We start from the raw sequence: 205,178 nt of genomic DNA, 5'->3' as shown, positions 1-205,178 counted from the left end.
CGCGTCGATCTAGGGAGAATCGTTGTTGGTGGATCTCCTTCCACAGCGATTCTCCCTAGATCGACGCCTGCGGGGGAGGGGGAGGGGGAGGGGGAGGGGGAGGGCGGTCAGGGCAGTGGGCAGGCTTCCCGCCAGGCGTCGAGCGTGCGGTCCTTGCGGATGGACGCGAAGCCGTAGCCGACGGTGGTCACACAGAAGTCGTCGGTCGAGCCGGCGTACTCGACGTGGAAGACCGGCTTGCCGGCGTCGGCGAACGGCAGCAGCTTGGCGCACTGCCCCAGCCGGACACACTCCTCGTTGACCGCGAAGTCGAAGTCCGGTGCCAGCGCGGCGAGCTGCGGCACGTCGTTGACCAGCCCGGGGGAAAGGCTCAGCGAGCGGGCCAGCTCGGCCAGGCGGCGGTTGAACAGCAGTTGGTCGTCGAAGTCGAGCGGGAAACCGGTGCGAGACGCGTACCCGTCGGCGTCGGCGAGCGCCACCGCGCCGAAGCCCTTGCCCCGGCAGAGCCGGAACCGGTCGGCCAGCACCGGCTCGAGCGCGTCCCAGCCCCGGACGTCCAGCCACCGGCTGTCGGGCCGACGCCCGGCCGAGCCCTGTACGACATTCGGGAACCGGCTCGCGTCCGGGTCTGCGGAGCGGACCGACCCGACGTGCACCTGGCAGATCAGTCGGCGGTCCCGGGAGCGCAGCTCGGCGGTCTGCGCGGCGGTGGTGGCCACCGGGTCGAGCAGGAAGACATCCGCGTCCACCGCCGGATCGAGCGGGCCGCTGAGCTGCCACTGCCACTGCCAGTGGCGGGCCTGCGTGGCCGGCCACGCTGTGGGCGCGCCGGGCGCGGTCAGCTCGGCGCGACACCCGTACGCCGGCACCACCAGGACGAGTGCGACGCCGGCCGACAGGATGCGGCGCAGTGGGCGTACGGCGGCGCGTCGCCGCGGCCGGATCCGCATCGGCAGCTCCCGGGTCGCGGGCGGCCCGTCGCCGCCCTCACCGGTACGCCGTCGCCCCCACGCTCCGGCCCGACGTACCTCACCGGGTCAAACGAGCGCGGGGGCGTGAACGACGCGCGGTCAGCGCGGCGCCGCGAAGACCTGCGTCCAGTACGGTCCGTTGCTGCTGGCGATGCCGACGCCGATCTCGGTGAACGCGCAGTTCAGGATGTTGGCCCGGTGGCCGGAGCTGTTCATCCAGGCGTCCATCACCGCAGCCGGGGTCTTCTGGTTCCAGGCCACGTTTTCGCCGTACGTGCGCCAGGCGTAGCCGACGCGGTCCAGCCGTACCCCGCTGTCACTGCCGTCGCTGCCGGTGTGCGACATCTTCCGGTGGTCGGCCTGATCCTGGCTGTGCCGCTGCGCGGCGGTCATCAGCTTGCTGTCGATGCTCAACGCCTTGCAGCCGGCCTTGGTCCGCTCGGCGTTGACCAGATTCACCACCTCGCGGGCCTGTGCGCTGACGGTGCCGCTGGAGCCCGAGCCGGTGGTGGTACTCGGCGCGCTGGTGCGCGTGGCACTGCGTCGCGACGCGGCGGTGGTCCGCGACGCCGCCGGGGTGGGCTTGACAACCTTGCTCGGCTGCGCCGAACTGGGTGTGGCTGACGGGGAGGGTGCGGCGAGGGTGTCGAGGGCGGGCTCCTCGGTCGGTACCGCCGGCGCGGCGTAGGTGTCGTCGACGGCCGTCCGCTGACTGGCCCCGTCATCACCGCCGGGCAGCGCGAGTGCGCCGACGCCGAAGCTCACCACGAGGGTTGCCGCCGCGGCGGCGCCGCCGATCATCAGTGGCCGGCGCCAGCGGCGCGGGGAGCGGTGCCGCCCGTCGCCGGGCTGGCCGGTAGCGGCGGCACCGGCCCGCCAGCCATCGGTGGTCGCCGCGTCAACGTCGGTACGCCAGCCGCCGGTGGTCGCCGCGTCAACGTCGGTACGCCAGCCGCCGGTGGTGTCCTCGACCGGGCGGCTGTTGCCCCAGTTGCCGGTCTCGCCATCCGGCTGGTGGGCCGGCCAGGCGGCGGTCGGGGCGTCGGACGACCCGGCGAAGGGCGCCAGGTCCGGCTGCCCGCCGGAGGTGGGCTGCTCCCGGTGCCCCTCGTCGACGGGCTGGTCGGGGTCGTCGCCGAACAGGTAGGACGAGCGGGGTTCCGGGCGGTCCCTCAGCCAGTCCGGCTCGTCGGTCGGCCGGCCAGCGCGCCGGGGTGCGCCGTTCGGGTCCATCGGGTCGGTCCAGCCGTACACGCCTGTGCCTCCAAGGGGTCGATTGTTGGCCGGGCTGACGCTACGGTCCGGTCGTCGACCCCGGCAACGTGGCTAAGGAAGAGTTAAGGGGAGGTCTGACGTCTGAGGGAGTACTTTCGAGATTCTGGGCGTACAGTAAAGGTGTCCGGACAGAGCGTGTCCGTGCCTTGCGGCAACCCCCCGACAAGTGGACAGGTCGACGTAGAGATGATCTACGGCCTGCGAGAACTTGACGAAGGAGGGGTTTGCGGCTCAATATATAGGTGTCGCCAGTCGCGCCCGGTCATGCCCAGATACAGCCTGGAATGACAGCCGCGTACAAATTGGGCGCGCGTTGGCCGGCCTTTCCGGCAGCGCATATCAAGGAGTCAGCATGGCGAAGGCCCTCTACGGCCACGTAGGTGCAGCGCCCGACCGGCGTCTGCTCGACGAGGTCACCCGACTGCGTGCCAGGGTTCAGGCACTGGAGTTCGAGATCACGCGTCTGCGTGCCGACAATGATCGGCTCGCGGCGGCTGCGGCGGAGGCGGACGATCTGCTCCGTCTGGCCGAGCCGGCGCTGACCTGATCTCCCCGTCGAAAAACTGAATCGCACCATTGCAAAAATGCGCGCCGACACCTCTGTGCCGGCGCGCAACGCTGTCCGGCTCCTTTCGTCGCCGACGATTTACGATCTTGCGGTCGGTCGCGCTGGAACCGTGCCTGAGGTTTCCGGAAAGCACGTCGGCGGATAAGCCGATCATGAACGACCCTTGTCTTTGTCGCGACCGCTGGAACAACAGCGCGGTCGCGTCCCGCGCCTTCGACGCACGCGGCCCGGGGCGGGTCGCGTGCCGGCCCGCTCCCTCCACCGGGTTAGTCTGCGAGTTCACCCAGGTCCCCACAGCCGGCGACGGTACGGCGGCCACCGGACGAGGATCGAGAAGGTGTATCTCAAGAGCCTGACGGTGAAGGGGTTCAAATCCTTCGCCTCCGCCACGACGTTGAAGCTGGAGCCCGGGATCACCTGCGTGGTGGGCCCGAACGGCTCCGGCAAGTCCAACGTCGTCGACGCCATCGCCTGGGTCCTCGGCGAGCAGGGCGCCAAGGCTCTCCGCGGCGGCAAGATGGAGGACGTCATCTTCGCCGGCACCGCCGGCCGGGCACCGCTGGGTCGCGCCGAGGTCACCCTCACCATCGACAACACCGACGGCGCGCTGCCCATCGAGTACACCGAGGTCTCCATCACCCGCCGGATGTTCCGCTCCGGCGAGAGTGAGTACGAGATCAACGGCAACTCCTGCCGGTTGCTCGACATCCAGGAGCTGCTGTCCGACTCCGGCATCGGCCGGGAGATGCACATCATCGTCGGGCAGGGCCGACTCGACGGCATGCTGCACGCCAAGCCGGAGGACCGCCGGGCGTTCATCGAGGAGGCCGCCGGCGTCCTCAAGCACCGCAAGCGCAAGGAAAAGGCCCTGCGCAAGCTCGACGCGATGCAGATCAACCTCAACCGCCTCACCGACCTGACCGCCGAGCTGCGCCGCCAGCTCAAGCCGCTGGGCCGGCAGGCGGAGGTGGCCCGGCGCGCCGCCGCCATCCAGGCCAACCTGCGCGACGCCCGGCTGCGCCTGCTCGCCGACGACCTGGCCACCCTGCGGACCACCCTCGACCGGGAGATCGCCGACGAGACGGCGCTGCGGGATCGGCGCGAGCAGTTTGAGGGCGAGCACGCCGAGGTGCAGGGCCGGCTCGGCGAGCTGGAGGCCGCGCTGGCCGAGGACGCTCCACTGCTCGCCGCCGCCCAGGACACCTGGTACAAGCTGTCCGCACTGCAGGAACGCTTCCGCTCGATCGAGCAGTTGGCCCGGGAGCGGCTGCGGCACCTCAGCGCCAGCGGCGACGACGAGCGACCCGGCCGCGACCCGGACCAGCTGGAGGCCGAGGCGGAACGCGTCCGCGAGCAGGAGGAGGAGCTGCGCGCGGCGCTCACCGACGATCAGGTCCGGCTGGCTGAGGCGGTCGAGCACCGCCAGGAACTGGAGCGGCAGCTCGCCGCAGCCGAGCGGGAGTTGGTCGCCGCGGCCAAGGCCATCGCTGACCGCCGGGAGGGGATGGCCCGCCTCACCGGCCAGGTCAACTCCGCCCGGGCCCGGACCACCAGCGCCGGCGAGGAGATCGAACGCCTCGCCGTCGCGCACGCCGACGCACTGGGCCGCGCCGAGCAGGCGCAGGCCGACCTGGACGCGGTCGCCGCCCAGTCCACCGAGGCCGACCGGGACAACGCGGACCTGGACGCCCGGCACGCCGAGGCGGTCGCCGTGCAGGAGCGGGCGCAGGCCACCGTTCGATCCCTGGCCGACACCGAGCGGGCAGCGGAGAAGGATGCCGCCAGCTGGGAGGCCCGGGAGGAGGCGCTGGCACTGGGTCTGCGGCGCAAGGACGGCGCGGGGGCGCTGCTCGCCCGCGCCGGCGACGTGCCTGGCCTGCTCGGCAGCCTCGCCGGGCTGCTCACCGTCGCACCGGGCCACGAGGCCGCGCTGGCCGCTGCGCTCGGCGGCCTCGCCGACGCGGTCGCCGTCAGCGGGGTGGACGAGGCCGTCGAGGCGATGCGGCTGCTGAAGATCTCCGACGCCGGCCGGGCCGGCCTGCTGGTCGGCAGCCCGGCGGGGCCCGGCATGACCGGCTCGGCCGACGCGCTGCGCCCGAAGCTGCCCGACGACGCCCGGTGGGCCCCCGATCTGGTGGAATGCAGCGCAGAGCTGCGTCCAGCGGTGCACCGGGCGCTGCGTGACGTGGCGCTCGTCGACGATCTCGCCGCCGCCGCCGAGGTGGTCGCCAGCAACCCGGAGCTGCGGGCGGTCACCCCGGACGGTGACGTGGTCGGGGCGTACGCGGCGGCTGGCGGGTCGGCCAAGGCTCCCAGCTACATCGAGGTGCAGGCGGCCGTCGAGGAGGCCCGCACCAACCGGCTCACCGCCGAGCGCGCTGGCGCGGAGCTGCGTGACCAGCTCGTCGAGGCGCGCGCCGAGGTGGCCGCCGCCAAGGAGGCCGTGCAGCACGCCGCCGCAGAAAAGCGTGAGGCGGAGAGCCACCGCAACGCCGCTGCCCGTCGGCTGGCCGAGTTGGGCGCGGCGGCCCGCTCCGCGAAGGCGGAGACCGACCGCCTCGGCGAATCCCGGGCCCGCGCTGAGGCGGCCCGGCAGCGGGACCTCACCACGCTCGACGAGTTGGAGGAGCGGCTGCGGCTGGCCGAGGAGACCCCGGTCGATGCCGAGCCCTCCGCCGAGGAGCGGGACCAGCTCGCCGCCATGGTGCCGCAGGCCCGGCAGAACGAGATGGAGGTCCGGCTCGCGGTGCGTACCGCCGAGGAGCGTGTCTCCTCGATCGCAGGCCGGGCCGACTCACTGACCCGGCAGGCCACCGCGGAGCGGGCCGCCCGGGAACGCGCCGCGGCCCGACGGGCCGCGCGCACCCGGGGCGCGGCCATCGCCCGGGCCGTCGCCGGCGGCGCCCGGGAGGCGCTCACCCGGCTCACCACCTCGATCGCGACGGCCGAGGAGCACCGCGACGCGGTCGCGCTGGAACGCGCCGCCCGCGAGGCCGAGCTCCAGGAGGTACGCGGGGCAGCCAAGCGCCTCGGCGCGGAGTTGGAGCGGCTGACCAGCCAGGTACACCGCGACGAGGTCGCCCGGGCCGAGCAACGGTTGCGCATCGAGCAACTGGAGGCGAAGGCTGCCGAGGACTTCGGTTTGGACGTGGAGACCCTGGTCGCCGAGTACGGCCCCACTCAGCCCGTCCCGCCGACCCAGGTCGACGTCGCGACGGCGGAACGCGACGGCCTGCCGGTGCCCGAACCGGTCCGCTACGAACGGCCGGTGCAGGAGAAACGGGCCGCAAAGGCGGAACGGGAACTGACCCTGCTCGGCAAGGTCAACCCGCTCGCGCTGGAGGAGTTCGCCGCGCTGGAGGAGCGCTACAAGTTCCTCTCCGAGCAGTTGGAGGACCTCAAGGCCACCCGTCGTGACCTGCTCACCGTGGTCAAGGACGTGGACGAGCGGATCCTGGAGGTCTTCGCCAGCGCATTCGAGGACACTGCGCGTGAGTTCGAGCAGGTGTTCACCGTGCTCTTCCCCGGCGGCGAGGGTCGGCTGATCCTCACCGACCCCGACGACCTGCTCACCACCGGCGTCGAGGTGGAAGCCCGCCCGCCGGGCAAGAAGATCAAGCGGCTGTCCCTGCTCTCCGGTGGCGAGCGATCGCTGACCTCGGTGGCCATGCTGGTCGCGATCTTCCGCGCCCGGCCCAGCCCGTTCTACATCATGGACGAGGTGGAGGCGGCCCTCGACGACGTGAACCTGGGCCGGCTGATCATGTTGCTGGCACAGTTGCGGGAGAAGAGTCAGCTGATCGTCATCACGCACCAGAAGCGGACGATGGAGATCGCCGACGCGCTCTACGGAGTGACCATGCGCAGTGGGGTCACCCAGGTGATCAGCCAACGGCTCAACCGGGCCGACGAGGACGACCAGCGGCACGGCCGCGGCGAGGAGAACGGGTAGTGGCTCGGGAACGCGCGACGGCGCTCCTGCTGGACTTCGACGGCGTACTGCGCCGGTGGGATCCGGCGGTGGCCGCCGGTGTCGAGCGGGAGTACGGCCTGTCCGAGGGGGTGCTCGGCGAGATCGCCATGCAGTGGGGCCGACTCCAGCCGGTGCTCACCGGCCAGGTCAGCCACGCCGACTGGGTGAGCAGCGTGGCCGAGGCGCTGGCCGCGCCGGCCGGCGGACCGGACCGGGCCCGGGCGGCGGTGGAGCAGTGGCAGCGCTACCGGGGTGAGGTGGACACCGAGGTGCTCGACTTCGTCCGGGAGGTACGCGCCGCCGGGATCAAGGTCGGCCTGGCCACCAACGCCACCGACGTGCTCGACGCCGACCTGGCCGAGCTCGGGCTGGCCGACGAGCTGGACGTGGTGGTCAACTCCTCGGCGGTCGGCGTACACAAGCCCGCCCCGGAGTACTTCCAGGCCGCCTGCGTGGCGCTGAGAACCCTGCCGGCCAAGGTGCTCTTCGTCGACGACGAGGACTGGGCCGTACGAGGTGCCCGGTCCGCCGGGCTGTCGGCGCACCGCTGGGGCGGCCACGGCGACCTCCGCTACCTGCGGGCGGCTCTGGGCTACTGAGCCCGCCGTCAGTCGCCGGTGACGCCGTCGATCCGCTCGCGGATCAGGTCGGCGTGCCCGTTGTGCCGGGCGTACTCCTCGATCATGTGCACGTACGTCCAGCGCAGGCTGAAGGTGCGGTTTCCGTCGCTGCGGGTCAGCTGGAACGTCTCGTCCAGGGATCGTCCCGCGGTCGCGGCCCGGGCCGCCTCGACCTCGGCCCGGAAGGTGGCGAAGGCGGCCTCCGGGTCGGCGTCGGCGGCGGCGTGGAAGTCGGCGTCGTTGTCGGTGTCGTAGTCGAACAGGTCGGGCAGGACCTCGCCCGCGAAGCGCTGGCGGAACCAGGACCGCTCCACGTCGGTCATGTGCAGGACCAGCCCGAGCAGGCTCAGGCTGGACGGCTCGACGCTCGCCGTGCGCAACTGCTCGGCGGTCAGGCCGGCGCACTTCTGCAGCAGGGTTTCGCGGTGATAGTCGAGCCAGCCCTCGAGCATGGTGCGCTCGTCACCGACGAGGGGCTCGGGTGTCCGGTCGATCTCCGGTGCTCTCCATGTCGTCATCCGGTCATCCTGCGGTCCGGGTACGACAGTCGCGACCGGATTTCAGGGCACCACGACGACGGGCCAGCGGCCGGTGCGGACCAGGCGGGTGGCGACCGAGCCGACCAGCCGGTGACCGGCCTGCTCGGAAGCGCCCACGACCACCATGTCGGCCTGGAACTCGTCGGCCGCCGCGCACAGTTCGCCGTACGCGTCGCCGCGCCGGTTGAGGAAGGTCACCCGCAGGCCCAGCTCCTCAGCCCCACGCCGGCACTCCCGACGCAGCTCGTCGGCCAACTCGTCGTGGGTGCGCTGGACAGCGCCGGCGTCCATTCCGGGAACCAGGGCGGTCAGCCCGCTCGCCGAGCTGACGAAGACCACGACCAGGGCGGCGCCCTGTCGGCGGGCCAGGCCCGCGGCGTAGGAGCCGGCCCGCTCGGAGGTTCGGGTGCCGTCGACGCCGACCATGATCACCCGAGGGCCGTCCGTGCCGCGCTCGAAGGGCAGCGGTCGGGTTCGGGGGCCGTACTCCTCGCGGTCCGGTGCTCCCACACTCATGGCGCTACCTCACCTCTGCTCGCCGGTACGGACCACCGCTGCGCCAGCGCCGGCAGCGACGGTCGATTCCCGCTCGACCTCGTCGGAAACCGGATTGCTGTTGTGCTGCCGCAGCGGCACCTCCTTGATGAAGCTCACCGCGATCAGCGCGATCAGCGCGAAGGGGGCGGCGGCCAGGAAGATGTCACCCGCGCCGTGACCGTACGCGCTCTCCACCACTGCCCGGATCGGGCCGGGCAGGGTGTGCACGTCGGGCAGGACACCACCGCTGCCCGAGCCGGACGCGGGGATGCCGAGCCGGGCCAGGCCCTCTGACGTGTAGCCCGTGACCTTGTGGGCGAGCACAGCTCCGAGCGCGGAGACGCCGATCGCGCCGCCCAGGCTGCGGAAGAACGCCACCACCGAGCTGGCCGCGCCGAGCTCGTGCGTGCCGACGGTGTTCTGCACGGCGAGGACCAGGTTCTGCATGGTCATGCCCAGGCCGATGCCGACCAGCGCCATGTAGACGCTGAGCAGGGTGAAGCTGGTGTCAGCCCGGAGCGTGCCCATCAGCGCGAAGCCGATGGTGAGCAGCGCCGTACCGACCACCAGGAACCGCTTCCAGCGGCCGGTCCTGGTGATGATTCGACCGCTCAGCGTGGAGGAGACCAGCAGACCGAGGATCATCGGCAGGGTCATGAGGCCGGACATGGTCGGGCTCTGCCCGCGGCTGATCTGGAAGTACTGGCCGAGGAAGACCGAGGCGCCGAACATTCCGACGCCGACCGCGATGCTGGCGACGACGGCCAGGGTGATGGTGCGGTTGCGGAACAGGCGCGGCGGGATCATCGGCTCGGCGGCACGGGTCTCCACCCGGATCGCCAGCGCGCCGAGCATCAGGGCGCCGATCACCATGACGACGGACTGCCAGGAACCCCAGTCGAACTGGTTGCCCGCGAGCGAGACCCAGATCAGCAGCAACGAGACGGCTGCGGTGATCAGGGTGGCGCCCCACCAGTCGATCTGCGCCTTCCGCTTGACCACCGGCAGGTGCAGGGTCTTCTGGAGCACGACCAGCGCGGCGATGGCGAAGGGCACGCCGACGTAGAAGCACCAGCGCCAGCCGAGCCACGAGGTGTCGACGATCACACCGCCGATCAGCGGGCCGCCGATGGTGCCGACGGCCATCACGGCGCCGAGGTAGCCGCTGTAGCGGCCCCGCTCGCGCGGCGCGATCATCGTCGCCATGATCACCTGGGCCAGTGCGGTGAGACCGCCGGCGCCGATGCCCTGGAGCACCCGGCAGGCGATCAGTTCACTGGTGCCCTGCGCGGCACCGGCCAGCACCGAGCCCAGTACGTAGATTCCCAGGGAGAGCTGAACCAGCATCTTCTTGCTGGTCAGGTCGGCGAGCTTGCCCCAGATGGGGGTGGTCGCGGTGGTCGCGAGCAGGGCCGAGGTGACCACCCAGGTGTACGCGGACTGGCCGCCGTGCAGTTCCGTGATGATCCTCGGCAGCGCGTTCGAGACGACCGTGGAGGAGAGGATCGCGACGAACATGCCCAGCAGCAGACCGGAGAGGGCCTCCAGGATCTGCCGGTGGGTCATGTCGACGCCGGTCGCCCGGGTGGGCGCTGTCGCCTGGCTCATCGTTGCTGCCTCCGAGTGGAGTCGAGGTGGGAAAGGTGAGGCTGCTGTGGCAACCGTCTGAAGTTGCCTGGAGCAACTATGTGCCTTGGTTGCCTCAAGCAACAACTTGTCCGAGGGAAGGATCATTCCGCCTCGGCGGGGTCATTTCCGGGTGTCGTTGAACCGGCCGAGAAGCCGGGCGAACTCCTCGACGTCCCGGGTCGGCCAGTCGTTCAGAGTGCGCAGGAACTCGCCCACCCGGGCGGACCGGGCGGCATCGAACCGGCGCTGGCCCTCCTCGGTGAACCTGATCTGCGCGGCCCGCCGATCGCTCGGATCGGGGTCGCGGCGGACCAGGCCGAGCGCCTCCAACCCGTTGATCTGCCGGCTCAGCGTCCCCTTGCCCACGCCGAGCCGCGCCGCCAACTCCGTCAACCGGATCGACCCACTCCGGCGCAGCCAGAGCAGCAGCCCGTAGGTGTTCGGTTCGAGGTTCGGGTGCACCTCGCGGCCGATCTCCCAGGAAACCGCGCGACCACGGCGCAGCAGAGCGGTCAGTTCGTGCTCGACCGCCCGGATCGGCTCCGGCAGGTGCTCGTCCACGGGCTCAGACTACGGCCGGGTCGGCTCAGACGTCGCGGGAGAGCCGGCGGCTCATCACCGGGCGTAGGTGGCCATCCTTCGTGGTGCCCTCGATGGTCACGTCGGCCCCGCGGCCCTGGTGGGTCAGGGTGGCGACCGCGTTGCCGAAGTAGGGGCCGGCCAGCTTGCGCCAGCGCACCCCCGGTCGCCGCACACCCGCCGCGCGGGCGAGCGCCCGGGTGGCACCGGCCGGGCCGGGCGACCAACCCAGCCGCATCAGCGGACGGATGCCGGCCGGCACCTGGTTGTGAATCGGCGAACAGGTGAGCTGATGCACAGGGGTGACCACCGCCGGGTCGGCGAACCGGGCCCGGGCCACGTACGAGTGGTGCACGTCCCCGGAGAGCACGCTGATCGACGCCGGTGGGGCGTACGCCGGACCGGCGCCGACCCGCGCACCGGACTGCCCCGGGGTGCCGGTGCCGATCCGGGCGAAGGTCTCCGCGAGCGCCTCGAAGGAACGCCGGAACGCCGCCCAGTGCTCCAGGTCCAGTGCGCGGCGCAGCTTCTCCGCCCCGCGTGCGACCCAGGGTCGGCGCGAGTCGGCCAGCTTCTCGTTCCACGCCTCGATGTGATGGATGCCCTGGGGCAGCAGCCAGGGCAGCGAGGCACCGACCACCAGGTGGTCGTAGACCCCGTGCGCCTGGTCGAGGAACCAGGACCACTCGCCGGGCGGCAGCATGGCCCGACTGCCCCCATCGAGCACCCGGCTGCACCGGTTGTCCAGCATGACCAGCCGGGTCCGGCCCAGGTCCAGTGCGTAGCTCCACTGGTACTGCACCGCACGCCAGCGTTCGGTGTCGTGCGCCAGGTCCGACTCCTGGTCGACCCGGTGCCCGAACTCGCGCAGCACGCTGGTGGCGTCCTCGGCGGCGGCGACCTTGCTGAAGACCGGGTCGGCGGCGATCTCGTCGGGGGAGAGGTTGCCCAGATGCTGGTAGACCCAGTACGAGGCGAGCCCGCTGCCGATCCGCTCCTGCCACCACGGCTGTTCGCGCACGTCGGCACGCCACGCCGCGGAGGTGTTCCAGTCGTCGATGATCTCGTGGTCGTCGAAGATCATCACGCTGGGCACGGTGGAGAGCAGCCAGCGGATCTCCGGATCACGCCAGGACTCCAGGTAGAGCTTGGTGTACTCGTCGAAACTGACCACCTGGTCGGCCGGGGCACCCTTTGGACGCCGCCTGCGTCGACGCAGCAGCCGGCGCACCGTGGGCGAGGTCACATCAGCGTAGACCTGGTCACCGAGCAGCACCAGCAGGTCAGGCAGTGCGTTCGACTCCGGGTCGGCCATCAACCGCCGGGCGTACGCGTCCAGCGCGTCCGGCGGCAGCTTTCGGGTCGTGGAGTGCTGGGTGGTCTCCCGGCACGAGCCGAAGATCAGGTTGACCGGCTGGTCCCGGTCGTCGGCGGCCCGGGTGCGGATCACGCTCGGCGGGAAGCCGCTGCTCGGCACCGGCCAGACCATCTCGTCGTCGACCAGCACCTCGTAGGTGGTCTCGCTGTCCGGAGTGAGTCCCTCCACCACCACGAGGGCGTAGTGGTGGTCGTACGCCGAGAAGGTGGGTGCGGTGCCGGTGGCGCCGCTGGCGGTGCGGACGGTGACCACGGCGGGTGCGGCCGTCTCGACCCAGATGGTCGCCCGGGTGTCCACCACTCGCCGCAGGAGTGGGCCGATGAGCAGGTGTGCGGCGGGCATGCGGCCGAGCCTACCGCCGGTTCCTGGCACCGGGCCGGGTGCGGTGGCTGGGACGCCGCCGCCCGCATCTGACAGGATTCCGGCATGGCCGAATATCTCGTCCTCGCTCTGGTCCTGCTCGGTGTGCTGATCGCCGGCACAGTCGGGCTGGTCGTGCCGCGATTGCGGCGGCGGCCCGCGCCTCCGCTGCCACGCACCGAGGTCGACACCAGAGCTGAGGAAGATCTCGCCGGCCCGCCGGTCGAGGCACCGGAGTCCGATCTGTCCACCGGCGTCCTGGTCGAGCCTCCGCCGGTGCTTGAGGCACCCGTGGAGGTGCCCGAGCCGACCGCCGGGCGGCTGGTCCGGCTCCGCTCGCGGCTGTCCCGCTCGCAGAACGTCTTCGGCAAGGGCCTGCTCGGTCTGCTCGCCCGCGACCATCTCGACGAGGACGTCTGGGAGGAGATCGAGGACAGCCTGATCACCGCCGACGTCGGCGTCGACGCCACCCGGGACATCGTCGACCGGCTGCGCGAGCGCACCCTGGTGCTCGGCACCCGCTCGGCCTCCGAGCTGCGCGCACTGCTCGCCGCCGAGTTGGTCAACGCGCTAGACCCGAGCCTGGACAGGTCGTTGCGGACCGCCCCGAAGGACGGCGTGCCGGCGGTGGTCCTGGTCGTCGGCGTCAACGGTGCCGGCAAGACCACCACCTGCGGCAAGATCGCCCGGGTGCTGGTGGCTGACGGCCGTAGCGTGCTGCTCGGCGCGGCGGATACCTTCCGGGCCGCCGCCGCCGACCAGCTGGAGACCTGGGGCTCGCGCGTCGGCGCGGAGACCGTCCGTGGGCCCGAGGCCGCTGACCCGGCCAGCGTCGCCTTCGACGCGGTCAAGCGCGGCATCGACACCGGCGTGGACACCGTGCTCATCGACACCGCCGGCCGCCTGCAGAACAAGGTCGGCCTGATGGACGAGCTGGGCAAGGTCAAGCGGGTGGTGGAGAAGCAGGGCCCGATCGACGAGACACTGCTCATCCTGGACGCCACAACAGGGCAGAACGGCCTGGAGCAGGCCCGGGTCTTCACCGAGGTGGTCAACGTGACCGGCGTGGTGCTGACCAAGCTCGACGGCACCGCCAAGGGTGGCATCGTCATCGCCGTGCAGCGCAAGCTCGGCATCCCCGTGAAGCTGGTCGGCCTCGGCGAAGGCAAGGACGACCTGGCCCCGTTCGACCCGGCGCAGTTCGTTGACGCGTTGCTGGGGACCGAGGCCACCGGACGGGACGCGTAGTCTCGGGTGACCAGTGACAACCGCGCGTACGCGGGCTGGCGCGACCCCGGCCACCCTTCGCAGCGCCTCGGGAGACCGTACGTGACTTCGCAGGAGATCCCGCTGCACGGCGGCAACGTGAGCACCGTTGTCCGTGTCGGCGACACGGTCCGCCGCAATGCCGGGCCGTGGACACCGTCCGTGCACGCCCTGCTGCGGCACCTGGAGTACGTGGGGTTCACCGGCGCCCCCCGAGCACTCGGCATGGACGAGCGCAACCGTGAGGTGCTGTCGTACCTGGAGGGGGAGTGCGGAGAATATCCGCTCGCCCCGCACTGGGTGACCGACGAGGCGCTGGTCACCGTCGCCACCATGCTGCGGATGTTCCACGACGCGCAGTACGGCTTCACCCCGCCGCCGGGGGCGGTGTGGCGCTCGTTCGGGCCCCCACCACCGGACACCGAGGTGATCTGCCACCACGACGCCGCGCCGCACAACGTGATCTGGCGGCCGGACGGCACCCTCGGGCTGATCGACTTCGACCTCGCCTCGCCGGGTGCCCGGATCTACGACGTGGCGTACGCGGCCTGGACCTGGGTGCCCATCTTCGCGGACCGGGACTCCATCACGCTGGGCTGGAACCATCCGGACCGGCCGCGCCGACTACGGCTCTTCGCCGACGCGTACGGGCTGATCCCCCGGGACCGGCACCGGCTCATCCGGACCATCCGCAAGCGGATCGTGGACCACGTCGAGGGGATCCGCCGAATGGCCGCCGCCGGTGAGCCGGCGTTCGTCCGGATCGTGCACAAGGGCCACCTGCGCCGTCCGATGCGTGATCTGCGGCTGCTCGACTACGAGCGGCACGCCCTGGAGAACGCCCTCCGCTGAGCGCCTGCCGGTCGATGCGCGGCCAACCCCGGTGAGCGGGTCGGTCGATGCGTATGGCCGGTCGGCCATCGGCGTACGTCGTCTGGCCGATCCACCACCGTCCATGCCGCCCACTGTGCGGACTTCGTGACACGTCCGAAACAACCCGTCACGAAACGGAAACCCGCACGGGACCCTAAGTGAAACAGCCGGCCGCGAAGCTTCCGCGCAACCGGCCTACGGGCGACGCTGCCCCGGAAAGCCGCGAAGGAGGACTTCACCTTTAGGAGGCCAGCGTGCCTGAAGCACCGACGATCGACGGCGCCAATACCGTTTGGCTGCTGGTTTCGACCGCGCTCGTGCTGCTCATGACCCCCGGACTGGCGCTGTTCTATGGCGGCCTCAACCGGGCCAAGGGCGTACTCAACATGATGATGATGAGCTTCTCCGCTATCGGGCTCATCTCTATTCTGTGGTGGTTCTACGGTTTCAGCGTCGCCTTCGGGGCCGACGTGAACGGTTTCTGGGGCGACCCGGGCGCGTACCTCGGCACCAAGACCTTCCTCGCCGAGACCGACCTCTGGGGCGCGACGGCGGAGAACCCCAGCGGCATCGGGGTTCCGCTCTACGTGTTCATGGCCTTCCAGATGGTCTTCGCGGTGATCACCGTCGCGCTGATCAGTGGGGCCATCGCCGACCGGGCCAAGTTCGCCGGCTGGCTGCTGTTCGCCTTCGGCTGGGCCACCCTGGTCTACTTCCCGGTCGCCCACATGGTGTGGGGCGGCGGGATCATCGGCGCTGACATCCACGCACTGGACTTCGCCGGTGGCACCGCGGTGCACATCAACGCCGGTGCGGCGGCCCTGGCCGTGGCTCTGGTGCTCGGCAAGCGGCTCGGTTGGCCGCGCGAGGGCATGAAGCCGCACAACATCCCGCTGGTCGCGCTCGGTGCGGGTCTGCTGTGGTTCGGCTGGTTCGGGTTCAACGCCGGCTCGGAGCTGACCGTCGACTCCGTCGCCGGGCTCGCCTTCATCAACACCCAGCTCGCCACGGCGGCGGCGGTGCTCGGCTGGATCGCGGTCGAGTGGATCAAGGACCGCAAGCCGACCATGGTCGGTGCCTCGTCCGGCGCTGTTGCCGGCCTGGTCGCCATCACCCCGGCCTGTGGTTTCATCGCCCCCTGGGCCGCCGTCCTGCTCGGCATCGTCGCCGGGGTCGTGTGTGCGCTGGCCGTGAGCCTCAAGTACAAGCTCGGCTACGACGACTCCCTCGACGTGGTCGGCGTGCACTTCGTCGGCGGTTGGATCGGGTCGCTCTGGCTCGGTCTCTTCGCCACCAACTCGGTCAACGCCGCGATCGGCGACGTGGTGGGTGCCTCGGACGGTCTCTTCTACGGCGGCGGCGCGACCCAGCTGGGTCGGCAGGCGCTCGCCGGCCTGATCGTCTCCGTATGGTCGTTCGGCATCGCCTGGGTGCTCGCCTTCGTCATCGAGAAGACGATCGGCTTCCGCGTCAAGGGTGAGGCTGAGGCCGACGGCATCGACATCGCCGAGCACGCCGAGAGCAGCTACGACCTGTCACCGGCGGGCGGCGGCACGGGCAGCGCGTTCGCGATGGCCGGCATCGGCACTCCCGGTGGCGGCGCGACGAGTGATGCCAAGCCGGAGGCGGACACCGCCGAGCCGGTCAGCGCGAAGGTCGCCGGTTAACGTTCCTGGGATGGAGGGGTTGGACATGAAGCTGGTGACCGCGGTCATCAAGCCGTACCAACTGGACGCGGTGAAGGAAGCTCTGCACGCCCTCGGGGTGGCCGGGCTGACCGTCAGCGAGGTGCAGGGGTACGGGCGGCAGAAGGGGCACACCGAGGTCTACCGGGGTGCCGAGTACACGGTCGAGTTCCTGCCCAAGATCCGGGTCGAGGTGCTCACCGACGAGATCGACGTGGAAAAGATCGTGGACGCCATCGTCGGTGCTGCCCGGACGGGCAAGATCGGCGACGGCAAGGTCTGGGTCACCGGTGTCGAAGAGGTCGTCCGGGTGCGTACCGGCGAACGCGGCCTCGACGCACTCTGATCCCGGCCACGACCGACATGACCTCGTTGATCAAGAAGAACGCGTCAGGACACGCCGATGACGGTGACGCCAACCTCTTGATCAACGAGGTCGTCGGCGTGCGCGGCGGGGTCGGCGAGGCTGCTCGGCTCGCGCGCGCGGCTGCTTACGACGACTTTCTGCGCGGGTTGCTGCCCGCGCGGGAGGGGGTCGCGCTGATCGCCGTCGGTGGGCTGGGCCGGCGACAGTGCGCGCCGTACGGCGACCTCGACCTGGTTCTGCTGCACGCGGGTGTACCGGGCACGGACGAGTTGGCCGCCTCGGTCTGGTACCCGATCTGGGACGCGGGCCTGCGGCTCGACCATTCGGTACGGACCGTCTCGGAGGCGCTCTCGGTGGCGCAGGACGACGTCAAGGTCGCCCTCGGGCTGCTCGACGCCCGGTTGGTCGTGGGCGACCGGGCGCTGGCCGATTCGCTGATCCGCACCGCCGCCGATCATTGGCGGCGGACCGCCGTCCGCCAGTTGCCCGGCCTGCGGGAGGTCACCGAAGCCCGCTGGCGGGCCCACGGGGAGCTGGCCTTCCTGCTGGAGGGCGACCTCAAGGAGGCCGCCGGCGGTCTGCGCGACGTGGGTCTGCTGCGGGCCATCTCCGCCGCCGGCATCACCGACGCGCTGCGCCCCGCCGTACGCGCCGCTCACCTGCGCCTGCTGGACACCCGGGACGCCCTGCACCAGCAGGTCGGCCGCCGGGTCGACCGGCTGGTCGCACAGGAACGGGACGGAGTGGCCGCGCTGCTCGGTCTTGAGGACGGTGACGCCCTCCTGCGTCGGGTCGCCGGTGACGCCCGCACGGTCAGTCACGCCCTGGATGACGCGTTCCGTGCCGCCGACCGGCTGCGCTCCGGCCGGTCCCGTGGCGGGAACGGTCGACCCGCCCGCCGTCCCGTGGCCCGCGACGTGGTCGAGCACGACGGGGAACTGGTGCTGGCCCGGACGGCGATCGGGGCACGCCCCGACCCGAGCCTCTCGCTGCGGGTCGCCGCCGCGGCTGCCGCGACCCGACTCCCGATTGCCCGGGCCACCTGCGAGTGGCTGGCGGCGTACTGCCCGCCACTGCCCGCGCCCTGGCCGGCCGAGGCCCGGGCCGCGCTGACCACCCTGCTCGGCGCCGGTCCCGGCCTGGTGCCGGCCTGGGAGACCTGCGACCGGTACGGGCTGGTCGACGGCTGGCTGCCCGAGTGGACCCGGCTGCGCAGCCTGCCCCAGCACAACCCGGTGCACCGCTACACCCTCGACCGGCACCTCGTGCAGGCCGCTCACGAGGCCAGCCGCCACGCCCGCGAGGTGGAACGCCCCGATCTGCTGCTCCTCGGCGCCCTCCTGCACGACATCGGCAAGGGGCTCACCGGTGATCACAGCACCGTCGGTGTGCCACTGGCCCAGGCGGTGGCGACCCGGATCGGTCTGCCCCCCACCGAGGTCGAGCTGATCGGCACGCTGGTCCGGTTGCATCTGCTCCTGCCCGACGTGGCCACCCGCCGGGACCTGGCCGACCCGGTCACCATCGCCTCGGTGGCCGAGGCGGTCGGCGACACCGGCACCCTCGACCTGCTGCACGCGCTGGTCCGCGCCGACGCGGCGGCGACCGGGCCGGCGGCCTGGTCGGACTGGAAGGGCCGACTCGTCGCCGAGTTGGTCGCCCGGGTCCGCACCGCACTGGACACCGGCGTGCTGCCCGATCCGCCCGCCCCGGACCCGGCGCTGCTGGCCGGGCCGCTGCCGGTCGTCCACCTGACCGGGGACCGGGTGTCAGTCGCCGCGGCGGACCGGCGGGGCCTGCTCGCCACGGTTGCCGGCTGCCTGGCCCTGCACCGGCTGGAAGTGATCTCCGCGGACGCCTCCGTGGTCGACGGCCGTGCCCTGGTGGAGTGCCGGGTGCAACCCCGCTACGGTCTGCCGCCGGACCCGGTCGCACTCCGCGCCGACCTGCGCAGGGCGGTCGGCGGCGACGTGTCGGTCACCCAGCGGCTGCGCGGCCGTGCGCTCGCCGCACGGAGCGGCGGAGCGGCCCCCCGGGTCGTCTGGCACCGCGAGGCGGCCACCGACGCCGTGCTGTTGGAGCTACGCGCCGCGGACGCCGCCGGGCTGCTCTACCGGGTCACCTGCGCGCTCGACGAGGCGGGCGCCCTGGTCCGCGCAGCCCGCATCTCCACCCTCGGAGCCGACGTGGTCGACGCCTTCTACCTGGTGGGCGGCTGGCCGGACGACGCGACCCGGGCCAACCTGGAGGCCGCCGTCCTGGCCGCCGTCTGACCCACTCGGTGCCGGCCAGTGGCGGCAGCCGCTGTCCGGGCTGCCGCGCGTGGCGGCGCTGGTTGCCCGGCCGACGGTCATTCCCACGAGCCCGGTCGCTCCCACGAGCGTGATACCTCAGAGTCATATTTACGCCTCAGAGTCATCACGCTCGCACGAACGTGGGCCCCCGACCCGGCCGCCGTGGGTGGCGAGGGGGCGGCGGGTACGTCCGAGGGCGTAGTGGGGGTGCCGCCCCTGGACGCACGCCGTGGAGCGCCGACGCCGGCAGAATGACGGCCATGCGGTGGAGTGGGCAGTGGGCGGGGCGGACGGCTCCCGACGCCGTGCTCGCCCTGGTGCTGCTCGGCTTCGGGCTGTTCGCCACCGGCCTGGCCGGAGACAACCAGCCGGGGTCGAGACCGGTGGACGCCGCCTGTCGGGTGTTGATCGTGGTCGCCGCGCTCGCCCTACTGGCCCGGCGACGCGCCCCGGTCGCCACCCTCGCCGTGGTCACCGTGACCACCTCGACGTACCTGGTGAGCGGGTACCCGTACGGGCCGATACTGCTCACCTTCCTGGTCGCGGTGTACACCGTCGCGGTACGGCTGCCGGTGCGCCCGGCGGCACTGTCCACCGGTGGAGCGTTCGTCGTGCTGCTGGCGCACGTCTTCGTCTCCCGAGGCCCGGCTCCCGGTTGGACGGCGGTACTGCCCACGTCGGCCTGGCTGGTCGTACCGTTCGCGGTGGGGGTGGTGGTGCGGGTCAACCGTGAGGCGGCCGCGCGCAGCCGCGCCGAGGAGGCCCGTGGTCGCGCCGAGCAGGCCCGGCGGCGCACCGACGAGGAACGGTTGCGTATCGCTCAGGAGGTGCACGACGTGGTGGGGCACGGGCTGGCCGCGATCAGCATGCAGGCGGAGATCGCCCTGCACCTGCTGCCGAAACGGCCCGAGCAGGCGGAGATCGCGCTGACCGCGATCAGCCGGACCAGCCGGGAGGCGTTGGACGAACTCCGGGTCACCCTGGGCGCGGTTCGGCAGGGTGCGGAGCGTGGGCCGGTGCCCGGTCTGGCCCGGCTCCCGGCGCTGCGCGACCGGCTCGCCGGGGCCGGTCTCGCCGTCGAGATGCGGGTGGTCGGCGACCCTCGGGAGTTGCCGGCAGCGGTGGACCTGGCCGCGTACCGGGTGGTGCAGGAGGCGTTGACCAACGTGCTGCGTCACGCCGGGGTCTCCGACGCGGAGGTGACCGTCGGCTACCGGGCCGAGGAGTTGACCGTCGAGGTCACGGACGGGGGCACGGGCGCAGCCGGCGATGGGATCGATCTGGCCGGTGACGGTGACGGTGTCGGCGGGCACGGCCTGGCCGGGATGCGGGAGCGGGTCGCGGCGTTGGGCGGGCGGTTGGCCGCCGGGCCGCGCGCCGATGGCGGGTTCCGGGTGTACGCCCGGCTACCCGTGGAGCCGGCCGCGTGATCCGGGTGCTGATCGCCGACGACCAGGACCTGGTCCGGCTCGGTCTGCGCGCGCTGGTGGAGAGCGAGGACGACCTGACGCTGGCCGGTGAGGCTGCCGACGGGCTGCGGGCGGTCGAGCTGGCGCGTCGGGAACGGCCGGACGTGGTGCTGATGGACATCCGGATGCCCGGCATCGACGGCATCGAGGCGACCCGGCGGATCGTCGCGGACCCCGACCTGACCGGTACGCGGGTGGTGGTGCTCACCACCTTCGAGCTGGACGAGTACGTCTTCGACGCGCTGCGGCACGGCGCGAGCGGGTTCCTCACCAAGGACACCCGACCGGCCGAGCTGCTACGCGCGATCCGGCTGATCGCCGAGGGGGAGGCGCTGCTGTCGCCGTCGGTGACCCGTCGAGTGGTGCGGGAGTTCGCCACCCGGCCGTCCCGGGTGCTTCGCCCGCACCCCCGGCTGGACGCGCTGACCGACCGGGAGCGCCAGGTGGTCGGCCTGGTCGGTGAGGGCCTGAACAACGAGGAGATCGCCCTACGGCTGGTGGTCAGCCCTGCGACCGCGCGGACCCACGTCAGCCGGGCGATGGGCAAGCTGGGAGCCCGGGACCGGGCCCAGCTCGTCGTCTTCGCGTACCAGTCGGGGTTGGTGTCCGGTTGAGGCCTGGAAGGCCGGCCGGGCCGGGCGACAGCGGCCGTGCGGGCGGCCGGTTACCCTAGCGGTGGCCGGACTCCGCAGTGCCGGCCGCGTTGTGCCCGCCGGAACACTGACAAACGGGATGTTCGCGTGTTTGACACCTTGAGTGACCGCCTGTCCGGGATCTTCACCAAGCTCCGCGGCAAGGGGCGGCTCACCGACGCCGACATCGACGCCACCGCGCGCGAGATCCGTCTCGCGCTGCTGGAGGCGGACGTCGCGCTGCCGGTGGTCAAGGGCTTCATCGCGGCCGTCAAGGAGCGCGCCCGCAGCTCCGAGGTCTCCCAGGCGCTGAACCCGGCCCAGCAGATCATCAAGATCGTCAACGAAGAGCTGATCAAGGTGCTCGGCGGTGAGGGTCGGCGGCTCCAGTTCGCCAAGCAGCCGCCGACGGTGATCATGCTGGCCGGCCTCCAGGGCTCCGGTAAGACGACCCTGGCCGGCAAGCTGGCCCGCTGGCTCAAGGGCCAGGGCCACCAGCCGCTGCTGGTCGCCGCCGACCTCCAGCGCCCCAACGCCGTCGGGCAACTGCAGGTGCTCGGTGGCCGGGCCGGCGTCGAGGTGTACGCCCCGGAGCCCGGCAACGGCACCGGTGACCCTGTGCAGGTGGCGCGGGCGTCGATCGAGCACGCGAAGCGGGCTGCCCGCGACATCGTCATCGTCGACACCGCCGGCCGACTCGGTATCGACGCCGAGATGATGCAGCAGGCCGCCGACATCCGCGACGCGGTCCAGCCGGACGAGGTCATCTTCGTCATCGACGCGATGGTTGGTCAGGACGCCGTCCGCACCGCCGAGGCTTTCCGTGACGGTGTCGGCATCACCGGTGTGGTGCTCTCCAAGCTCGACGGTGACGCCCGCGGTGGCGCCGCGCTGTCGGTCCGCGAGGTGACCGGGCAGCCGATCCTGTTCGCCTCCACCGGTGAGAAGCTGGAGGACTTCGACGTCTTCCACCCCGACCGGATGGCCAGCCGGATCCTTGGCATGGGCGACGTCCTCACTCTGATCGAGCAGGCCGAGCAGGCCTTCGACTCCGATCAGAAGGAGAAGATGACCGCCAAGCTGATGGGCGGTGAGCAGTTCACTCTGGAGGACTTCCTCGACCAGCTCATCGCGGTGCGGCGGATGGGCCCGATCGCCAACGTGCTCGCCATGATGCCGGGCATGGGGCAGATGAAAGACCAGCTCGCCGATCTGGACGACACCCACTTCGACCGGGTCACCGCGATCATCCGGTCGATGACCCCCGCCGAGCGCACCACCCCGAAAATCATCAACGGCTCCCGTCGGGCGCGCATCGCCAACGGTTCCGGGGTCACGGTGATGGACGTCAACCAGCTGCTCAACCGCTTCGCCGACGCGCAGAAGATGATGAAGCAGATGGGCGGCATGATGGGCCTGCCCGGCGGCGGCCGGCGCAAGGCGACCAAGAGCCCCAAGAACAAGCGCAAGGGCACCAAGGGTGGCGGCCGGCCGCGTACCGGCGCCGGCGCCGGGATGCCGGGCGGTTTCCCGGGTGGCATGCCGCAGCTCCCGCCGGGCATGGACGCGAACGACCTCGCTGGTGGCCAGGGCCTGCCGCCCGGCTTCAAGCTTCCGAAGATCGACTTCAACAAGCTCGGCAAGGGCGGCGACAACCACCCCCGCTGACGCGTGTCGGTGACGGTGGGCGACGTCGCGGACGCCGGGATGATCGGGTAGGACTGTGCACATGGCTCTTCATGTGCGCGGTGTGCTGCTCCCCGACGACGAGGTCCGGGATCTCTGGCTGGTCGGCGACCGGGTGACCTTCACCCCGGTACCCGGGGCGGAGACGGTCGCCGACGGCGGCTTCGTCCTGCCGGGCCTGGTCGACGCGCACTGCCACATCGGCATCGCCCGTGGCGGCGCCCCGATCACCTCCCTCGACCAGGCCCGCGAGCTGGCCCACATCGACCGGGACGCCGGGGTGCTGGCCATCCGCGACGCCGGTTCGCCGTACCCGTACCCCGAATTGGACGACGAGCCGGACCTGCCGCGACTGGCCCGCGCCGGCCGACACGTCGCGCCACCGAAGCGCTACCTGCGCGACATCGGCGTGGAGGTCGGCGCGGCCGAGGTGGCCGCGACGGTGGCCGCACAGGCGCGGGCCGGCAACGGCTGGGTCAAGCTGGTCGGCGACTGGATCGATCGCGGCGTGGGCGACCTGGCGCCGGCCTGGGACGCGGACACCCTCACCGCGGCCGTGCGGGCCGCGCACGACGCCGGGGTACGCGCGGCGGTGCACACCTTCTCCGAGTCGGCCGTCGAGATCATGGTGCGGGCCGGTGTGGACTCGGTCGAGCACGGCACCGGGCTGAGCCTCGACCTGATCGACGAGATGGCCCGCCAGGGCACCGCGCTGATCCCCACGATGATCAACATTGCGACCTTCGGCGGGATCGCCGAGCAGGCGCGGGACAAGTTCCCCGGGTACGCCGAGCACATGCTGGCGCTGCGCGACAGCTTCCCCGAGGTGGTGCGGGCCGCGCACGAGGCGGGCGTGCCAATCTACGTGGGCACCGACGCGGGCGGTGGCATCGACCACGGGCTCGCCGCAGAGGAGATGCTGCTGCTGCACGAGCGGGCCGGCATGGCGCCGATCGACGTGCTCGCCGCCGCCTCCTGGGGCGCCCGGGAGTGGCTCGGCTTCCCGGGCCTGGTCGAGGGCGGCCTCGCCGACCTGACCGTCTACCCCGAGGACCCCCGCCGCGACCTGCGCGTCGTCCGCGCCCCGTCCCGCACGATCCTCCGCGGCCGCGTGGTCCGCTGACCTTCGCCCGGACGCCGTCGCCGTCGGCCTCGTGCCCGCAGCCGCAGCCGCAGCCGCAGCCGCAGCCGCAGCCGTCGCCGTCGCCGTCGCCCCAAGATCGTGCTCGATCGTGGATGTAGTGGCCTCGGCTTCCTTGGGATGCCACTACATCCAGGAAGCAGCACGATCTCGGGGGTGCGGGGGTGCGGGGGTGCGGGGGTGCGGGGGTGCGGGGGCGTGGTGGCCGTGGAGGGGTGGGAATGCGGAGGCGCGCGGGCGCGGGGGACGGGATCGCGGGGTCGCCGGGCGCGGGGACTGGGCTGGTCGGGGGTCAGCGGTTGGGCTGGGTCGCGGCGGCGCTGAAGAGGCGTACGGCAAGGTCGGCCAGGCCCGAGGCGGTCTGGTCGATCGGGGAGCGGGGAAGCACGATGTGGCTCACCACCAGGCGGACGATGCTGTCGGCGGCGAAGGCCAGCGCGACCGGGTCGGCTCCCGGCAGGTGGTCGCCGGCCCACTCGATCAGCGCGCCGGAAGCTTCGGTGAGCACCACCTCGGCCCGGGTGGTCAGGTAGGGCAGCAGCTCGTCCGAGCCACCCCGGGCACTGGTCAGGATGGCCTTGACCAGCGGATTGTCCGCCGCCGTGGCGAGGGTGTGCGCGATCGCCGCGTACGCGCCGGCCCGCACGTCGGAGTCGTGCGCCAGCAGTGCGGCGCGGACGTCGCCGACGAACCGGTCCACCTCGCGGCGGGCGAGCGCCTCGGCGAGCCCCGCCTTGCTGCCGAACTCGTTGTAGACGGTCTGCCGGCTCACTCCCGCTGTGGTGGCCACCCCACCCATCCGGACGGCGTCCCAGCCGGCGTCGATGGTCCGCGCGCGGGCGGCGTCCACGATCGTGTCCCGCAGGCGCCGGCGCGGTGAGTCAGTCGATGCAGTCATGGTGGTCGAATTCTATCGGCGCTCGTCGACCCGCCCAGCGCGCGTTCTCGACCCGCCCAGCACGCGTCATGGCCGACGCGACGGGCGGCTGCGACACGGCTCGACGGCTCCCGGACGCGGCGTCCCCCCGCGTGGCGCATAGGATGTGCGGTCATGGCTCGCGTGCTCACTCCCCGTGCGGAGGATTTCCCCCGCTGGTACCAGGACCTGATCGCCAAGGCGAAGCTGGCCGACAACGGCCCGGTCCGCGGCACCATGGTCATCCGACCGGCCGGCTACGCCATCTGGGAGCGTATGCAGGCCGAGATGGACGCCCGGATCAAGGCGGCGGGTGCGGAGAACGCGTACTTCCCGCTGTTCATCCCAGAGAGCTACCTCAAGCGCGAGGCGCAGCACGTCGAGGGCTTCTCGCCGGAGCTGGCGGTCGTCACCCACGGTGGTGGCAAGCCTCTCGCCGAGCCGGTGGTGGTGCGTCCCACCAGCGAGACGGTCATCGGCGAGTTCATGGCCAAGTGGATCGACTCGTACCGGGACCTGCCGCTGCTGCTCAACCAGTGGGCGAACGTGGTCCGGTGGGAGCTGCGTCCGCGCATCTTCCTGCGTACCAGCGAGTTCCTCTGGCAGGAGGGGCACACCGCGCACGCCACGCGGGAGGACGCCCGGGCGTACGCCCGGCGGATCCTGCACGAGGCGTACGAGGATCTGATGGTCAACGTGATCGGTATCCCGGTCGTGGTGGGCCTGAAGACGGCTCGCGAGCGGTTCGCCGGCGCGACGGCCACGTACACCTGTGAAGGCATGATGGGCGACGGCAAGGCGCTGCAGTTGGGCACCAGCCACGAGCTGGGTCAGAATTTCGCCAAGGCGTTCGACATCAGCTACTCCTCGAAGGAGGGTGGCCGTGAACACGCCTGGACCACCTCCTGGGGCACGTCGACCCGGATGCTCGGCGGCCTGATCATGGCGCACGGCGACGACAACGGCCTGCGCGTGCCGCCGAGGTTGGCGCCGATCCAGGCGTACGTCATGGTGGTCAAGGATGGCGACGGCGTGGGCGAGGCGGCGGCCAAGCTGCGCGACGGGCTGCGCGACGCCGGTGTCCGGGTTGCGCTCGACGACCGGACCGACACCGCGTTCGGCCGCCGGGCCGTCGACGCTGAGCTGCGTGGCTATCCGGTACGCGTCGAGGTCGGCCCCCGTGACCTGGCCGTCGGCAACGCGACGGTGGTGCGCCGCACCGACGGGTCGAAGACCCCGACGCCGGTGGCAGATGTGGTCGCCGCGGTGCTGGCCGCGCTGGAGACCGACCAGCAGGTGCTGCACGACCAGGCGCTGGCCAACCGCGAGTCGCGCACGGTGGAGGTGGCCACCCTCGCCGAGGCGATCGAGGCCGCCGCGAACGGCTGGGCGCGGGTGCCGTGGTCGGCGGTCGGCGTGGCCGGTGAGGCCGAGGCGAACGGCCAGGGCGTCACGGTGCGCTGCCTGCTGCGCGCCGACGGCTCGGTACCGGACTCCGAGGACGAGCCCGACCTGGTCGCCATTCTCGCCCGCGCCTACTGAGGTGCGCTCACTGCCCCGCCTCGTTGATCTAGGGCATATTGTCGTTAGTTGATCTCTGTTGACAACGATATGCCCTAGATCAACGAGGTGAGTGCGGGTGCGGCGGCGCGGGGTGGGGTTTGAGGCGGGTCGGCTGATCATGCACCGGAACGTGCGGCACGGTCGGATCGGGTGGGTCCGGCCGGGCCGGGTGGTCAGCGATGACGAGCGGGGCCTGCTGGTGTGGATCGCACGGGACTCCCCGGTGGCCCACGAGGTGACCGAGGCGGGGCTGGGGTTGCGGGCGATGCCGTTCGCCGAGTGGATCTCGTCGACGTACCGGCTGGCGCACGGGCGCTGGGACGGCCCGCCGCTGCTGAAGTTCCTGCCCACCGGGGCCGCACACTCCGTCTGGTGGTTCCGGGACGGGCAGGGCCGGTTCACCAACTGGTACGTCAACCTGGAGGAGCCCGGTGTCCGCTGGGACGACGGGCCGGTGGCCGGTGTCGACGTGGTGGACCAGGACCTGGACGTGGTGGTGCGCCCGGACCTCAGTTGGGACTGGAAGGACGAGGACGAGTTCGTTGAGCGGCTCGCCTTCGGTGACCACTACTGGGTGACCGACGAGAAGGCGGTCCGCGCCGAGGGGGAGCGGCTGATCTTGCTCGCCGAGGCTGGTGAGTTCCCGTTCGACGGCACCTGGTGCGACTTCACGCCTCCGTCAAACTGGGACGTACCGGACGAACTTCCGCCGGGATGGGACCGTCCGCCGGTGCGCTGAGAGGTGTTCCGAGTCACTGGTTACGCGGTGTCCGGGTCCGATGCGTGAGATCGGCATCGGATCTGGCAGAATAGGTCGCTGGTATCCGGCGCGCGTCCGGCGCCCTCTAACCCGGGCACGTTGCCAGTCCACCGAGTAGTCTCCGGCCCAACCCCACTGTGCCGTCGGCGCTCACCCATGCACACCGCCCGCACGGGCCGGTGAGATCGCAACAGGAGCGAAACAACTGTGGCCGTAAAGATCCGGCTCCTGCGGATGGGCAAGATCCGCAACCCGCAGTACCGCATCGTCATCGCCGACTCGCGCACCAAGCGTGACGGTCGGGCGATCGAGTTCGTCGGGGTGTACCAGCCGAAGGAAGACCCTTCGATCATCGAGGTCAAGTCGGAGCGGGTCCAGTACTGGCTGTCCGTCGGCGCTCAGCCGAGCGAGGCGGTGCAGCGGCTGCTGGAGCTGACTGGTGACTGGCAGAAGTACAAGGGCCTGCCGGCCCCGCCGCCGCTGCTGGTCGCCGCCGAGCGGGCCGACCGCAAGGCGGCGTACGAGGCTGAGGCGAAGGCCGCCGCCGGGCTCGCCCCGGAGACCCCGGCCAAGCCGGCCAAGAAGGCCGCCAAGGCTGCCGAGGCTCCGAAGACCGAGGCTCCGAAGACCGAGGCTCCGAAGACCGAGGCTGCGGCCGAGGCTCCGAAGACTGAGGCTCCGGCCGCCGCTGCCGAGGCTCCGGCCGAGGCCCCGGCCGCCGCTGCCGACGCCGGTGAGCAGGCCTGACATGCCATTGCGTCCGGCGTTGGAGCACCTGGTCAAGGGCATCGTCGACCACCCGGACGACGTCCGGGTGCGGATGGTCGATTCCCGTCGGGGCAAGCGGCTCGAAGTTCGCGTGCACCCCGAGGACCTCGGCACTGTGATCGGGCGGTCCGGCCGGACCGCCAAGGCGCTGCGCCAGGTGATCGGCTCCATCGGCGGGCGCGGGGTACGCGTCGACATCGTCGACTCGTACTGATGCAGCTCGTCATTGGCAGGATCGGCAAGCCGCACGGCGTCCGCGGTGAGGTCACCGTGGAAGTGCGGACCGACGAGCCCGAAGCACGGTTCGCCCCCGGCACAGTGCTGCGCACTGAGCCGGGGGCGAAGCCTCCTACCGCTTCCCCGCGCAGCACTGTGCCGGGCATTGAGCCTGGGGCCGTCCCGGCTCCCGCGCCAGCGGACGGGCTCGGGGTGCCGTTCCGGGTTCCCGCGGAGCTGACCATCGAGGAAGCCCGCTTTCACCAGGGCCGGATGCTGGTCGCGTTCGACGGCATCCTGGACCGCGACGGCGCCGAGGCGCTGCGCGGGACGCTGCTCGTGGTGGACAGCGCCGACGTGGCTCCGCCGGACGATCCGGAGGAGTTCCACGACCACCAGTTGGTCGGGTTGGCCGCGGTGACCCGGGCGGGCGAACGGCTGGGCGAGGTCGTTCGGATCGACCACGCACCCTCCTCCGACCTGCTGGTCCTGCGGCGCCCCGAGGGGCGTACCGCGTTGATCCCCTTCGTCCGGGCGATCGTTCCGGAGGTCGACCTCGCCGGTGGACGTGTGATCGTCGACCCGCCAGCCGGACTGCTCGACCTCTAGCCCGCTGGAGCACCCCCGCATGCGCGTCGACGTCGTGTCGATCTTTCCGGAGTACTTCGCCCCGCTGGACCTGTCGCTGATCGGGCGGGCGCGGGCCAACGGCGTACTCCAGCTTGCCGTGCACGACCTGCGGACCTGGACCCACGACGTGCACCGCACGGTCGACGACACCCCCTACGGTGGCGGGCCGGGCATGGTGATGCGTCCTGAGCCGTGGGGTGAGGCGCTGGACGCGCTCGCGCCGGCCGAGGCCCCGCCGCCCCGGCTGTTGGTGCCGTCGCCGGCCGGCGCCCCGTTCACCCAGGCCATGGCGTACGAGTTGGCCACCGAGTCGCACCTGCTCTTCGCCTGCGGTCGCTACGAGGGAATCGACCAACGTGTGCTGGCACACGCCGCCACCCGGATGCCGGTCACCGAGGTCTCGCTCGGTGACTACGTGCTCTTCGGCGGCGAGGTCGCGGTCCTGGTGATGCTGGAGGCGGTCACCCGGCTGCTGCCCGGGGTGCTGGGCAACGCGGGCTCGCTGGACGAGGAGTCGCACGCGCACGGGCTGCTGGAAGCGCCGATCTACACCAAGCCGCCGAGTTGGCGTGGGCACGACGTGCCGGAGGTGCTCCGCTCCGGGGACCACGGCAAGATCGCCCGCTGGCGGCGCGAGGAGGGCCTGCTGCGGACCGCCGCCCGCCGCCCGGACCTGCTCGCCGCGCTGCCCGCCGACCGGCTCGACAAACGGGACATCGCGGCCCTGGACCGGGCCGGATTTCAGCCGCCGCCGGGGGATGTGGCAAAGTAGGGGGGTTGCCGCATCCGTCCGCGCCCGCGGGCAGCTGCGAGGATCCCCGACCGGGGTCGGCTCGCCGACCACCACCCGGGGATCAGAACCACCCACCCGCGCACCGAGTGACGGTGCGCCGTGAGCCTTACGAGGACGCAGCGATGAACATCCTGGACGCCCTTGACGCCCAGTCGAAGCGGACCGACCTTCCCGACTTCCGGGCCGGTGACACCGTCAAGGTGCACGCCCGCGTCGTCGAGGGCAACCGGTCCCGTGTCCAGATCTTCCAGGGCGTCGTGATCCGTCGCCAGGGTGACGGTCTGCGCGAGACCTTCTCGGTCCGCAAGATCAGCTTCGGTGTCGGCGTTGAGCGGACCTACCCGCTCAACGGCCCGGGCATCGACCGGATCGAGATCCTGACCCGCGGTGACGTGCGTCGCGCGAAGCTGTACTTCCTGCGCGAGCTGCGCGGCAAGAAGGCCAAGATCAAGGAGAAGCGGGAGAAGCAGCCCAGCTGACTTCCCGCTCGCCACGCCGCCTGAGCTGCGCGTATGCCGTATCGACCAGATCGCACTACCCTGGTCGTACGGGCGCAGCTAGGCGGCAGGCCCGCCCACGTGATGGGCAGCCGTCCACTACCGCCCGTGGAGCCTCGACGAGGCTCCCGGGCGGTGGTTTTTCTGCGGACCGGGGAGTGGCGTGGTGCAGACGCTTGACGAGGACGGCACCGTCGATCCCTGGCGCCGACGGGCTCGCCGTGGCCGCCGGCAGATGCCACTCTGGCAGGAGCTTCCGCTGCTGCTGGTCGTCGCCTTCTGCCTCGCGGTGCTGATCCGCACCTTCCTGCTCCAGGCGTTCTTCATCCCGTCCGGCTCGATGGAGGACACGCTCCTCATCGGGGACCGGGTGCTGGTCAACAAGGTCGTCTACGACGTCCGTGACCCCGTACGCGGCGAGGTGGTGGTCTTCCGGGGCACCGACCGCTGGGCGCCGCAGGTCGACGAGCAGCCGGATCCCGGCGTCGCCGGCAAGCTCGCCCGCACCGTCGGCGACCTGGTCGGGGTGAGCCGCCCCGGTGAGAAGGACTTCATCAAGCGGGTGATCGGTCTGCCCGGCGACCGGATCAAGTGCTGCGACAGCCAGGGTCGGGTGACCGTCAACGGCACCCCGCTCAACGAGCCGTACGTGCTGCGGAACTCCCCGCTGGACCTGCCGCCCAACCCGTCGGAGTGCCGCTCCCGGCGCTTCGACGAGGTTGTCGTACCGCCCGGTCAGATCTTCGTGATGGGTGACCACCGCGAGGTCTCCCAGGACGCACGCTGTCAGGGCCCGGTGCCGATCGACAACGTGGTCGGCCGGGCCTTCATGGTGGTCTGGCCCTCGTCGCGGTGGAATTCGCTGTCGGTGCCGTCGACATTCGACGACGTGTCCGGACCGGCCACGGCCTCCTCCGGCGCGCCCCCGGTGCGACCGACCCCGCAGGGCGGTGTGCTGCTGATTCTTCCGCTGGTGGCCGCGCTGCGTGGTTCCCGCGCGTTCCGGACGGTGACGTCCGGTCCGGCAACGTAGGCTCCTTGGCGTGATTGACGAGCAGACCGACAAGCCCCGCAGCTCCTTCTGGAAGGAGCTGCCGATCCTGCTGGGTGTGGCGATCCTGGTCGCGGTGCTGGTCCGCGCCTTCGTGCTGCAGACCTTCTTCATCCCCTCCCCGTCCATGGAGAACACTCTCAAGATCGATGACCGGGTGCTGGTCAACAAACTGGTCTACGACTTCCGATCGCCGCACCGCGGCGAGGTCATCGTGTTCAAGGCTCCGACCGAGTGGAGCGGCAACCCCGACGGTGAGGACTTCATCAAGCGGGTGATCGGCACTCCCGGCGATCACGTGGTCTGCTGCGACGCGGAGGAGCGGTTGATCATCAACGGCAAGTCGCTGGATGAGCCGTACATCTTCTCGATGGATGGGATCCGCGACAAGCCGGCCGACCAGGAGTTCGACATCACCGTGCCGGAGGGTCGGCTGTGGGTGATGGGCGACCACCGCTCGGCCTCGGGCGACTCACTGGAGCACTGGCAGCAGTCCGGGCAGAACATCACCGAGGCCACGATCCCCGAGAAGGAAGTGGTCGGGCGGGCGTTCACCGTCTTCTGGCCGTTCAATCGGGCCACGTGGCTGACCGTGCCCGATCAGTACGACGGCATTCCCAAGCCGTAGACCGACGGGGGCGTGGGCGATCCGCCGTCGGTCTGGCAGGCTGGGGCGGTGAACGTGAGCGCGAGGAGTGAGCTTGCGAGCCCCGCAGTCGCGAACAGCAGCAACCGTGTCCACACCCCTCGACGCGCGGCCCGCGTGCTGCTCGTCGACGCGGCCGGTCGGGTCCTGCTGTTCGAGGGCTTCGACCCGGCACGACCCGGGCATCGCTACTGGTTCACGCCGGGCGGCGGGCTCGATCCGGGGGAGTCGCCGGCGGCGGGCGCGGCCCGAGAGTTGGCCGAGGAGACCGGGCTGCGGCTCGACCCGGCCGAGCTGGGCGAGCCGGTCTGGTCCGACACGACCGAGTTTCCGTTCGACGGCACCTGGTACCGCCAGGAGCAGGACTTCTTCCTGTTCCGGGTGCCGTCCTGGGAGGTGGACACCGCGGGCTTCAACGACGTCGAGCAGCGCAGCATCGCCGGCCACCGCTGGTGGCTTCCCGACGAGCTGGCGGCCAGCGGTGAGCGGTTCTACCCCTCCGAGCTGCCCGCCCTGCTGACCCGGCTGGGGCAGTCGACCGCAGCCGATCGGGACGAGGCGTCGTGCTGACCCCGCCGCGCACCGTCGTGCGCCGCGAGGCCGGGCTGTACGCCCTGGAACGGGCGCTGCAACGGCGCGGCTTCCGGCACGTCGCCGGCGCCGACGAGGCGGGCCGGGGCGCGTGCGCCGGTCCGCTGGTCGCCGCCGCGGCGGTGCTGCCCGAGGGGCGGCGCGGCGAGATCGAGGGGCTGGCCGACTCGAAGCTGCTCACCCCGGCGAGCCGGGAACGGGTGTACGCGGAGGTCGTGGACCGGGCACTCGCGTACGCCGTGGTGGTCATCCCGGCCGAGGAGGTCGACGCCCGGGGTCTGCACGTGTGCAACCTGGCCGCGATGCGCCGGGCGCTCGCCTTGCTCACCACGCGCCCGGAGTACGTGCTGACCGACGGCTTCGGCGTGGACGGCCTGGGCGTGCCCGGGCTGGCGGTGTGGAAGGGCGACCGCGTGGCGGCGTGCGTGGCGGCAGCCAGCGTGCTGGCCAAGGTCACCCGGGACCGGATCATGGTGGAGATGGACGGGGTGTTCCCGGCGTACGGGTTCGCCGAGCACAAGGGCTACATCACCCCGGAGCACACCGCGGCGCTGCGGGAGCACGGGCCGTGCCGGGAGCACCGGTTCTCGTACGTCAATGTCGCCACCGTCTCCGGCCGCGACGGCCGGCCGCCGCGCGCCCGACGGCCCGGCGGCCACGGCCCGGAAGAGCCGATGGAGCGCTCCTGGGCGTCAGGGGGTACCGTCGGCGTGGCGTTGGGCGAGCAGCCTCGGCCTCCGACGCCGGTGGGGGAAGATGTGGCCATGGAAGGCGGAGTGCGATGAGCGCGGAAGATCTCGAGAAGTACGAGACCGAGATGGAGCTGCAGCTCTACCGGGAGTACCGCGACATTGTCCGCCAATTCTCGTACGTGGTGGAGACGGAGCGTCGGTTCTACCTGGCCAACCAGGTCGACCTGCACGTGCGCAACTCCGACGGCGAGGTCTACTTCGAGGTCGAGATGCACGACGCCTGGGTCTGGGACATGTACCGTCCTGCCCGCTTCGTGAAGAACGTCCGGGTGATGACCTTCAAGGACGTCAACGTCGAGGAGCTGGAGAAGCCCGACATCTCGCTGCCCGCCGACTCCGGCTTCGGCGGCTGACCGCACCCGTACCGCCCGGCCGCACCACGGGCCCCCCACCCGTGGCGTAGCCGTCGCCGCCGATCACTCGGCCGGCACCACGACCTCGACCCGCTGCACCAGGTTGTTGGCGAAGCCGCCACGGTTCCACGGTTGCTCGACCGGCTGGGTCCGCCCGGACGCGTCGGTCGCCCGCGCGCCGAGCACGTACCGACCGGGCGTCGCGACCCACTCGTGTCGCCAGCGCCGCCAGGCGAAATCTCCAGCCTCCGCCGGGTCCAGCACGGCCGGTGCCCAGCTCTCCCCGCCGTCGGTGGTCACCTCCACGGCGACCACCGGCGCGTGCCCCGACCAGGCCCGACCGTCGAGGGTGCACGGTCCGGGGCGCAGCACCCGGCGACGGGACATGAAGTCGGGGAAGCCGGGCGGGCGGACCAGCGCACGCGGCTCGATCCGCGTGACCGGCACGCCCGGGTCGTCGGCATCCCGGCGCACCCGGTAGGCCACCGCGTTCTGGTAGCCGTCGAACGGTTTGGTCTGAATCTCGATGGAGTGGACCCACTTCACGTGCGCCATGCCGTACCAGCCCGGCACGATCAGTCGCAGCGGTGCGCCGTGCTGCGGCAGCAGGGGAGCGCCGTTCATCTCGTACGCCAGCAGCACCTCCTCGCGCAGCGCGTCGGCGACCGGCAGCGCCCGCTGGTAGTCCTGCTCGATCCCGCGCTCGACACCGTGATCGGCGCCGGTGAAGACCACGTCCACCGCGTCCGACCCGAGGCCCGCCTCACGCAGCAGCGGCGCCAGCGGGGTGCCGGTCCACTCGGCGTTGCCGACCGCCTCGACCAGCCAGGGCTGGCTGACCGGCCGGGGATGCAGCAGGGCTCGACCGTTGCCGGCGCACTCCAGGGTCACCTGGTGGGTGACCCGCGGTCGCTCGCGCAACTCGGCAAGCGTGACCGTCAGCGGCCGGTCCACCGCGCCACCGATGGTCAGCGTGTGCGTCGCCGGGTCGAGTTCCGGAATGTCGTAGTGGATCAGCAGGTAGTGCAGCCCGGCCGGGGTGACGTCGTAGCGCAGCGCCTCCAACGGGATGCCGTGGTTGCGGGCGGCGAGCTGTAACTCCTCGGCGCTGATCGCCTCGTCCGGCTCCGCGAGCCGGGACGGCCCGCTCACCTCGGCCAGCGTCGGCCCGCTCGGGGACGTCGTCCGGTCGTCGACACTGGTCATGCGGGCCTCCCGGTCCAAACGGCGGCACCCGCGCCGTACGCGGCCCAGCCTAGGCCCTTCGTGATGGCCCAACACGGGCCGGCGGGACGGCCGGGCGGGGGTCAGCGGGGGACGAAGTGGAAACTGGCACCACTTCGGTCGAGCGACGATTGGTTGAGGATCTCAATGCTTGCAGATGAGGAATTCTGGCGGCTCGTTGCGGTGCTGGGCGGTCAGCCCGAGGTCCAGGACGACCGGCCGTACGAGCGGTTGACGTCTGTGCTGTCGGAAGAGCCGGTGGAGCGGATCATCGACTTCGCCGAGGCGCTTGCGTTCAAGCTCCACCAGTTGGACCGTCGGGTGCTGGCACAGCCTGCTTCGCCGGGTGCCGCACGATTGTCCGATGACGATTTCCTGTACGCGCGCTGCGCGGTGGTAGTGGCGGGACCAACGGCGTTCAATGCCGTGCTGGCGGATGCCACGGCGTTCGAGCGCTTCACCACCGTGGAGGCCGCGCATGCGGAATCGATTCTCGATGTTCCCTCCGACGCCTACCAGAAGGTGACCGGAGGGGAATGGGACCACGTCGAGCAGTACGACTACGAGACCGGATCCAATGAACAGTGGTGGTGAGCCGGGCGGCCAACGCCGACCCCGGCTCGTCGTGGTCCTCGTGCCAGGAGAGCCAGTCCCGAGTCATCGGCCCAGCATAGGCAGCGTCCACCCACCTCGGGCATAGCAGATCATCGACGGCCTTCGGGTGGTCGTCCACAGGTCCTCCGGTCATCCACAGCTCGGTCGGCCGGGCTGGCGGACGACCCGGCCCTGCCCGAAGGCTGCCGTCATGCGACCGCCATCCGCACCGTGTGTCGGCTCGATCCGCCGTACCGTCCTGCTCTGCACCGCGTTGCCGCTCGCGCTGACCGCCCAGCTCTGCGGGCTGGCTGTGCTGGTCGCGGCGGTGCCCGGCCAGTCACCGGCGCCGGCCGTGCCGCTCGCGGTGGCGGCGGACCAGGTGGACGCCGGCCCTGGGCGGTTCCGCTGGCCGGTCGACGGGCCGCCTCGTCCGGTGCGCCGGTTCGACCCGCCGCCCCGGCCGTGGCTGCCCGGCCACCGGGGGGTCGACCTGGCCGCCCCGCCCGGAGCGGTGATCCGCAGCGCCGGGTCGGGCACCGTGCTCTTCGCCGGCCTGGTGGCCGGCCGACCGGTGATCACCGTGGGGCACGCCGACGGGCTGCGGACCACCCACGAACCGGTCCGACCAGCCGTACGCCCCGGTCAGCCGGTCGCCGCCGGCGCGCCACTGGGTGAGCTGCTGCCCGGGCATCCGGGTTGCCCAGCCAACGCGTGCCTGCACTGGGGCCTACGCCGGGGCCAGGAATATCTGGACCCGCTGGCACTGCTCGGCCTCGGCCCGGTGCGACTTCTCCCGGTCGACGGGGTCAGCGCCGGCGGGGGCAGTGGGGTCAGCGCTGGGCGAGCAGTGCCGGCAGCCGCACGGCCAGCCGTTCGTACTCGTCGGCGGTGTTGTAGACCTGACCGGTGAGCCGCAGCCACCCCTGGCCGTTCCAGCTCATCACCGCCACCTCGGCGGCGAGCCGCTCGCCGATCCGTGTCTGCAACGCCCGCGCCGCGTCGATGGTGGGCGCCGTGCCTGCCGGCAGCGGAATGAGGCGCAGAGACACCCCCGGCCCGCCGGGGTCGGGCAGCTGGGCGGGAGGCACACCCAGCGCGTCCCCCACCACCCGCTGGCCGTACGCGGCGAGGGCGGCGTTGTACGCCCGCACCCGGTCGACGCCGAGGCTGCGCAGCGTGAAAAGGCCCGCCGGGGCGGCGAGCCAGGAGGTGTAGTCGAGAGTCGCCTGCCACTCGATCCGGGCCGGGAAACCGGAGTCCTGCTCCCAGGAGACCACCAGCGGCTCGATCTGGTCCCGCCACTGCGGTGCCACCGTCAGCAGGGCGGTCCCGCGCGGGGCGTACGCCCACTTGTGCAGGTTGCCCACCCAGAAGTCGGCGCCGATGCTGGCCACCGGCGTGGGCAGCATGCCCGGGGCGTGCGCGGCGTCCACCAGCACCGGCACGCCATGTTCGCGGGCAACCCCGACGATGGCGGCGGTCGGGAAGAGCTTGGCGGTGGCCGAGGTGAGCTGATCGACGACAAGCAGCCGGGTACGCCCGGGACGCAGGCCGGCGCGGATGGTCTGCACGATCTGCTCGTGGGTGGCGTCCAGCGGGATCGGCAGGACCCGGCTGACCGCTCCGGTGCGGCGGCACTCGCGTTGGATGGCCAGGCTCACCGCCCCGTACCCGTGATCGGTGCTGAGCACCTCGTCGCCGGGTCGCAGGCCCAGCGACTGGAGCACCACGGCGACGCCGGTGGTCGTGTTGCCCACCAGGGCGCTGCCGTCGGGGTCGGCGCCCAGGAACCCGGCGAGGTGCCGGCGGGTGTGGGCGATGCGGTCGACCAGCCCCTGGGTGAAGAAGCGCAGGGGGTTGGCCTCCATCTCGTCGCGCAGCCGCTGCTGGGCTCGCTGCACGCCGATCGGGACCGCGCCGAACGAGCCGTGGTTGAGGTGGCTGACCGCCGGATCCAGGGAGAAGAGCAGGCGGGCGCCCGGGATCGACTCGGGGGGCTGCGGGACGCTCACTCGATGATCGTAACCGCCGCGCTCCCTCGCCCTCCGGCCCTTGATCAGGCGCGTGGATGGGCCTGGCGGTACGCGGCGCGCAGCCGCTCCACCGAGACGTGCGTGTAGATCTGCGTGCTGGCCAGCGACGAGTGGCCGAGCAGCTCCTGCACGGCGCGCAGGTCCGCGCCACCCTCCAGGAGGTGGGTGGCAGCGGAGTGGCGCAGACCGTGTGGGCTGGTCCGGGGCAGGCCGGTTGCCTCTGCGTACGCACCGACGATCTGACGCGCGGTCGTCGGATTGAGCCGACCACCTCGGGCGCCGAGCAGCAGCGCATCGCCGGAGCGGGTGCCCACCAACGGTGGCCGGCCCCGGCGTAGCCATTCGTCCAACGCCCGCTGTGCGGGCACCCCGTACGGCACCGAGCGTTCCCGTCCGCCCTTGCCGAACACCCGGATCACCCGTCGGCCGTGGTCGACGTCCCCGACGTCCAACCCGCAGGCCTCGCTGACCCGCACGCCGGTGGCGTAGAGCAGCTCCAGCAGTACCCGGTCGCGCAGCGGTACCGCCTCGGTCGCGGCCCGTTCCGCTGCGTCCGATGTCGGCCCGGCCGGCGGGTCTGCGGGCGGTGCCTGCCGGGCCGGCGCCTCGACCAGAGCGACGGCCTGGTCGGCGCGCAGAACGGTGGGCAGCTCCCGGTGCGCACGAGGGCTGGCCAGCGCGGCACCCACGTCGGCGGAGAGCAGCCCGGCCCGGTGCGCCCAGGCGCTGAACGCCCGCGCCGACGCGGCCCGCCGGGCCAACGACGTGCGGGCCGCACCGGTGGTTCGCTGCCGCGCCAGCCAACTGCGCAGCACCGACAGGTCCAGCTCGGCCAGGTCGACGCAGCCCATCCGTACGGCGTGGTCGAGCAGCGAGACGAGGTCGGTGACGTACGCGCGGACGGTGTGCGCCGACCGGTTACGCACCCGGGACAGGTGCTCGGCGAAGTCGTCGATGGCGTCGCGCAGCGCTGGCGGTAGCGCCTGGTGCATGGCCCGGGTGCCCCGGTCGGGCCGGCTCATCGTGGCTCCGCCAGCCGTGCCGACGCGCTGGCTCGACCGGCCCGGGCAACCCCACTGACAGCTGGCACGGCACCAGCCTACGGCCGGGCGGCGTACGTCACCGGCCACGATGGTGCCGATGTTCGTCTAGCGGCGGTTGGCCCTCTTGATCAGTACCGCGACCAGGCCGGCAATGAGCGCGGCGGACGTGACGAGACAGCACAGCGTGGCGATGTGCCACGGCTTGACAGCACCCATGACCGCGCACGGTACCGGTAACACCGACTATCAAGGTGCCCTGTGCTTCAGGGTGCGGTGACGCCTTCGGTGTCGCGCTTCGGTTTGACGGGTGGGGCGAGGGCATAGCCGTCGTCGCGACGGACCACCATGGACAACTCCTCCAGCAGGGACAGCTTGCGCAACGCGGTCCGTAGGTCGACACCGGCGCGGGCGGCGAGCCGGTCCACGCCCATCGCGCCCCGGCGGGGCAGCGCCTCCAGCAGCGAGCGCGCGTCGTCGTCGAGCGTGTCGGTCGGCCGTTGCGGGCCTCGCGCCAGCGGGGCCAGGTCCGTGCCGATCCGGCCCACCTCCTCAAGCACGTGCGCCACCCCGGTGACCAGCCGGGCCTTGGGGAACTCGCGGAGCAACTCGTGTGCCCCGACGGACATCGCCGAGGTCACCGGCCCGGGCACCACCATGGCCACCCGTTCGGTGTAGATGGCTCGCCGAGCGGTCTGCGTCGCGCCACTGCGCGCCGACGCCTCCACCACGACGGTGCCCAGGGTGCCTCCGGCGATCACCCGGTTGCGGATCAGGAACCGGGGCCGCAGCGGCTCGGCGCCGGGCGGCCACTCGCTGACCAGCAGCCCGGTGTCGGCGATCCGGTCGAAGAGCGCCGCGTTGCCCATCGGGTACGGCCGGTCCAGGCCACAGGCGAGCACCGCGACGGTCAGGCCGCCCGCGTTGAGGGCACCCCGGTGGGCGGCAGCGTCGATGCCGAACGCGCCACCGGACACGACGGTCCAGTCCCGCTCGGCCAGCCCGTACCCCAGCTCAGTGGCGACGTGCTGGCCGTAGCCGGTGGCCGCCCGCGCCCCGACCACGGCCACCGAGCGCTCCAGGGCCTCGCCCAGCGGCCAGCTGCCGCGTACCCAGAAGCAGAGCGGTGGGGCCGTCTCACCGTCCACCCGGCGGGTGACGTCCGGCAGTTGCAGCGTGGCCAGGCCCGCCACCCGGGCCGGCCATTCCTCGTCGTCCGGTGTGACCAGCCGGGCACCGAGCCGGTCCGCCCGGTCCAGCGCCTCGGCCGCCACCGCCCGGGCGTCGCCAGCCGCCGACCGGGCGGCCACCGTGGTGTGCAGCCAGCCGTCCGGGCTGCCGCCGTCGAGCAGCAGGTCCAGGGTCGCCACCGGGCCGAGCCGTTCCACCAGTCGGTGCACCGCGCGGGTGCCCGGCTCGGCCAGCCAGGTCAGTGCGACCCGGGCCAGCCTGCGTTCCTCGTCGGCGCTCACGTCGCCTCCCCCGTCCGTAGTTGGATCGCCTCCCGGACGTCGTCCAGGTCTGGCCGGTCCCGGCCGTCCAGATCAGCGATGGTCCAGGCCATCCGGATCACCCGATCGAAGCCGCGCGCCGACAGCGAGCCGGAGTCGAGCCGGCCACGCAGCTCGACGGTGACCCGGGCGGGCAGTCGCCACGGCGGTCGGCGCAGATGGGGGCCGTCCACTTCGGCGTTGACCCGCCGGCCGAGGCTGGCCCAGCGGGTGGCCGCCGCCTGCCGGGCCGCCACCACCCGGGCGGCGACCGTCGCCGAGGGCTCGGCCTCGCCGTCGGGTGCCATCAGTTCCGCCGCCCGCACCGGCATCAGCCGCACCTGTACGTCGATCCGGTCGAGCAGTGGCCCGGAGAGCCGGCCCAGGTAGCGGCGGCGGGCCAACGGCGTGCACTCGCAGTGCGCGTCGCCGGCCGGTTTGGCGCAGGGGCATGGGTTGGCGGCCAGCACCAACTGGGTTCGGGCCGGGTACACGGTGCCACCCCCGCTGCGACTCAGCTGGATGCGGCCTTGCTCCAGGGGTTGACGCAGTGCCTCCAGGGCGCCCTTGCTGAACTCGGGGGCCTCATCCAGAAAGAGCACACCGCGGTGCGCCAGCGACACCGCGCCGGGTCGGGCCAGCCCCGAGCCGCCACCGACCAGCGACGGGATGGTCGCGGTGTGGTGCGGTGCCTGGAACGGCGGGCGACGCAGCAACCGGCTGCCCGGTGGCAGCAGCCCGGCGACCGAGTGCAGCGCCGTGACCTCCAGCGCCGCGTCGTCGTCCAGCTCGGGAAGGATCGACGGCAGCCGTTCGGCGAGCATCGTCTTGCCGGCGCCCGGAGGGCCGAGCAGTGCCACATGGTGCCCGCCAGCGGCGGCGACCTCCAACGCGCGCCGGCCCATCTGCTGCCCGGCGACCTCGGCGAGATCCGGCCCGTCGACGACCGGTGCCGGGGTGGCGGCCGGCGGCTCGATCAGCGGGGTGCCGTCGCGAACGAAGGCGACCAGCCGGTGCAGGGTGTCCACCGCTCGCACCCGTACCCCGGGGATGACCGCGGCCTCGGCGGCGTTGCCGACCGGGACGATCACCCGCTCGACGCCGGCCTGAGCTGCGGCGGCGACCATCGGGAGCACCCCGCGCACCGGCCGGACCGTCCCGTCCAGCCCCAGCTCGCCGAGGACCACCACCCCCTCCAGGGGAAGCAGCGGCAGCTCACCCGAGCCACCCAACAGAGCGGCGGCGATGGCCAGATCGAACGCGGAGCCGAACTTCGGCAGCGTGGCGGGCAGCAGGTTGAGGGTGATCCGCCGGTTGGGCCAGCGCTGGCCGGAGTTGACCACGGCGGCGCGGACGCGGTCGCGGGCCTCGTGCAGGGCGGTGTCCGGCAGACCGGAGATCACCACCGCTGGTAGGCCGGCGGCCAGGTCGGCCTCCACCTCGACCAGGTGGCCGGTGACTCCGACCAGCCCCACGCAGAGCACCTTCGCGTAGCTCATCGCGCGTCACCGCCAGCCCGAACGTCCGGTGTCCGCATCTCAGAACGCGCCCTTGAGGTGGTCGACCTGGGCCGGACCGGCGTCGGGCAGGCGCACCGACAGCACGTCGAAGCGCACCTCCTCGGCGGTCGTGCCGGTCTCGGCCAGCCAACGCGCGGCGAGCCCCCGCAGCCGGCGGGCCTTGGCCGGCACGATCGCCTCGGCAGGGGTGCCGAAGTCGTCGCTCCGGCGGGTCTTCACCTCGCAGAAGGCGAGCACCGGCCCATCCCACGCGATGATGTCGATCTCCCCGGCCGGGCAGCGCCAGTTTCGGGCGACCGGGCGCAGCCCTGCCTCGGTCAGGTGCCGGGCGGCGCACCGCTCGCCGTACGCGCCAACCGCCTGGTTCCGCTTCGTCATGGCCGGCACGGTGCCCGTCGCCGCACCAGCATCGCGACCCCGTCGGAGGCCGAACTGTGGACGACGGGTCACCTGTGGACAACCGGACGATCAAGCCCGCGATGTGCTAAACCACCCTGCTGCACAGGTGGGCGGCCGGCGAGGCCCGAGCCGGGTTCAAATGGCGCGGAGGCAGCCGGTCGCATACGGTGCCGGACGTGGACGGACGACGGAGCATTCCGGAAGATCAGGAGTCACGCTGGTACCCCGACGAGCGGGGTCGCGGTTACGGCGAGTCGGAGTGGCGTGGCGCGGGCGAACCGCGGTACCGGGACAGCGAGATTCCCGAGCAGCGTGGCGCCGACGAGGGTCGCTTCGGCGAGGACACCGGCGCCGGCCGACGTCGGGAGCCGGACTCCGGCCGCTTCGGGACCGCCGACGCGGGCCGCCTCGGCTCGGCTGAGCCGGATTCCGGCCGCTTCGGGGCCGTCGACGCGGGCCGCCTCGGCTCGGCTGAGCCGGATTCGAGCCGCTTCGCCTCGGCGGAGCCGGACTCGGCTCGCTTTGGCGTGGCGGAGCCGGACTCCGGTCGCTTTGGAGCGGTCGAGGGCCAGCCCGTCCGCTTCGGTACCCCCGAGTCCGAGTCCGGACGTTTCGGCGCGGTCGACCCGCTGGGGGACGCACGGCCGGAGACCGACGGATACCGGGCTACCCGGTCCCGGCGGGCGGACCGGGACCCCTCGGAGATCTCCGGTGAGCTGCCCGGTCGCCGGGCCGCCCGGGAGTCGGGCGGGACGGATTCCCCGCTGACCATCGGCCGCGAGGACGCCACCGCCAACCGCGTGGCGACGCCGACAAGCGACACGTCGGCCGGTGTGCTCGCCGACCAGGCTCGTCCGGCCCCGCTCGGCGGGTATCCGATCGTCGAGCCGACCCGGGGCGGCGACACGCCACACCCGCTGGAGATGCCGACCGGCCCGATGCATCCGATCACCCCCCGCGGCGACCTGCCCGCAGGCGAGCCGCCGGTGTATCCGCCGGTGGCCGACGGCGTCTACCGGACCCGCCGCCCGGTGTTGGCCGTACTCTTCGCCCTGCTGGTGTTGATCTTCGAGTTCCCCGCGCTGCGGGTGCTGCTGGCAGGCGTGACCGGTGATCCGGTGGACGCCGGGAACGTGGTGGTGGGCATCGCCCTGGTCGCCGCTCTGCCAATCTTCGCAACCGGGCTCTATGGGCTCCGTACCGGAGGTTTGGCGCTTTCCGACGGCGGCCGGGGCTGGCTACGCCCGCCGACGGCCTACCTGACCGTCGGCCTGGGGCTCTTCCTCGCGGCGGCGCTCGCCGCCGGCTGACCCGCAGCCAGCCCGTCGCAGCTGATGATTCACGCAACAACCAGGAAATAGTGGCCTCCCGCGACGCGGGAGGCCACTATTTCCATGAACCAGCGCGATCTTCCAGCGATCGAGCGGCGAGCGGCGAGCGGCGGGCGGCGAGCGGCCAGCGGCCAGCGGCGGAGCAGCACCCCACGCGCACCCCGGAACGGCTGAACGGGTGAGGGGCGTACACTGGCCAACTGGCGACCGCCTCGTGCGGTCGACCTCGCGCGCCCTCTTCACGAATCATCGCGGAGTGACGGCCTCCCTGGTCCCGATCTTGATCGGGTCCACCATGGGCCGGCGACCAGGCGCCAGGACGCCCGGCCACCGGCCGGGCGTGACAACCAGGGATCTTGAGGAGTACCCCAACCATGGCCGTCGTGACCATGCGCCAGCTGCTGGAGAGCGGTGTCCACTTCGGGCACCAGACCCGGCGCTGGAACCCGAAGATGAAGCGCTTCATCATGACCGAGCGCAACGGCATCTACATCATCGACCTCCGCCAGACCCTCGAGTACATCGAGAAGGCGTACGAGTTCGTGCGTGGGACCGTCGCCGAGGGTGGCAGCATCCTGTTCGTCGGCACCAAGAAGCAGGCCCAGGAGGCGATTGCCGAGCAGGCGACCCGGGTCGGCCAGCCGTACGTCAACCACCGCTGGCTCGGTGGCATGCTGACCAACTTCCAGACGGTGTACAAGCGGCTCCAGCGGATGAAGGAGCTGGAGGGCCTGGGTGACCTCAGCGGCACCACCGCCGGTTACACCAAGAAGGAGACCCTGCAGCTCTCCCGCGAGAAGATCAAGCTGACCCGCACCCTCGGTGGTCTGCGGGACATGCAGAAGCTTCCCGCCGCGGTCTGGATCGTCGACACCAAGAAGGAGCACATCGCCGTCGACGAGGCCCGCAAGCTGGGCATCCCGGTGATCGCGGTGCTGGACACCAACTGTGACCCGGACGAGGTCGACTTCCCGATCCCGGGTAACGACGACGCGATCCGGTCGGCCGAGCTGCTGACCAAGGTCGTCGCCGCTGCCGTCGCGGATGGTCTGATCGCGCGTTCCGGCCGTCGCCGGGGCACCGACGAGAAGCCCGAGGGTGTCGCGAGCGACGAGCCGCTGACCGAGTGGGAGCGCGAGCTGCTGGAGCCGAAGAAGGCCGACGAGTCGGCCGCCCCGGCCGAGCAGCCCGCCGCTGTCGCCGCCGAGCAGCCCGCCGCCGCCCCGGCCGAGCAGCCCGCCGCCCCGGAGCAGCCGGCGCAGGCCGCCACCGAGCAGCCGGCGGCCGCTACCGCGGAGTGATTGCACCGTCGCTGCCCCGCCGTCCCGTTTTCGGGCGCGGGGCAGCGGCGGTACACCGGGCACGATTCGCCCGGATCCGGGTAACCGGCACCTCTGACCATCCACACGCCGTCTCAACATCGAAGAGAGAGCCATGTCCCAAATCACCGCCGCGGACGTCAAGAAGCTCCGCGACCTCACCGGCGCCGGCATGATGGACAGCAAGAAGGCGCTGACCGAGGCCGAGGGCGACTTCGACAAGGCCATCGAGATCCTGCGCGTCAAGGGCGCCAAGGACGTCGGCAAGCGGGCCGGTCGTACGGCCGCCAACGGCCTCGTCGCCCACTCCGGCAAGGCGCTGCTCGAGCTCAACTGCGAGACCGACTTCGTCGCCAAGACCGAGTCGTTCATCGCGCTGGGCCAGCAGCTGGTCGAGCACGGCGAGCGTTCCGGCGTGAACACCGCCGAGGAGCTGCTCGCCACCGAGCTCGACGGCAAGGTCGTCGCGGACCTGATCCAGGAGCAGTCGGTCAAGATCGGCGAGAAGCTGGTGCTCAACCGGTTCGCCAAGGTCGAGGGCACCACCGCCGTCTACCTGCACCGCAAGGCCCAGGACCTCCCGCCGGCCGTTGGTGTGCTGGTGTCGTACACCGGCAAGACCGACGAGGCGGGCGACGCCGACGCCCGTGGTGTGGCCATGCAGATCGCCGCGATGCGGCCGAAGTACCTCACCCGGGACGAGGTTCCGGCTGAGGTCGTCGAGTCCGAGCGGCGCATCGCCGAGCAGACCGCCCGCGAGGAGAACAAGCCCGAGGCGGCCCTGCCGAAGATCATCGAGGGTCGGGTGAACTCGTTCTTCAAGGACTACGTCCTGATCGAGCAGTCGTCCGTGTCTGACAACAAGAAGTCGGTGAAGCAGCTGCTGGCCGAGGCCGGCATCGAGGTCACCCGCTTCGTGCGGTTCGAGGTCGGTCAGGCCTGAGTCGCCACCGGGCGCCGCGGGCGCCCGTGGGCAGAGACGTCAACGAGGAGGCCGCCGGTGTACGTGACAGGCACCGCGGCCTCCTCGTCACATAGGGTCGGCAGCGGCAGGTTCGCGGTACGCGCCGCACGGGGCGTGCGCGTGGGGAAGGGCGGGGCGGATGACGCAGGTTGTGAGTGACCGGACGCTGGCGGTGGACGATCCGACGGCGCCGCCGCCGGGGCGTGCCCGCCGGGTGGTGCTGAAGCTCTCCGGTGAGGTGTTCGGTGGCGGCGCGATCGGCGTCGACCCGGATGTCGTCCAGGCCATCGCCCGGCAGATCGCCACCGTGGTCCGCCGCGGCGTGCAGGTTTCCGTGGTGGTCGGTGGCGGCAACTTCTTCCGCGGCGCGGAGCTGCAGAAGCGCGGGATGGACCGGGCCCGCGCCGACTACATGGGCATGCTCGGCACCGTGATGAACTGCCTCGCGCTGCAGGACTTCCTGGAGAAGGAAGGCATCGAGACCCGGGTGCAGAGCGCCATCACCATGGCCCAGGTCGCCGAGCCGTACATCCCGCTGCGGGCGATCCGGCACCTGGAGAAGGGCCGTGTGGTCATCTTCGGCGCCGGCGCCGGGATGCCGTACTTCTCCACGGACACGGTGGCCGCCCAGCGGGCGCTGGAAATCCGGGCCGACGTGGTGTTGATGAGCAAGAACGGCGTGGACGGCGTCTACACGGCCGACCCCCGGATCGACCCCACCGCCAGCAAGCTCGACTCGATCACCTTCTCCGAGGCGCTGCGCCGCAACCTGCGGGTGGCCGACGCGGCGGCGTTCAGCCTCTGCATGGAGAACGGCCTGCCGATGCTGGTCTTCGGCGCGCAGGGTGACGACACCATCATCCGCGCGGTGGGTGGCGACAAGATCGGCACCCTGATCACCGCCTGAGCCCCGCCGATGGCGTTGGCAGCGGCGGTCTGACGACTTTCAGCAGAGCCCACGACGAGCACAGAAGGAGGCGAGGAGACCGGTGATCGACGACACCCTCCTCGAGGCCGAGGAGAAGATGGAGCGTGCGGTTGAGCACGCCAAGGAGGAGTTCGGCGCCATCCGTACCGGTCGCGCCAACCCCGCCATGTTTTCCAAGGTCATCATCGACTACTACGGCACGCCCACACCGCTGACCCAGATGGCGTCCATCGCGATCCCCGAGCCGCGGATGGCCATCATCAAGCCGTACGACAACTCGCAGATCAACGTGATGGAGAAGGCGATCCGCGACTCGGACCTCGGGGTGAACCCGAACAACGAGGGCACTCAGCTGCGCATCCTGCTCCCACAGATGACCGAGGAGCGCCGCCGCGACATGATCAAGGTGGCCCGGCACAAGGGTGAGGAGGCCAAGGTGGCGATCCGCAACGTCCGCCGCCGCGGCAAGGAGGAGCTGGACCGGATCGTCAAGGACGGCGAGGCCGGCGAGGACGACGGTCGCCGCGCCGAGAAGGAGCTCGACGACCTGACTCAGCGTTACGCGGCCAGCATCGACGACCTCGTCAAGCACAAGGAAACCGAGCTGCTCGAGGTGTGACGGTCCGCCCGCTGGGCGGGTGAGATGCTCCGAGGCCCGTCCCGACGTTGGGGACGGGCCTCGCGTCGTACCTCAGCACGAAATGGTGGTCTCGGCCAACTGCTCACCCGTGTCCGTGTCGCGGAGCGACAAGCGGGCGGTGGCCCGGCCCGGGTGCAATACCGGGGGCTGGCGGCCAGGGCGAGGTCCGTCGCCGTGCCTCGTCCACCGTGCCGGTACGGCGGGTGCAGTAGGCTCTGCAGGATTCCCGGCCACCGGGCGGTGAACACCGGGAATCGACCGACCGTCGGGGCGGTCAATCGGAGGAACATCGCGCGTGTAGGGGATGCTTGTGGTCTTGCGTCATGTGGTGGTTCTCGTGTCGCGTCGCGGTGCGTGATGTCCCACCCCGACCCCTACGGCAGCGAGCCTCGTGGCTGGGACCGGCCCGAGCGCCCGGTGGCACTGCCCTGGCCCGAACAGGACCTGGATGCGGGCCAGTGGAGCCGCCGTACAGCCCCCGGCCCCCCGGAGCTGTACGCCGAGCCGCACACCCGACCGTACGCCGACCCGCACGCGACGGAGCCGTACGACGAGCGTGGCCGCCCGGACGACCGGTACCGCTTCGACGACCGTGACCGGCACGATCGTTTCGACGACCGCGACCGGTACGACCACCTGCCTGCCGCTGGCGACGGGCCGAACGGCTACGACGGCCCGGAGCACCCGGACCGGGGCTCTCCCGCCCGCCTCGACGACCCCGGGTATCCGACCGAGCAGCTCGCGCCCGTCCGGGCCGACCTGGCACCGGACCAGGATCCGGCGGCGACCGGTCGACGGTCGAGAGGTCGACGCCGGGCCAGTGCCGACCGACCCGCCACTCAGCAGTTGGGCAATGGGCGTGCCGGCCGCAACCTCCCAGCGGCGATCGGGGTCGGGCTCGGCCTCGGCGCGCTGATCGTGGTGCCGCTGGCCTTCTACCCGTTGGCGTTCCTGCCGGTGATCGCCGCCGCCATCGCCATCGGCATGTGGGAGATGGCCCGAGCGGTCCGGCGCAGCGGCGCCCACCCACCGTTGGTGCCGCTGATCGCCGGCGGTGTGCTGACAGTCGGTCTGGCCTGGTTCGCCGGCCCGGACGCGCTCAGCCTGGGGCTACTGGTCACCGTGCTGGGCACCATGATCTGGCGGCTGGGCGACGGTCCGGCCGGCTTTCAGCGGGATCTCACCGCAGCCACCCTGATCGCCGTCTACGTGCCGTTCCTCGGCGGTTTCGCGGCGCTGCTGGCGGCGGCCCCCGACGACGGCCCGCTGCGCATCCTGGCCACGCTGATCGCGGTGGTCCTCTCCGACACCGGCGGATACGCGGCCGGTGTCTCCTTCGGCCGACACCCGATGGCCCCGTCGGTGAGCCCGAAGAAGTCCTGGGAGGGTTTCGCCGGCTCGGTCACCGCGGCGGCCCTGGGCAGCGCGCTGCTGCTGTGGCTGATGTTCGAGGTGGCCCCCTGGTGGGGCGCGTTGTTCGGGGTGGCCGTCTCCTGCGCGGCGGTCCTCGGCGATCTGGCCGAGTCCATGATCAAGCGGGATCTCGGTGTCAAGGACATGAGTAACCTGCTGCCCGGCCACGGCGGTCTGATGGACCGACTGGACTCGATCCTGTTCGCGGTGCCGACCGCCTACCTGCTGCTGGCGATCTTCGTGCCGATGGTGAACTGAGGTATGAATCACGGCGTCCCGGTCATCCGGCTCCGGCGGTCGCGGCCCGTTCGACACCTCCGGACCGGCACCTGCCGCCGGTGGCGTGACACACTGGACCAGCCATGACGAGCCTGCCGTTGATCCCTGTCATCTCGAACGCCCCCGCCGCGCGCCGGGCGTCCATGCCGCCGAAGCACCTCGCCGACCTGGACCTGGCCGGCCGGCAGGCGCTGGTCACCGAGTTGGGCGAGCCGGCCTTCCGCGCCAAGCAGGTCTCGAACCACTACTTCGGGCGGCTGGTCCGCGATCCGCAGGCGATGACCGACCTGCCGGCGGCGACCCGCGAACGGCTGGCCGGTCAGTTGCTGCCCACGCTGCTCAACCCGGTGCGGGAGCTGGCCTGCGACGACGGTGCGACCCGCAAGGCGCTGTGGCGGCTGCACGACGGTGCAATGGTTGAGAGCGTGCTGATGGGCTACCCGGACCGGGTGACAGTCTGCATCTCCAGCCAGGCCGGCTGTGGCATGGCCTGCCCGTTCTGCGCGACCGGCCAGGCCGGGCTGACCCGCAACCTGTCCACCGCCGAGATCGTCGACCAGGCGGTGTACATGGCCGGGGTGGCGGCCTCCGGCGCGGTCGCCGGCTCTCCGCCGCGGCTGTCGCGCGTCGTCTTCATGGGCATGGGCGAGCCGCTGGCCAACTACAACCGGGTCATCGCGGCGGTCCGTCGACTGGTCAGCCCTGCTCCGGAAGGGCTCGGCCTGTCCCAGCGGCACATCACCGTTTCCACCGTCGGCCTGGTGCCGGCCATCCGCCGACTGGCCAGCGAAGACCTCTCAGTGACCCTTGCGCTGTCGTTGCACGCGCCCGATGATGATCTGCGCGACGAACTCGTGCCGGTAAACCAGCGCTGGAAGGTAGCCGAGGTGCTGGACGCAGCGTGGGACTACGCCGCCCGGACGGGCCGTCGTGTGTCGATCGAGTACGCGATGATCAAGGACGTGAACGACCAGCCGTGGCGAGCTGACCTGCTCGGGCGGCTGCTGGCCGGCAAATTGGCCCACGTGAACCTCATCCCTCTCAATCCGACGCCGGGCAGCCGCTGGGACGCGAGCCCGAAGCCGGTTGAGCGGGAGTTCGTCCGGCGGTTGCGCGACGCCGGGGTGTCCACCACCGTACGGGACACCCGAGGTCGCGAGATCGACGGCGCATGTGGCCAGCTCGCCGCCGCCGAGGACAACGACACCAACACCGACCGCGCCGGAGAGGCACCGGCGTGACCGGGCGTGGCGAACGAGACCAGGAGACATAGTGGCGAGTCAGGGTCAGCGTTTCCGGCGCAAGGCGCTCCGCCGGGGATACAAGGTCGACGAGGTGGATGCCTTCCTCGACCGGGTCGAGGCGACGCTCGACGGCCGACAGGTCGGCGCCCCGGTGGCCTCCCAGGAGGTCCACGACGTCGTCTTCCGAGTCCGGTTCAACGGCTACGACGAGTGGCAGGTCGACCTGCACCTGGACCGGGTCGAGCGGCAGTTGGCCGAACTGGAGGAGCGCAGCAGCGCCGGGCGCGGCGGCGACCCTCGAATGGGTGACCGGATGGGCCCACCGGACCGTATGGGGCCGCCGATGCGCGATGACCGGGGCATGGTTCCGCAGCCGATGCCGCCCCGGCCGATGCCCGCGCAGGCCGGCCCGCCCGCCGACCGCTACGGCCGCTACGACGAGCCGACCGGCGCCTTCGCCGGCGGGTACGACGCCCCCCGTGGCGGTTACGACGCGCCGCGAGGCCCGGCCGGCCCCGGCCCGATGGGCCCCGGTGGCCCGATGGGCCCCGGCCCGATGGGTGGCCACGGTGTCCCGCCGCGCGGCCTGCCCGCAGGCCCCGGTGGCTATGGCCCGGATGATCAGCGTTCCCCCGGCGGGTACGGCCAAGACGACCAGCGTTCGCCCGGCGGGTACGGCTCGGACGATCAACGCTCGCCCGGTGGGTACGGCCCCGACGACCAGCGCTCGCCCGGCGGCTATCCGCCTGAGGAGCCGCGCTTCGACGGCTTCGAGGCCGGGCGGCACGGCCGCGCCGACATGACCGCCGAGATCCGGATGCCGGAGCGGGACCTGCGCGACATGCGCCGTGGCCCGGCCGGTCCGCCTCCGATGCCGCAGCAGGGCATCGGTGGCCCGCCGATGGCCGGCCCGCCCGCTGTGGCTGGCCCCCCGATGGGCGGTCCTCCGATGGCTGGCCCGCCCGGCAGCGACCTGTACCGGGTCGACCAGATCCGCCGCAGCTTCCAGGTGCGCCGGTTCGGCAGCGGGTACGACCCCGATCAGGTGGACCGGTTCTTCGACACCCTGCTCGGCGGCATGCAGCGCCGCAACCCGATGCCGGTTGACCCGAAGGACCTGGACACGCTCCGGTTCGGCCTGGTGCCCGGTGGCTACTTCGAGGCTGAGGTCGACGCCGCGCTCAAGGACGTGCAGGACATCCTCTTCGGGCGCTGACCCCGATACGTACGGACGAGGGCCCGTCCCCCGGGTGGGGGCGGGCCCTCGGCGTCGTCGGCCGGTCGTCCGGCGGGCGGTCGGGTCAGGAGCGCAGACCGTTGCGCCGCAGCACGGCGTCGCCGATCACGATGATCAGCAGCAGCGCGGCCAGGCCGATCAGCCAGATGTCCTCGACCCTGCCCTCGTGGTTGCCGCAGATCATCGCCAGCAGCGCCAGCGCGGACAGCACCGCGCCAATCTGCCCGGCCTTGCGGTGCCCGGGCTTGTGCTGGTCTGGCGACGTTACCGGCTCGCTTCCTGCCACTGTCGGTCCTTCCCTCGCGATCGGATCTTTGGTTAGTCTGGCACGCCTCCTGCTCGGTACGGTCGGGTGGGGGTTTCCCGGCCATCGGCCTTGCCCACCCGGGCCGAACGGCACTGCCGGCATCGAGGGGCGGCGGTCAGACTCCCTCCGGTAGCGTTCGGCGTACACCTGATTGTCTGTTTGAGGGGGACTGTGCGGTGCGAGTGACCGGAACCGGGCACGCCAGCATGCGGATCGACACGGCCGCGGGCAGCATTCTGTGCGACCCGTGGGTCAATCCGGCCTACTTCGCTTCGTGGTTCCCGTTCCCCGACAATTCCCTGCTCGACTGGGAGAGCCTGGGTCAGGTCGACTACCTGTACGTCTCCCACCTGCACCGGGACCACTTCGACGCGAAGCATCTGCGGGACTTCGTCTCCAAGGACGCCACGGTCCTGCTCCCGGAGTTCCCCACCTCGGAGATGGAGGACGAGTTCCGGGCGCTGGGCTTCACGAAGTTCCTGAAGGCCCCCAACGAGCAGGTCGTGGAGCTGCCCGGCGGCCTGAAGATCATGATTCAGGCGTTGACCAGCCCGACCGACGGGCCGATCGGCGACTCCTCGCTCTGGGTCGAGTACGACGGGGTGCGGCTGCTCAACCAGAACGACGCCCGCCCCACCGACCTGACCGTCTTCGCCGAGCTGGGGCACGTGCACGCGCATCTGCTCCAGTTCTCCGGCGCGATCTGGTACCCGATGGTCTACGAACTGCCGCAGGCGGCGAAGACCGCGTTCGGTAAGCAGAAGCGCGACCGGCAGTTCGACCGGACCTGGCGTTACATCGACGACCTGAAGGCGTCGCACGTCTTCCCGATCGCCGGCCCTCCGTGCTTCCTCGACGACGAGCTGTGGCAGTTCAACGACATCCACGGCGACGAGGGCAACATCTTCCCCGACCAGTCCGTGTTCCTGTCGGAGTACGCCAAGGTCGGCGGCACCAACGGCATCGTGCTGCTGCCGGGCAGCGTCACCGAGGTCACCACCGAGGGTGCGACCACCACTCACCCGGTGCCGATCGACGAGTTCTTCGCGAACAAGGTCGCCCACCTGGAGGAGATGCGGGAGCGCAAGCGCCCCATCATCGAGGCGGAGAAGGCGTCCTGGCGGCACCCCGAGGTGGACGTGCTCGGCCAGATGAAGCGCCGGATCGAGCCGCTGCTCGACGAGTCGATCTACCTGGCCAAGGGGGTCGGCGGCCCGGTCCGCTTCGACCTGGTGGGTTACGACGGGGTGAGCGTCGAATCAATCGTGGTGGACTTCCCGGGCAAGGAGGTCCGGCCGTACGCCGAGGAGAAGGTGCGCTACCGGTTCCGTACCGAGCGGTCGCTGATCGAGCATCTGCTCTTCATCGACGAGGTGGACTGGGTCAACTCGCTCTTCCTGTCCTGCCGGTTCTCGGCGGCCCGGATCGGTCAGTACAACGAGTTCGTCTACGCGTTCTTCAAGTGCCTCTCGGAGGAGCGGCTCCAGTACGCCGAGGGCTGGTACGACGAGCATGAGCGCAGCACCGACGCCGAGGACGTCACCCTGGGCGACTGGGTGGTGCAGCGGCGTTGCCCGCACCTGAAGGCGGACCTGACCCGGTTCGGCATCGTCGACGGTGACCAGCTCACCTGCCAGTTGCACGGCTGGCGCTTCGACCTGCCGTCCGGCCGCTGCCTGACGAGCGTCGGTCACAAGGTCCGAGCCCACCGCGTAGACGCGGAAACCCCGGCCCCAGCAGGCGAGGCGCTGAGCTGACCGCCCTCCAAGCCGCGTCGATCATGGAGTTGTGGTGGGTGACAAACTCCGCTCCCTGCCCCAAAGCAGGCACCACGCGTCCATGATCGACGCGGTGGAGGGCGGGCGGGGCGGAGGGCGGGTTAGGGGTTCAGGTCCTTGAGGATGCGGCGGGCGGCGTTGTGGCCGGCTGCGCCGATCACGCTGCCGGCCGGGTGGCAGCCGGCGCTGCCGGCGTACACGCCGTCGATGCCAGTGGCGTAGGGCATCCGATCCGTGAACGACACCGTGTTGTCGACGTGGTGGATGTGGCCGCCGGTGATGCCGAAGTGGGCCTCGATGCCCGGTGGGGGCAGCGGCACCGCGTCGGCGATCAGGTCGGCCGTGCCCGGGGCGTACCGCTCGACGATCTCGATGAGCCGGTCGACGTAGCCGGGCAGTTCCGCGTCCCAGGTGGTGCCCGCCAGTTCGTAGGGGACCGACTGCACGAAGAGCGCCGACGAGTGGTGCCCGGCGGCGTCGGAGAGCGACGGGTCGACGGTGGTGTGCAGGTACCACTCGATCGTCGGCTCCGCCGGCAGCAGCCCGGCCTGCACGTCCGCCCACATCGCCCGCAGTGCCGTCATCGGTGAGGTGGCCTCCCCACCGACCAGCGACGCGGACCCGGGCAGCAGGTGGATGGTCGAACCGAACGGGCTCGGCGTACCGACCGGCAGGCAGGAAAACTGCGGCAGCCCGGTGAGCGCCAGGTTGAGCTTGAGGGTCGTGCCGGGGCGGCGGACCGCCGCCATCCGCTCGCCGAGCGGTGCCGGGAGCGCGCCGTCGGGCAACAGGTTGATCAGCCGGTACGGGTCACACGCGCCGAGCACCACCCGGGCGGTAACCTGCCGGCCGTCGGCCAGCACCACTCCGCTCGCCGCGCCGCCGTCCAGGGTCACCGCACTCACCGGCGTACCGGTCAGAATGGTCGCCCCGGCGGCGCGGGCGGCCTCGGCGAACGTGCGCGAGACCGTGCCCATCCCGCCCTCGGCGATCATCCAGGTGCCGCCCGAGCCGGGTAGCCGGCACATGTTGTGCACGAGGAAGTTGTGGCCCGTCCCGGGGTCGTCCGGGCCGGCGTTGAGCCCGGACAGCCCGTCGGTGACCGCGTACATGCTGACCAGCAGCTCGGAGCGGAACTCGAACCGGGCCAGGTAGTCGGCCACCGAGCCCTGGACGAGGTCGACGAAGACCTGCCGCAGCGCCGGGCGGACGTGCCGCTCGGCGGTCTCCTGGACGCTGAGCGGCTCCGCCAACCAGGCCGGGGCGAGATCCTCGCGCAGCGCGGCCAGCTCGGCCTGCATGGCGTCGTCGGCGGCCACGTCGGCGGGGGAGAAGAACTCGGCGAGCTGCGCCCGGGTAGCGGCGGTGTCACTGCCGAAAAGCAGGTACGGCGAGCCGAGACCGCCGGGCGTGGGCAGGAAGTAGTGCGGGTCGCGCCGGAGCACCGGGATCCGTACGTCGAGCGTGGTGAGCAGCTCCGGCGGCATCAGCCCGAGCAGGTACGAGCCGGTGGAGTGGCGCAGCCCCGGCACCTTCGGGAACGGGTTCTCGGTGCGGGTCGCGCCACCGATCATGTCGGCGGCCTCCAGCACCAGGACGTCCAGACCGGCACGGGCCAGCAGGACTGCGGAGACCAGACCGTTGTGCCCGGCACCGACGATCAGGACGTCGGCGCGGGCCGGAATCTCACTGCTCATGCCGCCGCAGCCTAGTCCGCACCCCCGCCCCCCGCCCGCCCCCGCCCCGCCCCGCCCCGCACCCCCGCCTGGTGATCAAGAGGTTTGCGTCATGAGATGCGCTTTCGGTGACGCAAACCTCTTGATCAACTCGGCTGGGGGGTGGTGCGGGTGGTGCGGGTAGTGCCGGTGGTGCGGTGGGCGCGCCAGCGGGAGAGGGCCAGGGTGGCCGAGTAGCCGGCCAGGACGATCACGTGGAACAGGTAGAGCCAGAGGAGTACGGCCACGCCTGCGCCGATCTCGGCGAAGCCACCGAACGGCACGCCCAGGTTCAGCGGAAGCGAGGCGAAGAGCACGAAGCCGTGCATGAAGCCGGAGAGGTTCGCCGCGGTGAACGACCCGATCGCGAGCGTGGAGAGCCAGTCCGGCGAGGCCGGCCCGACCACCCGGAACACCCACATCAGCACCGGCGTGAGCACCAGCCAGACCGCGAGGAACGACAGCACCACGCCCAGCACGCCGAACCAGCCGCCCCGGCGTACGAGATTGGTGGTGAGCGGCAGCGCCAACAGGATCGACAGCAGCAGCGCGGGGGCCGGCGCGAGCAGCGGCAGCAGCAGTAGCCGGCCCCGCCAGCCGACCAGGTGCTCGTCGGAGCGGGGCGCGGCCACCGAGACGAACGCCCGGCGCAGACCCTCGCCGTACAGCGAGGCGGGCAGCAGTGAGGCCAGCGCCAGCAGCGGGGTCAGCTCCACCCCGGCGTTGACCAGCGCGTCCACCGCCCGGGGTGCGCCGATCGCGGTGGGTAGGGCCTCCACGGCGTACGAGGTCAGCCGGCGTACCCGGTCGGCCCCGGCGACCAGCGCGGTGAGCCAGATCGCCAGCAGGGCGACCGGCACCACCGCGATCGCCCCGTAGAAGGTGATCGCGGCGGCGTGCAGCGACAGGTCTCGCCCGCGCACGGGTCGAAACGCGGCACTGGTGATCCGCTTCGCCCGCTGCCACCCGCTCCCCATCGGGATCTCTTTCCCTGCCAAAGGGTCCGTCACTCATTAAGATCGCGCGCCATGACCGTTGTCACTACCGAACGCCTGATCCTGCGCGACTGGACGGCCGATCCGGCCGATCTGGCCCGGATCTACGACATCTACTCCCGCCCTGAGATCACCCGATGGCTGGGCGCGTCACCGGGACTGCCGATGACCGACCCGGCCCAGGCCGTCGAGCGGCTGGAACTCTGGCGGGACCGGCACGCCGCCGACGCCGGCCGCTACGGCACCTGGGCTGTCCAGGTACGCGAGACCGGCCTGGTGGCGGGCACGGCGTTGCTCAAGCCACTGCCGGGGCGCGATGCGGCACGGCGTACCGAGGACATTGAGGCGGGCTGGCACCTGCACCCGGATTCGTGGGGTCACGGCTACGCCACCGAGGCGGCCCGTGCGCTCATGGCGCGGGAGTTCGCCGCCGGTACCTCGGAGATCTACGCGGTCGTGTCGCCGGGTAACGAGCCGTCGCAGGCGGTCTGCCGGCGACTCGGCATGACGCACGTGGGCCGGCGTACCGACTGGTACGGCGGCGAGGAGTTGGAGACCTTCGTCCTGGCCGCCCCGGGCGGACAGCTGTCCCCGGGTCAGCCGGGCAGATAGCCGGGGGGCGAGTTCGGGGCGCCGGCCTCCGAAAGCGGCGAGGTCCGCGCGAAAGACCGCGTCGAGGAGGCCGGCGTCCTCGACGCCCGGGGCGACGACGATCTCGCCCAGTTCCAGGCCGCGCAGGCTGGCCGTGACCACGTCCTCGGCACTCATGCGCGGGACCACGCCGCGCTCCTGCACGCCCACGACCGCAGCAACTGAGCAGGGCCAGGGCGACGACCTTGACGTGTACGAGTTCCTTGACCTTGGGATGCGCGGTCCTCTCACCGACCCGCGATCACCAGGTCGTAGCCGTCGTCGCAGCCGGTCGGCCACGGCGGGGCAGGCATGTCGGTACGTGGATCGCCATCAATAGTCACGGTGGTCGAAGTGTTGACGCCTTCGTAGCACGTCAGTAATCTTTGGTCAACGCGATGCAAGATCTCGACAAAGACGTGCTTGATTCATTGCATGCGTAAGAAAAATCCGATGGGCCAACCCTTCTTGGTGGGTTTCGTCCCGCAATGCGGTGCCCCCGCACCGCCAGCACGTCGTCTCTTCGGCACCCCCCGTCACCGGCCCGATCGCGTCCCCCGCGTCGGGCCGGTGATGCACCGCCGCACACCCACCCCCGTGGTCAAGCCGCCCGCGGCAACCGTCCCCCGACGACAAGGACAGTGATGAGACGAACGAATCTGTTCAGGATGGTGGCGGCGACAGTCGCGGCCACGCTGATCGCCACGGCAGGGTCGACGGCCGTCGCGAACCCTGCGGACGCGGCCCGCCCCGCCGACACGGCAGCCGCGCCACGCACCGGCTTCGCTCCGGCGGCCACCAACCTCGCCCAGGGTCGCCCCACCCAGGAGAGCGGCCACGCCGACGTCTACGACTCGTCGAAGGTCGTCGACGGCAACGCGGGCAGCTACTGGGAGAGCGTCAACAACTCGTTCCCCGAGTGGGTGCAGGTCGACCTCGGCTCATCGCAGAGCGTCAACCAGGTCGTGCTGAAGCTGCCGACCTCCGGTTGGGCGACCCGCACGCAGACGTTGAGCGTCCAGGGCAGCGCCAACGGTTCGTCGTTCACCGACCTCGCAGGGTCGCAGACCTACACCTTCAACCCGGCGACCGGCAGCACGGTCACGATCAACATCAGCCAGACCGCCACCCGCTACGTTCGGATCACCATCACCGCCAACAGCGGTTGGCCGGCCGGGCAACTGTCCGAACTGGAGGTGTACGGCAGCGGCGGAACCACCCCGGACACCACCGCGCCGAGCGTGCCCGGCAACCTCTCGTACACCCAGTCGGGCACCACCATCACCCTCAACTGGGTCGCGTCGACCGACAACGCGGGCGGCAGCGGCATCGCCGGCTACGACATCTACCGCAACGGCGCGTTCCTCCAGTCCATCGCGAACGTGACCACCTTCAACGACACGCAGCCGGCCACGGCGACGGTGTCGTACCACGTTCGGGCGCGTGACGTCGCGGGCAACGTCTCCGGCAACAGCAACACGGTGACCCGCACCGGCAGCGGTGACACCACCGCGCCGAGCGTCCCGGGCACGCTGTCGCACAGCACGTCGGGCAGCACGATCACGCTCAACTGGGGTGCCTCCACCGACTCCGGTGGCAGCGGCCTGGCCGGCTACAACGTCTACCGTGGCGGCAGCCTGATCGCGGCCCTGGGCACCGTCCTCACCTACCAGGACACCCAACCGGCGACGGCGACCGTGTCCTACTACGTCCGCGCCCGCGACGGCGCCGGCAACCTGTCCGGCAACAGCAACACGGTCACCCGGACCGGCACCCAGCCCCCGGCCTGCACGAACGTGGCGCAGGGCAAGAGCATGACGGCGTCCGGCTCCACCTTCACCTTCACCCCCGAGAAGGCGAACGACGGGCAGCTCGGCACGTACTGGGAAGGTGCGGCGAGCTACCCGCAGAACCTCACCGTGGCGCTCGGTGCCAACCACTCCATCTCCGGCGTCACCGTCAAGCTCAACCCGGACCCGGCCTGGGGCACCCGTACGCAGATCATCCAGATCCTCGGCCGCGACCAGGCCTCATCGGCGTACACCAATCTGGTGTCGGCGGCGAGTTACCAGTTCGCCCAGGGTGCCAACGTGGTGAGCATTCCGGTCACCGCGACCACCGCGGACGTGCAGTTGCGGTTCACCGGCAACACCGGCGCCCCGTCCGGCCAGGTGGCCGAGCTTGAGGTGTGCGGCACGCCGGCCCCCAACCCGGACCTGGTCATCAGCTCGACGACCTGGTCGCCCGCGTCGCCCAGCGAGGTCACCCCGGTCACCCTCTCGGCCGTGGTGCAGAACATCGGCTCTGCGGCAGCCGGCGCCACCACGGTGAACTTCAGCCTGGCCGGCGCGGTCGTCGGCAGCGCCACGGTGGGCGCGCTCAGCGCGGGCGCCTCGACCACCGTGTCGTTCAACGCCGGTACGCGACCGATGGGCAGCTACGCCGTCTCGGCGGTGGTCGACCCGACGAACACGATCGTCGAGCAGAACGACGGCAACAACAGCTTCACCGCACCCGCACCGCTGGTGGTCGCGCAGGCCCCGGGCCCCGACCTGCAGGTGCTCAGCATCAGCTCCAACCCGCCGAACCCGGCCGTCGGGGCGTCCGTCACCTTCACCGTGGCGGTCCGCAACCGCGGCACCACCGCGACCGGCGCGACCACGGTCACCCGGTTGGTGGTGGGCAACACCACGCTCAACACCAACACCGCCTCGATCGCGGCCGGCGCGACGGTCACCGTGGCCGTCACCGGCAGTTGGACCGCCACCAGCGGCGGCGCCACCCTCACCGCCACCGCCGATGCCACCAACGCGGTCACCGAGACCAACGAGACCAACAACGCGTTCAGCCAGTCGATCGTGGTCGGGCGTGGGGCTGCGGTCCCGTACGTCTCCTACGAGGCGGAGGCCGGCCGCTACCAGGGCACGCTGCTGGAGCCCGACCCGCTGCGCACCTTCGGCCACACCAACTTCGCGACCGAGTCCTCGGGCCGCAAGTCGGTACGGCTCACCAGCACCGGGCAGTTCGTCGAGTTCACCTCCGCCAACCAGGCCAACTCCATCGTGGTGCGCAACTCCATCCCGGACGCGGCCGGTGGCGGCGGCATCGAGGCGACCATCAGCCTCTACGTCAACGACGTCTTCTCCCGGAAGCTGACGTTGTCGTCGCGGCACAGTTGGCTCTACGGCAACACCGACGGGCCGGAGGCGCTGACCAACACCCCCCAGGCCGACGCCCGACGGCTCTTCGACGAGTCGAACGCGCTGCTGTCGCAGTCGTACCCGGCCGGCACCCGGTTCAAGTTGCAGCGCGACTCGGGTGACACCGCCTCGTTCTACGTCATCGACATGATCGACCTGGAGCAGGTGGCACCGGCGGCGAGCCAGCCGGCCGGCTGCACCTCGATCACCTCGTACGGTGCGATCCCGAACGACGGGCTCGACGACACCGCCGCCATCCAACGGGCGGTGACCGACGACCAGAACGGCGTCATCAGCTGCGTCTGGATCTCCGCCGGGCAGTGGCGGCAGGAGCAGAAGATCCTGACCGACGACCCACAGAACCGGGGTACGCACAACCAGGTCGGCATCAGCAACGTCACCATCCGGGGCGCGGGCATGTGGCACTCGCAGCTCTACACGCTGACCGAGCCGCAGAACGTGGTGGGCGGCATCAACCACCCGCACGAGGGCAACTTCGGCTTCGACATCGACAAGAACACCCAGATCTCCGACATCGCCATCTTCGGCTCGGGCCGGATCCGTGGCGGTGACGGCAACGCCGAGGGCGGCGTGGGTCTGAACGGTCGCTTCGGCACGGGCACCCGGATCAGCAACGTCTGGATCGAGCACGCCAACGTGGGTGTCTGGGTGGGTCGCGACTACGACAACATCCCCGACCTCTGGGGCCCGGCCGACGGGCTGGACTTCAGCGGCATGCGGATCCGCAACACGTACGCCGATGGCATCAACTTCAGCAACGGCACGCGCAACTCGCGGGTGTTCAACTCGTCCTTCCGCACCACGGGAGACGACGCCCTCGCTGTCTGGGCCAACCCGTACGTCAAGGACCGCACCGTCGACATCGCCCACGACAACCACTTCGTCAACAACACCATCCAGCTGCCCTGGCGGGCGAACGGCATCGCCATCTACGGCGGCTACGGCAACTCGATCGAGAACAACCTGATCTACGACACGATGAACTACCCGGGCATCATGCTGGCGACCGACCACGACCCGCTGCCCTTCTCCGGGACGACGCTGATCGCCAACAACGGGCTCTACCGGGCCGGTGGTGTCTTCTGGAACGAGGACCAGGAGTTCGGTGCCATCACGCTCTTCCCGGCCACCAGAGACATCGTCGGGGTCACGATCCGGGACACCGACATCTACGACTCGACGTACGACGGCATCCAGTTCAAGAACGGCGGCGGCAACATGCCGAACGTCGCGATCACCAATGTGCGGATCGACAAGTCCAACAACGGCGCCGGCATTCTCGCGATGAGTGGTGCCCGCGGAAACGCCAACCTGACCAACGTGACCATCACGAACTCGGGCGACGGCAACATCGTCATCCAGCCGGGCTCCCAGTTCGTCATCAACGGCGGCTAGTCCCGGTGCTCGCCTGACCCGTGCTCCCTCGGTGCGCTCCGGCACCGGGGGAGCACGCTCATCTGGCTGGTCCCGGCCGCTTGATCGACACCGTTTCGGCGAGGTCGGGGTGTCCGAGGGCGGGGATGCCCCCATGTCGGTGATCTGGAGTCGATCATCGTCAGGCGCTGTCAGCAGGGCCCCTCGTGGTCGTCGCGGCGTTGGCAGCGGCCGGCGTGGTCGAGCTTGGCGTCACTGAACAATCGGGGCCTGGCGAAAGCTCGCGGGGTCGCTCCGTCGATGCCGGACAGGGTGTGCGATGCGGTTGCGGTGGGGGCTGCGGGACTAGGCTGGTCTGACCAGGATGGTCCGCTGAGGGGGTGAGCCCAGATGGCCCAGGCAGCGTTCGCGCCGGAGCCGGCGCCGCAGCACACCGAGCCGTCATTCGACGTGCTGCGGTGGCACGACGAGCCGTGGACGGCGCAGCTCGCCCTCGACCTGTTGCCGGAGACCAACGGCCCCAAGGTTGAGGTCCTGAGCGGAAGCGTGATCGTGACACCACATGCCGGGTATGACCATCAGGACGCAGAGCTGGATCTCGCCTATCTCCTCAAGCAGGCAGCCCGTCGCGCCAAGCTGTGGCTCTATGTAGAGGCGAACGTTGTCTCGGGCGAGAATCTCTTCATCCCGGACATCGTCATTCTCGATGCTCCGGGCGGCGGCAGAACAACGATGGACATCAGGCATGCCGTGCTTCTCGGTGAAATCGTCTCTCCCGGAAATCGACGCAAGGACATCATTGACCGACCGCGTGAGTACGCCGCCGTGGGCGTGCCCTATTTCCTCCGGGTTGACCTGCGGAATCGGGTGCCAACTCTCGCGTTGTACGAGCTAACCGAGGGGGAGTACAGGCCGGTGGCTGCTGCTGCAGCCGGGACGCGGTTCGTCATGCGCGAGCCGTTCGAGTTCTCCCTCGATCCAGCCGACCTGCTCGGCGAGGAAGCGCTGCCGGAGGAGCCGGCCACCGAGGGCTGATCCCGCAGCGAGAGGGCTGAGGGCGACGCGCTTGATCGACACCGTTTCGGCGAGGTCGGGGTGTCCGAGGGCGGGGATACCCCCATGTCGGTGATCTGGAGTCGATCACCGGCCGGAGGTGGCCGTCGATCCGCAGGTGAGTGGGGAGAGCTGAGGCTCCCAGTGGGCGTACAGCGGCGGTGGGGAAGAATGGCCGCGTGACTTCCCCCCGCGACCTCGTCCTACTCGGGTCCACCGGCTCGATCGGCACGCAGGCCATCGACATCGTCCGGCGTAACCCGGACCGGTTCCGGGTGGTCGCCGTCGGTGCTGGCGGCGGCAACGTCGAGCTGCTCGCCTCTCAGGCCCTGGAGCTGGGCGTCGAGGCCGTCGGGGTGGCCAGGGCGTCCGCCGCGCAGGACCTCCAACTCGCTTTCTACGCCGAGGCGAGCCGGCGCGGGTGGGCCACCGGCGACTTCAAGCTTCCCAAGATCGTGGCTGGGCCGGACGCGATGACCGAGCTGGCCCAGTGGCCGTGCGACGTCGTGCTCAACGGGGTGGTCGGCTCGCTGGGCCTCGCTCCTACGCTGGCCGCGCTGCGCGGTGGTCGTACTCTCGCGCTCGCCAACAAGGAGTCGCTCGTCGCCGGCGGCCCGCTGGTCAAGGCCGCGGTGACGCGGCCGGGGCAGATCGTCCCGGTCGACTCGGAGCACTCGGCGTTGGCCCAGTGCCTGCGCTCCGGGTCGCGCGGTGAGGTGCGCCGGCTGATCGTCACGGCCAGCGGCGGCCCGTTCCGGGGTCGGCAGCGCGACGAGTTGACGCAGGTCACACCCGAGCAGGCCCTCGCGCACCCGACCTGGAACATGGGGCCGGTCGTCACGATCAACTCCGCCACCATGGTCAACAAGGCGCTTGAGGTGATCGAGGCCCACGAGTTGTTCGACGTGCCCTACGCCGACATCAGGGTGATGGTGCACCCGCAGTCGGTGATCCACTCGATGGTCGAGTTCGTCGACGGGTCGACGATCGCCCAGGCCAGCCCACCGGACATGCGGCTGCCCATCGCGCTGGGAATCGGCTGGCCGGACCGGGTGCCCGAGGCCGCCTCCGCCGTCGACTGGACGGCCGCGCACACCTGGGAGTTCGCGCCGCTCGACGACGAGGCGTTCCCGGCCGTCGCGCTGGCCAAGGCGGCGGGGGAGGCCGGTCGCTGCCGCCCGGCGATCTACAACGCGGCGAACGAGGAGTGCGTGGCGGCGTTCGTGGCGGGCCGGCTGCCGTTCCTCGGCATCGTCGACACCCTGGAACGTGTGTTGGAGGACGCTCCGGACTTCGACGAACCAGGTACCGTCGAGGACGTGCTCACGGCTGAGTCGTGGGCACGCGCGCACGCGCAGGAGATCATCGCGGGTTCGGTGGAAGGAGCTTGATGTCGTACCTGCTCGGGGTGGTCCTCTTCGCCCTGGCCATTCTCATCTCGGTGAGTCTGCACGAGGCGGGGCACCTGCTCACCGCCAAGGCGTTCGGGATGAAGGTCACGAAGTACTTCGTCGGGTTCGGCCCCACCATCTGGTCGTTCAAGCGGGGTGAGACCGAGTACGGCGTCAAGGGCATCCCACTCGGCGGCTTCTGCAAGATCGTCGGGATGACTCCGCAGGACGACGACGTCGAGCCGGGCGACGAGTCGCGGGTGATGTGGCGCTACCCGGTCTGGAAGCGGACGATCGTGATGGCCGCCGGGTCGATCACGCACTTCGCGCTCGCCCTGATCACGATCTGGATCCTCGCCGTCTCCGCCGGCCTGCCCAACCCGGACTTCCCCACCACCGACTCGCAGGCCCGCGCGGAGCCCGCGGTCATCCAGCTCAGCCAGTGCGTCGTGCCGGAGAACGCGGTGCGGGCGTGCACGTCCGCCGATGCGGCTAGCCCGGCCGCCCAGGCGCAACTGCGCAACGGTGACCGGATCACCTCGGTCAACGGCACCCCGATCGGCTCCTACGGCGACCTGCTCACCACGCTGCGCAATCTCAAGCCAGGGGAGACCGCGCAGATCCAGTACGTCCGCGACGGGCAGCCGGGCACCACCAGCACCGTGCTCGCGCAGACCCAGCGGCCGCCCCTGGACGACCCGAGCGGCGCTGTCGCACCGGTGGCCGCCCTCGGCGTCGGCCTCGTCCCCAGCACCCCCACCCGCGTGACGTACGGCCCGATCGGCGCCTTCGGCGCCACCGCCGACTTCACCGGTCAACTGGCCGTCGGCACCGCCCAGGCGCTCCAGCGCCTCCCGCAGAAGGTCCCCGCCCTGTGGACCGCCCTCACCGGCGGCGAGCGGGACGTGGACACCCCGATCAGCGTGGTCGGCGCCAGCCGACTCGGCGGCGAGGCGGTGGAGAACAACGCCTGGCTGGTCTTCTTCATGCTCTTCGTGTCGTTGAACTTCTTCATCGGCGTGTTCAACCTGCTGCCGCTACTCCCGGTGGACGGCGGTCACATCGCCATCGCCTGGTTCGAACGAGCCCGCTCCTGGGTCTACGCGCGGATCGGCCGGGCCGACCCCGGCCGGGTGGACTACCTCAAACTGATGCCCTTCACGTACGTGGTGATCCTGATCGGTGGCGCGTTCACGCTGCTGACCATCGCCGCGGACGTCGTCAACCCCATCACGCTCTTCTCAAGGTGAGTGCCTGAAGTGACCGCAATCAGTCTCGGTATGCCCGCCGTGCCACCGCCGCCGCTCGCTCCCCGCCGGGCCAGCCGCCAGATCATGGTCGGCTCGGTACCGGTCGGTGGCGGTGCGCCGGTGTCCGTGCAGTCGATGACCACCACCCTCACCTCCGACATCAACGCCACCCTCCAGCAGATCGCCGAGCTGACCGCGTCCGGCTGCCAGATCGTCCGGGTGGCGGTGCCGTCCCAGGACGACGTCGAGGCGCTGCCGGCGATCGCCAAGAAGTCGCAGCTCCCGGTGATCGCCGACATCCACTTCCAGCCCAAGTACGTTTTCGCGGCGATCGACGCCGGCTGCGCGGCGGTCCGGGTCAACCCGGGCAACATCCGCCAGTTCGACGACAAGGTCCGGGAGATCGCGAAGGCCGCCGGTGACGCCGGCGTGCCGATCCGGATCGGCGTCAACGCCGGGTCGCTCGACAAGCGGCTGCTCAGCAAGTACGGCAAGGCCACCGCCGAGGCGCTGGTCGAGTCGGCGCTGTGGGAGTGCTCGCTGTTCGAGGAGCACGGCTTCCGCGACATCAAGATCTCGGTCAAGCACAACGACCCGGTCGTGATGATCCGGGCGTACCGGCAGTTGGCCGAGCAGTGCGACTACCCGCTGCACCTGGGCGTCACCGAAGCCGGCCCGGCCTTCCAGGGCACCATCAAGTCGGCGGTCGCCTTCGGTGCCCTGCTGGCCGAGGGGATCGGCGACACCATCAGGGTGTCGCTCTCCGCCCCGCCGGTGGAGGAGATCAAGGTCGGCAACCAGATCCTGGAGTCGCTGGGCCTGCGCGAGCGGGGCCTGGAGATCGTCTCCTGCCCGTCCTGCGGGCGGGCACAGGTGGACGTCTACAAGCTCGCCGAGGAGGTCACCGCCGGTCTGGAAGGACTGCCGGTGCCGCTGCGGGTGGCCGTGATGGGCTGCGTCGTCAACGGTCCGGGTGAGGCCCGCGAGGCCGACCTCGGTGTCGCCTCCGGCAACGGCAAGGGCCAGATCTTCGTCAAGGGCAAGGTCGTCAAGACGGTGCCCGAGGCGCAGATCGTGGAGACGCTGATCGAGGAGGCGCTGCGGATCGCCGACGAGATGGGCGCCGAGCTTCCCGAGGAGCTGCGCGGGCTGGTCACCGGCCCGACCGTCACCGTGCACTGATTTTTCCATTTGGAAAAGCGGCCGTTCCCCGCGGGGAACGGCCGCTTTTCTTGTGTCCCGGCCCGCCGATGCGCGGCGGGTAGGTGCTGTGGCGTACGGCGCTGCTGTGGTGCTCTTGCGGTCTGGTGCTTTTGTGGGTGCGGCGCTGCTGTGGTGCGGCGCTGTGGTGCCGTGTGCTGTGGGGCGGCCTTGCGTCACTCGGATTCGGCGAGGATCGCGTACAGCTTGCGTCGCGTCTCGTCGAGCACCTGGGCGGCCCGCTCACGCTGGTCGTCGGTGCCGTTCATCATCACCTGACGCAGGGCGTTCATCGCCTGCGCACCGGAGTCGCGGATGTCGTGCCAACTGCTCACCGTGCCCTGGGCGACGTCCGCCCACGGCGGGGTCTGCGCGGCCTCGGTGGCCTCCGCCTGACCGGTCTCGGTGACCGTGAACCGCTTCCGCCCGCCGCCGGACTCCTCCGTGCTGGCGACGATCACGCCCTCGTCCTCCAGTAGCTGGAGGGTGGGGTAGATCGAGCCCGGGCTCGGCCGCCACGCACCGCCGGTGCGGGAGTCGATCTCCTGGATCATCTCGTAGCCGTGCATCGGCCGCTCGGTGAGCAGGGCCAGCACGGCGCCCCGGACGTTGGGGCGTCGGCCCCGACCACGCCCTCGGCCTCGACCGCCCCAGGGGCCGCCGTGTCCGTGCTCGTGGCCGTGCGGACCGGGGGGGACCGGCGGGAAGCCGAACCCACGCATCCGAGCCTCGTGCATCTGGTGGTGCTGTCGATGGAACCTCATCGGGCTCTCCCTCTCTTCGTACTGTCGCTGATGCATCAACGATATATCGGCAATGCATCGCCGACAACCCTCTTCTTTATAAACCGTACGTACGTCTTGCTAAGGTGTCGGTCATGCGCCTGCTTCCCCCACCGGGCCCGGCCCGGGTCCTCACCCTCGGCACCCTGATCAAGACCGTTGGGCGGGGCCTCTGGCTCGTCGCGAGCGCGCTCTTCCTCACCCGATCTGTCGGCCTGTCGGCGACCCAGGTGGGCATCGGGCTGACCATCTCGGCGCTGGTCGGTGTGCTGGCCAGCACACCGAGCGGCTACCTGGCCGACCGTGTCGGCCCACGCGGCGTGCAGGTCGGCGCACTGTTCGCCGCCGGCACGTTGACCATCGGCCTGATCGCCGTCCGGTCGTTCCCCACGTTCCTCCTGGTGGGAGCAGCCACGGCGCTCGCCGACGCAGTCGAGCGCGGCGCCCGGGGCGCGCTGATCGCCGGAGCGATCCCGGCCGACCAGCGGGTACGCACCCGCGCCTACCTGCGGGCCACCACCAACGTCGGCATCTCCGTCGGTGCCGTCCTCGGCGGCTTCGCCATCGCCGCCGACACGCGAACCGGATACGTCGCGCTGATCCTGACCGCGGCGGCGGCGTCACTGGCCGCGGCGGTGATCTTCCTCGGGCTGCCCAGCGTCGCCCCGGTCGCCGCTCCGACGCACGGCCCCCGGCTGATCGCCCTGCGGGACCGCCCGTTCCTCGCCTTCACCCTGGTCGACGGGCTGATGTCCATGCACTTCAGCCTGCTCACCCTCGCCCTGCCACTGTGGATCGCCGGACACACCCGGGCACCCATCTGGATGATCTCCGCGTTGACGCTGGTCAACACCGTGCTGGTGGTGCTCTTCCAGGTACGTGCCACGCGGAGCGCCGCCACCCTGCCCGGAGCCGCCCGCGCCGCCCGTCGAGCGGGCGTGGCCATTGCCCTGGCCTGCGTACTCTTCGCCGCCAGCGGCGCGCTGCCCACGGCTGCCGCCGTCGCCCTCCTGTGCTGCGGGTCGCTGGCACACGTGACCGGGGAGCTGTGGCACTCCGTCGCCGGCTGGGGGATCTCCTTCGGGCTGGCGCCAGCAGACGCCCAGGGGCAGTACCAGGGGGCGTACGGCATGGGCTACGAACTGGGGAAGATGCTCGCGCCGGTGGTGGTGACCAGCCTCGCGCTCGGCTGGGGCGTACCGGGCTGGCTTGTGCTCGGTGCCCTGTTTCTCCTGCTCGGGACCCTGGTGCCCCCGGTCGTCCGCTGGGCCGGGCGGACCCGGTCGATCAGCGAGCCCGCAGAGCCGGTGACCGTCTGAGAGCCGCCTTGTCACTCGACCGGCGGAGCGGGGGGTCGATCTGGCAGGCTGGTAGTCGTGCTGACGGTGCCGGTACGCCAACTGGGGGAATCGGAGCGCCGCGCGGTCGAGCGACTGCTCGACCATGACCCGTTCGCGGGCGCGCAGGTCGCCGAGCGGATTGCCGCGCGCGGCCTCTCCTGGTGGCGGGCCGAGGGCAGAATCCTGGGGTACGGCACCCGGCGCAACCTGGAATCACTCTGCTGGCTCGGCGGCAACCTGACCCCGGTCCTGGCGACCGACGCCGCGGTGGGCGCCTTCGCCGACCTGCTCGCGGGTGAGGAGCGGCTGTGCTCCTCCATCGTCGGCCGGGCAGATGCCGTCCTCGGGCTGTGGGACCGGCTCTCCGACACCTGGGGGCCAGCACGAGACGTCCGCCCCAACCAGCCACTGCTCGCCGCCGACACCCTGCCGTCCGTACCGGCCGACCCGGAGGTACGCCAGGTCCGCTCCGGCGAGGTCGATCGGCTCTTCCCGGCGGCGGTGGCCATGTACACCGAGGAGGTCGGCGTCTCCCCGCTGGCCGAGGACGCCGGACGCAGCTACCGCCGGCGGGTCAACGACCTGGTCCGGGCCGGTCGGGCGTACGCCCGCTTCGTCGACGGCAAGGTTGTGTTCAAGGCCGAACTGGCCGTGGTGACCAAGCGGACCGCGCAGGTCCAGGGCGTCTGGGTGGCACCGGAGTGGCGGGGTCGAGGGATCGCCACGGCAGCCATGGCAGCCGTGGTCCGCGACGCGCTGCTGCGGGTCGCCCCCACGGTCAGCCTGTACGTCAACGACTTCAACCTCCCGGCCCGCCGGGTCTACGAGCGCTGCGGCTTCCAGCCGATCGGCACCCTCGCCACAGTCCTCTTCTGATCGCTGATCGCTTTGGCGCTGATCGCTTTGGCGCTGATCGCTTTGGCGCTGACCGTTTTGGCGCTGACCGTTTTGGCGCTGACCGTTTTGGCGCTGGGCGCTGGGCGCTGGGCGCTGGGGCGCTGGGGCGCTGGGGCGCTGAGGGCGCTGAGGGCGCTGAGGGCGTTGGGTGCCCGGCGCTGGGCGCTTGGCGGCTGAGCGCTGGCGTCTGCGTTGGGTTGGGTTGGGTGCGGCGCAGTGCCCGCCGTCAGGTGCCGGCGTCGGTCGCTGCCGCTTCGCTTGCAGATCTTGGACACTTCCCGTCAGCTGGGCGGGGCCCTGTTAACGGAAACTGTCCAAGATCTGCGGGTAGCTGTCGGTTGGGGCAAGGTCATTCGTCGCCTGCACCGGCCAGCGCGTCGCTCGCGGCGCGCGCGCCCGACAGTGGCGTCGCTCGCAGCGCGTTCGCGTGCCCGACAGTGGCGTCGCTCGCAGCGTCCCTGCACCGGACAGTGCGTCGTTCGCAGCGCGTCCCGCACCAGCCGGCGCGTCGCGTGCAGCCATCAAACCGCGCCGGGGTGCAGGGCGTGGAAATGCCGCTGGCCGGCACCCCGGGTTGGGGGTGCCGGCCAGCGGTCTGGTTCGGTGGGTCAGCTGTTCCAGTGCTGGGCGACGAGGTCGGTGGCCTGCTGCTCCCACTGGGCGTACGCATCGGGGTAGGCCGAGACCTGCACGGTCTGCGCGGCCTGGGTCAGGGGCATGTCCTGCCACCCGTCGACCTGCTTCAGACCCTTCAGGAACGCAGCCGTCGAGTAGGCGGGGTCGGTGATCTGCTCCGGCGTACCCCAACCACTGGTCGGGCGCTGCTGGAACAGACCCAACGAGTCATGGTCGTTGGCGTCGCCGAGGTGACCCAGGTTCTCCAACTTCGACTCCTGCAGGCTCGTGGCGATGGAGATGACCGCGGCCCGCTCCGGCAGACCAGCCTTCTTCGTCGCCGCGATGATCGCCTTGACGTTAGCGGTCTGCTCATCGTTCAGGGTGATCCGGGACTGGTCACCCTGCGGCTTGGCCGTCTGCACCGCGACGGGCTTGGTGTCGACCGGGTTGGCGTGGGCGGCGATCGGACCGGCGAAGACACCACCGGCGAACGCGAGACCAGCAACAGACAACACACTCTTACGAATGATCGTGTTCATGAGGGTTAGCTCCTTCGGGGGTAAGGACACCCAGCCGCCACAAAAGGGGGAACCGGCGTGCGGGGTGTGAGCACCTCGTCCGGGCGCATCAAAAATCAGGGGAAAAGTCTTTTGGGGGTCGGCGCCTGCGGGCCGGGGGTGGCTTGGGGCGCCGAGGGCGGCGGCCTACGAGCGGAGGGCTCATGGCGCCGGGTCCAGATGTAACGACCGGGGGGCCGGGGTCATTCCGGGGGTGGCCCATCCATCGGCACGCACAGGGAAGCGGTGACCGGGCGGTCGTTCGTAGGGACCGTAACGACCGGGCTGGGGCCGGCATTCCAACCCCGGGGGTCTGCACTCCAACCCGGGGTCGGCGTCCCATCCCTGCGGGGCGGGGTGGCGGGCCGGTGGTGCTGCGATCGTCAGGGTATGTAACGACCCCGGGCCGGCCATGATTCCAGGCCACGGGTGCGACCGATCACAGACCACGGGCTCCGAAACCGGGCATTCGATGTGTAATCGGTCAGCGCCCCGGGCGGCAGGGCGCTCGCCTGACGATGGTCAACTCCAGATCCCCGACATTGGGGCATCACCCGCCCCGGACACCGCAACATCCCCGACACCGAGTCGATCACCACGGAAGGCACGGTCGAGGGCCAGGGTCGACATCGCGGGTGATACCTCACAGTCATATTTATGCCTCACAGGTATCGCACAAACACCAACGACCGCCACCGAGCGGGCACTGCGGCACCGAGTTCCGGGCGGCGGTCCCCGGGCTGCCGCCGCGCGCCGCGCCGCGTGCCGGGTGCCCTGCTTTGCGCCGCGCCGCGTCGTGCCGCGCCGTGCCGCGCCGTGCCGTGCCGCGCCGCGTCGTGCCGTGCGGTGCCGCGTCGTGCCGTGCGGTGCCGCGTCGTGCCGCGTCGTGCCGCGTCGTGCCGCGTCGTGCCGCGTCGTGCCGTGTCGTGTCGTGCCGTGTCGTGCCGCGTCGCGTCGCGTCGGGGTGATTGCGTCGGCACGCGCGTCACGTGGGGCGGGCCGCGGCGCAGGGATCGGTGAGTCGGGCGCAGCGGGTGGCCCTGCTGCGCGTCGAGGTGGAGTTCATCCGCCGGTACCGGGTGTTCGCCCAACTGCTGTTGTCGGTCTTCCAACCCGACCGGCCGGTCGAGGACGTGCAGGAGGCGCTGGTCGGCATGGTCTGCGGGGTCGCGCAGACCTGATCGGAAGCCCTGCTCAGAGCCGGTAAATCGGTTGAGTCGACCGGCTCCGTACCGGCACGCTGGGTTCGCCGCCACCCACGTCCGGAGGGACACCAATGCGCCTGCTCCGTGATCTGTGGGGCACCTCGTCACGTCGTATGACGATCGTGGCCGTCCTGATCGTGCTCGGCGCCGCCGGCCAGGCCGGTGCGTCGGCGCTCGCCGGCGCGGTGCTGGTGCATCGCTCGACCGGCTTCTTCACCGTGCTGGCCGCGGCGTTGGTCGCCGTGGTGCTCAGCGACCTCGCGGTGAGCCTGCTGATGGCCGGTCTGACCGCCGACTGGTCCGCCGACGTGCGCCGCCGGCTCTGCCGGGTCGCACTCGGGCAGGACCTGCCCACCTTGGAGACCACTCCGGTGGGCGAGTTGCTCGACCGCATCGACGGGGACGTCTACCAGGTGGCGTCGGCGGTCCGTAACCAGGGCACCCGGCTCGCCCAGGGGCTCTGCGTCGGCCTGTTGTCGATGGTCGTCGCGCTGGTCGTGTGGTGGCCGGCCGGGATCGCGATGCTGCTGCTCACGGTGGTGCTCGCGGTCGGGCTCCGCCGGCCCACGGCGCGGATCGGTCCGGCCCGGATGGCCGAGGAGGAGGCGTGGTCGGACCTGGCCGCGGTGATGGAGGAGGCGGTGCACGGCCAGGACGACGTACGGACCAGCCTGGCCCGGCCGTACGTGTTGCGGCTCTACGCCCAGCGGGCCGCCGCCGTGCTGTCCCGGGGCCACCTGGTCTGGGTGTTGTCCGCCCGGGTGGCCACGGCCGCCACCGCGACGATCCGGGCTGGCATCGGCGCGGTGGTGCTCGGTGGGGCCTGGGCGTTGACCACCGACCGGATCGACGCTGCCCGACTCACTGCCATCTGGCTGCTCGCCCTGGCCTTCGGGGCCACCGCGGAACACGTCAGCCGGATGGTGCCGGAGATCCAGGAGGCTCTCGGCGCGTGGGCCCGGGTGCAGTTGCTCCAGAAGGCCCGGCAGGAGCCCGTCGGCGGGGCCAGCCCGACCGACGGTGACCTGCGCATCCGCGACCTGACATTCGGGTACCAGGTGAGTGGCCCGGAGAGCGGCCGGGGGGTGGCGCTGCGCGGGGTCAGCCTCACCTTCACGCGCGGCCGTTCGTACGCGCTGATCGGGCGCACCGGCTCGGGCAAGTCGACTCTGGCGAAGGTGCTCACCAGGGCCGTCGACGTGCCGCCGGGAACGGTCTTCCTCGGCGGCACCGATTTGTGCGACCTCGATGTCGAGCAGCTGCGCCGTTGGGTGGCGCTGGTGCCGCAGCGCACCGAGATCCTGGCCGGCACGCTCGCCGAGAACGTCGCGCTCTTCGACCCGGGGCTGCTCGATGCCGCAGCCCGGGCGTTGAACGAGCTGGGCCTGGCCGGCTGGATCGCCGAGCTGCCGGACGGGCTGGCGACCCGGCTGGGGGAGGGCGGGCACGTGCTCTCCGCCGGTCAGGAGCAGCTGGTGGCGTTCGCCCGGATTCTGGTCCGTGAGCCGCACGTGGTGATCCTCGACGAGGCCACCGCGCGGTTGGACCCGGTCACCGAGGCACGGGTGCAGCGGGCCACCGAACGACTGCTGCGCGACCGGATCGGGATCGTCATCGCGCACCGACTCTCCTCGGTGCGCCGCTGCGACGAGGTGGTGGTGTTGGCCGACGGCGCGGTGGTCGAGGCCGGCTCGCTGGAAACGTCGACGCGTTTCGCCGAGCTGCTGGCGACCAGCCACGCCGCCGCGTACGCCGCGGCGGTGCCGGCCGGCCGCGCCGGTGCCGGCACCGACCTGCTGGTCGGCCCCGACCCGGCCGACGCCTGGCCGAGCGGGCCGCCGACAGCGCAGGTCGGCCCGGTCGCCCTGGTTGAGCCGGTCGCGAAGGTCGCGAAGCTCGCGCCGGTTGAGCCGGTCACGGAGGTCGCGCCGGTCACGAAGGTCGCGCTGGCTGAGCCGGTCGCGAAGGTCGCGAAGGTCGCGCCAGTCCGTGCCGACCCGCCGCCACTGCCGTCCGTACCGCCGGCCCGGACGCTGCGGGAGATCGTCCGACTCTGCACCAACGATCCCCGGTACGGGTTGGCCGCGATCGTGCTGTTCCTGACGGTCACCCTGCTGGGGTTGGACGGCCCCGTGCTGCCCTGGCTCTGGGCCGACGTGGTCGACGGGACCGGCAACCCGTACCTGCCGGCGGTGGGGATCGTGGCCGGGCTGCTGGTCACCCTGCCGGTGCCGTTCTACACCCACGTCTGGTTCCCGCAGTGGTGGGTCCGGCAGATGCTGCGGATCGGCCTGCGCCTGGTACATGGACAGACCGGGCCGCGCCGGGTCAGCTCCCACACGCCGGCCGAGGTGGTGGCGCAGGGTGGCGACACCGAGCGGGTCGTCCAGCTCGCCGACAACGTGCTGGACCAGGCTGTCGCGCTGGTCCTGGTGGTCGCCATGACGGCGGTCACCGGCAGCGTCGTACCGGGGCTGTTCTTCCTCGGCACGATGGTCGTCTCCGGGCTGGCCGCGACGCTGTTCGGGCCGAAGCTCGAGCGTGCGGCCCGGGCGACGGTGGCGGCGCGGGCTTCCTTCGCGACCGCGCTGGTCTCCGCGCTCTCCGCGGCGCGGACGGTGAAGCTCGCTGGCGCGACCGCGGCGGTGCTCCGCCATCTGGCGGACCTGGACGTGCTGCGCAGCGACCGGCAGCGACGGGAGATCTCGGTGCAGGTGTGGGCGCGTTCCACGCCGTCGGTGGCCAGCGGTCTGTTGCCGATCGGCGCGTGGGCGCTCTACCTGAGCGGCGGCCTCTCCGCCGGGGCGGTGCTGGTGGCCGTCGCCACCCTGGGTGCGGCGCGTTGGTTCGCCTGGACCACCGCGTCGTTGATCTCCCAGCTGCCCTCGGCGCGGGTCTGGACCCGGCGCACGGCGGCGATGACCGGAGTGAGCGCGTACTCCGCGGGGGTTCCGGCGGTCGACCTGGCCGCCGGGACGGCGCCCGCGCCGACGCCACCGCCCCGGCATCCGCTGCGCCGGCTGGAGCTGCGCGGCTTCGGGGTGGTGCACTCCGACGGTACGGTCGCCGTCCGGGATGTGGACCTGACGGTGCAGCGTGGGCAGTTGGTGCTGGTTGTCGGGCCGGTCGGCTCGGGCAAGTCGTCGCTGCTGCGGGCGTTGGCCGGGATCGTGCACCACACCGGCGAGCTGGCCTGGAACGGCGACCCGGTCACCGAGCCGGAGCTGTTCCTGCGCCCCAACCAGGTCGGCTACGTCGGTCAGTTGCCCCGGGTGCTCTCCGGCACGGTGGCCGACAACATCGCGCTCGGGCACCAGGTGGACGCGGCCGGGGCGGTCAGCACCGCCCAACTCGACCATGACCTGGCCGCCGCTGGCGGGGGGTTGGGCCTGCTCATCGGGCACAAGGGCACCCGGCTCTCCGGCGGGCAGTTGCAGCGGTTGGCGCTGGCTCGGGCGCTGGCCCCGCGTACCGAATTGTTGGTCGCGGACGACGTGTCGTCGGCGCTGGACGTCACCACCGAGCTGGCGCTGTGGCAGGCGTTGCGCGGACACGGGGTGACCGTGGTCGGCTCGACCGCGAAGCGCGCCGCGTTGGTCCGGGCCGACCACGTGGTGGTGCTGATCGGTGGCACGGTGGCGGCCCAGGGCACCTGGCAGGACCTGGAGGGCGACTGGTCACACCTGGCCGGCTGACGGTGGGGCGGCTGCCGGGCACGGCAGCCGCCCCACCGGCGGGGGTCAGGCTGCGCGGGCGTACTGGGCGGGCCCGGTGTACGCGACGCCGAGCTTGGCGGCGGCCCGGCGCGGCCAGTACGGGTCACGCAGCAGCTCCCGGCCGAGTAGCACCAGGTCGGCTTCGCCGCTGGCGACGATCTGCTCGGCGTGCTCGGGCTCGACGATCAGGCCCACCGCGCCGGTCAGCACGCAGGCCTCGCGGCGGATCTGGGCGGCCAGCGGCACCTGGTAGCCGGGGCCGAGCGGGATGCGCTGGTCCACGCTCACGCCACCGGAGGAAGCGTCGACCAGGTCGACGCCGACGCCGGCCAGCTCGCCGGCGAGCACCACGCTGTCCTCGATCGTCCAACCGCCCTCGACCCAGTCGGTGGCGGAGATCCGGGTCAGCACCGGCACGTTCTCGCCGACCGCGGCGCGGACCGCGCGGGCCACCTCCAGGGTGAGGCGCATCCGGGCGGCCCGGTCGCCGCCGTAGGAGTCGGTGCGGTGGTTGGTCAGCGGCGAGAGGAACTCGTTGAGCAGGTAGCCGTGGGCGGCGTGGATCTCCACGGCGGCGAAGCCGGCATCCAGCGCGCGTTCGGCGGCCGCTGCGAACGCCTCGACCACTCCGGCGATGCCCTCCGCGTCGAGAGTGCTCGGCGTCCGGTAATCGGCGGTGAACGGCTCCGAGCCGGGAGCGACGGGCGTCCAGCCACCCTCGGCGTCCGGCACGCCGCCGCGGTTCGGTGCCCACGGTCGGTACGTGGAGGCCTTGAACCCGGCGTGCGCGAGCTGTACGGCAGGCACCGCGCCGTGGGCGGCGACGGACGCGGTCACCGGCCGCCACGCGTCGACGTGCGCATCGGACCACAGCCCGGTGTCCTGCGGGCTGATCCGGCCCTCGGGAAGCACGGCGGTCGCCTCGGTCAGCACCAGACCGGCGCCACCCACCGCGCGGCTCGCGAGGTGGATCAGGTGCCAGTCGGTGGGCAGACCGTCCGGGCCGGCGGAGTACTGACACATCGGCGCCATGGCGATCCGGTTGGGCAGAGTGACCGCACGAAGGGCCAGCGGTGTGAACAGGGAGCTCATGTGGTCATCCTCTCGGAAACGTCGACGGACCCCTCGGTGAGGAGTCCGTCGACATCGGTGTGCCGGGGTCAGGCGGGGACGGGGCTCAGCTCGTCCTGCCGGTCGGGTCGGGCGAGTGGGGCCGGCTCCGGGTCGGTCAGGTCGCGTCGGCCGGCGGACTCGTACGCGGCCCGGTCGAGGGTGCCCTCGCGGGCGGCGACAACGGTCGGCACCAGCGCCTGCCCGGCCACGTTGGTGGCGGTGCGGATCATGTCCAGGATCGGGTCGATGGCCAGCAGCAGGCCGGCGCCGGCCAGCGGCAGGCCCAGCGTGCTGAGGGTCAGGGTGAGCATCACGATCGCGCCGGTCAGGCCGGCGGTGGCCGCCGAGCCGACCACCGAGACGAAGGCGATCAGCAGGTAGTCGGTGACACCGAGCTGCACGCCGAACACCTGGGCCACGAAGATCGCGGCGAGTGCGGGGTAGATGGCGGCGCAGCCGTCCATCTTCGTGGTGGCGCCGAAGGGCACCGCGAACGAGGCGTACTCGCGGGGCACGCCGAGCCGCTCGACGGAGCGCTGGGTCACCGGCATGGTGCCGACCGAGGAGCGGGACACGAAGGCCAGCTCGATCGCCGGCCAGGCGCCGGCGAAGAAGCGCAGCGGGTTGAGGCGGCCGGCGAGGATCAGCACCAGCGGGTAGACCACGAACAGCACGATGGCGCAGCCGACGTAGACGGCGGTGGTGAACTTCGCGAGGGGGGCCAGCAGGTCCCAGCCGTACGAGGCGACGGCGTTGCCGATCAGGCCGAGGGTGCCGATCGGGGCGAGGCGGATGACCCACCAGAGCGCCTTCTGGACGATTTCCAGCAGGGAGCGGTTCAGTGCCACGAACGGTTCGGCGGCGTCGCCGACCAGCAGGGCCGCGGCACCGACGACGAGGGCGAGGAAGACGATCTGGAGGACGTTGCCCTCGACGAACGCGCCGACCGGGTTGGTGGGCACGATGCCGGTGAGGAAGTCGGTCCAGGAGCCGGTGTTCTTCGGCGGTGCCGCGTTACCCAGGTCGAGGGTCACGCCCTTGCCCGGGTTGACGAGCAGCCCGAGGCCGATGCCGATGCCCACCGCGATCAGTGCGGTGATGCCGAACCACATCAGGGTCTTGAGCGCGAGCCGGGCGGCGTTGGCCACGCCGCGCAGGCTGACCACGCTGACCACGATGGCGGTGAAGACCAGCGGCGGCACGGCCAGCTTGAGCAGCTGGATGAAGAGGTTACCGACGGTGTGCAGGGTGCTGGTCAGCCAGCTCAGGTCGTTGGTGCGGGCCAGGAAGCCCAGCGCGACGCCGAGCACGAGGCCGAGCAGGATCTGCACGGAAAAGGGAATTTTGCGCAGGCCGAAAGGCATGTGGGTCTTTCCAATTGTCTGGTCCGGTCGGGGTAGGCGTAAGAGCTGGCTACGCCGGACAGACGCCGCCGGCCTGCAGTCGGAGATCGACATACAGGCGGACGGTGAGGTCCCAGACATTGGTCATCGCCGGCCCACGCTACGCCGGTCCTTCTCCGTGGTGAAAGGGATGCCGATCGTGATGCTCCTTACAGCCCTACCGGCGGGCCAGGGCCAGGGCGGTGGCGGTGACCAGGCCCCACAGCACCGCGAGCGCGAGGACCAGCCGCTCCAGCACACCCACCACCGCGCCCCGACCGACGATGAGCATTGCCAGCCCGACCGTGGCACAGAGCGGCAGGGTCAGCGCGGCGGCCACGCCGGCCAACCGCCGCACCGCCGGGCCGGCCGGCCCGGACACGGCGAGCGTGACCATGGCGAAGACCACCGCCGCGGTCGCCGCGATGCTCGCGCCACCATGCACCAGATCCGCCGTCGTGGCTCGCTCGAACGGCGGCAGCGGGCAGCCTGCGGAGCAGGTCACCGCCCCGGACACGGCGGTGAACACGGCACTGGTGGCGAGCAGCGCCGGCGCCGCCCACACCCCGGGAGGCAGCGCCGCGCCGACCAGCAGCAACGCGCCGGCAAGCGCGAGGACCCCGATCCGGTACGTCGCGGCGTGGCCACTGCCGGCGATGCCCGCCTCACTGACGTACCCGGTGAGCCCTGGGCCAGGACCGGCGACCACGGCGACCGTCACCGCGACCGAGCCGGCCAGCGCGCACCCGGCCGCTGCCGAGGCGGCGACCCGGCGGGCGACGTCCGAGCGGGCCCTCGGCGCGGTCGTGGTGCCGGGCCGACCCGGCTCAGCCACGCCCGTGCGGCGTGCTCCAGCCGGACTCGTCAGGCCCGAGCGGCACGATGCCGCTCGGGTTGATCTCCCGGTGGGTGCCGTAGTAGTGCCGCTTGATGTGGTCGAAGTCCACCGTCTCGCCGAAGCCCGGGGTCTGGAACAGGTCCCGGGCGTACGCCCACAGCACCGGCATCTCGGTCAGCTTGTTGCGGTTGCACTTGAAGTGCCCGTGGTACGCGGCGTCGAAGCGGACCAGCGTGGTGAACAGCCGCACGTCGGCCTCGGTGATCCCGTCACCCATCAGGTAGCGCTGCCCCGCCAGCCGCTCGGACAGCGCGTCCAGTCGGGCGAAGAGAGCCCGGAACGCCTCGTCGTACGCCTCCTGCGAGGTGGCGAACCCGCACCGGTAGACGCCGTTGTTGACGTCGGCGTGGATCTCGGCCATCAGCGCGTCCATCTCGGGGCGCAGCTCGACCGGGTACAGATCCGGTGCGTCGGGAGCGTGCAGCCGTCGCCACTCGGTGGAGAAGTCGAGGGTGAGCCGCGGGTAGTCGTTGGTGACCACCCGGCCGGTCAGGGTGTCGACCAGCGCCGGCACGGTCACCCGGCCGGTGTAGTCGAGGTCCGTGGCCAGGTACGCCTCGGAGAGGAAGCTGACCCCGAGGACCGGGTCGAAGCCGTCCGGGTCGAGGGCGAACGCCCAGCCCCGCTCGTCCCGGATCGGGTCGACGGTGCCCAGCGAGATCGCGTCGTCCAGGCCGAGCAGGCCGCGCACGATCCTCGCCCGGTGCGCCCACGGACAGGCGCGGCACCAGATCAGCCGGTAGCGGCCGGCCTCCAGTGGCCAACGGTCCTGCTCGTCCGGGCCGCCGCCGGGCGGGGAGGTCGAGTCGGGCGTGACCCGACCGGTGAACCGGTTGGGCTGACGGACGAACGCACCGCCGCCGCTGGTCTCTGCGCTGAACTGGGCCCGGGCCATGCCGTCAACCTATCCGCTGCCGGCGCGGATATCCTGGCGCCGGCAGCCCTCGCGACCCGGTGGGCGTGCCCCCACCCCCGCCGTCTGCACCCCCGAAGGACTCGCGATGACCGTGGCATACCTGGTGGCCGGTGTCCGTACCCCGATCGGCCGGTACGCGGGCGCCCTGGCCGGTGTCCGCCCCGACGACCTGGCCGCGCACGTGATCCGCGAGTTGGTCGCCCGCCACCCGTCGGTGGACTGGGCGCGGGTGGACGACGTCGTGCTCGGCTGCGCCAACCAGGCCGGCGAGGACAACCGCAACGTGGCCCGGATGGCGGCGCTGCTGGCCGGCCTGCCCGAGGACGTGCCGGGCAGCACGGTCAACCGGCTCTGCGGCTCCGGGCTGGACGCCCTCGCCACCGCCGCCCGGTCCATCGTCGCCGGGGACGCGGAGCTGGTCATCGCCGGCGGGGTGGAGAGCATGAGCCGGGCGCCGTTCGTCATGCCGAAGGCGACCTCGGCGTACTCCCGCTCCGCCGAGGTGTACGACACCACCCTGGGCTGGCGGCTGGTGAACCCGCTGATGCGGGACGGGTGGGGGGTCGACTCGATGCCGGAGACGGCGGAGAACGTGGCCGCCGAGTACGGCGTCAGCCGGGCCGAGCAGGACGCCTTCGCGTACCGCTCGCAGCAGCGCGCGGCCAAGGCGCAGGCCGACGGCCGGTTCGCCGAGGAGATCGTGGCGGTGTCCGTGCCGGCCGGCCGTCGGGAGACCCGGTTGATCGAGGTCGACGAGCATCCTCGGGAGACCTCTCTGGAGAAGCTGGCCGCGCTGCCCACCCCGTTCCGTGACGGCGGCACCGTGACCGCCGGCAACTCCTCGGGCGTCAACGACGGCGCGGTCGCGCTGCTGGTGGCCAGCGAGGCGGCGGTGCATCGATACGGCCTCACTCCGCTGGCCCGCATCGGCGGCGCTGCGGCGGCCGGCGTGCCGCCCCGGGTCATGGGGATCGGCCCGGTGCCGGCCACCCGCAAGCTGCTCGACCGGGTCGGCGTCGAGTTGAGCGCGGTCGACGTGGTGGAGCTGAACGAGGCGTTCGCCGCGCAGTCCGTGGCGGTGCTGCGTGAGCTGGGGCTGCCCGTGGACGCCGACCACGTCAACCCGAACGGCGGCGCCATCGCGCTGGGGCATCCGCTCGGTGCCAGCGGCGCGCGGCTGGCGCTGACCGCCGCCCTGGAGTTGCGCCGTCGCGGAGGCCGCAGGGCTCTGGCCACCATGTGCATCGGTGTCGGGCAGGGCATCTCGTTGCTGCTGGAATCGGCCGACTGAGCGCGGAAACAGCGTGAAGGGATCTCCCGGACGCGGGACTCAGCCGCCTAGAGTGGTCCACACCACACGACCCGCGGGTCGACCGGTGCTCGCGGCACGCCCCGACGCTGGTGCCGTCCCGCGCCGCGGCGATGAACTGGGGAGCACGCTGATGCCGGACGGACTGCCGACCGAGATCGATCTGACCAGGCCGAGCGCGGCCCGGGTGTACGACTATTTTCTGGGCGGGGCGCACAACTTCGAGATCGACCGGCAGTTGGCCGAGCAGATCGCCAGCATGACCCCGAATCTCGCCGCCACCATGCGTTCCGGCCGTGAGTTCCTGCGCCGGGCTGTTCGGGTGCTGCTCGACGCCGGCATCGACCAGTTCCTCGACATCGGCTCAGGAATTCCCACCGTGGGCAACGTGCACGAGGTCGCGCAGGGGACGAATCCCAAGGCCCGGGTGGTGTACGTCGACATCGACCCGGTGGCCGTCGCGCACAGCCGGGAGTTGCTCGCAGGCAACGAGCTGACCGGAGTCATCCACGCTGATCTGCGGGAGCCGGAGCGGATCCTCGCCGAGACCCGGCAGCTCGGGCTGATCGACTTCAGCCGGCCGATGGGCATCCTGCTGGCCGGGGTGGTGCACTTCGTCCCGGACAGCGACCGGCCCGAGGAGATCCTGGCCACCCTGCGGGCGGCCGCCGCGCCGGGCAGCTTCCTGGTCATCTCGCACTCCACCTTCGAGGATCAGCCGCAGGAGATGCTGGACGCCCAACGCCTCTCCGCACGGACGGACACGGAGATCACGTTGCGCTCCCGCGCACAGGTCAACGGCTTCTTCGGCGATTGGACGGTCCTCGAACCGGGCGTGGTGCACATGCCGCTCTGGCGTCCCGACTCGGCGTCGGATGTGGATGAGCACCCCGAGCGGTTCGGTGCCTTCGGGGGCGTCGCCCGGTACGACCAGCCCGCCGGCTGATCTCCAGTGGCCGCTGTCCCGGATCCCATCGGGGTCGACGCCGGACGGGCCGACGCCCAGGGGTACGCCGGCGACTGGGCCCGCGCGGTTCGCCGACTCGGTTTCGTGCCCCTCAGCGCGGCCGAGACCGAGCGGCTGCTGCTGGTGCACACGATCCGGCTGGCCCAGGCGGTGCGGGCGGAGCCGTTCACCGCCCGCCCCGCCGAGGAGGTCGGGCGAGCGCTGGTGGAGGCGCACCTCACCGAGCCGCAGGCCCTGAACTGGACGCTGCACGCCCTCGGTGTGGACTTCCCGCGCCGGGTGCTGGGCGCGGGTGACCAGCCCGCGGACCTGGCCGACCGGATCGCGGCGGTGCAGGGCGGGCTGGCCGCCGGGTTCGCCAGCGCGCTGCGTGATCGCACCTTCAGCCAGCAGGAGCGGATCGCCCGATCCGCCTGGCAGGCGCGCGACGAGGTCGAGCAGGCGCTGCGCGACAGCGAGGCCCGGTTCCGGGCGGTCTTCACCGGTGCCGCGATCGGGATCGGCATCGCCGGCGTGGACGGCCGGATCATCGACGTCAACCAGGCGTTCGCCGACATGCTCGGCTACTCGATCGAGGAGTTGCGCGAGACCAACGTGGCGGCGCTGTTCCACGCCGACGACGCCGCCGGGATGTGGGAGCTGTACCAGGAGCTGATCGACGGCAAGCACGACGCGGCCCGGGTGGAGAAGCGTTACCACCGCAAGGACGGCACCGTGGTCTGGACGGATCTGGCCGTCTCGCTGATCCGAAAGGACGGCCGGCCCCGGTTCACCGTCGCGCTGGTCGAGGACATCACCCAGCGGTACGAACTCCAGCAGCGGCTGCGCTTCCAGGCGCTGCACGACCCGCTGACCGGGCTGCCCAACCGGACGCTGTTCTTCGAGACGCTGGGCCGGGTCCTCGACAGTGCGGGCGCCGGGCAGCGGGTCGGGGTGTGCTTCCTCGACCTGGATGGCTTCAAGGCGATCAACGACAGCCTCGGCCACGACCTGGGTGACCGGCTGCTGGTGATGATCGGCCGGAGGCTGGCCGCGTGCGTGGCCGATCATGGCCACCTGGTCGCCCGGATGGGCGGCGACGAGTTCGTGATCCTCGTCGACGGCGGGGACGACATCGAGGATGCGGTGGCTGTCGCGGAGGCCGCGCTGGCCGCCGTCGCGGCCCCGGTGCACGTCGGTGACCATCAGTTGGCCGTCTCGGCCAGTGTGGGCATCGTGGAGTGCCCGGCCGTGGAGACCACCGCGTCGGAGCTGATGAAAGCAGCGGACAGCACGCTCTACTGGGCCAAGGCGGCTGGCCGGGGCCGGTGGGCGGTCTACGACCCGGAGCGCAGCGCCCGGGACATCGCCCGGTCGGCGCTGGTCGCCGGGCTGCCGGCCGCACTGGACCGGGGTGAGTTCGTGCTGCACTACCAGCCGATCGTTTCGTTACTGGAGGGCAGCATGCTCGCGGTGGAGGCGCTGGTCCGGTGGGAACATCCGGAGCTGGGTCTGATCGGGCCCGACCGGTTCATCGGCCTGGCTGAGGAGACCGGCCTGATCGTCCGGCTCGGCGAGTGGGTGCTGCGGCAGGCCTGCCACGACGCCGAGCAGTGGCGGCGGGAGTTCCCCGACGCCAAGCTGGTGGTCAGCGTCAACCTGGCCGCGCGGCAGGCCGACGACCCGGCGATCGTGGACACGGTGGCCGACGCGCTGCACACCAGCGGGCTGCCGGCGGAGCTGCTCCAGTTGGAGTTGACCGAGAGCGCCGTGATGGGCAGCGCCGGTGAGCCGCTGCGCAGCCTGCACCGGCTCGCCGCGCTCGGCGTCCGGCTGGCCGTGGACGACTTCGGCACCGGCTACTCCAACCTGGCGTACCTGCGGCGGCTGCCGATCCACTCCCTGAAGCTCGCCGGACCGTTCGTCGAGGGCATCCGCGCCGATGGGGCCGACGTCGCCGCCGACCACCGCGACGAACGGATCGTCGACGCGTTGGTCCGGTTGGCGCACGCGTTGGAGCTGTGGGTCACCGCCGAGGCGGTGGAGACCGGGGTGCAGGCGGAACGGTTGCGGGCGCTGCGCTGCGACACCGGGCAGGGCCGATACTTCGGTGCCCCGGCACCGGCCGATGCGATAACGGCCCGGCTGCGCGGCGGGGTGGCGGCGTGAGCCTGACGGATTCGCAGACGGTGGTGACCGTGGTGGCCGCGCTGGCCATCCTGGCCGGGTTGGCGGGCGTGGTGGTGCCCGGTCTGCCGGCGTTGCCGCTCTGCTGGGGTGGGGTGCTGGTCTGGGCGATCTTCGGCGGTGCCGGCATGGGTGGCTGGGCGGTGTTCGCCGCTGCCACGTTGGTCGCCGCGAGCGGCGCCGTGATCAAGTACGCGTGGCCCGGGCGGAACCTGAAACGCACCGGTGTGCCGATGTCCACGCTGCTCGCCGGTGGGGTGCTCGGCATCGTCGGGTTCTTCGTGGTGCCGATCGTGGGGTTGGTGCTCGGCTTCGTCGGCGGGGTCTGGGCGGCGGAACGGCTGCGACTCGGCAGCAACCAACTCGCCTGGCCGTCCACGGTGCAGGCGCTCAAAGCAGCCGGCCTGTCGATGCTGGTGGAGTTCCTGGCCTGCGTGATCATCACAGCTCTCTGGGTAGCCGGCCTCCTCCTCACCTGACCCCGCTTCGTTGGTGATCAAGAGGTTCGCGTCACGAGCGGTCCGAAATCTGACGCGAACCTCTTGATCACCCGAACGAAGGAGGGGTGGGGGCGCGGGGCACTTGTCGGGTACGGCGAATTGCCGTACGTGAGAGAGAGGTCGTGCCCCGCGCCGCCGCGGCCGGGCGGTCCGAGCGCCCGGGGGGTGGCCCGTCGCGAACGGGCCTGGTCACGGGGTCAAGGATGCGGCCGGGGTGGCCGGAGTGGCAACACAATTAGCCGCGACGGCGGTGAGATTCCCACCGACTACGTATTGACCGCCTTGATCGGCCGGGATCACACTTTGCGCACTCGCACGCGGAACCACCTCAGGGAGGTGTGCAGTGGCAACGACCCCCGTGCCAACCGCCGAGCATCCGATGGACGACGACGCCCGACGGCTCGCCGAACTCGGCTACAAACAGGAGCTGCGCCGCAAGTGGAGTGGCTTCTCCAACTTCGCCATCTCGTTCTCGATCATCTCGATCCTGGCCGGCTGCTTCACCACCTTCGGCCAGGCGTGGAACAACGGCGGGCCGGTCGCCATCTCCTGGGGCTGGCCGCTGATCTCGTTGTTCATCCTGATCATCGGCTTCTGCATGGCGGAGCTGGTGTCGGCGTACCCGACCGCGGGCGGGATCTACTGGTGGGCGGCCACCATGGGCCGTCCGGTGCACGGCTGGTTCACCGGCTGGTTGAACCTGATCGGTCTGGTGGCGGTCACCGCCTCGGTCGACTACGGCTGCGCGACGTTCCTCAATCTCACCCTGTCGGCGCTCTTCGACGGCTGGGCCGGGACGCTGCGTCAGGCGTTCATCCTCTTCGTGATCATCCTGGCGCTGCACGGTCTGATCAACATCTTCGGGCACCGGATCATCGACGTACTCCAGAATGTCTCGGTCTGGTGGCACGTGGCCGGCGCGGCCGTCGTGGTGGCCATCCTGGTCTTCGTTCCCGACAACCACCAGAGCTTCCAGTTCGTGTTCACCGAGCGGTTCAACAACTCCGGCTTCGGTGACGGGGACGTCGGCGGGCTGACGTTCTGGTTCTACGTGCTGCCGCTGGGTTTCCTGCTGACCCAGTACACGATCACCGGCTTCGACGCCTGTGCGCACGTCTCCGAGGAGACTCGGGGCGCCTCACAGGCCGCCGCTCGCGGGCTCTGGCAGTCGATCTTCTATTCGGCGGTCGGCGGCTGGATCCTGCTGCTGGCGTTCCTCTTCGCGGCCACCGACGTCGAGGCGGTCAACGCCGCGGGCGGCTTCTCCGGTGCGATCTTCGAGTCCGCGCTGACCCCGGTCTTCTTCAAGGTCGTCATCATCATCTCCACCATCGGGCAGTTCTTCTGCGGGATGAGTTGCGTGACATCGATGAGTCGCATGGCGTACGCGTTCAGCCGCGACCGGGCGGTGCCGGGCTGGCGACTGTGGTCGAAGGTGGACCGCAACGGCACCCCGGCCAACGCGATCATCGGCGCCACCGTGGCCGGCATGGTCCTCACCCTGCCGGCGCTCTACGAGAGCTCGGCCGGCATCCCGATCGCCTTCTACGCGGTGGTGTCCGTCGCGGTGCTCGGGCTCTACCTGTCCTTCCTCATCCCGATCGCGCTGCGCCTGCGGATGGGCGACCGGTTCACCCCCGGCCCGTGGACGTTGGGACGGAAGTACAAGCTGCTCGGCTGGATCGCGGTGATCGAGATCGCGGTCATCGCGGTCTACTTCGTGCTGCCCATCGTGCCCGCCGGGGTGCCCGGCAACGACGAATTCACCTGGTCGGCGGTGAACTACGCGCCGCTGGCCGTCGGCGGGGTGCTGCTGGTGGTCGCCGTCTGGTGGTACGCCTCGGCCCGCAAGTGGTTCACCGGCCCCGTGCGTACCGTCGAGGACCCGGCGCGGTCGCCCGACCCGACACCTGTCGACGGGCCGGGCTGACCCGTTCGTCCCGGTCCGCCGCTGCGGCGGACCGGGACGCGGTACGGCCTCAGCCGGCCGCCTCCGCGTATCCGAGCGATCCCGTTTGCGGGGGTGGCCACAGCGGGCATTGACGGTGATCCGTTCGACCCGGTAGACCTTGGTGATGGAGGCCCGCGAATGAGGAAAGCGCCGCTCACGCTGGAACAACTGCGGGTCGCCGTCGCCGAGGGTGAGATCGACACGGTGGTGCTGGCCCTCGTCGACATGCAGGGTCGGTTGCAGGGCAAACGGTTCCACGCGCCCTTCTTCCTCGACCAGGTGGTGGCCAACGGCAGCGAGGGCTGCAACTACCTGCTCGCCGTGGACGTCGACATGAACACCGTCGACGGGTACGCGATGTCGAGCTGGGAGCGCGGCTACGGCGACTTCGCGATGGTGCCGGATTTCGGCACACTGCGTCGGGTGCCCTGGCAGCCCGGCTCCGCGCTGCTGCTGGCCGACCTGGCCTGGCTCGACGGCTCGGGTGACGTGGTCGCCTCGCCCCGGCAGATCCTGCGCCGACAACTGGACCGGCTGGCCGAGCACGGGCTCACCGCGTACGCCGGCACCGAGCTGGAGTTCGTGCTGTTCCGCGACTCGTACGAGGACGCCTGGCGGCGCGGCTACCGCGATCTCACCCCGGCCAACCAGTACAACGTGGACTACTCGCTGCTCGGCACCGCCCGGGTGGAGCCGCTGCTGCGCCGGATCCGCACCGAGATGGCCGGGGCGGGGCTGACCCCGGAGAGCGCCAAGGGTGAGTGCAACCTCGGCCAGCACGAGATCGCCTTCCGCTACGACGAGGCGGTGGCCTGCGCCGACCACCACGTGATCTACAAGAACGGTGCCAAGGAGATCGCCGCCCAGGAGGGCATGGCGATCACCTTCATGGCCAAGCCGAACGAGCGCGAGGGCAACTCCTGTCACATCCACTTCTCGTTGCGGGACTCTTCCGGCTCGTCGGCCATGCTCGGCGACGGCCCCGCGCACCTGTCGCCGACCGGGCAGCGGGTGCTCGCCGGGCTGCTGGCCACCATGCGGGAGTTCAGCCTGCTCTTCGCCCCGAACATCAACTCCTACAAGCGCTACCAGCCGGGGTCGTTCGCGCCGACGGCGCTGCGCTGGGGCGTGGACAACCGCACCTGCGCGCTGCGGGTGGTCGGGCACGGCCAGGGCATGCGGGTGGAGAACCGGGTGCCCGGTGCCGACGTCAACCCGTACCTGGCAATCGCCGGGCTGGTCGCCGGCGCGCTGCACGGCATCGACGGCGAGCTGGAGCTGGGCGCGGAATGCACCGGCAACGCGTACGACGACCCGGACGCGGAGCGGGTGCCCAGCACCCTGCGCGATGCCCTGACCCTCTGGGAAAACTCCACGGTGGCAAGGGACGCGTTCGGCGCCGAGGTGGTGGCCCACTACGCCAACCAGGCAAGAGTGGAACTCGCGGCGTACGACGCGGCGGTGACCGATTGGGAGCTGACCCGTGGCTTCGAACGCCTCTAGCGGTCCCCCCCAGCCCCGCCGCGCCCCAGCTCCCCGCGTCGATCATGGACTTGTGGTGGGCGGCATGTCGGGGAGGGGGGCTTTTGTGGGGCACCACAACTCCATGATCGACCGGGCAGGGAGGTGGAGTGCGTGACCGTTTTGGTGGATCCGGCTTCTGGGATGGGATTTCGGGAGGTCAGCGGGGCCTCCGTGGAGGAGGTTGATGCGGCGATCTCGCGGGCCGCGACGGCGTTCGAGGCGTGGCGGGCGGTGGGGCCGGGGGATCGGGCGCGGTTGCTGCGGCGGTTCGCCGCTGTTATCGACGCGCATCTGGACGAGCTTGCCGCGTTGGAGGTCCGCAACTCCGGGCACACCATCGGCAACGCCCGCTGGGAGGCCGGCAACGTTCGCGACGTGCTGGACTACTACGCCGGCGCGCCCGAGCGGCTGACCGGGCGGCAGATCCCGGTGCCCGGTGGGTTGGACGTCACCTTCCACGAGCCGCTCGGCGTGGTCGGCGTGATCGTGCCGTGGAACTTCCCGATGCCGATCGCCGCCTGGGGTTTCGTCCCGGCCCTAGCCGCCGGCAACACCGTGGTGCTCAAGCCCGCCGAGCTGACCCCGCTCACCGCGCTGCGGCTCGCCGAGCTGGCCCGCGAGGCGGGCCTGCCCGACGACGTCCTCATCGTCGTACCGGGTGAGGGCGCGGTGGTGGGGGAGCGGTTCGTCAGCCACCCGGCGGTCCGCAAGATCTGCTTCACCGGCTCCACCGAGGTCGGCACACGGATCATGGCCGGCTGCGCCGCCCAGGTGAAGCGACTCACCCTGGAGCTGGGCGGCAAGAGCGCGAACATCGTGTTCGCCGACGCCGACCTGGAGCGCGCCGCCGCGACCGCGCCGGGCGCGGTCTTCGACAACGCCGGCCAGGACTGCTGCGCACGGTCGCGGATCCTGGTCCAGCGTCCGGTGTACGACCGCTTCCTGGCACTACTCGAACCAGCGGTACGCGCGGTGCGGGTGGAGGACCCGTCCCGGGACACCGCCGAGATGGGGCCCCTGATCTCGGCGGCTCAGCGGGACCGGGTCGCCGGCTACCTGGCCGGGGCGAAGGTCGCCTTCACCGGCTCCTGCCCCGACGGCCCCGGGTTCTGGCAGGCGCCCACGGTGCTGCTGGCCGACTCGCCGGCCGACCGGCACTGGCGGGAGGAGATCTTCGGCCCGGTGGTCTCGGTGCTGCCGTTCGACGACGAGGCCGACGCGATCCGGCTCGCCAACGACACCGAGTACGGCCTCTCCGGCTCGATCTGGACCCGGGACGTGGGTCGCGCCCTCCGCCTGGCCCGCGCTGTCGACGCGGGCAACCTCAGCGTCAACTCGCACTCCTCCGTGCGCTACTGGACCCCGTTCGGCGGGATGAAGCGCTCCGGACTCGGCCGTGAGCTGGGCCCGGACGCGCTGCACTCCTTCACCGACGTCAAGAACGTGTTCATTTCGACAGAGGAGTGACGCCAGTGCAGGGTCGGTTGCAGGACCGGGTGGCCGTGGTCACCGGAGCGGGTAGCGGCATCGGGTTGGCCACCGTCCGGCGGTTCGCCGCCGAGGGGGCCCGGGTGATCTGCGTGGACATCGACACGTCGGCCGGCGAGAGGGCCGCCAACGAGTGCGGCGGTGAGTTCGTGGCCACCGACGTGGCCGACGAGTCGGCGGTACGCGACCTGTTCGACGGTGTGGCGGACCGGCATGGCCGGGTGGACATCGCGTTCAACAACGCCGGCATCTCACCGCCGGACGACGACTCCATCCTGGACACCGGTCTCGACGCGTGGGAGCGGGTGCTGCGGGTCAACACGACGAGCGTCTACCTGTGCTGCAAGTACGCCATTCCGCACATGCGCCGCCAGGGCAAGGGCTCGATCATCAACACCGCCTCGTTCGTGGCGTTGATGGGCGCGGCGACGTCGCAGATCGCGTACACCGCGAGCAAGGGCGGCGTGCTGGCGATGACCCGGGAGTTGGGTGTGCAGTTCGCCCGCGAGGGCATCCGGGTCAACGCGCTGTGCCCCGGCCCGGTGGCCACCCCGTTGCTGCTGGAGCTGTTCGCCGCCGACCCGGAGCGGGCCGCCCGCCGGCTGGTGCACGTGCCGATGGGCCGCTTCGGGCAACCGGAGGAGATCGCCGCCGCGGTGGCGTTCCTGGCCAGCGACGACGCCTCGTTCATGACCGCCGCGCAGTTCGTGGTCGACGGCGGCATCACCGGCGCGTACGTCACGCCCCTATGAGAGCGGCCCCGCAGTCGCGAACTCTGCCGGCCCTGAGGCGCCGGCCGCTGATCGGGATCAGCGCGTACGTCGAGCCCGCCGACTGGGCGGCCTGGCGGGGCGTGCCGGCCGTGCTGGTGCCCGAGGCGTACGTGGGGGCGGTGACGGCCGCCGGTGGCCGGGCGGTGGTGCTGCCGCCGGACGACCTGGACGGCGACGTGGTGGCCGTCCTCGACGGGCTGCTGCTCGCCGGAGGCGCCGATGTGGGCCCGGGGCGGTACGGCCAGCCGCCCGACCCGCGTACGGAGGATCGGCCGGACCGGGACGCTGGCGAGCTGACCCTGTTGGCCGCCGCGCTCGCCGCCGAGTTGCCGGTGCTGGGTGTGTGCCGGGGGATGCAGTTGCTCGCCGTCGCCTACGGCGGCACCCTGCACCAGCACCTGCCCGACGTGGTCGGTCATGAGGCGCACCGTCCAGCGCCCGGCGTCTATGGCGGCCACGCGGTGCGGTTCGCGCCGGGAAGCCTGGCCGCGACGGTGTTGGCCGGGGTGGACCAGGTCAACTCGTACCACCACCAGGCAGTCGCCGAGCCGGGTCGGCTCGCGGTCACCGGTTGGGCGGAGGACGGCGTTGTCGAGGCGGTCGAGGACCCGGCTCTGCCGTTCGTGCTCGGCGTGCAGTGGCATCCGGAGAACGAGCCGGATCCTCGCCCGATCACCGCACTGGTCGAGGCCGCTGGCCAGCGGGTTGATGACGGATGTGACGGACGTCGCCCCCGCCCGGTGATGTGACCGGTGGGAGGATCGGCGCATGGGCAAGGTCTATCCGGAGATCGACGGTCGACTGCGTGACTTCATCGCGGCCCAGCCGGTCTTCTTCGTGGCCACCGCGCCGTCCGGTGCCGAGGGGCACGTCAACGTCTCGCCGAAGGGCATGCGGGGCACGTTCGTCATCCTCGGCACGCACCGGGTGGCCTACCTCGACTACCACGGCAGTGGGGCGGAGACCATCGCCCACCTGCGGGACAACGGCCGGATCACGCTGATGTTCTGCGCCTTCGACGGGTCGCCGAAGATCGTCCGGCTGCATGGTCGGGGCAGCAGCGTCGCGGTGACCGAGGGTGCCTTCGCCGACCGGCTCGCGGAGTTTCCCGCACCGCCGGACGTGCACGCCGTCCGGGCCGTGATCACCGTCGAGGTGGAGCGGGTCAGCGACTCCTGCGGCTACGCGGTGCCATTGATGGACTTCCGCGCCGAACGTGACCTGTTGCTCACGTCACACTCCCGCCGTACCACCGACGACCTGGTGGACTACCGGGCCACCAGGAACGCGGCGAGCATCGACGGGCTGCCCGTCTTCTGACCCGTCGCGGCGCTCCGGCAACTGCCGCTCGACCCGGCTGCGTACCCGCGCTGTCCGGTGCCCGACGGCTCAGTCGGACATAAACAGCGTCCAAGCATCGTCATGCGTTACGTTGCTGATCCGCTGGGGTACAAGTCGGAGCACGGCAGGCGAAGATCAACGGTCGCGGGGCACGACCGGAGCGGGGAGGCTGTATGAGCTCGGCCCAGGGGGGCGCGGACGCCGGGCATCCCGTCGCGTCCGGCGGGGAGATCCCCCCGATGCTGGCAGCAGCTTTCGTGGCCGGTGGCGAGATGGGGGAGCGGCTGAGCGGCTTCGACTGGTCCAGCGGTCCGCTGGGCGAACCCGGTCAGTGGCCCGTGGCGCTCTCCAACTCGGTCGGCATGATGCTCGCCTCCAGCGCGCAGATCGTCATGTTCTGGGGCGACGACCAGCTCGCCTTCTACAACGACGCCTACCGGCCGACCATCGGCAGCAAACACCCGGACGTGCTCGGCCAACCGGCCCGCCCGCACTGGGCGGAGACCTGGGCGGTGCTCGGCCCGCTGCTCGATGGCGTCCGGCGCACCGGGCGCTCCTACCGCGGCGAGGACCACCCCTTCCTGCTGGACCGGCACGGCTTCGTCGAGCAGACCTACTTCAACGTGTCGTACGACCCGATCTGGGGTGACGACGGCTCGGTCAGTGGCGTCTACTGCATCGTCAACGAGACCACCGGCCGGGTGCTCGGCGAGCGCCGGCTGCGGGCACTGGCCGAGCTGGGTGCCGACCTGAGCGACATCGGCAGCGCCGCCGCACTCGGGCGGACCGCCGCCGAGGTGCTCGGCCGGTACCGGGCGGACGTGCCCTTCGCCTTGATCTACCTGGCCGACGAGAGCGGCCGGCTCACCCTGGCCGCGTCGACCGGCACCGACCCGGCCGCCGTCGGCGTCACCCCGGAGCTGCTGGCCCGGGTGACCGCCGACGGCCAGGCCGGCACGGTCCAGGTGGCCGATCTGCTCGACCCGACGCCGGTCGACGCCGCCGACCAGGCCTTCGTGCTTCCCCTCACGGCGACCAACCAGACGGTCGGCGCACTGGTCGTCGGCGTGGCCCGCCGGCTGCCGCTCAGCGACGACTACCGCACCTTCCTCGACCTGGTCGGCGCCCAGATCTCCCGTGCGGTCGGCACGCAGCGGGAGTACGAGCAGCAACGGGCCCGTGCCGCCGAGCTGGCCGCGCTGGATCAGGCGAAGACCAACTTCTTCGCCAACGTCAGCCACGAGTTCCGTACCCCGCTGACCCTGGTGCTCGGCCCGCTGGAGGACATGCTGGCAGATCCGGCGCTGCCCGCCGCCGAGATCGACCGGCTCACCATGATGCACCGCAACGCGCTGCGCCTGCTCAAGCTGGTCAACACCGTGCTGGACTTCTCCCGGCTGGAGTCCGGGCGGCTCGCCGCCCGCTACCAGCCCACCGACCTCGCCGGCTACACCGCCCGGCTGGCCAGCACCTTCCGCTCGGCCACCGACCGGGCCGGATTGCGGCTGGTGGTGGACTGCCCGCCGCTTTCGGAGCCGGTCTTCGTCGACCGGGACATGTGGGAAAAGATCGTCCTCAATCTGGTGTCGAACGCGGTCAAGTTCACCTTCGACGGCGAGATCCGGGTGCGGGTCCGGGCCACGGACGGTGTGGCCCGGCTGGAGGTGAGCGACACCGGCATCGGCATCGTGCCGGACGAGCTGCCGCACGTCTTCGAGCGCTTCCACCGGGTGCCCGGGGTGCGCGCGCGCACCCACGAGGGCACCGGGATCGGCCTGGCGCTGGTCCGGGAGCTAGTCGAGATGCACGGCGGCGAGGTCGGGCTGACCAGCCAGCTCGACGAGGGCAGCACCTTCACGGTGACCGTCCCGTTCGGGTCGGCGCACCTCCCCGCGGACCGGGTGGCGGCGTTCGGCCCGCTGCCCGCGGGTGCGCCGGAGCAGGCCCGGTTGTACGTGGCGGAGACCGCGCTGTGGACCGGCGCCGGCCCGGCACCCGAGTTCGACAGCCGGCCGACGGAGGGCACCCCAGCCGGACGCATCCTGGTCGTCGACGACAACGCCGACCTGCGCGAACACGTCACCCGGCTGCTCTCCCCGACCTGGGAGGTGGTCACCGCGCGCGATGGGCTGGCGGCACTGCCGCTGGCCCGCGAGGGCGGCTTCGATCTGGTGCTCACCGATGTGATGATGCCCCGGCTGGACGGGTTCGGGCTGGTGAGCGCGCTACGCGCGGACCCGCGTACCCGGCATGTGCCGATCGTGCTGCTCTCCGCCCGGGCCGGCTCCGCCGAGGCCGTCGCCGGCCTCTCCGTCGGGGCCGACGACTACCTCACCAAGCCGTTCACCAGCCAGGAGCTGATCGCCCGGGTCCGGGCCAACGTCGAGCTGGGTCAGCTTCGTGGGCAGATCATCCGTCGGCTCCGGGCGCTGGCCGACGCTGCGGTGGCGGTGAACACCGCCCGGTCCACCGGCGACGTGCTCCAGGTCGCCGCCCGGCACGCGCTCAGCCTCGCCGAGGCCGCCCGGGTGGTGGTGACCGCGACCGGCGCCCGATCCGAGGCGGACACCGGCGCCACCACCGCCACCGATCCGTTCTTCGTGGCCGAGCTGACGGGCACCACCGGCGAGACGCTCGGCGAGTTGCAGGTCTGGCGGCCGGCCGGCGACGACGCGCAGGCCGACGAGGCCGCGTTGACCCAGCTGGCCCGGCTGGTCGGGGTGCGACTGGAGAACGCCCAGCTCTACGAAGCCGAACACCGCATCGCCACCACGTTGCAGCACAGCCTGCTGCCCCGGACGCTGCCCCAACTGCCCGGCGCGGTGGTGGCCAGCCGGTACCTCCCCGGCAGCGCCGACGTCGAGGTCGGCGGTGACTGGTACGACGTGATCGCTCTCGAGGACGACGAACTGGTCCTGGTCATCGGGGACGTGGTCGGCAAGGGCGTCCAGGCCGCCGCGGCGATGGGGCAACTGCGCAACGCGCTGCGGGCGTACCTGCTGGAGGGCTACGACCCGGGTGAGTCGCTGACCCGGCTCAACCGACTGGTCGGGTCCACCGAGCGTCGATCCTTCGCGACGGTGGTCTGTCTGCTGTTCAACCCGCGCACCGGCCGTCTGCGGTACGCGAGCGCCGGTCACCCGTCCCCACTGGTGATCAGAGGAAGCGACGTTGCGTTCCTGCACGACCGTGCGCTCGGCCCGCCGGTCGGCGCCATCCCCGACGCGACGTACGAGGGGGTCGAGGGGGAGTTGGCACCCGGCAGTCGACTGCTGCTCTACACCGACGGGCTGATCGAGGACCGTCAGCTCGACATCGACGCCGCGCTGGCTCAGCTGTGCGTCGACGCGGCGACCCCGGGTGAGCACGTGGTGGACCTGATCGACGCGGTGGTCGCGCGGGTCGCCGGGCAGCCGCGCCGTGACGACGTGGCGGTCCTCGCCCTGGAGGCGGCGGAGCTGAACCGTTTCGTGCTGCGGCTGCCGGCGGACCCGACCCGGCTGAGCGTGCTGCGCAAGCGCCTGGAGGACTTCCTGGTCGCGCACGCGGTCGGTGAGACGGACCTGTTCGACCTGACCGTCGCCGTCTCCGAGGCCGCCGCGAACGCCATCGAGCACCCGGTCCACCCCGCCGAGGCCATGATCAGCGTGGAGGTGGCCATCGACGATCGGACGGTGACCGCAACCGTGCGCGACAGCGGGCAGTGGCGCGAGTCGACCAACTCCGGGTTCCGTGGGCGTGGGCTGACCCTGATCAAGGCCCTGGGCGACCTGTCGGTGCGGCGTACCGATGAGGGCACCGAGGTGACGGTGCGCCGGCAGCTGCGGAGCTGACCGCGCGCCCGGCGACGGCCGGGGTGTCTCAGACCGGCCGAAGCCAGCTCTGCTCGCCCAGGCCGGAGATCTCCAACACCCGGCGGACCTGCCGCGACGGCAGCACGGTGAGCGTGCCCGAGAACTGCTGGGCGAGCCGGACGAGGGCGTGGATGGCGGCCGAGTCGAAGAAGGTGACCGCGCTCAAATCGAGGGTGATCTGCTCGGCGGGCTCACGCAGCGCGGTGTTGAGCATGGTGTCGGCGGTCGCCATGTCGACCTCACCGGCCACCACCACACGGAGGTGATCACCGTCGATCTCCGCGCTGGCGGAGAAGACTGGTGGTGCTCCCCCTTGATCCACGCAGACACCATGGCATAGGCGACCTGGCAGGGCAACAACCGGTCCGGGCCCGCCGTGGCGCGGGTCACCAGCAGCTCCGGCGATAGGCTTGCGGCATGACCGTCCGCCCGCCGCTGACCCCAGGCACGCTCTCCCCGATGCGACCGGTGCCCACCCACATTCCCCGCCCGGAGTACGTGGGCAAGAAGCGCCCGCAGGAGTGGCGTGGCTCGCACGTGCAGACCTCGGAAACCATCGAGAAGATGCGGATCGCGAGCCGTCTCGCCGCCCAGGCGACCCAGCTCGCCGGCGAGCACTGCAAGCCCGGCGTGACCACCGACGAGATCGACAAGGTGGTGCACGAGTTCCTCTGCGACCACGACGCGTACCCGTCGACACTGGGCTACAAGGGCTTCCCCAAGGCCTGCTGCACCAGCCTCAACGAGGTCATCTGCCACGGCATCCCGGACTCCACCGTCCTGCAGGACGGCGACATCATCAACGTCGACGTGACCGCGTACATCGGTGGGGTGCACGGTGACACCGACGCCACCTTCTGTGTCGGCGAGGTCAGCGAGGAGGCCCGGCTGCTGGTCGAGCGCACCCACGAGGCGATGATGCGCGGCATCCGCGCGGTCGCCCCGGGTCGCCAGATCAACGTCGTGGGCCGGGTCATCGAGTCGTACGCCAAGCGGTTCGGCTACGGCGTCGTCCGCGACTTCACCGGCCACGGCATCGGCGAGTCATTCCACAGCGGGCTCTTCGTGCCGCACTACGACAGCCCGCGCCCCACCGACATCATGGAGCCGGGAATGACGTTCACCATCGAGCCGATGATCACGCTCGGCACCTACCAGTACGACATGTGGGACGACGGGTGGACCGTGGTCACCAAGGACCGGAAGTGGACGGCCCAGTTCGAGCACACCATCGTGGTGACCGACGACGGCCACGAGATCCTGACCCTGCCGTGAGCGCGAGGAACGCAGCGAAGCGAAGTCCCGCAGTCGCGAACGAAGGGCAGGCGCCGTGACCGACACCCCAGCGGCGCTGCGTGAGGCGCACCACGCGGACGTCTCCGGCGGCTGGCTGCGCCCGGCCGTCTTCGGTGCGATGGACGGTCTGGTCACCAACATCGCCCTGATCGCCGGTGTCGGAGGCGGCGGGGTGTCGCCACGCAGCATCGTGCTGACCGGCTCCGCCGGCCTGGTGGCCGGTGCGATCTCGATGGGGCTCGGCGAGTACACCAGCGTGCGCTCCGCGAACGAACAGGTCGCCGCCGAGGTGGCAAAGGAGCGGCGCGAACTGGAACGGCACCCCGAGGCGGAGGCCCGCGAACTGGCCGACGCCTGGGTGGCACGGGGCCTTCCCCGGGATCTCGCCACCCAGGTCGCGGAGGCGGTGCGGCGTGACCCGGAGGAGGCGCTGCGGGTGCACGTCCGCGAGGAGTTGGGCGTCGACCCCGACGACCAGCCCAGCCCTTGGACGGCGGCGATCTCGTCGTTCCTGTTCTTCTCGGTGGGCGCGCTGATCCCGCTGCTGACGTACCTGTTCGGTGCCACCGAGCTGTGGCTGGCACTCGCCGTCGGCGGGCTCGGGCTGTTCGCCGCCGGTGCGGTGGTGGCCCGCTTCACCAACCGTCCCTGGTGGACGGGCGGTCTGCGCCAACTGCTGCTGGGCGCCGCAGCCGCCGGCGCCACCTATTTGATCGGCTCGCTGATCGGCGTGCAGGGCGGGCTGTGACGCCGGTCAGGTGGTGAGTAGCTCGTCGACGGTGCCGTCGACCGCGCGACCACGGGCGGCCAACTCCTCGGCCTGCCGGGTCAGCACCACACCCACCTCGGTCATGTCCGCGCCGGCCAACCCGGTGCGTCGTACCGCGTCCCCGGGGTCACGGAAGTAGGTGCGGCTCAGCAGGCCGGTCACCGTGGCCGCCGCCAACCGCGCCTCACCGAGCATCAGCAGCGCCTGGTCGGTCTCGTACCACTCGGCGAGCCGGGCGGCCCGGGAGTGCGCCGCGCTGCCCCGATACCAGGCCTGCCGGGCCGCGGTGCTGAACTCCGCCGGCCGGGCCCGGGCCAGCCGGCCGAGATGCTCGTCGCGCAGCGTCCGCAACCAGCCCGTCGGATCGTGCAACGCCTGCGTGGTCACGTACCGGTCGGCGGTCAGCGGCCAGAGCGGGGAGAGCACCCGGGCCTGCGCGAGGTAGTCCTCAGCGGCGGCCACCGTCAGGTCGACCAGCACCCCGTCCACCCGCCGGGTCGCGGGCGGCGGGCCGGTGCCCGACCGGTAGGTGACCACCAGCATTCCCGCCTCGCGGTCCCCACCGCCGTCGTCGTCGCCGTGCGCCAGGGGCCCGTGCACCGCGACCGCGAGCACGTCGGCCGGGAACCGCCGTCGGACCGCCTCGGCGACCCGCTCCGCGACCGTCCACCGTCGATCGTCGAGGCCCCGGCCAACACCGGCCTGTTCGCTGCTAGCGCTCACGGGGCCTCCGTTGTTCGCTGCCCAGCGTCAGCCTAGCCAGCCGACGGCGGACCGGCCGGTGCGCCGCGCCCGGTCGGCACCAGCCGGAAGATGCGGATCTCCCGGTCGCCCGCCCGCTGCACGTACGTGCGGTACGCGGGCCACTCGGTAACCAGCAGCTGCCACAGCCGGTCCCGTTCGGTGCCGGTGGCCGGCTCTGCCCGCACCGGGAGCCGCCGCCCCTTGACGTTCACCTCCGCGACCGGATCGGCGAGCAGGTTCGTCGCCCAACTGGGCTGGTGGGTCTGCCCCCAGTTGGAGCCGATCACCACGTACGCGTCGCCGTCGGGCACGTAGAGCAGCGGATTGCTGCGGGGCTTGCCGGAGCGGCGGCCGGTCGTGGTGATCACCAGGGACGGGATCAGGCCGAGTGCGACCACCCGCCCCCGGGTGAGTCGACCGACCACCCGGTCGGCGGGGACCAGTAGACGTGCGGCGGCGCCGAACCAGCGGTGATGACCGACTCGACGGGTGAGGGTTCCCAGGACTGACACGCGGGTCAGTCTGCCGGCTGCCGCGCCTCTGCGGCACCCCCGTGCGCGCCCGGGTCACCAACCGGCCGGCCAGGCCGTGGAGTCAGTCCAGCCGCCGTTCGATCGGCAGTTGGGCGCGGGTGAACAGACCCGCCCCGAGCATCGCCACCACCGGCACCAGCACCAGGACCCCGAGTGCGGGCCACGGCACCAGGAACGGGTACGGGTCGGGAATCGGCCAGTCGGTGGCGTACTGCCGGTTGACCGAGAACAGCACGATCGCGGCGGTGCCCAGCCCGGCCACGATGCCGAGCACCGAACCGAGGCCGGCGATGACCCCGGCCTGGCAGATGGCCAGCAGTCGGCGTACCCCGGGTGCCGCGCCGACGGCCGCGAGGGTGGTCAGCTCGGAGCGCCCCTCGGCGGCGGCGAGCGCGGTGGCGATGCCGGCCGCCCCTATCGTGATCAGCCCGGCTGCCGCCGCGAGCAGCAGAAGCAGCGGTGAGACGTCGCGGGGGGCGCCGCCGTACTCCACGGACAGGGAGAAGGTCCCGTAGGGCCGCAGGTCGGCGGCGAACCGTTTCTGCTGGGCCTCGTCGGGCGCTGTGGTGGTGCCGATCACCCAGCCAGCCGGGGACCAGCTCAGGCCGAGTTGTCGGGCCGCGGCCGTGGACAGCAGCAGGCGGGACTGGCCGACCGCCACAGGCAGCGCGTACCCGGCAAGGTCTCGGGTGGCCGTCGGTCGGTCCGGCCCGGCGTCCGCCTGGCTCACCCGGATGGTCACCAGGCCGTCGTGCAGGTAGCGCGGGTCGGTCACCACCACACCGCCGGCACGCAGCACCGCCGTGGCGGCGGCGGTCGCCGCCGGGTCCGCGCCGGTGAGGAGCGGCAGTGCGGTTCCGTCGTCCACCTCCGTCGCGACGTAGCCGCCGTAGTAGTCCGCCGCACGGATCAGGCAGCGCGGGTCGGCCCGGGCCTGCCGGCGGTGCGCCTCGGAGAGGCTGTCCCCGGGCTGAAAGGGGCAGGCCCGCTCCGGCGGCAGCACCGGCTCGACGTCGCAGTAACCGGTGCCCGCTGGCGCGCAGCCCACCGCGTACACCGGTGCGACCCCGCCGGTACCCAGCTGTTTCCGGGCTGCGGCGGTGACCTGGGCCAGCGTGGCCTGCCGGCCAGACTCGTTCGGGTTGACCAGCACGTGGCCGGTCGGCAGCGCCGGCTGATAGGCATGCGCGTCGCGCGTGCCGTCGCTGGCCAGGTAACCGCCGAGCGCGACGCTGCTAGCGACGGCGGCCATCACGGCGCAGATGGCCGGCGCTGCGGCGGCCCGGTTGCGGCTGGCATCGCGCAGCGCGATCCGTGGCGCCAGTGGCAACACCCGGCCGAGTCGGGCGAGCCCTCCGATCAGCGTGGGTGTGCAGCACACCAGGCCCAGTTCGCCCAGGATCAGGCCGGTGAGGATCACCGCGGGGGAGGTGCGGGTGGCCCCGAACGCCGCCAGGCCCGCCCCGCCGCCCACCAGTGCCAACCCGATGGCCAACCACCGGGTCCGGGACACCGGTGGGGTGCGTCGCCCGGCGAGCCCGGCGCTGACGTCCTGTCGGGCCGCGGTCCAGGCCGGTGCCAGAGCAGCGAGCACCCCGGCCAGCACCGCGACCCCACCGAGCAGCGCCAGGGCGGTCGGCCAGCAGCGGTATCCGCCGAAGCGGGCGCCGAAGACGTACTGCTCCACCAGCGGACGACCGGCGAACGCCGCGCCGACGCCGACAAGTAGGCCGACGGCGGCGCCCAGGACGCCCAGCACGACCCCGTCGGCCAGTACGACCCGGCGAAGCTGGGCTGCGTCGCCGCCGGCCACCGCGACCAGCGCCAGGTCCCGTCGTCGGCGACGGACGCCGACGGCGAAGGCCGGCCCGACCAGCAGCACGACCTCCAGTAGCCCGAGGCCGGCGATCAGCACGAGGGTGCTCAGGTCGCCGGGGTCGCTCGGACCGATCGACCGGGACAAGACCCGGTTCGACTCGGCCGCGCCGGCCGGATGACGTGGGACGACCACCACACCCCGGTCGTTGAGCCGGGACACCAGCGCGGCGTCGACGGTGCCGGGTACGTCCGCCAGCCAGGTGCTGTCCGGTTCGGAGCCGGTCCGTGGCACCGCCCCTGGATGCAGCGCCACCACCGCGCCGAGATCGTCGGGGAACTCGACCACCCCGACCACCGTGTACGCCCTGCTCCCGTCGGCGACGGCCACGGCGTGGCCGAGGCGCAGGTCCAGGCGGCGTAGCGCCGCCGGGCTCACCGCGACCTCGCCGGCCTGCTGCGGCGCCCGGCCGGCGCGGAACCGCACCAGCCCGCGGGCCAAAGGATCGGTGAGGTCCAGCACCCGCCCGTCCACGTCCTCGTTCCGGTGCGGGCCCCGCAGTGTCAGCGAGACCCGGGTGCGCACCTCGGTGGCCCGGCTGCCCGGTCCGAGCAGTGCGGTCACCTGGGCGGCGGTCGCAGTGCCGGCGGCTGAGTGCTCGCCCTCGGGCGTGTACCAGCTGTCACCCCACTCGTCCTGTCTCACCGGGGTGTCAGCAACCCAGCGCAGCTCCGCGTCGGCCACGCCGAGCCGCCGGTTGACGCGTTCCTGAGGGGTCAGCTCGGCCATGTCGTAGCTCGCCGCCAGGAAGGCCAGCGCCGCCACCGGCAGGGCGATCATCGCGAGCACCAGGGCGGTTCGTCGTCGGGCCCGGCGTGACTCCCGCCGGGCGATCCGCAGCGCCGTCCGCCAGGAGCCGGTCAGTTCGGCGATCCGCCGCCGGCCGACGGCGGCGGGTGACGTGATCGGCCGCGCCGCGGGTGCGTCGACCCGGCCGGGTGCCCGCACCGCACGGCGTATGGTCACCGGTCGCTGCCGGACAGCAACTGCTCGACGCTGCTCAGCGGTGCCGTCGTGTCGACCAGCACGCCGTCGCGGAGGAACACCACCCGGTCGGCCCAGCCGGCGTGCCGCGCCTCATGGGTGACCAGCACCCCGGCGGCGCCCGCGTCGATCCGGCGGCGCAGCAGGTGCAGCACCGCCTCACCGGTCTGTGAGTCCAGTGCCCCGGTGGGCTCGTCGGCGAGCACGAGCCGGCGCTCGCCCACCAGAGCGCGGGCGATGGCCACCCGCTGCTGCTGACCGCCGGAGAGCTGGTCCGGGAAGCGGTCACCCAGTGCGGGCAGGCCCACCTCGGTGAGCGCGGCCAGGGCCAACGCGCGCGCCCGGCGTCCGCTGACGCCGTCGAGCTCCAACGGCAGCGCCACGTTCTCCAGTGCGCTCAGGCTGCCCAGCAGGTTGAGCTGCTGGAAGATGTAGCCGATCCGGCGGCGGCGCAGCTGGGCCAGCCCGCGACGGTCCAGTGCTCCCAGCGGTTGCCCCTCGACCCGGACCTCGCCGCGGGTCGGGCGGTCCAGCCCACCGGCGAGGGCCAGCAACGTCGACTTGCCGGAGCCGGACGGGCCCATCACGGCGACCAGCTCACCGGGCCGAACAACCAGGCTGACGCCGCGCAGCGCGTGCACCGCCGCCGCTCCGGCCCCGTGGGTGCGGTGGACGGCGCGCAGGTCCAGCACCGCGTCGTCCGACCCGCTCACCGTCGCGCCTCCTCGCCGGCCCATCGCGCCGCGTCACGCGCGTCGCCGTCCCCCGGTCGAGGAGGAGCGGGGGGTGCCGGGCCGCTGGGCTGGTGCCGGACCAGACTCGTCTCGCAGTGGTCCAGCCAGCGCACCTCCGCCTCGGCCTGGAACACCATGGAGTCCAGCACGAGGCGCCAGGGGAGGTCCTCCGGGCGGTTGCTGCCGTACTTCAACCGGGTCAGCTCCTGCAGGGCCCGCATCGTCGCGCTGCGCTGGGCCTGCACCACCGAGCGGACGTCCACCCCGGGGGTGGTCAGCGCCAACGCCAGCTTGATCGCCAGCTCGTCGCGGGGTCGTTCGGTACGACTGACCGGGGTGGCGAACCAGAGGGCCAGGTCCGCCCGGCCGGCGTCGGTGATCTCGTACGGGCGCTGCCCGGCTTCGCTCTCCGGCAGCGGACGCACCAGACCGTCCCGTTCCAGCCGGGACAGCGTGGTGTAGACCTGCCCGATGTTCAGCGGCCAGGTCGAGCCGGTCGACTCCTCGAACGCGGCGCGCAGCTGGTAGCCGTACATCTGGCCGCGTTCGAGCAGGGCGAGCAACCCGTGACGGATGGACATGGCAACGGAGTATGCATACCTGGTATGCGCACCGCAACCGGAGCAGACCGGTTCAGGTTGGCCGACCGGGAAACGGGACAGTCAGCGGGGTCAGCCCGGCCGTCTTCCGCCAGCGGGTGGCCCGTACGGCGTACTCGACCAGGGCGGCCAGTGCCTGGTCCCGGTCGGCGCCGGTGGTGGACGCCAGAGCGGCCCGCCAGTGCGCGGCCGTGCGCTCCTCCACCTCGGCGGCGAGCCGCAGAGCGCTTGGCCGGTCGGTGACGGGGAACGGCAGCGCGTACCCGGCGCGGTCCGGCGGCACGACGCCGCCTGCGGTGGTGAGTTGCATGACCAGCGTGTCGCGCCGGCGTCGGTGCGCGGCCTCCGCCTGGTGTGCCGCCTCCCGTGCGGCCCCGGTGAGCCGGACGCCGATCCGCCCGTAGGCGTAGATGGCCGCGTACTCAGCGGAGAGGGCGGAGGCGAGCGCCTCCCCGGCGGACGGTTGCCTCACTTCAGTGCCTCCTGATGGGTGGCCCGGGCGGCGGCGATCGACCCGAGCAGCGCTGCCCGTTCCGCGGGCGCCGCGGCACAGGCGACGGTGGCCGACTGCTGGGCGGTCTTCTCCAGCGCGCGCAGGGCTGCGAGCGCGCCGGTCGGGTCGGCTACCGGTGCGGTGGTCGGGGCGGCGGCGACCGTCGACGGCAGGGCGACGCCGATCACCCGGGCCAGCTCGGTGGCGTGCGCGGTGTGCGCCTCAGCGATCGGGCCGAGCCGGTCGGCCAGCTCGGGATGCGCCGCCGCGCTCGTCTGGTGCGCGGCGGCCAGCGCGAGTGACTCGTCCACCATCGGCCGCAGCGGGTCCGGCGGTGGCGCTGGCTGATCGTCGCGGTCGAAAAGATCACAGCCGGTCAGCGGCGCCGCAGCGCCGCCGAGCGCCAGAAGCGCCCCGACGCGCAGGAGCTTTCGCCGGGAATGTCCGGATGCTTGGTCGCGCTGTGTCGCTCTGCCGATCCCCACCGGGCAAGTCAACACCATTCACGCCGGTCCGGGGGGCACCGGCGTCGGTGCGCCGCCCGGCCCGCCGCCGGGCAGGCGCGTTACGCTCTGCGCAGCCACCGGCGCGTCCGCTCCGGTGGCGTGCCGGCATGGCGTGACGACCCGGTCGTCGTCGACCAGGGAAAGGGTGCGGAGATGACGCAGCGTGGCCGTGCCACCAGGCCCACGGGTCGACCCCGCGATGGCGCGGGTCCCCGAGGCGGTGACCTCTCCGCGCGGCGTGCTCGGCTGCGGGCCGTGATCGAGCCCGTGGTCAACGACGCGGGCTACGACCTGGAGGACCTGTCGGTTTCCCGGGCCGGTCGCCGGCACGTGGTGCGGGTGATGGTCGACGCCGACGGCGGGATCGACCTGGACGCCGTCGCGGACGTCTCCCGCGCTGTCTCGGCTGCGCTGGACGCCGCGGAGGAAGCCGGTGGCGACATCGTCGCCGGGGAGTACCAGCTGGAAGTCAGCTCTCCGGGCGTCGATCGGCCACTCACCCTGCCCCGCCACTGGCGACGCAACGTGGGCCGGCTGGTCAAGGTCACCGCCCGGGGCACGGCCGCGTTGCCCGGCCAGCGTGGCGAGCAGCCCGCCGGTGACCGCCAGCTGACCGGCCGGGTGATCGCGGCCGACGACGAAGGCGTGCAACTGGAGACCGACGACGGCCGCGCCTCCTGGGCGTACGCCCAACTGGGCCCGGGCCGCGTGCAGGTTGAGTTCACCCGGCTCGCCGAGCTGGGCGAGCCGGACGAAGAGTTCGACGACGCGGACGATTCAGACGAGATCGACGATTCAGACGACATCGACGACGAAGATGATGTGGAGGACGAGGAGAGGTGAACATCGACCTCGCGGCGCTGCGCGCACTCGAGCGCGAGCGGGAGATCCCGTTCGACACGATTCTCGCGGCGATCGAGACCGCGTTGCTGACCGCCTACCGGCACACCGACGGCGCCGAGTCGCACGCCCGGGTGGAGATCGACCGCAAAACCGGCGCCGCCCTGGTGTACGCGCAGGAGATGGACGAGGACGGCAGTCTCGTTCGGGAGTGGGACGACACCCCGCACGACTTCGGCCGGATCGCCGCCATGACCGCCAAGCAGGTGATCCTCCAGCGTCTGCGGGAGGCCACCGACGAGGTGCACTTCGGTGAGTACGTGGGCCGCGAGGGCGACCTGGTCACCGGCGTGGTGCAGGCGCACGAGACGCGAACCGAGAAGGGCATCGTCAGCGTCGACCTGGGCAAGCTGGAGGGCGTGCTGCCGCAGTCCGAGCAGGTGCCTGGCGAGCGGTACGCCCACGGCGAGCGGGTCCGCTGCGTCGTGGTGCACGTGGCCAAGGGCATGCGCGGGCCGCAGATCACCCTGTCCCGGTCGCACCCGGCGCTGGTCAAGAAGCTGTTCGCGCTGGAGGTTCCGGAGATCGCCGACGGCACGGTGGAGATCGGTGCGATCGCCCGTGAGGCAGGTCACCGTACGAAGATCGCCGTACGCTCCACCACCCCCGGGGTGAACCCGAAGGGCGCCTGCATCGGCCCGATGGGTCAGCGGGTTCGCGCCGTGATGAGCGAGCTGCACGGTGAGAAGATCGACATTATCGACTGGTCGGACGACCCGGCCACCTTCGTCGGCAACGCGTTGTCGCCGGCCAAGGCCCTGCGGGTCGAGGTGGTCGACCTGGCCAATCGAGCCGCCCGGGTGACCGTTCCCGACTTCCAGCTCTCGCTCGCGATCGGTCGGGAGGGGCAGAATGCCCGACTCGCGGCCCGATTGACCGGTTGGCGGATCGACATTCGCTCCGACGCGGAGCAGACCGCCCCGGCCGCGCGTGGGGCAGCTGATCACGTGCGGGAGCCGGGCAGCGCGATCTCGGGCAGCTAGGGGTAGACTTCCTCCAGTGGTACGACGCGCGCAGCCGGAGCGCACCTGTGTGGGTTGCCGGAAACGTGCGCCGGCCAGCGAATTGCTGCGGATCGTCGCGGTCAGGGACGAGGCTGGTTACAGCCTCCGGCCTGATCCGCTTCGCAGGCTGCCGGGTCGGGGAGCGAACATGCACCCGGATCCGGCCTGCTTCGCGCTGGCAGTGCGGCGCCGCGCCTTCGGGCGTGCGCTGCGCATCACCGAGGTCCTTGACCACGGTGCGCTGGCGGAGCACGTCGATGCGCCAACCACTACGTCCGGTCAGCCCGACCGGGCGAGGGTCGCTAGCAGGGTAGGACGACCGACATGAGCACACGATGAAGTCCCTGAAATGACCAGGCTTCAAGTGCACGAGTGAGGTCGCTGCGGGTGCTGCCCGCACGACCTCGGAGTGAGGAGTGCAGTGGCAGGCAAGGCCCGCGTACACGAGCTTGCAAAAGAGCTCGGGGTCGAGAGTAAGACCGTTCTCGCCAAGCTGAAGGAAATGGGCGAGTTCGTGAAGTCCGCGTCCAGCACCGTCGAGGCGCCCGTCGCCCGACGGCTGCGTAACGCATTCGTCGCGTCCGCCGGTGCTCCGGCGCCGGCCGCCCCGTCGGCGTCCGCGCCAGCGCCAGCGCCGGCTTCAGACTCGACCCCGACGACGTCTCCGACCCCGGGTGCGCCCCGGGTCTCGGCCCGGCCGATGCCGCCTCGGCGGCCGACCGCGCCGGCACCCGGTCCGAAGCCGAAGGGTCCGGTGCCCGCTGCGCCGCAGCCCGCGGCTCCGGTCGCCAAGCCGGCGAGCGCCCACGACATCGAGGTGGCGGCCGCGGAGGCGCGTGCCGCCGCGCTGAAGGCTGAGCAGGAGGCCGCGGTCAAGGCCGCGCAGGCCGCCCGTCAGCAGCAGCGAGACAACCCCGTTCGCCGGGAGCCTCCGGCAGACGGCAACCGGCCCGGCCCTCGGCCGGGTCCCGCCGCGATGCCACCCCGTCCTGGTTCACCGGCCGCCCGTCCGGGCACGCCGGCACCGGGTCCGGGTGCCCGGCCGGGCGGTCGCCCGCCGACGCGCGGCGCCGGTAACAACCCGTTCGGCATCCAGGGTGGCCAGCAGCGGCCGCCGGCCGCTGGCGCGGGTGGCCCCCGGCCCAACAGCCCGGCGGGCATGCCGCCGCGGCCGAGCCCGAACTCGATGCCGCCGCGGCCCAGCCCGGCGTCCATGCCGAGCCAGCGTCCGGCTGCCGGTCGTCCCGGCCCCGGTGGCGCTGGTCGCCCCGGTGGCGGCGCGGGTCGTCCCGGTGGCGGTGGCGGCGGTGGCTTCCGTGGCGGTCCCGGTGGTGGCGCCGGTGGCGCCGGCGGCGGTGGCGGTTACCGCGGCGGCCCTGGTGGCGGCGCGGGTGCCGGCGGTGGCGGTGGCTACCGTGGCGGTCCCGGCGGCGGTGGCGGTGCTCCCGGTGGCGGTTTCCGTCCGGGTGCTCCGTCCGGTGGCGGCGGGCGTCCGGGTGCGGGCGGTCGTGGCCGTGGCGGCGGCGCCGCGGGTGCCTTCGGGCGTCCGGGTGGCCGGCCGACGCGTGGTCGCAAGTCCAAGAAGCAGCGCAGACAGGAGTTCGACAACCTGTCGGCTCCGACCATGAGCTCGGGTGCTCCCCGGGGTCAGGGTCAGATCGTCCGGCTCTCCCGTGGCGCGTCTCTGTCGGACTTCGCCGACAAGATCAACGCCAACCCGGGTTCGCTGGTCCAGGAGATGTTCAACCTGGGCGAGATGGTCACCGCGACCCAGTCCTGCTCTGACGACACCCTGCACCTGTTGGGTGAGCACCTGGGCTTCGACATCCAGATCGTCAGCCCGGAGGACGAGGACCGCGAGCTGCTCGCGCAGTTCAACATCGACCTCGACGCGGAGGTGGCCGAGGAGCGTCTGGTCAGCCGTGCGCCGGTGGTGACCGTCATGGGTCACGTCGACCACGGTAAGACCAAGCTGCTCGACGCGATCCGCAAGGCGAACGTCGTGGCCGGCGAGGCGGGTGGCATCACCCAGCACATCGGTGCCTACCAGGTGCACGTCCCGCACGAGGGCGTGGACCGGGCGGTCACCTTCATCGACACCCCGGGTCACGAGGCGTTCACCGCCATGCGTGCCCGTGGTGCCCAGGTCACGGACATCGTGATCCTGGTCGTCGCGGCTGACGACGGTGTGATGCCCCAGACGATCGAGGCGTTGAACCACGCCAAGGCGGCCGACGTGCCGATCGTGGTCGCGGTCAACAAGGTCGACAAGCCGGACGCGAACCCGGACAAGGTCCGCCAGCAGCTGACCGAGTACGGCCTGGTCGCCGAGGAGTACGGCGGCGAGACCATGTTCGTCAACGTGGCAGCCAAGCCGGGCATCGGCATCGAGGAACTCCTCGAGGCTGTCCTGCTGACCGCCGACGCGTCGCTGGAGCTGACCGCTCCGATCGACGGGCCGGCGCAGGGTGTGGCCATCGAGGCGCACCTGGACAAGGGTCGCGGTGCGGTGGCGACGGTGCTGGTCCAGAAGGGCACCCTGCGGGCTGGCGACTCGATCGTCGCCGGTGGGGCGCACGGCCGGGTCCGGGCGATGCTCGACGAGAACGGCAACCAGCTCTCCGAGGCTGGGCCGGCGCGTCCGGTCATGGTGCTGGGTCTGACCGCGCCTCCCGGCGCGGGCGACACGTTCCTCGCGGCGGCGGACGACCGTACGGTGCGGCAGATCGCCGAGCAGCGGCAGGCACGGCGGCGGGCGGCGTCCTTCGCCAACTCCCGTGGTCGGGCCACCCTTGAGACGCTCATGGAGCAGCTCAAGGAGGGCGAGAAGACCTCGCTCAACCTCATCCTCAAGGGTGATGTCTCCGGTTCGGTGGAGGCCCTGGAGGACGCGCTGTTCAACCTCGACATCCCCGAGGAAGTCCAGCTCAAGGTCCTCGACCGGGGCGTTGGCGCGATCACCGAGAGCAACGTCATGCTCGCGAGCGCCTCGTCCGAGCCGGTCACGATCATCGGCTTCAACGTGCGGGCCTCGAACAAGGTCCGTGAGATGGCCGACCGCGAGGGCGTGGAGATCCGGTACTACACCGTCATCTACCAGGCCATCGAGGAGATCGAGGCAGCGCTCAAGGGCCTGCTCAAGCCGGAGTACGAGGAGGTCGAGCTGGGCAGCGCGGAGATCCGCGACGTCTTCCGCTCGTCCAAGATCGGCAACATCTCCGGTTGTATCGTCCGGTCGGGCATCATCCGGCGGAACGCGAAGGCTCGGCTGCTTCGGGACGGGACGGTCGTGGCGGACAACCTCACGATCACCTCGCTGAAGCGGTTCAAGGACGACGCCACGGAGGTCCGCGAGGGCTTCGAGTGTGGTCTGACCCTGGGTGGTTACAACAACGTCCAGGCCGGCGACGTCATCGAGACCTTCGAGATGCGGGAGAAGGTTCGCGCCTGATCCGGCAGTGACACGCTGATCAAGGGGTTTACGCCGGCTGGCGTAAACCCCTTGATCATGCGGGGCGGTGTGGCGGTATCGTCCGAGGTGATGTTCACCGGAACCGCGGTCTTCGACCTGCTGCTGCCGGGCGACTCCCGGTCGCTCAAAGCCAAGAGATCATATGTACGGCCGATCGTGGCGGCACTGCGCCGCTTCGAGGTGTCGGCCGCCGAGGTGGGGGCGCTCGACCTGCATGGTCGAGCGCAGATAGCGGTGGCCGTGGTGGCCGCCGAGACGGGGCATGTCCGCGAGGTGCTCGACTCCTGTGAGCACCTGGTGGCCGGCCGCCCCGAGGTCGAGTTGCTGTCGGTCCGCCGACGGCTGTACGGCGTGGACGACGACTGACCACGGTGCGGGCTGTGCCGGGCGACCGGTGCGGCCGCGAAGGTAGTGTTCGAGATGTTGGCCGGTCGGGCCGGCGGCCCCCGGGTCGCCGGGTCGACCGGGAGCAAGACGCCGTGGAGGTGGCGAGATGTCTGATCCGGCCAAGGTACGCCGGCACGCGGAACGGGTGCGTGAGCTGGTTGCGTCGGTGGTGCGGAGCCAGATCAAGGATCCGCGGCTCGGCATGATCACGATCACGGATGCCCGGATCACCGCCGACCTGCGCGATGCGACGGTCTTCTACACGGTGCTCGGGGACGCGGTTGCCCAGGCGGACACCGCGGCGGCGCTGGAGAGCGCCAAGGGGCTGCTGCGCAGCACGGTCGGCAAGGCGCTCGGGTTGCGGCACTCGCCGACTCTCACGTTCGTCCTCGACGACGTGCAGGACCAGGTCAAGCACATCGACGACCTGCTCGCCGCCGCCCGCAACGCCGACGCGGAGGTGCAGAGGCTCGCCGCTCAGGCGGCGTACGCGGGCGAAGCGCAGCCGTACCGGGTGGATGACGAGACGGACGAGGCCGACGAGACGGACGAGGCCGATGAGGCCACCGACGTCAAGGAGACCCCTCGGGGTGGGGAAACGCGGTGACGAGCACCGCCAGCGCCCCGCTCGCCGCGGCGGCCGGAGCCGGCCCCGTCGAGGCGGACTGGGCCGCGGCCGAGGCGCTGGTGCGGGCCCTCCCACCGACCGGTCGGGTGCTGCTGATCTGCCACGTCAACCCGGACGGCGACGCGCTGGGCAGCATGCTCGGCTTCGGTCTGGGTCTGCGGCAGTTCGGCGTACGCAACGTGCAGGCGACCTTTCCCGGGCCGCCGGAGGTGCCCGAGCCGTTCCGTGGGCTGCCTGGGCTGGACCTCCTGGTCCCGGCGAACGCCGCGGACCCGGCACCCGATCTGGTGATCTGCTTCGACGCGGCGAGCGAGTCGCGCCTCGGCGAGCTGGCCGGGCGGTTGTCGTCCGCGGGCGCGGCGCTGGTGCTCGACCACCATGCTTCCAACCCGGGCTTCGGCACGGTCAACCTCGTCGACCCGGGTGCCGCGGCGACGTCGGTGGTGGCCGAGCAACTGCTGGCCCGGCTCGGGGTTGCGCCGGATCCGGCCATCGCCGAGTGCCTCTACGTCGCGCTGACCACGGATACCGGCTCGTTCCGGTTCGAGGCGACCACCCCGGCGGTGCATCAGATGGCCGCCCGGTTGCTGGCGACCGGCATCTCGCCCGGCGACATCTCCCGGCGGGTCTTCGACACCCGGCCCTTCGGCGCGGTCCGCCTCTTCGGTGAGGTGCTCGGTCGGGCTCGGCTGGAGCCGGCCGCCGCTGGCGGCCGAGGGCTGGTCTGGACCTTCGCCACCCTGGACGACCTGGCTCGGCATGATCAGCGACCGTACGTGCTCGAGGCGCTGATCGACTCGGTGCGCTGCACCGCCGAGGCGGATGTGAGCTGCGTGTTGAAGCAGACCACGTCCGGCGAGTGGGCCGTCTCGATGCGCAGCAAGGGCGCGGTGGACGTCAGCCGGGTCGCGGTCGCGCTGGGTGGTGGCGGCCACAAGTTCGCGGCCGGGTTCACCGGTCGGGGGACCGTCGAGCAGGTGGTCGACGCGATCCGGGGCCAGCTCGACGCGGCGCTGATCCGACTCGACGCCTGACCGCGACGCCACGCGTCACCCCAGAAGGAAGATCAGGGTCAGCTCCGGGGAGTGTTGGTCTTCCCGCGCTCCGTGCGACCGGGAAGAATTGCGGGATGGAGCAGCCGCACGACCTCACCGTGGAGGCCCCCCGCGCCTGGGACCGGCCCGCCGTCTCTGTTCCCGTCCTCGTCTGTCTGTCGCTCGTCGGTGGTCGGTTCGCTTCGTTCTCCACCGAGGCGAATCTGTTCACCCTCGGCACTGGCGGGGTGCTGATCTGGCTCGGTCTGAGCAATCGGGTTCCCCGCCGACCGGCACCGCGTCGTCTGGACGCGAGGGCGGCCTGGTGGGCAGTGCCCGTGGTGGTCTTCGGGGTCTTCGAGGGCACGACCTTCGTGCTGGCGGTCGGCGACGACTTTCCGACCTTCTCCCGGCTGGCCGACCCCCTCCTGGAAGATCACCTGACCCGGTCGGCGGCCTGGTTCGCCTGGCTGGCGGCTTTCTGGGGGTTGGTGCGGCGATGATGCGAGCGCTCGCGATCGGCGGTTTCCTCATCGCGTTCGCCCTCTTCGCGGTGGTCGAGTGGATGGCCCGTCGGGAGGGCTCCCGGATCCCCACCCTGGGCGAGGTCTGCGCGTACCTCATGCGCTACGAGGTCGGCCCGGTGCCGGTGGGCCGGATCGGTCTGTTCGGTTTCTGGTGGTGGCTGGGCTGGCACTTCCTGGCCCGCTGAGCCGGGTTGCCGACTGTCCAGATGGCGGGAACCGTGAGCAGCATGTGGACCTGAACGATAGCTTGGGAGGCGACCGGTGCCGCGTAGCGGTGCAGGTCATGGGCGGTGGTGCCACACCCCGTGCCGCCTCCCTCCAGGGTCGGACCGACCCGGGCTCACGCTGCCCAGTCGGCTGCTCCGGTAACCCCGGACTGCCGTGGGGCGCTCAGCACGACCGCCCGTGAGGGCCGCCGCGTGTCGGTGGCTCGCACCCTGGAAGGAGCGCCACCATGCCGAACAAGCCCAAGCCCGAGACCACCGACGACGCCCGCGAGCAGGCCCGCCGCGCGCTGCAGACGTCGATGGACACCCGTCAGTGACCCGAACCGTCCGGCAGTGATCCTCGGGTCAGTGCCGTCGGAGGAGGCGGGCGTCCCACGGTGCGCCTTTGGAGCTGAATCGTTTGCGACATCGAGACGTGATTCGTCTACGACATCAGCTCCAAAGCCTCTGACCAGAGGCCCGCTCCCGGCCGGCCCGGCTGCCCGACGGTAGGCGCTGCCCGGGGGACCGCGACGAGCCTGAGCGCCACCCACCGACGGAGTAAGCAGTCGGCGGGATTGCGATCCTTACTGCGCTCGTGCCAGGATCGGCGGCGATGAGTCAGACCGCCGCCACCATCCACCGATCCGCCTCGCCTCGGCGGATCGCCAGCCTCGCCCTGCCGGCCCTCGTGGTGCTCGCCGCTGAGCCGCTCTACGTGCTGGTCGACACCGCCGTGGTCGGCCACCTCGGCCGGGTGCCGCTCGCCGCGCTCGCCGTCGGCGGCACCGTGATGACGCTCACCGCATGGGTCGGCACCGTGGTCGCGTACGGCACCACTGGGCGCGCGGCCCGCCGCTTCGGCGCCGGTGACCGGGCAGCCGCGGTGGCCGAGGGCGTCCAGTCGTCCTGGCTGGCGTTCGGTGTCGGCCTGCTGATCGCGATCGGCATGCAGTTCGGCGGGGGAGCGCTCGCGCGTACCCTCGCCGGCGGTGGTGGCGAGGTGGCCGACGCCGCCGCACATTGGCTGCGGATCGCGGCCCTCGGCGCCCCCGGCCTGCTGCTCGCCGCCGCCGGCAACGGCTGGCTGCGCGGTGTGCAGGACACTCGCCGCCCGCTGCTCTTCGTGCTCGGCCCCAACCTGCTCTCCGCGCTGCTCTGCCCGCTGCTGGTCTACCCCGCCGGGCTGGGCCTGATCGGCTCGGCGGTGGCCAACGTCGTCGCGCAGACGCTCTGCGGGGTGCTCTTCGCCGCAGCGCTGGTTGCCGAGCGGGTGTCGCTGCGGCCCCGGCCCCGAGTGATCCGCCAGCAGTTGGTGCTCAGCCGGGACCTGCTGATCCGTGGGCTGGCGTTCCAGGCCAGCTTCCTCTCCGCGACCGCCGTCGCCGCCCGCTTCGGCGCTGCCGCCGTCGGCGCCCACCAGATCGCCCTGCAGCTCTGGTTCTTCACCGCGCTGGTGCTCGACGCGCTGGCCATCGCCGCGCAGTCCCTGGTAGGCGCTGCGCTCGGTGCCGGCGACGACGCGGGCGCCCGGGCGCTCGCCCGCCGGATCGGGCTGCTCGGCGGCGTCTGCGGTGTCGGCTTCGCGCTGCTCATCGCCGCCGGCGCCGGCGTCGTACCGTCGTGGTTCAGCTCCGATCCGGAGGTACGCGAGCAGGCCATGGTGGCCTGGCCGTGGTTCGTCGTCATGCTGCCGCTGGCCGGGGTGGTGTTCGCCCTCGACGGCGTGCTCATCGGCGCCGGCGATGTGCGTTACCTGCGCAACCTCACCATCGTGGCGGCGCTCGGCGGCTTCCTGCCGGCCATCTGGCTGGCGTACGGGCTCAACCTCGGGCTGGGCGGCATCTGGGCCGGGCTCACCCTGTTCGTGGTGATCCGGCTGGTCGCGCTGCTGCTGCGACTCCGCAACGGCAACTGGGCGGTAACCGGCGCGGTCCGTTGAGCGTCACGCGGGGGCCGCCCTCAGGCATTGGCGTACGAGACATCTGGCAGGCTTGGGCGTCGTGAGCACCGATGGTCTGATTGTGGTCGACAAGCCCGGCGGCATGACGTCGCACGACGTGGTGGCGCGGATCCGACGGCTGGCGAAGACCCGGCGGGTCGGGCACGGCGGCACCCTCGACCCGATGGCCACCGGTGTGCTGGTGATCGGTGTGGGTCGGGCCACCCGCCTGCTGACCTACGTGATCGGCGCGGGCAAGAGCTACGCCGGCACCATCCGGCTCGGCCAGGCCACCGTCACGGACGACGCCGAGGGCGACGTGATCTCCACCGCGCCCGCCGGCGAGATTACCGACGACGCGATCCGGTCGGCGCTGGCCGCCCTGGCCGGCGAGGTCGACCAGGTGCCGAGCGCGGTCAGCGCCATCAAGATCGACGGGCAGCGGGCGTACAAGCGGGTCCGGGACGGGGAGAGCGTCGAACTGCCCGCGCGGCGGGTCACCATCTCCCGGCTGGAGGTGCTGGCGATCCGCCGCACCGAGCCGGACGTGGTGGACGTGGACGTGGACGTGACCTGCTCCTCCGGCACGTACATCCGGGCCATCGCCCGGGACGCGGGCCTGGCGCTCGGCGTCGGCGGCCACCTGACCGCGCTCCGTCGGACCGCGGTGGGCGGCTTCACCCTCGCCGAGGCGGCGACCCTCGACGAGCTGGAGCAGCGCGCCCCGGACGTGGTGAACCTGCCGCTGGACGCGGCGGCCGACCGATTTTTCCCACGTCGGGAGGCCACGCCCGACGAGGCCCGGGTGCTCGCCCACGGTGGGCCGCTGGACCCGACCGGCCTTGCCGGGCCGTACGCCGTCTTCGGGCCGACGGGCGGCCTGATCGCTATCGTCAGCGAGCGGGACGGGCGGGCCCGCGCGGAGATCGTGCTCGCCCCGGCCTGACGGCGGGGTGCAGGTCCGCCGGCCCGTGGCCGGCGGTGTCGACCCGCCGGCCGGCGGAACAGCAGGGGAGGAACGGCATGCAGCGATGGCGGGGGTACGACGCGGCGCCCGGTGGGTGGGGGCGCTCGGTCGTCACCATCGGCGTCTTCGACGGCGTGCACCAGGGGCACCAGGCGACCATCGGGCACGCGGTGGCCCGCGCACGGGAGTTGGGCGTGCAGTCGGTGGTGGTCACCTTCGACCCGCACCCGGCCGAGGTGGTCCGCCCCGGTTCGCATCCGGCGGTGCTCACCGAGCCTGCCCGTAAGGCGGAGCTGATCGAGGCGCTCGGCGTGGACGTGCTCTGCGTGGTGCCGTTCACCCCGGAGTTCTCCCGGCTGCCGGCCGAGCAGTTCGTGCACGACGTCCTGGTCGAGCACCTGCACGCGGCGCTGGTGGTGATCGGCAGCAACTTCCGCTTCGGGCACCGGGCGGCCGGTGACGTGGCGCTGTTGGAGCGGCTGGGGCAGACCTTCGGCTTCGGCGTGCAGGGCGGCCCGCTGGTCGCCGAGGACGGCACCGTCTTCTCCTCCACGTACATCCGATCCTGCGTCGACGCGGGCGACGTGGGCGCGGCGGCCGCCGCGCTGGGCCGCCCGCACCGGCTGGAGGGCGTGGTGGTCCGGGGCGACCAGCGGGGGCGGGAGCTGGGCTTCCCGACCGCCAATATGCTCTGCCACCGGTACGCGGCGGTGCCCGCCGACGGGGTGTACGCGGCCCGGCTGATCCGCCGCGGGCAGCACGAGCCACTGATGGCGGCGGTGTCGGTGGGCACCAACCCGACCTTCTCCGGCCGGGAGCGGCGGGTGGAGGCGTACGCGCTGGACTTCGACGGTGACCTCTACGGCGAGCGACTGGCCCTGGACTTCGTGGCGCACCTGCGCGGGCAGATCCGGTACGACTCGATCGAGCCGTTGATCGCCCAGATGGACCAGGACGTCGCGCGCACCCGGCGCACTCTGGCCTGATCGTCACGGGGCTGGCGTGGCCCTGCCGAGGCCCTTGGCCGGGTGTTACCGCCGAGTGCTGGTAGTCTTGCCGAGACGTCGGGTGACCGGCGTGGGGCCTCGCGTGCCTGCTCGACGCCGCGGGTGCGAGGTACCGGTCCGTTCCCGGTCCATCGGGACGACGGACACCTACTTGATCAACCCATCGAAACAGGGAGAACATGGCGCTCGACCAGGAAGCCAAGGCCACCATCCGCGCGGAGTACGCGACCGCCGAGGGCGACACCGGTTCGCCGGAGGTCCAGGTCGCGGTCCTCACCAAGCGGATCGCCGAACTGACCGAGCACCTGAAGGTGCACAAGCACGACCACCACAGCCGCCGTGGGCTGCTGCTGCTGGTCGGCCGGCGCCGTCGGTTGCTCAACTACGTCCAGAAGAAGGACATTGCCCGCTACCGGTCGCTCATCGAGCGGCTCGGCCTGCGCCGGTGACGTGACGGGGGAGTGGCCGACCGGCCGCTCCCCCGTACGGCGTCCCACCTGAAGAACACGGGCCGCGCGACCACCCGAGAGGGAGCCGGTCAGCGTACCGGTCTCCGGTAGTGGCCCCCGGGAACCCGGCATGATGCCGGCCCCCGGGCGCTTCGATCGAAGACCGGCCGGCTGAGCAGCTCCCCGATGTCGTGGGCCCACGACGCGAAGGAGCACGACAGCACATGACCGAGACCAAACTCGGCACCGAATCCCGCACCGCCGTGATCGACAACGGGTCCTTCGGCACCCGCGAGATCACCTTCTCCACCGGTCGGCTGGCTCGCCAGGCCGCCGGGTCCGTCATCGCCCAGCTGGGCGAGACGGTCGTTCTCTCCGCCACGACCGCCGGTAAGCACCCGAAGGAGCAGTTCGACTTCTTCCCGCTGACCGTCGACGTCGAGGAGCGGATGTACGCCGCGGGCCGCATCCCCGGCTCGTTCTTCCGCCGTGAGGGTCGGCCCAGCGAGGACGCGATCCTCACCTGCCGGCTGATCGACCGGCCGCTGCGCCCGTCGTTCGTCAAGGGCCTGCGCAACGAGGTCCAGGTCGTCGAGACCATCCTCGCGCTCGACCCGCAGCACCCGTACGACGTCGTGGCGATCAACGCCGCCTCGATGTCGACCAAGCTCTCCGGCCTGCCGTTCTCCGGCCCGATCGGCGCGACCCGGGTCGCCCACATCGACGGCCAGTGGGTCGCCTTCCCGACCCTGGAGGAGCTGGCCCGGGCCACCTTCGACATGGTCGTGGCAGGTCGCACGCTCGAGGATGGCGACGTCGCGATCATGATGGTCGAGGCCGAGGCCACGCCGAACGCCGTCGCCCTGATCTCGGCCGGTGCCACTGCCCCGACCGAGGAGATCGTGGCCAGCGGCCTGGAGGCCGCGAAGCCGGCGATCCGTGAGCTGTGCCGCGCGCAGAGCGAGCTGGCCGAGGTCGCCGCCAAGCCGGTCACCGAGTTCCCGGTCTTCCTGGACTACCAGGACGACGTGTACGACGCCGTCGCCGAGCTGGCTCGCGCCGACGTGGCCGAGGCGATCACCATCGCCGGCAAGGCCGACCGCGAGGAGGCCCTGGACCGCGTCAAGGCCCGGGTCGCCGAGGAGCTGGGTGGTCGGTTCGAGGGTCGGGAGAAGGAGCTCAGCGCTGCCTTCCGGTCGCTGACCAAGTCCGAGGTGCGCAACCGCGTGCTGCGCGAGCAGGTCCGCATGGACGGGCGTGGCCCGCGTGACATCCGGGCGCTGACCGCCGAGGTCGGCGTGCTGCCCCGGGTGCACGGTTCGGCGCTGTTCGAGCGGGGCGAGACCCAGATCCTGGGCGTCACCACGCTGAACATGCTCCGCATGGAGCAGATGGTGGACACCCTGTCCCCCGAGAACCGCAAGCGCTACATGCACAACTACAACTTCCCGCCGTACTCGACCGGTGAGACCGGCCGGGTCGGCTCGCCGAAGCGTCGCGAGATCGGCCACGGCGCCCTCGCCGAGCGCGCGCTGATCCCGGTGCTGCCGTCGCGCGAGGAGTTCCCGTACGCCATCCGGCAGGTCTCGGAGGCGCTCAGCTCCAACGGCTCCACCTCGATGGGTTCGGTCTGCGCGTCGACGCTGGGCCTGCTCTCCGCGGGTGTCCCGCTGAAGGCGCCGGTCGCCGGCATCGCGATGGGGCTCATCTCCGACGAGGTGGACGGCAAGACCCAGTACGTGACGCTGACCGACATCCTCGGTGCCGAGGACGCGTTCGGTGACATGGACTTCAAGGTCGCCGGCACTCCGGACTTCGTCACCGCGCTCCAGCTCGACACCAAGCTCAACGGCATCCCGTCGGACGTGCTGGCCGCCGCGCTGCAGCAGGCGAACGAGGCCCGGCAGATCATCCTCGGTGTGATGAAGGCGGCGATCGAGGCTCCGGCCGAGATGTCCGACTACGCGCCGCGGGTCACCACCGTCAAGATCCCGGTCGACAAGATCGGCATGGTGATCGGCCCGAAGGGGCAGACCATCAACGCGATCCAGGACGAGACCGGCGCCGAGATCTCCATCGAGGACGACGGCACGATCTACGTCGGCGCCACCAACGGCCCGTCGGCCCAGGCGGCCGTGGACCGGATCAACGGGATCGCCAACCCGACGCTGCCGAAGCAGGGCGAGCGGTTCCTCGGCACGGTGGTCAAGACCGCCGCGTTCGGCGCGTTCATCTCGCTGCTGCCGGGCCGCGACGGCCTGCTGCACATCTCCAAGGTGGGCGACGGCAAGCGGGTCGAGCGCGTTGAGGACTTCCTCAACGTCGGCGACCGGGTCGAGGTCGAGATCGCTGACATCGACGCCCGCGGCAAGATCTACCTGGACAAGGTCCGCCCGGAGGGCACCGAGGCACCGCCGGCCGCTGAGGCCGCCGGTGGCGACCGTCCGGCTGGCCGGGACCGGGGCGACCGGGGTCCGCGTGACCGGGGCGACCGTGAGCGTGGCGGCGACCGGGGCGGCCGTGGACCGGAGCGCGGCGAAGGTGGCGGCGGCGAGGGTGGCGGCGGCGGCGAAGGTGGCGAGGGCGGCGAGCGTCCGCGCCGCCGGACCAGGCACAGCTGATCGTCGTACAACGCATCACCCACCCCTCGTCGAACCGGGAGCAGTACGTGAGTCGGGCCATCAGTGCGCCGTTTCCACCGGATCGACGGGGGGTGGCCCCCGGCTGGCGGGCCAGCCAAGCGAGTCGAGTTCGGGACACCGGGGCGGGCCGCTCCGGCGGCACCGCCCGCGCGGTGACCCGGACGCTCAGCGACGACCCGCTGGGCGGCACGGTACGACGTACCGTGCTGCCCAGCGGCCTGCGCGTGCTCACCGAGGCGATCCCGGCGATGCGCAGCGTCTCGTTCGGCATCTGGGTGGCGGTCGGCTCGCGTGACGAGACCGGCCCGCAGGCCGGTGCCGCGCACTTCCTCGAGCACCTGCTCTTCAAGGGCACCCACAAGCGCACCGCACTCGAGATCTCCTCGCAGATCGAGGCGGTGGGTGGTGAGACCAACGCCTTCACCACGAAGGAATACACCTGCTACTACGCCCGCGTGCTGGACGAGGACCTGCCGCTGGCGATCGACGTGATGTGCGACCTGGTGGCCGACTCGCTGTTGGAGCCGGCCGACGTGGAGACCGAGCGTGGCGTGATCCTGGAAGAGATCGCCATGCACGACGACGAGCCTGGTGACGAGGTGCACGATCTCTTCGTCCAGGCCGTCTACGGTGACCACCCGCTGGGTCGGCTGATCTCCGGCACCTCCGAGACCGTCACGCCGATGACCCGGCGGCAGATCCAGAGCTTCTACCGGGGTCGCTACACCGCGCCGCAGATCGTCATCGCCGCCGCCGGCAACCTCGACCACGCCGCGGTGGTCAAGCTGGTCCGCCAGGCCGTGCGCGGCACCCCGCTGGACAGCGACCCGGCCACCCCGGCACCGTACCGCGGGGCGACCCCGGCGGTACGGACCAAACCGGCGACCACCCTGGTGGAGCCGAAGGAGACCGAGCAGGCGCACGTCATCCTCGGCTGCCCCGGCATCGACCGCCTCGACGAGCGGCGCTTCGCCCTTGGCGTGCTCAACAACGTGCTCGGCGGCGGCATGTCCAGCCGGCTGTTCCAGGAGATCCGCGAGCAGCGCGGCCTTGCCTACTCGGTCTACTCCTACGCCAGCCAGTACGCCGACAGCGGCCTGTTCGCCGTCTACGCCGGCTGCGCGCCGGGCAAGGTGGACGAGGTGCTGGCCCTGACTCGCGCCGAGCTGGCCCGGGTGGCCGCCGACGGGTTGACCGAGGCCGAGGTGGCCCGGGGCAAGGGGATGAGCAAGGGTTCGTTCGTGCTCGGCCTGGAGGACACCGGTTCCCGGATGAGCCGGCTGGCCAAGGGTGAGCTGCTCTACGGCGACCTGATGCCGGTGGACGAGCTGCTCCGCCGGGTCGACGAGGTCACCGTGGCGGACGTGAACATCCTCGCCGCCGAGCTGCTCAGCCGACCGATGTCGCTGGCCGTGGTCGGCCCGTTCGCCGCAGGCGACTTCGCGGTCTGAGAGCTCCCGCAACGCGGTCGGAAGTGACGTCCCGGACAGGGGTGTGGACCGGATCCGGCCGGGAGGGCACGTCCCGATTGGGATAGGTTGTGCCCCGTGACTGACGAGCAGGAGAAGAACCCGACCGAGCCGCTGCGGGTCGGCGTGTTGGGTGCCCGAGGCCGGATGGGCATCGAGGTCTGCAAGGCGGTCGACGCCGCCGACGGCGTCGAGCTGGTCGCGACGATCGACCAGGGTGACAGCCGTTCCGTCGTCTCCGACGCCGGTGCCGAGGTGGTTGTCGACTTCACCACGCCGGACGTCGTCATGGACAACCTGCAGTGGTGCATCGACCAGGGCATCAGCGCTGTCGTCGGCACCACCGGCTTCACCGAGCAGCGCCTGGCGCAGGTGCGCGGCTGGCTGGCCCGCAAGCCCGGGGTAGGCGTGGTCATCGCCCCGAACTTCGGCATCGGCGCGGTGTTGATGATGCAGTTCGCCGCGCGGGCCGCCCGACACTTCGAGTCCGTCGAGATCATCGAGCAGCACCACCCGCGCAAGCTGGACGCCCCGAGCGGCACCGCCACGCACACCGCGCGGCAGATCGCCCGGGCCCGCGCCGAGGCCGGCCTCGGCCCGGTGCCGGATGCCACCAAGGACGAGGTGCCGGGTGCGCGCGGTGCCGAGATCGACGGGGTACGCGTCCACGCGGTGCGTGCCACCGGGCTCGTCGCCCACCAGGAGGTGCTCTTCGGCACCACCGGCGAGACGCTGACCATCCGGCACGACTCGTACGACCGGGCGTCGTTCATGCCGGGCGTGCTGCTGGCCGTCCGCGCGGTGCGCAACCGCCCCGGTCTCACCCTCGGCCTGGACGCCCTGCTCGACTGACCGCCGCCCTCGGCGGTTAGCGCAGATCTTGGACAGTTTCCGTTGGCGCGGCGGGCCCGCGGAACGGAAACTGTCCAAGATCTCAGGGCGCGGCCCGGGTAGCATCCGCCGATGATCGATGGTGGACACCTGGACCGGGCTGGGCGGCTGGTCACCCTGCGCCCGGTCGACGACGACAACTGGCGGGCGGTGGCCGACGTTGCCCCGCGCGACGACCAGCGCCGCTTCGTGGCCGCGCTGGGCGCCCGCTACCTGCTGCTCAGCAGCCGCTCCGAGGTGTGGACCTCACTCGCCGTGTACGCCGACGAGACCGTCGTGGGCCACGTCATGTGGGGAGTGGACGACGACGGCTCGCCCTGGATCGGCGGCATGCTGATCGACGCCGCCGAGCAGAGCCGTGGCGTGGGCAGAGCGACGGTGCAGACCCTGGCCGCCTGGCTCTCCGCCAGGGACGGCAACCCCCCGGTCCGCCTCTCCTACCACCCCGACAACACCCAGGCCGCCACCCTCTACAGCTCGCTGGGCTTCCACCCCACAGGCGCGGTAGACGACGAAGAGCTAGTAGCCGAACAATCCCCAACCCCATAACCCCGCCCTGCCCTGCCCCTGTGCCCGCCCGGGTCGATCATGGACTTGTGGTGGGTGCTACTTCGGCATGTGCACCTTTTATGGGGCACCACAACTCCATGATCGACCCGGGCGGGCAGGGGCGGGCGGGGCGGGGCGGGGCGGGGCGGGGCGGGGCGGGCATTGTTAGTGGGAGAGGGGGTTCTTGGGGCGGCGTTGGGTGGGGAGGGTTGGGGTTGGGGTCAGGGGGGTTGGGGTCAGGGGGGTTGGGAAACCGGTCACCGTGGCTTCGCCGGTGCGGTCGACCGTCACGTTTACCGGAGTACCGGCCACGCGGAGGCCGTTGACCGCGACGGCACCGAGTTCGGCTCCGGCCAGTGGCGCCAGCCGGACCGTGCCTCCCGGCACGTCCGGATAGAGGCCGGTGGCCGCTTGGAGCAGCAGCACAGCGCCCGCCGCGGCCCACGCCTGCGGCCGGCACGCAGCCGGGTACGGCACCGGACGGTTCACCAGTGACCGGTCGTCGCCGCCGTAGAGCTCCGGCATCCGGTAGTCGAACGCCTCGGCCGCGGTGAGCAGCCCTTCGGCCAGGCCGAGTGCCGCCTCCCGGTGCCCGGCGCGGGCCAGCCCGGCGAGCACGATCGCGGTGTCGTGGGTCCAGATCGAGCCGCAGTGGTACGACAGCGGGCTGAAGCCGGCGTCCTCGGTGGACATGGTCCGCAGCCCGAAGCCACCGGCGAGCGTGTCGGTGGTGAGCAGCCGGGCGACCTGGGCCTCCTCGTCGTGGGCGAGCAGGCCGGTGCCGAGCAGGTGACCGATGTTGCTGGTCAGCGAGTCGACGGGGCGCTTGTCCCGGTCGAGGGCCAGGGCGGGCTGCGGGCCGTACCGACCGTCGACCCAGAAGCTGTCCCGGAACCGGCGGGCCAGCGCGGCGGCGTGCTCGCGCCAGCGGTCAGCGCCGGGCCGGCCAAAGGCGTCCAGCAGGGCGGCGCCGTTGACCGCCGCCTCGTGTGCGTACCCCTGCACCTCGGCCAGCACGATCGGCGCGGTGGCCAGGGTGCCGTCGTGGAATCGGACGGCGTCGCCAGAGTCCTTCCAGCCCTGGTTGGACAACCCGTGCCCGGTGGTGTCGACGTACTCGACCAGGCCGTCGCCGTCGGGGTCGGCGTGCTCGCCGAGCCAGCGCAGGGACGCCTCCAGGTGTGGCAGCAGCGGCTCGATCTGCTCGGCGGGCAGGCCCCAGCGCCACGCGTCGTGCAGCAGGTTGACCCAGAGCATGGTGGCGTCGACGGTGCCGTAGTACGCCGGCGGTAGGCGCAGCCCGTCGTCGGGCAGCGCGAACTCGTGCCGACGCAACTCGTGCAGGATCTTGCCGGGGGCCTCGCCGGTCGCGGGGTCGATCCGGGTGCCCTGCCGGCGCGCGAGCACCCGCAGGGTGCCGGCGGCCAGGTCGGTGCCGAGCGGCAGCATCATCCGGGCGGCCCAGAGGCTGTCCCGGCCGAACAGGGTGAGGAACCAGGGCACGCCAGCGCCGAGGAACACATCCTCCGGTGCGCCGGTCTCGGCCAGTCGTAGGCCGCGCAGGTCGTCCAGGCTGCGGTCGAGCAGCCGGACCAGGCGTCGGTCGTCCGCCGTCACCTCGGGTAGGGACCACTCCGGCGCGCCGGGCGGCCCGACGACGACAGCGCGCGGGTCCTCGACGGTCAACTGCCAGCGCAGCGCCGTCTCACCGCCGGGGGGCAGCTCGACCGGCCAGGCCAGTCGGGGTGCGGTGATCCGGTCATCGGTGGCGAGCACGTCGGCGCCGGGTGCGGTGACGGTGACGGTGATCCCCTCCGCCGACCAGGTGAGCGCGCCCGGCTGGCCGGTCTTGGCCTCGATCGGAGCGGTGGCGCCACCGGACTTGACGACCTCGATGGGTGCCAGGTCGCAGCCGAGGTCGATGGTGACGGTGGCCCGTACGCCGACCGTGGCGGTGGAGACGATCCGCAGTTCCTCGGTGAGGCCGTTGCGGGTGGCCCGGCGGAGCCGGTCGACGCGGACGGTGGGGTCGGGCACCCGGTCGCCGAGCCAGCGCGCCAGGCTCACGAAGTGGGCGCCGTACGGGCCGTCGTCGCCGCGGGTCAGACCTTCCAGCTCCCGGTCGTCGACCCGCAGCTCGGCCCGGCTGAGCACCCGGGCATCGGCGTGGAAGACGCCCTGGACGCCGGTCGGACGGATCTGCCCGGTCGCGTCCCCCAACGCGCTGGTCGGGGCGAAGACCACCCCCACCAACTCGTGCAGGAGGGGTTGCAGCTGGCGTTCGATCACGGTGCGGCTCCAGATCATCAGGGTGCGGGGCGGACATCTTGACAACGCGCCCCCGGCGGTGCAAAGTGCGAAACATTCCAGAAACTTGAACGATCCAATCCTGCCTTATCCAAATTGGATCGTTCAAGATGGCGAGAGGGATTAAGTGGCCGAAAAGGTGACCATCGCGACGGTGGCCCGGCACGCCCGAGTGAGCCGGCAGACGGTGTCCAACGTGCTCAACGCCCCGCACATCGTGCGGGAGGAGACCCGGCTGCGGGTCGAGGACGCGATCAGCGCGCTCGGCTACCGGGCCAACCAGGCGGCCCGGCAGATGCGCACCGGCCGGTCCCGCCTCATCGCCGCCCGGATCGACCCGACGCGCGACGGCATCAACGGCTCCGTGCTCGACCGCTTCCTGCACGGCCTCACCGAGACCGCCGATGCGGCCGGCTACCGGGTGCTGCTCTACACCGCCACCGACGACGAGCGGGAGATCGCCACGTACGGCGACCTGCTCGGCACCTACGAGCTGGATGCGTTCGTGCTCGTCGGCACGAAGCACGGCGACCCGCGTACCGCCTGGCTCGCCGACCGGGACGTGCCGTTCGTGACCTTCGGCCGCCCGTGGGACGCGCTCGACGCGCACCCCTGGGTGGACGTCGACGGCGCCGCCGGCACCGCTCAGGCCACCCGGCACCTGCTGGCCGCCGGGCACCGACGGATCGCGTTCATCGGTTGGCCGGCCGGTTCCGGTGTCGGCGACGATCGGCGCGCCGGCTGGCGCGACGCGCTGCACGAGGCCGGCGTCGACCCGACCGGGTTGCACCGGGAGACCGAGGACGGCATCGCCCAGGGCGAGCGGCTGATGCGCGACCTGCTCGTTGCCGTGGCTCCGACCGCCGTGGTCTGTGCCAGCGACTCGCTCGCCCTCGGCGCCCTTCAGGCGATCCGCGGCACCGACCCGCCCGTGTCGGTGATCGGCTTCGACGACACGCCGGTGGCCGCCGCGATCGGGCTGGCCAGCGTCAGCCAACCGCTGGGCGACGCCGCCGCCCGCTGCGTGGACCTGCTCACCGGGGTCCTCGACGGCAACCACGAGACCCCCACCCACGTGCTGCTCCAGCCCTCGCTGGCACTGCGGCACACCGCGTAGGCCCACCCCCACCAGGAGAGAACATGGCACCTCGAACCATCACCCGGGCGGCGGTGGCCGGCCTCGCCGCCGTCGCCCTCCTTGGCTCCGCCGCATGCGGCAGCGGCTTCGACGACTCGTCCGGCGACGCCACCCAGTCCAGCGGCCCGGCCAGCCTGCAGATCCTGATCGGTTCCTCCGGCGAGGCCGAGACCAAGGCCGTGCAGGACGCCGCGGCGAAGTGGGCCGGCAGCTCCGGCAACACCGCGACGGTGACCCCGGCACAGGACCTCACCCAGCAGCTCGGCCAGGCCCTCGCCGGCGGCACCCCGCCGGACGTCTTCTACGTGGACGCGGCCCAGTTCGCCAACTACGCCAGCGTCGGTGCCCTGGAGCCGTACGGCGACAAGATCAGCAACTCGGCCGACTTCTACGAGAGCCTGCGCACCGCCTTCACGTACGACGGCAAGCTCTACTGCGCGCCCAAGGACTTCTCCACCCTGGCGCTCCAGATCAACACCGACCTGTGGGCCAAGGCCGGGCTGACCGACGCCGACGTGCCGACCACCTGGGACCAGCTCACCGCGACCGCCCAAAAGATCAAGGCCAAGGGGCAGGTGCCGCTGGCCCTCGGTGACACCCGGGACCGCATCGGTGCCTTCATGGTGCAGAACGGCGGCTGGCTGGTCAGCAAGGACGGCAAGCAGCCCACCGCGGACACCCCGGAGAACCTCGCCGCACTCCAGTACGTCAAGACCATGCTCAGCACCGGGCTGGCCAAGTACCCGAAGCAGCTCGACGCCGGCTGGTCCGGTGAGGCGTTCGGCAAGGGCAAGGCCGTGATGACCATCGAGGGCAACTGGATCAAGGGTGCCCTGCAGAACGACTTCCCGAACGTGAAGTACAAGGTCGTGGCGCTGCCGTCCGGTCCCAAGGGACAGGGCACCCTCTCCTTCACCCAGTGCTGGGGCATCGCCGCGAAGAGCAAGTACAAGGATCAGGCGATCAAGTTCGTCGAGGCGATGACCAGCGGCGAGCAGCAGATGGCCTTCGCGACGGCGTTCGGTGTGATGCCGTCCCGCCAGTCGGCGCGCGACCAGTACACCGCCGCCTTCCCGGCGGACAAGGTGTTCATCGACGGTGTCGCGTACGCCCAGGGCCCGGTGAACGCTCCGAAGATGGACAGCGTCCTCAAGGACCTCGACACCGGTCTGCAGGGGCTGGCCAACGGCGACCCGAAGACCGTGCTGCAGAACTTCGACAAGAACGCCAAGGCGGCGCTCGGCGGCAGCTGAGGTGATGGCGGGGGCCCCGGCGACCACCGGGGCCCCCGCCGCACGTCGGCCGGAGAGAGGAAGGGAGGGAAGATGGCAACCGAGACACTGACCGCCGTGGCGACTGCGGGCGGGGCCGGCCCCCGCCGACGCAGGGGCGGCATCCGGAGCAACGAAAACCTCGCCGGCTGGCTCTTCGTCGCGCCGGTGATCGTCATTCTGGGGCTGTTCCTGCTGCTGCCGATCCTGATGGCGCTCTGGGTCAGCCTGACCGACTGGAACGGCCAGGGCGGCCCCTTCACCGGCGACGTCCCGTTCGTCGGCGCGCACAACTACACCCAGTTGTTCACCGAGGACGGGCTGGCCCGCCGCGACTTCATGACCAGCATCCGCAACAACATCTACTACGTGGCGATCGTGGTGCCGGCACAGACCGTGCTCGCGCTCGGACTGGCCCTGGTCGTCAACAACCGGATGCTCAAGGGCAAGAGCTTCTTTCGCAGCGCCTTCTACTTCCCCTCGGTGACCAGCTCGGTCGCGATCAGCGTGGTGTTCCTGTTCCTCTTCGCCAACTCCGGTGCGGTGAACGCGCTGCTCGGCTTTCTCGGGATCGACGGCCCGGAGTGGTTCGCCGATTCGCGGGGCGTGCTGCACCTGCTGTTCGGTACGGTCGGCGTCGACTCCGCCCCGGCCGCGCTGGCCAACGGCGGCCCGTTCGGCCTGAGCTGGTGGGACTGGCTGGCCGGTCCCAGCGTGGCGATGATGTCGATCATCACGCTGGTCATCTGGACCACCTCCGGCACCTTCATGCTGATGTTCCTGGCCGGGCTGCAGAACGTGCCGGTCGCGCTGGACGAGGCGAGCACCCTCGACGGCGCGTCCCGGTGGCAGCGGTTCCGGCACGTCACCCTGCCGATGATCAGGCCCACCACCTTCCTGGTGCTCACCCTCGGCATGATCGGCTCCTGGCAGGTCTTCGACCAGGTGTACGTGATGAGCCAGGGCGACCCGGCCAAGACCACGCTCACCCCCGCGTACCTGTCGTACCGGACCGCCTTCCGGGACTTCGACTACGGCTCCGGCGCGGCGATCTCCTTTGTGCTGTTCCTGATCATCATCGTGCTCACCCTTATCCAGCGCCGGGCGCTGGCCGAGCGGGACACCAACCGGCCGCGCCGCGGCTGGTGGCGTCGGCGCGTACCGGAAAGGTCCTGAGATGGCCGTGCTCACCGACCGCCCGGCGGCGGCGCCCGCGCGGCGTCAGCACCGCGCGGCCCGCACCCTGGCCACCCGCTTTTTGGGGTACGCCACGCTGGTCTTCTTCGGGCTGGTGTTCCTCTACCCGTTCGTCATCCAGATCGGCAACGCGCTCAAGACCGAGCCCGACGCGGCGGCGAACCCGCTGTCACCGTTCCCGGACCCGCTCACCCTGGCCGGCTTCGAACGGATCTTCGCCGGCACCAACTTCCCGCTCTGGTTGGGCAACTCGCTGCTGGTGACGGTGCTGGTCACCATCGGCCGGGTGTTCTTCGACTCGCTCGCCGGGTACGCGTTGGCCCGGCTGCGGTTCCGGGGGCGCGGCGGGCTGTTCGCCGCCGTTATCGCGGTGATGGCGGTGCCCGGGGTGGTGCTGCTGATCCCGAAGTTCCTGGTGCTCAACCAGCTCGGCATCTACAACAGCTACGCCGGTCTGGTGGTGCCGCTGCTGGCCGACGCGGCAGGCGTGTTCATCATGAAGCAGTTCTTCGAGTCGATTCCGTTGAGTGTCGAGGAGGCCGCCCGGATCGACGGGGCGAGCATCTTCCGCACCTTCTGGTCGGTGGTGCTGCCGATGGCGAAACCGGCGCTGATCACCCTCACCATCCTGTCGTTCCAAAGTTCCTGGAACGAGTTCCCGCACAGCCTCGTGGCGGTGCAGAACCCGGACCTGTTCACCCTGCCACGCGGGCTGGCCGACCTGGTCAGCGGCTCGCTCGGCAAGGGCACCCAGTACCCGCTCAAGCTCGGCGCCGCGCTGCTGGCCACCATCCCCGTGGCGATCATCTTCGTGGTGTTCCAGCGGTACTTCGTCCGCGACGCCAACGACGGCTCGGACAAGGGCTGACCGGCCGGTGTGGCGGCCCCGGCCCGGGGCCCCACACCGTCAGGTCAGTCGTCGGCTGGCACCTTCTCGGGCGGGACGCCCACGTGCAGGCGCACCTGGGGCACCAGCATGTCGTCGACGTCCAGCGCGCGGGCCGCGCCGTCGGGCTCCCAACCGGTGCTGGTGAGAAACTTCCGGGTCGCCTCGTCGCCCTCGAACGCCCAGGCCACCGCCCGGCTCAGGCCGTCTTCCCGCCACAGGTCGACGGCGGCGGCGAGCAGCCGACTGCCGTGCCCGCGCCGACCCCAGCGGGGCTCGACCAGCAGGTCGGTCACGGCGGCCACGTCCGGGCCGAGCGCGTCGGCCGGCTCGCCCGGAGCGAGGGCCTCGACGTCGGCCGGGCCGGAGGCGGCGAACCCCACCAGATACGATTGCTCGGCCTGTTCGACGGCGACCAGCACCCGGTGCGCGCCCGAGGGCGGCTCCAGCACCGCGGCGCTCCACCGCCGGGCGAGGAACGCCTCGTCCAGGTTGTCGAGCACGTGCCGAGGCAGGATCCGGCGGTACGCGACCCGCCAGGTCGCGAGCTGGATGCGTGCGATCTCGCCGGCGTCCTCGGGACGCGCCGGGCGGACGTACCCGAGAGCCATGGGACGGAAGCCTACGCAAGGCGAGGGAGGCGACGGTGGCGCAGGGTGCCAACAGGACGGCCGCGCAGGTCGTCGGGGTGGTGGTGCTCGCCGCGGCGGTCACCGCGTTCCTCGCCGTCGCGGCGGTGCGGCACGGCTTCTTCGACCTGAAGGTCTACTACGGCGCGTTGACGTGGTGGGTGCACGACGGCGGGGAGATCTACGACTACCTCAAGCCGGGCACCCAGTACGGCTTCACTTACCCGCCGTTCGCCGCGCTGGTCATGCTGCCGATGGCGTACCTGCCATGGTCGGCCGCGATCGTGGTGAGCGTGCTCGCCAGCGTGGTCACCACCGCCGTGCTGATCTGGTGGCTGGTCGACCCGATCGCCCGCCGCGCCGGTTGGACCCGGTGGTTCGCCCTCGCCGTGGCACTCTGCCTGGCCGCCGCGTTCGAGCCGATGCGGGAGACAGTCAACTTCGGCCAGGTCAACACGCTGCTGCTCTTCCTGGTGGCGGTGGATCTGCTGCGGCTGCTGCCGGCCGGCAACCGGTGGGCCGGGGTGGGCATCGGGCTGGCCACCGCGATCAAGCTGACCCCGGGCGTCTTCATCGTCTACCTGCTCGTCACCGGGCGATGGCGGGCGGCGCTCACCGCGAGCGGCACGGCGGCCGGGGTGTCGCTGTTGGCTGGCGCGCTCTTCCCGGACGCCTCCCGGGAATTCTGGACCGAGGCGTTGTGGAACACCGGTCGGGTGGGCGAGCTGGCGTTCGTCTCCAACCAGTCGCTGCGCGGGGTGGTCGCCCGGCTCGACCCGGAGCACCCCAGCACCCTGCTCTGGCTGCTGTTGGTGCTCGGCACCCTGGCGCTCTGGGCCTGGCGGTCGCGGGCCGCCGTCGCGGCCGGCGACGAGGCGACCGGCCTGGCGCTGACCGGCGCGGTGATGTGCCTGGTCAGCCCGGTCACCTGGGTGCACCACCTGGTCTGGCTGCTGCCCGCGCTGATCCTCCTGGTCGACAACGCGATGGCCGGGCCGGCCGGCCGCCGTCGGTGGGTCCTGCTGGTCGCCGCGACCATCGGGTACGCGCTGCTGATCAGCCGGACCGTCTGGTTCTGGGAGAAGGACTTCACCGGCGTCGACGGCTTCCTGGGCAGCAACGCCTACGTCTGGATCAGTCTGGCGCTGCTGGCCTTCCTGCCGGTGCGCCGGTGGCTGACCCCGGTCGGGTCAGTCGTCGAGGCGTCCGGCGTACCGCAGCTCGACCAGCCCGACCGGCGGGCCTCCGCCGGCGAGCGGCACCTGATAGGTCGACTGCTCACCGTCCGCTGACAGCCCGGCCCGCTCGTAGAACCGGCGGGCCCGGAGGTTGTCCACCAGCACCCACAGCCGGTAGCCGGTCCAGCCCCGCTCGGCGAGCCCGGCTCGCGCGGCGGCCAGCAGCGCGGCGCCGGTCCCGTCGCCCCAGCGGGCCGGCTCCACGTAGAGCGCCAGCACCTCGCCGACCGTCGGGTCCAGGTCGTCCCGGTCCTGGTTGCGGCGGTACGGCCCGAAGGTGGTGAAGCCGACCACCAGCCCGTCCACCTCCCCGAGCAGGGTGGTGAAGGGATGCTCCGGGTCGGCGGTGCCGACGTCACGCCGGCGTTGCGCCCAGGCCAGCACGTTGAGCCGCCCGAGCACCTCGTCCGGCATGAAGCCGGCGTAGCCCGCCTGCCAGCCGTGCACGTGCACCCGGGCGACCGCCTCGGCGTCGTCCGGCTCCTCCCGACGGATGGTCAGCATTGCACCGTTCTATGCCCCGTTGGCCCTCGCGTCCAGCTTCCCGCACCGGCGTCGTACCCATGAATTAAGGTCGCCGACGATGACCGCACCGGAATCACTCTCGCTCGCCCAGGCCCGGCGGGTGGCGCTCGCCGCCCAGGGCTTCGCCGACCCGGCGCCGGCCGGGGTGCCCACCCGTCGGCATCTACGCCGGGTGCTCGACCGGGTCGGGTTGATCCAGATGGACTCGGTCAACGTGCTGCAACGCGCGCACTACCTGCCTCTGTACAGCCGGCTCGGGCCCTACCCGACCACGCTGCTCGACCAGGCCGCCTACCGCCGTCCGCGTGAGCTGTTCGAATACTGGGGCCACGAGGCGTCGCTGATCCCGGTCGAGCTGCACCCGACGCTGCGCTGGCGGATGGCCCGGGCGCACAGCGAGTCCTGGGGCGGTATGCGGCGGATCGCCCAGGAGCAGCCGGAGCTGGTCGCCTGGGTCCGCGACGAGGTGGCCGCCCGGGGTCCGCTGACCGCTGCCGAGATCGAGGATGACGCGCCCCGGGAGACCGGCAACTGGGGATGGAACTGGTCGGCGGTCAAACGGGCGTTGGAGTTCCTGTTCTGGGCCGGGGAGGTGGTCGCCGCGGAGCGCAGCACCTCCTTCGCCCGCCGCTACGACCTGCCCGAGCGGGTGCTGCCCGCGGCGGTGCTGGCCGCGCCCACCCCGGCCGACGCCGAGGCGTACCGCACGCTGGTGGCCCTTGCCGCGCGGTCGCTCGGGGTGGCCGCCGAGCCGGAGCTGCGCGACTACTTCCGGCTGCCGCTGGCCGGTGCCCGGCAGGCCGTCGCGGAGCTGGCCGAGGCCGGTGAGCTGGTGCCGGTCACCGTGGCGGGCTGGCGCCAGCCGGCGTGGCTCCACGCGTCCGCCCGGCTGCCCCGTTGGGTTCGGGGCAACACGCTGGTCAGCCCCTTCGACCCGCTGATCTGGGAACGGGCTCGCACCGAGCGGCTGTTCGGCTTCAGCTACCGGATCGAGATCTACGTCCCGGCGCCACAGCGGGTCTACGGCTACTACGTGTTGCCCTTCCTTCAGGGCGACCGGTTCACCGCCCGGGTCGACCTGAAGGCCGACCGCAAGGCCGGGGTGCTGCTGGTGCCGGCCGCGTGGGTCGAGCCCGGCGTCGACCCGGGGGAGACCGCGGTGGCGCTCGCCGCCGAGCTGTACCGGCTCGCCGGCTGGCTCGGGCTGAGCGCGGTGGCGCCGCCCGCGGCCGGCGACCTGGCCGGTCCGCTCACGGCCGCGTTGGCCGGCGTGTCCGGTGTACCGTGAGCGTGTGACGAGCGCTCCCGGACCGGTCGACCAGCCGCAGCCCGCTCCCGGGGCGGTCCAGACGGTGCCAGCCGATGGGGCCGATACCGGCCCGGCCGGCTGGCCGACGAGCCCGCCGGGCGGCTACCCAGCGCCCGAGCCGGACCGGCTCACCCGGTTCGTGCTGCGGCTGTACGACCGTTCGCCGCGCTGGGCGGTGCCGCTGGCCGCGGTCGGCTGCGTCGCCCTCGGCATGGGCTACGCGCTGCTCAGCAACCCGACGTACGCCGACCCGGACGCCGCGCCCACCTGTCTGCTCAAGTTGACCACCGGGCTGGACTGCCCGGGCTGCGGCGGCACCCGCGCACTCTGGTACGTGCTGCACGGTGACCTGCCGGCCGCCGCCCGGCATCACTTCCTGTTCGTCTTCGCGCTGCCGTTCATCGCGTACCTCTTCGTGGCCTGGGCGGGAAACCAGGCGTTCGGCTGGCGACTGCCCGAGCTGCGGATCAGCTCGAAGGTCATCGTCGGCTTCATGGCCGCCTGGCTCGCCTTCTCGGTGCTGCGCAATCTGCCCTGGGCGCCCTTCGCCTCGCTCTACGTCTGACCGCCCCGCCCGAGGCGGCGGTCCGCCGGTTCGTGGGTCCGCCGGTCGGCCGGCATGTGTTGTCTGGGTCCCTTTGGAGCTGAATCGTTTACGACATCGTGCTCTTCCTCGGCCTTCACAACTGACGAGCAGGCCCGGGCCGGCTGGGGCCGCTGGGCCGCTCGGGCCGCTGGGCCGCTCGGGCCGCTGGGCCGCTCGGGCCGCTGGGCCGCTTGGGCGGCTTGGGTCGCTCGGTCGCTTGGGCCGTTGGGTCGCTTGGGCCGTTGGGTCGCTCGGGCCGCTTGGGCCATTGGGCCGCTCGTCTGCCGCCGGGGACGGCTGATATCGCAGACGATTCAGCTCCAAAGGACGCGGCCGGAACTGTCCGCCCCGGCCACGACGCGGGTTATCCCCTCGGCCCACGCCCCGGGGCATCGTCGGCTTCGATGCCGCCGGAGTGATCGACATTGCACGGGGCGCGCCCGAGTTGGGTGCGGGACCACCGACCACTACAGTCCCAGGAATGCCGGAGATGGTGCAGCCCCAGGTCAAGTTGATCGCGTGGACCCAGTTCGCGGCCCCGGACGACGTGCCGTGGTCGACCGACGCCGAGGGTGGCCAGGCGCTCGCCGAGTTCGCCGGCCGGGCCTGCTACCAGTCGTGGAAGAAGCCGAACCCGGCGACCGCCACCAACGCCGGCTACCTGGCGCACATCCTCGACGTCGGGCACCTCTCGGTGCTGGAGCACGGCTCGGTGACCTTCTACTTCACCGGGGTGTCCCGCTCCTTCACCCACGAGCTGATCCGGCACCGGCACTTCTCGTACTCACAGCTGTCCCAGCGCTACGTCCCGGAGCGGGACGCGGCCATGGTCGAGCCGGCGGTCATCGCCGACGACCCGGAGCTGCACAAGAAGTTCACCGAGGCCGCAGAGGCGAGCGTTCGGGTGTACACCGAGTTGCTGGAGGGCCTGGAGCAGCGCTTCTCCGACGAGCCGAACCCGACGCTGCGCCGTAAGCAGGCTCGGCAGGCGGCCCGCGCGGTGCTGCCCAACGCCACCGAGACGCGGATCGTGGTCACCGGCAACTACCGGGCCTGGCGGCACTTCATCGCGATGCGGGCCACCGAGCAGGCTGATGTGGAGATCCGTGAGCTGGCCGTGGAGTGCCTGCGCCAGCTGCAGGGGGCGGCCCCGAACGTATTCGCCGACTTCGTGATCTCCACGCTGCCGGACGGCACTGAGGTGGCGGCCAGCCCGCACGAGGCGTCCTGAGCCCTTCCCCGGCGGGCCCCGGCTGGTCGTCCGCTAGGTTGGAGGGTATGACGCACGACCACCTCGACGCCGCCGCACCACCGGTGTCCCGCCCCTTCGGGCGGCTTCTCACCGCCATGGTGAGCCCGTTCACTCCCGACGGCTCGCTCGACCTCGACGGCGTCGCCCAACTGGCGAGCCACCTGGTCGACGAGCAGGGCAACGACGCGCTGGTGGTCAACGGCACCACCGGCGAGTCGCCGACCACGACCGACGCGGAGAAGGAACGCCTGATCCGGACCGTGGTGGAGGCCGTCGGTGACCGTGCCAAGGTGGTCGCGGGGGTCGGCACCAACGACACCCGGCACACCATCGAGCTGGCCGCGGCGGCCGAGAAGGCGGGCGCGCACGGGCTGCTGGTGGTCACCCCGTACTACAACAAGCCGCCGCAGAGCGGCCTGCTGCGGCACTTCACCGCGGTGGCCGACGCCACCGGCCTGCCGGTGATGTTGTACGACATCCCGCACCGCTCCGGCGTGCCGATCGACACCGAGACGCTGGTCCGGCTCGCGGAGCACGGCCGGATCGTCGCGGTCAAGGACGCCAAGGGCGACCTGACCGCCACCAGCTGGGTGACCAGCCGGACCGCCCTCGCCTTCTACAGCGGCGAGGACGCACTCACCCTGCCGGCGCTGGCCGTCGGCAGCGTGGGCCTGGTCGGCACCTCGACGCACTTCACCGGGGCGCTGACCGTACAGATGATCGAGGCGTACGACGCGGGGGACATGCCGACCGCGTTGGCGCTGCACCGGCGGCTGCTGCCGCTGTTCACCGGCGTCTTCCGTACCCAGGGCACCATTCTGGTAAAGGCGGGCCTGGCGGCGCTGGGCCTGCCTGCCGGCCCGGTGCGACCCCCGCTGGTGGACGCCACCGATGACGAGATCGCCCAGCTGCGCGCGGACTTCGCGGCAGCGGGCCTGGAGCTGCCCGAATGATCGAACGACACGATGGACGCCGAGTGACGGCGTCGCAGAATGAGGTGGACGCGTGACCGAGGCGCACATCGAGGCGGAACTACCCCCGCCGCTGCCGGAAGGTGGCCTGCGGATCATCCCGCTCGGCGGGCTCGGCGCCATTGGTCGGAACATGACCGTCTTCGAGTTCGACGGCAAGTTGCTGATCGTCGACTGCGGTGTCCTGTTCCCCGACGTCGAGCAGCCGGGTGTGGACCTGATCCTGCCCGACTTCGGCCCGATCCTGGACCGGCTGGCCGACGTCCAGGCGATCGTGCTGACGCACGGCCATGAGGACCACATCGGCGCGGTGCCCTACCTGCTCGCCCACAAGCCCGACATTCCGCTCGTCGGCTCACAGTTCACCCTCGCCCTGGTCGAGGCGAAGTTGGCGGAGCGGCGTATCCAGCCGTACACGCTGACCGTGCGGGAGGGCGGCCGCGAGCGGCTCGGCCCGTTCGAGTGTGAGTTCTTCGCGGTCAACCACTCGATCCCGGACGCCCTCGCGGTGGCCATCCGGACCCCCGCCGGCCTGGTGCTGCACACCGGCGACTTCAAGATGGACCAGCTCCCGCTGGACGGCCGGATCACGGACCTGGCCGGCTTCGCCCGGCTCGGTGCCGAGGGCGTCGACCTGTTGCTGTCCGACTCCACCAACGCGGAGATCCCCGGCTTCGTCACCCCGGAACGGGAGATCGGGCCGGTGCTCGACTCGATCTTCGCGAAGGCCAAGGGCCGGATCATCGTGGCCTCGTTCGCCTCGCACGTGCACCGCGTGCAGCAGGTCTTCGACTCCGCCGCGGAGCACGACCGCAAGGTCGCGCTGATCGGCCGGTCCATGGTCCGCAACATGGGCATCGCCCGGGACCTCGGCCTGCTCAACATCCCTGCCGGCCTGGTCATCGGGATCGACGAGGCGACCACGCTGCCTCCGGACCAGATCGTGCTGATGTCCACCGGGTCCCAGGGTGAGCCGATGAGCGCGCTGGGCCGGATGGCCAGTGGCGACCACCGGCACATCACCATCGCTCCCGGGGACACCGTCGTGCTGGCCTCCTCGCTGGTTCCCGGCAACGAGACCTCGGTCTACCGGGTGATCAACCGGCTCGCCCGGGCCGGCGCGGTGGTCGTGCACAAGGACGTGGCGAAGGTGCACGTCTCCGGGCACGCCCCCGCCGGGGAGCTGCTCTACCTGCTCAATGTCGTCCGGCCCAGCAACCTGATGCCCGTGCACGGCGAGTGGCGCCACCTGCGCGCCCACGCCCGGCTCGGCATCGAATCCGGGGTCGCCGCCGACCGGGTGGTGATCTGCGAGGACGGCGACGTGGTCGACCTGGTCGAGGGCCGCGCCAGCCTGGTCGGGCATGTGAAGAGCCGGTACGTCTACGTGGACGGCCTCGCCGTCGGTGACGTCAGCGAGTCGCTGCTCACCGAACGGCGGATCCTCGGTGACGGCGGCTTCATCGCCACCACCGTGGTCGTCGACTCGGTCACCGGCAAGGTGGTCGCCGGCCCGACGCTGTCCGCGAAGGGCTTCTCCGAGGACCCGGAGGCGTTCAACCCGGTGGTCCCGCTGGTCACCGAGGCGCTCAACCGGGCCGCCGCGGACGGCATCACCGACCCGCACCAGCTCCAGCAGATCGTCCGGCGCACCGTGGGGCGGTGGGTCAACGACAAGTACCGCCGCCGACCGATGATCGTGCCCACCGTCGTCGAGGTCTGAGCAACTCCCGCTGACGCCGGTCCACCCGAACGGGGTGGGCCGGCGTCGCCGTGTCCCGGGGGCGTCAGGGCAGCGCGGCGACCGCCTCGGCGTACGCGACGCCGGTGGAGATGGCGGCGTCCACCAGCACCATGAGCTGCGCCGGAGCCACCCCGTGCGCCAGGTCCGTGGCCACGTCGCCGGCCAGCACCAACTCCTCGCCGAGGTCATGCGCGTACGCCTTGGGCAGCAGCCGGTCGTGGTTCCACGCGTTGCAGAAGGCGTACGCCTCGGCGCGGCGGGCCGCCGGCAGCCGGCGGGCGGCCATGGCGCGCGCGTGCAGCACCTCGCCGCGTTCACCGGCCCGCCGGAACTGGATCACCGCGCCACCCCAGCGGCCGACCACCTTGTCGTCCTCGTCCACCTGGTACCGGTCGCCGCGCTGGTCCAGAACACCGGTGATCATTTCGACGGTCAGCGCCGCCAGCTCCCGCTCGTCCAACCCGGTCCCCTCGTCGGACCGGTCGGTGTCGGGCTCGTCGTGCCTGTCGGGTCCGTCGGGCTCGTCGTCGGTGGGCAGCGGGACCGGTGCCGCGAGCGGGCGCTCGGCGAGCCAGGCCGCCATCCGTCCCGAGTGGTGGCCGGTGCCGTTGCGGGCGTCGAAGCTGCCGGCCAGCTCACTGGCCACGCCGAGCAGCAGCGCGCCGAGCGCGGCCACGTCCAGCTCGGTGGCTGGCCGCTCGCCGTACGCCGGGCGTGGCATCGCCCGCCCGCCCAGTCCGGCCTCCACGGCCAACCCGCAGACCAGCGCGCCGGCGGCGGCGAACTCCATGGCGGCGAGGTCGTCGGTCGGGCGGTCCAACCGGGGCAGCTGCTCGGCCAGGATGGTCAGGCCGCGTTCCAGGTGCCCGCCCAGCGCACAGAACCGCAGGTGCGCGGCGAGATGCGGGAACGCGGCGCGTTCGCGCCGGTGCCGGCGGTACGCCCGCACGTGTGCCGCCGCGGCCCGTTCCGGCTCGCCGGCCCGGAGGGCGGGCAGCAGACCGGCGACCAGATCCCGTTCGGGCTGGTCGGTACAGGCCTCCGGGTCGTCGTCGGACTCCCGTAGCTCGCTGAGCGCGGCTCGCCACTCGCCCCAACCGGCAAGTAGCTCCGAGCGCCGGGCCGGGGCGCAGCCCGGGCAGCCGCCGGCCGGGCCGGGTCGCTTGCCGGACCACTGCTCGTACCAGTGTCGGGCGGTGGGCTCGTCGCCGAGGTGGTCGGCGATCCGGCAGTGCAGCTCCGCGACGGTCGGTGTGTCCGGGCCGTCTCCGCCGACCCGATGGGCCAGGTCGTGCAGCAGGGACCGGGTCTGGTCCAGCCCGACCCGGGGGGTGCCGAGCAGCGCCTCCACCGCGTACCGCTGGTAGCGCAGCAGCATCGTGGCCTCGGCGTCGGTGAGCAGCTCGGGCCGATGGTCGGCGGCGGCTCGGCAGCGTCGGACCGGCTCGACCAGGCGCCACCGCTCCCCGTGCAGCAGGTACGCCTCGATCAGCGCGAACCGTGCGTCCACCCCGGACCGGACGTCCCCGGCGGCGTCGGCGCGTTCGGCGAGCCGTTCCAGCGCCACCTGCCGGGCCGGTCCGTCGGGCAGGTCCCGCGCGTCGGCGAGAGCGGCCTCCAGCGCCGGCACGCGTTCCCCGCCGACCCGGCCAACGGGACCGGCGTACGGCGTGCCGTGGTGGCCCGCCCGGTCACCGCGGCGGTCCGTGAACTCGTCCCGGCCGGTCACGCTGGCACCGCGCCGGGCAGCCGACGGACGGCCACGGCGAGCTGGCAGCCGGTGGAGATGCCACAGTCGAGCAGTTGGTCGAGCTGGTGCGGGGTCACCCCGCGTTCCAGATCGGTGATCACCTCGCCGTAGACCCGGGCCCGACCGTCGTCGTCGACGTGCACGAACGCCTTGGGCCAGAGCCGGTCGTGGTTCCACGAGTTGCAGAACGCGTACAGGGCGGGCACCTGCTCGATGCCAAAGGTGGGCGCGACCATGGTGCGAACCTGGAGCAGCTCGCCGTCCCCGCCGACGCGGAGGAACCAGATCATGTTGTCGTCGAAGCGGCCCACCAGCTCGCCGTCCACTGTCAGGCCGACGGACCGGCCGCGGGCGGCGAGCACCGCGGCGACCAGTTCGCCGGTCAGTGGACGCAGTGCACCAGGGTGCCCGGCCAGCGGATCGGCCGGATCGCCCTCGATTTCCGGCGACGCCATGGGGCATCCCTTCTGAGGCGGATATCACGACCGGCGGCGGGGTTCGTGTTGCGACGCGCGGACACGACCCGGAAAAGCGGGGATCTGCCCGGCCCCACCGTTACCGTGACTCTATGGCGGGCCGTACCTCTCAGGCGAGTCGGCGGCGCGGCGCGTCGCCGCGCGGTGGAACCAACAGTCGTGCCCGTCAACCGGCGAAGAAGACCCGGGCCCCGGTGCGGCGTCGCACCGGGGCCGCCCGGCCCGGCCCGGCGGTCTACGTGGGCCGCGCGGTCGGTGCACTGTGGATGGGCGTGGCGCACGGGATGGGCTGGGCGGTGCGGGCCGCCGGTCGGCAGGCCGCCTCGGCCCGTGACCTCGACCCGGAGCACCGCCGTGACGGGGCCGGGCTGCTGCTGTTCGGGCTCGCCCTGCTCAGCGCCGTGGCGCTCTGGCTCTCCGGAGCGGGCCCGGTGGGCGCGCGACTGGCCGACACGATCCGGCTGTTCCTGGGCGCCATCTCGGTGGTCGTGCCGGTGCTGCTGATGATCGGCGCGTGGCGGCTGATGCGTCAGCCGGCGGATTCGGCGCACCGGGGCCGCGGGTTGATCGGCTGGGGCTCGCTGCTCGTGTCGACCGCCGCGCTGCTCCAGATCGGTCAGGACCCGGCCGACCCGCTGCAACGTGATTTCGCGGGTGGTCTGGTCGGCGCGGGCATCGGCGGTCTGCTGGAGCGGGCGGTCACCGCCTGGGTGGCGGTGCCGCTGCTGATCCTGCTGCTGCTCTTCGGTCTGCTCGTGGTGACCGCGACGCCGATCAACAAGATTCCCGAGCGGCTGGGCCTGCTCGCCGGCGGGCTGGTCGCCTCACCGGACACGGCCGAGGAAGCGGACGAGCGGGCCGCCAAGCCCGCGCGTAAACGGCCGGCGAAGCGGATGCCTCCGCCACTCGACCCGGACGATTTCGAGGACCTGGACGGCGCGGACCTCCAGGAGACCATGGTGCTGCCGCGCAAGACGCCGTCGAAGGTGCCGGCGAGCCGCAAGCCGCCGGTCGATCCGCCGGAGCACTCGCCCGCGCCGACCCGGGCCGAGCAGCTCGCGTTGACCGGCCTGGCCGGCGACTACACCCTGCCGCCGGCCAACATGCTCAGCGCCGGTGCCGCCGCGAAGACCCGCAGCAAGGCCAACGACGAGGTGATCGCCGCGCTGACGGGCGTGTTCGACCAGTTCGACGTGGACGCCGCGGTCACCGGCTTCACCCGCGGCCCGACCGTCACCCGGTACGAGGTGGAGCTGGGGCACGGGGTCAAGGTCGAACGGATCACCCAGCTGTCCCGCAACATCGCGTACGCGGTCAAGTCACCGGACGTACGGATCCTCAGCCCGATCCCGGGCAAGAGCGCGGTCGGCGTGGAGATCCCCAACACCGACCCGGAGAACGTCGCGCTCGGCGACGTGCTGCGGTCACGGGCGGCGACCAGCGACCACCACCCGATGGTGGTGGCACTCGGTAAGGACATCGAGGGCGGCTTCGTGGTGGCCAACCTCGCGAAGATGCCGCACATTCTTATTGCAGGGGCCACCGGAGCGGGAAAGGCACTGGCCCTAGACACCCCAATCCCTACGCCCGAGGGGTGGTCCACCATGGGCGACCTCCAGGTTGGCGGGAAGGTCTTCGACGAGCACGGTCGTATGTGCACCATCGTCGCTGCCACCCCGGTGATGTATGACCGCCCCTGTTACGAAGTCGAGTTCTCCGACGGCACGGTGATCGTCGCTGACGCCCAGCACCAATGGCGGACGACGACGAGGGCTGGCCGGACCCAGCGAACCCATCATTGGAGGGACGGGTCTTACTGGTCGGCAGATGATGTGCGGTGGGTGGCTGCACTGTCAGACAAGGCTCTGGCGGAGTCTGATCGCCCGGTGTCGACAGACGAGGTCGTCGCCGACGCCGGCCCGCAGTTCCGGAACGTGCTGTATAAGGTCGTGCGTAGGCTGCCCAAGCAGCCAGGAGATGTACTGAGCAGCTATGTGCGGGGTGGACGCGAGGTGACCCGCAGGGTTCCCGCCTATTCCCGTCACCGCGTCTATGAGGCGTTGCGTGAGCTCGTCGCAGATCCCGGGCGGTCAGGTCGGAGGCGTAGCTTCGACGACCGTCCAGTGACCACCGCAGAAATCGCAGCTTCGCTGCGGGTAGTCGGGCGTGGCGGATCCTGGGCCAATCACGCAGTGGCGGTGTGTGGACCCCTCGATTTCCCGGAGCAGGATCTACCGATCGCTCCGTACACCCTGGGCTGTTGGCTGGGCGACGGCACGACCGGCTCGGCGGCCTTCACGTGCGACGAGGAGGAGTTGCTGGACAACATTCGCCTAGATGGGTATGTCGTGACGAAGCATTCGTCCAGCCGAATGCATTACACGATTTCAAACAGGCCGGAGCGGGATGGGCGAATCGCCGATGCTGTGGATCTGTTTGCGCAGGGCGTGAGCCTCGCTCGGGCCGCTCGGCAGGTCGGGGTCGGCCTCTCCGCTGTGTGTCTGGCGGCTCGCGGTCGGGCCAGGGTTCAGCGGCCGGGTCGTCGAGAGTCAGTGGCTCCTCCCCGTGAGCAGTACCGGACGCTGCGGCATCTGTTCCGCGAAATCGGCACGAAGCATATTCCTGCCAATTATCTGCACTCCTCGGAGCAGCAGCGGCGGGCGCTGTTGGCTGGTTTGCTGGATACGGACGGAACAGTTTCTCGTAAGGGCGGAGTCGAGCTTGGGCTCACCAACGAACGCCTGGCACAGGACGCTCTAGAGCTGATCATCGGGCTCGGTTACCAGGCGACAATGACGACCAAGCGGGTGAATGGTCGGAGTGAGGCATCGTCGAATTTCTACCGAATCCACTTCACCCCGACCGACAAGGTCTTCCGGCTCACGCGCAAGGCGAGCCGCCAGGTGGTCAGCGGACGTGCCACAACCTCCCGGCGCTACATCGTGGATGTGCGACCGGTCCCCTCGGCGCCCGTCCGATGCATCGAGGTCGACAGCCCGAGCCACCTGTATCTGGCCAGCCGCGCATGCATCCCCACCCACAACTCGAGCTGCCTGAACACCCTGCTGGTCTCCGTCCTGACCCGGGCCACCCCGGATGAGGTGCGCCTGCTGCTGATCGACCCGAAGCGGGTCGAGATGACCGGCTACGAGGGCATCCCGCACCTGGTCACCCCCATCGTGACCAACGCCAAGAAGGCGGCCGACTCGCTGGACTGGGTCGTCCGCGAGATGGACATGCGCTACGACGACCTCGCGGCCAACGGGGTCCGGCACATCGACGACTTCAACCGCAAGGTCCGCAACGGCGAGATCAAGGCTCCGCCGGGCAGCGAACGGGAGATGCGCCCGTACCCGTACCTGCTGGTGATCGTGGATGAGCTGGCCGACCTGATGATGGTCGCGCCGCGCGACGTGGAGGACTCGGTCGTCCGGATCACCCAGTTGGCCCGGGCCGCCGGCATCCACCTGGTGCTGGCCACCCAGCGCCCCTCGGTCGACGTGGTGACCGGTCTGATCAAGGCCAATGTGCCGTCCCGGCTCGCGTTCGCCACCTCGTCCCTCGCGGACTCGCGGGTCATCCTCGACCAGCCGGGCGCGGAGAAGCTGCTCGGCCGTGGTGACGGGCTGTTCCTGCCGATGGGCGCGTCCAAGCCGGTACGGATCCAGGGCGCCTGGGTCACCGAGCGGGAAATCGCCGACGTGGTGAAGTTCTGCAAGGACCAGCGCGAGCCGGAGTTCCGCAAGGACGTGCTCGCCCCCGCGCAGGAGACCAAGAAGAAGGTCGACGAGGACATCGGCGACGACCTCGACCTGTTGGTGCAGGCGGTGGAGCTGGTGGTCACCTCGCAGTTCGGCTCGACCTCGATGCTCCAGCGCAAGCTGCGGGTCGGTTTCGCGAAGGCTGGTCGACTCATGGACCTGATGGAGACCCGTGGTGTGGTCGGGCCGTCCGAGGGGTCGAAGGCGCGCGACGTGCTGGTCAAGCCGGACGAGCTGGAGGATGTCCTCGGCGGCCTACGCGGTGAGGTGGACTGACCGGCCGACCCGCCCTGGGAAACGCGACGGGCCCGCCGGACTACCGGCGGGCCCGAGACGGAGCAGCGGTCAGTTGTTGATCAGCGCGGAGATGATCACGAGGCTGATGATCGCGGCGACGACGCTGGCCGCCGCGGCGTACCAGCCGAGCGGCTTGTCGCCGAGCACGGCGCCGACGATGCCCGCGATCACGCCGAGCACGCCGAAGATGATCGGGTTGAGCAGCAGGGCGAGGACCGCGAAGACGAAGCCCACGATGGTGAGGATCCGGGCGGCGTTGCTGCGGGGACGGGCGGTGCTCGGCATGTCGGCCATGTCTTCCTCCGTGTGAGAGCCTGTCGTGACAAATCGATCACTACCCACTGTGGGCGCTGGCCACGCGTGCCGCAGCAGGTCAGTGGAAGATCTTCAGGCCGACCACGCCGGCCACCACCAGGAGCAGGCACAGGATCCGGGGCAGGCTCGCCGACTCACCCAGCGCCAGCATCCCGATCAGGGCGGTGCCGACCGCGCCGATGCCGACCCAGACCACATACCCGGTGCCGACCGGGATCTCGCGCAGCGCGTACGCCAGCCCGCCCATGCTCAGGACCAGGGTCACCAAGAACACCACTGTCGGGACCAACCGGCTGAAGCCGGCGCTGCGGTCCAGGGCGATCGCCCAGGCCGTCTCCAGTAGTCCCGAGATCACCAGTACCAGCCAGGCCATCATTCACCTCAGAGGGAGTGCCCGGGGCTGCCGCGCCCGGGACGAGTGGATTCTGCACATCGCGCGGGGCGTCTTGGCCTGACCGGGTACGCCCACCACTCGTCCGGGGTGACCACGGGCGAACTCGGGCCACCGGCACCGACGCTAGCACCGGGCCCGGTCGGCGGCGGTGTGGTCGACCGGGCCGGCCCGCCGCCGGGGTGGTGACTCCCGCCACGGCCCGTTGACCTCTACCTCACTTCAACTTGCAGTATGGCAATCATGACCCTGCTCTACGCCGATCCCGAGGTCGCCGCGGCGCTGGACGCCGCCACCACGGTCGACGCCATGCGCGCCGCCCTTCTGGCGGCGTACGAGGGACGCCTGATCGCCCCGCCCCGGACCGCCGCCCCGCTGAGCGGTGGGCGGATGGTGCTCACCGCCGGGCACCTGGTCGGCGAGTGGTACGGCTTTCGCTCGTACGACACCTTCGGCCACCCGCAGGGCGAGCAACTGGTCGTGCTGCACGACGCTCGTACCGGGGCGATCCGGGCGGTCGCGGTCGGCGAGGAGTTGGGCTCCCGTCGTACCGGAGGGTTGGGCGGCCTCGCGGTCGACGCGCTGGCCCGACCGGACGCGGCGACCCTCGGCGTGATCGGCTCCGGCCGGCAGGCGTGGACCCAGGTCTGGGCCGCCGCCGCGGTCCGCCCGTTGCGGGAGGTGCTGGTGCACAGCCGCTCCGCTGCTCGGCGAGACGCCTTCGCCGCCCGGGTCCGGGCCGAGCTGGGCGTGCCGGCCCGCGCGGTGGCCGAGCCGGGCTCGGCCGTGGCGGGGCGGGACATCGTGGTGCTCGCGACCACCAGCCCGACCCCGGTGCTCTGCGCCGCCGACCTCAGCCCCGGCACGCACGTCAACGCGGTCGGCTTCAAGCAGCGCGACCGCAGCGAGTTCGGCAGCGACCTGCTGGACACTGCCGATCTGCTGGTCACCGACTCGCCAGCCCAGGCGGCGGACTACCAGCCGCCCATGCTCGCGGCCACACCCCCGTACGCCGGACGGCTGCGTGACCTGGGTGGCATCCTGGCCGGGGCGGTCCCCGGCCGGACCACCACGGACCAGGTTTCCGTTTTCTGCTCCACCGGCCTGGCCGGCACCGAGGTCTTCCTCCTCGACGCGCTGACCCGGGTTGCCGCCGCCACGGCGGCGCGCTGACCGGCTGCGGGCGGGGCTGAGCGACGTGGCCCGCGGCGTTGCGCCCGTCATGCCCGCGGCACGCGTGCGTGGGCTTCCCCGGCTGGCCCGGTACCCTCGGATGGTGTCTGCCACCTCTCCTTCTCCCTCTGACAACGCCGAGGGCCGCCGTGTCGCCCTGCTCACCCTGGGCTGTGCCCGCAACGAGGTCGACTCGGAGGAGCTGGCCGCCCGGCTGCACGCCGACGGTTGGCAGGTGACCACCGACGGCGAGGGCGCCGACGTGGTGGTCGTCAACACCTGCGGTTTCGTGGAGAAGGCCAAGCAGGACTCCATCCAGACCCTGCTCGCCGCCGCCGAGACGGGCGCCAAGGTGGTCGCCGCCGGCTGCATGGCCGAGCGGTACGGCCGGCAGTTGGCCGACAGCCTGCCCGAGGCCCAGGCGGTGCTGAGCTTCGACGACTACCCGGACATCGCCGCCCGACTGAACGCGGTCGTCGCCGGCGAGCAGGTCACCGCGCACACCCCCCGGGACCGGCGTGAGCTGCTGCCGCTGACCCCGGTGAAGCGGCGTGACAGCGCGGTGTCGCTGCCCGGGCACGGCACCGTGGCGCGCGCCTCGGTCGACACCGACGAGCACACCCCGGCGCACCTGCGCCAGGTGCTGCGCCGCCGGCTGGACACCGGCCCCGTCGCCTCGTTGAAGCTGGCCAGCGGTTGCGACCGCCGCTGCGCGTTCTGTGCCATCCCCGCCTTCCGTGGGGCGTTCGTCTCGCGTACGCCGGACGAGCTGCTCGCCGAGGCGGAGTGGCTGGCCAAGACCGGCGTACGGGAGCTGGTGCTGGTCAGTGAGAACTCCACCTCGTACGGCAAGGACCTGGGCGACCCCCGTGCCTTGGAGAAGTTGCTGCCGCAGCTCGCCGCGGTGACCGGGATCGTCCGCGTACGGGCGAGCTACCTTCAGCCGGCCGAGACCCGGCCGGGGCTGGTCGAGGCGATTGCCAACACGCCGGGCGTGGCCCCGTACTTCGACCTGTCGTTCCAGCACTCCAGCGAGCCGGTGCTGCGCCGGATGCGGCGTTTCGGCTCGACCGACCGGTTCCTGGAGCTGCTGGCGAGTGCCCGTGCGCTGGCCCCGGACGCGGGTGCCCGGAGCAACTTCATCGTCGGCTTCCCCGGTGAGACCCGCGCCGACATCGACGAGCTGGTTCGGTTCCTGACCGAAGCCCGGCTCGACGCGATCGGCATGTTCGACTACAGCGACGAGGACGGCACCGAGGCCGCCGGCCTGCCCGGCAAGGTCTCCGCCGCGACGATCAAGCGGCGCTACGACCGGCTCAGCGCCCTCGCCGACGAGCTCTGCTCGCAGCGGGCCGAGGACCGGCTCGGTTCGACCATCGAGGTGTTGGTCGACTCGATCGCCGACGGCATGGTGGAGGGCCGGGCGGCGCACCAGGCGCCGGAGGTGGACGGCTCCACCACCCTGGTCGCCCCGGCCGAGGGCGGGGTCGACCTGGCCGCACTGCGCCCGGGTGACCTGGTACGCGCAACGGTGACCGGCACCGAAGGGGTGGACCTGCTCGCTGTGCCGGATGAGATGATCTCGGCGGCGCCCGGCGCGGCACGGTGACGGCGGGCCCGAGCGGAGCGGGGGAGCCCGGTGGTGCGGTGCCGGGAACGCCAACGCCACGGCTGCCCGAGCGGAGTGAGGCGATGACCGGGACGACGGAGTCGACGCCGGGTCGGGTGGTTGCCGTGGTGCCTGTCCTCAACGCGGCCAACGCGCTGACCGCGCTCCGGCTGGCGCTGGTGCCGGTCTTCGCCGCCTCGGTGATCATGTCCGGGATGACCCACTCCGGCTGGCGGATGGTGGCTTGCCTGATCTTCGCGGTGGCCTCGGCGACCGACCTGGTGGACGGCTGGATCGCCCGCCGGTTCGGGCTGGTCACCTCGGTCGGCAAGGTGGCCGACCCGATCGCCGACAAGGCGCTCACCGGCGCGGCTCTGGTGCTGCTCTCCTGGTACGACCAACTGCCCTGGTGGGTGACCGCGCTGATTCTCGTCCGCGAGCTGGGCATCACCGGGCTGCGGTTCTGGGTGATCCGGCACGGCGTGATCGCCGCCAGCCGAGGCGGCAAGGTCAAGACTGCGCTCCAGATCCTGGCCATCACCTGGTATCTCTGGCCGATGCCGGCCGCCCTCGCCGCCGTCGGCCCCTGGATCATGGCCGCCGCCGTCCTGGTCACGATCGCCACCGGCTTCGACTACATAGCCCAAGCCCTCCGCCTCCGCCGCCCCCGCTAACCCCGTTACCTTTTTGATCGTCCCCAGCCGGGGACCCTCGGTCGCCCGGCCCGGTATGACTTCCTGCCCCTGTCGTTCGGATGATCCGGGGGGTGTTGTCGCCGGGTCGGGTGGCGTCGGCGGACCGCTGATAGGGACACGGCCACCCGTGTTGGGGTAGGTCTCTTCGTAACGTGGCTGCCGGCAGTCCGACGCCTGGACCAGCGGCCGAGGCCACGGGATCGATGCGTGGAGGCGGGTGCGGTGCACGACGGATACGGCGTCTACCTCGGCTTGGACGTCGGCAAAGAGGGTCACCACGCGGTCGGGTTGGCCCCGGACGGCAAGCGTCTGCATGACGCGGCGTTGCCGAACATCGAGGTCCGGCTGCGGCAGTTGTTCGACAAGCTCGCCCGCCACGGCCGAATTTTGGTGGTGGTCGACCAGCCGGCCTCGATCGGTGCCTTGCCGGTCGCGGTGGCTCGCGCGTGCGGTCATCAGGTGGTCTACCTGCCCGGCCTGGCCATGCGCCGCATCGCTGACCTGCACCCCGGTGCGGCGAAGACCGACGCCCGCGACGCCTATGTCATCGCCGACGCGGCCCGCACCCTGCCGCACACGTTGCGCAGGGTTGACGTCGGTGACGAAGCCCTGGCGGAGCTGGAGGTGCTGGTCGGGTTCGATGACGATCTCGCTGGCGAAGCCACCCGGGTGTCCAACCGGATCCGTGGCTTGCTCACGCAGATCCATCCTGCTCTGGAACGGGTCCTCGGCCCGAAGGTCGGTCACAGGGCTGTTCTGGAGCTGCTGTCGCGCTGCGGCGGCCCTGTCGGGCTGCGCAAGGCCGGACGCCGCAAGCTCCTCTCGATCGCCGCCGTCCAGGCGCCCCGCATGGGCGAACGCCTTGTCGAGCAGATCATGACCGCGCTCGACGAGCAGACCGTCACCGTCCCCGGCACCCAGGCCGGGGAGACGATCCTGCCTCGCCTGGCTGACAGCCTCCGAGACATCCTGCGACAACGTGACCAGGTCGCCGGCGAGGTCCAGAGGATCCTTGATGCGCACCCTCTTGCCTCGGTCCTGACCTCGATGCCCGGCATCGGCGTCAGGACCGCCGCTCGGATCCTGCTCGAAGTCGGCGACGGCACCGCCTTCCCCACCCCCGGCCACCTGGCTGCCTACGCTGGCCTCGCCCCGGTGACCCGACGATCCGGCAGCAGCATCCGCGGCGAGCACCCACCACGCGGCGGCAACAAGAACCTCAAACGAGCCTTCTTCCTCGCCGCGTTCGCCGCCCTCGCCGACCCCACCAGCAGGGCCTACTACGACCGCAAACGCGCCGAAGGCAAACGCCACAACGCCGCCCTCATCTGCCTCGCCCGACGGCGCTGCGACGTCCTGTTCGCCATGCTCCGCGACAAGATCCCCTACCAACCCCGCCCAGCCACGCCGATCACCGCTTGACGAAACCCATAGGGACACCCCCCGGGGCCCCCGGCTCTCCCCGCTGATCATGAAGTTGTTGTCAGTTGGAGCGGCGTGTCGCGCCGCTAACCTCATGATCGACGCGGTCGGGTCGGGAGGGTTGGGGGTCGGTGCGTGGGGAAGGACGGGTTGATGCAGCGGGATGCGGAATCTGGGCAGCCGGCGGGTGGTGAGTCTCCCGGCAGCGCGGCGGCGGGTGTGGTGCACAGGTTGGCGCAGCGACACGAGACCCTGGCCACGGTCGAATCGCTCACCGGCGGGCTGCTGGCCGCATCGATCGTGGAGATAGCCGGGGTCAGCGAGATCTACCGGGGCGGCCTCGTGGTCTACGCCACCGAGCTGAAGGGCACCCTGGCCGGCGTACCCGCCGACCTGCTGCACGAGCGGGGGCCGGTGGACCCGGACGTGGCAGCGGCACTGGCCGAGGGCGGCCGTCAGCGCTGCGGCGCGGACTGGGGGGTGGCCACCACCGGCGTCGCCGGCCCTGAGCCGCAGGACGGCAAGCCCGTCGGCCTGGTCTACGTCGCGGTCGCCGGGCCGAACGGCGGCGAGGTCCGCCAGCTCGACCTGGGCGGCGGGCGGGACCACGTCCGCGCGGCGGCGGTGGTCGAGGCGCTGCGGCTGCTCGCCGAGCGGATCCACGCGGCCGACGCCACCGAAGCCGACCCCACGGAAGCCGACCCCACGGAAGCCGACCCCACGGAAGCCGACGCCGCCAACGCCAACGCCACCGACCCCACCGACGCCGACGGCACAGACGCCGAGTCCACGAGCGCAGGCGGAGCCGCCCGGGGCGGGGCGGGGACTGTCGCCGCCGCGCTCCGGTGAGCCCTCCCCGACGAACCGACGGGCGGGGCGGGATGTCGCCCGGGCCCGCAACGGGTACGGTTGCGGGAAGGCTCCGGCGTTCGGGGTCGGCGCGGTCCGCCGCGACCCGGCTGCCCAGTGCCGGGCGCGAGGTATCCCTCAGGGGGAGGTGCGATGGTCCTGCTACGCCGGGTGATCGGTGACGCACTGCGGGCGCGCCGGCAGGGGCAGCAGCGCACGCTGCGTGAGGTGTCCACCGCCGCCAACGTCAGCCTTGGCTACCTCTCCGAGATCGAGCGGGGGCACAAGGAGCCGTCCAGCGAGCTGCTCGCCGCGATCTGTGACGCCCTCGGCGCCCGTCTGTCCGAGCTGCTGCGTGAGGTGAGCGACACCGTGGCGCTCGCCGAGCAGATGCCCGGGGTGCTCGTCCCGATGCAGGACGAGACGGCCGACGCCGCAGCCATGCACAAGAGCACCAACCGGGGTGTCCGCCAGGTCACCTCCGATGGCAAGGTCGCCGTTTCGGTCCGCCAGGATTCGCCGCTCAAGGCCACGCTGCGCCGGACCCGCGTCCGCCCGACCGAGCGCGACCGGGACGTGGTCTGCGCCGCCTGAGCCCGTCCTTCCGGTTGACCATGGGCGGGCTGGCGCTGGCCGGATAGGGTTGGCCCCGCAGGAGCTGCCGGTTCTGTCGACCGCTCGGTACGGATGCCGCGCTGGCGTTCGGCTGGGACGATGGAGGCCGGCCGGTCGTGGTCGGTGGGTTCATCCGGACCGGCCGTGGTGGAGCGACGCTACTGAGGGGATACCGCGGAGATGGCGAACCCGTTCGTCAAGGGTTGGAACTACCTGATGGCGCTCTTCGGTGCCAAGATCGACGAGCATGCCGATCCCAAGGTGCAGATCCAGCAGGCCATCGAGGATGCCCAGCGGCAGCACCAGGCGCTGGTCCAGCAGGCTGCCGCCGTGATCGGCAACCAGCGTCAGCTGGAGATGAAGCTGTCCCGGCAGATGTCCGAGGTCGAGCGGTTGCAGGGCAACGCCCGGCAGGCCCTGGTGCTGTCCGACCAGGCCCGGGCCAAGGGTGACGAGGCCGAGGCGACGCGGTTCGAGCAGTCGGCGCAGACCCTGGCCAGTCAGTTGGTCTCCGCAGAGCAGGCCACCGAAGACCTGAAGACCCTGCACGACCAGGCGCTGGGTGCCGCCGCCCAGGCCCGCCGTGCGGTCGAGAACAACTCGATGATCCTCCAGCAGAAGCTCGCCGAGCGCACCAAGCTGCTCAGCCAGCTGGAGCAGGCCAAGATGCAGGAGACGGTGGCCCGCTCGCTGGAGTCGATGTCGTCGCTGACCGCGCCTGCCAACACCCCGTCGCTGGACGAGGTGCGCGACCGCATCGAGCGGCGGTACGCCAACGCGATGGGTCGCGCGGAGCTGGCCGGCAACTCCGCCGAGGGCCGGATGTTGGAGATTCAGAAGGCGACGATCGACTCGGCCGGCTCGGCCCGGCTGGAGCAGATCCGGTCCAGCATGGCTGGGGAGCAGCTCGGCGGCGCGTCGCAGCGGCCGGCCGTGCCGCAGGCTGAGAAGGCTGGCCCGGCCAACGACCCGACGGCCGCTGCCCGGCTGGACGAGCTCCGCGCCAGTATGGCCCGCGAGCGGGGCACCGGCGACCCGACCGCTGCCGGCTGAACGACCGGACCGAGGAGGCCAGGGTGGCAGACGAGCGGACGCTGTACTTCCGCAGGCTGGGTCGGCTTCGCCGGTCCGCCCGACGGTGGAGCGTGCTGGCCGGTGGGCTCGGCGGCGCTGCGGCGGTGCTGACTCCGTACGCCGGCCTCGGTCTGCCCGACGCGGCCTGGGTCGGCGCCGCGGGCAGTGCGGTGGCACTCGCCGCCTGGCGCTGGATCGACCTGCGCGCCCTGGCCACCCGGCCGGCACCCCCTGCGCTTGACCCGGCCGAGGCCGCGGCCCGGTCGCGGGCCCGGTTGATCGCCGCCGTCGAGCGGCTTCCGGTCGGCCCGGGTGTGCTGGCCGAGGTACGCCGGGTCCGCTCCCGCATCGCGCTGCGCGGCACCAGCGCGGGTGAGCAGTGGGCTCGACTGGACCGGGCGGCACTCACCCTGGCTGGGATTGCCCCCCGGCTCACCGGGCTGGCCGAGCCGGCCGTGCTGGAGGCCGCCACCGCCGACCGTTCGCTGCGCGACCTGGCCGCACAGGTGGCCAGCGTCGAACGTGCGGTGCGGCTGGCCCCGGCCGACGCCCGACCGCCGCTGGCCGAGGCGCACGCCGTGCTGACCGCCCAGCTGGAGGGCGGGGTCGCGGCCTACGAACGGCTGGTGGTCGCCGCCGCCAGTTATCTGGCCGAGGACTCCCGACCGGAGACGACCGTCCACCCGGCCGCCGACCGGCTCACCGAGGCGACCGACCTGCTGCACGGGGTTGCCGGGGCCCTGGCCGAGCTGCGCGCCGTCGGCACCCCGTTGCGCGCACCCACCCGCTGAGCGGGCCGGGCCTGACCAACCGCTGACCCGCCCCGGCCGGTCACGGCGGTGTGGTGACCAGGATCGGGCCGGTGTACGGCGAACTACCAACGACGTTGAACGACCGGATCCGGTAGTGGTAGGTCACGCCCCGGGCCAGCCCCGTGTTGGTGAACCCGCGACCGGTCACGGTGAAGGTCGCCACCTCCCGGTCGAACGCCGGGTCCAGCGCCCTCTGCACGATGAACCCGGACCCCGCGCCGGCGGGTGTGCTCGCCGCCCAGGCCAGGATCACCGTCGCGGTGTCCGGCCCCGGTGCGCTGGCGGTGGCGCTCACCACGCTCGGGGTGGCCGGAGCGGGCGGAGAGCTCACGGCGGCGACCGTCGACCAGGCCGAGGCGGCGCCCAGGTAGGTGGTCCGCACGCGGTAGTAGTACGTGGTGTCCGGTGCGACCGTCACGTCCAGGTGACTGGCGCCGACCCCGATCGCCGTGGTGCCCGGGCCGCTGGTGAAGGTCGGGTTGGTGGCCCGCTGCACGTCGATGCCGGTGGCGAACGACCGGTTCGTCCAGCGCAGCGCCACCCGCAGCGGCGCGGCAGGCGGGAGGGCCGCGACCAGGCCGCTCGGCGCGGCCAGGTGCACCGAGGCCGGCACACCGTTCGACCAGGACGAGTAGCTGACAGCGTTCTCCGCCCGGATCCGGTAGTGGTAGGTCACCCCGGGGGTGACGGTCGCGTCGGTGTAGCGGGTGGCGGCGGCCGCGACGGTGATCGTGGTCAGCTCGCCGCCGAAGGTCGCGTCGGTGGCCCGTTGCAGCAGGTGGCTGGTGGCGGGAGGTCGGCCGCCGTTGCCGGTCCAGGCCAGGGCGATCGCGGGTAGCGCGGTGGCCGAGCCGGGCACCGGCGTGGCGGTGAGCCCCGTCGGTGCCTTCGGCGCCACCCGTAGCACCAGCGGCCGGGTCATCCCGCCGTCGCGGTGGCCGGCGAGCTGGCTGTGCCAGCGATACTCCCAGCCCAGGTTGACCAGTTGGTTGACCACCGCGGCGGGTCGCCCGTCCGCCGGACTGACCGGGGTCGACCCGGTCCGGGCCCCGGCCGGGCGAACCGGGTCGAGCAGCCGGACACTGTCGCCCAGCTTGAACGGCAGCACCGGGGCGACCGGGCGCAGCGCCACCACCACGTCCTCCCGGGGGTTGACCCGGACGATCTCCTTCCAGCCCAACTCGGTGCCGTGCGGGGGCCGCAGCGTGCCGTCCCAGCCGACCCGGTTGACCAGCTGTACGTCGCAGCCGCCGAAGTGCAGCGGCTCGGTCTGCCGGACGTTGCCACTGATCCGCCAGAGCTGCGTGCCATCGGTCGGCGTGCCCACCGGCACGGCGGGGTCGGCGGCGAAGAGCACCTCGGTGACCGGGTCGGTCGGGCCGAGCGGCAGGGTCGTCGGGCTGAGCGGCCCGGCGTGCGGGTGCCCGACGCCGAGGCGGCCGGCCAGCCGGCCATGGTCGGGCTCGAAGACCTGCTGTGCGGCCTTGACCGCGATCGGCAGGGTCACCGGGCCGGCCCCGGCCGTCGGCGTGAACGTCACCGTGGTGGCGTACACCGGCACCGTCGTCTCCGACGGTGTCCGGGTGCCGAACGCCGGGTCGTACGCCGGCTGCGGCACGATCGGCGGGCGTTGGCTGGCCGCGTACGCCAGGGGCAGCCTTTGGCACAGCCGGGTCAGGTCGTACGGCGGCGCCGGCGCCCCGGTGACCCGGAACTGGAGCAGGGTGCGGGTGTTCGGGCCGTACCCCGGCTCGGTGGGGGGCGGGCCGCCTTCAGGGGTCCGGTCGGGGGCGTCGGTGTACTGGTCGTAGCGCGGGTCGAAGCCGGGCTGCGGGGCCGGTGCGTCGTTGTACAGGATCAGCGTGCTGTCCGGCGGCACGGCGGAGAAGTCGACCAGCACGTCGGCCCGCTCGCCCGGGGCGAGCAGCAGGGTGTGCCCGTCGACGTTCAGCACGGTCGGGTCGAGCCGGTCGTAGCGGTAGCCGATCGGCCGGCTCGGCAGCACCACCGGGGCGGGCAGCAGCCCTGCCTCGTTGCCGATCTGGATGAACGCCGGCCCGGCGGCGCGCGGATCCGGCACCCCGCCGGCGCGCCCGTCGGTCGGCCAGCTCGCCGGCCGGTCCGCCGCCGGCACGGCGGGCACCATCGGCACCTCGCCCGCCTCGGCGTCGGCGAGACCGCCGTCGTCGGTCCACATCGGTCCGTCGGAGCAGGCGCGATAGAGCTGGAGGTTGAGGCTGCGGTCCAGGCAGGCGTTGAGGATCCGGAACCGGTACGCGCGCGGCCGCACCTCCAGGTACGGGTAGGCGACGCCGTTGACGAGCGGGGTGTCGCCGTACGCCTCGGGGACCGCGGACGGGTGTGGCACGCCGGGGCTCAGCGGCGGCTCGTCCGGCGCGTCGACCGGGTCGTGGTGCGGGTTCGGCACCCAGCCGTCGGTGCCGGTGCCGTCCGGGATCGTGGTGTGTGACCAGGGGCCGTAGTCCCACCGGCCGGTGGGGTTACGTCCGCCGGACCGGTACGGGTTCTGCCGCGACTGGTAGACGTGTGGGTGCCACAGGCTGCCCCGGGCGCCCCAGCGCTCGCGGTCCCACGTCGGGTCCTCGCCGGCCAGTTGGGTGTCGTCCGGCACGAACGTCTTGTCCTCGATGACCAGCGGCAGCTGGTCGGCCGGCAGCACCTCGTCGGCGGCGAGCTGCTCCTCGGCCGGGTCGGTCAGCAGGTAGAGCGCGAGCTGTCCGCCGTAGACGGTGAGCCGGGCCAGGCCGAGGGTGTTGTCGTGGAACCACATGAGCCGGCCGCTCTGCTCGTTCGGGTAGTACAGAGTGGTGGCGCCGGCGCCGGGCGGCGGCATGTCCGGCACGTGGGTCACGCCCACCCCGGTCGGGTACGGAGTGATCTCCCCGGCCGGGGTGATCCACTGCCCCGGGTTGCCCGCGCTGGTCCAGCCGGTCTGTGCCCCGGCAAGGTGCAGCACCGCCCGGTTCTGCGGGTACGGCGCCGGCCCGTCCAGTGGGCCGAGACCGGCCCCTTCGATCGTGTCGTCGACGGGCAGGAACAACTCGCCGGCCCGGCCGGTCGGGAGCTGGTTGATGAACTTCACCCGGACCGGTCGGCCCCGACGGGCGAGGATCATCGGACCGAGGTGCCAGGGCCGCTCCGGGGGCGCCACCGTGTTGTGACCCGCCGCGTCGGTGCCCAGGTTGAGCTGCCGGTAGCCGCGCAGCCGGGTGGCCGGCAGGTCCCGGTGCAGGCGCTGCGCGTACTCCTGCAGGCCGATCTCGTAGTAGTCGCAGCCCGGATAGCTGATCGTGTCCGGTGCCGCCACCGGTAGGTGGCCGCCGAGGGTGGTGCGGCCCCGCTGACCCGGGGTGGGCAGCGGGTCGACGAACTTGCGCAGCCCGGTCCCGGGCACCACCCGTCCGTCGGGGTCCCGCGTTGGGCGAGGGCTGTGTGCGAAGTTCGGCACCGGGCCGAAGCAGCGGGGGACCACGGCCGGGTCCAGGCTCGGCGCCGGTGCGGTCTCCTCAGCGGTACGCGCGGCCGGCACCAACACCGTCCGGCCGTTGGTGTCGCGGGTGGTCCGCTCGAAGAAGGTGGAGCGGAGCCTGCGGAACATCGCCATGACTCTCCCCGGGGTCGGGGCACGAGGTTCGCCACCCCGGCGTGGCGGACCTCGGCACTCTGCTGACGATCGGTGAGCACTCAACCGCAGCATGCGACTCCGACGGCCGGATAGGGAATTACCCAATCGTCCGTTTCTGGGATGACCTCGGCCCACGGGCGTCCTGGTCAGCCGGGTGGAGGCTTGTCCGGGTGCTCGGGCTGGCAGACCGGGCACCAGTAGGTGACCCGCTCGCCCAGCTCCTCCTTGCGGATCGCGGTGCCGCAGCGGCGGCAGGGCTGGGCGCGGCGACCGTAGACGTAGCTGGTCTGCCCCCGGTGGAGCGAGCCGGTGCTGCTCTGCGTCCACCGACCGCGGTTGGCGGCGAGCAGCCGCTGTGCGAGGGTCACCATGCCGGGCAGGTCGGGCACCGCGCCGACCGGCGTCCATGGCGACACACCGCGCAGGAACAGCACCTCGCACTTGTAGAGGTTGCCCACCCCGGCCAGGTTGCGCTGGTCGAGCAGCGCCTCGCCGATGGTCTGCTCCGGGTGGTCGGCGAGCCGACGGACCGCCTCGGCCGGGGCCCAGTCCGGGCCGAGCAGATCGGGACCGAGGTGGCCGACCAGTCGGTCCTCCTCGGCGGTCGGCACCAGGGCAATCTCGTGCAGGTGGTAGCCGACCGCGACAGCGGCGGGGCTGCGCAGCACCACCCGGATCAGGTGCGCGGGCCGGCCGCTCCAGCGTTCACCCGGGGCGTACGCCCGCCAGGCGCCGTCCATCCGTAGGTGCGAGTGCAGGGTCCAGTGCGCCTCGTTCGGGGCGTTGAGACGCAGCAGCAGGTGCTTGCCCCGGCTGGCCGACTCGCGGACGGTCCAACCGGTGAGATCCGTGGTCGCCAGCTGCGGCACCCGGAAGTCACTGTCGGTGATCCGGGCGCCGGCCAGCGCGCGGTGCAGCACGCGCGCGGTGTTCCAGACGGTGTCGCCTTCGGGCACCTTGCCATCCTCCCTCTTTTGAGCAGGATTCGCATGTGTCGCTATTTGTACATAGGTTCCTCATGATCTACCGACATGCGAGGGTCAGGGGGATCTGAGGAGATTGCCCATGAAGCGACCTCGTTGTCGTACCCGATTCGCCGTCCTCATCGCCACCCTCCCCCTCGTCCTCACCGCCGCGCTCGTGCCCGCGATCGGCGGAATCCCTGACACTCCCGCCGCCGGCAGCCCGCTCACCCTCACCGCTGCCGCCCCCAGCGCCGAACGGTGGAACGCCGATCTCACCGTCGTCGACCGCGACGACGTCAACGTCCGACGCACGGCCGCCGGGCTACGGCTGCGTGAGGCCCGTCGCAGCGCTCGCAGCCCGCACAGCGCGGTCGCCGAGGGGATGCTGCTGACCACACCCCGCACCCTCGCCCGGCCGGCCACCCGGGTCCGCGCCGAGATCAGCGCCTCGGTCCCCGCTGGGGCAACCGTGGAGGCGCAGGTCCGCGGCTGGCGGGCCGCCGGCTGGACGGAGTGGCGGGCGGCCACCGCCGACGCCGTCTTCGACCGGCCGGTCACCCGCGTGCAGACCAGGGTGGTGCTGACCGCGCCCAAGGGCGGCGTCACCGCGACGGTACGCGGCGTGCGGCTCACCGCCGACGCGACCGCCGCCGTCTCCGCCGCCACGCCCGGCCGCACCTACCGGGTGTACGCCACACGCATCGGGCTGGTCGGCGAGGTGACCGCCAACGGTCGTACCGTGCAACCCCGCGACCACTTCGCGGCGCTACCGTCGCGGCGCGGCCTCTCCCCACTCAACACCGGCGACTACACCGTGCGGGTCTGTACGACCAGTGGCTCCCGCTGCGAGTACGCCCCGGTCTGGGATGTCGGGCCGTGGAACACCCGTGACGACTACTGGAACCCCTCATCGGTACGGGAGAACTGGAAGAACCTGCCGCAGGGTCGGCCCGAGGCGCAGGCCGCGTACCAGTCTGGCTACAACGGCGGGCGGGACCAGTTCGGGCGGACCGTGCTCAACCCGGCCGGCATCGACCTGGCCGACGGCACCTTCTGGGACGGTCTGCGGCTGACCACCAACGCCTGGGTCGACGTCGCCTACCTGTGGACCGGAGACGGGCCGCGCGGCGTTGTCGGTGACGGGCCGCTCAACATCCGTACCGGGGCCAGCATGTCGTCCTCGATCCGTGGCCTCGCCGCGCACCTGGCCCATGTGCCGATCCAGTGCTACGTGACCGGCCAGTCGGTGGCCGGGCCGTACCGCACCACCACCCGCTGGAACCGCCTGGCCACCGGGCAGTACGTCAGCCACGCGTACATCTCCAGCGTGTACGGCGGCAGTGTGCCGGTCTGCTGAACGACGCTCGACCCGTCGGGCGTCGGTCAGGGGCGCTCGTCGGGGCGGGCCGGGCGCACCATGTCCTGGTAGCGCGGGTGGCTGGCACCGTAGACGGCGTAGTTGAGTCGGGCGTGCGAGAGGCTCAGGTCGCCGTTGGGGCCGCCCCGGACGGCGTCGGCGTCGGCGTCGGTCTGGCCGTCGTCGGTCCAGAAACAGACCGGGCAGGTCCCCCCGCCGGTACGGGACGTGCAGCAGGGACAACCCACAGGAACCACATGTTCACCCACCGGCGAAGCATTCCACAGTCGAATATCAGTCGGATACCCGCAGGAGGTCCCCCGGGGGCCCGGCAGGAGGTCGACCAGCGGATGGCGGATACGTGACAGCGCAGTGGCCGACCGGCCCCTCCCGCCGCCGGATGCCGTTGGGCAGAATGCCCTGGTGACAATTCGGAGCCTGCCCGCCGTCGGGGCCCTGCTGATCGTCGTCGCCCTCACCGCCGCTTGTGGCAGTGACGACGACGGCCAAGCGAACGCGGCCCCATCCGCCTCGTCGGAGTCGGCCACCACCGGTCTCCCGAGCACGCCGACGCCCGAGGCTCCGCCAGCCGCGAGCGGTGCGGCTCCGCCCTCCGGCGCCCAGGGGCAGACAGAGCGGCGCCCGGCCAGCCCGCCGCCGGTGGTGCTGCCCAAGCGTCCGACCGGTGCGCCCGGGGCGAAACAGGTCGTTGCCGCGTTCAAGGCTGCCGGTCTGAAGGTGCCGCGGCCGAAGGATCGTTCGGTCGACTGCGGCCCGGACGGGCTCGGCCTGGGCTGTTCCGAGTTGATCGCCACCGACGCTGTCACGGTGTACGTGTTCCCGGACGAGACCAGCGCCAGTGACATCGCGGAGACCTGGGGTGGCCAGTCGTACCGGCGCGGCGCGGTGGTGCTCAACTATCTGGAGGCGAAGACGCCGGCCGCCGACCGCCCTCGCTACGAGAAGGCGCTCGACAACCTCCGCTGAGCGCCGAGCCGGGGCGCTCCGGGGCATGTCTGTCTGTTGAGCGGTATGACTGTGAGTCATACGTATGACTCACAGGCATACCGCTCACACCAGCCCCGATGCGGGGGCGAGTCAGCCGCGTAGGCGCAGGCCCCGTGGGGTGGCCCGGAATCCGGCAGCGGTCAGCGCGTCGCGCAGGGGCGAGGAGTGCACCGCCTCGCCGTCGGCCCGCTCCACCGACATCGCACCCAACGCCCCAGAGTGGACCGCGTCGGCGAGCGCCTTACCGGCCGCGGCGAGAGCGTCGGTGTCGTCGGTGAAGGAGAGCAGCGTCCGGCCGCCACGTTCCACGTAGAGGACGAGGTCGCCGCCGACCTGCACCACCAGCGCACCCGCCTTGCGGCCGGCCCGGTGCCCGGTCGCCGGGGCGGCCCCGTCCCCGGAGTCGACCACCCGGTCCGGCCAGGGCAGCGCCGCGCCGTACGGGTTGGCCGGGTCGGTGGCGGCGAGCACGGTCGCCGGCGTGCCCCGGCCCCGGGCACCGTCGGTCGGCTCGGCGAGCGCGCGCAGCCGATCCACCGCACCGGGCACCGCGAACTGCGCGGCGCCCAGCCCTTCGACGAAGTAGCCCCGGCGGGCGGCGCCGCGCTCCTCCAATGCCGACAGCACCGGGTAGACCGCCGAGAAGCCGCCGACCACCTGCTCGGCCATCACCGCGCCGCGGGTGACCACCCCGTGCCGCTCCAGCAGCACGTCGGCGAGGGCAGCGGCACGCCGGGTCGGGTCGACGTCCCGCTCGGGCAGGCGCGACCAGCGGCCGGCGACGGTCGGCGGGCCACCCCGGGTGGGCAGCGCCACCCGGCCGGGCCGCCGGTAACGGGTGCGCGGCGCGGACGGTCGCGAGCGGTGCGCACCGCCGGCGCCGAGCACCGCGCGCAGCGGGGCGAGGGTGTCGTTGGTGAGGTGCCCGGCCCAGACCAGGTCCCAGATCACTCCGGTCAGCGCGGCGTCGTCGGTCGCGCCGACCCGGTCGGCCAGGGGCCGGAAGAACAGCGCCTGCCCGTCGCCGAGCGCGTCGAGCACCGCCTCGTGCAGCGGGGTGCGGGTCAACGCCTCGTCGGGGGGCGGGAGCAGCAGCGGTGCGGCGTCCGCGTACGCCAGGGTGACCCAGCCGTCGCCGCCGGAGATCGCGCCCGACCCCGCCCAGAGCACCTCCCCGCTGGCGCACAGCTCGTCGAGCTGGGCGGGGGAGTAGTCAGCGACCCGCCCGGGCAGCACCAACCGCTCCAGGGCGGACGCCGGCACCGCCGCGCCCTGCAACTGCTCCACCGTCGCGGCCAGCGCCTCCACACCTCGGGCGGACGAGCCGATCTGCTGCCAGCGGGGCAGGAACGTGGCCAGCGCCCGGGGCGGCACCGGCTCGATCTCCCGGCGCAGTGCCGCGAGCGAGCGGCGGCGCAGCATCCGCAGCACCTCGGCGTCGCACCACTGGGCGCCGGCCGAATCCGCTGTGAACTCCCCGGAGACCACCCGCCCGGTGGCGCCGAGCCGGCGCAGGGTCTGCTCGACGACGAACACACCGAGCCCGAAGCGGGCCGCGCAGCTGGCAGCGGCGAACGGCCCGTGGGTGCGGGCGTAGCGGGCCACCAGGTCACCGAGCGGGTCGGCCACCGGGGCGAGGTACGCCTCGGCCACTCCGACCGGCAACGCCACGCCGAGAGCGTCGCGCAGCCGGGCGGCGTCCTCGACGCCCACCCAGCGCTGCTCGCCGGCGATCCGGACCCGCAGCACCCGGCGGGTGGCCTCCAACTCGGTCAGCCAGGTCTCCGGCACACCCCGCTCGGTCAACTCGGCGTCGCTCAGGTCACCGAGCACCCGCAGCAGCTCGACCACGTCCTCGGCGTCGCGGGGGCGGCGCTGGTCGGTCAGCCAGCGCAGCTGCCGGTCGGTTTCGACGAGCACCGCCGGGTCGAGCAACTCGCGCAGGTCGACCCGACCGAGCAGCTCGCCGAGGAGTGTGGAATCCAGGGCGAGCGCGGCGGCGCGCCGCTCGGCCAGTGGGGCGTCGCCCTCGTAGAGGAACGCGCCGACGTAACCGAAGAGCAGCGACCGGGCGAACGGGGACGGCGCGCTGGTCTCCACCTCGACCAGCCGCACCTTCCGGGTGGCGAGGTCGCGCATCAGCCCGGCCAGCGCCGGCTGGTCGAAGACGTCCTGGAGGCACTCCCGGGCGGCTTCCAGGGTGACCGGGAAGTCCGCGTACTCGCGGGCGACGTCGAGCAGTTGCGCGGCGCGTTGCCGTTGCTGCCAGAGCGGCTGGCGGCGGCGTGGGTCGCGGCGGGGCAGCAGCAGCGACCGCGCGGCGCACTCCCGGAAGCGGGCAGCGAAGAGGGCGGAGGTGCCCACCGACTCCTCCACCAGCTGGGTGATCTCGTCGGGTTCGAAAACGACCACGTCCGCGCCGGGTGGCTCGTCGGCGGTGTCCGGAAGTCGCACCACGATGCCGTCGTCGGAGGGCATCACCTGGGCGTCCACCCCGTACCGCTCGGCCAGCCGGCGACCCACCGCGAGGGCCCACGGCCCGTTGACCCGGGCACCGAGGACACTGTGCACGGCGAGCCGCCAGTCGCCCAGCTCGTCGCGGAACCGCTCGACCACGATCGTGCGGTCGTCGGGCAGCGAGCGGGTGGCCTCCCGCTGCTCGCGCAGGTAGGCCATCAGGTTGCCGGCGGCCCAGTCGTCCAGCCCACCGTCCCGCAGCGCGGCCAGCGCTGCCTCATCGCTCTGCCGCAGCAGGGTGCGCACCCGGGCGCCGATGGCCCGACCCAGCTCCACCGGCCGACCCAGCTGGTCGCCCTTCCAGAACGGCATGCGCGCGGCCTGCCCGGGGGCGGGCGAGACCAGCACCCGGTCGGGGGTGATCTCCTCGATGCGCCAGGAGGAGGAGCCGAGCAGGAAGACGTCGCCGATCCGGGACTCGTAGACCATCTCCTCATCCAGCTCGCCGACCCGGGCGGCCCGTTCGGCACCGGCCAGGAAGACCCCGAACAGGCCCCGGTCGGGGATGGTGCCGCCGCTGGTCACCGCGAGTCGCTGTGCACCGGGACGGCCGGTGAGCAGGTCGGTGGCCCGATCCCACACCAGTCGGGGGCGCAACTCGGCGAAGGCGGTGGACGGGTAGCGGCCGGAGAGCATGTCGAGCACGGCATGCAGCGCGGAGTCGGGCAGCTCGGCGAAGGGCGCGGCCCGGCGGACCAGCACGGCCAGGTCGCCGAGCGGCCACGGCTCCAGCGCCACCATCGCGACGATCTGCTGTGCCAGCACGTCCAGTGGATTGCGCGGGTAGTGCAGCTCCTCGATCGCGCCGTCGATCATCCGCTCGGCGACCACCGCGCAGGAGAGCAGATCACCGCGGTGCTTGGGAAAGACGACACCGCGGGAGACGGCGCCCACCTGGTGCCCGGCCCGGCCGACCCGTTGCAGCCCGGCGGCCACGCTCGGCGGCGCCTCGATCTGCACCACCAGGTCGACCGCGCCCATGTCGATGCCCAGCTCCAGGCTGGAGGTGGCCACCACCGCCGGGAGCTGGCCGGATTTGAGCGCCTCCTCGATGTGCTTGCGCTCCTCCCGGGAGACGCTGCCGTGGTGGGCGCGGGCGATCACGGGTGCGGCACCGGTGGCCGCGCCGGACTGGGCCATCACCTCGGCCGGTGGCCGGTTGCGCACCGGACCGGCGGGGCCACCCCACCGCTGCGCGCCGGACGCCGGACCGCCGTCACCCGCCGGGTCGTCGCCCGTCGACAACCCCACGGGTACGCCAAGCGCGCCCTCGCCCGACGCGGAGGCCACCTCTTCGGCGGCCAGCTCGTTGAGCCGGGCGCAGAGGCGCTCGGCGCTGCGGCGGGAGTTGGTGAAGACGATGGTCGAGCGGTGCTGCCCGATCAGCGTGAAGACGCGCTCCTCCACGGCCGGCCAGATCGAGGCGCGGCGTGGCCCGGGGCCGCCGAGGTCGTCCTCCGGTGGCTGCTCCTGCTCGTCCAGGCGGGTCATGTCCTCCACCGGGACCTGCACGCTGACCTCGATGGTCTTCGAGGTGGCCGGCTGCACCACGTCGACCGGGCGCGCGCCGCCGAGGAACCGCGCGCAGGCGTCGATCGGCCGGACGGTGGCGGAGAGGCCGATGCGCTGCGCCGGGGCGGGCAGCAGCTCGTCGAGGCGTTCGAGGGAGAGGGCGAGGTGGGCACCGCGTTTGCTGCCTGCCACCGCGTGCACCTCGTCGACGATCACCGTCTGGATGCCGCGCAGCGAATCGCGGGCCGCGGACGTGAGCAGCAAGAACAGCGACTCGGGCGTGGTGATGAGGATGTCCGGTGGGGTGCGGGCGAAGGCTCGGCGCTCGTCGGCCGGTGTGTCGCCGGTGCGCATGCCGACGGTGATGTCGGGGGGTGCGACGCCAAGCCGGGTGGCCGCCTGCCGGATGCCGGCCAGCGGGGCGCGCAGGTTGCGCTCCACGTCGACGGCGAGGGCCTTGAGTGGGCTGACGTAGAGCACCCGGCACCGCTGTCGGGCCTCGGCCGGTGCGGGTTCGCGGGCCAGCCGGTCCAGTGACCAGAGGAAGGCCGCGAGAGTCTTGCCGGAACCGGTGGGCGCCACGACGAGGGCGTTGCGGCCGGCGGCGACCGACCGCCAGGCGCCGGCCTGTGCGGCGGTGGGCGCGGCGAAGGCGGCGTCGAACCAGGCACGGGTGGCCGGGCCGAACCCGGCGAGCGCCGCGCCGGTGTCTGCGTCTGCGCCGGTCACCGGTCCATCGTGCCCCGCTGGTACGACAACCACGAACGACCCACGGTGGAATGTGTCCGACTGCAAGTCATAAGCACCTGATGCGCGCTTAATACGTTAAGTCTCACTTAACTGCTTGCTTGTGAGGAACAACATAAAGTAACTTCACTCGCAACGCGAACCGGGGTGGAGGGATTCGATGGCCGGCGAGCAGCGCAAGGTCGAACCGGGCACCGATGTGCTGATTCGCAAGGTCGACAGCCACCTCGCCACGCTCCGCGGCGGGTTGCACGGCCCCGAGCTCGAGCTTGCCGAACGCCTCGCCCGCTGCCTGCGGGAGCTGGTCGTCTGCACCGCGCAGGCCAGCGCCGCCGATCGCGGCCAGGTCCGCGTTGCCGTCCACTACTTCGTGCTGCGCCGGGAGAGCCGCGGCCGGCTGCTCTCGATGCGGTCGCTGGCCGCCGCGGAGCGGGTGGTCGACCGGGTCGCGCGCCAGCTCGGCCGCCTCGACCTGCTGGCCGAACTGCACCGCGACCGCCCCGCGCCCGACGACGCACTACCTGTCGGCGACGCCCTGCTGCGCTGATCGCGGCGGTGCTCCACGCGGCCTGCCGCACCGTGCCCGTCAGGCCCCGCTGTCGGGGAGTTCAGCGGCCACGGGCACGGACACCGACCCCAATTGCGGGCGAATTCCGGCAAAACCGCCCGGCGGGCGACGAACTGGCGTCTGATCGCTGCTAGGCGCCACCGCTGCATGGGCGTCGGTCAGCTCGATCGGGGGCGCGGGTGCTCGTTCTGCTCATCCTCCACCTCGTGGCGGCCCTCGCTGCGCCCCTGCTGGTCCGATGGTGGGGTCCACGCGCGTTCTACCCGCTGGCGTTGGCGCCCGCCGCCGCGTTCTGCTGGGCGGTGGCCCACACCCCGGCCGTCGACGACGGCGGGGCGGTGGTCGAGACGTACCCGTGGATCAAGCAGTTGGGCCTCGACATCGCGTTACGGCTCACCACGCTGTCCTGGCTGATGACCCTGCTGATCGGCGGCATCGGCGCGCTGGTGCTCATCTACTGCGCCCGGTACTTCGCCCCCGGCTCGACTGGGCTGGCGCAGTTCGCCGGGGTCCTGGTCGCCTTCGCCGGCGCGATGCTCGTCCTGGTCTTCGCCGACGATCTGCTGCTGCTCTACGTCGGCTGGGAACTGACCACGATCTTCTCGTACCTGCTGATCGGGCACAGCACCGAACGTCGTTCCAGCCGGTGGGCGGCGGCGCAGGCGCTGACCGTCACCACGCTGGGCGGCCTCGCCATGCTGGTCGGGTTCATCATGCTGGGCACGCACGCCGGCACCTACCGCTGGTCCGAGATCGCCGCACAGCCCCTGCCCGGCGGCGGGTACCTGGTGGCCGCCGTGCTGCTGATCCTGGCCGGCGCGCTGTCCAAGTCGGCGGTGCTGCCGTTCAGCTCCTGGCTGCCGGCCGCGATGGCGGCACCCACACCGGTCAGCGCGTACCTGCACGCCGCCGCCATGGTCAAGGCCGGCGTCTATCTGATCGGGCTGCTCGCGCCGGTGCTCGCCACGGTCGGCCCGTGGCGGCCGGTGGTGCAGGTCGGCGGCGTGGCCACCATGCTCCTCGGCGGGTGGACCGCGCTGCGGCAGACCGACCTGAAGCTGTTGCTGGCGTACGGGACGATCAGTCAGCTCGGCCTGCTGGTCGCGGTGATCGGATCGGGCACCCCGGACGCTGCCCTGGCCGGCACCGCGATGCTGCTGGCGCACGCCCTGTTCAAGGCGGCGCTGTTCCTGGTCGTCGGCATCATCGATCACGGTGCCGGCACCCGCGACCTGCGCGAGCTGTCCGGGCTGCGGCACTGGTCCCGGCCGCTGTTCGTGGTCGCGGTGCTGGCGGCGGCGTCGATGGCCGGTGTGCCGCCGTTGGTCGGCTTCGTGTCCAAGGAGGCGGTGTTCGGGGCGTTCACCGACCAGCCGGCGCTCCTCACCGGTCTGGTCGCCGGGACGGTGCTCACCGTGGCGTACAGCGCCCGCTTCCTCTGGGGCGCGTTCGCCGACCGGCCGGGCGTGGAACCGGTCGAGTCGGGCCCGATCGCCGCGTCGCTGCTGGTCCCGCCGGCCGTGCTGACCAGCGTCAGCCTGCTCGCCGGCCCGGCCGCCAGCGTGCTGGACGGCGCGCTGCGCCCGTACGCCGATCTGCTCGGCGGGGTCGACGTACACCTGGCGCTCTGGTCCGGACCGACCCCGGCGCTCGGCCTGTCCGTGTTGGCGCTCGTCGGCGGCGGCCTGCTCTTCGCCGCGCGCGGGCCGCTCGTCCCGGTGCTGGCCCGGCTCCGCTCGCCGGTCGGCGGCAACCAGGGGTACGAGTGGGTCGTGGGCCGGTTCGACTGGCTGGCCATCGAGGTCACCGGAGCGACTCAGCGCGGCTCCCTACCGCAGTATCTGGGCATCATCCTGGTCACCCTGGTCCTGGTGCCTGGCGGGGCGATGCTCTCCGCCAGTCCATGGCGGGCTCGGATCCCGCTCTGGGACAGCCTGCTGCAACCGGTGGTCGTGCTGGTGATCGCGGTGGCCGCGGTGCTGGCGGTCGGTGCCCGCCGCAGGCTGACCGCGATGCTGCTGGTGGGGATGACCGGTTACGGCACCGCGATGCTCTTCGTCCTGTATGGAGCGCCCGACCTGGCGCTCACCCAGTTCCTGGTGGAGACCGCGACGATCGCGGTCTTCGTGCTGGTGCTGCGTCGCTTGCCGGAGCGGTTCTCGGCCCGGCCGCTGCGGCGTACCCGGTGGGTCCGTCGGGCGATCGGAGTGGCGGTGGGCGTCGTGGCGGCTGGCCTGGCCCTCGTGGCTGCCGGTGCCCGACGGGCACCGGACGTCTCCGCGGCCTTCCCGGACCTGTCGGTGATCAATGGGTACGGCCGCAACGTGGTCAACGTGACCCTGGTCGACATCCGGGCCTGGGACACCATGGGTGAGCTGTCGGTGCTGGTGGTGGCCGCGACCGGGGTGGCCAGCCTGATCTTCGAGCGGTCCCGCACCGGGCCGCGACCGCGTCGGCCGGAGGCGGACCGGCGGGTGAACAGACCCGGCCGGCCGGTGTGGCTGCGGGGCGGTCCCACCCTGTACGAGGAGCGCCGCTCGATCGTGCTGGAGGTGGTCATCCGGCTGATCTTCCACACCGTCGTGCTGTTCTCCCTGTTCCTGCTCTTCTCGGGACACAACGCACCGGGAGGCGGCTTCGCCGGCGGTCTGGTGGCGGGTCTCGCCCTGGTGGTCCGCTACCTGGCCGGTGGCCGGTACGAGCTGACCGAGGCGGCCCCGGTCGGCGCCGGGTTGATCCTCGGTGCCGGGCTGGCGGTGTCGGTGGGCAGCGGCCTGGCGGGGCTGCTGGTCGGTGGAACGGTGCTGGAGAGCGCCAAGGTCGACCGGACCCTGCCACTGGTCGGCGACGCCCACCTGGTCACGTCGCTCTTCTTCGACATCGGCGTGTACCTGGTCGTGGTCGGGCTGGTGCTGGACATCCTGCGCAGCCTCGGGGCCGAGGTGGACCGGCACATCGAGGCCACCGGGGCGGCAACGGGCGGGTTGGCCGTCGACAAGGGGGATCGGCCGTGAGCGTGAGGAGTGAGCCGGGTTTGCGAGCCACGGAGTCGCGAACAGAGGTATCGCAGTGACGGCTAGTGGCGCGGGACCGACGTTTGTGTTGGTGGTGGCCGTCGCGGTGCTGGTCAGTTGCGGGGTGATCCTGCTGCTGGAGCGCAGTCTGACCCGGATCCTGCTCGGTGTGATCCTGCTCGGCAACGGGGTCAACCTGTTGATCCTGTTGGGCGGTCGGCCCGGTGGGGCGCCGATCGTGGGCACGGGTCCGGTGGAGGGGATGAGCGACCCGTTGCCGCAGGCGATGGTGTTGACCGCCATCGTGATCACCTTCGGGTTGACCGCGTTCCTGCTCGCCGTGGCCTACCGGAGCTGGTATCTCACCGGCGACGACGAGGTGCCCGACGACCTGGAGGACCAGCAGATCATCCGTCGGGCCGCGCGCAACGAGGTGGGCGCCGCCGACCTCGGTGGGGAGGGCCCGGACGACGATCCGGAGCAGGTCGATCCCGAGCCCGCCCGCCGCCGGCTTCGACGCGGGGACGAGGCGTGATGCACGCGCTCGTGCCGCTGCCGGTGGTGGTGCCGCTGCTCGGGGCGGCGCTGACCCTGCTGCTGGCCGGGCAACCCCGGATCCAGCGCGCGGTCAGCGTGCTCTGTCTGAGTGGCACCCTCGTCGTGGCGGTGCTGCTGCTGGTGCAGGCGTACCGGCATGGCCCGGTGGTGGTGGCGGTTGGCGGCTGGCCAGCGCCGGTCGGCATCGTGCTGGTCGCCGATCAACTCGCCGCGCTGATGCTGGTGGTCTCCTCGGCGGTGACCCTCTGCGTGTTGCTGTACTCGATTGGCCAGGGTCGCAGCGAGACGAGCGAGACCACGCCGGTGGTCATCTTCCACCCGACGTACCTGGTGCTCACCGCTGGTGTCACCAACGCGTTCCTCGCCGGCGATCTGTTCAACCTGTTCGTGGGCTTCGAGATCCTGTTGGCGGCGAGCTTCGTGCTGATCACGCTGGGGGGCACCGAGACCCGGATCCGGACCGGGTCCACGTACGTGGTGGTCAGCATCCTCTCCTCGATGATCTTCCTGACGGCGGTGGGTCTGGTGTACGCGGCCACCGGCACGCTCAACCTGGCCCAGCTCGCCCAGCGACTCGACGACCTGCCTGCCAGCGTGCGACTGGCCCTGGAGTTGATGTTGCTGCTGGCCTTCGGGATCAAGGCGGCGGTCTTCCCGCTGTCGGCCTGGCTGCCGGACAGCTACCCCACCGCGCCGGCCCCGGTCACCGCCGTCTTCGCGGGTCTGCTCACCAAGGTGGGCGTCTACGCGATCATCCGCACCGAGACGTTGCTGTTTCCCGGTGGGCATGCCGACGGGCTGCTCATGGTCGTCGCGGGGCTGACCATGGTGATCGGCATCCTTGGCGCGGTGGCCCAGTCCGATCTGAAGCGGCTCTTCTCGTTCACCCTGGTCAGCCACATCGGCTACATGATTTTCGGGGTGGCGTTGAGCACCGTCGCCGGGCTCTCCGGCGCGATCTTCTACGTGGTGCACCACATCACCATCCAGACCACGTTGTTCCTGGTCGCGGGGCTGGTCGAGGAGCGGGCCGGCAGCACCGACCTGCGCCGCATCGGCGGGCTGGCCCGGGTGGCGCCGCTGCTCGGTGTGCTGTTCTTCGTCCCGGCCATGAACCTCGCCGGGGTGCCGCCGTTCTCCGGTTTCCTCGGCAAGCTCGGCCTGCTCCAGGCCGGGGTGGCGGTTGGCGGGCCGCTGCCCGGGGTGCTGGTCGCGGCCGGCACGCTGACCAGCCTGCTCACCCTCTACGTGGCGTCCCGGGTGTGGAACATCGCCTTCTGGCGGGCGCCCCGACTGGCCACCAGCGATCAGGCCGTTCCGCTGCCGAGGCTGATGGTCGGGGCCACCGTGGCCCTGGTCGCCTTCGGGCTGGCGCTGACCGTGCTGGCCGGTCCGCTCTTCGACGTCACCGCCGACGCGGCGACCGACCTGCGTCTGCGCACCCCTTACGTACGTGCCGTGCTGCCGGGCGGCGTACCGTGACCGGCCCGCCCGAGACGACCCGCGGCGCCGCCGGACCGACCCCGTCGGGGCGCGGCCGGCTCGCGCGCCGGCGGGACCAGGCGGTGGCGTTCGGGTGGCTGGTGGTGGTCTGGAACCTGCTCTGGGGCGAGATCAACTGGGCCAACCTGATCGGCGGCCTGCTGGTGGGCGGCGCGGTGCTGGTTTTCTTTCCGCTGCCGGCGGTCAGCTTCGGCGGCCGGCTGCGGCTCCGGGCGCTGGTGGTGTTCGCGGGCCGGTTCGTCGCCGAGTTGGTCAGCGCGAGCCTGCACGTCGCCCGGATCGCCGTGCAGCCCGGGTACCGGCCACGCGGGGCGATCATCGGGGTCCAGTTGCGGGTGAGCACCGACCTGAACCTGGCGCTCACCGCCGAGGCGGTCTCGTTGGTGCCCGGCACGCTGATCCTCGAGGTGGACCGGGAATCCGGAACGCTCTACCTGCACGTGCTGGACACCCACGGGCCGGCGGACCTGGAGGCGGCCCGGAAACGCACCCTCGCCGTCGAACGGCGGATCGTCCGTGCGGTGGGCTCCACCGCCGAACTGCGCCGCGTCGGGACCGACGCTTCCGAGAAGGGAACCCGCCCGTGACCACGTTCCTGGCCGTCGTCCTCACCGTTCTGCTGTCGGTGACCGCGCTCCTCGCGCTGACCCGCCTCTACCGGGGTCCGTCGCTGGTGGACCGGGTGATCGCCGCGGACATGCTGCTCGCCACCATGGTCGGCGCGGTGGGCGCCGAGGCGGCGGTCACCCGGCACGCCACCACCCTGCCCGTGCTGGTGGTGCTCTCCCTGCTCGGCTTCGTGGGCTCGGTGTCGCTGGTTCGCTTCGCCGTCCGGGAGCAGCAGTGATCGCGACGGTCGCGGACTGGCTCGGTGCCGTCTGCCTGGTGGCCGGCGCGCTGCTCGGCCTGGCCGCCGGGATCGGTGTGCTGCGCTTCCCGGACGCGCTGTCGAGGATGCACGCGGCCACCAAGCCGCAGGTGCTCGGGGTGCTGTTGTTGCTGTTGGGCATCGCGTTGCGGCTGCGGTCTCCGGCGGATCTGGGCATGATCCTGCTGGTGGCGGTCTTCCAGTTGGCCACCGCGCCGGTCGCGGCGCAGATGATCGGGCGGGCCGCGTACCGGTCGGGCCGGCTCGACCGGGGCCTGCTCGACGCCGATGAGCTGGCCGAACGCGGATCGGGTGGCGGGTCGGCGGGGTCGGCGTGACCACCTGGGCGCGGCGGGTGAACCGGACGATCGGGTTCCTTCGGCCCACCCCCAGCGGAGTCCCAGCCAACGCCGATAAAATAGCGACATGATCGACTCGTCTGCCCAGGAGGGCAGCAGTAGCCAGCCGGGTTGTGCCCGGCATCTTCCCGACCCGACGACCCCGGGAGCCCTGAGCGACCCGTGTTGATCGTCGTTGGTCTCCTTCTGATTATCGTTCTCACCGCCGCCACCGGTTACTTCGTGGCGCAGGAGTTCGGCTACGTCGCCGTGGATCGGGGCAAGCTGCGCCAGCTCGCCGATGACGGCGACCCAGCGGCCGCCCGCGCCCTGACCGTCACCAGTCGGCTCTCCTTCATGCTCTCCGGTGCACAACTCGGCATCACCGTCACCGCACTCTTGGTCGGTTACGTCGCCGAGCCGTTCCTCGGCGGCGGCCTCGCCGAGCTGCTCGGCGTGGCCGGCGTCAGCCAGGCGATCAGCCTGCCGCTGTCGGTGGCGTTGGCCCTGGTCATCGCCACCGTGGTGCAGATGGTCCTCGGTGAGCTGGCCCCGAAGAACCTGGCCATCGCGCGTGCCGAGTCGCTGGCCCGGGCGCTGAGCCGCTCCACCCTGATCTACCTGGCTGTCGCCGGGCCGCTGATCCGGCTCTTCGACCGGGCTTCGGTACGCCTGCTCCGCCGGATCGGCATCGAGCCGATCGAGGAACTGCCCAGTGGCGCCACCCCGGCGGACCTGGAACAGATCATCGCCGAGTCCCGAGAGGAGGGCAGCCTGGACGCTGAGATGTCCACGCTGCTCGACCGAGGGCTGGATTTCCGTGAGCTGACCGCTGGCGAGGCCATGGTGCCCCGGGTCGACGTGCACACCGTACGTGCGCACGAGCCGGTCAGCCGGGTGGTCGAGCTGCTGGACACCGGCCACTCCCGCTTCCCGGTGCGCGGCGCGGACGGCGTCGACGACCTGATCGGCGTTGTTGGCATCGCCGACGTGCTCGGCGTACCGCCGGGGGAGCGGGCGACCACCCCGGTGAGCGCGGTGGCGGGGCCGCCGCTGCTCGTACCGGAGACGTTGCCCCTGCCCACGGTGCTCGACCGGCTGCGGTCCGGGCACCGGCAGATGGCCTGCGTGGTCGACGAGTACGGGGGTTTCGCCGGCGTGATCACGCTGGAGGACATCGCCGAGGAGCTGGTCGGCCCGATCCGGGACGAGGACGACCCACCAGATCGGGCGCCGGCCCGGCAGGACGACGGGTCCTGGGTGGTGCCGGCCCGCTGGCGGATCGACGAGGTCGCCGACAGCACCGGCATCGCGCTGCCCGAGGCTCCGGAGTACGACACTCTCTCCGGATTGGTGATGCGGGAGCTGGGCCGGGTGCCGGAGGTCGGTGACCGGCTGGAGATCAGCCTGCTGCCCGAGGGCGCAGACGTCGAGGACAACGACGCGGAGCCCCGGGCGCTGGTCGAGGTGCTGGCCGTGGACCGGCACGTGGCCGACTCGGTGCGGCTGCAGCTGACCAAACCGGGGGTGACCGCATGAGCCCCGGAATCGCACTGTTCGTCTCGGTGGTCCTGCTGGCGCTGAACGGGTTCTTCGTGGCCGCCGAGTTCGCCCTGGTGGCCAGCAAGCGGTACCGCCTGGAGCAGGCGGCCGCCAACGGCGGTCGGGCGGCGCGGGCGGCGCTGGACGGCGTCCGCGAGTTGTCGCTGATGTTGGCCGGCGCGCAGCTCGGCATCACGCTGTGCACCCTGGGTCTCGGCGCGTTGGCCGAGCCAGCGATCGAGCACCTGCTCAGCCCATTGCTGCACGCGGTGGGCCTGCCGGACGCGGCCAGTCACGTGGTCGCCCTGGTCTTCGCCCTCGGGGTGGTCACCTTCCTGCACCTGGTGGTGGGGGAGATGGCGCCGAAGTCGTGGGCGATCACCGACGCGGAGCGCTCGGCGACGCTGCTCGCGTTGCCGTTCCGCGCCTTCGCCCGGGTGTCCCGGCCGGTGCTCTCCGCGCTCAACGCCCTGGCCAACGCGATCCTGCGGCTGTTCGGGGTCAACCAGCAGGATCAGCTCGCCCAGGTGCACGGCCCGGACGAGCTGAGGATCCTGCTGGAGCAGTCCCGTGAGCACGGGCTGCTCGGTGCCGAGCAGCACCAGTTGCTGACCAGCATGCTGGAGTTGCAGGGCACGTCGGTGGCGCAGGTGATGGAACCGTTCGCCACCATGGTCACCGTCCGTCGGGACGAACCGGCCGAGCGGATCGAGGAGGTCAGCCGGTACAGCGGTCGGTCCCGGCTCGCGGTGCTGGACGAGGCGGGTGACGTCTGCGGTCTGGTGCACGTCCGGGAGGCGGTGCGGGTGGTCACCACTGGCCGCGTCGCCACCGCCGGGGAGCTGATGACTCCCGCGTTCACCCTGCCCGCCACGTCCTCGGTCACCGAGGCGGTGGCACTGATGCGGGCCCGGCAGTCGCAGCTCGCGTTGGTGCGCAACGGCGGTGGTCCGGCTCGACCGATCGGTTTCGTGGCCCTGGAGGACCTCCTGGAGGAGGTCATCGGGGAGTTCGACGACGAAACCGACACGGTGCCGCGCGGGCGGCGGTTGCGATGAACCGGAGGGGTGGTCCCTCTTCACGGAAGTCGAGGTGACCACCCGCGAGGTCCGCCAGAGTTGAGGTGTGGCCTCGTTGGGGGGCCGGGCGTGGCCTGTGGTGGGGGGCGCGGTGCGGCTGACGGGCGTGTCCCGGGACTCCGGCTGGACCGGGCTGTCCGTGCAGACCACTCTCCCCAACCCCAGCACCCGGCCGGGCCTGCGCCTGCCGGGGCGGGTGACCCTCGCGGCCGGGCCGGAGGACGTGCTGGTTCGGCACATCCGGCTCGGCCTGGTCACCACGGTCGAGCCGGATGACCCGGGCGCTCCCCGGCGTCTCATGCAGTTCCACCAGTTGCCGATCGCCGGCCGGTTCGTCGTACCGGCCGGCCGGCGACGGGCGGTCGACTTCGCGTTGCCGCTGCCGTGGGAGACCCCGGTGACCATCTTCGGCGGGGTGCCGCTGCTGAGTTTGCGGATGGGTCTGCGTACCGAGGTGTCCGTCGACCCGGATCTGGACCAGGGGGCCATGGTGCCGGTCTTCGTGCACCCGATCCCCACCCAGCAGCACGTGTTGGCGGCGCTGGACACGCTGGGTTTCATGATCCGCCAGGCCGGGTTGCAGGAGGGTGGGCTGCCCGGGGTGGAGCACACCCTGCCGTTGCACCAGCGCTGGGGTTACTGGGTGGGGCCGCTCTACGCCGGCCCGATCACCGAGCTGGAGGTGATCTTCGTGACGAACTCGGCGGGCCTGGAGGCGATCCTCTGGATGGATCGCCGGCTGGCGTTGGCCGGGATCACCCACCAGAGCATCAGCCGGTTCCGGATCTGGCACGCGGACGCCGACCGGCGGGACTGGGTCGCCACCGTGGACGGCTGGATACGCCAGGCGATCAACCGGCACGCCGCGGCGGCCGCGCACGCCGACTGGTCTGCGCAGGTCGGGGGGTCCGCACACGTCAGCCGCCACCCCGACGAGCCGATCCGGCCCGGCTACGGCCTCGGCGGCACCGCTGGCGGAGCCGGCGTCGGTGGCGGCGGCTCCGGCGGTGACGGGACCTGACCCCGGGTCAGCCGGCGCTGGCCGTGGCGAGCTTGAGGCTGAAGGCGAGGAAGAGGGCGGCGACCGCGGTGGTGCCGCCGGCGGCCAGTCGACGACGTTCGCGGAACTGCGCGGCCAGGAAGGTGCCCGCAAAGATCAACGCGGTCAGGTAGAGCGCACTGGTCACCTGGGCGATCAGCCCCAGCAGCAGGAACGACAGCGCCGGCCAGGCGTAGCCGGGGTCGACGAACTGGATGAAGAACGAGATGAAGAACAGGATCGCCTTCGGGTTCAGCAGGCTGATCACCAGCGCCTTGCGGAACGGGCTGCGCATCGCCTCCGGCTCCGCGGCGTCGATGAGCCGCGGCGTGTTCGGGTCGTTGCGGTCGCGCCAGCGCCGCCAGGCGCCGAGCAGCATGGTCACCCCGACATAACCGAGGTACGCGGCACCGGCGTACTTGATCACCATGAACACCGGCGGGTACGCCTTGAGCAGCGACGCCACCCCGGCGGCGGAGAGGAACATCAGCACCCAGTCGCCGACGAACACCCCGCCCGCGGCCCGGTAACCGGTCCCCACGCCCCGCTTGGCCGCGGTGGAGAGCACGAAGAGTGAGTTCGGCCCGGGCAGCAGGATGATGGCCACGGTGCCCAGCACGTACGTCCAGATGTCGGTGATTCCCAGCACGCCCGCCATCATCACGCCACCGGTGCCGTCCGCAGAAGCCTTTCCCGGAGCCTGAGCTGTGCGTTCGGCCACTCGTCGACGGTCATCGCGTACTGCACGGTGTCCCGCCAGGAGCCGTCCGGGCGTTGCCGGTGCATCCGCAGCACCCCTTCGCGGGTCGCGCCGAGACGTTCGATGGCCACCTGGGAGCGAACGTTGCGGATGTCGGTGTGCCACACCACCCGTACCGCGCCCAGGTCGTCGAAGGCCCGGCTGAGCAGCAGCAGCTTCGCCTCGGTGTTGATGCCGGTGCGCCACCAGGGTCGACCGAGGAAGGTGTGCCCGATCGCGACCGATCGGCTTTCCGGGTCGATCTCGTAGTAGGACGTGGTGCCGACCACCGCCCCGGTCGCCGCACACCGTTGCACCCAGGCCACCCGCTCGCCGCGGTGCTGGGCAGCCAGGGCGGCACCGACCACCTCGGCGGTCCCGGCCGGCGCGGTGGGTAGGGCCGCGCTGAGGTGCCTCCACACCTCCGCGTCCGCGGTGGCGGCGTGCAGCTCGTCGGCGTGCGCCAACTCCAGCGGCTCCAGCCGGACCTGCTCGCCGCGCAGCGACACCGGGTCGTGCCAGGGGGTGCGGGCCGCCCGCAGGTACGCCGGCATCGGTGCGGTGACCCCGGCGTCCGGCTCGGGCGGCCCGGCGGTCAGCCGCAGCGGCAGCACGCCGGCCCAGTGCGGCAGATGCAGGTCGTCCTCGTCCTCGCGGACCCCACCACTGCGGGCCCGGACGGACACCTCGCTCAGTGGCAGCGCCAGCACGGCGGTCTCGGCCAGCTCGCGCCGGCTGGGCGGGCGGGTGTCCGTGCTGCGTCCCGAGCCGACCTTCTCGACCAGCGCGGTGAGCATGGCGATCTTCTCCTGCTCGTCGGTGACCAGTCGGGCTGTGCCCAGCGCGACGACCGAGCGGTAGTTGGCGCTGTGGTGGAACTGGGAGCGGGCATAGACCAGCCCGTCGAGCAGGGTCACCGCGACGCAGACCGGCAGCCCGTCACCCCGGGCGGCGAGCAGCGGCCGACTGCCGGTGGAGCCGTGCAGGTAGAGCGTGTCGCCGATGCGGACGTGCAGGGTGGGCAGCACCCGTGGCTGGCCGTCGACGGTGAAGCCGAGCGCGCAGTCGTACGCCTCGTCGAGCACGGCGTGAGCGGCGGCCCGGTCGTAGCTCATCCTGTCGCGCGAACGGTTGGGTGTGGTCCGGGCGGTGGGTGGATACATGCTCGCCCCTTTGTTCTAGTACAATCTCTTGTTTGTGTCAGCACGCTATCAGGTCACCGGTACGACGGCCGTCGAGATTTCGGCCAGCATCGAGTCGGGCATCCGTACGGGCGCCCTGTCACCGGGGGCAGCCCTGCTGCCGGTGCGGGCACTCGCCGGCGAGTTGGGCGTCAGCCCCGCCACCGTCGCCCGCGCCTACCAGGAGCTGCGCCAGCGCGGCCTGCTCGCCACGGCTGGGCGGCACGGCACCCGCGTACGCCCGCGCCCTCCGGTGGCCGCCCGCCGCTCCGCGCTGCGCCCCCCGCCGCTGCCCGGCGCGCGGGACCTGTCCCGGGGTGAACCCGACCCTCGGCTGCTTCCCCCGCTCGGCCCGCACCTGGCGGCACTCGCCGCCAACCTCGGCCCGTCGGTCGGCTACTCCGACGCTGGCGTGCTGCCCGAGCTGGCCGAGGCGGCGCGGGCCCGGCTGAGCGCCGACGGCGTACCGGCCGGGGAGCTCACCCTCACCGGCGGCGCGCTGGACGGCATCGAGCGGCTGCTCGGCGCCCACCTGCGCCCCGGCGACGCGGTGGCGGTGGAGGATCCGGGCTGGGCCAACCTGCTCGACCTGGTCGCCACCCTGGGGCTGCGCCCGATCGGCGTACCGCTGGACGACGAGGGGCCGCTGGTGGCAGGGGTGGCCGCCGCGCTCGCCGCCGGAGCGAGGGCGCTGGTGGTCACCAGCCGAGCACAGAACCCGACCGGCGCCGCCGTCTCCGCCGCCCGCGCCGAGGAGCTGCGGGCCCTGCTCGCCGGCCGGCGCGATCTACTGTTGATCGAGGACGACCACGCCGCCGAGCTGGCCCGCGTACCCCTGCATTCCCTGGCTGGAGCGACCGAGAGCTGGGCCTTCGTCCGGTCGGTGAGCAAGCCCTTCGGTCCGGACCTGCGGCTGGCCGTGCTGGTCGGCGACGAGACCACCGTGGCCCGGGTGACCGGCCGTACGCGGGTCGGCGCCGGCTGGGTCTCCACCGTGCTGCAGCGGCTGGTCCTCGACCTGTGGCGGGACCCGTCGGTCACCGAGCTGGTCGAGCGGGCGGCGCAGAGCTACGAGCAGCGGCGCGACGGGCTGCTGGCCGCGCTGGCGGAGCACGGCCTGACCGCGCACGGCCGCAGCGGCATCAACGTCTGGCTGCCGGTGGCGGATGAGACCAGCGCGGTCACCGCGCTACGCGACGCCGGCTGGGCGGTGGCCCCCGGTGCTCTCTACCGGATCGCCGCGCCACCCGCCCTCCGCGTCACCGTCAGCCCTCTGACCACCGACGACCTGGCCCCCCTGGCCGCCGCCCTGGCCCGAGCCACAAACCCCACCCCACCCCCCGGCTTCCAGGCCTGACCCACCCCGTGCCCCGCCCCCCGCCCCCGCCCCCCGCCCCCCGCCCCGCGATCTTGCAGTTTGTGTCGGCACTATGCCCGGTTGGTCCAAATTGGTCCGGGCAGGAAGTGCAAGATCGTGATGATTCGGGGCGGGCCGGGTGGGTATGCGGGGCGCCGGAGGTGGGGTTATGGCTTCGAATGGGTCGCGTAAGGGTGTCTGGATCGCGGTGGCGGTGGCGATCATCATCATCGTCATCGTGCTGATCGCCATCGCTTCGGGTCGGAATGGCGGCGGTAACGGGTACTGACGTATATAACAGTCGGCATGGCCGAGCAGACCGCCCCGGGGGCGCAGCGGTTCATCCCGCCCAACGCCGACACCATCGACGAGCTGCGTACCGCAGCCGGCAGCTGCCGGGGCTGTGAGCTGTACCGGGACGCCTCGCAGACGGTCTTCGGCCGGGGTGACGAGAGCGCCCGGGTGGTGTTGGTCGGCGAGCAGCCCGGTGACATGGAAGATCAAAAAGGCCTGCCCTTCGTCGGCCCCGCCGGTCGGCTGCTGCGCCGCGCGGTCGACGACGCCGGGCTGGACCCGGGTCAGCTCTATCTCACCAACTCCGTGAAGCACTTTCGTTTCGAGGTGCGCGGCAGGCGGCGGATCCACCAGACCCCGGACCAGGTGCACATCACCGCCTGCCGGCCCTGGCTGGTCGCCGAGTTCGCCCGGCTGCGTCCGGAGATCGTGGTGGTGCTCGGCGCGACCGCCGCCAAGGCGCTGCTCGGCCCGTCCTTCCGGGTCACCCGGCAGCGGGGTGAGCTGCTGCCCTGGCCGGAGTCGGCCCAGCACCCGGAGGACTTCACCCGGGTGCCGATCGACAGCGCCGGCGCGGTGGCCGACGCGCCGACGGCACGGCTGCTGGCCACCATCCACCCCTCCGCTGTGCTGCGGGCCGACGACCAGGACAAGGCGTACGAGGGGCTGGTCGCCGATCTCACCGTCGTCACCCGTGCCCTGCCCGACTGACGCCAGGATCTTGGAGAGTTTCCGTTCGCCCAGCTAACGGAAACTGTCCAAGGTCGACGGTTCGTTGGCGATTGCGCGGCTATCCGCCGGCTGGCGCACATTTCTCACCGTGCCGAACCCGCCAGGCGTACCAGGAACGCGTGAGTGACGACTGCCACCCGGGTCGCGCCCCGACCCCCGCCGCGAGGACACCTGACGCCCCCGCGGGAACGGGTGGCAGCTCTGCCTGGGGCGAAACCCACTGCCGCTGGTCGGCGCGGGTGCGCGAGGATGGGGCACCCCCGTCTTGAGGAGCGCCGATGGCCACCGACCTGACCGCGCCGCGTACCGACGCGCGACCCGATGTCGCATCGATCCAGCGGCGTACGCTGCGGCTGCTCTTCACCACCCAGATCATCGGCGGTGTCGGCGTGACCATCGGCATCGCCGTCGGCGCGTTGCTCGCCGCCCGGATCGCCGGCACCGCCGTGGCGGGTGTGGCGCAGAGCGCCGGGGTCGTGGGCGCGGCGCTGCTCGCCGTCCCGGTCACCCGGATCATGGCCCGGCACGGCCGGCGACCGGGTCTGGTGGTGGCGTACGCGGTCGGTGCCGTCGGCGGCGTACTGGTGGTGTTGGCCGCGGCCACCCGCTGGGTGCCGCTGCTCTTCCTCGGCATGCTGCTCTTCGGTGGGGGCACCGCCGCGAACCTGCAGGCGCGCTACACGGCGGTGGACCTCGCCGAGCCGGCCCGCCGAGGGCGGCAGCTCTCCCTGATCGTCTGGGCCACCACCATCGGTGCGGTGGCGGCGCCGAACTTCGCCGCGCTGGCGGACCGGGTTACCACCGGCTGGGGTCTGCCGCCGTTGGCCGGCCCGTTCGCGTTCAGTGCGGTCGCGTTCGTGCTGGCTGCCGTCGTACTCCTCGGGTTGCTCCGGCCCGACCCGCTGCTCACCGCGCGCCGGCTCGCGGCGGCCGACGCGCAGGCTGCCGACCTGCCGCTGGCCGCCGATGCGCCGGCGACCGCCGTGGCGGCCGAGGCGCCGGCGGACGGTGGCCCGGCTCTCGGTGGTGGTGGGGCACCGGCCGCCGCTCCGGTCGGGGTGCGCGCGCCGCGCGGCGCCGGGATGCGGGCGGCCTGGTCGGTGGTACGCGGGCGGCCCGCCGCCCGGCTCGGCATCGCGGCGGTGGCGGTGGGTCATCTGGTGATGGTGGCGGTGATGGCGATGACTCCGGTCCGGCTCGGTGAGTCGCACGCCGACGCCGACGTGCTGCGGCTGGTCGGCATCGTGCTGAGTCTGCACATCGCCGGCATGTACGCGTTCTCCCCGGTGGTCGGCTGGCTCACCGACCGGCTCGGCCGGCGGGCGGTGATCCTCGGTGGGGTCGGCCTGCTGCTGGCCGCGTGCGCGGTCGCCGGCACCGCCGGGCATCACACACCCCGGCTCTCGGTGGGTCTGGTCCTGCTCGGGCTGGGCTGGTCGGGGACGATGGTGGCCGGCTCGACGTTGCTGTCCGAGTCGGTGCCGGCCGGTGTGCGGCCGAGCGTCCAGGGGCTGTCCGACCTGATCATGGGGCTGGCCGGGGCCGGCGCCGCCGTGGTCAGTGGGTTTGTCATGCAGTTCGCCGGTTATCCCGTGCTCACCCTGCTCGCGGCGGTCGCGGCGGTGCCCCTGGTGGCGCTAGCGTTGCGCCCGGTGCCGACCGGGGCACCGGACGAGGAGGGCTGATCACGTGCGGCTGACCGACTTCTGGGCGCGGTTGGAAGAGGCGTTCGGACCCGGCTACGCGGCAAGCATCGCCCGCGACCAGGTGCTGTCCCAGCTCGATGGACGGACCATCGAGCAGGCACTGGCGTCGGGGCAGCAGACGCACGTGGTGTGGAGGGCGGTCTGCGCCGCGTACCCCGATCGAGTGCCTGCTCGACTACGCTGAGCAGCCTTTTTGCCGCCTCCGCGTGTCGCTTGTCGAGTCGTACACCTGTTCGGCTATTGTCCACAGCGGGGTGCTCGTCCACAGCTCGCGGCCCGTCGGCTGGTTTTCTGTCGGACCCAGCGCCTAGCGTGTCCGCGTGACGCGAAGCTCAGCAAAGACGCCGGCGAAGGCAGGGGTGGCAACCATGGCAGCAGGGCCTGACCGGGAGAAGGCACTCGACCTTGCTCTCGCTCAGATTGACAAGCAATTCGGCAAGGGCTCGGTGATGCGGCTGGGTGACCGGCCGGTCGTCCAGACCGCGATCATTCCGACCGGCTCCATCGCGCTCGACGTGGCGCTGGGCATTGGTGGTCTGCCGCGCGGCCGGGTGGTCGAGATCTACGGTCCCGAGTCCAGCGGTAAGACCACGGTGGCGCTGCACGCGGTGGCCAACGCCCAGCGCAACGGTGGCATCGCCGCCTTCATCGACGCCGAGCACGCGCTCGACCCGGAGTACGCGAAGGCCCTCGGCGTCGACACCGACGCGATGCTGGTCTCTCAGCCGGACACCGGCGAGCAGGCGCTGGAAATCGCGGACATGTTGATCCGCTCCGGCGCTCTGGACGTCATCGTGATCGACTCGGTGGCGGCCCTGGTGCCGCGCGCCGAGATCGAGGGCGAGATGGGCGACAGCCACGTGGGCCTCCAGGCCCGGCTGATGAGCCAGGCACTACGGAAGATCACCGGTGTGCTCAGCAACACCGGCACCACGGCGATCTTCATCAACCAGCTGCGGGAAAAGATCGGCGTCATGTTCGGCAGCCCGGAGACCACCACCGGTGGTCGGGCGCTGAAGTTCTACGCCTCGGTCCGGCTCGACGTGCGACGCATCGAGAGCCTCAAGGACGGCACCGACGTGGTCGGTAACCGCACCCGGGTCAAGGTCGTGAAGAACAAGGTCGCCGCGCCGTTCAAGCAGGCCGAGTTCGACATCATGTACGGCAAGGGCATCTCGCGCGAGGGCTCGCTGATCGACGTCGGCGTGGAGCAGGCGATCATCCGCAAGTCCGGCGCCTGGTACACGTACGACGGCGACCAGCTCGGCCAGGGCAAGGAGAAGGCCCGGGAGTTCCTGAAGGAAAACCCGGACGTGGCGGCCGAGATCGAGAAGAAGATCCTGGAGAAGCTCGGCGTCGGTGTCGGCGCGGGTGACGCCGCCGGTGGCCCGGAGCTGCCGCCGGTCGACTTCTGACCGGTCGCTGACTCATGGCAGGACGACGCGCTCGTACGGGGCGGGGCTGGGATGCCAGTCCGCCTCGTACGGGCGACGCCAGTGACCCGCCTCGCCCTCGGCGGGGCGGCCGGGGCCGGTCCGAGGAGGCCGCCGACGCCGTCGAGTCCCCGGCACCGCCTCGCGACGAGTCGGAGGTGGCCCGCGAGATCTGCCTGCGCCAGCTCGCCGTCCGGCCACGCACCCGGGCCGAGCTGGCCGGGGCGTTGGCCAAGCGGGGCATCTCCGAGCAGGTTTCGGCCGAGGTGCTCGACCGGTACGACGAGGTCGGCATCATCGACGACGCCGCGTTCGCCCGGGCCTGGGTGTCCAGCCGGCACGCCGGGCGCGGCCTGGCTCGGCGGGCGCTCGCCAACGAGCTGCGCCGGAAGGGCGTGGACGGCGAGGTCGCCACCGAGGCGCTGGGTGAGCTGGACGAGGAGACCGAGGCAGACACCGCCCGTGGTCTCGTGGATCGCAAGCTGCGCACTGCCCGCGGTGAGCCGGATGCGGTCTTCCGCCGGCTGGTGGGCATGCTGGCCCGCAAGGGCTACCCGCCCGGCGTGGCGATCCGGGCGGTGAAGGACGCGCTCGCCGCGCAGAGCGCCGAGGCAGCCGAGTTCGCCGAGCAGATAGACGCCGACGCGCTCGCCGACGCCGAGGGCGAGTTGGACCGCGACAACCGCCCGGTCGAGTGAGCGGCCCGGTGGGTGGTCCGGGGCGGATACCGATGGGGTTGCGGGCCGGATGCTGAAGGCATGTCTGAACGGCGGGCGTGGTCGGCCGGACCATCCGGCCGTGCCGCTCACGGCGGCGGAGCTGGCCGCCGATGCGGCCCGTTGCGCGGCGCTCGGCGTCGCGGGCCCGGCGACCTGGCCGGTCCTCGCCGAGGCGGTACGCCGGGGTCTGGATGCCCGGATCGGGCTCGAGGACACCCTGCACCTGTCGGACGGTTCGCCCGCTGCGGACAACGCGGCGTTGGTCGCGGCAGCGGTGGCGGCCGGAGCCAGCTGACGTCGGGGTCGGGCCGGCGCCCTCAGCGAGACGGATGGGTCACACCCCGCTCGGTCGTCGGTCGTCGTTGGACACCGGCCGGGCGTGGGCTGAGCAGGCCTGACACGTCCATCGGCAGTGCACCTCGCGGAGTTTGTCCACTCCTGTCCGGCACGACATCAGCACGCGGTGACGCTGCAACTTCTCTCCGTTCGGGGGGTTTGATCATGAGTCCTTGACCAGAGCACCCCCGGCGACCTAGCCTCGCCATACAGGCTCACATTGCCCGACCAACGCAGGCTAAGTCCACAACATAGAACGCGTAACAGAACAGCATCACTTTGGCCGACTCCGCGGCCTTTGGCGGCAGTTCCGGACAGGCCGGTCCGGAACGCCGCGACAACTGCACCCGGTCGCCGACGTTGCCCGCGGGCACCGCCGGCGGAGAGAGCTACCCACGGCCAGCCGCTCCGGTCGGGCGTCCACAGCCGCAGGAGTGTGCCTCTGGCACAGTCGCTGCGGTCTTGACGTTCAGGGGAGGCGGCCATGGCGGGGCGGCGGCACAGGTTCACCGGTAGACCCCACGGGGTCCCGGCATGAACGCCTTCGACGTGGTGCTCCTCGCGGCCGTCCTCGTCCTCGCGGTGGTGGTGATCGGGGCCGTGCTGGTTGGCGTCCGGACGCTGCGCCGGGTGGGCGCGGCACCGGCTCCGGAGGATCCCGCCTTCATCGCCGAGAAGGACCGCCAGGAGCAGTCGCTGGCTGCCCTGCGGACCGCGGCTGACGAGGCGAACAGCACGATCGACGTGGCGAAGTCCGCCGCCGCCGCGGCCCGCACCGAGGCGGCGGCGGCGAAGGCCGAGGCGAAGGCGGCCCGCGCCGAGGCGCGACGCGTGCTCGACGATGCCCGCGCCGAGGCGGACACCGTTCTGGAGCGCGCCCACAAGCAGGCCGAGGCGGACGCCGAGCAGTTGCGTACGACAGCCCGACGCAGCGGCGAGCGGGAGGTCGCGGTGCTCGCCTCCACCACCCGGGAGCAGGCCGCGGAGGTGGAACGTCGGGCGGCTCGGATGGACGAGCGGGAGCGGATGCACACCGAGGAGGTGGAGCGGTTCGCCGAGCGGGAGCGGCAGCTCACCGCTGCGAAGGCCGCCCTCGCGGCGCGGGAGTCCGCGGTCGCCCAGCGGGAGGCCGAGCTGACCGAGTCGGAGGAGCTGCGCCGCCGGGAGCTGGAGCGGATCGCCGGGCTCACCGCCGATTCGGCGCGTCTGGAGTTGATCGAGGCAATCGAGACGCAGGCGAAGCGGGAGGCGGCGCTGCTGGTGCGGGACATCGAGTCCGACGCGCGCAACACGGCCGACCAGCGGGCCCGGCACATCGTGGTGGACGCGATCCAGCGTGTGGCCAGCGAGCAGACCGCGGAGAGCGTGGTCAGCGTGCTGCACCTGCCCGGTGACGAGATGAAGGGGCGGATCATCGGCCGGGAGGGGCGCAACATCCGCGCCTTCGAGTCGGTGACCGGCGTCAACCTGATCATCGACGACACCCCCGAGGCGGTGCTGCTCTCCTGCTTCGACCCGGTTCGCCGCGAGGTGGGTCGGCTGACGTTGGAGAAGCTGGTCCTGGACGGGCGGATCCACCCGCACCGGATCGAGGAGGTCTACGACCTGGCCCGGCAGGAGGTGGAGCAGCTCTGCCTCCGGGCCGCCGAGGACGCCCTGGTCGAGGTCGGCATCACCGAGATCCACCCGGAGCTGGTGACCCTGCTCGGCCGGCTGCGCTATCGCACCTCGTACGGACAGAACGTGCTCAAGCACCTGGTCGAGACCGCGCACATCGCCGGCATCATGGCCGCGGAGCTGCGGTTGGACGTGCCCACCATCAAGCGGTCGGCGTTCCTGCACGACATCGGCAAGGCGCTCACCCACGAGGTGGAGGGCAGCCACGCCATCATCGGCGCGGACCTGGCCCGCAAGTACGGCGAGCACGAGGACGTGGTGCACGCCATCGAGGCGCACCACAACGAGGTGCCCCCGCAGACCATCGAGGCCGTGCTCACCCAGGCCTCCGACGCCTGCTCCGGCGGTCGGCCGGGCGCGCGTCGGGAAAGTCTCGAGGCGTACGTCAAGCGCCTGGAGCGGATCGAGGAGATCGCGGCCAGCAAGATCGGCGTGGACAAGGTCTTCGCCATGCAGGCCGGCCGGGAGATCCGGGTGATGGTCAAGCCGGACGACGTGGACGACATCGGGGCGGCCGTGCTGGCCCGGGACGTGGCCAAGCAGATCGAGGAGGAGCTGACCTACCCGGGTCAGATCCGGGTCACCGTGGTCCGCGAGTCCCGGGTCACCGAGATCGCCCGCTAGTCTTTCGCCCGCTGACGGTAAAGCGAGAGGGCCAGCCCGGATCCGGGCTGGCCCTCTCGACTGCGAGCTGAGCTGAGTTTCAGATGCCGCCGCCGCCCTCGGCCTGGGACATCAGTGCCGCAGGCGGCGGATTCTGGGCCGGGGTGCCGGCGGTCTTACGGCCCCGGGCCAGCCGCCGCTGGACGTACTGCGCGAGCTTCGACAGCGAGTAGTTCACCACGATGAAGAGAACGGCGATCACGACGTAGACCTGGATGGGGTTGCCCAGTGCGCCGATGATCTGCTTGCCGATGTTCAGGGTCTCCTCATAGCTGATGATGAAGCCGAGTGAGGTGTCCTTGAGCACCACGACCAGCTGGCTGATCAGCGCCGGCAGCATGATCCGGAACGCCTGCGGCAGAAGGATCATCCGGGTGGTCTGTGCCGGGGACAGCCCGATGGCGCTGGCGGCCTCCGCCTGGCCGCCAGGCAGCCCTTCCATGCCGGAGCGGAGGATCTCGCCAATCACCACCGAGTTGTAGATGGTGAGGCCGATGACCAGGTACCAGAGGTTGTCGAAGTAGATGCCGAACTCGGGAAAGCCGCGGGCCACGAAGAAGATGGTGATCACGACCGGCAGGCCGCGGAACACTTCGACGCAGACCCGGGTGACCGCTGAGAGCAGCGTGCTCAGCCCACGTAGCAGGTACGCCAGCGGCGTGGCGAGCCCGGTGAACTGGCGACGGGTGAGGCTCTTGAGCTGGATCCGCAGCACCGCCAGCAGCGTGCCGACCACCAGCGAGGCCACGATGGCCATGGCCGCCGCGATCAGCGTGTTCTTGAAGCCGAGGCCGATCCGGTCCCACACCAGGGAGAAGTTCTCGTTGGAGGGGTCGATCAGCGGCCCCCACAGCTCCATCGAGAACTGGCCCTTCTCGTTCAGGGGCCGGTAGATCAGGAAGTACGCCCCGACGAGCACGGCCAGCCCCGCGACGAGGCTGCTGATCAGCGTGATCCGCCGCTGTCGGGGCCCGGGGACGTCGTAGAGGACGCTGGTCTGCTGACTCATCGGGCCACCGCCTGTCGCTTCTCGATCCGGTCCAGCAGGGCGCCGAGCGGCACGGTCATGATCAGGTAGCCGACCGAGATGCCGATGGCGACCGGGACGAAGGCGTAGCCTTCGGCCCCGGTGAGCTGGTCGGCCGTGGCCGACAGATCACCGACCACCCCGAAGAAGCCGGCGAGCGCCGAGTTCTTGATCATCGCGATGATCACCGAGCCGAGCGGCACCACCGAGGCCTGCCAGGACTGAGGCAGCACCACGTGGCGCAGGTTCTGCCCGAACGTCAGGCCCAGCGACCGCGCGGCCTCCGCCTGGCCGGCAGGCACCGCGTTCACCCCGGACCGCAGCGCCTCGCAGACGAACGCGGCGGTGTACAGCACGAGGGCGATCAGTGCGAACCGGAAGTACGGCAGGTCCGTGCCGAGCCGGGTGAACAACGAGTCGACCACCGGGATGCGGAGGAAGTCCGCGTTCGATCCGAGCGCCGGCAGGCCGAACGCGGCGAAGAACATCATCACGGTCAGCGGCATGTTGCGGAAGATGTTCACGTAGCCGGTGCCGAGCGCGCGCAGAGGCGGCACCGGCGAGATGCGGAGCACCGCCACGACGGCGCCCAGGATGAGGGCGCCGATCGCGGCGAGTACGCAGATCTGGAGGGTGAGCCAGAAACCACCCGCAAAGACGTCGAACTTGTCGATGAGCACGTTCACGGGTCGGTGTTCCTCCCACCCTCCAGATCGAAGGATCAGATCAGTAGCGGTTGACGGTGGGCGCAGAGCCCAGTTCCGCGCCGAACTTGCCGGCGGTGTCGTCCCAGGCCTTCTTCCAGCTACCGTCGGCGACCGCCTTGTCCAGCGTGTCGTTGATGAAGCTGCGGAAGTCGGCGTCTTCCTTCTTCACACCGATGCCGTACGGCTCCTTGGTGAAGTTGCTGCCGGCCAGCTTGAAGGAAGCCTCGTCCTTGGCGATGTAGCCGAGCAGGATCACGTTGTCCGTGGTCACGGCGTCGACCTGGCCGCCCTTGAGGGCGTCACGGCACTTGTCGTAGGTGTCGAAGAGCACCAACTGGGAGCCCACGTCCTTGACGTACTTCTTGATCTCCTCGGCCGGGGTGGAGCCGGTGACCGAGCAGACCTTCTTGGTGCCGTCCTTGAACGAGTCCGGACCGGTGATCGCGGTGTCGGCCTTCTTCACCATGATGTTCTGGCCGGCCTCGTAGTACGGCCCGGCGAAGGCGATGCGCTCCTTGCGCTTGTCGTTGATCGTGTAGGTCGCGGCGACCAGGTCGACCGTGCCGTTGACGATCACGTCCTCGCGGACCTTCGAGGGGGCCTCGACCCACTCGATCTTGTCCGCGGGGATGCCGAGCTCCTTGACGATGATCTTCGCAACCTCGACGTCGAAGCCCTCCGGCTTGCCGGACAGACCCTTCTGACCGAAGCCCGGCTGGTCGAACTTGGTGCCGATCTTGATCTTCTGGGCCTTGTTCAGCTTCTCCATGGTGCTGCCGGCGGTGAAGGACTTGCTGGCAGTGCCGGTGCCTTCCCCGTCGTCGCCACCACAGGCGGTGAGGCCGAGAGCCAGGGCGGCGACCGCGGCGACTGCCGCAACGCGCTTAATACGCATACTTTTCTCCTTCTTCAACGGAGCCCACCGGGTGCGGCACGCTCCACTACGGACGCCTAGTGCGTGAGGATCTTGGAGAGGAAGTCCCGGGCCCGCTCGCTGCGCGGGTTGGCGAAGAACTCCGCAGGCGGGGCGTCCTCGACCAGCTGCCCATCGGCCATGAAGATCACCCGATTCGCGGCGTGCCGGGCGAAGCCCATCTCGTGGGTGACCACGACCATCGTCATGCCGTCACTGGCCAGCGAGGTCATGACGTCGAGCACCTCGCCGACCATCTCCGGGTCCAGAGCGCTGGTCGGCTCGTCGAAGAGCATCGCCTTGGGCTGCATGGCCAGCGCACGGGCGATCGCCACCCGCTGCTGCTGCCCGCCGGAGAGCTGGGCCGGGAACTTGTCCGCCTGGTTGGCGATGCCGACCCGGTCGAGCAGGGCCAGACCGCGCTCGCGGGCGGCGGCCGGCTTCTCCTTGCGGACCTTGATCGGGCCGAGGGTGACGTTCTCCAGGATGGTCTTGTGAGCGAAGAGGTTGAAGGACTGGAAGACCATGCCCACCTCGCTGCGTAGCTTCGCGAGGGGCTTGCCCTCGGCCGGCAGCGGCTGGCCGTCGAAGGTGATGGTGCCGGAGCTGATCGGTTCCAGTCGGTTGATGGCGCGGCACAGCGTCGACTTGCCGGAGCCGGACGGGCCGATCACCACGACCACCTCGCCCCGACCCACCGACAGTGAGACGTCGTCCAGCACGTGCAGCGGCCCGAACCACTTGTTGACCGCGTCCAGCACGATGAGCGGTTCGCCCGTCGTCACGTCGTCCACCGTCCCCTGTCGTCTCCCGGATCGGGGTCGGTTGACCCCCGGTGCGGCCACTGTAGGCGGCCTGATGTGGCGGAATGCAACTCAGCGGGTCACGGAGCGGTAACACCGGTCACGATCGTCGCCGGGCGTCCGATTCCGGTCACCGGCGTGGGTCGCAACGGTGGCGATCGTGGCACGTTGTCGAGATCATGGGGGGATGACCGAACCGGTACGGCTGACTCGTTACGCGCGCGGCGGCGGCTGCGCCTGCAAGATCCCGCCGGGTGAGCTGGAGATCATGGTGGCCGGTCTCGGACCGGCCACCGGGACGGCGGAGCTGCTGGTCGGGTTGGACCACGGCGACGACGCGGCGGTGGTGCGCCTGGACGAGCGGACCGGTCTGGTCAGCACCGCCGACTTCTTCACGCCGGTGGTCGACGACGCGTACGACTGGGGTCGGATCGCCGCGGCGAACGCGCTCTCCGACGTGTACGCGATGGGCGGCATCCCGTTGGTCGCGCTCAACCTGCTCTGCTGGCCGCGCGACGTGCTGCCGATGGAGCTGGCCGGCGAGGTCCTGCGGGGCGGCCAGGACGTGGCCCGGGAGGCCGGCTGTCACCTGGCCGGCGGGCACAGCGTGGACGACGACGGCCCGAAGTACGGGCTCGCGGTCACCGGCACGGTCCGACCGGAGGAGTTGATCACCCTCGACGCGGGCCGGGCCGGGGTGCCGTTGTCGCTGACGAAGCCGCTCGGGGTGGGCGTGCTGAACACCCGGCACAAGGCCACCGGCGAGAGTTTCCCGGAGGCGGTGGCCACGATGAGCGCGCTCAACCGGGACGCCGCTCGCGCGGCGGTCGCCGCCGGCATCCGCTGTGGCACCGACGTGACCGGGTTCGGGCTGCTCGGGCACGCCTCGAAGCTGGCCCGGGCCAGCCAGCTCACGGTGGCCATCGACACGGCCCGGGTGCCGTATTTGACCGGTGCGCGGGAGGCGCTGCGCGACGGCTACGTCAGTGGCGGCAGCCGGCGCAACCTGGAGTGGGTCACCCCGTGGACCGATTTCGGCGCGGCGGGCGAGGACGAGCGGTTGCTGCTGGCCGACGCGCAGACCTCCGGTGGCCTGCTGGTCGCCGGCGAGGTGCCCGGCGCACCCGTGGTGGGCGAGCTGCTGCCCCGCGGTGAGCACCTCGTCGTCCTGCGCTGACCCTTTTGGTGGCCGTCGTCGACACGCGGTGGCGGTAGTGGGGATGGCGCACCATACCCGATAAACTGTCACCTTCCCGCTACTCCGAGCAATGCTGCTCAGGGAAATTTTGCCCGGAATGGTCACAGACCGGTAACTTGCCCCCGGCTGGGGTCAAATGCCCCCCACCATCGTGTGTAAGGCCCGATCCGGAGGCCGGTGGGACGAACGCAGCGAGGAGGCGGAATGACCGAGCTGTGGAACTGGAGAATCGACGGGGTACGCCCCGTGGAGGTCTACCCGGCGCTGGCCGAGGCGCTTGGTCGGGTGGTGATGCCGCTGGCGGTGGCCGACCCGGCCCGGCTGCCGGCGTACGCGGTGGTGTGCGATGTCTGGCAGGCGCCGGGCGAGTTCGCGACGGTCGTGGATTGCTACGGGGTGCCCGAGCGGCTCCCCGAGCATGCCAGCATCGCCGCGCTCGCTCGAATACTGGGTCGCAACTGCCTGCTGCGGGACGACACGCTCGACGCGGGCCGGCACCTGCTCGTCGCCCCGGACGGCACGGTCCGTCCGGTGCACTTCGACGTGCGGGACACCGACGACGGTGAGGTGCTCAGCAGGCAGCGGCTCTGCACGCTGGGCGATCCGGGCTGTCGGGGCTGGTCGCAGTGCCACCGTTCGCGCTGGGCACCCGACACGGTCGCCCCGGCGCTCGCCGCGGCCTGACCCTTGGGGTCAGGCCCCGGCCTGCCGGGTGCCGCGCTGGCGTGGGGAACCGCGCTGGCGATCAGTTGGAGGCGGTGGCCTGCCGGTCCGTGGTGCCCGACCCGGCACCCCGCACCACCAGTTGGTCGAGCAGGGTGCGCGTCGCCTCGGCCACGGTGGCCACCGCGGCGTCGAACGCGGCGGCGTTGTGCGCGGCGGGCGCCCGGAAGCCAGAGATCTTCCGGACGTACTGCAACGCCGCCGCCTCGACGTCCGCGTCGGTCACCTGCGGGGTGAACGGCTCACGCAGAGTCTTGATGCTCCGGCACATGTGCGCTCCCTCTCTGTCCGGCACCCCGGTCGCCACCCCTCGTGCCGGTGGTTGTACCGACGGTGACACTGGGTCGATATTTGTCTATCCTGGTCACGGACCAGAGCCTTTCGAGCCATTGTCGCCGCTCGCGCTCCCAGCGCCCGGGCCCCCCGGAGACTCATTGTGGACCATGCCCCCACCCGCCCATCCCGTCCCGACCTCGATGACCTCACGCGAAGCCTGCACACCCCGTTGGAGCGGATCGCCGTCGAGCACGCCGATCTGATCGAGGCGGTCCGCAGGCGCGTCGTCCCGAACGGCCCCGTGCCGTCCGGCAGCGTGGCCGTCGCCGCCTTCAACTCGTCCATCTGAGCTGTGGCCTGCCGGTGCGGTCCACCCGGAGCGGGCGGATCCTGCCGGCCGATCAGTCAGTTCGTGCTGAAGGTGCACAGCCGGTGCGACCTCAGCTGCGACCACTGCTACGTCTACCAGCACGCCGACCAGACCTGGCGTGGCCGGCCGGTGCGGATGCCACCGGCCACGGTCCGGGCCGCCGCACGGCGGATCGCCGAGCACGCCCACGTGCACGAGTTGCCGGTCGTGCACGTGGTGCTGCACGGAGGTGAGCCGCTGCTGCTGGGTGCTGTCGGGCTGCGCGAGGTGCTGGCCGAGCTGCGAGCGGCAGTCACGCCGTGGGCGGTGCTCGACCTGCGCATGCAGACCAACGGCGTCCTGCTCGACGAGGAGCTATGCCGGCTGCTCGTCGAATACGACGTGCAGGTCGGTGTGTCGTTCGACGGCGACCGGGCCGCCAACGACCGCCACCGGGTCTTCGCCCACGGCGGCAGCAGCCATGACCAGGTCCAGCGGGCTCTGGCTCTGCTTCGGCGACCGGAGCACCGCGCCAGCTACGCCGGCATCCTCTGCACGGTCGACGTCCGCAACGATCCCCACCGGGTGTACGAGGCACTGCTGGCCGAGAGCCCGCCCCGCGTCGACCTGCTGCTGCCACACGCCACCTGGGACCATCCCCCGGAGCGCCCCGGCCCCGGGCCCACCCCGTACGCGGACTGGCTGGGTCGGCTCCACCGGCGGTGGATGAACGACGGGCGTCCCGTGTCGATCCGGCTGTTCGAGGCGCTGCGACCGGGTGGCGGCGGCACCGAGGCGTTCGGCCTCGCACCGGCCGACGTGCTGGTGGTCGAGGCGGACGGCAGTTGGGAGCAGGTCGACTCGCTGAAGACCGCGTACCACGGCGCGGCCGGCACCGGGTTCGACGTGTTCGACCATTCCGTGGACGAGGCCGCCCGACATCCCGGGGTCGCCGTCCGACAGGAGGGCGTGGAGGGGCTCTGCGCGACCTGCCGGGCCTGCCCGGTGGTCGACCGGTGCGGCGGCGGCCTGTACGCCCACCGCTGGCGCACCGGCTCCGGTTTCGACAACCCGTCGGTGTACTGCGCCGACCTGCTCCGCCTGATCGACAGCGTGGATGCGTACCCGCAGCCCGCCCATCCCGCGCCGAGCGAGTGGGCGGTCCTGCCCGTCGACGAGCTGCTGGACGACCTGGCGACCGGGCACGGGTCGACGTCGACGCTTGCTCTGCTCGCCGCCACGCAGCTCTCCATCACCCGGGCGCTGTTGGCGGCCTGCCGGGACAGGGCCGGCCCCACGGCCGCCTGGGAGCTGCTCGTCCACCTCGATCAGGCAGCGCCGGAGGCGGTCCGGGTGGTCCTGGAGCACCCCTTCGTTCGACCCTGGCTGGTGCATCGCCTCAACTTGTCGGCCCGGTCCGGCGTCAGCGCGGCGGTTGACCCGCTGCCGGCCCTCGCCGCCGCCGCGGCTCTCCGGGCGGGCGTCACGGCCGCGTTGACCGTCCCGGTGCGGAACGATGTCATCACGTTGCCCACGCTCGGCAGCCTGGCGCTGCCCGGCCTGGGGGAGAGCGCCGAGGTGACCGTCCTGCCGGGCGGGTTCCAGGTCCGGGGCGGGACGGCGGAGCGCACTGTGCTCCTCGACCCGGTCGAGTCGTCGGCCGGCTGGCGACCGACGCGCGACGTGCTGGTCTCCGCCGGCCGGTTGCTCATCGAGGACGGCGACCCGTACCGGGACTGCTACGGCCAGCCGGTGGCACCGCGCCTGGAGGCCCCGGCGGTGCGGGCGTTGGGCCGTACCCTGGCCGAGGCCTGGCGGGTCGCGCACCGGGACGTGCCGGCGCACGCGGCGGCGCTCGACGGCGGCCTGCGCGCCGTCGTGCCGCTGGCACCCGACCCGGCGAATCCTTTTCGGAGCGCGACCGCCCGGCACGCGTTCGGCGCGGTCGCCGTCACCCCCGATCCGGACCCGGAGGCGATGGCGGTGCTGCTCGTGCACGAGTGGCAGCACGCGAAGCTCGGTGCCGTGCTCGACCTGTACGACCTCGTCAAACCCGGGCAGAGCACCCGGATCCGGGTGCCCTGGCGCACCGACCTGCGGCCACCCGAGGGCGTGCTCCAGGGGGTGTACGCCCACCTGGCCGTCACCCAGGTATGGAGGTCCCGGGCGGCCACCGACCGCGGGGACGCGTCGGCGCACGCCGCTCGTTACCTGGCCTGGACCCGGGACGGCGTCGAGGCGTTGCTGGCCAGCCGGTCGCTCACCGCGGCGGGTGAGCGGTTCGTCGGCCAGATGCGCCACGCCCTGGAGGAGACCCGTGTCGGGTCCGGATGAACGGCATCCGCCCACACTGGGCCGTCCTCGCCTCGCCGACGACCTGCGGGTGCTGGGCGTCCGCCCGGGCGTGTGCCTCCTGGTGCACTGCGGCCTGCGGAGGGTGGGCCCGCTGGAGCACGGCCCCGCGACCCTCGCCGGCGCTCTGCGGGACGTCCTCGGCCCGGCCGGCACGCTGCTGGTGCCCACGCATACCGACGGCAACTCGACCACCTCCCGGGCCCACCTGGCGGCCACCGCCGGCATGGACCTGGCGGAGCGCGACCGGTACGAGGCGGCGCTGCCGGGCTGGGACCGCCGGACCACCCCCTCCCAGCGGATGGGCGCACTCGCCGAGTACGTCCGGTGTGCCCCCGGTGCCGTGCGCAGCGATCATCCGCAGACCTCGTTCGCCGCGTTCGGCCCTCGGGCCCGGCAGCTCACCGACGGCCACGACCTCACCTGCCACCTGGGGGAAAGCTCACCGATGGGTGGCCTCTACGCGGCGGACGGGCAGATCCTGCTGCTCGGCCTCGGCTACGAGGCGTGCAGCGCCCTCCACCTGGCCGAGTACCGGCTCCCGGTGCCGCCGCCCGAGCGCGACTACCAGTGTTTCCGGCTCGTCGACGGGCGCCGGGTCCGCCTCGACTTCCGTGCTCTCGACCTGGACGACCGCGACTTTCCCACGGTGGGTGCCGCGCTCGACGACGCGCCGTTCGTTCAGCACGGCCGGGTCGGTCGGGCAAGCGCTCGTCTGCTGCCGGCGCGCGCCACTGTCGACTTCGCGGTCGGCTGGTTCGCCGCGAATCGCTTGGCGGCACAACGTTGACGCGGGGTCTACGCTGATGGTCCGGCCGCGTGGGGAGGGCGGAGGGGCTGCGGTGAGCACAGTGGACGCACCCTCCGGAACGCGCGCGCCGCTCTTCTTCCTCAGCTACTCCAGAGCGCCGATCGGCCGGGCCACCGGCAAACCCGCCGAGTACGTCTCCCGGTTCTTCGAGGACCTCTCCGTCCATGTCAGTGAGCTGGTCGGCCCGGTGACCGGGGTGGACCCCGGCTTCCTGGACAGCTCCATCGCGGGCGGGGAACGCTGGAACCCGGAGCTCCTCCAGGCCGCCGGCACCTGCCAGGTCTTCGTTCCGCTGGTGTCCAGCGCACTGCTCGGCAGCGACTGGTGTGGCCGGGAGTGGGACGCGTTCTCCCGCCGCCGGATCGTCCCGCGGCACAGCTCCGCCTCCGCCCACGAGACGGCGATCGTGCCGGTCACCTGGTCGCCGACGAACGGCACCCCCCTGCCTCGGGTGCTCCGCGACATCCAACGGTTTTCCCCGACCGCCATGCCGGATCAGGACATCGCGGTGCACTACCAACGGGATGGGGTCTATGGCTTGCTGACCATGCAGTGGGAGAACGCGTACCGGGCGGTGGTCTGGCGGCTCGCGCAGCGGATCGTGGCCATCCACCGGTCGTACCTGGTGGAGCCATGGGTGCCGGCGAGCGTGGACGAGCTGTGCAACCGGTTCGCCGAGGAGCCGGGATGAGCCCGGCGCCGGATCGGCGCCGGTCGGCGGCGCGAGGGACGTACTTCTTCCTCAGTTATGCCCACTCGGCCCCGCGGCAGGGCGCCCGGGCCGACGCCGACGTCTGGGTCGGCCAGTTCTTCGCCGACCTGACCGACGAGGTGCGGCGCCAGGCGCAACCGGTCGCGGGGATGCGGATCGGTTTCTTCGATCAGCACATCCCGTTGGGCGCCGACTGGAAGGCCGCTCTCGCGGAGGCGCTCGGTGACGCCGAGGTCTTCGTGCCGCTCTACTCGCCGGGCTACTTTAGTCGCCCGTGGGCGCTGGGGGAGCAGGAGTCCTTCCGGGCCCGGCTGGCCGCCGCCGGGCCGGCCCGGGTCGCCGCTGGCCATCTCACTCCGGTGCTGTGGATTCCGTTCCCCCCGTGGGAGTCTCATCCGGAGCTGGACGGGGCCCTGGACCTGGGCCGGGACGTCCCGGAGTACGCCGAGGACGGCCTACGCGCGTTCTGCATGCTGGCCTCGTACCGGGAGCAGTACGAGCTTCTGCTGAGCCGCCTGGCCGGCCAGATCGTGCACACCGCCGAGCGGCGACCGCTGGGCCCGTCCCGGGCGCCCGGCCTCGACGAGGTCACCCGCCCGGCGTCGACCGACCCGGACTTCGTCGTCGCCGTCCTGGCCCCGACCCAGGACCATCTGCCGATCGACCGCGACCCCGCCGGCTACGCCGCCAGCGGCCGACTCTGGCGGCCGTACGGGCGCCGCCAGGAGCTGCCCGCCGCCGAGTACGCGGCCAGCACCGCCGAGCGCCTCGGGCTGTCGGCCCGCACGGAAGACTTCGCGCAGGCCGCCGATCTGCTCGATCGCCGACCGGCCGTGCTGCTGGTCGACCCGTGGATAGCGGCGGCGCCGGATGCGCCCGGCGCCCTCGCCAGCATGTTGCACGGCCTGCGGGAGTGGGTCGTTCCGCTGGTCGTCACCGACGAGGACGACACCCAGGACGCTACCCGGTGGGCGACCGAGGTGACGCAGCTGCTGCAGGACGCCGGTCTGCCCCAGGTGAAGCGCGCGTGCAGCATGCCGGAGTTCGTCGATCTGATGCCGGCGCTGGTCACCGAGGCTCGCCGTCAGTTCCTCAAACACGGCCCGGTCGTTCCCTTCGAGCCACCACCGGAGCCGGTGCCGAGCCTGCGCGACGGCCTGCCCGCCGCCGGCGCGGTCGTTACGCCCGACCCCGCGTCCCCGCCTGATGATCCGGCCCCACCGCGTCCCCACGGAGAGAACCGATGAACAACGATCGCGAAGGCCAGGTCGTCACCTTCTACTCGTTCAAGGGTGGGACGGGCCGGACGATGGCGCTGGCCAACGTTGCCTGGATCCTCGCGGCGAGCGGCCGACGGGTGCTCGTCGCCGACTGGGACCTCGAATCACCCGGCCTGCACCGCTTCTTCCACCCGTTCCTCGACGCCGATGCGATCCAGGGCACCAGCGGTGTGATCGACATGATCCGCGACTACGAGTGGGAGACCACCCGGGTCGACGACCGGCCGGATCGCTGGATGGAGCAGTACGCCCGGGTCGGGCGGCACGCGTTCTCGCTGCGCTGGAACTTCCCGGACGGCGGTGGCCTCGACTTCCTCTCCGCCGGCCGGCAGAACAGCGACTACGCCGTCTCCGTGAGCGGGCTGGACTGGGACAACTTCTACAACCGGCTGGGCGGGGCGCAGTTCTTCGAGGCGCTGCGGGCGGACATGAAACGCCAGTACGACTTCACCCTGATCGACAGCCGGACGGGGTTGAGCGATGTCGCCGACATCTGCACCCTGCACCTGCCGGACACCCTGGTCGACTGTTTCACCCTCAGCGACCAGGGCATCGACGGCGCGGCTCGGGTGGCGCACTCGGTGCGGGACCGGTACCGGCGGCGCGACATCCGGGTCCTGCCGGTGCCGATGCGGGTCGACCAGGCCGAGAAGGAGCGGGCCGAGGCGGGTCGCCTGCTGGCCATGCGCCGGTTCGCCGGGTTGCCGGCGGGCATGACCGAGGCGGAACGGCGGCGGTACTGGGCGGCGGTCGAGGTTCCGTACCGGCCGTTCTACGCGTACGAGGAGACCCTGGCGACGTTCGGCGACCCGCCCGGCTCGCCGACGTCGCTGCTGGCCGCGTTCGAGACGTTGACCGGAATCCTCACCGACGGTGCGGTGACCGCGCTGCCGGTGATGGACGAGTCGGTTCGGGAGCGCGGCAAGGCGCGCTTCCGCCGGCGCACCGAGGCGATCGACGACCAGATCGTGCTTCGGTGCGCGCCGGAGGACGCCATCTGGGCCGAGTGGCTGGAGCGGGTGCTCAGCTCGGCCGGGCTGCGGGTGGTGGACCCCACGACCGTCGTCGGGTCCGCCGGTACGCCCGCCCCGCGCACGCTGACCGTGGTCTCGCCGGCCTACGTGGCAACACCGTCCGGCGGTCTGCCCGATCGCGACACGAGCACCGGCTCCACGGCGCTCGCCGTGTACGTCGCCGACCTGCGCCCGCTGGCGGAGTTCCCGTCCCAGAGCTCCACCAACCTGGTCAATGTGAGCGCCGCGACGGCCGTGGAGCGGGTGTTGCGGCTGGTCGGCCGGCCGGTGCCGTCGTCGGCGGACGGCCCGGCGGGCGGGGGGACCCGCTATCCCGGCGCCGAGCCGCTGATCTTCAACGCACCCAACCGGAACGCCCGGTTCACCGGCCGGGAGGACGACCTGGCGCGGCTGCGCGCGCAGTTGCAGAGCGGGGGCAGCGCGGTGGTGCTGCCGGTCGCCCTTCAGGGCATGGGCGGCGTCGGCAAGACGCAGGTGGCTCTGGAATACGTGCACCGGTTCAAGGCCGCGTACGACGTGGTCTGGTGGATCGTCGCGGACCCGCCGCAGTTCGTCGACACCGCCCTGGCCGACCTCGCCGGTCGCCTCGGCATCCTCGCCGGGCCCACCCTGCCCGACACGGTCCGGTCCGTGCTGCAGGTGCTGAGCCGGGGCGAGCCGTACGAGCGGTGGCTCGTCGTGCTCGACAACGCCGAAGAGCTCGAACAGATCGAGCCCTTCCTGCCGCAGGGCCCCGGGCACGTCCTGCTGACCTCCCGCAACCGCGCGTGGGGTGACCGGGCGAACCCGATCCCGGTGGACGTCTTCGACCGCACCGAGAGTGTCGCGCACCTCGCCCAGCGGGTGCCCACGATCAGCGACGACGAGGCCGACCGGGTGGCCGAGGCCCTCGGCGACCTGCCGATCGCGGTGGCCGCGGCGGGCGCCTGGCTCGCTGACACCGGCACGTCGGTCGCCGACTACCTGCGGCAGATCGAGCGGCACGGCCCCAGCGCGCTCTCCGTGGAGGCCACCTGGGACCTGTCGCTCAACCGGCTGCTCGAGCAGGCGCCCGCCGCGTACCGGCTGTTGCAGCTCTGCTCGGTGCTGGCACCGGAGATCGCCCTCGAACTCATCTACAGCGACGAGATGGCGGCGGCGCTCGTGCCGTTCGACCCGTCGGTGTCGGAGCGGCTCGTGCGCGGTGCCCTGGTCCAGCAGATCAACCGATTGGCGCTGCTGAAACTCGACGTTCAGGGCGGCCGGGTCCAGGTGCACCGGCTGTTGCAGGCGGTCGTACGCGACCGGATGACCGAGGACGAGATCACCGCCGCCCGACACCAGGTGCACCTGGTGCTGGCCGCGTCCCGGCCGCGCGGCGACGTGGACGACCCGACCACCTGGCCCCGGCTGCGCATGCTCTGGCCGCACCTGGAGGTCTCCGAGGCACTGAACTGCCCCGACGAGCCGGTGTGCCAACTGCTGATCGACCGGGTCCGCTATCTGTGGCAACGCGGCGGCCTGGACCAGGCCGACGGGTTCAGCCAGGAGGTGGACGACACCTGGACCGTCCGGCTCGGCGATACGCAGGATGAGGCCGAGACGGCGGCGCTGGGTCGACAGTTGCTGCACCTACGGTTCAACCGGGCGAACATTCTGCGCAGCCTGGGCCGGTTCGACGAGGCCCGGGACCTGGACGAGGCGGTGCTGGCCGAGCAGCGGCGGCTGCTGGGCCCGCTGCACCCGCACAGCCTGATGACCGCCGGCAGCCTCGCCGGTGACCTGCGAGCCCTCGGCCGCTACTCCGAGGCGCTGGAACGGGACCGGTCCACCTACGCCTCCTGGCTCCAGGTGTTCGGCGAGGACCACCCGCGGACGTTGAGCGCGGCCAACAACCTCGCCGTCTCGTACCGGCTGGTCGGCGACTACCGGTCGGCCCGTCGATGGGACGACGAGGTCCACCAGCGGCGGCGGCTGGTGCTCGGTCCCACCAACCCGTACACCCTCGTCTCCGCTCTCCGTCTCGGCAGTGACCTGCGGGAGGCCGGCGAGTACGAGCGGTCGGCCACCCTGCTGCGAACCGTGTACGACTCGTACTGCGAGGTGCTCGGGACCGACGACGGCAGAAGCCTCGGCGCCCAGGTCAACCTGGCGGTGTCCCTGCGCAGCGCCGGTCGGGCGGGCGAGGCCGCGCCGCTGTTCGAGACGGCCTACCGGAAGCTCGACGAACTCTTCGGACCGGACAACCCGGACACGGTGGCGTGCCGGTCGAGCCGCGCGGCGAACCTGCTGGCCGTCGGCGACGCGGCCCGGGCGCTGACCGAGATGATCGCCGTGACCCAGGCGTACGAGGAGGATCTCCGGCTCGGCCCGGAGCACCCGCACACCCTGGCGACGCTGAGCAACATCTCCGCCGCCGAACGCGCGGTCGGCCGCAAGTCGGAAGCCCGTGCATCGGCTGCGCGGGCGGCCGGTGAGTTGCGCAAGGCGCTCGGCCCCGATCACCCGCACACCCTCGCGGCGGAGGTCAACCAGGCGGTGTGCCTCGCCGAGGAGGGTGACTGGGAGTCGGCGCGGGACCGGCTGCGGGAGACCGCTGGCCGGCTGTCCGCGGTGATTGGCGCGGGCCACCCCGACACGCTGCGCTGCCTCGGCGACCTCGCCCTGGTGTCGAGGCGGGCCGGCGACGGCCCTCCCGCCGAGGACGTCGGCGCCGTGGCGGACCGGCTGGCCGAGGTGATCGGCCAGGAGCACCCCACCGTGCAGACCCTGCGCGAGCGGCGGTTCGTCGTCCGGGTGATCGACCCGCACCCGTTCTGATCGGGATCGGTTCGGCGGGCGGGTCGGGCGTCTGGCCCGCCCGCCGGTCGGGCCGTGCTTCGTCGGTGGCTCAGAGCCGCGGGCTGGTCGCGAGCTCCGGCGTGGCCAGCCAGGTCAGGGTCTGCGGCAGGATCTCCACCGCGCCGAAGTGCGCGGCGCCGGGCTGCACCTGGACCTCGGCGCGTGAGATTTGCGAGGCGAGCCACCGGGAGTGCTCCACCGGGGAGAAACGGTCCTGCTCGCCGTGCCAGAGGCGGACCTCCGCCTGGATGGCCCCCAGGTCGAACCCCCAGCCCCGCCGGATCGCCAGCACGTCATCGATCCAACCCTCGGGGCCGTGCCGCAGCGCCTCGGAGTACATGTTGGTCAGCAATCGGCGGATCGCGATGTCGTCGACGACCCGGATGTCCGCCTCGGGCAACTGGGGGCGGAGGAAGTCCAGCAGCGTCATCGGGTCTCGCCGGGCCTCTTCCGCGCGGAGCTTCAGGTTGAGCGTGAGCTCGGCCAGGTCCTCGTCGGCCTGCCCGAAGTCCTCCACGTTCGTCTCGGCCATCCCGGCGTACCAGTCCAGGTCGGGTGCGCCGGTCGGGGCGAGCCCCACCAGCACGGCGGCCCGGGTGACCCGATCCGGCAGCAGCGCCGCGCAGGCCAGGGCGTGTGGCCCGCCACCGGATCGGCCCACCACCGCGAACCGCTCGATGCCGAGGTCGTCGGCGATCGCCGCCACGTCGGCCGCCGCGTCGGCCACCCGCCGACCCTCGTGCCGGTCGGAGTCGCCGTAACCGGGCCGGTCGTAACAGACGAGGTGTACGCCGAGGCGGTAGACGACGATGCCGCGGGGCCGGGGGCCGCTGCGGCTGCCGGGGGTGCCGTGCAGCAGGAAGACCGCGGGCCCGTCCGGCGCGCCGGAGGTCTCCACCGCGAGGTGTCGCCCGTCCGGGGTGGTGACGGTGCGCTGTGCCGCATCTTGTCGCGTCACGGTTGGCCTCCCGCGGGTCGTCATGTGCTCCCCCGTGAATGGAGCCGCGCATCGTCGGCGCCGAGTGCAAAGCCCCCGAAATCGCCCAGAACATATTCTTGCTGTGCAGCGTACTGCCCGTCGTGGATGCCCGCTATGGGCCGCCGGGTCAATGCCGGTCGGTGGGGGCCGCCGAACGGGCCGCTACCCTGGTAGCCCGAGGGGAAGGGGCACCAAGAGGGTGGCTAGGACCTACAACGTCGTGACGTACGGCTGCCAGATGAACGTGCACGATTCTGAGCGGATCTCCGGCCTGCTCGAACAGGCTGGCTATGTGCGCGCGGTGCCAGCCGACGACACCCCGGACATCGTCGTCTTCAACACCTGCGCCGTGCGGGAAAATGCGGACAACCGGCTCTACGGCAACCTCGGTCGTCTGCGCCCGGTGAAGGACAAGCACCCCGGGATGCAGATCGCAGTCGGTGGCTGCCTGGCCCAGAAGGACCGGGGAGAGATCGTCCGCAAGGCGCCCTGGGTGGACGTGGTCTTCGGCACCCACAACATCGGCGCGCTGCCGGTGCTCCTGGAGCGGGCCCGGCACAACGCCGCCGCCGAGGTGGAGATCCTGGAGTCCCTCGACGTCTTCCCCTCCACGCTGCCCACCCGCCGCGAGTCCACGTACGCCGGTTGGGTGTCGATCTCGGTGGGCTGCAACAACACCTGCACGTTCTGCATCGTGCCCGCGCTGCGCGGCAAGGAGAAGGACCGCCGCCCCGGCGACATCCTCTCCGAGGTGCGCGCCCTGGTCGACGAGGGCGTGCTGGAGGTGACCCTGCTCGGGCAGAACGTCAACTCGTACGGTGTGGAGTTCGGCGATAAGTACGCCTTCGGCAAGCTGCTGCGCGCCTGTGGTGACATCGACGGGTTGGAGCGGGTCCGGTTCACCAGCCCGCACCCGAAGGACTTCACGGACGACGTGATCGCCGCGATGGCCGAGACGCCGAACGTCTGCCACTCGCTGCACATGCCGTTGCAGTCCGGCTCCGACGACGTCCTCCGGGCGATGCGCCGGTCCTACCGCTCCGAGCGCTACCTGGGGATCATCGAGAAGGTCCGGGCGGCGATGCCGGACGCGGCGATCACCACCGACATCATCGTCGGCTTCCCCGGCGAGACCGAGGCCGACTTCCAGCGCACCCTGGACGTGGTCCGCGAGGCGCGGTTCTCCTCGGCGTTCACCTTCCAGTACTCGAAGCGCCCCGGCACCCCCGCCGCCACGATGGACGACCAGCTGCCCAAGCAGGTCGTTCAGGAGCGCTACGAGCGGCTGATCGCATGCGTCGAGGAGATCACCTGGACGGAGAACAAGCGCCTGGTGGGGGAGACCGTCGAGGTGCTGGTCGCGGTCGGCGAGGGTCGCAAGGACGAGCGGACCGGCCGGATGTCCGGTCGGGCGCGCGACGGTCGGCTGGTGCACTTCGCGACCGAGGCCCCCGGCGCGGAGTCGCAGGCCGGCCAGATCCGGCCGGGGGACATCGTGCACACCACGATCACGTACGCCGCTCCGCATCACCTCAACGCCGACGGAGCGCCGGTGGCGCACCGGCGGACCCGGGCCGGCGACGCTGCCGAGGCGGGTCGCTCCCCGCGTACCCCCGGGGTGTTGCTCGGTCTGCCGACGATCGGCGCACCGCCGGTCGCACCCGCACCCACCGCCGGCTGCGCCGCGCACTAACCCGCCCCGCCCGCCGCCGCTGCTCCCGCGTGCGCAGCCCCCCGTGCCTAGCCCCTCCGCGTCGATCTAGGGCGAATCGTCGTGGACGGAGATCCATTAGCGACGATTTCCCCTAGATCGACGCGGAGGGCGGGTGGCGGAGGGCGGGTGGCGGCGGGCGGCGGGCGGCGGCGGGCGGCGGCGCGGCGGCGCGGCGGTTAGGGGCGGGGGTGGGTTAGCAGGTGGTGCCGTTGAGCTTCACCGCGCCCGGGGCGCTGGCGGTGCCGTTGGCGGTGAAGCCCACGGTGACCGACCCGCCCGCCGGCAGGGACGGTGCGTGACTGGGGGCGGCGGCGGTGACCGTCGTGCCGGACTGGGTGACGGTGGCGTTCCAGCCGCTGCCCAGCGTCACCCCGGCCGGCCAACTCCAGGTCGCCGACCACGGGTTCACGGCGGCGGAGCCGGTGTTCTTTACGGTCAGCTCACCCTGGAAGCCGCCCTGCCAGGCGTTGACCTGCCGGTAGGTGGCCGAGCAGGCACCGGTCGGCGGGTTGCTCGGTCCTCCGGTGGGCGAAGCCGTCGGCGTCGGCGTCGGGCTGGTGCCACCGCCGGACGGTGCGATCAGGTACGGCTGGAGGATCGCCTGCTTGGTGGTGTTGATGCTGGTCCAGTCGTCCAGCGCGATGCCGCCGGTGTCACCCGAGTTGGGGTTCCACGACCAGTAGGTGAAGGACATCCCGGTGACCCCGGTGCCGGTGTACGCCATCAGCTTCTCCAGCCACACCCGGTCCTTCGGGTCGGCGAGAGTGCTGCCGAACTCGCCCATCATGATCGGGGCGATGTTCTGCTTGTAGAGGTAACCCCAGTACTTGTCCCAGATGGCCGGCATGTTCGCCGGGTAGTCCGGGGCGTCGAACCAGGTCTGCCGGTAGACCGAGGTGGCGTACTCGTGCGGCGAGTAGACCAACCGGTTGGCCACGCTCAGCCGTACCGGGAACTGGCCGGCCTTCGACAGGTTGCCACCCCACCAGCCGCAGTCCTCGTCGTTGCTCGGGTCGTTGTCCCAGACGTTGGAGAGGCCGCCACTGGGGCAGCTCACCCCCTCCACGAAGATCAACCAGTTGGGCTGGACACCGAGGATGGCGTTCCCGGCCCGCTCGGCGGCGAGCCGCCAGTCCCGGGTGGTGTCGCCGCAGCCCCAGCACGCGCCGGTGGCCGCCGGGTTGGTGCCCTCGGCGTGCGGCTCGTTGTGCAGGTCGGCACCGATCACCGTGGGGTTGCCCGCGTACCGCTGGGCGAGCATCTTCCAGTCGTTGATCCAGGTCGCCTCGGAGACCGTCGACGTGTACCAGAGCGGCGACTGCCCGGCCGCCGTCGGCCGGTGCCGGTCCAGGATGATCCGCATCCCCTTGCTGCCGGCGTAGCCGATCACCTTGTCGAGGATCTGCAGCGGGGAGAGCCCGACCAGGTCCGGGTTGACGAAGTCGTTGACCCCACTGGCCGTAGCACCCGGCTTCAGCGCGTCGTTCGAGTACGGCACCCGCAGCGTGTTGTAGCCCAGCCGGGCCATCGTGTCGAGCTGCCCCCGCCACGGGTTGTTCGACCACAGCCCGTGGAAGGTCTTGTTGTCGGTCTCCATGCCGAACCAGTTGATGCCGGTCAGCCGGACCGTGGCCCCGGTGCTGTCCACGATCTGATTGCCGTTGGTGTGCAGGTAGCCGGTACCGGTGCCAGCGGCGACGGCCGGGCTGGTGCTGACGGCGGCGGCGAGGAACACGCCAGCCGCGAGGGTGGCGAGCGCGGTCAGCGCGCCGCCGAAAGCGGTGGGACGGAACATGCGAGCTCCACTTCGGAAGCCGAGCGCCGTCCGTGGGCGGCGCCGGGCGGGTGGCCGTCCGCACGTCACGGTCCCTCAGGGGTACGCGGACAGTGCGCAACGGTCCATGTCACGGGGACGTGGTCACTCGCGGAAGCTCACCGGCCGACTCCCGACAGCGGTGTCCCGCCGTCGTTGCCCTCGTGCCGGTGGCCCAACCTGGCTCCGTCGCCCATTCTCATCAGCCCAGCTCAATGCGTCAACAACCCGGCGGCCCGCTGTCCGCCCTGTCCGTGCCTCAAGCCGGGCCGCCCGCGCCCCCGCGTCCTGCCCACCGCGCCCCGCGCCCCGCGCCCCGCGCGCCGCGCCCCGCGCCCCGTCCACCCCCCCCCGCGCGCCGCCCACCCCCTCCTGCGGCGCCACCCCCGCCCCGCCCGCCCCCCCCCCCGCGCCCCCCACCG

At 71.8% G+C, this 205,178-nt stretch carries 174 protein-coding genes, 2 pseudogenes and 1 riboswitch; of the genes and pseudogenes, 125 read left to right on the top strand and 51 right to left on the bottom strand.

The genetic code is table 11. The features are described from left to right. Window positions 1-107 precede the first annotated feature (107 nt). The gene (locus ABZS37_RS12050; protein WP_355168108.1) at window positions 108-950 is read right to left on the bottom strand and encodes an endo alpha-1,4 polygalactosaminidase; all 843 of its coding nucleotides are present in this window, start codon (window positions 948-950) and stop codon (window positions 108-110) included. Window positions 951-1,070: 120 nt separating this feature from the next. Beyond that, window positions 1,071-2,204 carry a CAP domain-containing protein gene (locus ABZS37_RS12045; protein WP_355168130.1) on the bottom strand — a complete coding sequence of 378 codons (1,134 nt, stop codon included), beginning with the start codon at window positions 2,202-2,204 and terminating at the stop codon, window positions 1,071-1,073. A 394-nt stretch (window positions 2,205-2,598) separates the two neighbouring features. Between ABZS37_RS12045 and ABZS37_RS12040 the strand changes: the two genes are divergently transcribed. From ABZS37_RS12040 to ABZS37_RS12030, 3 genes are all read left to right on the top strand, one after another. Beyond that, window positions 2,599-2,793 (top strand): hypothetical protein, encoded by a 195-nt coding sequence (locus ABZS37_RS12040; protein WP_007456482.1) that lies wholly within the window; start codon window positions 2,599-2,601, stop codon window positions 2,791-2,793. 358 nt (window positions 2,794-3,151) lie between these two features. Continuing rightward, window positions 3,152-6,766, top strand: a complete 3,615-nt coding sequence (gene smc, locus ABZS37_RS12035) for a chromosome segregation protein SMC (RefSeq protein WP_355168106.1) — start codon at window positions 3,152-3,154, stop codon at window positions 6,764-6,766. Further along, window positions 6,766-7,386 (top strand): HAD-IA family hydrolase, encoded by a 621-nt coding sequence (locus ABZS37_RS12030; protein ID WP_355168104.1) that lies wholly within the window; start codon window positions 6,766-6,768, stop codon window positions 7,384-7,386. Before smc ends, ABZS37_RS12030 begins: the two co-directional genes overlap by 1 nt. 8 nt (window positions 7,387-7,394) lie before the next feature. On the opposite strand, the gene ABZS37_RS12025 is transcribed toward ABZS37_RS12030, so the two are convergent. From ABZS37_RS12025 to ABZS37_RS12005, 5 genes are all read right to left on the bottom strand, one after another. Further along, window positions 7,395-7,925, bottom strand: a complete 531-nt coding sequence (locus tag ABZS37_RS12025) for a DinB family protein (RefSeq protein ID WP_355168102.1) — start codon at window positions 7,923-7,925, stop codon at window positions 7,395-7,397. Between the two features lie 42 nt (window positions 7,926-7,967). Beyond that, window positions 7,968-8,462, bottom strand: coding sequence for a universal stress protein (locus tag ABZS37_RS12020; protein WP_354997491.1), 495 nt, complete (start codon window positions 8,460-8,462; stop codon window positions 7,968-7,970). Between the two features lie 9 nt (window positions 8,463-8,471). Continuing rightward, complete coding sequence (locus ABZS37_RS12015; RefSeq protein ID WP_355168100.1) at window positions 8,472-10,091, bottom strand: MDR family MFS transporter; 1,620 nt, start codon at window positions 10,089-10,091, stop codon at window positions 8,472-8,474. Between the two features lie 141 nt (window positions 10,092-10,232). Continuing rightward, window positions 10,233-10,673 (bottom strand): MarR family transcriptional regulator, encoded by a 441-nt coding sequence (locus ABZS37_RS12010; RefSeq protein ID WP_354997493.1) that lies wholly within the window; start codon window positions 10,671-10,673, stop codon window positions 10,233-10,235. A gap of 25 nt (window positions 10,674-10,698) precedes the next feature. After that, window positions 10,699-12,411 carry an alkaline phosphatase D family protein gene (locus ABZS37_RS12005; protein WP_355168098.1) on the bottom strand — a complete coding sequence of 571 codons (1,713 nt, stop codon included), beginning with the start codon at window positions 12,409-12,411 and terminating at the stop codon, window positions 10,699-10,701. Between the two features lie 84 nt (window positions 12,412-12,495). Here ABZS37_RS12005 and ftsY point away from each other — a divergent pair, with 84 nt between their 5' ends. The 9 genes from ftsY (at window position 12,496) to ABZS37_RS11960 (ending at window position 23,824) form a co-directional block, all read left to right on the top strand. After that, window positions 12,496-13,677 carry a signal recognition particle-docking protein FtsY gene (gene ftsY / locus ABZS37_RS12000; protein WP_354997495.1) on the top strand — a complete coding sequence of 394 codons (1,182 nt, stop codon included), beginning with the start codon at window positions 12,496-12,498 and terminating at the stop codon, window positions 13,675-13,677. Window positions 13,678-13,683: 6 nt separating this feature from the next. Then, window positions 13,684-14,547 carry an aminoglycoside phosphotransferase family protein gene (locus tag ABZS37_RS11995; protein WP_355168096.1) on the top strand — a complete coding sequence of 288 codons (864 nt, stop codon included), beginning with the start codon at window positions 13,684-13,686 and terminating at the stop codon, window positions 14,545-14,547. Between the two features lie 275 nt (window positions 14,548-14,822). After that, the gene (locus ABZS37_RS11990) at window positions 14,823-16,235 is read left to right on the top strand and encodes an ammonium transporter (protein ID WP_355168094.1); all 1,413 of its coding nucleotides are present in this window, start codon (window positions 14,823-14,825) and stop codon (window positions 16,233-16,235) included. A gap of 25 nt (window positions 16,236-16,260) precedes the next feature. Next, window positions 16,261-16,599 carry a P-II family nitrogen regulator gene (locus ABZS37_RS11985; protein WP_007456507.1) on the top strand — a complete coding sequence of 113 codons (339 nt, stop codon included), beginning with the start codon at window positions 16,261-16,263 and terminating at the stop codon, window positions 16,597-16,599. A gap of 17 nt (window positions 16,600-16,616) precedes the next feature. After that, window positions 16,617-18,893: a [protein-PII] uridylyltransferase gene (locus tag ABZS37_RS11980; protein WP_355168092.1), complete on the top strand. Its 2,277-nt coding sequence runs from the start codon at window positions 16,617-16,619 to the stop codon at window positions 18,891-18,893. 281 nt (window positions 18,894-19,174) lie between these two features. Beyond that, entirely contained in the window at window positions 19,175-20,344 is a 1,170-nt protein-coding gene (locus ABZS37_RS11975; RefSeq protein ID WP_355168090.1) for a histidine kinase, read from the top strand. Then, on the top strand, window positions 20,341-20,997 hold the full coding sequence (locus tag ABZS37_RS11970) for a response regulator transcription factor (protein ID WP_354997500.1): 657 nt from the start codon (window positions 20,341-20,343) through the stop codon (window positions 20,995-20,997). The genes ABZS37_RS11975 and ABZS37_RS11970 overlap by 4 nt, the downstream gene beginning before the upstream one ends. Window positions 20,998-21,123: 126 nt before the next feature. Further along, on the top strand, window positions 21,124-22,683 hold the full coding sequence (ffh, locus tag ABZS37_RS11965; RefSeq protein ID WP_355168088.1) for a signal recognition particle protein: 1,560 nt from the start codon (window positions 21,124-21,126) through the stop codon (window positions 22,681-22,683). A gap of 61 nt (window positions 22,684-22,744) precedes the next feature. After that, window positions 22,745-23,824, top strand: coding sequence for an amidohydrolase family protein (locus ABZS37_RS11960; protein WP_355168086.1), 1,080 nt, complete (start codon window positions 22,745-22,747; stop codon window positions 23,822-23,824). 310 nt (window positions 23,825-24,134) lie between these two features. Here the strand turns inward: ABZS37_RS11960 and ABZS37_RS11955 are convergent, their stop codons facing one another. Next, a complete protein-coding gene (locus ABZS37_RS11955) occupies window positions 24,135-24,740 on the bottom strand; it encodes a TetR family transcriptional regulator (protein ID WP_355168084.1) in 606 nt (201 codons plus the stop codon). Between the two features lie 153 nt (window positions 24,741-24,893). On the opposite strand from ABZS37_RS11955, the gene proS reads away from it, so the two are divergent. The 12 genes from proS (at window position 24,894) to ABZS37_RS11895 (ending at window position 33,378) form a co-directional block, all read left to right on the top strand. Then, complete coding sequence (gene proS, locus ABZS37_RS11950; protein WP_355168082.1) at window positions 24,894-26,300, top strand: proline--tRNA ligase; 1,407 nt, start codon at window positions 24,894-24,896, stop codon at window positions 26,298-26,300. 112 nt (window positions 26,301-26,412) lie between these two features. Then, the gene (locus ABZS37_RS11945) at window positions 26,413-27,060 is read left to right on the top strand and encodes a DUF402 domain-containing protein (protein WP_355168128.1); all 648 of its coding nucleotides are present in this window, start codon (window positions 26,413-26,415) and stop codon (window positions 27,058-27,060) included. A gap of 228 nt (window positions 27,061-27,288) precedes the next feature. Beyond that, the gene (rpsP, locus tag ABZS37_RS11940; RefSeq protein ID WP_355168080.1) at window positions 27,289-27,828 is read left to right on the top strand and encodes a 30S ribosomal protein S16; all 540 of its coding nucleotides are present in this window, start codon (window positions 27,289-27,291) and stop codon (window positions 27,826-27,828) included. Further along, entirely contained in the window at window positions 27,803-28,063 is a 261-nt protein-coding gene (locus ABZS37_RS11935) for an RNA-binding protein (RefSeq protein WP_172862164.1), read from the top strand. Before rpsP ends, ABZS37_RS11935 begins: the two co-directional genes overlap by 26 nt. Continuing rightward, on the top strand, window positions 28,063-28,674 hold the full coding sequence (gene rimM / locus ABZS37_RS11930) for a ribosome maturation factor RimM (RefSeq protein ID WP_355168078.1): 612 nt from the start codon (window positions 28,063-28,065) through the stop codon (window positions 28,672-28,674). The genes ABZS37_RS11935 and rimM overlap by 1 nt, the downstream gene beginning before the upstream one ends. A gap of 19 nt (window positions 28,675-28,693) precedes the next feature. After that, a complete protein-coding gene (trmD, locus tag ABZS37_RS11925) occupies window positions 28,694-29,467 on the top strand; it encodes a tRNA (guanosine(37)-N1)-methyltransferase TrmD (protein ID WP_355168076.1) in 774 nt (257 codons plus the stop codon). A 143-nt stretch (window positions 29,468-29,610) separates the two neighbouring features. Next, on the top strand, window positions 29,611-29,967 hold the full coding sequence (gene rplS, locus ABZS37_RS11920; protein WP_355168074.1) for a 50S ribosomal protein L19: 357 nt from the start codon (window positions 29,611-29,613) through the stop codon (window positions 29,965-29,967). A gap of 181 nt (window positions 29,968-30,148) precedes the next feature. Beyond that, window positions 30,149-31,018 (top strand): signal peptidase I, encoded by an 870-nt coding sequence (lepB, locus tag ABZS37_RS11915; RefSeq protein ID WP_355168072.1) that lies wholly within the window; start codon window positions 30,149-30,151, stop codon window positions 31,016-31,018. Window positions 31,019-31,028: 10 nt separating this feature from the next. Continuing rightward, entirely contained in the window at window positions 31,029-31,664 is a 636-nt protein-coding gene (gene lepB, locus ABZS37_RS11910) for a signal peptidase I (protein WP_355168070.1), read from the top strand. A 48-nt stretch (window positions 31,665-31,712) separates the two neighbouring features. Continuing rightward, a complete protein-coding gene (locus ABZS37_RS11905; RefSeq protein WP_355168068.1) occupies window positions 31,713-32,252 on the top strand; it encodes an NUDIX hydrolase in 540 nt (179 codons plus the stop codon). Then, window positions 32,246-33,058, top strand: a complete 813-nt coding sequence (locus ABZS37_RS11900) for a ribonuclease HII (protein WP_355168066.1) — start codon at window positions 32,246-32,248, stop codon at window positions 33,056-33,058. The genes ABZS37_RS11905 and ABZS37_RS11900 overlap by 7 nt, the downstream gene beginning before the upstream one ends. After that, window positions 33,055-33,378, top strand: coding sequence for a DUF2469 domain-containing protein (locus ABZS37_RS11895; protein ID WP_007075222.1), 324 nt, complete (start codon window positions 33,055-33,057; stop codon window positions 33,376-33,378). Before ABZS37_RS11900 ends, ABZS37_RS11895 begins: the two co-directional genes overlap by 4 nt. Before the next feature lie 63 nt (window positions 33,379-33,441). Here ABZS37_RS11895 and ABZS37_RS11890 read toward each other — a convergent pair whose 3' ends face one another. Further along, window positions 33,442-34,584: a sulfite oxidase gene (locus tag ABZS37_RS11890; protein ID WP_355168064.1), complete on the bottom strand. Its 1,143-nt coding sequence runs from the start codon at window positions 34,582-34,584 to the stop codon at window positions 33,442-33,444. A gap of 165 nt (window positions 34,585-34,749) precedes the next feature. Here ABZS37_RS11890 and ABZS37_RS11885 point away from each other — a divergent pair, with 165 nt between their 5' ends. Further along, window positions 34,750-35,196 carry a DUF4240 domain-containing protein gene (locus ABZS37_RS11885; protein ID WP_355168062.1) on the top strand — a complete coding sequence of 149 codons (447 nt, stop codon included), beginning with the start codon at window positions 34,750-34,752 and terminating at the stop codon, window positions 35,194-35,196. A 211-nt stretch (window positions 35,197-35,407) separates the two neighbouring features. Continuing rightward, window positions 35,408-36,109, top strand: a complete 702-nt coding sequence (locus ABZS37_RS11880; protein WP_355168060.1) for a M23 family metallopeptidase — start codon at window positions 35,408-35,410, stop codon at window positions 36,107-36,109. Here ABZS37_RS11880 and ABZS37_RS11875 read toward each other — a convergent pair. From ABZS37_RS11875 to ABZS37_RS11855, 5 genes are all read right to left on the bottom strand, one after another. Then, window positions 36,030-37,211 (bottom strand): aminotransferase class V-fold PLP-dependent enzyme, encoded by a 1,182-nt coding sequence (locus ABZS37_RS11875; RefSeq protein WP_355168058.1) that lies wholly within the window; start codon window positions 37,209-37,211, stop codon window positions 36,030-36,032. The two genes, ABZS37_RS11880 and ABZS37_RS11875, sit on opposite strands and share 80 nt — an antisense overlap. A gap of 44 nt (window positions 37,212-37,255) precedes the next feature. After that, window positions 37,256-38,254, bottom strand: coding sequence for a tyrosine recombinase XerC (locus tag ABZS37_RS11870; protein ID WP_355168056.1), 999 nt, complete (start codon window positions 38,252-38,254; stop codon window positions 37,256-37,258). 284 nt (window positions 38,255-38,538) lie between these two features. Beyond that, on the bottom strand, window positions 38,539-39,744 hold the full coding sequence (locus ABZS37_RS11865; protein ID WP_355168054.1) for a DNA-processing protein DprA: 1,206 nt from the start codon (window positions 39,742-39,744) through the stop codon (window positions 38,539-38,541). After that, a complete protein-coding gene (locus tag ABZS37_RS11860; RefSeq protein WP_355168052.1) occupies window positions 39,741-41,261 on the bottom strand; it encodes a YifB family Mg chelatase-like AAA ATPase in 1,521 nt (506 codons plus the stop codon). The genes ABZS37_RS11865 and ABZS37_RS11860 overlap by 4 nt, the downstream gene beginning before the upstream one ends. Window positions 41,262-41,300: 39 nt before the next feature. Then, window positions 41,301-41,660 (bottom strand): YraN family protein, encoded by a 360-nt coding sequence (locus tag ABZS37_RS11855; RefSeq protein ID WP_355168050.1) that lies wholly within the window; start codon window positions 41,658-41,660, stop codon window positions 41,301-41,303. A 197-nt stretch (window positions 41,661-41,857) separates the two neighbouring features. Here ABZS37_RS11855 and ABZS37_RS11850 point away from each other — a divergent pair, with 197 nt between their 5' ends. From ABZS37_RS11850 to ABZS37_RS11815, 8 genes are all read left to right on the top strand, one after another. Then, window positions 41,858-42,991, top strand: a complete 1,134-nt coding sequence (locus ABZS37_RS11850; protein WP_355168048.1) for a hypothetical protein — start codon at window positions 41,858-41,860, stop codon at window positions 42,989-42,991. 395 nt (window positions 42,992-43,386) lie between these two features. Beyond that, window positions 43,387-44,313 carry a 30S ribosomal protein S2 gene (gene rpsB, locus ABZS37_RS11845; RefSeq protein ID WP_355168046.1) on the top strand — a complete coding sequence of 309 codons (927 nt, stop codon included), beginning with the start codon at window positions 43,387-43,389 and terminating at the stop codon, window positions 44,311-44,313. 133 nt (window positions 44,314-44,446) lie between these two features. Then, window positions 44,447-45,274 carry a translation elongation factor Ts gene (tsf, locus tag ABZS37_RS11840; RefSeq protein ID WP_354993162.1) on the top strand — a complete coding sequence of 276 codons (828 nt, stop codon included), beginning with the start codon at window positions 44,447-44,449 and terminating at the stop codon, window positions 45,272-45,274. Between the two features lie 160 nt (window positions 45,275-45,434). Beyond that, window positions 45,435-46,202, top strand: coding sequence for a UMP kinase (pyrH, locus tag ABZS37_RS11835; RefSeq protein WP_088946657.1), 768 nt, complete (start codon window positions 45,435-45,437; stop codon window positions 46,200-46,202). 82 nt (window positions 46,203-46,284) lie between these two features. Then, entirely contained in the window at window positions 46,285-46,842 is a 558-nt protein-coding gene (gene frr / locus ABZS37_RS11830) for a ribosome recycling factor (protein WP_355168044.1), read from the top strand. Between the two features lie 378 nt (window positions 46,843-47,220). Continuing rightward, on the top strand, window positions 47,221-48,534 hold the full coding sequence (locus tag ABZS37_RS11825; RefSeq protein ID WP_355168042.1) for a phosphatidate cytidylyltransferase: 1,314 nt from the start codon (window positions 47,221-47,223) through the stop codon (window positions 48,532-48,534). 104 nt (window positions 48,535-48,638) lie between these two features. Beyond that, window positions 48,639-49,796: a 23S rRNA (adenine(2503)-C(2))-methyltransferase RlmN gene (gene rlmN, locus ABZS37_RS11820; RefSeq protein WP_354993165.1), complete on the top strand. Its 1,158-nt coding sequence runs from the start codon at window positions 48,639-48,641 to the stop codon at window positions 49,794-49,796. 31 nt (window positions 49,797-49,827) lie between these two features. Continuing rightward, a complete protein-coding gene (locus ABZS37_RS11815; protein ID WP_355168040.1) occupies window positions 49,828-51,015 on the top strand; it encodes a DivIVA domain-containing protein in 1,188 nt (395 codons plus the stop codon). A gap of 85 nt (window positions 51,016-51,100) precedes the next feature. Here the strand turns inward: ABZS37_RS11815 and ABZS37_RS11810 are convergent, their stop codons facing one another. After that, window positions 51,101-51,322, bottom strand: a complete 222-nt coding sequence (locus tag ABZS37_RS11810) for a DUF2631 domain-containing protein (RefSeq protein WP_355168039.1) — start codon at window positions 51,320-51,322, stop codon at window positions 51,101-51,103. Window positions 51,323-51,519: 197 nt separating this feature from the next. On the opposite strand from ABZS37_RS11810, the gene ABZS37_RS11805 reads away from it, so the two are divergent. Next, entirely contained in the window at window positions 51,520-53,100 is a 1,581-nt protein-coding gene (locus tag ABZS37_RS11805; protein WP_355168037.1) for a Rieske 2Fe-2S domain-containing protein, read from the top strand. Window positions 53,101-53,222: 122 nt separating this feature from the next. Here ABZS37_RS11805 and ABZS37_RS11800 read toward each other — a convergent pair whose 3' ends face one another. Together ABZS37_RS11800 and ABZS37_RS11795 are read right to left on the bottom strand one after the other, a co-directional pair. Then, complete coding sequence (locus ABZS37_RS11800) at window positions 53,223-54,818, bottom strand: NAD(P)/FAD-dependent oxidoreductase (protein WP_355168035.1); 1,596 nt, start codon at window positions 54,816-54,818, stop codon at window positions 53,223-53,225. Window positions 54,819-54,943: 125 nt separating this feature from the next. Then, window positions 54,944-55,813, bottom strand: a complete 870-nt coding sequence (locus ABZS37_RS11795) for a YhjD/YihY/BrkB family envelope integrity protein (protein WP_355168033.1) — start codon at window positions 55,811-55,813, stop codon at window positions 54,944-54,946. A gap of 51 nt (window positions 55,814-55,864) precedes the next feature. On the opposite strand from ABZS37_RS11795, the gene ABZS37_RS11790 reads away from it, so the two are divergent. The 6 genes from ABZS37_RS11790 (at window position 55,865) to ispG (ending at window position 65,932) form a co-directional block, all read left to right on the top strand. Further along, a complete protein-coding gene (locus ABZS37_RS11790) occupies window positions 55,865-56,443 on the top strand; it encodes a GNAT family N-acetyltransferase (protein WP_355168031.1) in 579 nt (192 codons plus the stop codon). Window positions 56,444-57,105: 662 nt separating this feature from the next. Next, window positions 57,106-61,077 (top strand): CARDB domain-containing protein, encoded by a 3,972-nt coding sequence (locus ABZS37_RS11785; RefSeq protein ID WP_355168029.1) that lies wholly within the window; start codon window positions 57,106-57,108, stop codon window positions 61,075-61,077. 369 nt (window positions 61,078-61,446) lie between these two features. Further along, the gene (locus tag ABZS37_RS11780; RefSeq protein WP_355168027.1) at window positions 61,447-62,091 is read left to right on the top strand and encodes a Uma2 family endonuclease; all 645 of its coding nucleotides are present in this window, start codon (window positions 61,447-61,449) and stop codon (window positions 62,089-62,091) included. Window positions 62,092-62,288: 197 nt separating this feature from the next. Further along, entirely contained in the window at window positions 62,289-63,500 is a 1,212-nt protein-coding gene (dxr, locus tag ABZS37_RS11775) for a 1-deoxy-D-xylulose-5-phosphate reductoisomerase (protein ID WP_355168025.1), read from the top strand. After that, entirely contained in the window at window positions 63,500-64,750 is a 1,251-nt protein-coding gene (locus tag ABZS37_RS11770; RefSeq protein ID WP_355168023.1) for a site-2 protease family protein, read from the top strand. Before dxr ends, ABZS37_RS11770 begins: the two co-directional genes overlap by 1 nt. Window positions 64,751-64,759: 9 nt before the next feature. Next, window positions 64,760-65,932 (top strand): flavodoxin-dependent (E)-4-hydroxy-3-methylbut-2-enyl-diphosphate synthase, encoded by a 1,173-nt coding sequence (gene ispG / locus ABZS37_RS11765; protein ID WP_354993177.1) that lies wholly within the window; start codon window positions 64,760-64,762, stop codon window positions 65,930-65,932. Between the two features lie 194 nt (window positions 65,933-66,126). On the opposite strand, the gene ABZS37_RS11760 is transcribed toward ispG, so the two are convergent. Further along, window positions 66,127-66,714, bottom strand: coding sequence for a PadR family transcriptional regulator (locus tag ABZS37_RS11760; protein ID WP_355168021.1), 588 nt, complete (start codon window positions 66,712-66,714; stop codon window positions 66,127-66,129). Between the two features lie 113 nt (window positions 66,715-66,827). Here ABZS37_RS11760 and ABZS37_RS11755 point away from each other — a divergent pair, with 113 nt between their 5' ends. The 3 genes from ABZS37_RS11755 to ABZS37_RS11745 are packed head-to-tail and all read left to right on the top strand — an operon-like array spanning window position 66,828 to window position 69,146. After that, window positions 66,828-68,051: an MFS transporter gene (locus tag ABZS37_RS11755; RefSeq protein ID WP_355168019.1), complete on the top strand. Its 1,224-nt coding sequence runs from the start codon at window positions 66,828-66,830 to the stop codon at window positions 68,049-68,051. A gap of 57 nt (window positions 68,052-68,108) precedes the next feature. Then, entirely contained in the window at window positions 68,109-68,948 is an 840-nt protein-coding gene (locus ABZS37_RS11750; RefSeq protein WP_355168017.1) for a GNAT family N-acetyltransferase, read from the top strand. A gap of 12 nt (window positions 68,949-68,960) precedes the next feature. Then, window positions 68,961-69,146: a hypothetical protein gene (locus ABZS37_RS11745; RefSeq protein ID WP_355168015.1), complete on the top strand. Its 186-nt coding sequence runs from the start codon at window positions 68,961-68,963 to the stop codon at window positions 69,144-69,146. Window positions 69,147-69,577: 431 nt separating this feature from the next. Here ABZS37_RS11745 and ABZS37_RS11740 read toward each other — a convergent pair whose 3' ends face one another. Beyond that, window positions 69,578-70,126, bottom strand: a complete 549-nt coding sequence (locus tag ABZS37_RS11740; protein ID WP_355168013.1) for a hypothetical protein — start codon at window positions 70,124-70,126, stop codon at window positions 69,578-69,580. A gap of 1,034 nt (window positions 70,127-71,160) precedes the next feature. Here ABZS37_RS11740 and ABZS37_RS11735 point away from each other — a divergent pair. Further along, entirely contained in the window at window positions 71,161-71,325 is a 165-nt protein-coding gene (locus ABZS37_RS11735; protein WP_355168011.1) for a hypothetical protein, read from the top strand. 95 nt (window positions 71,326-71,420) lie between these two features. Continuing rightward, complete coding sequence (locus tag ABZS37_RS11730) at window positions 71,421-75,044, top strand: ABC transporter ATP-binding protein (RefSeq protein ID WP_355168009.1); 3,624 nt, start codon at window positions 71,421-71,423, stop codon at window positions 75,042-75,044. 45 nt (window positions 75,045-75,089) lie between these two features. On the opposite strand, the gene ABZS37_RS11725 is transcribed toward ABZS37_RS11730, so the two are convergent. The 4 genes from ABZS37_RS11725 to ABZS37_RS11710 all read right to left on the bottom strand — a co-directional run bounded on the left by ABZS37_RS11725 (window position 75,090) and on the right by ABZS37_RS11710 (window position 79,353). Next, the gene (locus ABZS37_RS11725) at window positions 75,090-76,157 is read right to left on the bottom strand and encodes an NADH:flavin oxidoreductase/NADH oxidase (protein ID WP_355168007.1); all 1,068 of its coding nucleotides are present in this window, start codon (window positions 76,155-76,157) and stop codon (window positions 75,090-75,092) included. A gap of 68 nt (window positions 76,158-76,225) precedes the next feature. Beyond that, a complete protein-coding gene (locus tag ABZS37_RS11720) occupies window positions 76,226-77,530 on the bottom strand; it encodes a dicarboxylate/amino acid:cation symporter (RefSeq protein ID WP_355168124.1) in 1,305 nt (434 codons plus the stop codon). Window positions 77,531-77,738: 208 nt separating this feature from the next. Continuing rightward, the gene (locus tag ABZS37_RS11715) at window positions 77,739-78,395 is read right to left on the bottom strand and encodes a DUF998 domain-containing protein (RefSeq protein ID WP_355168005.1); all 657 of its coding nucleotides are present in this window, start codon (window positions 78,393-78,395) and stop codon (window positions 77,739-77,741) included. Further along, window positions 78,388-79,353 (bottom strand): glutathione S-transferase C-terminal domain-containing protein, encoded by a 966-nt coding sequence (locus ABZS37_RS11710; RefSeq protein WP_355168003.1) that lies wholly within the window; start codon window positions 79,351-79,353, stop codon window positions 78,388-78,390. Before ABZS37_RS11710 ends, ABZS37_RS11715 begins: the two co-directional genes overlap by 8 nt. A gap of 106 nt (window positions 79,354-79,459) precedes the next feature. Here ABZS37_RS11710 and pcaF point away from each other — a divergent pair, with 106 nt between their 5' ends. The 11 genes from pcaF to ABZS37_RS11655 all read left to right on the top strand — a co-directional run bounded on the left by pcaF (window position 79,460) and on the right by ABZS37_RS11655 (window position 95,226). After that, complete coding sequence (pcaF, locus tag ABZS37_RS11705) at window positions 79,460-80,665, top strand: 3-oxoadipyl-CoA thiolase (protein ID WP_355168001.1); 1,206 nt, start codon at window positions 79,460-79,462, stop codon at window positions 80,663-80,665. Between the two features lie 151 nt (window positions 80,666-80,816). Further along, window positions 80,817-81,629: an SAM-dependent methyltransferase gene (locus ABZS37_RS11700; RefSeq protein WP_355167999.1), complete on the top strand. Its 813-nt coding sequence runs from the start codon at window positions 80,817-80,819 to the stop codon at window positions 81,627-81,629. 6 nt (window positions 81,630-81,635) lie between these two features. Next, a complete protein-coding gene (locus ABZS37_RS11695; RefSeq protein WP_355167997.1) occupies window positions 81,636-83,798 on the top strand; it encodes an EAL domain-containing protein in 2,163 nt (720 codons plus the stop codon). Then, window positions 83,795-84,295, top strand: coding sequence for a DUF456 domain-containing protein (locus ABZS37_RS11690; RefSeq protein WP_355167995.1), 501 nt, complete (start codon window positions 83,795-83,797; stop codon window positions 84,293-84,295). Before ABZS37_RS11695 ends, ABZS37_RS11690 begins: the two co-directional genes overlap by 4 nt. Window positions 84,296-84,659: 364 nt before the next feature. Beyond that, complete coding sequence (locus tag ABZS37_RS11685) at window positions 84,660-86,246, top strand: amino acid permease (protein WP_355167993.1); 1,587 nt, start codon at window positions 84,660-84,662, stop codon at window positions 86,244-86,246. Window positions 86,247-86,405: 159 nt separating this feature from the next. Next, entirely contained in the window at window positions 86,406-87,770 is a 1,365-nt protein-coding gene (locus tag ABZS37_RS11680; RefSeq protein ID WP_355167991.1) for a glutamine synthetase family protein, read from the top strand. A gap of 132 nt (window positions 87,771-87,902) precedes the next feature. Continuing rightward, on the top strand, window positions 87,903-89,258 hold the full coding sequence (locus tag ABZS37_RS11675; RefSeq protein WP_355167989.1) for an aldehyde dehydrogenase family protein: 1,356 nt from the start codon (window positions 87,903-87,905) through the stop codon (window positions 89,256-89,258). A 5-nt stretch (window positions 89,259-89,263) separates the two neighbouring features. Further along, window positions 89,264-90,031, top strand: coding sequence for a 3-oxoacyl-ACP reductase (locus ABZS37_RS11670; protein WP_355167987.1), 768 nt, complete (start codon window positions 89,264-89,266; stop codon window positions 90,029-90,031). After that, a complete protein-coding gene (locus ABZS37_RS11665; protein ID WP_355167985.1) occupies window positions 90,028-90,801 on the top strand; it encodes a gamma-glutamyl-gamma-aminobutyrate hydrolase family protein in 774 nt (257 codons plus the stop codon). The genes ABZS37_RS11670 and ABZS37_RS11665 overlap by 4 nt, the downstream gene beginning before the upstream one ends. 19 nt (window positions 90,802-90,820) lie before the next feature. Beyond that, on the top strand, window positions 90,821-91,372 hold the full coding sequence (locus tag ABZS37_RS11660; protein ID WP_355167983.1) for a pyridoxamine 5'-phosphate oxidase family protein: 552 nt from the start codon (window positions 90,821-90,823) through the stop codon (window positions 91,370-91,372). Window positions 91,373-91,566: 194 nt separating this feature from the next. Continuing rightward, on the top strand, window positions 91,567-95,226 hold the full coding sequence (locus tag ABZS37_RS11655) for a SpoIIE family protein phosphatase (protein WP_355167981.1): 3,660 nt from the start codon (window positions 91,567-91,569) through the stop codon (window positions 95,224-95,226). A gap of 28 nt (window positions 95,227-95,254) precedes the next feature. Here the strand turns inward: ABZS37_RS11655 and ABZS37_RS11650 are convergent, their stop codons facing one another. Continuing rightward, complete coding sequence (locus ABZS37_RS11650; RefSeq protein ID WP_355167979.1) at window positions 95,255-95,569, bottom strand: STAS domain-containing protein; 315 nt, start codon at window positions 95,567-95,569, stop codon at window positions 95,255-95,257. Between the two features lie 95 nt (window positions 95,570-95,664). Between ABZS37_RS11650 and map the strand changes: the two genes are divergently transcribed. Next, a complete protein-coding gene (gene map / locus ABZS37_RS11645; protein ID WP_355167977.1) occupies window positions 95,665-96,522 on the top strand; it encodes a type I methionyl aminopeptidase in 858 nt (285 codons plus the stop codon). 55 nt (window positions 96,523-96,577) lie between these two features. Next, entirely contained in the window at window positions 96,578-97,291 is a 714-nt protein-coding gene (locus tag ABZS37_RS11640) for a VIT1/CCC1 transporter family protein (protein ID WP_354993198.1), read from the top strand. A gap of 6 nt (window positions 97,292-97,297) precedes the next feature. Here ABZS37_RS11640 and ABZS37_RS11635 read toward each other — a convergent pair whose 3' ends face one another. The 7 genes from ABZS37_RS11635 to ABZS37_RS11605 all read right to left on the bottom strand — a co-directional run bounded on the left by ABZS37_RS11635 (window position 97,298) and on the right by ABZS37_RS11605 (window position 103,778). Then, on the bottom strand, window positions 97,298-98,035 hold the full coding sequence (locus ABZS37_RS11635) for a nucleotidyltransferase domain-containing protein (RefSeq protein ID WP_355167975.1): 738 nt from the start codon (window positions 98,033-98,035) through the stop codon (window positions 97,298-97,300). A gap of 32 nt (window positions 98,036-98,067) precedes the next feature. Beyond that, window positions 98,068-98,568, bottom strand: coding sequence for a nitroreductase/quinone reductase family protein (locus ABZS37_RS11630; protein ID WP_355167974.1), 501 nt, complete (start codon window positions 98,566-98,568; stop codon window positions 98,068-98,070). 82 nt (window positions 98,569-98,650) lie between these two features. Further along, window positions 98,651-101,431 (bottom strand): FtsX-like permease family protein, encoded by a 2,781-nt coding sequence (locus tag ABZS37_RS11625; protein WP_355167973.1) that lies wholly within the window; start codon window positions 101,429-101,431, stop codon window positions 98,651-98,653. Beyond that, window positions 101,428-102,186, bottom strand: a complete 759-nt coding sequence (locus ABZS37_RS11620) for an ABC transporter ATP-binding protein (protein WP_355167972.1) — start codon at window positions 102,184-102,186, stop codon at window positions 101,428-101,430. Before ABZS37_RS11620 ends, ABZS37_RS11625 begins: the two co-directional genes overlap by 4 nt. Beyond that, a complete protein-coding gene (locus tag ABZS37_RS11615; RefSeq protein ID WP_354993203.1) occupies window positions 102,159-102,764 on the bottom strand; it encodes a PadR family transcriptional regulator in 606 nt (201 codons plus the stop codon). The genes ABZS37_RS11620 and ABZS37_RS11615 overlap by 28 nt, the downstream gene beginning before the upstream one ends. A gap of 52 nt (window positions 102,765-102,816) precedes the next feature. Beyond that, the gene (locus tag ABZS37_RS11610) at window positions 102,817-103,254 is read right to left on the bottom strand and encodes a ferritin-like domain-containing protein (protein ID WP_355167970.1); all 438 of its coding nucleotides are present in this window, start codon (window positions 103,252-103,254) and stop codon (window positions 102,817-102,819) included. Then, a complete protein-coding gene (locus ABZS37_RS11605) occupies window positions 103,251-103,778 on the bottom strand; it encodes a hypothetical protein (protein WP_355167968.1) in 528 nt (175 codons plus the stop codon). Before ABZS37_RS11605 ends, ABZS37_RS11610 begins: the two co-directional genes overlap by 4 nt. Window positions 103,779-103,934: 156 nt before the next feature. On the opposite strand from ABZS37_RS11605, the gene rimP reads away from it, so the two are divergent. The 17 genes from rimP (at window position 103,935) to ABZS37_RS11520 (ending at window position 121,855) form a co-directional block, all read left to right on the top strand. After that, window positions 103,935-104,624, top strand: a complete 690-nt coding sequence (gene rimP, locus ABZS37_RS11600) for a ribosome maturation factor RimP (RefSeq protein WP_355167966.1) — start codon at window positions 103,935-103,937, stop codon at window positions 104,622-104,624. Beyond that, complete coding sequence (gene nusA, locus ABZS37_RS11595; protein WP_355167964.1) at window positions 104,621-105,664, top strand: transcription termination factor NusA; 1,044 nt, start codon at window positions 104,621-104,623, stop codon at window positions 105,662-105,664. Before rimP ends, nusA begins: the two co-directional genes overlap by 4 nt. 16 nt (window positions 105,665-105,680) lie before the next feature. Continuing rightward, entirely contained in the window at window positions 105,681-106,013 is a 333-nt protein-coding gene (locus tag ABZS37_RS11590) for a YlxR family protein (RefSeq protein ID WP_354993208.1), read from the top strand. A 93-nt stretch (window positions 106,014-106,106) separates the two neighbouring features. Beyond that, window positions 106,107-109,136, top strand: coding sequence for a translation initiation factor IF-2 (infB, locus tag ABZS37_RS11585; protein WP_355167962.1), 3,030 nt, complete (start codon window positions 106,107-106,109; stop codon window positions 109,134-109,136). A 90-nt stretch (window positions 109,137-109,226) separates the two neighbouring features. After that, the gene (locus ABZS37_RS11580; protein WP_355167960.1) at window positions 109,227-109,523 is read left to right on the top strand and encodes a DUF503 domain-containing protein; all 297 of its coding nucleotides are present in this window, start codon (window positions 109,227-109,229) and stop codon (window positions 109,521-109,523) included. A gap of 127 nt (window positions 109,524-109,650) precedes the next feature. After that, a complete protein-coding gene (gene rbfA, locus ABZS37_RS11575) occupies window positions 109,651-110,151 on the top strand; it encodes a 30S ribosome-binding factor RbfA (RefSeq protein WP_354993211.1) in 501 nt (166 codons plus the stop codon). Continuing rightward, the gene (locus ABZS37_RS11570) at window positions 110,148-111,206 is read left to right on the top strand and encodes a bifunctional oligoribonuclease/PAP phosphatase NrnA (protein WP_355167958.1); all 1,059 of its coding nucleotides are present in this window, start codon (window positions 110,148-110,150) and stop codon (window positions 111,204-111,206) included. Before rbfA ends, ABZS37_RS11570 begins: the two co-directional genes overlap by 4 nt. 95 nt (window positions 111,207-111,301) lie before the next feature. After that, a complete protein-coding gene (locus ABZS37_RS11565) occupies window positions 111,302-111,709 on the top strand; it encodes a hypothetical protein (RefSeq protein WP_354993213.1) in 408 nt (135 codons plus the stop codon). After that, entirely contained in the window at window positions 111,709-111,918 is a 210-nt protein-coding gene (locus ABZS37_RS11560) for a DUF6186 family protein (protein ID WP_355168122.1), read from the top strand. The genes ABZS37_RS11565 and ABZS37_RS11560 overlap by 1 nt, the downstream gene beginning before the upstream one ends. A 637-nt stretch (window positions 111,919-112,555) precedes the next feature. Next, window positions 112,556-113,881 carry an MATE family efflux transporter gene (locus tag ABZS37_RS11555; protein ID WP_355167956.1) on the top strand — a complete coding sequence of 442 codons (1,326 nt, stop codon included), beginning with the start codon at window positions 112,556-112,558 and terminating at the stop codon, window positions 113,879-113,881. Between the two features lie 61 nt (window positions 113,882-113,942). Next, the gene (gene truB / locus ABZS37_RS11550) at window positions 113,943-114,827 is read left to right on the top strand and encodes a tRNA pseudouridine(55) synthase TruB (RefSeq protein WP_355167954.1); all 885 of its coding nucleotides are present in this window, start codon (window positions 113,943-113,945) and stop codon (window positions 114,825-114,827) included. A 77-nt stretch (window positions 114,828-114,904) separates the two neighbouring features. Continuing rightward, on the top strand, window positions 114,905-115,834 hold the full coding sequence (locus ABZS37_RS11545; RefSeq protein ID WP_355167952.1) for a bifunctional riboflavin kinase/FAD synthetase: 930 nt from the start codon (window positions 114,905-114,907) through the stop codon (window positions 115,832-115,834). Between the two features lie 200 nt (window positions 115,835-116,034). Beyond that, window positions 116,035-116,304: a 30S ribosomal protein S15 gene (rpsO, locus tag ABZS37_RS11540; RefSeq protein WP_074317913.1), complete on the top strand. Its 270-nt coding sequence runs from the start codon at window positions 116,035-116,037 to the stop codon at window positions 116,302-116,304. A gap of 224 nt (window positions 116,305-116,528) precedes the next feature. Continuing rightward, window positions 116,529-118,925: a polyribonucleotide nucleotidyltransferase gene (locus tag ABZS37_RS11535; protein WP_355167950.1), complete on the top strand. Its 2,397-nt coding sequence runs from the start codon at window positions 116,529-116,531 to the stop codon at window positions 118,923-118,925. 47 nt (window positions 118,926-118,972) lie between these two features. Then, window positions 118,973-120,397 carry a pitrilysin family protein gene (locus tag ABZS37_RS11530; RefSeq protein WP_355167948.1) on the top strand — a complete coding sequence of 475 codons (1,425 nt, stop codon included), beginning with the start codon at window positions 118,973-118,975 and terminating at the stop codon, window positions 120,395-120,397. A 96-nt stretch (window positions 120,398-120,493) separates the two neighbouring features. Beyond that, complete coding sequence (gene dapB / locus ABZS37_RS11525) at window positions 120,494-121,267, top strand: 4-hydroxy-tetrahydrodipicolinate reductase (RefSeq protein ID WP_355167946.1); 774 nt, start codon at window positions 120,494-120,496, stop codon at window positions 121,265-121,267. Window positions 121,268-121,378: 111 nt separating this feature from the next. Next, window positions 121,379-121,855, top strand: a complete 477-nt coding sequence (locus ABZS37_RS11520) for a GNAT family N-acetyltransferase (RefSeq protein ID WP_355167944.1) — start codon at window positions 121,379-121,381, stop codon at window positions 121,853-121,855. A gap of 165 nt (window positions 121,856-122,020) precedes the next feature. On the opposite strand, the gene ABZS37_RS11515 is transcribed toward ABZS37_RS11520, so the two are convergent. Continuing rightward, on the bottom strand, window positions 122,021-124,144 hold the full coding sequence (locus tag ABZS37_RS11515) for a glycogen debranching N-terminal domain-containing protein (protein WP_355167942.1): 2,124 nt from the start codon (window positions 124,142-124,144) through the stop codon (window positions 122,021-122,023). A gap of 145 nt (window positions 124,145-124,289) precedes the next feature. Here ABZS37_RS11515 and ABZS37_RS11510 point away from each other — a divergent pair, with 145 nt between their 5' ends. From ABZS37_RS11510 to ABZS37_RS11495, 4 genes are all read left to right on the top strand, one after another. Beyond that, on the top strand, window positions 124,290-125,279 hold the full coding sequence (locus ABZS37_RS11510) for a LacI family DNA-binding transcriptional regulator (protein ID WP_355167940.1): 990 nt from the start codon (window positions 124,290-124,292) through the stop codon (window positions 125,277-125,279). A 23-nt stretch (window positions 125,280-125,302) separates the two neighbouring features. After that, a complete protein-coding gene (locus ABZS37_RS11505) occupies window positions 125,303-126,553 on the top strand; it encodes an extracellular solute-binding protein (protein WP_355167938.1) in 1,251 nt (416 codons plus the stop codon). A 72-nt stretch (window positions 126,554-126,625) separates the two neighbouring features. Then, on the top strand, window positions 126,626-127,747 hold the full coding sequence (locus tag ABZS37_RS11500) for a sugar ABC transporter permease (RefSeq protein WP_355167936.1): 1,122 nt from the start codon (window positions 126,626-126,628) through the stop codon (window positions 127,745-127,747). A gap of 1 nt (window position 127,748) precedes the next feature. Next, window positions 127,749-128,636 carry a carbohydrate ABC transporter permease gene (locus tag ABZS37_RS11495; protein WP_355167934.1) on the top strand — a complete coding sequence of 296 codons (888 nt, stop codon included), beginning with the start codon at window positions 127,749-127,751 and terminating at the stop codon, window positions 128,634-128,636. A gap of 44 nt (window positions 128,637-128,680) precedes the next feature. Here the strand turns inward: ABZS37_RS11495 and ABZS37_RS11490 are convergent, their stop codons facing one another. Further along, the gene (locus tag ABZS37_RS11490; protein ID WP_355167932.1) at window positions 128,681-129,265 is read right to left on the bottom strand and encodes a GNAT family N-acetyltransferase; all 585 of its coding nucleotides are present in this window, start codon (window positions 129,263-129,265) and stop codon (window positions 128,681-128,683) included. 35 nt (window positions 129,266-129,300) lie between these two features. Here ABZS37_RS11490 and ABZS37_RS11485 point away from each other — a divergent pair, with 35 nt between their 5' ends. Further along, the gene (locus ABZS37_RS11485; RefSeq protein ID WP_355167930.1) at window positions 129,301-130,575 is read left to right on the top strand and encodes a glycosyltransferase 87 family protein; all 1,275 of its coding nucleotides are present in this window, start codon (window positions 129,301-129,303) and stop codon (window positions 130,573-130,575) included. Here the strand turns inward: ABZS37_RS11485 and ABZS37_RS11480 are convergent. Next, complete coding sequence (locus tag ABZS37_RS11480) at window positions 130,474-131,025, bottom strand: GNAT family N-acetyltransferase (RefSeq protein WP_355167928.1); 552 nt, start codon at window positions 131,023-131,025, stop codon at window positions 130,474-130,476. The two genes, ABZS37_RS11485 and ABZS37_RS11480, sit on opposite strands and share 102 nt — an antisense overlap. Before the next feature lie 79 nt (window positions 131,026-131,104). Here ABZS37_RS11480 and ABZS37_RS11475 point away from each other — a divergent pair, with 79 nt between their 5' ends. From ABZS37_RS11475 to ABZS37_RS11455, 5 genes are all read left to right on the top strand, one after another. Then, window positions 131,105-132,334: a crosslink repair DNA glycosylase YcaQ family protein gene (locus ABZS37_RS11475; protein ID WP_355167926.1), complete on the top strand. Its 1,230-nt coding sequence runs from the start codon at window positions 131,105-131,107 to the stop codon at window positions 132,332-132,334. Window positions 132,335-132,398: 64 nt separating this feature from the next. Then, window positions 132,399-132,920, top strand: coding sequence for a DUF2752 domain-containing protein (locus tag ABZS37_RS11470; RefSeq protein WP_355168120.1), 522 nt, complete (start codon window positions 132,399-132,401; stop codon window positions 132,918-132,920). A 511-nt stretch (window positions 132,921-133,431) separates the two neighbouring features. Continuing rightward, the gene (thyX, locus tag ABZS37_RS11465) at window positions 133,432-134,172 is read left to right on the top strand and encodes an FAD-dependent thymidylate synthase (protein ID WP_355168118.1); all 741 of its coding nucleotides are present in this window, start codon (window positions 133,432-133,434) and stop codon (window positions 134,170-134,172) included. Window positions 134,173-134,219: 47 nt separating this feature from the next. Beyond that, the gene (gene dapA / locus ABZS37_RS11460; protein WP_355167924.1) at window positions 134,220-135,146 is read left to right on the top strand and encodes a 4-hydroxy-tetrahydrodipicolinate synthase; all 927 of its coding nucleotides are present in this window, start codon (window positions 134,220-134,222) and stop codon (window positions 135,144-135,146) included. Between the two features lie 52 nt (window positions 135,147-135,198). Beyond that, window positions 135,199-136,887 (top strand): ribonuclease J, encoded by a 1,689-nt coding sequence (locus ABZS37_RS11455; RefSeq protein WP_354993227.1) that lies wholly within the window; start codon window positions 135,199-135,201, stop codon window positions 136,885-136,887. A 64-nt stretch (window positions 136,888-136,951) separates the two neighbouring features. On the opposite strand, the gene ABZS37_RS11450 is transcribed toward ABZS37_RS11455, so the two are convergent. After that, window positions 136,952-138,538, bottom strand: a complete 1,587-nt coding sequence (locus ABZS37_RS11450; protein WP_355168116.1) for a YbjN domain-containing protein — start codon at window positions 138,536-138,538, stop codon at window positions 136,952-136,954. A gap of 95 nt (window positions 138,539-138,633) precedes the next feature. After that, window positions 138,634-139,113 (bottom strand): YbjN domain-containing protein, encoded by a 480-nt coding sequence (locus tag ABZS37_RS11445; RefSeq protein WP_355167922.1) that lies wholly within the window; start codon window positions 139,111-139,113, stop codon window positions 138,634-138,636. A gap of 113 nt (window positions 139,114-139,226) precedes the next feature. On the opposite strand from ABZS37_RS11445, the pseudogene ABZS37_RS11440 reads away from it, so the two are divergent. Further along, window positions 139,227-140,708, top strand: a pseudogene (locus tag ABZS37_RS11440) (DNA translocase FtsK 4TM domain-containing protein); the annotation flags it as partial. Continuing rightward, a complete protein-coding gene (locus ABZS37_RS11435) occupies window positions 140,694-143,171 on the top strand; it encodes an FtsK/SpoIIIE domain-containing protein (RefSeq protein ID WP_355168114.1) in 2,478 nt (825 codons plus the stop codon). The pseudogene ABZS37_RS11440 and the gene ABZS37_RS11435, both read left to right, overlap by 15 nt. 69 nt (window positions 143,172-143,240) lie before the next feature. Here ABZS37_RS11435 and ABZS37_RS11430 read toward each other — a convergent pair whose 3' ends face one another. Both ABZS37_RS11430 and ABZS37_RS11425 read right to left on the bottom strand, forming a co-directional pair. Then, on the bottom strand, window positions 143,241-143,486 hold the full coding sequence (locus ABZS37_RS11430; protein ID WP_354993230.1) for a hypothetical protein: 246 nt from the start codon (window positions 143,484-143,486) through the stop codon (window positions 143,241-143,243). A 79-nt stretch (window positions 143,487-143,565) separates the two neighbouring features. Beyond that, entirely contained in the window at window positions 143,566-143,880 is a 315-nt protein-coding gene (locus ABZS37_RS11425; protein WP_355167920.1) for an SMR family transporter, read from the bottom strand. Between the two features lie 62 nt (window positions 143,881-143,942). Then, window positions 143,943-144,016: riboswitch (guanidine-III (ykkC-III) riboswitch) on the bottom strand. Window positions 144,017-144,141: 125 nt separating this feature from the next. Here ABZS37_RS11425 and ABZS37_RS11420 point away from each other — a divergent pair. From ABZS37_RS11420 to ABZS37_RS11385, 8 genes and pseudogenes are all read left to right on the top strand, one after another. Continuing rightward, window positions 144,142-145,071 (top strand): ornithine cyclodeaminase family protein, encoded by a 930-nt coding sequence (locus ABZS37_RS11420; protein WP_355168112.1) that lies wholly within the window; start codon window positions 144,142-144,144, stop codon window positions 145,069-145,071. A 100-nt stretch (window positions 145,072-145,171) separates the two neighbouring features. Then, the gene (gene rimO, locus ABZS37_RS11415) at window positions 145,172-146,680 is read left to right on the top strand and encodes a 30S ribosomal protein S12 methylthiotransferase RimO (RefSeq protein WP_355167917.1); all 1,509 of its coding nucleotides are present in this window, start codon (window positions 145,172-145,174) and stop codon (window positions 146,678-146,680) included. A gap of 83 nt (window positions 146,681-146,763) precedes the next feature. Next, entirely contained in the window at window positions 146,764-147,354 is a 591-nt protein-coding gene (pgsA, locus tag ABZS37_RS11410) for a CDP-diacylglycerol--glycerol-3-phosphate 3-phosphatidyltransferase (protein ID WP_355167915.1), read from the top strand. 243 nt (window positions 147,355-147,597) lie between these two features. Continuing rightward, window positions 147,598-148,797 (top strand): IS110 family transposase, encoded by a 1,200-nt coding sequence (locus ABZS37_RS11405; RefSeq protein ID WP_355168110.1) that lies wholly within the window; start codon window positions 147,598-147,600, stop codon window positions 148,795-148,797. Window positions 148,798-148,950: 153 nt separating this feature from the next. Further along, a pseudogene (locus ABZS37_RS11400) lies at window positions 148,951-149,472 on the top strand (CinA family protein); the annotation flags it as partial. Between the two features lie 327 nt (window positions 149,473-149,799). Then, window positions 149,800-150,240: a helix-turn-helix transcriptional regulator gene (locus ABZS37_RS11395; RefSeq protein ID WP_355167913.1), complete on the top strand. Its 441-nt coding sequence runs from the start codon at window positions 149,800-149,802 to the stop codon at window positions 150,238-150,240. 201 nt (window positions 150,241-150,441) lie between these two features. Beyond that, window positions 150,442-151,314, top strand: coding sequence for a PspA/IM30 family protein (locus ABZS37_RS11390; protein ID WP_355167911.1), 873 nt, complete (start codon window positions 150,442-150,444; stop codon window positions 151,312-151,314). A gap of 23 nt (window positions 151,315-151,337) precedes the next feature. After that, on the top strand, window positions 151,338-152,126 hold the full coding sequence (locus tag ABZS37_RS11385; RefSeq protein WP_355167909.1) for a hypothetical protein: 789 nt from the start codon (window positions 151,338-151,340) through the stop codon (window positions 152,124-152,126). 40 nt (window positions 152,127-152,166) lie between these two features. On the opposite strand, the gene ABZS37_RS11380 is transcribed toward ABZS37_RS11385, so the two are convergent. Together ABZS37_RS11380 and ABZS37_RS11375 are read right to left on the bottom strand one after the other, a co-directional pair. Continuing rightward, the gene (locus tag ABZS37_RS11380; RefSeq protein WP_355167907.1) at window positions 152,167-155,772 is read right to left on the bottom strand and encodes a hypothetical protein; all 3,606 of its coding nucleotides are present in this window, start codon (window positions 155,770-155,772) and stop codon (window positions 152,167-152,169) included. A 167-nt stretch (window positions 155,773-155,939) separates the two neighbouring features. Next, on the bottom strand, window positions 155,940-156,749 hold the full coding sequence (locus ABZS37_RS11375; RefSeq protein WP_355167905.1) for a DNA-formamidopyrimidine glycosylase family protein: 810 nt from the start codon (window positions 156,747-156,749) through the stop codon (window positions 155,940-155,942). 109 nt (window positions 156,750-156,858) lie between these two features. Between ABZS37_RS11375 and ABZS37_RS11370 the strand changes: the two genes are divergently transcribed. After that, entirely contained in the window at window positions 156,859-158,115 is a 1,257-nt protein-coding gene (locus tag ABZS37_RS11370) for a hypothetical protein (RefSeq protein ID WP_355167903.1), read from the top strand. A 26-nt stretch (window positions 158,116-158,141) separates the two neighbouring features. On the opposite strand, the gene ABZS37_RS11365 is transcribed toward ABZS37_RS11370, so the two are convergent. Next, window positions 158,142-158,384: a CPCC family cysteine-rich protein gene (locus ABZS37_RS11365; protein ID WP_355167901.1), complete on the bottom strand. Its 243-nt coding sequence runs from the start codon at window positions 158,382-158,384 to the stop codon at window positions 158,142-158,144. Window positions 158,385-158,538: 154 nt separating this feature from the next. Between ABZS37_RS11365 and ABZS37_RS11360 the strand changes: the two genes are divergently transcribed. Then, window positions 158,539-159,102 carry a hypothetical protein gene (locus ABZS37_RS11360; protein WP_355167899.1) on the top strand — a complete coding sequence of 188 codons (564 nt, stop codon included), beginning with the start codon at window positions 158,539-158,541 and terminating at the stop codon, window positions 159,100-159,102. Window positions 159,103-159,213: 111 nt separating this feature from the next. On the opposite strand, the gene ABZS37_RS11355 is transcribed toward ABZS37_RS11360, so the two are convergent. Then, window positions 159,214-163,881, bottom strand: a complete 4,668-nt coding sequence (locus ABZS37_RS11355; RefSeq protein ID WP_355167897.1) for a DEAD/DEAH box helicase — start codon at window positions 163,879-163,881, stop codon at window positions 159,214-159,216. A 178-nt stretch (window positions 163,882-164,059) separates the two neighbouring features. Here ABZS37_RS11355 and ABZS37_RS11350 point away from each other — a divergent pair, with 178 nt between their 5' ends. The 10 genes from ABZS37_RS11350 to ABZS37_RS11305 all read left to right on the top strand — a co-directional run bounded on the left by ABZS37_RS11350 (window position 164,060) and on the right by ABZS37_RS11305 (window position 174,390). Then, a complete protein-coding gene (locus ABZS37_RS11350) occupies window positions 164,060-164,446 on the top strand; it encodes a hypothetical protein (RefSeq protein WP_355167895.1) in 387 nt (128 codons plus the stop codon). Window positions 164,447-164,646: 200 nt separating this feature from the next. Further along, complete coding sequence (locus ABZS37_RS11345; RefSeq protein WP_355167893.1) at window positions 164,647-167,481, top strand: Na+/H+ antiporter subunit A; 2,835 nt, start codon at window positions 164,647-164,649, stop codon at window positions 167,479-167,481. A gap of 55 nt (window positions 167,482-167,536) precedes the next feature. Next, on the top strand, window positions 167,537-168,016 hold the full coding sequence (locus ABZS37_RS11340; RefSeq protein WP_355167891.1) for a Na(+)/H(+) antiporter subunit C: 480 nt from the start codon (window positions 167,537-167,539) through the stop codon (window positions 168,014-168,016). Beyond that, window positions 168,016-169,521, top strand: coding sequence for a Na+/H+ antiporter subunit D (locus tag ABZS37_RS11335; RefSeq protein ID WP_355167889.1), 1,506 nt, complete (start codon window positions 168,016-168,018; stop codon window positions 169,519-169,521). The genes ABZS37_RS11340 and ABZS37_RS11335 overlap by 1 nt, the downstream gene beginning before the upstream one ends. Next, complete coding sequence (locus tag ABZS37_RS11330; RefSeq protein WP_355167887.1) at window positions 169,518-170,129, top strand: Na+/H+ antiporter subunit E; 612 nt, start codon at window positions 169,518-169,520, stop codon at window positions 170,127-170,129. The genes ABZS37_RS11335 and ABZS37_RS11330 overlap by 4 nt, the downstream gene beginning before the upstream one ends. Continuing rightward, window positions 170,126-170,389 carry a monovalent cation/H+ antiporter complex subunit F gene (locus tag ABZS37_RS11325; RefSeq protein ID WP_355167885.1) on the top strand — a complete coding sequence of 88 codons (264 nt, stop codon included), beginning with the start codon at window positions 170,126-170,128 and terminating at the stop codon, window positions 170,387-170,389. The genes ABZS37_RS11330 and ABZS37_RS11325 overlap by 4 nt, the downstream gene beginning before the upstream one ends. After that, on the top strand, window positions 170,386-170,748 hold the full coding sequence (gene mnhG, locus ABZS37_RS11320) for a monovalent cation/H(+) antiporter subunit G (RefSeq protein ID WP_355167883.1): 363 nt from the start codon (window positions 170,386-170,388) through the stop codon (window positions 170,746-170,748). Before ABZS37_RS11325 ends, mnhG begins: the two co-directional genes overlap by 4 nt. Window positions 170,749-170,931: 183 nt before the next feature. Then, the gene (locus ABZS37_RS11315) at window positions 170,932-172,287 is read left to right on the top strand and encodes a hemolysin family protein (protein WP_355167881.1); all 1,356 of its coding nucleotides are present in this window, start codon (window positions 170,932-170,934) and stop codon (window positions 172,285-172,287) included. Next, window positions 172,284-173,348 (top strand): hemolysin family protein, encoded by a 1,065-nt coding sequence (locus ABZS37_RS11310; protein WP_355167879.1) that lies wholly within the window; start codon window positions 172,284-172,286, stop codon window positions 173,346-173,348. The genes ABZS37_RS11315 and ABZS37_RS11310 overlap by 4 nt, the downstream gene beginning before the upstream one ends. A gap of 112 nt (window positions 173,349-173,460) precedes the next feature. Continuing rightward, entirely contained in the window at window positions 173,461-174,390 is a 930-nt protein-coding gene (locus tag ABZS37_RS11305) for a sporulation protein (RefSeq protein ID WP_355167877.1), read from the top strand. A 7-nt stretch (window positions 174,391-174,397) separates the two neighbouring features. Here the strand turns inward: ABZS37_RS11305 and leuE are convergent, their stop codons facing one another. Together leuE and ABZS37_RS11295 are read right to left on the bottom strand one after the other, a co-directional pair. Further along, window positions 174,398-175,069 (bottom strand): leucine efflux protein LeuE, encoded by a 672-nt coding sequence (gene leuE / locus ABZS37_RS11300; RefSeq protein ID WP_355167875.1) that lies wholly within the window; start codon window positions 175,067-175,069, stop codon window positions 174,398-174,400. Next, complete coding sequence (locus tag ABZS37_RS11295; protein WP_355167873.1) at window positions 175,069-176,310, bottom strand: bifunctional pyridoxamine 5'-phosphate oxidase family protein/GNAT family N-acetyltransferase; 1,242 nt, start codon at window positions 176,308-176,310, stop codon at window positions 175,069-175,071. Before ABZS37_RS11295 ends, leuE begins: the two co-directional genes overlap by 1 nt. A 34-nt stretch (window positions 176,311-176,344) precedes the next feature. Here ABZS37_RS11295 and ABZS37_RS11290 point away from each other — a divergent pair, with 34 nt between their 5' ends. From ABZS37_RS11290 to rny, 8 genes are all read left to right on the top strand, one after another. Continuing rightward, the gene (locus ABZS37_RS11290) at window positions 176,345-177,685 is read left to right on the top strand and encodes an aminotransferase class I/II-fold pyridoxal phosphate-dependent enzyme (protein WP_355167871.1); all 1,341 of its coding nucleotides are present in this window, start codon (window positions 176,345-176,347) and stop codon (window positions 177,683-177,685) included. A 306-nt stretch (window positions 177,686-177,991) separates the two neighbouring features. Then, on the top strand, window positions 177,992-178,690 hold the full coding sequence (locus tag ABZS37_RS11285) for a UdgX family uracil-DNA binding protein (RefSeq protein WP_355167869.1): 699 nt from the start codon (window positions 177,992-177,994) through the stop codon (window positions 178,688-178,690). Between the two features lie 299 nt (window positions 178,691-178,989). Beyond that, entirely contained in the window at window positions 178,990-180,396 is a 1,407-nt protein-coding gene (locus tag ABZS37_RS11280; RefSeq protein WP_355167867.1) for an MFS transporter, read from the top strand. 4 nt (window positions 180,397-180,400) lie between these two features. Beyond that, the gene (locus ABZS37_RS11275) at window positions 180,401-180,601 is read left to right on the top strand and encodes a DUF3046 domain-containing protein (RefSeq protein WP_355167865.1); all 201 of its coding nucleotides are present in this window, start codon (window positions 180,401-180,403) and stop codon (window positions 180,599-180,601) included. A gap of 184 nt (window positions 180,602-180,785) precedes the next feature. Next, a complete protein-coding gene (gene recA, locus ABZS37_RS11270; protein WP_354941913.1) occupies window positions 180,786-181,832 on the top strand; it encodes a recombinase RecA in 1,047 nt (348 codons plus the stop codon). A gap of 14 nt (window positions 181,833-181,846) precedes the next feature. Beyond that, window positions 181,847-182,548: a regulatory protein RecX gene (locus tag ABZS37_RS11265; RefSeq protein WP_355167863.1), complete on the top strand. Its 702-nt coding sequence runs from the start codon at window positions 181,847-181,849 to the stop codon at window positions 182,546-182,548. Window positions 182,549-182,648: 100 nt separating this feature from the next. Next, window positions 182,649-182,864: a 3-keto-5-aminohexanoate cleavage protein gene (locus tag ABZS37_RS11260; RefSeq protein ID WP_355167861.1), complete on the top strand. Its 216-nt coding sequence runs from the start codon at window positions 182,649-182,651 to the stop codon at window positions 182,862-182,864. Window positions 182,865-183,439: 575 nt separating this feature from the next. Further along, window positions 183,440-185,206: a ribonuclease Y gene (gene rny / locus ABZS37_RS11255; protein WP_355167859.1), complete on the top strand. Its 1,767-nt coding sequence runs from the start codon at window positions 183,440-183,442 to the stop codon at window positions 185,204-185,206. A gap of 79 nt (window positions 185,207-185,285) precedes the next feature. Here rny and ABZS37_RS11250 read toward each other — a convergent pair whose 3' ends face one another. Genes ABZS37_RS11250 through ABZS37_RS11235 form a run of 4 tightly spaced genes read right to left on the bottom strand, consistent with a single transcriptional unit; the run spans window position 185,286 to window position 188,686 of the window. Beyond that, window positions 185,286-186,254, bottom strand: a complete 969-nt coding sequence (locus ABZS37_RS11250) for an amino acid ABC transporter permease (protein WP_355167857.1) — start codon at window positions 186,252-186,254, stop codon at window positions 185,286-185,288. Next, window positions 186,251-186,958 carry an amino acid ABC transporter permease gene (locus tag ABZS37_RS11245; protein WP_355167855.1) on the bottom strand — a complete coding sequence of 236 codons (708 nt, stop codon included), beginning with the start codon at window positions 186,956-186,958 and terminating at the stop codon, window positions 186,251-186,253. Before ABZS37_RS11245 ends, ABZS37_RS11250 begins: the two co-directional genes overlap by 4 nt. A gap of 40 nt (window positions 186,959-186,998) precedes the next feature. Beyond that, window positions 186,999-187,874 carry a glutamate ABC transporter substrate-binding protein gene (locus ABZS37_RS11240; protein WP_355167853.1) on the bottom strand — a complete coding sequence of 292 codons (876 nt, stop codon included), beginning with the start codon at window positions 187,872-187,874 and terminating at the stop codon, window positions 186,999-187,001. Window positions 187,875-187,930: 56 nt separating this feature from the next. Continuing rightward, complete coding sequence (locus ABZS37_RS11235; RefSeq protein ID WP_355167851.1) at window positions 187,931-188,686, bottom strand: amino acid ABC transporter ATP-binding protein; 756 nt, start codon at window positions 188,684-188,686, stop codon at window positions 187,931-187,933. Window positions 188,687-188,882: 196 nt separating this feature from the next. Here ABZS37_RS11235 and selD point away from each other — a divergent pair, with 196 nt between their 5' ends. Together selD and ABZS37_RS11225 are read left to right on the top strand one after the other, a co-directional pair. Beyond that, window positions 188,883-189,872, top strand: a complete 990-nt coding sequence (gene selD / locus ABZS37_RS11230; protein WP_355167849.1) for a selenide, water dikinase SelD — start codon at window positions 188,883-188,885, stop codon at window positions 189,870-189,872. 225 nt (window positions 189,873-190,097) lie between these two features. Then, window positions 190,098-190,577, top strand: coding sequence for a hypothetical protein (locus ABZS37_RS11225; protein ID WP_355167847.1), 480 nt, complete (start codon window positions 190,098-190,100; stop codon window positions 190,575-190,577). A gap of 61 nt (window positions 190,578-190,638) precedes the next feature. Here ABZS37_RS11225 and ABZS37_RS11220 read toward each other — a convergent pair whose 3' ends face one another. Then, window positions 190,639-190,887 carry a DUF2277 family protein gene (locus tag ABZS37_RS11220; RefSeq protein ID WP_355167845.1) on the bottom strand — a complete coding sequence of 83 codons (249 nt, stop codon included), beginning with the start codon at window positions 190,885-190,887 and terminating at the stop codon, window positions 190,639-190,641. 165 nt (window positions 190,888-191,052) lie between these two features. Between ABZS37_RS11220 and ABZS37_RS11215 the strand changes: the two genes are divergently transcribed. The 6 genes from ABZS37_RS11215 to fxsT all read left to right on the top strand — a co-directional run bounded on the left by ABZS37_RS11215 (window position 191,053) and on the right by fxsT (window position 200,229). Beyond that, window positions 191,053-191,241, top strand: a complete 189-nt coding sequence (locus ABZS37_RS11215; protein ID WP_354993269.1) for a hypothetical protein — start codon at window positions 191,053-191,055, stop codon at window positions 191,239-191,241. A gap of 63 nt (window positions 191,242-191,304) precedes the next feature. Further along, a complete protein-coding gene (locus tag ABZS37_RS11210) occupies window positions 191,305-193,575 on the top strand; it encodes an FxsB family cyclophane-forming radical SAM/SPASM peptide maturase (protein ID WP_355167843.1) in 2,271 nt (756 codons plus the stop codon). Further along, complete coding sequence (locus ABZS37_RS11205) at window positions 193,559-194,383, top strand: AAC(3) family N-acetyltransferase (RefSeq protein WP_355167841.1); 825 nt, start codon at window positions 193,559-193,561, stop codon at window positions 194,381-194,383. Before ABZS37_RS11210 ends, ABZS37_RS11205 begins: the two co-directional genes overlap by 17 nt. 52 nt (window positions 194,384-194,435) lie before the next feature. Beyond that, window positions 194,436-195,095: a TIR-like protein FxsC gene (locus tag ABZS37_RS11200; RefSeq protein ID WP_354993272.1), complete on the top strand. Its 660-nt coding sequence runs from the start codon at window positions 194,436-194,438 to the stop codon at window positions 195,093-195,095. Then, window positions 195,092-196,363 carry a TIR-like protein FxsC gene (locus ABZS37_RS11195; protein WP_355167839.1) on the top strand — a complete coding sequence of 424 codons (1,272 nt, stop codon included), beginning with the start codon at window positions 195,092-195,094 and terminating at the stop codon, window positions 196,361-196,363. Before ABZS37_RS11200 ends, ABZS37_RS11195 begins: the two co-directional genes overlap by 4 nt. Next, window positions 196,360-200,229, top strand: a complete 3,870-nt coding sequence (gene fxsT / locus ABZS37_RS11190; protein WP_355167837.1) for an FxSxx-COOH system tetratricopeptide repeat protein — start codon at window positions 196,360-196,362, stop codon at window positions 200,227-200,229. Before ABZS37_RS11195 ends, fxsT begins: the two co-directional genes overlap by 4 nt. Window positions 200,230-200,299: 70 nt before the next feature. Here fxsT and ABZS37_RS11185 read toward each other — a convergent pair whose 3' ends face one another. After that, complete coding sequence (locus tag ABZS37_RS11185; RefSeq protein ID WP_355167834.1) at window positions 200,300-201,208, bottom strand: alpha/beta hydrolase; 909 nt, start codon at window positions 201,206-201,208, stop codon at window positions 200,300-200,302. A gap of 220 nt (window positions 201,209-201,428) precedes the next feature. Here ABZS37_RS11185 and miaB point away from each other — a divergent pair, with 220 nt between their 5' ends. Next, window positions 201,429-202,922, top strand: a complete 1,494-nt coding sequence (gene miaB, locus ABZS37_RS11180) for a tRNA (N6-isopentenyl adenosine(37)-C2)-methylthiotransferase MiaB (RefSeq protein WP_355167832.1) — start codon at window positions 201,429-201,431, stop codon at window positions 202,920-202,922. Between the two features lie 214 nt (window positions 202,923-203,136). On the opposite strand, the gene ABZS37_RS11175 is transcribed toward miaB, so the two are convergent. Then, window positions 203,137-204,738: a cellulase family glycosylhydrolase gene (locus tag ABZS37_RS11175; RefSeq protein WP_355167830.1), complete on the bottom strand. Its 1,602-nt coding sequence runs from the start codon at window positions 204,736-204,738 to the stop codon at window positions 203,137-203,139. Window positions 204,739-205,178 lie beyond the last annotated feature (440 nt).

Source organism: Micromonospora sp. NPDC005413, from assembly GCF_040606435.1.
GTDB lineage: Bacteria > Actinomycetota > Actinomycetes > Mycobacteriales > Micromonosporaceae > Micromonospora.
The sequence above is the reverse complement of the archived record's forward strand: the minus strand, read 5'-3'. Positions and strand labels throughout refer to the sequence as shown.

Bases quoted from the DNA above. Each gene is read 5' to 3' on its own strand.
- leuE (WP_355167875.1), bottom strand. From the start codon at position 175,069: ATGATGGCGGGCGTGCTGGGAATCACCGACATCTGGACGTACGTGCTG.
- ABZS37_RS11615 (WP_354993203.1), bottom strand. From the start codon at position 102,764: ATGTCCATCCGTCACGGGTTGCTCGCCCTGCTCGAACGCGGCCAGATG.
- ABZS37_RS11605 (WP_355167968.1), bottom strand. From the start codon at position 103,778: ATGGTGTTGACTTGCCCGGTGGGGATCGGCAGAGCGACACAGCGCGAC.
- ABZS37_RS11425 (WP_355167920.1), bottom strand. From the start codon at position 143,880: ATGGCCTGGCTGGTACTGGTGATCTCGGGACTACTGGAGACGGCCTGG.
- ABZS37_RS11560 (WP_355168122.1), top strand. From the start codon at position 111,709: ATGCGAGCGCTCGCGATCGGCGGTTTCCTCATCGCGTTCGCCCTCTTC.
- ABZS37_RS11770 (WP_355168023.1), top strand. From the start codon at position 63,500: ATGTCGTACCTGCTCGGGGTGGTCCTCTTCGCCCTGGCCATTCTCATC.
- ABZS37_RS11505 (WP_355167938.1), top strand. From the start codon at position 125,303: ATGGCACCTCGAACCATCACCCGGGCGGCGGTGGCCGGCCTCGCCGCC.
- ABZS37_RS11885 (WP_355168062.1), top strand. From the start codon at position 34,750: ATGCTTGCAGATGAGGAATTCTGGCGGCTCGTTGCGGTGCTGGGCGGT.
- fxsT (WP_355167837.1), top strand. From the start codon at position 196,360: ATGAACAACGATCGCGAAGGCCAGGTCGTCACCTTCTACTCGTTCAAG.
- ABZS37_RS11520 (WP_355167944.1), top strand. From the start codon at position 121,379: ATGATCGATGGTGGACACCTGGACCGGGCTGGGCGGCTGGTCACCCTG.
- ABZS37_RS11445 (WP_355167922.1), bottom strand. From the start codon at position 139,113: ATGGCGTCGCCGGAAATCGAGGGCGATCCGGCCGATCCGCTGGCCGGG.
- rimP (WP_355167966.1), top strand. From the start codon at position 103,935: ATGACGCAGCGTGGCCGTGCCACCAGGCCCACGGGTCGACCCCGCGAT.
- ABZS37_RS11335 (WP_355167889.1), top strand. From the start codon at position 168,016: ATGCACGCGCTCGTGCCGCTGCCGGTGGTGGTGCCGCTGCTCGGGGCG.
- ftsY (WP_354997495.1), top strand. From the start codon at position 12,496: ATGGCCGAATATCTCGTCCTCGCTCTGGTCCTGCTCGGTGTGCTGATC.
- pgsA (WP_355167915.1), top strand. From the start codon at position 146,764: ATGACCGGGACGACGGAGTCGACGCCGGGTCGGGTGGTTGCCGTGGTG.
- recA (WP_354941913.1), top strand. From the start codon at position 180,786: ATGGCAGCAGGGCCTGACCGGGAGAAGGCACTCGACCTTGCTCTCGCT.
- ABZS37_RS11730 (WP_355168009.1), top strand. From the start codon at position 71,421: ATGCGCCTGCTCCGTGATCTGTGGGGCACCTCGTCACGTCGTATGACG.
- ABZS37_RS11780 (WP_355168027.1), top strand. From the start codon at position 61,447: ATGGCCCAGGCAGCGTTCGCGCCGGAGCCGGCGCCGCAGCACACCGAG.
- ABZS37_RS11500 (WP_355167936.1), top strand. From the start codon at position 126,626: ATGGCAACCGAGACACTGACCGCCGTGGCGACTGCGGGCGGGGCCGGC.
- ABZS37_RS11240 (WP_355167853.1), bottom strand. From the start codon at position 187,874: ATGCGTATTAAGCGCGTTGCGGCAGTCGCCGCGGTCGCCGCCCTGGCT.
- ABZS37_RS11490 (WP_355167932.1), bottom strand. From the start codon at position 129,265: ATGGCTCTCGGGTACGTCCGCCCGGCGCGTCCCGAGGACGCCGGCGAG.
- ABZS37_RS11660 (WP_355167983.1), top strand. From the start codon at position 90,821: ATGGGCAAGGTCTATCCGGAGATCGACGGTCGACTGCGTGACTTCATC.
- ABZS37_RS11265 (WP_355167863.1), top strand. From the start codon at position 181,847: ATGGCAGGACGACGCGCTCGTACGGGGCGGGGCTGGGATGCCAGTCCG.
- ABZS37_RS12020 (WP_354997491.1), bottom strand. From the start codon at position 8,462: ATGAGTGTGGGAGCACCGGACCGCGAGGAGTACGGCCCCCGAACCCGA.
- ABZS37_RS11225 (WP_355167847.1), top strand. From the start codon at position 190,098: ATGACCGAGCTGTGGAACTGGAGAATCGACGGGGTACGCCCCGTGGAG.
- ABZS37_RS11655 (WP_355167981.1), top strand. From the start codon at position 91,567: ATGAGCTCGGCCCAGGGGGGCGCGGACGCCGGGCATCCCGTCGCGTCC.
- rpsO (WP_074317913.1), top strand. From the start codon at position 116,035: ATGGCGCTCGACCAGGAAGCCAAGGCCACCATCCGCGCGGAGTACGCG.
- ABZS37_RS11370 (WP_355167903.1), top strand. From the start codon at position 156,859: ATGAAGCGACCTCGTTGTCGTACCCGATTCGCCGTCCTCATCGCCACC.
- ABZS37_RS11395 (WP_355167913.1), top strand. From the start codon at position 149,800: ATGGTCCTGCTACGCCGGGTGATCGGTGACGCACTGCGGGCGCGCCGG.
- ABZS37_RS12015 (WP_355168100.1), bottom strand. From the start codon at position 10,091: ATGAGCCAGGCGACAGCGCCCACCCGGGCGACCGGCGTCGACATGACC.
- ABZS37_RS11795 (WP_355168033.1), bottom strand. From the start codon at position 55,813: ATGGGGAGCGGGTGGCAGCGGGCGAAGCGGATCACCAGTGCCGCGTTT.
- rimM (WP_355168078.1), top strand. From the start codon at position 28,063: ATGCAGCTCGTCATTGGCAGGATCGGCAAGCCGCACGGCGTCCGCGGT.
- ABZS37_RS11545 (WP_355167952.1), top strand. From the start codon at position 114,905: ATGCAGCGATGGCGGGGGTACGACGCGGCGCCCGGTGGGTGGGGGCGC.
- ABZS37_RS11985 (WP_007456507.1), top strand. From the start codon at position 16,261: ATGAAGCTGGTGACCGCGGTCATCAAGCCGTACCAACTGGACGCGGTG.
- thyX (WP_355168118.1), top strand. From the start codon at position 133,432: ATGGTGCAGCCCCAGGTCAAGTTGATCGCGTGGACCCAGTTCGCGGCC.
- ABZS37_RS11280 (WP_355167867.1), top strand. From the start codon at position 178,990: ATGGCCACCGACCTGACCGCGCCGCGTACCGACGCGCGACCCGATGTC.
- ABZS37_RS11790 (WP_355168031.1), top strand. From the start codon at position 55,865: ATGACCGTTGTCACTACCGAACGCCTGATCCTGCGCGACTGGACGGCC.
- ABZS37_RS11475 (WP_355167926.1), top strand. From the start codon at position 131,105: ATGACCGCACCGGAATCACTCTCGCTCGCCCAGGCCCGGCGGGTGGCG.
- ABZS37_RS11285 (WP_355167869.1), top strand. From the start codon at position 177,992: ATGGCCGAGCAGACCGCCCCGGGGGCGCAGCGGTTCATCCCGCCCAAC.
- ABZS37_RS11890 (WP_355168064.1), bottom strand. From the start codon at position 34,584: ATGACCAGTGTCGACGACCGGACGACGTCCCCGAGCGGGCCGACGCTG.
- pyrH (WP_088946657.1), top strand. From the start codon at position 45,435: ATGACGCAGGTTGTGAGTGACCGGACGCTGGCGGTGGACGATCCGACG.
- rny (WP_355167859.1), top strand. From the start codon at position 183,440: ATGAACGCCTTCGACGTGGTGCTCCTCGCGGCCGTCCTCGTCCTCGCG.
- ABZS37_RS11420 (WP_355168112.1), top strand. From the start codon at position 144,142: ATGACCCTGCTCTACGCCGATCCCGAGGTCGCCGCGGCGCTGGACGCC.
- ABZS37_RS12005 (WP_355168098.1), bottom strand. From the start codon at position 12,411: ATGCCCGCCGCACACCTGCTCATCGGCCCACTCCTGCGGCGAGTGGTG.
- ABZS37_RS11980 (WP_355168092.1), top strand. From the start codon at position 16,617: ATGACCTCGTTGATCAAGAAGAACGCGTCAGGACACGCCGATGACGGT.
- ABZS37_RS11870 (WP_355168056.1), bottom strand. From the start codon at position 38,254: ATGAGCCGGCCCGACCGGGGCACCCGGGCCATGCACCAGGCGCTACCG.
- ABZS37_RS11860 (WP_355168052.1), bottom strand. From the start codon at position 41,261: ATGAGCTACGCGAAGGTGCTCTGCGTGGGGCTGGTCGGAGTCACCGGC.
- ABZS37_RS11480 (WP_355167928.1), bottom strand. From the start codon at position 131,025: ATGCTGACCATCCGTCGGGAGGAGCCGGACGACGCCGAGGCGGTCGCC.
- rimO (WP_355167917.1), top strand. From the start codon at position 145,172: ATGGTGTCTGCCACCTCTCCTTCTCCCTCTGACAACGCCGAGGGCCGC.
- rbfA (WP_354993211.1), top strand. From the start codon at position 109,651: ATGTCTGATCCGGCCAAGGTACGCCGGCACGCGGAACGGGTGCGTGAG.
- ABZS37_RS12040 (WP_007456482.1), top strand. From the start codon at position 2,599: ATGGCGAAGGCCCTCTACGGCCACGTAGGTGCAGCGCCCGACCGGCGT.
- pcaF (WP_355168001.1), top strand. From the start codon at position 79,460: ATGACCGTGGCATACCTGGTGGCCGGTGTCCGTACCCCGATCGGCCGG.
- ABZS37_RS12050 (WP_355168108.1), bottom strand. From the start codon at position 950: ATGCGGATCCGGCCGCGGCGACGCGCCGCCGTACGCCCACTGCGCCGC.
- rlmN (WP_354993165.1), top strand. From the start codon at position 48,639: ATGACGAGCCTGCCGTTGATCCCTGTCATCTCGAACGCCCCCGCCGCG.
- ABZS37_RS11760 (WP_355168021.1), bottom strand. From the start codon at position 66,714: ATGAGGTTCCATCGACAGCACCACCAGATGCACGAGGCTCGGATGCGT.
- ABZS37_RS11495 (WP_355167934.1), top strand. From the start codon at position 127,749: ATGGCCGTGCTCACCGACCGCCCGGCGGCGGCGCCCGCGCGGCGTCAG.
- ABZS37_RS11710 (WP_355168003.1), bottom strand. From the start codon at position 79,353: ATGGCCCGGGCCCAGTTCAGCGCAGAGACCAGCGGCGGCGGTGCGTTC.
- trmD (WP_355168076.1), top strand. From the start codon at position 28,694: ATGCGCGTCGACGTCGTGTCGATCTTTCCGGAGTACTTCGCCCCGCTG.
- selD (WP_355167849.1), top strand. From the start codon at position 188,883: ATGACCGAACCGGTACGGCTGACTCGTTACGCGCGCGGCGGCGGCTGC.
- ABZS37_RS11700 (WP_355167999.1), top strand. From the start codon at position 80,817: ATGCCGGACGGACTGCCGACCGAGATCGATCTGACCAGGCCGAGCGCG.
- ABZS37_RS11310 (WP_355167879.1), top strand. From the start codon at position 172,284: ATGAGCCCCGGAATCGCACTGTTCGTCTCGGTGGTCCTGCTGGCGCTG.
- rpsB (WP_355168046.1), top strand. From the start codon at position 43,387: ATGGCCGTCGTGACCATGCGCCAGCTGCTGGAGAGCGGTGTCCACTTC.
- ABZS37_RS11960 (WP_355168086.1), top strand. From the start codon at position 22,745: ATGGCTCTTCATGTGCGCGGTGTGCTGCTCCCCGACGACGAGGTCCGG.
- tsf (WP_354993162.1), top strand. From the start codon at position 44,447: ATGTCCCAAATCACCGCCGCGGACGTCAAGAAGCTCCGCGACCTCACC.
- ABZS37_RS11555 (WP_355167956.1), top strand. From the start codon at position 112,556: ATGAGTCAGACCGCCGCCACCATCCACCGATCCGCCTCGCCTCGGCGG.
- ABZS37_RS11665 (WP_355167985.1), top strand. From the start codon at position 90,028: ATGAGAGCGGCCCCGCAGTCGCGAACTCTGCCGGCCCTGAGGCGCCGG.
- ABZS37_RS11975 (WP_355168090.1), top strand. From the start codon at position 19,175: ATGCGGTGGAGTGGGCAGTGGGCGGGGCGGACGGCTCCCGACGCCGTG.
- ABZS37_RS11350 (WP_355167895.1), top strand. From the start codon at position 164,060: ATGGCCGGCGAGCAGCGCAAGGTCGAACCGGGCACCGATGTGCTGATT.
- ABZS37_RS11680 (WP_355167991.1), top strand. From the start codon at position 86,406: ATGAGGAAAGCGCCGCTCACGCTGGAACAACTGCGGGTCGCCGTCGCC.
- ABZS37_RS11250 (WP_355167857.1), bottom strand. From the start codon at position 186,254: ATGAGTCAGCAGACCAGCGTCCTCTACGACGTCCCCGGGCCCCGACAG.
- ABZS37_RS11740 (WP_355168013.1), bottom strand. From the start codon at position 70,126: ATGAACACGATCATTCGTAAGAGTGTGTTGTCTGTTGCTGGTCTCGCG.
- ABZS37_RS11390 (WP_355167911.1), top strand. From the start codon at position 150,442: ATGGCGAACCCGTTCGTCAAGGGTTGGAACTACCTGATGGCGCTCTTC.
- ABZS37_RS11855 (WP_355168050.1), bottom strand. From the start codon at position 41,660: ATGACGAAGCGGAACCAGGCGGTTGGCGCGTACGGCGAGCGGTGCGCC.
- ABZS37_RS11800 (WP_355168035.1), bottom strand. From the start codon at position 54,818: ATGAGCAGTGAGATTCCGGCCCGCGCCGACGTCCTGATCGTCGGTGCC.
- ABZS37_RS12045 (WP_355168130.1), bottom strand. From the start codon at position 2,204: ATGGACCCGAACGGCGCACCCCGGCGCGCTGGCCGGCCGACCGACGAG.
- proS (WP_355168082.1), top strand. From the start codon at position 24,894: ATGGCTCGCGTGCTCACTCCCCGTGCGGAGGATTTCCCCCGCTGGTAC.
- map (WP_355167977.1), top strand. From the start codon at position 95,665: ATGACCGTCCGCCCGCCGCTGACCCCAGGCACGCTCTCCCCGATGCGA.
- ABZS37_RS11755 (WP_355168019.1), top strand. From the start codon at position 66,828: ATGCGCCTGCTTCCCCCACCGGGCCCGGCCCGGGTCCTCACCCTCGGC.
- rplS (WP_355168074.1), top strand. From the start codon at position 29,611: ATGAACATCCTGGACGCCCTTGACGCCCAGTCGAAGCGGACCGACCTT.
- ABZS37_RS11430 (WP_354993230.1), bottom strand. From the start codon at position 143,486: ATGGCCGACATGCCGAGCACCGCCCGTCCCCGCAGCAACGCCGCCCGG.
- ABZS37_RS11620 (WP_355167972.1), bottom strand. From the start codon at position 102,186: ATGGGCCGGCGAGGAGGCGCGACGGTGAGCGGGTCGGACGACGCGGTG.
- ABZS37_RS11785 (WP_355168029.1), top strand. From the start codon at position 57,106: ATGAGACGAACGAATCTGTTCAGGATGGTGGCGGCGACAGTCGCGGCC.
- ABZS37_RS11955 (WP_355168084.1), bottom strand. From the start codon at position 24,740: ATGACTGCATCGACTGACTCACCGCGCCGGCGCCTGCGGGACACGATC.
- ABZS37_RS11535 (WP_355167950.1), top strand. From the start codon at position 116,529: ATGACCGAGACCAAACTCGGCACCGAATCCCGCACCGCCGTGATCGAC.
- ABZS37_RS11895 (WP_007075222.1), top strand. From the start codon at position 33,055: ATGAGCGCGGAAGATCTCGAGAAGTACGAGACCGAGATGGAGCTGCAG.
- ABZS37_RS11220 (WP_355167845.1), bottom strand. From the start codon at position 190,887: ATGTGCCGGAGCATCAAGACTCTGCGTGAGCCGTTCACCCCGCAGGTG.
- ABZS37_RS11295 (WP_355167873.1), bottom strand. From the start codon at position 176,310: ATGTATCCACCCACCGCCCGGACCACACCCAACCGTTCGCGCGACAGG.
- ABZS37_RS11565 (WP_354993213.1), top strand. From the start codon at position 111,302: ATGGAGCAGCCGCACGACCTCACCGTGGAGGCCCCCCGCGCCTGGGAC.
- ABZS37_RS11725 (WP_355168007.1), bottom strand. From the start codon at position 76,157: ATGAGCTCCCTGTTCACACCGCTGGCCCTTCGTGCGGTCACTCTGCCC.
- ABZS37_RS11880 (WP_355168060.1), top strand. From the start codon at position 35,408: ATGCGACCGCCATCCGCACCGTGTGTCGGCTCGATCCGCCGTACCGTC.
- ABZS37_RS11175 (WP_355167830.1), bottom strand. From the start codon at position 204,738: ATGTTCCGTCCCACCGCTTTCGGCGGCGCGCTGACCGCGCTCGCCACC.
- ABZS37_RS11580 (WP_355167960.1), top strand. From the start codon at position 109,227: ATGTTCACCGGAACCGCGGTCTTCGACCTGCTGCTGCCGGGCGACTCC.
- ABZS37_RS11380 (WP_355167907.1), bottom strand. From the start codon at position 155,772: ATGGCGATGTTCCGCAGGCTCCGCTCCACCTTCTTCGAGCGGACCACC.
- ABZS37_RS11195 (WP_355167839.1), top strand. From the start codon at position 195,092: ATGAGCCCGGCGCCGGATCGGCGCCGGTCGGCGGCGCGAGGGACGTAC.
- ABZS37_RS12025 (WP_355168102.1), bottom strand. From the start codon at position 7,925: ATGACGACATGGAGAGCACCGGAGATCGACCGGACACCCGAGCCCCTC.
- dapA (WP_355167924.1), top strand. From the start codon at position 134,220: ATGACGCACGACCACCTCGACGCCGCCGCACCACCGGTGTCCCGCCCC.
- ABZS37_RS11825 (WP_355168042.1), top strand. From the start codon at position 47,221: ATGTCCCACCCCGACCCCTACGGCAGCGAGCCTCGTGGCTGGGACCGG.